Source organism: Pseudoalteromonas sp. Bsw20308 (assembly GCF_000310105.2).
GTDB lineage: Bacteria > Pseudomonadota > Gammaproteobacteria > Enterobacterales > Alteromonadaceae > Pseudoalteromonas > Pseudoalteromonas fuliginea.
This window is the reverse complement of the sequence record NZ_CP013138.1, coordinates 288,358-519,043: the sequence shown is the minus strand read 5'-3', so window position 1 is coordinate 519,043 and position 230,686 is coordinate 288,358. Positions and strand designations below refer to the sequence as shown.

Genomic DNA, 230,686 nt, shown 5'->3' with positions numbered 1-230,686 from the left:
GAAAGATCCCACGTAACTTTATAGACGATTTACTTGCCAGAACCGATATTGTCGACCTGATAGACTCAAAAGTAGGTCTAAAAAAAGCAGGTAAAGATTATCAAGCTTGCTGCCCTTTTCATAATGAAAAGTCCCCTTCGTTCACGGTATCTCAAGATAAGCAGTTTTATCATTGTTTTGGCTGTGGCGCTAACGGGAATGCGATTTCATTTATAATGGAATACGAAAAGCTCGAGTTTGTTGATGCTATTGAAGAAATAGCCAGCATGCTTAATTTAGAAGTACCTCGAGAACAAGGCACAAGTTCAGCACCAGAACGCACCGCAGCACAAAAGCGCTCTGATTACGATTTAATGCTCCACACAGCACGCTTTTATCAACACCAATTAAAACACCACAGCAATTCAACGGCTGTAATAGACTACGTTAAGGGCCGAGGTTTAAGTGGTGAAATAGTTAAAAAATTTATGATTGGTTACGCTCCAAGTGAATGGGATGGTTTATGCCTACAGCTTGGCCGCAACAAAGAACAAAAAGAGCAATTAGTTGAACTAAAGCTCGCTTCAGAAAAAACACCCGGTAGACAATTTGATTTTTTCCGCGACCGCTTAATGTTCCCTATTCGCGATAAACGCGGACGTGTTATCGCCTTTGGTGGGCGTGTAATGCAAGCCGACCAAGGTCCTAAATATTTAAACTCTCCTGAAACCAGAATTTTTCATAAAGGTTTTGAGTTATATGGTTTATATGAGGCAAAACAAGCTCATAAAAAGTTAGATCATGTACTTATTGTAGAAGGTTATATGGATGTGGTGGCGCTTGCTGAACAAGGTATTGAATATGCTGTTGCTGCACTTGGTACTGCAACTACGAGCGAACACATGCACACCCTTTTTAGAACAACAGATAAAGTTATTTGTTGTTACGATGGGGATCGCGCAGGGCGAGATGCAGCGTGGCGAGCACTTGAAAACGCTCTTCCTTATTTGAATGACGGAAAAGCCTTAAATTTTGTTTTTTTACCCGATGGTGAAGACCCTGACTCTTTAGTACAAAAAGAAGGTAAAGAGCTGTTTGAACAACGCTTGAGTGAAGCCGATGACTTTACAAAAGTATTATTCAATAAATTAAGCCTAGAAATAGATTTAACACTCGATTCTGGCAAGGCAAAATTACTTAGTGCTGCACTGCCATTAATAGAAAAAATACCCAGTGAGTTTTATCAAGAAAACATTCTTGAACAACTCGGTCGTTTAATTGGTCGAACACGTGAGCAGCTTAATAATCGCTTAAAAACACCTAAGCAACAGCACTCTATTGAGCGAAAATTTAAAATAACACCTATGCGACAGGCCATTGGTATTTTAATTCAGCACCCACAATTGGCTAAAAGTATTCCTTATTTGCCCGATTTAGCGCAAATGAGCATAGCCGGTATTGGATTATTACTGCGCCTACAAGAACAAGCATTAGAAAAAGAGAATGTTACCACCGCGCAATTACTCGAATTTTTTAGAGGAACTGAAGATTACGAGCCATTAATAAAGCTTGCAACGTGGCAACACGAAATAAATGAAGAACGTTTAGAGACTGTTTTTCAAAATACTTTTAAATTTATTGAAGATCAGTGTTTAAATTATCGACTAGAGACCTTATTAATAAAGGACAAGACACAAGGTCTCAATAGCGATGAAAGACTTGAATGTCATTTGTTAATGACAGCGTTAAAAGCCACTAACAGCTAGTCAGATTTGATTTAAACTGTTATACTGTGCTATTCACTGCGTCACATTATTCTAGTTGGCTTAAATGCAAACTACATGATGGCGCCTGTTGTATCAACTTATCAGAGTGGAAGAAAAAATCTCTATGGATCCAACTCCTCAGTCACAATTAAAACTTCTGATTCAGAAAGGTAAAGAGCAAGGCTACTTAACTTTTGCAGAAGTAAATGATCACCTTCCACAAGACATTATAGACTCAGATCAAGTAGAAGATATCATAAGCATGATTAATGATATGGGTATCAAGGTTAGCGAAAATGCGCCTGATGCTGATGAATTAATGATGCAAGAAACAACGACAGACGAAGACGCAGCAGAAGCTGCCGCTGCAGCCCTTGCGACTGTAGAAAAAGAAATCGGCCGTACAACTGATCCGGTACGCATGTACATGCGTGAAATGGGTACTGTTGAACTTCTGACACGTGAAGGCGAAATTGTAATCGCTAAACGTATTGAAGAAGGCATTAATCAAGTTCAGATTTCTGTTGCAGAGTACCCTGAAGCAATCACTTACCTACTTGAACAGTGGGATAAGTTTGAAGCTGAAGAAATGCGTTTAAGCGATATCATCGTTGGATTTATCGATCCGAATGAAGATACAGCGCCAATTTCAGCAACTAATATTGGTTCAGAATTAAGTGCTAAGCAACTTGACGACGATGATAAAGACGACAAAGACGATGCTGATAGCGACGATGAAGATGAAGAAGAGATAGACACAGGACCAGATCCTGAAGAAGCTCGCATTCATTTTGAAAATCTACGTGATTTATACAACAAAGCACGTGATACGTTTGAAGCTAAAGGTCGTTCGCACCCTGAATCACAAGCAGCCATTTTTGAAATTGGCGAGCTTTTCAGAACCTTTAAATTAATACCTAAACAGTTTGACCGCATGGTAAATAACATGCGTGAAATGATGGACAGAGTTCGCGTTCAAGAACGTCTAATCATGAAACAAGCTGTACAAATTGCTAAATTACCGAAGAAAACGTTCGTTAAGCACTTTGCTAACAACGAAACTGACGCTTCTTGGGTTGATTTAGAAATTTCAGGTAACGAAAAGTATTCAGCTAAGCTTGAAGAAGTTAAGCCAGAAATCATTCGTAGTATTAATAAATTATCTGTTATTGAACAAACAACAGGTTTAAGCATTGAGCGTATTAAAGACATTAACCGTCGAATGAGCATTGGTGAAGCGAAAGCACGCCGCGCGAAAAAAGAAATGGTTGAAGCTAACTTACGTCTTGTAATCTCAATTGCTAAAAAATATACAAACCGTGGCTTACAATTCTTGGATTTGATCCAAGAAGGTAACATTGGTCTGATGAAAGCCGTTGATAAGTTTGAATATCGCCGTGGTTATAAGTTCTCTACTTATGCTACGTGGTGGATACGTCAAGCAATCACTCGCTCTATTGCTGACCAAGCAAGAACAATCCGTATTCCGGTACATATGATTGAAACGATTAATAAACTTAACCGTATTTCTCGTCAAATGTTACAAGAAATGGGTCGTGAGCCAAATCCAGAAGAATTAGCAGAACGCATGATGATGCCTGAGGATAAAATCCGTAAGGTACTTAAGATTGCTAAAGAGCCAATTTCAATGGAAACACCAATCGGTGATGATGAAGATTCTCACTTAGGTGACTTTATCGAAGATACAACCATTGATTCGCCAATCGATTCGGCAACAATGGAGTCTCTTCGAGGCGCAACTAACGATGTACTTGCAGGCCTAACAGCTCGTGAAGCTAAAGTACTACGTATGCGTTTTGGTATTGATATGAATACCGACCACACCTTAGAAGAAGTAGGTAAACAGTTTGACGTAACACGTGAACGTATTCGTCAAATAGAAGCGAAAGCGCTGCGTAAATTACGCCACCCTTCTCGCTCAGATTTACTGAAAAGCTTTTTAGACGCTAAATAATTTAGCGCTACTATATAAACTAAAAAGGCCGCTATAGCGGCCTTTTTTCTATTTGAAGGAAATAACCATGGCTTGGATCCAAATTCGTATTAATGCCAATGCTGCAACAGCTGATGCCGTAAGCGACCTATTAATGGAAGCGGGTAGCGCTTCAGTAACCTTTATTGACGCAAAAGATACCCCTATTTACGAGCCTAAAATTGGCACTGTTGTGTTCTGGGCTGATACCACAGTCATTGGCTTGTTCGAAGCTAATCACGATATGAATGCAGTCGTTGCGTTATTGAAGCGCCATGATGAGCTAAAAGACAATTTAGTATACAAAATCGAGCAACTTGAAGATAAAGACTGGGAACGTGAATGGATGGATAACTTCCACCCTATTCAATTTGGCGAAAAACTATGGATTTGCCCAAGCTGGCGCGACATTCCAGACCCTGATGCAGTAAATGTATTGCTAGACCCAGGCCTTGCTTTTGGCACGGGCACACATGCAACAACGGCCTTGTGCCTTAAATGGTTAGAAAGCCAAGATCTGACGGGTAAAACGGTTGTTGATTTTGGTTGTGGCTCAGGAATTTTAGGTATTGCAGCTATAAAACTAGGTGCAGAGCGTATGATTGGGATAGATATTGACCCTCAAGCGCTTGAAGCAAGCCTTGATAACGCTAACCGAAATGGTGTTGCAGACAAACTCGAAGTATACCTTCCAGAAAACCAACCTGAGTTTACTGCCGATATAGTTGTGGCTAATATTTTAGCCCAGCCACTTCGCGAATTACATAGTGTGATTTTAGGGTTATTAAAGCCAGGTGGTAAAATTGCTATGTCGGGCATATTAGAAGAGCAAGCCCAATCGGTTGCCGATATTTATACACCGTTTATTGAGCTAGATGACATTGCCGTTGAAGGTGATTGGACTCGAGTGAGTGGCACTAAAAAAGCGTAATAAACTGCACAATCAAATTTAGAGCATTAACTCAAAACATGCATGTAAAGCCTGTATTTAACAGGCTTTACTATTTTTTTACATAATAAAAAATAAACTTATTTTGTTGCAAAAACAAAATGCGCTCAAATTTCGCACAAATAAAGCCATTCCTCATACGGTTATCAAATGTCAATACGAAAAGGGCAAAAAAAAGTCACTTTTGTTCAATTTATAGCCTTTGATTTTTGCTAAAAAAACCGTAAACTTAGCGCCCCTTGAAAAGAGGCCTATTGAATATAGTGCGTATCGGTAAATACCAACTTGAGAATAATGTAATTGTCGCGCCAATGGCAGGCATTACAGACAGACCATTTAGACAACTTTGCCGTCGTTTAGGCGCAGGGCTAGCTGTTTCTGAAATGCTATCGTCTAATCCTAAGGTTTGGAAAACGGAAAAGTCGATGAACCGTATGGATCACAGCGGTGAGTCGGGTATACGCGCGGTGCAAATTGCAGGAGCAGATCCTGAGCTTATGGCGCAGGCCGCACAATTCAATGTTGCTAACGGTGCACAGATCATAGATATCAATATGGGGTGCCCAGCAAAAAAAGTGAACAAGAAACTCGCAGGCTCTGCCTTATTACAGTTTCCTGAACTTGTGGAAGAGATTATTGATGCAGTCGTAAATGCTGTTGATATACCTGTGACACTTAAAATCCGTACAGGATGGGATCCGGATAACCGTAATGGTGTAGAGATTGCGAGAATAGCTGAACGTTATGGCATTGCATCACTTGCTGTACATGGGCGTACGCGCGCATGTATGTACAAAGGTGATGCTGAGTACGCCACGATTAGGGATATAAAACGTTCAGTGTCGATTCCTGTTGTTGCCAATGGTGATATTACATCACCAGAAAAAGCAAAACAGGTTTTAGACTATACGGGTGCAGATGCCATTATGATTGGCCGAGCCGCCCAAGGTCGCCCTTGGATATTTAGGGAGATAGACCACTATTTGCAAACTGGGGAACATTTACAGCCGCCTGCTATTGCAGAGGTGCGCAGTATATTAATGGAGCATTTAACAAACCTCCATATGTTTTACGGTGAGCCAATGGGAGCGCGAATTGCTCGCAAACATGTATCTTGGTATTTGCAAACCCATGACAGTGATGGTCAGTTTAGGCGAGTATTTAATGCGCTCGACAACCCACAGGCACAGGTCGTCGCATTAGAGCAATACTTTAAAACACTAGCAGCTAACTAAGAAAGAAAGAGACTTAATAATGTTCGAACAAAACGTGACTTCTCCATTTATCACTAACCCTCATGTTCAGTCACACGAGAAACCGCAGCCATTGCGTGATGCAGTAAAAAAAGCTGTTCACCACTATTTAAAGCAGCTTAACGGTCAAGATGTGCAAGACGTTTACGACCTTGTTCTTTCAGAGCTAGAAGCGCCATTACTTGAAGAAGTGATGACATATACACGTGGTAACCAAACTCGTGCAGCAATTTTACTAGGTATCAACCGTGGTACTTTACGTAAAAAGCTTAAAAAATACGGCATGAACTAATACCAATTATATTGAAAGCGTAAGTATTCTAACGAGCTAAACAAGCCCATAACGTCGTTAATAATTTTTTATGTAGAATAACTACACAGCAAAATTTTTGCCTTGTTATAGACTTGTTTTTCTATCGTTATAACTACTTACTAATCCAATACAACTGGTATTATGCAAAAAAAGCACCCTCGGGTGCTTTTTTTATGCCTACAACTTATTAACCAAATTGCAAAATGCTCACCCTCATCGGCGCTTTATAAGTCGTTTTTTGAGTTGTAATCAGTTAAAATGCCCGCTTCTAAGCTAGCTCATTAACTGAGGAAATCAAACTACAATGGATACTCATCGTCCCATTCGTCGCGCACTATTAAGTGTGTCTGATAAAACCGGTATTGTTGAATTTGCCCGCGCACTAGAAGCGCAAGGCGTTGATATTTTATCAACTGGCGGCACATGTAAACTACTTGCTGATAACGGCATAAAAGTGACTGAAGTATCAGATCACACAGGCCACCCTGAAATCATGGATGGCCGCGTAAAAACTCTTCATCCAAAAATTCACGGCGGCATATTAGCCCGTCGCGGACAAGATGAAAGTGTAATGGCAGATAACAACATTTCTGCTATCGACATAGTTGTAGTTAACTTATACCCCTTTGCGAATACAGTCGCTCAAGAAAACTGCAGCCTTGAAGATGCCATTGAAAATATTGATATTGGCGGCCCTACAATGGTTCGTGCAGCCGCTAAAAACCACAAAGACGTAACAATCGTGGTAAACGCGAGTGACTACGACCGTGTTATTGGCGAAATGCAAAACAACAATGGCTCTACTACGTATAAAACACGTTTTGACTTAGCGATTGCTGCTTACGAGCACACTGCCGCATACGATGGCATGATTGCTAACTACTTCGGTAAAATGGTGCCTGATTACACCGAGGAAGCTGCTGTAGAGACTAAATTCCCACGCACTATCAATATGCAGTTCACTAAAAAGCAAGATATGCGCTACGGTGAAAACTCACATCAAGATGCTGCTTTTTATGTTGAAAATGACATTGCTGAAGCATCAGTTGCAACAGCAACTCAATTGCAAGGTAAAGCCCTTTCGTTTAACAATATTGCCGATACCGACGCAGCGCTTGAATGCGTTAAAGAATTTGATGTACCTGCGTGCGTAATTGTAAAACATGCTAACCCGTGTGGTGTTTCAATTGGCGACAACATTCTACAAGCATACGAGCGCGCTTTTAAAACAGACCCTACATCAGCATTTGGTGGCATTATTGCCTTTAACCGAGAGCTAGATGCAGCAACTGCACAAGCCATTGTTGAGCGTCAGTTTGTTGAAGTAATTATTGCACCGAGTATTTCGAGCGACGCTGCAAAAATTGTTGAAGCTAAAAAGAACGTTCGTTTATTAGAATGTGGACAGTGGACAGGCAAAGCCGCTGGCCAAGATATTAAACGCGTTAACGGCGGTATTTTAGTTCAAGACCGCGACTTAGGCATGGTAACGCAAGGCGACTTAAAAGTTGTTTCTAAACGCCAACCTACAGAGCAAGAACTTAAAGATTTACTGTTTTGCTGGAAAGTAGCTAAGTTTGTTAAATCAAACGCAATTGTTTATGCCCGTGACGGTATGACCATTGGCGTAGGCGCAGGCCAAATGAGCCGCGTATACTCAGCTAAAATTGCAGGCATAAAAGCTGCAGACGAAAACCTTGAAGTTAAAGGTTCAGTTATGGCGTCTGATGCGTTCTTCCCATTCCGTGATGGCATTGACGCAGCAGCCGCCGCTGGCATTACTGCGGTAATTCAGCCTGGTGGCTCAATGCGTGATGAAGAAGTGATTGCAGCTGCTGATGAAGCTGGCATGGCAATGGTACTAACTGGTATGCGCCATTTCCGCCACTAATCACACAAAGGGTTAAACGTTGGTTTAACCCTTTTTGTTTGCTATAAATTCACGTATTCTGATTATTCAATAACCTATTTAAAATTATAATGTGAAGGAACAAACAATGAAATTTGCGCTAAAATCGCTACTTGTAGCCACACTAACGATGACATCGACTATGGCGCTTAGCCATAACCACGAATCGAGCCTTGAACATGCACTTCAATCAAGCGAACGCAGTGCTAAAAACAGCGTTCGTGACGAATATCGTCACCCGGCTCAAACACTGGCATTTTTTGGCTTTAAACCAACTATGACAGTTGTTGAAATTGCGCCCGGCGGTGGTTGGTATAGTGAAATTTTAGCGCCAGCACTAAAAGAGCAAGGCACTTATTATGCCGCGCACTTTCCTGCTGATTCATCAGTTGGCTACTACCAACGCTCTCTTGCGGGCTTTAAACAAAAAGTAGCTGAAGATAAGCGCTTTAGTAGCGTTAAAATTACTGAGTTTGCACCTGTAACACATTTAGATATTGCGCCAGCTGGCAGTGCCGATATGGTTTTAACATTTCGTAATGTACATAACTGGTACATGGGCAAAGATAAAAGCGGTGCATTAAGTGCATTCCAAGCTTTTTATAAAGCCCTTAAACCAGGTGGTACATTAGGTTTAGTTGAACACCGTTTAGCTGAAGAACGTGCTGACGAAGATCAAAAAACATCAGGTTATATGAAGCAGAGCTACGTAGTAGACCTTGCTAAACAAGCAGGGTTTGAATTAGTAGCAAGCAGTGAAATAAATGCAAATCCAAAAGATACAGCCGATCACCCTAAAGGTGTATGGACGCTACCACCAAGCTTAAGACTCGGCGAACAAGATGCTGACAAATATAAAGCCATTGGTGAAAGCGACCGCATGACGCTGAAATTTAAGAAACCGCTTTAAATAGGAATTTTCGCCATGAATGTTTTAGTCATTGGCAGCGGCGGCCGCGAACACGCACTTGCGTTTAAAGCCGCTCAAAACACCAAAGTAAATACTGTATTTGTAGCCCCTGGTAATGCAGGTACTGCACTTGAACCAAAACTTGAAAACGTAGCAATAAACGTTGACGACTTAGATGGTTTACTTAATTTTGCACAGCAAAATAAGGTAGAGCTTACTATTGTAGGTCCTGAAATACCGTTAGTACTGGGTGTTGTTGATAAGTTTCGTGAACATAACATGGCTATTTTTGGACCAACGGCGGGCGCAGCTCAGCTTGAAGGTTCTAAATCGTTTACTAAAGACTTTTTAGCACGTCATAAAATCCCAACGGGCGACTACCAAACGTTTGAACAGATTGAGCCTGCCCTTGCTTATTTAAAAGAGAAAGGCGCGCCAATTGTTGTAAAAGCAGATGGTTTAGCTGCGGGTAAAGGCGTAATTGTAGCCATGACGCAAGCCGATGCCGAAGAAGCTATTCGCGATATGCTTGCGGGTAATGCTTTTGGCGATGCGGGAAGTCGTGTTGTTATTGAAGAGTTTTTAGACGGTGAAGAAGCGTCTTTCATCGTAATGGTTGATGGTAAAAACGTATTACCATTTGCGACCAGTCAGGACCATAAACGCGCTTACAATGGCGATGCGGGTCCTAATACGGGTGGCATGGGTGCATACTCACCTGCGCCAGTTGTTACTGATGAAATCCACCAGCGTATTATGAACGAAGTGATCTACCCTACGGTAGAAGGCATGGCAAGCGAAGGCCATCCATACACAGGCTTTTTATACGCAGGTTTAATGATTGACGAAACAGGCACCCCTAAAGTCATTGAGTACAACTGTCGCTTTGGCGACCCTGAAACTCAACCAATGATGCTACGTTTGCAATCAGACCTAGTTGAATTGATTGAAGCCGCTAACCGTGTAGAACTTGATAAAACAACAATTAAGTTTGACCCACGTGCAGCTGTTGGTGTTGTACTTGCCGCTAAAGGTTACCCTGGCGATTACCCTAAAGGCGATGCTATTTCGGGGTTACAAGTTGATTACCCTGCGGGTGAAAAAGTGTTTCATGCGGGTACTAAGCAAGATGGCAATGACGTTGTAACCGCAGGCGGTCGCGTATTATGCGCAACAGCACTTGGTAATACTGTTACGCAAGCGCAGCAACGCGCCTATGAGCTTGTTAAACAAATTAGCTGGGATGGTATGGAATATCGTACAGATATTGCTTATCGTGCTATTGCCCGCGAGCAATAGGCTTAAAATACCTGTTTATTGGTATAACCAGTTAATTTAACTACAAAAGCGCAGTCTCTCTGCGCTTTTTTAGTGCTACACTAATTAAAAGTTTTTTTAAAAGTACGCAAACGTTGGAACTAAGAACTTTACGTTATCATGCAATTGCTGTTGCCATACTAGTACTTATATTTTTTATTATAAGTACACTGGCATCAAACCTCGTCGTGCCTACACGATATACAATTGATAAAACCGCGCCCGTATATCTTGATTACGCGTACTATATTGATGAAACTAAGAGCCTTACTTTTAACGATGTTATAACCCAGCCGCAGTTACTCACTCATCAAAAATTTTCGGAAATACCGTGGAGTTTTACTCAACAAAATTATTGGCTGTTTCTCGATTTAGAAAATAAGAGCTTCAAAAAAGAAAACGTTGTTGCCCATTTTGATAACCCCATGGTTGATCACCTAACTATTTTTCGACTCAATAAAAACAACCAATTAATTGATACTTATAAGCTCGGAGATAAAGAACAAGCACTTACTTTATTTCAATACAGTGTGCCGCATATCCGCTTTTCGCTCGAAAGTAAGTCCTCACAACGACTCGTAATGAAAATAGATACGATAGGTATAAGTAAAACACCTGTAAATTTATATCGTGATAAAGAGTTTATTGACTTAGTGCGTTCGCAAACAGGGATTTGGGGGATTTTTGTTGGCGTATTGCTAATGGCTGCACTGTACAATCTTGTTCTTTATTTTGGTATAAAAGACCGAGTTTACTTAATTTATATTGGCTACATTATTAGCGCTATTATACTAATGGGAGCGGTATTAGGTTTTGGCTTTTATTTATGGCCAATGGAATGGCAATTATTTATTCACGAAAAAATAGTACTTGGTAATTACGGCGTTGCTTTTTTTACCCTCTCCTTCTGTATTATGTTTTTACGTTACCACAAAGAAAAATGCTGGCGCTATAAAATGAGTACAGCGCTACTTAAGCTTATGTTTGTTCTTGCTGTAAGCAGCCTTTTTATCCCTGAAAATATAGCAGCACCTATTTTTTTTGGAGTGATGAGCCTACTTTATATAGCGTGTATTATTTTAATTTATAACAAATTACGTAGTGGTTTTAGATGGGCTAAATTTTATGTTTTTTCATGGGTGCCACTAATTTTTGGCGCGGCAATTCAACCTATGGAACTGACTGGCCTTTTACCTTATAGCTTTACCACACGCCACGCCTTTTTAATGGCTATACTATGCGAAGTAATATTAATGGCAATGGCATTAGCAGACCGAGTTAGGTATCAGCGTGAACGTGCTTTATATCACGCTACGCACACTCAACAAACAAAGCTTCTTAATAGTGCTAAGCTCAAGCAAACCTTTATGGAGTTACAAGCAAAAAACCGCTCAACAACTTTGTGTTTGATTAAAATACGCCACTTTAACTCTCTTAATACTATAATTACCCCTTCTCAAGGCTATGCACTTATAAAACATATAGCGAGAGAATTAGAGTTAGAATTGAGCCACGAGCGCGAATTTATAAATCTTGATACTAACTTAAACACCATCCCTCGATTAGCCGATCTCAATAGCGGCGTATTTGCCTGTATTTCGACTAAAACACAAAACCAAGAAATGCTAGAAGCACTTCTCACCAAAGTAATTAGCAACTTACCAAAACAATACGAAATAAAAGGGCTAAACCTGCAACTTAATTACAGTATTGGCATTAGCTGTGCGGGTAAAACTAACGACTTTGAGTATTGGTTAAAACGTGGATATTTAGCACTTAAAAAAGCAAAAAGTAGTGTTAATCAAGTAGGGTTATCATCAAACGTGAATAACCAAATGATGGACGTTTCCTTAGCTGCAAAGCTACAAAAAGCCATAAAAACAAATCAACTTACACTCTATTACCAGCCACAAATAAATTTATTAAATAACCAAGTAATTGGCGCAGAAGCTTTACTACGCTGGCCCGATCCAACCTTTAATAATTTACCGATTGAAGAGTTAGTAATTCTTGCTGAACATACAGGTATTATTAACGAACTAACACTGTGGGTCATTGAACAAGCGTGTAAAGATATTGCCGAACTAACAAAAAATGGTTACATCAATCATACTATTAGCGTCAACCTCAGCGCTAAAAACTTGACCATAAATAACTTAGCTGAAAAAGTAGAAAATATACTCATTAAATACCAAGTACCGGCTCGTTTACTTAAGTTTGAACTAACCGAATCAGCTTTTGTAGAGAGTCAAGATGCACTCATTAAATTAGTTGATGAATTATCGGCATTAGACATTAACGTTGTTTTAGACGACTTTGGTACAGGTTACGCATCACTTAACTACTTAGTTAACTACCATTTTAGTGAACTAAAAATAGATAAGTCGTTTGTTTTTGATTTACCTAATAACCCCACTCATCAAGTTATTGTACAAACAGCCATTGATATGGCGCACAACCTTAATTTATCAATAACAATTGAGGGGGTAGAAACTCAGGAGATTCATCACTTACTTAAAGACATGAATGCTGATTCTGCCCAAGGTTATTTATACGCAAAAGCACTGCCTTACACCGACTATTTACACTTCTTAAAAAGCCAATATAGCTTAAAAATGTTAGACTCCTCTTTTTAACATCTTTAGGGGCCAAGTAAAGATGCAAGGCACACTGCGTAAACTAAAATCGAGTTTAACCGAACCAGTACAATATCACTTACCTGTAGGTGAGCACTTAGTAGACTTAAATGCATTTATAGGTAAGGAGCTTACGCTCACCTTTAGTGGCACTATTTTATGTTCTAACTGCGGTAAAAAAACCAAAAAAAGCTATTCTCAAGGTCACTGTTTTGTATGCATGCGCAAGCTCGCTAGTTGCGACATGTGTATTATGAAACCAGAAACTTGCCACTACGATCAAGGCACTTGCCGAGAGCCACAGTGGGGCGAAGAAAATTGCATGATCCCACACTATGTGTATCTCGCTAACACTTCTGGATTAAAAGTAGGTATTACCCGCCACACACAAATACCGACTCGTTGGGTGGATCAAGGCGCTACTCAGGCATTACCTATTTTTAAAGTGCAAACTCGCCTGCAATCGGGTTTAGTGGAAGTTGCTTTGGCTGAATTTATTGCCGATAAAACCAATTGGCGCAATATGTTAAAAGGCCAAAACGACGCACTTGATTTAAAAGCAGCAGCGGCTGAGTTAATTCCACAAATTAGCGAAAAACTAAACGAGCTAAGTGAGTTATTTGGCGCAACAGCAATAGAGCAACTTGACGAAGATGTGGTTGATTTAGATTTTCCAGTAACCGAATACCCAACAAAAATCAGCTCATTTAACTTTGATAAAGACCCTGTTGTAAGTGGTGTTTTACAAGGTATTAAAGGTCAGTACCTAATCTTTGAAAAAGGCGTTATTAATATTCGTAAATTTACGTCTTATGAAGTAACCGTAGGCTAACGGGCTATGTTAAACAGCTACCCACAGTTATTGGTTATTTATAATGAGCTTGAGATAGCTCAAAACCAAAAAGAGCAACAAGAGTGCTTACACAGCGTTATGCAAAGTGAGCTAAGCGACGTGCGAGTACTTAATAAGCAAGGTGACTACCTTAATTTACAAGGCACTGTTTGCCCTGAATTGAGTGGCGAGCAGCTAGCACAGCTTGTTACAGCTTACTTATTAAATGAAGGACAATGTTGCCTTGGTAAAATAAAAACCCTAAGCACAGCGCAGGCGTTTGATTTACTAGGGCTATAAACACTCTTATTATTTAAACCTCAGTAAGCACTTTTATATGCGCTACAGCACTACGACCTAACGCTGATAGCGCATAGCCACCTTCTAAATACGAAATAACCCCTTTGCAACCGCCCTCCTTTGCCACACTGCATAGCTGCTCGGTGAGCCAAATGTAGTCACTTTCAACAAACTTTAAGCTTGCCATATCATCTTCTAGGTGTGCATCAAACCCTGCGCTTATAAAAAGTAATTCAGGCTTAAACGCTTTTAATTTTGGTAACCATTGCCCAGTAAACACCTCTTTTAGGTCGTCGCCATTACTAGCAATTGGCAGAGGGGAATTAACTATATGGCTATTATTTTTAACTGCTGTATTTGGGTAAAACGGATACTGAAATAACGAACAAAGCAGTACATTTTCGTCATCAATAAAAATGTCTTGTGTGCCATTACCATGGTGTACATCAAAATCCGCAATAGCAATGCGTTTAACCCCTTTGCTTTGTGCGTACTTAACGGCAATAGCTAAGTTATTAAACACACAAAACCCAGATGATGAATCCTTATTCGCATGGTGTCCTGGCGGACGTACTGAGCAAAAAGCAGCATCGAGTTTATCGGCAAGTATTTCATCAACAGCTAACAATCCTGCACCTACTGCACGCTCAATCGCTTTAAACGAATCGGGGCACAGCCAAGTATCGCCATCTAAATTAGCGAGTCCTTCCGTTGGTAGTGTAGTTTCTACGTGTTTAACTAAAGCTTCATCGTGAGCAAGTAAATAATGCTCACGCTCGGCCTTAGGTGCTTGCAGGTGTGTTAAGCCAACATCTACACCGCTGGCTAATAATCTGTCGGTAATTGCATCTAAGCGCTCTGGGCACTCAGGATGGTCGTCTATCATTTTATGCTTACGGCAATGAGGATGAGAAATAACTGCTGTACGCATAAAAAAGTCCCTTACAAGGTGTAAAAGCTTAATATAACAAAGCCACCGGCTGGTGGCTTTGCGACTTTGGTGTATATCAACACTTTAAATATCAAAACTATTAACTACTTTGCTTTTAAATGCAGGTTTCTAAAATCAAAGCTAAAGTCGGTCACTTGTGTTGATACTGCACGCATTTTAGCGCTGTTTACACGATTACTAACATCCATATCAAAGGTAATAAACGCATCTGCTTCAAGTAGCTTTTCATCCCACTTAACAATAAATGTATTGCCAGTGTAGTGCTCAAGTGTGCCTTTTAAACGTTTAGTATGCGTAAAATCAATGTGTAATTTGCTATCGAGCTGCTCAATAATCACATCGCCGTACCAGTCATCGTGCAATGTACCGGTGTAATTAATATTTGGTAATTGTGGCTGGTAGTCAGCAGGTGCTTCTGGTTTTGCATTAGCGTACGCGAGTTGCTTGCCTTCAAAATGTTTTTTAGCTAGATCTTCTACCCAGTCTTTATCTTCAAGTTCAAGCGCATCTTCAAGTACTTCATGGGTTACTGCCGAAAGCGCACCAAAAGCTTGTTGGTTAGATAAAATAACAATACCGAGTTTTTTCTCAGGCAATAAAGTAACTTGCGATACCATACCTAAAATACCACCGCCGTGACCTAACTTTTTAAAGCCGTGGTAGTCTTCAATGCTCCAACCTAGCCCATACCCTCTAAATTGCTGATGGTACGACTCAAACGCGCTTTTAGATGCCATAGACGTAATATGTGGGTGCCACATTTGCGCTTGTTGCTTTTCGCTAAACAGCTGCTCGCCATTAGGCATTTTACCGCCCGCTAATTGCGTACGAAGCCATTGACTCATATCGCTTACACTTGAAGCGATGGCGCCTGCGCCTCTAAAGTCTTCTAGGTAGTTCACAAAAAAGGGATGAAGTGAGCCATCCATAGGAATATGACCTGTTGCCCAGTTAGTGTTGCTTTTTGGGATGCGTGAAAAACCTGCGCGTGAGTTGTCCATGTGTAGCGGCTGTAATATATTTTTTTCGATGTAATCGTTCCAGCTCATACCCGACACACGTGCAACCACTTCGCCAGCGGTAACAAACATCAAGTTGTTATAAGCGTACTTACTACGAAAGCTGCTCGCTGGTTTTAAATACTGTAATCCCGCTAAAATTTCATCAACGGGCTTATCCGTGCTTGGCCAAATCATTAAATCGCCTTGCCCAAGCCCTAGCCCACTGCGGTGACTTAATAAATCACGAATACGCATTTCGCGTGTTACGTACGAGTCGTACAATCTAAACTCTGGTAAATGATCAATTACGCGGTCATCCCAGCTCAACTTCCCTTCATCAACCAACTTGGCAAGTGCCGCTGTTGTAAACGCTTTGGTGTTTGAAGCAATACCAAACAAGGTGTCTTTGTTTACTTTTTTGTTGGTATCGAGATTAGTTACACCAAAGCCTTTAGCAAATATCACTTTATCGTTTTCAACAATGGCGACTGCCATACCTGGTACGTCAAAACGTGCCATTGACGCTTTAATAACGTCGTCAATTTTGTTGGTATCGACTTGTGCCCAGCTACTAAACGTAGTGCTTGCTAGTAATGCAATTGCGGCTAATTTGGTTAATTTCATATCAATCCTATTTTATTATTTTTGATGAACTGCAAATTCAATTTCGGCACGCTCTTTATTGGTATCGCTTTTGTGCGGCCTATTGAGTATTGCATCACTGTATTCTTTTGGTACGCCTGCTTCAAGTGCGCCGCGATGAACGTGTTTTATGTACCAATCGTATGGGAGTACATCGCTGTCATGGGTATTAGCTATATAACAATGTGCGGCTACAGTCTCACCCGTTAAAAGCGTTGGGGTTATATCTACGCAGTCGTAACCTACGCCCTCAATACTGTCTAAAATGGTTTTTTCTTCTTCATTAAGCTCATAAATAACGCCATAAACCAACGCATCTTCTTTATTGCTTGGGCAGATACTGCACTTACCTGAGCCATCTTTAAATAACATATCAAAAGTAAGCTCGTAACCTTTAAGTACCGCTGTTCCTACACGCTTTACATTCGGTAAACGCGCCAACAAACGGTTAGATGACATATTAGAGCCAAACGAAAAATTATATAACGGCATTTTATCTCCTGCGCTTTTTAAATAAGTTAAATAACAACACGTACTGCAAGGGCAATTAAAATAACGCCAATTCCACGGTCAAACCAATAACCACGCTGCTGGAAAAAGCCCCTCACATTATCTCTAGAAAGCATTATTGAAAGCATTGAAAACCACACCCAAGTAGCCAGTGCCATGTACACGCCATAAACGATCTGCACGCTAGTAGGTGTTGTTGGACTAATCACGAGTGTAAATAACGACATAAAAAATAACGTGGCTTTTGGGTTTAATGCATTGGTGAAAAAGCCGCGCCTAAAAGCCACCCAAACGGGTTCCTCTTGAACGGCTTTGTTTTCAATATTTTTTGCAGCCTCGCCTTCATTACTTGCAGGCGGTTTTGCAGCTCTAAGAGCTTGCACGCCTAAGTAAGCTAAATATGCACCAGCAAGGTACTTAAGCGCCATAAATAAACTAGGCGATTGCGTTAAAATAAGCGCTACACCTAACACGCAATAGGCAACGTGCAGTAAAATAGCAGCGCCAACACCGGCGCTTGTCCACAATGCATTGCACCTACCTTGTTGCACACTTTGCTTGAGCACAACGGCAAAGTCAGGCCCAGGGCTTGCTACTGCAAAAAAATGAGCAATAACAATCAGTAAAAATTCATCTAAGTATTCCACGCAAGTCCTTGCTAGTTTGGTGAATAAGCTAATAACAGCGGGTTGGCCGAGTTATTTACCAATGCTTTAATTTCTTTTTGTGCTTTTTTAAACTGACCACGCAGATGCGGTTTTAAGTGTTTTTTAGAGACTTTATCGTTTTTAAAGTAACTAATAAGGGCATGCATAAATACCGTATGTGTTTCACTTAGCTTAGCTTCACGGTTAGCGTATGGGTTGTAACAAGAACCACAACCGCCCTTAAACTGATACACCGTGTTGCTCATCATCACACCAAACCCTAAAAAACAGGCAAGCGCATCGGCAGCTTGTGGTAAATACTCCCTACCACCTGGCGGTAGCACCCCAACGTGATGAATAAGTATAGTGGCCAGAGTACCCGCATAACTTGCTACTAAATCTTGTGGCTGATTAATCTGATTAGGATTAAAAGAAATGCTGACCTTATGGCTTGGCGGCACAATTAAATGGCAGCCTTCTCCACGTATTTCATTGCTAAATTCAAAGTGTGGAAAAACCTGAGGCTGCAATTGCTGAGGCGCAACTAACTGAATAGGCCACGCGCTCATACCTGCATAATTAGTAACGCGGGTAAAAACGTTAGTCGCCATTTCTTCAATACTTGATACCGAATCAGGAAAAAACGCTGCTGTCGGCAATATTATTTTTGTTTGCTTAGTAAAGTACTCCGCATCAAAATTCTCTACCGCCCAAATAAACGTATCAATAAGCCATTGCTGTTCTTGATCTTCCAATAATGGTGCCGATTTAAATAAAGCTAACATAAGGTGCTCTTATAAGTTTTAGGTGCTAGTTTAGTTTTTTTGTGTAAGCGCCCATTCCCACGCTTGAGTATTGTATAGCGGCACTGTTGATAGCGCATGATGATGGCTGCCACTGGATTCTTTCGTTGAGTACGATAAATACAATAAGGTGCGGTTTTCAGCATCGTAAATACGACGTACCTTTAAAGATTTAAATAAAATACTTTTAGATGATTTAAATACCACCTCGCCCGACTTACTTCGGTCAATTTCTTGTAGCTGCTGTGCTGTAATAGGCCCCGTTTGACGACACGCAATTGACATATCAGACGGATCAGAAAAGTCTAAATCAGCTTCAATATGGCTAATGTGGCACGTAACACCTTTAATAATCGGATCTTGCTGCGAATTAACCACGACATCTTTAGTTGTAAATAACCCAAGGCTTACCGACGCAACATCATCAGAGCAAGCACTCAACGTAACTACCGCACCTGCAAGTAAAGCTAAACGTTTAAATTTTTGTGGTAATTTCATACTTATCCTTATCTATAATAGGTAACTTAGCATCTACGTCACTAAGCAAAGGTTCACCTGTTTGTTTTATACTAACATCAAAAATAAATACGACTAAATTAGTTTAAAGTAAAGATTTTAGATAGCCCTAGGTTTAGCGAACCCTGTTGTATTTGATACAATTAACCCTCGCTAATGCAGTAACTCATAATAGGAAACGCCTAAATGCCGCATATTATTATTGAACACTCAGAAGACCTCCCTGTTTTACCACAAGTACTAGTAGAGAAAATTCATAACAGTACTTTTGAAAGCGGACTTTTTGATTTAGAAACAATTAAAACACGCGCAATTGCATACCAACAATACCAACTAGGTATAGGTAAAGAAGGGTTTATTCATATTCAAGTGCATATAATGGCAGGGCGAACGGTAGAACAAAAACAAATGTTAAGTGAGCACCTACTCGCATGTTTAAAAACCTACTGCAGAGACTCTGATAGCTTAAGCGTCAATATTTACGATATGGATCATGATGTATATCGAAAAAATTAGAACGTATTTTTAGAAAACGAGTAAACATTCGATGACGCTGCATTACTGTTGCACAAAACTTTTTTAAATTTAAAGTATGCGCTTCTCAAGGTTACCAATAATCTGACTCACAGGGCTCGCTTTGTGATAAAGCCAACCTTGGTGTAAAAATACCCCTTTTGATAAAAGGTAATCAGCTTGCTCTTGGGTTTCAACCCCCTCAGCAACAACATCAATTCCAATCGTTTTAGCAAGCTCAATTAATGCATCAAGCAAAATAGCCAGTTGTGACTCAGTGCCTATAGCACTGACATAACTTCTATCAATTTTTAATATGTCTAAAGGCAATGCCTTGAGGTACTGTAAGCCCGCATAACCAGTTCCAAAGTCATCAATTGCAATTAGAATATTTTGATCTTTGAAGTCTTGCATAGTCTGAATGACTTCTTGATCGTCTAAATCAATTAACTCATTTTCTGTCAGTTCCAGAACCAAGTGAGGAATAACAGCGTTTAACGAAAAAACTAACTGTTTAAAATAAGCATCCTTTAAATGCTCACCTGTAATATTAATGTTTATTTTTATATTGCTATCCCAACCAATTAACTCTGCGGAGTCTGCTATTAAGTTTTTAATTACAGCATAGGTAAGGCTTATATTCAGATGATTGCTTTCGATATCAGGTAAAAAACGATTTGGTGTTAAAACACCTTCAATAGGATGCTTTAAACGAACCAATGTTTCAGCCCCAGCAAACTGTTTTATATTCGAATCCCAAATGAGTTGATAATAATTAACAAAACGCCCTTGTTTTAAATAATTTCGCAATTCACTTTTTCTACTTTGGTAGTTTTGTTGATACACCTCTGTAAAAATGAAAATCAACAAAAAAATAATGATATACAAAGCAACATGGCTATATGAGGGGTAATACACATCTTCGTATAGTACGTTTTCATCAATCGCTATCATTAAGGCAAGGCGTGGTAAATATTTCAGTGGCTCAATAATTAAAAAATGTTTTTTTGCATCATCAAATACGACACCTTTTACAGTAAGCGGTTTTGTTAATGGAAATAGCGGGTAGTTAATCGGTAAAGTATAATCCCCAACCACTGTTACTACTTTACCTTTTCTAGCATCAACAGTAGCAACATAAGTATAATTTCTATCGAGTTCATTAATACGGCGATTTAACAGCGATTGCGGTAGCAATGCATTAATTTCGTATCCATCACTTCTGGTTTTAGCGATAATTAAAGCGGTTTCACCAATAAAATTAGCAGCAATAGGCCCAAAAAAGCGTAATCGTTTAGATTTAGTTGGTTTAATTCCGGATGTTTTCATAGGCTTTTTAAGTTTTTGCCAACTCGTACAAATTAAATTACCTTTAGGGTCTCTAATCCCTAGTTCAGCTATATTTTGAATATTAAAGTGCGCTTTACGCAGTGCTAACAGCGTTGCTGGGGTACAAGAAGGAGTAAGGTTGTCATTTTCAACAAAAAAGTCATTAAGCTGCTTTAACTGTTTATTTAAATCGCTTTTAAACCAATTAAAATCAGCCTTTACTTGAGAGCGCAAAAAAGCTTTTTTAGAAACAACCTCTAATGGGTAGTCAATCAACATAACTAGCAATACGCTAATAGTAGCAATAACGAATGCTTTAAACTTATACTGAAACTTTGGCACTATACAATTCCCAGAATGAATGGCTTTCAAAACTCCAATAAACATAACCTAATACTAACAATAAATTAATTTACATAAACACTTAAATTTTACTTTTGACTAGCAATGTTGCTAAAAACAGCATTATTTCACTTCCATCAATAGTGGCTAAAAATTTAATTGTATTTAACTCTCAGTTAAAAAATAGCAAAGAGCGTATGAGCTTTTAACAATAGCTAAAGCCTCAGAATGTAAAGCCTATTGCCGCCAAGTCTTTGAAGTAAATGGCTACATCGGGAAGGTAGTATTTATACAGTGAAAGGTAAAGGCGGCCTAATCCGTGATGTACTAATACCTAACGCACTGGCTACACAGCTAGAACAAAGGCGCTTAGCACAGCCTATAACGGTTCGTGATAGGGAAATTAACTATTTACAACGTTATGATATTGGTGGTGGTCATAAATGTTCATGCTCATTTTCAAAAGCATCTAATCGCGCTCTATTTTTTTCTAATGGCGGCCATGGCCTAAGGCATAGCTACGCACAAGAGAGAATGAATGAACTAAAAGGTTTGGGGCTTAGTAGGCAAGTAGCTCTCGAAACCGTGTCGCAAGAGCTTGGCCATTTTAGAGCTGAAATTACTGAGGTTTATTTAAAGTAACCGCCGATTTAAGTCTTGGAAGCTAGAATTAAAAGACTATTAAACTCCCCTTCCATATAGCTTTTATGGCAAAAGCAGTTGCAAAAATGTATAAAAATTCTTTTAGTCGACTTAGTAAGGGATTGGGAGCTGCATAAACTAGTTGTAATCACTCAGACCTAATATTACAGTCGCCGAATAGCGACTGTAATATTTGATAGGAAGATACAGTTCCAATCGATGAAAAATCTATTTATCGTAGGTTTTTTGTGAGGAGTATTAAAATAATTAGTGTTCATTCGCTTGCATTTTGATCTGGTGTGGTGAGCCTATGATTACTTGTTCAGGACTGCCAAATTGAAGGTATTTTAAACATTCAGGAAGTACGAAATCTTCATCAAGAATTCTTTGTATTTCATCAATATCTAAATTAATTTCTTTTGAAAGCAAGCTTTTAATTTTGGAGTGAAAGTCTTCTTGCAAGGGATCAACTTGCATTCCACATAAAAAGTTTAGATGAGTTTTCTTATCTGGAGTAGCTAGGTTTTCTTTTATCAAATAATCAATAAATTCTGTATAGTAGGTTCTTCTAATCATTCCAGAAATAAATGAAGACCAGCGGAGGCTTTTTCGTTCACGATTGATAATTATCGGTAAGTACTCTTGAAGCCTAAGCATTAATCGATAAATAAAAGTGGAAGCTTCTTTGCTTAAAATTGGCAGAGCGCTAGCAAGAACAGTTTTTGCTCCGCCATACAGAAATCCATTTGCAGTAGAAAAGTGGTTCCTGTCAATAGGGCCAGTATCACATGAGCTTAACACTACAATCGGTGGTATCCCAGCTTCCTCAATAAGATCATAGACTGAAACTACTTCATCTTTTAAACAAATAACACCTCCTCCGTTTTCATGATGTCCTCCATGGAGATCAAATATTACTATTGGACTTTTTGAGTTGTTTAACGCTGAAACAAGCTCATCATAATTCGAAGGGGTCACTATTTTTGCTTTCACCTTAAACTGATTTTCGCTATTACCAAAACCACACCTATTAAAAACTTCGAGCTTTGAAGATAAATCATCTTTTATAATGTCATCCTCTTTAAAAGAGCTAACTATAAGAACTTCACTAAGGGATTCCATAGTAATAAATGTGTTCCTTGTATCTACTAAGCACATAGTTGTTAGCCATCCTGGTGAAATAGGCAAACGGCTGACATTGTGTGCAATCATAGTAGGAAGACCATTGTGAGAAGACCACTCTATAGGTAAGTTAGATACTAGTTTTATTTCCGATGGGCGGTGGTCATTTAAGTAATCAAAATATCCAGAAGCTTTTTGATTGATATTATCCCTAAGAGCTCTAAACTTAATTTTTAAACTTCTTTGATTGTTCTTTCTATCGTTGATACCAATATCTTTAAGATTACCATAGACATCACTGTTACTTATTGGGATTTTGGCACTTGGAATAAGGTTTGAGCATGAGTACAACCCGATTAAAGTTTCTGAAAGTAACTTTTCGTTGTAGGCCTCATCAAAATACTTATTTTTCTCTGATGTTTCATTAAAACCATTTTTTAAGGCTAATTTGATCGCTTTCTCCAGCACTTTAGGGTCAGAGAAGCCTTTGTGCTTCAGAGCGTTTTGTGTGTATTCGCCTTTGTTTATTTGAAAGTCAAGATTTGTCGAGAAGTCAGAAAAGACAATCTCAATAGGGGGTAAAGATATGGGTAGTGATAAGTTTTTAGCAATGTCATTTCTAATGTAATTTAGTAGATTTATAGATTCGAATATTTCATCTTCAGAGCATTCATATCTGAAGTTTTCATAGCTAAAGCTCAACTTTGCAGACTTTAAAACTAATATATTGGCTTCAGTGTATATAGATCTATTTAACTCGATATCAGAATCTATTAAATTACTAGATTTATCAATCGAATATGTTTCCCTTAACTCGGAAATTACATCTTTTTGTTCAGAATCAAAATCGAGGTGAAACCTGTCTAAATGAGTGATTAGAGTTGTCTTGTCTATACTGCTTAAACAATTATCTTTAGATTTTTCAAGTGAACCTTTTGGCCCGAGGATATAAATTCCCTCAGGGACTTTCAACCCATCATTAGAAAGGCCATTACAAAATACCACTTTTATTTTAGAGTCAACATTTTCAACTTCTGAAAGACTTGAACAAAATCTAATTTTATATCCATCAAAAAAACCTGATAGCCTATGCTGTATTGAAGTCTCTTTATTGCAGTAAACTTCACATAAATCTTTTGGTAATTCACTAATTTTTCTGAAAATATCTATTTTATTTATTAATTCAAGCGGGTATTCATTTAAGTAAGAGTGAGCTTTATTTTCCTTGTTAATCATTATTATATAGGCAATCGTAAGGAAGCTAAGTTGTTCTTGTGGGATCAAGTTTCATACCTCAAATCTTTTGAAAACTATTTAAAGAATCATGCCATTGTTATAAATCAGGAACTACTTCCAATACAGTTGTAATGGAATTCAGAATATCACCTTCACGCTGAAGGCTAACTAAATCACCAGAATCTGGGTCAATCCACATATGGTTGATAGTGTTGAAACAATTAATATCAACTGGAATTAAGGCATTTGGATTGTGATACATTATTACGCTTTCGGACCAGTCTTCTTCGTAGTTTTCATCATCAACATCAGTCATAAATGGCAGTGGCTCTAACGAACTAGGGTCTGGGTGCAGCATGACGCCCGTCCGAAACATTTTTATATTGTCGCAACCCAGGCCAGCTAGTTTCCCCATTCTATTGAACTTGGTGATAGTTGCTGTGTTAGTAAATAATACTGCACTTATATTTTCTGCATTTTCAGTACCAAAAAAATTGGATGGGATAGTTTTCCCTTCCCAAGTATGCGATTCGATATCCTCTTCAACGAATTTCTTGTGGCCATCAATTTCTGCAACTCTAACCCGTTTGCCATAAAGGTATTCGACTAATGCATTACGAGTCCAAGTCATTGAACCTGGCATATGATAATCATGAATTGCTAATATGAGTGGCTTCCCTTGAACATGGGGCTTCTCCCAGTACTTTTTCTGAAGCTTAGAAAAAAGGCTACTCCCAAACTTTATTGGCATATAATCATCACAAAGTCTTTGCATTTCTTCATCAGACTGAGGAGGTTCAGGATCAGGTCTGTCAGGGTTTTGGCTGGGGTTAACTGTTACTGCTTCAATACAAAACGGATTGCCGTAGTAAGAAACCATATAATCCGGTGCATTATAGTCTTGATTAAATTCGAAACCTGCGTCATAAAGGAAAATATATAAAAAAAGTTCCCATAATCGAGCATCAAAGCCGTGGGTTTGGAATTCCTTAATATAATTCCCATCTACATCAATATAACTATAAACAGCCTCTACAATTAAGTTTCTTGCAGCTTCCATCCGCTTTTCATTTGCCAGTACTCTAAAATATTCATGCTGGTTAGCTTCATCTACAACAGGCAACAATATGTCATGTGGAGGCTTGACTTCATCACCCTGAACATAAACATCTTGGTCATCATTGACCAATACGTCTATTTTCTCAGCAAGCTCTTTTTCTGCATCTTCTATAGTTGGATGACTGCATGACACATTCCAAGCACGAAATAGACGCCTAGCGTCACGAACCAAGATTACAAAGTTATAATCTTGGTCAGCTTTATCTAAAATTAAAGTGGCTAAAACTTTTCTATTGCCAGCTTCATACCACTTTATTTCATTGCTCATTACCCTAAGTAGTGGCTGTCTTGCATAGCAGTATGCATTAAATTGTTTTTGGGATATTTCTCTCATAACTTCCCTGTTTCTTAGTAAATATTCTATGACAATTCAGGCACGTTCTCTTGTGACCAATAATCTTCTATCAGGACTTTGAATGACAGCCCTCCCTATGAAGGGTCTAACAATAGTTCTACCGCATCAACAACTTTAAGTTAATAGTTCAAGCAGCACATTAGCAAATACTCAATAGACTATAGGCGCCATTATTCTTTCGCATTAAGGAATGGCGGAAAGGAATTAAATGAATTATATTCAGATAGTTAGTTTAGCTTTCACTTAAGGGCAAACTAATATCAAGTGAATCATATTCATGTTTTAATTCCTTATAATGTAATTTATCTAAAAGCCTTGAACCGTTGAGTTTAATTTCATGGGCCTCTCCTCTTATTGAATCAAGAGCACTATGCTCCATACCACATAAAATTATTTGAAAACTTTGAGGAATGAATAACTTTATTACCTTTAAGATATTCTCATACCTATGACCAGCCTGCTCGTGTTGATTTGGTGTATCAATGATAAATGGAGCAATGCTACATTGATCAACGTCGGCTATTTGTTTTAAAACTGCTAACTGATATGCAAGTAGTCCCCTTGTTCCCTCTGCAGCTCCTCCACCTAGAAGCTTTTTATAGTCAGTAGGAGATTTAACCTTACTCAGATTTATACCTTCAGCTCCAAGGGTTTGAATGTTTTCAAGTAAGTTACCCATAAACATTTCGTTTAACTCTTCTCGCTCAAGCTTAGTCAATAGTTTATCTCTTTGCTTTTTAAGGTCTTTTTCTATGGACTCTGAGCTGGCAACCGCCAATTCTTTAGACTGGAGAGACATGTTAATTTGAGTATCAATATTTTTATGGGCAAGAGAACTTAAAGCTTGATTGAACTTTGTATCAGACTCATTCTCTTGCTCATCGATAAGGTATTTTTTATTAATTCGATCTATCTCAGACTCGACAAAGTTAAGCTGTAACCCTAAATCATCAAGCTCAACCTTTTTAATATGTAACTCTTTTTGAATTACTTCAGATTGAACCTCTAATGACTCTTTATCCTTAAGTAAACCAGCTCTATTTATGAGTGAATTATCATGCTCAACTCCACATAGGGGGCATTCTAAAGCATCCTCGGCCACATTTTCGACTGCAAATACATAATCTTTCTCTAATGCATTAGCAGCTAATATTGATAATTTTAGCTGTTGTTCTAAATCATATATTTCAGAACGTAAAACAGTTTGCTTCTCAAAAATTTGAGTCTGGAGTTCTGAGTGACTATTTAGCTCAATTTCTATTTCAATTTGAATTTTTTCTAGTTCATCTTTACTTAAAGCTATAACTGTACTTTCACTTGTCTCAGCTAAAACTTCTTTAGCATTGGTTATACGTTCAATGCTTTTTTTAACTTCTTTTTGAACTGACTTCTCTTCGCTTATTTGCTCTTGAACCTCAAAATATTCAGGTTTTAAATATCCGCAAAAGTACTTTATTAGAGGTGGCTTAAAGTTTGTGAACTGTTGAAGTCTTTCAAATGAATTCCAAGGTTCAGACCAACTTTTTAACTGATCAATATAAAAAGGCAAAAAGTAATATGTGGGGGGGAGCTGTTCAAGCTCTTCCTGTCTATTTTCAAGCTTACAGTTGAAGCTAACAATGCTGGCAAACTCTTCCGCAAACTCTCCTGAAATAGAAGTAAATTTACGAAGCTTACCTAATTTTTTTCCTAACAAAATTGTATTTTTATATCTACTAATTATGTACTTTACTCCATTAACCGTAAAGTAAGTAATTGTTTTAACATCATTAGATTTCCACTCCTCATCGAATTGTGGCTCACACCCCATAGACCAGAGTAAACTTTTTACAAGAGTCGACTTCCCTATACTATTATCGTTTCCTGTAACGAGATTCACTCTCTTTAGAAACTCGAACTGATTCGCTTGTTTTTTCGAATCGGATATCAGCACTAACCGTTGAAATATCAAGGCGCTCATTTTTTCTTTCCCTAAGGTTTCTAATTAGTATTTTATAGTTAATTTGCATAATTAATTCGTCAAAAATTGATAAAGGACCTCAGCCATTAAGTCATCATCATTTAAGACTTTTGACCTCAGACCATCATGTTTTGCTTGCTCTAGTAAGGCATATATTAAATCTTTGTCAGACTCATATTTTGTTTCATCTACTTTAGCTCCAGAACGTTTAAACTGGTTTAATAAGTGATTATCAAGTGAGCTTATAAAACCCACCCGCTTGAGCGCGAGTAAACTTAACTTATCTCTTAAGTTTCTTATTTGCCGATGTCTCAATGAAAATACTTTACTAACTTCATTAAAATCTTCTTTGATTTGGTTTACCGAAGGATGACTAGTATGGATAGTAATAGTTTGGCTTACTTCCTCGGAAGTTAAAGATTTTTTTTCTATCAACCTTTCCCAATCATTATAATCAAACTCAAGCCTAATTTTTCGTCCCATATCATCAGCTATGGCTCTATATATAGAAACAACATTTGTCTGGGCTCCAGGGAGCAAGGTATTAATCAGTTTTGCAAATTCCCCTAAAATAAAATTCTCTTGGTTTTGAAGTTGTATTTCAGGAATAATAAATTGAAGGTGTTCAGGTAGTACCTGAATACCTAGCTCAGCTTTAATAGACGCAGTCAACTCAGCAACAGTATCTTCTTTTAGGTCACCTGTTTTGATAATATCTAGGTTTAAATTATTAGTTGTTGGAAGTGAAAAACCATTAGATGAAACCAAACCAATAGTGGAAACCCGATCTTCATACTGCTTATTTGAACACGAACTCAATAGCTTACCCAGCACAGAATTTTTAGCTGGTTGATCAGGTTTAGATTTAACTCTTTTTGTTAGTGAGGCAGCAGTAAATACCTTCTGCTGGTTTTTTACTTGATAGAAGTCAAATTTTGCATGCTTGGGGTCCAAGCTATCAGAAATTACAACATCTTCATGATATTCAACTAGTAATGCATATTCTTGCTTATTACTGTGCTTTTCAATTATCTTACACAACGCCCAGTGATACTGAAAAGTGTATTTTCCAAAAGTGCTAGCACCGGCATTTTCTCTTTGGGGTTCTGCAAGGACATTGTCAGTCATATGACATTAATCTCGATCTATTTCCTTATAAAACTTAGTATTACATGATAACTTCAATTCACAAAGTTGAATATGCAGCTTAATTTATCATTTTAATTTTGTTTATAACTCCCTTCTACGCGCCTTCATAACTTCACCATGAATGATCTTTTAACTTTATCATTTGATTAAAAGAGGTTTTTAATGGAGGTAATATATTAGAAAGCCATTCCTTACAATTTTAAGTATTTAATAAATGCTTCTATCTAATCATTGAGAGACGCACCAAAATAACTATAAGTCTTAAAAGTTACAAGGTTACATTAATTTGGTATATTAAAAAGTAGCACAGAGGTAGCACAGGGTAATTTCGGTTAGTATGTATTTACTTGGAAAGCTTGTAAAAGTGGTGGCCCCTCCCAGACTCGAACTGGGGACCTAACGATTATGAGTCGTGTGCTCTAACCAACTGAGCTAAGGGGCCAACTTTTATATAACTGCTAGGCAGTTAATTTTTGAAGCGTTCAGTCACAGAGCGACTAAAGCGGGTTGCAGTATAAAAACTTTTTGGGGGCTTGTCACTACTAAAAAACCTTTATTTTAACAATCAGTAAGCTAACTGCTTAAATAGTAATCTTTTATGAGGGAGTAATGTGTAAAAATGAGGAATTTAAGAGAAGGGATTCATGCAAGCCAATTAAAAGTGCCTATTTAAGCTGTATTTAAAATTGACTTACACAACTAATAATACAAATAACACAACGTTACTTTTTAGCAATAATATAAATGGCGTGTATTAACCCTGGGAAATAACCTAGCAGTGTTAATAAAATATTTAACCAAAAATGCATACCTAAGCCTACTTGCAAAAATACACCTAGTGGCGGTAATAAAACTGACAATATTATACGAATGATATCCATAACTTAACTCCTTTAAAATTAAAAAACAAAAAGCCCAGATTCACTGGGCTTTGAGTATAGTGCATTATTCAGCAACGATAGATAATTTATCTACCACGTCGCGCACATCTTCAGCATTTTTGGCAATTTTAACCGCTAGCTGTTTTTCAGCTTCAGATTCTACAGAACCGTTTAGAGTTACAATACCGTTATCGGTATCAACATCGATGTCTGTACCACCAACTTCTGAGTCAAATAGGAAGCGTGTTGTGATTACGGTGGTGATTTTAGCGTCTGTTAGGTCGTTATCACCATCATCCATCATGTCTTTGTCTGTGTTTTTGGTATCCATGTTTTTTACAACAGTCAGGCTGTTTTCAACATCGGATACGCCATCTAGGCTAAGTACAAGTTCTTCTGCTAACTCTTTTTCAATTTCGCTATCAACTTTACCTGTAAGTACTACCTTGCCATTTTTTACATCAGTGTTAATGTCAAAGTTGTTTAGATTAGTGTTCATAAGTAGCACTGTTTCTGCCTTACCATCAATCCAAGCATCTTTACTTTCGTTTTCCCAGCTGTTTGCTTGGGCACTCATAGCCGTAGTACCAAGAACTAAAGCCGCGATAATAGATTTGTTAAATGTTTTCATAATCTTTCTCCTTTTGATTAAAGACACTTTAACTAATGCGAACTTTAGGCCAACTAAATTTAACATTTAAATTCAATGGGTTGGGAATTTAAATCAACTCATTTCATGTTATAGCCGTGTAACTATTTACAGACTCATCGGTAAAACTTTCTCACATTGTGAAAATAGCTAGATAATTGCTGTTTTGGTTAATCTATCGTTAATATAACAAAACTAAAAACAGACTGAAAAATTAAGCCTCTGATAATTATTGAAATTATATTTGGTACGCCGTTTGCTTACTCACCACCAATAGTAAATATAATAAGGAATACCCATGTCTGTAAAAGTTGAAGACCGCCCAATAGAGCATGTACGCGAACAAGTGATAGATCAATTAATTTATAATTACAGCCATGGCGTTATTTCAGTGGATGCATTTGAAAGACGCTTAGATGAGGCTATGGATGCAAGTAGTAATGAAGCTTTGTTAATCCTAGTTGAAGACTTAACACTTAATACCGATCAGCAATATAAAGCAGAAAAACAATCGCAATTTACTCCACATTATAGTGCACAGCAAAACAGCGATGATGATTTTACGCTACGCAGCATTTTGGGTTCTAACGAGCGCAGTGGTCAATGGGTTGTGCCAAAAAATATATACTTAACCAATTTTATGGGCTCTGTAGTGCTTGATTTTACTGATGCCATTTTTACCCACCAAAATGTAACGATTCACGTTAACTGTATTTTTGGTAGCGATGAAATTTATGTACCAGAGCATGTAAATGTAGTCTCTAAAATGTTTTGTATTTTAAGCAGCCTTGAAAACAAGTCGGTATCGCTTAACAAGCGCCAAGGGCCCACTATTCATATTGAAGGTAAAGCAGTAATGGGATCGGTTGAAGTTAAAATAAAACGCACCATAAAAGAGAAGTTTATGAGCTTTGCAAACGAGCTAAAAACACAACTTGGCGTTAATAATAACCGCTCATTATAATTTATCTAGCAGCGCGTTAGAGTCGATTGACCTTTAAGGTCAGATATTGCCTTAATTAGGTGCGTTTAATTGCTGCCCGAGATTTGTAACCTAAATAACCTGAACTCTGGATAATAAATCTATCTCAAGCAACTATTTTCAGTGCTAACTGCAGTCCTAGGTAGAGCCTTTCGTTAGCCTGTGTTTGGCATTTATACGTTGTTATTACCTATTTATAGGGAATAAGCACACCACATAGGTGTGTTCTACTAAAAACCAAACACACGGCTTAAAATTCAACTTCGAAAGATAAATAAGCCAAAGTTACTGCCTGACGTTTTATTATAAATCGTTATTTCGCTCGCTTGGTATATCACTTAAATATTCTACAAACTCTACTTCAAATCCAGCCGGATCGATAAAATAAACATTTTTTCTAAATGGGTTGTCACCGCCTTGTTTATCTATTTTAAAATCAACTTGTTGCAAACGCTTTACTACTGCATCTAAATTTTGGGTAACGTAAGCAAAGTGCGCTAAACCTAATTGATGGCCTGCTAAATCTCGGTTTTCACCTTCACCATGATCGCTCATTGCAATGTATTGTGTGTCATCACCAAAATGCACCCAGCGCCTTGGTTTACCATGCCAAGTGCCCCTACCTTCACTTCGGATTGACCAATGAGGGAATACCGCTTGATAAAATTTAATCATATCCTCAATATTATTAACCACTAAATTGACATGTTCTAAATACATAATGTGTCCTTCTTGATTGAGTATGCAAACACAATAAAACCTCAAGTTAACTTTAGGTAAAGTGGTTTTTTAGATTTATTTAAATTTTATACAGCCGCAAATATATATGCAGAACAATAAAGTATAAAAAACACACAAAAGTATTTAGGGTTTATTGTTTACTTTATGGCAGAAATCGCTAAAATACGCCGGCTGAAATATATAAACGTTCTTTTACAACCCAAAGGTAACTCCATGCATCCAATGTTAAACATTGCGGTTCGCGCTGCGCGTAACGCAGGCAAAATTTTACTTCGCGCAAGTGAAGATTTATCAAAAGTTGAAGTGCAACAAAAAGGCGCTAACGACTTAGTAACTAACATTGATAAAGAAGCTGAAGCCGTAATTCGTGACACTATTTTACAATCTTACCCAACTCACTCGATTGTTGGTGAAGAGTTAGGTGAGCATAAAGGCAAGGATGATGATTACCAATGGATTGTAGATCCTATCGATGGAACAACTAATTTCATCAAAGGCATCCCTCATTACGCGGTTTCTATCGCACTTAAAGTTAAAGGTCGTTTGGACCAAGCTGTTATTTATGATCCAATTCGTGGTGAGCTTTTCACGGCTTCTCGTGGTCAAGGCACTCAGCTTAACAGCAAACGTCTTCGTGTAAGCAAAACTACCGTTCTTGCGGGCACTGTACTTGCTACTGGTTTCCCTTTCAAAAATAAAAACCACATGGATGCATACACTGAAGCATTTAAAGCATTGTTTGTACACACTGCTGATATTCGTCGCGCAGGTTGTTCTGCACTAGATATGGCATACGTTGCAGCGGGTCGTGTTGATGGATTTTTTGAAATTGGTTTAAAACCGTGGAATTCTGCAGCGGGCGAACTAATGGTTAAAGAAGCCGGCGGTATGGTTGTAGATTTTGCTGGTGGTAATAACTATAGCCACAGCGGTAATATCATCTGTGGTTCACCAAAATTGACTCAAGCGATTATTCGTGAAATTCGCCCAGTATTAACTGAGTCGTTACTTCGCTAATTTAATGCTACTAATACGAATCTGCATAAGTATTTGAACAATTTAACGAATTAAATTTCCCTACCTAAGTAGATTGGTACAACAGTATACTAAAAAGGAGCTCAGGCTCCTTTTTTTGTGTCTAAAAATAAGGGTTATCAAGCTTAAGCTCTATTGTTTTACCTTTTGTGTAAGGTAATGAATTAAGCTCTGTCGCGAAATACTCATAAAATAGCGCATCAAATTCACCATTTTTTTGCATGATTTTAAGCCCTTTTTCAATCGCTTGAGCCAGTTCGGGTTTATTTTTTGAGACAAAATAATAAAGCCCAGTTGGATAGCTAATGTATAAATCTGGCACTATTACTAAATTCTTATCTTTTAAATCCATGAGCTCTGAATTAACTTCGATGAATGAGCGCGGAAAATAATCAATCCGCCCCTGGCTTGTTAATGCAAACATCGAGTTTAAATTAGAAAGTGGCCTAACACTTAGTCCATTGTTAACTAATATCCGCATGTCAGGCCAATCATGACCTTGCACTGCAATAAGCATTGATAATTGCTCAACAGAGGTAATACCTTTAAATTTATCTACATTTTTTGTATTCGTAAGCAGTGCTCTTTTACCAATATACCCTTTAAATAAAGGGATTTTAATTGCAATCGCCAACGACTCTCGCTCAGGGCTACTCATGCTCCAATATAAATCAAGGGCGTTCCCATCAAGTGCCATAAGATTTCGTTGTTGATGAGGGTGAACTGGCACTAAATTTATTTCAGCTGAGTAATCGGCTCTTATAAGTGCTTTTGAGAGTAATTCATTGAGGTAGTCGTCACGCGTAAAATGCGAGTGTTGATCTTGAGGGACATTAATAATATTGACTTCGCTTGCTATAGCACTACACACAAACAAGCTTACAACGCTAACCAGATACTTAAATGGCAACATAATAATCACCTACTTTGTTAAACTACCTTTTTACTATTTGCTAAACGCACCACCGCTGGTGTAGGCCTTCTTCGCTTACAGATAAAAAGATAGCTATGACGGTATCGTTTGGCCTCTTTTTTAGCATCAGTCGCTAATGCAGCTACTTGATGACTATTTTTACACTGTTGTAAATCAGGTTCAACCAAACCAATCGATAAGGTCAGTAAGGGGACAAATTGCTTTTCACCTTCGCGATTTGTAGCCCAGTATCCTTTGCTTTTAATATGCTCAGGAGTAAAAAATAGCTGTGACTGCAATTCAAACCGTTCAATAATTGTATTGCAAATTGTAACTGCATCACTTTGGTCAAACACAACCATAAAGTCATCACCGCCAATATGTCCTACAAAGTTAGCACTGTTTGTGCAAGCTTGCACTGTTACATCGGCTAATAATTTAATTACACTATCACCGCTGGCATAACCATATAAGTCATTAAATTGTTTAAAGTGATTTAGGTCTATATAAGCTAATGAAAATTTTAACTTATTACGCAGCCTTTGCTCTATAGCTTCATTTATAGCAACATTACCTGGTAGCATAGTAAGCGGATTAGCGTGCTGTGCGTGGCGAATTTTTTCTTCGGTAATATGTTTTAAAATATCTCTCAGGGGCGCTAATCCCAAGTATTTATTATTGCGTGTAATAACTATATGCCTGCGTATATCAAAATCCTGATCTGTTATTTGCTTACTTACGACATCAAGCATTTGATTCTCGTCAACGACTAATGGCTGCTTGTCCATTAATTCTGTAACTGGGCGTTTATCATAAAGTGCGTGCCCGTAGGGGGCCGCAAATACTTCCGTTAGCTGATCTTTATGGAGTAAACCAATTGGCTGGTCATCTTGATTTAATACTGGGATACTAATAATTGATTTGTCTTGCTCAAATAGCTTGTGAGCATCCTTACAGCGTGTGTCGCTATCAATTGCTGACTGAGTTAAAGCAAGATACCCTATTGCCATTGATTGCTCACAGAGCGCCTTTGCTTTAAATGTTAGTGCTTGTATTTGCTCAGAACTAAAGTCATAACTTGGTCGTAAACTGGGCCTTTCGAGTAAAAATCCCTGTACGTTACTAATGCCTAAGCTCTCAACTAACGCCAGCTCCTCCGGACGCTCAATACCTTCTGCAATAACGGCTGTATTAGTTGCTTTAGCAAGTATAGTGATTGATTTTAAAAACTCTTTTTTAACGTCACTCTCATCACAAAAATCAATAAAATAGCGATCTATTTTTACAAAATCTGGACATAACTCAGACCACTGCTTTAACCCTGAGTAGCCAGCGCCTAAATCATCAATAGCAATGGTAAAACCAAGCTCTCGATAATGAGCAATTGTTTTTAAAAGTAAAAACCCATCATCAACTTTCTCTTGCTCAGTAACCTCAATCACAACTCTGTTCGCAGCTAATCCAAATTGCTCAATTAAATGCAACGTTTCGCCTTTGGGGTGACACGGATCGAGTAAAGTTTTAGGGCTTACATTTAAAAAGAGCTTGCCTTGGAGGTTTAATTTTACAAAGTTTTCGATTGCTTTAGAGCGACATAATAATTCAAGTTCTGAAATTAATGCATGCTGATGAGCCACTTCAAATAACTTATTCGGCATTTCAAGTGGACTATTTTTAGGACCGCGACTGAGCGCTTCGTAACCAATAATACTTTGATTAGATATATTAAAAATAGGCTGAAATAATGTCGTTATTTCAGCATTATTTAAAATATACTCTAAAACTTTGTGTTGTACGGTCACGTCGGACTCTAATTATAATTTGATAAGAATAATAAAGTAGCAAGCCTGTATTACAATTTTATTGCACTGAAATAAACGCCACGCAATAAAAAACCGCTCAACAGAGCGGTTTTTTTAACAGTTACACAACCATTACGGCATAGCGTCTTGGTCTGCACCTTCTTTTTCAATTACTTCTGGTATTAAATCTTCTTTGCTTACGCCCATTGCAAGTGCAACAGAGCTGGCAACATAAATAGAAGAATAAGTACCAATAAACACACCAAATAACAATGCAGTTGCAAAGCCATGAATAGTTTGTCCGCCCCATGCAAACAAGGCAATCAATACTAAAATAGTGGTGATTGATGTTACAAGTGTACGGTTAAGTGTTTGGGTAAGTGAAATATCAATAATTTCAACTGTGTCGTCAATACGTACTTTACGGAAGTTTTCACGAATACGGTCCGACACAACAATGGTATCGTTAAGTGAATAACCAATTACCGCAAGAATTGCCGCCAATATAGTTAAATCAAACTCTAAACCTAATATAGAAAACAAACCTACAGTAATAATAACATCGTGTAATAGTGCACCTACCGCACCCACAGCGAAGCGCCATTCAAAGCGAAATGCAACATAGATTAAGATACAAATAAGTGCAGTTAACATGGCTAGGCCACCCTGCTCTTTTAAGTCTTCACCTACACTTGGGCCTACAAACTCAATACGGCGCATTACTACGCTGTCGTCTGCTTTTTTAAGTGCGTCGATTACTTGGTTACCAATCACTTCCGCTTTTACATCGCTACCGCGTGGCGCTAAGCGAACTAAAATCTCTTGGCTTGAACCAAACAATTGTACCGATGCATCGGAAAAGCCATTTTCAGCTAGCGCATCACGTACTTTTTTAAGGTCAGCAGGTTGTGAAAAACCAACTTCTACAGCAGTACCGCCTGTAAAATCTAAACCAAAGTTTAAGCCTTTAACAAAAATTGATGCAAACGACGCTAAAATTAGTAACGTCGAAAAACCCATAGCCACTTTTCGAAGAGACATGAAACGAAGGGTTCTACTACCCAAACTTAAAATTTGCATGCCTGCTCCTTAAATCGAAAGTTTATCAATGCGTTTACCACCAACAAATAAGTTGATTACCGCACGGGTACCAACGATGGCTGTAAACATTGAAGTTAAAATACCAATCGCAAGTGTCACTGCAAAGCCCGCAATCGGACCTGTGCCCACTGCAAACAGTATAATGGCAGCAATTAGTGTCGTGATGTTGGCATCAAATATAGTGCTAAATGCGCTATCGTAACCAAAATGAATCGCTTGTTGAGGACTACGGCCATCGGCCAGTTCTTCACGAATACGTTCAAAAATAAGTACGTTGGCATCAACCGCCATACCTACGGTTAATACAATACCCGCAATACCTGGTAGCGTAAGTGTAGCGCCTGGAATTAAAGACATAACGCCAACAATCAGTACTAAGTTAGCCGCAAGCGCAAGGTTTGCAACCATACCAAAGCCTTTGTAGTACACAAGCATAAACACCAGTACAAACGCAAAACCTAGTGCAACCGCAGTCATACCCGCTTCAATATTTTCTTGTCCTAAGCTTGGACCTACTGTGCGCTCTTCAACAATTTGAATTGGTGCTACAAGCGCACCTGCACGAAGTAGCAAACTTAAGTTATGCGCTTCAGCAGGGTTATCAATACCCGTAATACGGAACGAGCGGTCAAGACGAGCTTGAATTGTTGCTACGTTAATTACTTCTTCGACCTTGATAGGTGGAAGTGCTTTACCGTCTGCATCTTTTTTACCTGATGGCTTGTATTCAATAAATACCGTTGCCATACGCTTGCCAATAGCACGCTTGGTAAAGGCATTCATTTTTGCCCCACCTTTGCTATCTAACGTAATACTTACTTGCGGACGTTGGTATTCATCAGCGCCAGATTGCGCGCCCGTAATATGGCTGCCCTCTAAAATAATACGCTTTTTAAGTACAACAGGGTAACCGTCGCGGCTCATGATCATTTCAGTACCCGCTGGGATACGACCTTGGGCAGCAGCGCTAATATCGGCGTTTTCGTCTACTTCACGAAACTCAAGTGTTGCTGTCGCACCTAAAATTTCTTTAGCGCGTGCTGTATCTTGAATACCGGGTAGTTGAACAATAATACGCTCAGCGCCTTGGCGTTGTACGTTAGGCTCTGCAACACCAATTTGGTTGATACGGTTACGAATAATCGTTTCATTTTGCTTGATAGCGTAGTCACGAATTTCTTTGAGTTTTTGCTCACTCATTGTTGCAAAAAATGCTTTATCGTTGCTGCTATCATCAATGTAAACGTTTAGCGGGTAGCGAGTTTCTAAGAAACTTTCTGCAGCATTTTTGTCTTCTTCGGTACGCATTTCTACACGCATACGTTCAGAGCCAGCTACACGGCGAACACTACGGTAACGTAGTTTTTCTTCGCGAAGATCACTGCGAAAATCTTGTTCCATTTGCTCAAGTTGGTTATCAACCGCTGTTGCCATATCGATTTCCATGGTGAAATGAACGCCACCACTTAAATCAAGGCCTAACTTCATTGGGTTGCCACCAACCGCTTTTAACCAAGCTGGTTGAGCAGGTGCCATATTAATGGCAGAAATGTAATCATCACTAAGCGAATCACGCAGTAAATCTTGCGCTTTTAACTGCTCTTCAACATTTTTTAAACGAACTAAAATTTGTCCATCTTCAAGTATTGTCGATTTAGCGGTTACATTATTTTTTTTGAGGATTTCGTTTACTTTGTCTACAACACTGAGATCAACATCAGCACCTTTAGCACCTGAAACTTGTATAGCCGGATCGCGACCATACAAGTTTGGAGAAGCATATAAAAGGCCAATGGCTACCACAGCTAAAACAAGTAAATACTTCCAAACCGGAAACTTGTTTAACACGGGGTCGTCCTTATTATTTTTATAGCGACTTCATTGTGCCTTTTGGCAATACTGCAGATACAGATGATTTTTGCACTGTTACTTCTGCTTGCTCATTTAAAGAGATAACGATGAAATCTTTATCTTCAGAAATTTTAACTATTTTACCTACTAAGCCACCTTGAGTTAGCACTTCGTCACCTTTAGCCATCGCATTCATTAAGCTTTTGTGTTCTTTAACACGATTAGCTTGTGGGCGATAAATCAAAAAGTAAAAAACTAAACCAAAAATAGCTAACATAATTAGCATTTGCATAGTGCCGCCGCCTGCCGCTGCTGCGCCTGTACTTGCTTGTGCGTTTGAAATAAATAAACTCATGATACTTCCTCTTTAATTTTTAAAGTTTAATTTTTTATATCTGCTAGCTCTGGCACATCTTGGCCTCGGCGAGCATAAAAATCTTTTACGAATTCTTCTAATTTACCTTCGCTAATTGCATTGCGTAAACCTTCCATAACACGTTGATAGTAACGTAAATTATGAATTGTGTTTAGTCGCGCACCTAAAATTTCGTTACATTTATCAAGGTGATGCAAATAAGCTCGTGAATAATTCCCACACGTATGGCAATCACACTCTGGGTCAAGTGGCCCTGTATCTGTTTTATGCACTGCGTTACGTATTTTAACCACACCTGTGGTAATAAATAAATGACCATTACGTGCATTACGCGTTGGCATAACACAGTCAAACATATCAATGCCTCGGCGAACCGACTCAACTAAGTCCTCTGGTTTGCCTACACCCATAAGGTAACGAGGTTTGTCTTCTGGCATTTTAAACGCACAGTGATCAAGAATGTTCATCATTTCGTTTTTAGGCTCGCCTACTGATAGGCCACCTAATGCATAACCGTCAAAACCAATGTCTTCAAGACCGGCTTGTGATTGTGCACGTAATTCTGGGTACATACCACCTTGAATAATACCAAACAAAGCAGATGGGTTGTCGCCATGACCTTCTTTAGAGCGCTTAGCCCAACGAAGAGATAGCTCCATAGAATCTTTAGCTTCTTTTTCAGTCGCTGGATACGGCGTACATTCGTCAAATATCATTACAATATCTGAACCTAAATCGCGTTGTACTTCCATCGATTTTTCAGGTGACATCATAATTTCATCACCATTTACAGGTGATTGAAATAATACGCCCTCTTCAGTGATTTTACGCATTGCGCCTAGGCTAAATACCTGAAAACCGCCTGAGTCAGTTAAAATAGGGAAATCCCAGTTCATAAAGTCATGTAAATCACCATGCTGCTTAATGATCTCAGTACCTGGGCGAAGCATTAAGTGGAAGGTATTACCTAAACAAATTTGTGCACCAGTCGCTTTTACTTCATCTGGCGTCATACCTTTTACAGTACCGTAAGTACCAACAGGCATAAATGCAGGTGTTTCTATTACACCACGGTCAAAAATCAAGCGGCCACGGCGCGCTTTTCCGTCAGTACGGTCTAATTCAAATTTCATATCATCCTCAATGTCAGAAAAACAGTCCAACAAGCTATAATTTAACCGCTCGATTCTACCCTTTTTGACCAGCCAATACTATTAGCTGCGGTAAATTCAATACTGATAACTTCATTCAAATAAAAAACCCCAGCAACTTAACTGGGGTTTGTAATCATTTTTACTGATAATTTAATACTTAACCTGAACCCTGGATAATAAGTCTGTCTCAAGCAACTATTTTCAGCGCTAACTGTGTTGAATTTACTTGCAATAGGGCCGGTTACTTAACTATTTACGTGTTAAAAACATCGCGTCGCCATAACTAAAAAAACGATACTGCTGTTCAATTGCTGTGTTATACGCACCCATAATGTTGTCTTGCCCGCTAAAGGCGCTCACTAACATTATAAGCGTTGATTCCGGTAGGTGAAAATTAGTAACCATGGCATCCACTACATTAAACTGATAACCCGGATAAATGAATATATCTGTATCACCAAAGTAAGTGTCTAGCTTGCCACCATGTACTTTTGCTGCAGATTCTAATGAACGCACTGAGGTTGTACCAACGGCAATAACGCGCCCACCTTTCGCTTTAGTTTTTGCAACAGCCGCTACCACATCTTCTGGCACTTCAATGTATTCGGAATGCATTATATGATCGTCAACACTATCAACACGCACTGGCTGAAAAGTACCTGCACCAACATGCAAGGTAACAAAAGCCATTTGCACGCCCTTATCCTTTAATGCAGCCATTAACTGTTTATCAAAATGTAAACCAGCAGTAGGCGCTGCCACTGCCCCTGGTTTTTCACCATAAACTGTTTGATAGCGCTCACGATCTGCCTCGTTATCAGGACGGTCGATATAAGGCGGTAATGGCATGTGTCCAATGTCGTTTAATATATCAAGTACGTTTTGACTGTGATCAAATTCAAGCTCAAATAACGTGTCATGGCGTGCAACCATTATTGCCTTGGCCTTACCTTCTAAAATAACTTCATTACCAGGCTTTAATGATTTGCTAGCACGGACATGTGCAAGCACACGATGTTCATCAAGTACGCGTTCAACTAATACTTCAACTTTACCACCTGATGCTTTTTGACCAAACATGCGTGCAGGGATTACTCTGGTATTATTAAAAACCAGTAAGTCGTTTTCATTTACCAGTTCAAGTATGTCACTAAAGACTTTGTGTTCTACACTACCACTAGGCCCATCTAGGCTAAGTAAACGACTACTCGTACGATCCGGCTTAGGAAAGCGAGCTATTAATTCATCAGGTAAGTCAAAGCTAAAATCAGCTACGCGCATAGTTAGTAATCCACATCATTTAAAATCGCGCCAAGTGTATATCTATCGCCTATCAAGCTCAAGAAATCCCCTTATATTCTGCAAAATTGAAGTACGCAAGCCTACGAATGACCATTAATTTTCTTGTTCTTCAATCAAAAAATCACTATTCTTATTCGGTTAAATAAATATGGGTTGAGAAATACGTGGTAGAGCAACTTAAATTGCTAATATTAAACGCAAGTCGTGCTGAACGCCTTACTATTCGTGCCACTTTAGAGAGCCTGAATGTTTTTGCTTTTATTGAAGTACAAGACAGCCAACAAGCTTTAAAACTATTAAAGCAACAGCCTGTTGATATTATTATCACGGGCCTCAATGTTGGTAAAATAGATGGTTGGCGCTTTTCACGGATGATCCGTTCGGGTTTATTAAAAACACCAAAGAATACGCCGATACTACTCATCCCTCCCATTTATTGTGAACGCATCGCAGAAACAACTGCGCGTAGTTATGGTATTGATGCCGTACTGCCTTTTGAGCAACAAGACATGCTGCCACAGGTTTTGGCTAATGTGCTGTCGACACATTTAGAAAAAAGTAGCCGCTTAAACCTCTTATTACTTGAGCCACTGCAAGATAAAGCCAATGATATTAGCGCACAACTAAAGCTAAACTTTGCAATTACACATACAACAACAAGCAAAGAAGCGCTAAACGCTTACTACCAGCAAAAATTTGCCATCGTACTGTTAGATGCCACAGCCGCAAGAGCTGAAACGTCGAGTGTTTTAGTAGAAGAAATTTTGCAACATAACCCAAAACAGGCAATTGTAACAATTATAGATAATGATGATGCAAATTATGCAGAGCAGCTCTTATTATCAGGTGTTACCGATTTTATTCGTGCCCCCTACGACCCTTCTTTTTTAAATAAAGTATGTGACCACGCAGCACGTCGAGAAGACTTTATGGTCAGTTATGCTGAATTTGCCAACAAAGTTGAGCAATTGAGTGTAAGTGAAGTGAAATATAAAGAGTTATTCTCAGCCCACCAACGCATTCTATTACACTTAAATACCGTGGTACTTGAACTTGATCAACTAGGTAAAATACGCTTTATAAATCCAGCTTGGGAAACACTAAGTGGTCATGGCGTAAAACCAACACTGCAAAAACCTTTAACCGCATTTTGTATTAATGAATGCCAAGAAAAATTACAAAATACGATTTGTGATATTTTAGGGGGTGGTGAAAATCAGCAACAAGTAGAAATTAAGTTACAGCACAAAAATGGCACTCAAATTTGGGTAGAATGCAGGTTTCAACTGATCAAAAATAGTCGTAATACAGCAACAATTACCGCCACAATCGACAATATTCATGAGCGAAAGCAAGCTGAATTACAGTTACGTCATTTAGCGCATCACGATCCACTTACAGGCTTACATAACCGCTATTATTTTGATCAACAACTTAATCGTATCTGCCAACCAAAGCACACTTTCGATGATATAGAACATGCTATTATTTATATCGATCTTGATCACTTTAAAATAATAAATGACAGTAAGGGCCACCATCAGGGCGATATTGTCTTAAAAGAAGTGGCTCAACTGTTTAAAGACAATATTGGTGATGAACACCTTGTTTGCCGTATTGGCGGTGACGAATTTGCTGTTATTTTAACAAACATGAACTTATTAGAAGCGCATTTAGTGGCCGAAGGTGTTTGTATCGCAATTGAACAGCATACTTTTAAATCAGAGGATCAAGTTTACACAATAAGCTGCTCTATTGGCTTAGCTCAAATAACATCTAAAAATTGCGATCCCAATGAATGCTTAAAACAAGCCGACATCGCCTTATATATAGCTAAAAATTTAGGTCGAAATTTAGTCCACTGTTATTCAAAAGAAGACTCGCAAAATAAGACATTGCAAACAGGTTTGGAATGGGGTCACGAAATCCGCCAAGCATTACAACAAGATAATATAGAGCTTCATTATCAGCCTATTTGGGACTTCAAACAAAGTAAAGTTGCTTACTTTGAAGTGCTGCTACGATTAAAGCTCAATGATAAACTTGTGTACCCCAATCAATTTATTCCATCGCTTGAAATGTTAAACGATACATTTTTGATGGATCAATGTGTTATTCGCAACACGCTTGCTTGTGTTGAAAAACACCCAGAATTAAATCAAGTCGCAATTAATCTATCAGCACAATCATTTTTAGATGAACGATTACTGCCGCTTATAGAGTCAAGCTTAGAAAAATATCAAGTATCACCTACTCGTATTATTTTTGAAATTACTGAATCTGCAAGTATTAATAATCTAAAAGCAACACGTAAGATGATTGAGAAGCTCAATAGCTTAGGTTGTCACTTTTCTATAGATGACTTTGGTACCGGCTTTAGTACTTTTAATTATTTAAAGCAGCTTCCCGCACAGCATGTAAAAATTGACGGCTCATTTGTACGTGACATGCTTAACGACCCCATCGATTTAGCGTTAGTAAAAGCAATTAATGATATAAGCCGGTCACTCGATAAGCGTTCTGTGGCTGAGTATGTTGAAAATAAAGATATATTTTTTGCACTAAAAGAGATTGGTGTGGATTACGGACAAGGCTACTTTATTGCACGTCCTATGGCGGTTGAAAAAGTAAAGACAGAGCTTGAAAATATTTTAAAAAATAAAGTTTTTTACCAACAATAACCTAGCTCATATTAAGCATTAATAAACAATTTTAAGCATTTTATTACTATCATTATTATCTTTTTTACCTATACTTTCCTCATCACAATACGAATGTCATGTTATTTAAAGGATTACGCTTAACAAACATGACATTACCTATTGCAAATACAGAACCCTAAATCACGGGCTGTTTTAAAATAAGGTTTGAGGAGATAAATATGACGCAATTGATTATCTTATTACTACTTATTCACTTTGCAATAGCGTATCAATGCTATCGATACGCAAGCATAAAGGGCTACCCAATTCGAGTATTTACAGTATTAGGTTGCATGCCTTATTTTAATTTAGTGGTGTGGATCTATTTATTATTTTTACCGGAGCTAGAACCTTTTGAACACCATAACCATGATCAAAAGCAGCCTCTTTAGGCTGCTTTAACATTTAAATCACTTTGTTTTATTAAACTCCAAACTACATTGGCGTTGTAAAAACACCTCAAGCTGCTGACTAAATAATTTAAAGTCGCGAATTCGTCCCGTTGTTTTACGCCACAATATACCGATATCACGGTATGCGTCGCTTTGCGATGGTGTCGCTGTCATATTTTTATTATCTAAAATTCCTGCATTAATTGCCATTTGCGGTAAAAAAGTCACGCCAAGTTGATGTTCAACCATGCTAAGCAAAGTATGCAAGCTTGCTGCTTCAAATGGATTAATACAACTAGCACGATTTAAGTGACACGCACTAAGCGCATGCCCTGTCATACAATGCTCACGCTCCAGTAAGAATACACTCGCATCTGGTAGCAAATTAAAGTCCTCTACCCCCTTTGCAGGCATATATTCTTTATGATGCACTAAGCTAAAATGATCTTTTGCCAAAATTTGAGTATGAAACTTATCCGTTTCGTATGGTAAGGCTAATAGCGCTAAATCAATATGACCATGCTCGAGCTTGTCGAGTAGTTTATCGCTCGTGTCTTCTATCAATACCAGCTCTAAGTCGCAAAAAGTTTGTTTGCAAAAGTGATAGAGCGGCGCAGCAATAAAGCTCGCGATAGTCGGTATTACACCCACGGTTAACTTACCGCTGAGGGGAGTTAAAAAGCTTTTAGTCAGCTCTTTTAAGCTAATTGTATCATTAATTATTTTACGAGAACGCTCTACAACTTCTTCGCCGATGCTGGTAAACATAAGGCTACGATTTTCTCGCTCGATGAGCTGACAACCAAGTGTTTCTTCAAGGTTTTGAATCGCACTACTTAAAGTGGATTGACCTATAAAGCACGCGCTCGCGGCACGCCCAAAGTGTTGATGTTGATGAACAGCTAATAAATACTGTAGCTGTTTGATGCTTGGAAGATTGGTCATTTTTTCTTTCCACAAATAAAAAGACCCCAACACCTAGGGCGTTGAGATCTTTTCAAGCTAAAAGTCTTTAAGTACTTTTTTGTTAAACCCCAAAAGCGGTTCTTAGTACGTAGAAAATAACAATAGCAAGGGCAGCACCAACTGGCAACGTAATTACCCAAGAAACTACAATGTTTCTGATTACGCCCATATTAAGTGCTCCAATTCCACGTGCCATACCTACACCTAATACCGCGCCAACTAAGGTCTGAGTAGTAGAGATTGGCATACCAGTACCTGATGCAATAACAACCGTTGAAGCAGCAGCTAGTTCAGCAGCAAAACCACGGCTAGGCGTTAAATGTGTAATGCCTTCACCAATCGTTTTAATTACTTTTTTACCTAAAATAGCAAGACCTGCCACAATACCAAAACCACCAAGCGGTAGAATCCACCATGCAATAGCGGCTTTCTTAGCAATTTCACCATTGTTTTCAACAATGTTTACAACAGCAGCTAGTGGACCAATAGCATTAGCAACGTCATTAGAACCATGGGCGAATGCCATACAACATGCAGTTAATACCATTAATACAGCAAATACTTTTTCAACATTGTTGAACTGCATTTGCTTATCCGCTTGAGGATCAATCTTCAAACGAGAAATGGCAATTTTACCAATAATACCCACAATAACCGCAATAGCGATAGAAAGTGCATAGCCTTCAACAGCACCTAAATCTATGCCAACATGCTTTAAGCCTTTTTTAATTGTAACTAAAGCCATAATAAAGCCTGCTAGACCCATATAAAGCGGTACATAACGTTTAGCATTTTTAAGTGGAGCGTCTGTATCAAAAATAAGCTTTTGCGCACTCATAAATATTAAGTATGCAATAAAGCCTGATATAGCCGGTGTTATAATCCAACTACCAACAATACCACCTACTTTATCCCATTGGATTGCCTCAGTACCAACAGCAACTAACGCAAAACCAATGATTGCGCCAATGATTGAGTGAGTAGTTGATACCGGCCAACCTAGGAACGAAGCCATTAATAGCCATGTTCCGGCTGCAAATAAAGAAGCAATCATGCCCAGAACCATAAGCTCAGGAATATCTGCAAATGGTGCTGCATCAATAATTCCTTTACGGATTGTTGATGTAACCTCACCACCTGCTAAGTAAGCACCTGCAAATTCAAAAATCATCGCAATAAAAATTGCTTGTTTGATTGTAAGCGCTTTAGAACCTACTGAAGTACCCATAGCATTAGCAACGTCATTCGCGCCAATACCATAAGCCATAAAAAAGCCGACTGCTGCGGCAATTAAAATTAATACCGTGCCGTAAGATGCAATGATATCCATTGTGTAACCTTAATCTTTCGTAATTGAACTGATTTTAAATTAACGAGCTAACATCAGCTCAAGACGTGATCCTACGCGCTCTGCAATATCTGCAAGCTCGCCAACCCACTCAATGATTTTGTATAAAAACATTACATCAATTGGATTTAGCTCACCTTCTACAACTCGCAGTTGGCGACGTACTTTTATTTGCATTTCATCCGTGTCTTGTTCTATCGCATCCAATTCTACTAGCATTTTTTCTACTAAGGTCACTTCGCGACCTTTAAAACCAGTTTCTAGCAATTCTTCTAACTCATTAATTGCTTTAGATGCTTGTTTAGTTGCATCTACACAACGAGTTAAATAAGCAAGAAAATCAACTTGCATAACTTTAGGAATGGTCATTTCACGACCAATCACACGTCCAGCAATGTCTTTCGCTTTATTAGCAATTTTGTCTTGTTGGGTTACTAATTCGAGCAGATCTGTACGCTCTACCGGCATGAATAATCCACGCGGTAGCTGTAAACGTATATCTCTTTTCATATCATCGGCTTCACGCTCTAAATTACGAATAGTGATACGAAGCTCTTCTGCTTGTACCCACTCTTCTTTAAATACGTGATTAAAAAAAGGTATCAAAGCTTTACTTGCTTGATGAACCTTCTTGATGTGTTCTTCCATAGGTTTGATAGGAGATTTTGCAAATACTCCTAAAAACGCGTTTGTAGGCATAACTGACCCTTTAATCAAATTGATATGCTTTGCAGCATGAATTTTACAGCATTCACAACGATTGTGAATGCTTTTTATTGCTTCACTTGTGCTAACAATGCACAAAGCGACACAAGGCCGCTTTAATACAAAAGAATGAAATAATTAAATTTATAGAGATTTTTCTATATCTTCTTGAGATGTATGACGAATATCTTTGCCATTTACGAAATATATAATGTATTCCGCAATATTTTGGCAACGATCTCCGATACGCTCAAGCGAACGAACAGACCACACTAAGTCCATAATTTTCGGGATTGAGCGAGGATCTTCCATCATATAGGTCATTATTTGACGTGTAATGGCTTCATACTCTCTATCTACCTTTGCATCTTCCTTGTGAACCTGAAATGCACGTTGTACATCCATACGCGCAAACGCATCAAGCACATCATGAAGCATTTTTAATACTTGGCGACCCATATTTTCAATATTAACTAATAAATCTTGCTGATCTTTAGTAAATGAATCCAATGCCACTTTTGCAATGCGCTTTGCTTCATCGCCAATACGCTCTAAATCAGCAATCGTTTTTGCAATTGCAATTACTAACCGTAAATCACTGGCTGCGGGCTGACGACGAGCAATAATGCGAGTGCACTCTTCGTCAATGTTCACTTCCATAGCATTTACTTTGTAATCGTTCTGACGCACCTTTTGAGCAAGCTCTGCATCGTTACGACTAACGGCGTCAAGTGCGCTGCTTAGTTGTTGTTCAACGAGGCCTCCCATGCTTAATACATGGTTGCGTACATTTTCTAGCTCTTGATTAAACCGGCCAGAAATATGCTTATTAATATTATGTTCCATAATTGCCTTCTCTCTTAATCTTATACAACACGTTATAACGGGCTAATTAACCGTAACGACCGGTAATGTAGTCTTCGGTCTTTTTCTTAGTTGGTGTTGTAAATAAGGTATTTGTATCTGAATACTCAATCAATTCACCCATATACATAAAGGCTGTTTGATCAGACACTCGCGCTGCTTGTTGCATGTTATGTGTAACAATAACAACGGTAAATTTGTTTTTTAAATCGTTAATAAGCTCTTCAATTACCAACGTTGAAATTGGATCAAGCGCTGATGTAGGCTCATCTAATAGTAACACTTCTGGCTCAATCGCAATTGAACGAGCAATAACTAAACGTTGCTGCTGACCACCCGACAAACCAAACGCACTATCGTGTAATCTGTCTTTTACTTCATCCCACAATGCTGCACCACGAAGCGACTGCTCTACTACTTCGTCTAATTTACGTTTCTCTTTAATACCTTGTAAGCGTAGTCCATATACCACATTCTCATAAATAGATTTAGGAAATGGGTTCGGACGCTGAAATACCATGCCTACGTTACGGCGAAGTGCGGCTACATCAACACTTTTATCATATATATTTTGCCCATGAAGTAATATCTCACCTTCAATTCGGCAAATATCAACCAAATCATTCATGCGGTTGATACAGCGCAGCAATGTTGATTTACCGCAACCCGATGGGCCGATAAACGCGGTTACTTGACCTTTAGGAATGTTCATATTCACTTTATTAAGTGCTTGCTTATCACCGTAGTAAAGATCGAGATTTTTAATCTCTAACGCTTTTTGATCGTCAGTTAAGTTTTCTAAATCTAACTTCAAGCCTAAATTTGCTTGGTTTACTTGTGGAGCGACTGTAATCATGTTTGTTACCTATAAAATCTTTACAAATTAGTGTTCAAGCGATCTGAATTTTTCACGTAAATGATTACGTATACCAATAGCCGTTATGTTAAGCGTAATAATCACCGACACTAATAAAAAGGCCGTTGCGTATACCAGCGGACGCGCCGCTTCAACATTAGGACTTTGGAAGCCAACATCGTAAATATGAAAACCTAAATGCATGAACTTTCTATCTAAGTGAAAGTACGGGAAGTTGCCATCCAGTGGTAATGTAGGTGCCATTTTCACAACGCCCACCAACATTAGTGGTGCAACTTCACCTGCAGCACGTGCAACTGCCAATATTAAACCGGTCATAATTGCAGGACTTGCCATTGGAATTACTATACGCCATAACGTTTCAACTTTTGTTGCGCCAAGTGCGAGTGAACCATCGCGCACAGTGCTAGGAATACGAGATAAACCCTCTTCAGTCGATACAATAACAACAGGTAAAGTCAGTATAGCGAGCGTTAACGCCGACCACATTACACCAGGTGTACCAAATACTGGGGTTGGTGATGCTTCTGGATAAAATAATTGGTCTAAGCTGCCACCTAACATGTATACAAAAAAGCCAAGGCCAAATACACCGTATACAATTGAAGGCACACCCGCTAAGTTAATCACCGCGATGCGAATCATTTTAGTGATAGCATTTTTAGCGGCATACTCGTGCAAATAAATTGCAGCAACAACACCAAACGGCGTCACGATTACAGCCATCAACATAACCATAAACACTGTACCAAATATAGCAGGAAAAACGCCGCCTTCGGTATTTGCTTCACGTGGGTCATCAGATACAAACTTACCTAACTGTACAAAGTAGTGCCCTAACTTTGCAAAAAAGCCCATGTCGTTTGGAAACCAAACATCAAGTACTTGGTACATAGGAATAGTAACAATTTCACCGCGCATATCTTTTACGGTTACGTAGTCACGTTTAGCTTGCTTACGTAGTGCAAATAAATCTTTTTCAAGTACGCCATATTCGGCACGTAAATCAGCACGCGCTTGAGCAAGCTCTGCTACACGTTCATCTGTTAATGCGTTATCGAGTAAGTAGCCCTTTTCTTTTAAACGAAGACGCTCAAGTTCGTAGTTAATATGGCCTATATCGCCATTTTGTAAATCGAGTGCCTCATCGTTTAAATCAACAGCACGCTCAACAAGCTCATGTAGTATTTCTACTTTATCGCCAGCCACCGGCTTGCCATCTTTAATTACATTTTCTACATAGCCATAAAAGTTACCGTTTTTGCTACGTTCGAATACTGCAAGTGCCGCTGGCGTTGATTTATCTTTTATGTCAGTTTCTAATATCCAACGAAAATCTAAATCTACGTATTCCCGATTACCCGTTTTTATCAGTAAACGTTCAAACTCTTCTTTATCGAATGCAGATACATCAATACCCGTTGCCGTCAAACGCTCTTTAGGAACAAGTTCACGGTCGTAAATTTCACCTATTACGGTTTGTTTTGCAATTGACCCTTCAAGTTCAAACTGTACAACTTGAGAAGGCCAAAAAAAACTTAATCCCTTCCAGGCTATCATTGCTAGGATACCTAGCACTGAAATTAAACTGATGCTCACTGCACCACCGGTCATCCAAATCCAAGGAGAACCAGACCTAAACCACTGCTTTATCATGTCGTGTCTCTCCACTTACATTGAGCTGTATTTTTCACGTAGTTGCTGACGAACAAACTCAGCCACTGTGTTAAAAATGAAGGTGAATATGAATAGTACAAAAGCGGCTAAAAACAAAATTCTATAATGTGAACTACCCACTTCTGACTCTGGCATTTCCACCGCAATATTTGCCGCAAGAGTACGCATGCCTTGGAAAATACTCCAATCCATAATAGGTGTATTACCTGTCGCCATTAATACAATCATTGTTTCGCCAACTGCACGGCCTAACCCCATCATTACTGCTGAAAAAATACCTGGGCTGGCTGTTAGTAATACAACACGCACAAGCGTTTGCCACTGAGTAGCTCCCAGAGCTAATGAACCGTTTGATAAATGTTTTGGCACACTAAATACCGCATCTTCAGCAATCGAAAATATAGTAGGAATAACCGCAAACCCCATCGCAATACCAACAACTAACGAGTTTCGCTGATCGAACGTCATGCCTAATTCATTCGTTAAATATTGACGAACATTGCCATCAAACATCCACAGTTCAATTGTTTCGCTCATTGCGAACGAAAACCAGCCAATAAGTAACACAACCGGAATAAGGATGATTGAATGAGAACCTTCTGGTATTTTATGGCGAATGCTTGCTGGCAACTTTGTCCAGCCTAATGCCGTACCTAAAATGCCCAATGGCAGTAATACTAATAACCCAACAATGGCTGGCAAATGCTCTTCAATTAAAGGAGCCAACCAAAGACCAGCTAAAAAACCTAAAATAACAGTGGGTAATGCTTCCATTATTTCTACGGTTGGTTTCACTACCTTACGAAGCTCACTCGACATAAAGTAGGCTGTATAAATGGCTGCAGAAAGTGCAATAGGTACCGCAAATAACATGGCATAAAATGCTGCCTTTATTGTGCCAAACGAAATAGGTACGAGTGAAAACTTAGATTCAAAGTCATCACTTGCTGATGTTGACTGCCAAATATAACCCGGCTCAGGGTAGCCTTCGTACCATACTTCTTCCCATAGCGCAGACCAGGTTACCTCAGGGTGTTCGTTATGTATTTCAAGTACCGTAAGTTTATTGTCAGCTAAAATTAATGCGGCGTTAGAGCGTGGTGCAATAGCAAAGTCTTTAATAGCACCTTCACTCACCTTGCCTTGCCATAATTTGGCTTCGCTTGTTGTATAGTACACACCAAGTTCGCCATTACTGCTGGTAGTAAAAAAAGTTCGGCGATAAAACTCTGTAAATATATTTAACTTACTTTGTTTACTTGTTTCAAATGAGCGGATTTTTTGATATTCACGACCAGTCTCAGTATTTACTTCAAACCATTGTGAAACCTCACCATTATCATTAGCAAGCATCAATGAGTTAGCACCGGCAAGTAATTGTGCAGATACTATATTTGCATTTTCTTCATTTGCCGAAAGTAATTGAATTAGCTCAACGTCGCTTGAATCACGTGTATCGTATACATAAATTTGATTAGCTGAACGAATAAAAGTACGCGTTGTATCAGGTGAAATTAAAAGCTCATCGACGCGCCCTTCAATGTTCAACTCAGTACGTTCAACAACCCATTCTACCTCGCCAGTAAACATGTTTTCTTCAGCGACAAAGCCACTAAACAAAACACGTTTGTCAGCCGTTAATGCCACAACAGCTGTTTTATCTTCATAATGACTAAATGCAAAACGCGATATAGCAGCGCCTTCTTCATCTACTTCTAGCGCCATTTCGCCAAGTGGGTAATCAACTCGCGGCGTTAATTTACGTTCATTATTTGGAAACGTGACTAAAAATTTAGGTGCAACAATCACCACCGAACCGTTTTGTAAGCCATAGGCATATTGCCCCTGAAACGGTGCGCTGGTCGCAAAGCTGCTCACTTCACTTGGTAGTTCTACATCAAGTGTTTTAAGTTTTTTACCAAAACTAGCTTTTTCTACATTGTAAAAATCTACATTGCCTTGCTTGCTAAGTAAAAAAGCAACTTCTGTTTGCTCTTCAACACCTAAACCAACAATTTGATCTGCATTGGCAACATTGAAACTGTCGCGCTTTTCAACTTTTGCTGATTCAAAAATCGGTTGTACTACATAAAGGAGGTAGAAAAAAATTAATAGCAGCGCTATTAATACCATTACTCCACCTGCGGTTATGCCAAACTTGGCAAACCGATCTTTAAATAGACGGCTTCGATCCGTATTAAAAGTCGGCTTATTCGGATTGGAAGTCATCAAAACACCCTTAAATCTTAACGTTGCATAAATTATATTTCATCAAGATGACAGTATTGTTACAGCGGTAACAATAAACCTTTTTAGCCAGCTAATAATAAGGTGGTTTAATTCATTGCATATTTTGCATTAAACGAATAGTTTATAAGTGAACTTAATTATAAATTTATTGGACAAAGTATTTATCGAGGTCAATACTGAAAGGCGCCTAATAAATAACAATAGCAATGAGCTAAGCACTTAGTGCACATTGCTAGACGCGCACAACTCTAGGGTTTGAACCTATCGTTTATAAAACAACCCATAATATTTAGATTTAAGTTAGATAAACACTTAATGCCTATGCATTTACCTTCTTTGGGCTTAAAAAAGAGAATTATTTATGAAGCAGTTGGTTATAACAATTTTAGGGAAAGATCGCCCTGGCTTAGTAGAAAGCATCTCAACCATTATTTTAAAAAATAACGGTAATTGGCTCAGCAGTAACTTAAGTCATTTGCTTGGTCACTTTGCAGGGATCATACAGCTAGAGGTCGCTGAAGAGCATTTACAATCACTTCAAAATGCATTAAACGCATTGCCTAAGCTTGATGTACGTATTGAAACCGGCAATACAGAAATAGAACATGTTGAACTTGAACAGCTAAACTTTGTGATTACAGGAAACGATCGCCCTGGAATAGTACAAGAACTTGCCAGTGTTATTCGCCATAAGGGCGCTAACATTACCCATTTAAACTCAAGGCAACAGAGCGCCCCAAACTGGGGAGTCCCTATTTTTAGCGCCGTAGCTACCATAACATTACCTAATGGAATGAATAAAGATGAAGTAATTGATGCTCTCGAATCGATAACTAGTGATTTGATTGTTGATGTTGAAGACGTTTAACCTTCCTTGATGCGTGTCATAAACCTGACACGCATGTCATTTTAATGTCATGAACTTGCACTATATTTTATTTAGCATCTAATCGCGGAATAAAATATGAATGCCCATACTGGAAAAACGCAAGTTATTGAATATTTTGCAAAAGAGTTAAGCTGGCTATCGTTTAACGAGCGCGTATTACAAGAAGCAAAAGACAAAAGTAACCCAATCATTGAGCGTATGCGTTTCTTAGGTATCTTTTCAAATAACCTTGATGAGTTTTTCAGAGTTCGAGTGGCCGATGTTAAGCGCCGTATTTTATTAAGCAAACTACCTGATGCTAATTTTGAAGAAGACGAAGTTCTTTTAGGCCAAGTACAAAAAAAAGTATTATTGCTTGGTAAAAAATTTAACCAAGTTCATCAGCAAATTTTAAGTGACTTAACCGCACATAACATCCATGTTGATCGTCCTGAAAAGCTAAGCGAATTCCATTTAAATTGGTTGAAAATTTACTTTAATGACAATGTACTACAGCATATCTCGCCCATATTACTTGATGAAAATAAAGATTACTCAGATTACGTCAACGACACCATGACCTATCTATTCGTAGAAATGTGTGACGAAAAAAGCCATTACGCTATGCTCGAAGTACCCACAGACCGCGTGCCAAGATTTATAAATTTACCGCCTGAAAAAACTCGTCGCCATAAAACTATTGTGATGCTTGATGACGTTATTTTATATTTTTTAAATGATGTATTTAATAGCTTTTTTAGTTTTAAAACAATTCAAGGTTACTCAATTAAGCTTACTCGCGATGCAGAATATAACCTTGATGACGAACTAGAAGAGGGCTTATTAGATAAAATGTCTAAAGGCCTCAAACAGCGTATTTACGCAGAGCCCGTTCGTTTGGTATATGACGAAACCATGCCTGATAATATGCTTAAAGTAATGAAAAAGCGCCTGAGCGTAACTCATCACGACGCACTTATCCCAGCAGGCCGTTATCGTAACTTTAGAGACTTTATAGCCTTTCCTAATGTAGGGCGTCAGTACCTTGAAAATAAACCGCTGCCGGCATTACAAAGCGCTGCATTTAATAAACACACCAGCGTATTTGATGCTATTAGCGAACAAGATATTCTCCTTTATTATCCGTACCACACATTTAACCACTTACTAGAGTATGTGCGTCAAGCAGCATTCGACCCAAAAGTTACGCAAATTAAAGTTAATATTTATCGCGTTGCCAGTAAATCTCGATTGATATCATCACTCATCAATGCCGCTAAAAATGGTAAACAAGTCACTGTAATGGTCGAGCTAAAAGCTCGCTTTGATGAACAAAATAATATCGAGTGGGCAAAGATATTAAGCGGTGCAGGTATTAGAGTGATTTTTGGTATACCCGCGTTAAAAGTACACAGTAAGTTATGTATTATTCATCGTAAAGAGAAAGGTCAAATAGTAAAGTATGCACACATTGGCACTGGTAACTTTCACGAAAAAACAGCAAAAATCTATACCGACTTTAGTTTATTCACAAAACATGTTGGGATCTGCGAGGAATGCGATAGCGTATTTAAATTTATAGAAAGTAGCTACAAACCTTTTAATTTTGAATACTTAATGCTGTCACCTGTAAATGCTCGTGACACTTTACTTGATTTAATCGATAAAGAAATTCAGCATGTAGAGAACGGTTGTGCAGGTAAAATTACTATTAAAGTAAACAACCTTGTCGATAAACAGCTTGTTGATAAACTCTACTACGCTGGTCGTCGCGGCGTTAAAATACGTATAATTGTACGTGGCATGTGTTCATTAATACCAGGGGTAGCTAGATTTAGCGACAATATAAGAATAATAAGCATTGTAGATCGCTTTTTAGAACACCCAAGGGTAATGGTTTTTGGTAATAACGCAAACGACAAAGTTTATATTTCATCTGCTGATTGGATGACCCGTAATCTCGATCACCGCGTTGAGGTGGGCGTGCCTATTTTAGATGCGAAATTAAAGCAGCTCATTATTGATATTCTAGAACTGCAATTTAAAGACCGTACAAAAGCACGCTTAATCGATAGCGAACAAAAAAATGCCTATGTAAGACGTGGAAACCGTAAAAAAATCCGCTCGCAAATAGCGATTTATGACCACCTAAAAAAGTGGGAAGGTAACTATAATAATGGATGAACACCCCTCTATTGCCGCTGTCGACTTAGGCTCTAATAGCTTTCATTTAGTGGTTGCCCGTGAAGTGGATGGCACACTGCAAATTCTGCATAAAGAAAAGCAACGTGTATATTTAGCTGACGGGCTAGACGATAAATTTAGGCTAAGCCAGCAAGCAATTGATCGTGCCCTAATAGTGCTTAAACAATTTGCAAATACTCTACAAGACTTCCCTGCATGTAATGTAAAAGTAGCTGCAACGTATACTTTTAGACGAGCTAAAAATATCCATGCGTTCTTAACACAAGCCAATAAGATCTTTCCATTTCATATTGATGTTATTGCAGGGCAAGAAGAGGCACGGCTCATTTATCAAGGTGTCGCGCATTATGTACACAATGAAGAAAACCGCTTAGTAATTGATATTGGCGGCGGCAGCACCGAGCTAATAATAGGTAAGCACTTTAAACATAAGTTACTCACAAGCCGAAATATAGGGTGCGTAAGTTATACCAAGCAATTTTTTAGTGACGGCATAATAAACGCCAAACGCTTTAATAAAGCAGAGATAAAAGCAGAACAAGAAATAGAGGTTATTTTTGCTAATTACATCAATGAGGGTTGGCAAAACGTTATTGGTACATCTGGCACTATTAAATCTATTTTGGCTATGGTGGGCGCCCAAAACCCGCATCAGCCTTGTATAACCTACAATGATTTAGTCACCCTTAAACAGCAATTCATAAATGCCAAACATAGCGATAATTTACTCATTGAAGGTTTAACACCGGAACGACAGCAAAGTATTTGTGGCGGTTTAGCGATACTCATTGCTATTTTTAGAGAGTTTTTGATTAAAGAACTAACTTATAGTGATTTTTCGCTACGTGAAGGTTTATTACATGAAATGCAGCAAAAGTTGGCCGATAAAGACATTCGTAGCAATACCATTAATAACGTAAGTGATAGATACACTGTAGATAAAGCACATGCAATCCGTGTTACTAACACTGCAACTTGGCTTTATGAGCAACTTAAAGCGCCGTGGCAGCTTAATAACAATGATGATATTGCTTTGTTAACATGGGCTGCTAGTCTTCACGAAATTGGCCTATCAATTAACTCTTCGGGTATTAATAAACACAGCGCTTATATTGTTGCTAACAGCCAGCTGCCCGGCTTTACCCAACAAGAACAGGTAATATTAAGTTCGTTGATTCGCTTTTACCGGAAAAAAATTAGGCTCGATGAGTTATCTGAATTCATAACTATTTCTCAGCAGCAAGTGCTCAAGCTTATTACTATTTTGCGTTTAGCGATTCTATTTAATCAAAAACGCCAAGTAAGCCAAAAACCCAATATGGAAATTAGCGCAAATAGCACCGGCTTATTTATAAAATTTTGCGATAACTACTTGCAAGAACACACACTACTACAAGCTGATTTAATACAAGAACAGCGTTACTTAAAGAAAGTGGGTATAGCGCTTGATTGCTCCTAAAACTAACATATATCAAAAGTAGGATCAGTAATACCCCGCTTTTTTAGCTACATATCCATATGACGATTCGTACTTTGCATCATTTGCTTTATACCTTGCTTTTCCAGCTCTAGTATTTGTTGCAGCTTTTCTTGTCCGCTTTGGGTTTCGGCGCGTTCAAGTAAGTATTCGTATAACTCAATTACTTTTTGATGTTGCTGTGCTAAATAGCCTTGAATAACTTCTTCATCAAATTGCTGATCTTTACTAATATCTTCAAAAGTAATTAGCTCAGGGTTTTTAGCAAAGTATTCATAACAGTACGTATCGAGCGTATTTATTTCGGTTATCGCTTTAAACCCGACTAAATCTTCAGCGAGTTTTTTTTCGTAATTTAGGTAGTAGTCCACCAGCATTGCATTATGTTCATCGAGTAAATCCTTTACGCTATGAAAATTAGCCGCCATTTGCGTATGAAACAAAACGGTCCAATCGTATACCTCTTTAATTGTTTTAACTTGCATGTGCATTCCTTACTTAGTTGACGTATAGGTACTACATTGCGTAAAGCGTGCCAATTAAAAAGCCATTTAAAAACAGAAGGTTAAGTTTAAAACGAATATTAATTAGCAATTTAATAGAATAACTTACAAATTATAGGTAATTTTTATAGAGCAATGCGTGGGTAGTAACCGCACTGCTCTATCGTCTTGTTGCTTTATATTATTTAAGTCCTTGTTTGCGCCACAGTAGGTAAACCGCAGGAATAACAAGTAAGGTGAGTACAATTGCACTGCCCATACCGCCAACCATAGGCGCAGCTATTCGACTCATTACTTCACTTCCGGTGCCCGTGCCATAAAGTACAGGTAATAAACCGATAATAATTGTCGCGACAGTCATCATAACCGGGCGTACTCGAAGCCCTGCACCTTCAATAATAGCTTGCTGTAATTGCACTAAACTAAGTGGCTTACCAGTCTGCTCTGCTTCAAGGCATTTTCCTTGATAGGCTTGGTTTAAATACACCAACATAATGACCCCAATTTCTACCGCTACCCCAGCTAAGGCAATAAAACCTACACCCACTGCAACTGAAAAGTTAAAGCCCTCTAAATACATTAGCCATACGCCACCAATCATTGCCAGTGGCAACGTAGCCATAATAATAGTGACCTCAGCAAAGCTTCTAAAATTAAGATAAAGCAACACAATAATTATTGCTAATGTAAGTGGTAATACATAAGTCAGTTTGTCTTTAGCACGCTGCATGTATTCATATTGCCCAGCCCACGTAATTGAGTAGCCAGCTGGTAGTATTAGGTCTTTATCGAGCACTTGCTGAGCGTGCTCAACGTAAGTACCAATATCAACGCCATCTATATCAATAAAACTCCAACCGTTTAAACGTGCATTTTCGCTTTTTATACCAGGCGGTCCATCTTCAATAAATACATCGGCTACATCACCAAGTGCTATACGCTGCCCTGTAGGCGTTACAATGGGTAACAACATTAGCTCTTCTGGCGAGTCTCTGTATGCTTGCGGGTAACGTAAATTAACTGGGTAGCGCTCTTGCCCTTCTACGGTTTGAGTTACGTTTGTACCACCTATTGCAGTAGATACAACTTGCTGTATGTCGCTAATATTTAAGCTATAACGCGCCGCTTTTTCTCGGTTTATATCTACTTTTATATAACGCCCACCTGCTACTCGCTCTGAGTAAACCGATGCGGTGCCTTGCACATCTTTTAAAAGCACTTCTATTTGTTGACCAATTTTTTGAATTTCACTCAACTTTGGTCCCGCAACTTTAATGCCCACGGGAGTTTTAATACCGGTTGCGAGCATATCAATACGTGTTTTAATTGGCATTACCCACGCATTCGTCAACCCCGGAAACTTAACCAAACCGTCGAGTTCTTTTTTAAGTTTTTCAAGAGTCATCCCCTCGCGCCATTCGTTTTTTGGTTTTAACTGAATAAACGTCTCTATCATTGTAAGCGGCGCAGGATCTGTTGCTGTTTCTGCTCGCCCAACTTTACCAAATACTGTTTTAACCTCAGGTACTGTGGCTATTAGCTTGTCGGTTTGCTGTAGTATTTCGCGCGCTTTACCTACCGATAAACCAGGATACGTTGTGGGCATATACATTAAATCGCCCTCATCAAGTGGCGGAATAAATTCACTGCCTATTTTGTTTACCGGGTAAAAGCCAATAACAGAAACAACCACCGCGAGTACCAATGTCATTTTTGGAAATTTAAGCACCCAGTTAAGTAGTGGGCGATACGCTGCGACGAGTAATCGGTTAACTGGATTTTTTTGCTCCGAAATAACTTTACCTCTAATAAAGTAACCCATTAATACCGGCACTAAGGTAATCGCAAGCCCAGCAGACGCTGCCATAGCATAGGTTTTAGTGTAAGCCAGTGGCGCAAACATACGTCCTTCTTGCGCTTCTAAAATAAATACCGGCATAAAGCTGACGGTAATAATTAATAAACTAAAAAATAATGCAGGACCCACTTCACTCGCCGATTTAGCCACAACTTCCCAGCGGTTTTCGTTGGTAAGTGGCGTTTTTTCCATATGTTTGTGCATATTTTCAATCATGACGATAGCGCCATCAGTCATTGCGCCTATCGCTATTGCAATTCCCCCTAAAGACATAATATTGGCGTTAATCCCCTGCCAATACATAATTATAAATGCCGTTAAAATCCCAAGCGGTAATGTAATAATTGCCACCAATGATGAGCGCACATGAAACAAAAACACCACACACACTAAAGCAACTACAATCAGCTCTTCAATTAGCTTACTTGTTAGATTATCTACCGCGTTATTAATTAAGTTGGAGCGATCGTACACAGGGACTATTTCAACGCCCTCTGGTAATCCCTTTTTAAGCGATTCTAATTTTGCTTTTACCAGCTCAATAGTTTTTTGTGCATTTTCGCCATAGCGCATAATAACGATGCCGCCGGTCACTTCGCCTTCGCCATTAAGCTCTGCAATACCACGGCGCATTTGCGGCCCGACTCTAATATCAGCTACATCACGCAATTGCAGCGCAGTACCATTAGCGTTTACGCCAAGCGGAATAGCTTCTAGGTCGGCAACACTTTTAATGTAGCCGGTGCTTGTTACCATGTATTCTGCTTCAGCCATTTCAACTACCGAGGCACCCATCTCTTGGTTGCCTTGTTGAATAGCCGTTTGAATAAGGCTAAGCGGGATACCATATGCGCGTAATTTATCAGGCTCTACATTGACTTGGTATTGCTTAACCATGCCACCAACAGCAGCCACTTCAGAGACTCCTGGTACGGTTTGTAGCTCAAACTTTAAAAACCAATCTTGTAAGCTTCGTAGCTGACTAATATCGTGTTTATTTGTTTTATCAACCAGTGCGTATAAGTAAATCCAACCTACGCCTGTTGCATCAGGACCAAGCTCTGGCGTAGCGCTATCGGGCAATCGGTTTGCTACTTGGCTTAGGTATTCTTGTACTCGGCTACGCGCCCAATACAAATCAGTTTTTTCATCAAAAATAACGTAAACGTACGAGTCACCAAAAAACGAAAAACCTCTTACGGTTTGCGCACCCGGCACAGAAAGCATTGCTGTGGTGAGAGGAAATGTGACTTGGTCTTGCACTACTTGCGGCGCTTGCCCCGGGTAAGTAGTTTTTATAATGACCTGAACATCAGATAAGTCAGGCAAGGCATCCACGGGCGTATTTTTTAGTGCAAACAATCCTCCACCCAGTAAAATTAATGTAAGCAACAACACAAAAAAGCGATTGCCAACAGACCAGCGAATAATGGCAGTTATCATAATGGCTCCTAGTGAGAACTTTGTTGCATAGGTTGCATAGTAGAATGATCAATCGCCTCTGCGTTTTGCGCGTTAGTAATTACAAATTCATCATTAATAATGCTAAAAGTAAAATTAATATACTGGGCATTTTCAAACTTGGTAATATCAATATCTGGCGCTAATACAAAGTCCATTGTGGCGGGTTCTCGATTCCATTTTTCAATGGCTTCTCGGCTAATATTTATAATGCGATTTTGTGTATCTATGGCATTAATAGTGCCGCTAACAGTGGCGCTTTGTGGCTGCATATCCATGTTCATATTAGAGTCTGAACTAGAATCCGAGCTGATACCAGAACTAGGTATTTCCATTCGTTTAAAGTCGGAGCTCTTACTTGACTCAGAATCTATTAAAAATTGCGCTGAGGTCACTACCGTGTCACCTGTCGTCACGCCTGACAAAATGACCGCTTCATTACTATTAATTTGCCCAACTTCGACTTCTACCGATTTAAAACGACCCTCACCTAATGCAATAACCACACGATTTTGATGCTGCGTGCGAATTACCGCTTCTTTAGGGACTGTAAATTGCGCCTTACTCGCTTCAGCGTGAATGCTCACTTGTGCAAACATATTTGGTTTTAACCGATGATCTGCATTTTCAAACCTGAGCCTTACACGCAGAGTCCGGTTTTTAGCATCAAGCGCGGGGTAAATATAATCAACCTTACCTTCCCACTTTTGACCTTTTAAGTAATCAAGCGTCATTGTTACAGGTAAACCAACGCTCACTTGTTCTGATTGGCGCTCGAACACTTCCGCCTCTACCCAAATTTCATCAAGCTGAGCAATACTCATCATTGATGTGCCTGGTTTAACGTAAAAGCCTTCTCGTACTGTTAGCTCATCTACCACACCACTTTGCTTTGCGTAAAAAGTAATATTTTGCATTATCTTTTTATTTTTTTGTAAGCGCTCGATAAATCCATCAGACACATTTAACGACTCTAAACGCGCCTTTGCAGCGCGAATTAACACGGTATTATTACGATTAACCGCCAGTAAAAACTCTTCCTGTGCATTCACCAATTGTGGTGAGTACAAAGTATATAATGGCTCACCTGCTTTAACTTGTGCACCTTGCGCTTTAACGTATAAGCTTTCAATCCAGCCCTCTACACGCGGATGAATGTGAATAAGTTGGTCTTGGTTATATTGCACATACCCCACAGTATTTATATCGCTGTGAAGTGTTTTAAGCTCTACTTTGACGGTTCTTACACCCAAGTTATTAATGACTGCAGGCGAAATAGTTACAGCACCTGGTCCATCCTGAGCGTTGCTATCGTTTTCATACACAGGTACTAAATCCATTCCCATTGGCGACAGCCCTGGCGCGTCACGCCTGTAATTACGATCCATAGGGGCTACCCAATATAAGGGCTGTTTTTCAGCACTTTGCTGTTCATGCATTGCCGAGTTACTAGGTAAAAACTGCATTACTAAGGCGCCAATTAACGCAAATGCGCCCGCACCAACTAAGGCAGCAACAAGTAACTTTAAATTAGTATTCATTGTATAATTCTCCAGTTTGTCCTGCCATTACTTGGGGGTCTAAGCTACTTGCATAGTAATTAAGGCGAGCGGTAATAATGTGTTGATCAACTTGAATATTAAGTGCGTCAATTTTGGCGTTAAGCTCACTAATACGCGCGCGCATCACGTCAGAAAAATCCCCGTCGTCGCGTGTATAAGCATTTAGTGTTGCCTGAGATTGCTCTGACATTTGCGGTAATAACGTATTTTGATAAAGCGCATCGCGTTTTTGCAAACGAGCGAGTTGGCTAAACTCCTTAAAGTACATGCCTTTGAGTTTTTGAAGCGCTACCAGCTTTTGTGTTTTAGTAGCTTCTGCACTAGCAATAGCCGATTTAACCTGTTGATCTTGTCTGTTATCAGTAAACAATGGCAAATCAATACTAAACCCTACAGAGAGTAAATCAGCTCGCGACTCACCCATCGGGGTATCATCTCGGTAACCATAACCCACATTAACGCCCATCTGAGGTTTGTAGCTTTGCTTAGCGAGCGCAACTTCGGTTTGCTTTGCCGTTACGGTTTTATCTATCGCAATAATTGCGGGATGCGCCATAAGCAATTGTATTAGTTTATTAAATTCAAGGTTTTCAAAATCAACAAGCCCTGTGGTTTTAGTAAATTCGGTATTTAAAGGCTGCATAAGCATGTTGATAGGCAGCCACTGCGCTAAACGGTTTTTAGCACTTTCAAATTGCTGCTCAAGCATAACCAGCTTATCTTCAAGGCGAGTGAGCTCTAATTGCGCACGAATAATATCTTGCTGGCGTGTTTTACCTAAGGTACTTGCGTAGCTTGCTTCGGTAATTTCAATAAGCTGAGTAAATAGCCCTTTATCTTGCTCAATTAAAGCAATACTTCGCTGAGCACGATACGCGTTTAACCACGACTCAATCACAATTGCTTTTACTTGTGCTAAGCGATCGGCGCGCTGCCAAGGATATTGTTGAGCAGACTGAGCTAATGCCTTTTGTTTAAGTGCTAAACTATTCCCTCGGCTAAACTTTTGGCTCAAATCGACTTTAAGCTGCGTCATCCCTTCTTGATCAAACGCATAACCGTTAGTAGGTAAGTTAAGTAAGCCAACCGTTAAAACAGGATCGGGTAAGGTGCCTGCGGCAATACTTTGCGCTATTGCGGCATCTTCTTGGTAGCCACTCGCTTTTAGCCATGGCTCATGCGTTAGTGCATAATTAAGCGCTTGCGTTAAGCTAAGCGTTTGCTCATTGCGGGCTTGCTTTAGCGTATCGATATTTAGGTTATTTGAATTTTTTTGCGCATTAACAGCTGTGCTAAATAACACAACACTACATAATACGGCTTTAATACTTACAGCGTGGTTCATCACCTGCTCCATCTAAAAATAAAAGAAATTCTTAAATTAGGAAGCAAAAAAGGTGTTTAGGAGTTACCAATAAACGGGGTTACCGCAATTTTTACATACACCTATCCTGCTATTAAGCAGACATAGGAGGGCGGTAGAGTGAACGAGGTATATTAATTTGTGTAGTAAATACACTTATATTTACTTTTTCAGATTCAAGTAAAATAACGCGAAATAAAGTATCAACATTAAGCATTGAATTAGCAGCGCAGCCACTAATAGGGCATTTGCAATCATTTTGTGGCGTACTTTCGTCGTCGCAACAATCCATCTGCATCATATTTTCAGACATGCTAGCGACAGCTGTTGTATCACTACTGTGTGTCATTGGCATTTGGGCATGCATTGCTGTTTTTGTTGGCATATGTGGCATTTCGCATACCATAGCTACAGACGCAACTGCCTGACCCACAAAAGTGAGCAGTAAAGTTATCATGAGTAAACTAGAGTAAAAACGTTGCAACATTATACCTTTTAATAAATTTTAAAATGATTGTAAGATAACCTAACGGCAACCACAAATACTTTAATTATGTAGACTGCGGTTTATCAGGTGTTTTAATTAAGTTACTCGCTATAATTGCAAATATACAATATGCGCTAAAATACCAAAAGCCCTCACCAAATTGGGCATTCATAACAAGTAGCTCACCACTCTTACCATGAGCGTTACCTGCTAGGTAAGTCACTATTAATGCAATAACAAATACATCAACCATGCTCCACTTACTTAATGCACAAATAACCAGACCGAGCTTTTGCTTAAACCCATTCAAAGGTAGGCAACAATAAAACAATTGTAATAGCAGCTTCAGGCTTGGAATAACAATAGAAAACAACCCCACTAAGGCGGCTACAAGTAAATTGTTATTATTAGCAAGTTCTTTAACTGTACCTAAAATACTTTGTGTTTTGTTATAGGCGCTAATCTCGCCCTCTAACTTATCAAGCCCTAGCATATTCGAGAACATCATTAGCATGCTGCGAGTCCGGCCATCGCCCTCTTCAGCCAGCATTTCAATACCCGCTTGCGCTAACTTTGATTTATCTATGTTGCCCTCTATTGTTAATACTGGTTTTGTAATACCAGGAAACAATAAACAAAGAGCAACCACTACACTTATAACCGACAACCAATTACGCATATTCAATCAACCACAACCTCTATTACATCATCACTATAAAGCATCGACTCTAAAACAAAGTTATAAAGTTTCTCAATTGGGAGCTGTGGATTGATTTCTTTTAAGGTTGTATCAACTAATGACCAGTTTTTATTTTCGATAGCTTTGGCAAGGATTAAGCAATCGCCTAGCACCCCAGAGCCATGTAATAAGGCATCAGTGATATCTTTGTTTAGTGTAAACTCTTTAACAATACTATTTAATTCAATATCCAAAATGGCATCAAGCATTGAGAACAACCCAACTAAATAGCCTTGCTGAGCCAAATCACGACTTTCTTCAGTTAAAATTAACTCTATTAACCTTGCTCGCACAAGTGCAAATTTAGTGAGCTCCGTCGGTTTATCTATACCTAAGTCACTGAGAGCTAGTACGCGGACAAACTGGCGAATAACGTCTTCGCCTAGATACACTACAGCTTGCGAAATAGACGTAATTACTAAATTACTATTTCCTGAGCGTGCATTAGCTAATTTCAAAATACGCGTGGTAATACCAACATCTCTCGCTACACGCTGATGTATCTCCTCAAAACATAAAGACTCTTTTGACGTTGATTTAAGTAAATCAAACACAGTAACTTTTGAAGGATCGATACCACTGTAAGTTAGCATTTCTGGACGAGCAAAAAAGAATCCCTGAAATAAGTCACATCCAGCAGTTTTTAGTACTTTAAACTGCTCGTGTGTCTCTATACGCTCAACAATAATTTTACAGTGAGGGTATTTACGCTTAAGCTTTTTTACGTGCATATTAGTTTTTATTATGGGCTCATCGGCCTCTATTTTTATATAACTAACAAGTGCTAATAATGGCTCCCACTTTGCATCGCCATCATAATCATCAAGTGCAAAAGTGTACCCCTCTTTTTTTAATGACGTAACACGTTTAGCTACTTCATCTATATTCACTGTGCGTTCTACAATTTCAATAACCGTCATTTCAGGATTTAATAATTTAGGGAAGTCATCGAGTAATGCATCCGTTGATAAATTAATAAATGCCAGTTGATGCGCAGTAAGCTTTTCAGCACCTACCAACATAAGCGTATTAAAAAATAAACGGCTCGTTGCATGTTCATCACTTGTACCTACTGGAAAGGCGTTATTTGATGAATTCCTATACAGCAACTCATACGCAAAAACCTCTTTTTCAGCATTAAATATGGGTTGTCTTGCTACATACTGCGTAAGAGTAGGAGTTAAAGTTGGTGTATTAGACACTTTCAATAGGTTTAGCCTGTAAGTTCATGTGTGCAATTAGCACTTATATAGTTACTTTAATACATGTGACAAATTAAAAGTATAGTAAAAATATCTTAATCATTGCAAACAACTAAAAGTAAATCATATAAAAGGATGCTCTACTAAATATAAAATAGCGATCTATTGCCATCGTTTTTATTATCAAACCTCCCGCAGACACATTACACATATTGCATAAACGCCTTACAAAAAGAATAAACAACTGGGCTTGTTGACTTTTGTGGATTAAAATTTGTTCAATCGAGGGGCTATTTATGGGAATAACCACACACCATAGGCTCTGCCTCGCCTAAATACCAAACTGACTGCTGCAAATTTAACCTCGAAAGATAAGCAGGCCTAGGGTTAAGAAATTAAAAACCCCCGCATGAATAATATACCCTTACAAAACCAAGGGGCTTATAGCGTTCAGCAGCCCTGCTAGGGTATAATAACGCCAAATGTAAACTTCACTTAAATAAGAACCTTCATGAGTATTGAAAAAGCCTTAATTGAACGCAGTAGTAATCAATGTGAATTATGTGCAGCAACCGAAAACCTTTCTGTATACGAAGTACCTCCTGTGACAGAAACTCATTCAGATAAATGTATTTACACATGTCAAACCTGTAAAGATCAAATCGAAAACAGTAGCGAATTAACACCAACACATTGGCACTGTTTAAATGACAGCATGTGGAGCCAAACACCCGCAGTACAAGTTGTAGCTTACAGAATGCTTTCGCGCTTAGCGCCTGATAATGGCTGGGCACAAGACGCACTCGACATGATTTACCTTGAAGAAGATACACTTGCTTGGGCTAAAAAAGCACTTGCGGAAGATGACGATGTTAAACATGTTGATAGCAACGGTGTGGTACTTCAAGCTGGCGATACCGTTACACTTATTAAAGATTTAGACGTTAAAGGCAGTAGCCTTACCGCTAAACGCGGTACCGCAGTACGCAATATTGGCTTAACGAGTAATCCTGAACATATTGAAGGGCGAGTTGATGGTCAACGTATTGTTATTTTAACTAAATACGTTAAAAAATAAGGCATAAAAATAAGCGCTGTATTGCACAGCGCTTTTTATTTAACATTTCAGCTATTCATTTACTAATTGTTCGCTACGATAAAAGCCACTCGGCTTGCTTAATAAAGTCATGAGCTCTGGTAGCACTGCATCCATAGTTTGCTTTAGTTTCCATGGCGGATTAATGACTATCATGCCAGATGCGGTCATGCCGTGTACATCGGTGTCATCTTCAGTGCCCAATTCAAATAATTGAATATTACGCATACCTGAATCTATTAAACCTTGCTCCATATTATCAATACGTTCCCTATCCACTACAGGATACCAAATCATATAAGTACCTGTCGAAAAACGCTGGTACGCTTTGATTAAAGTAGTAACAACCGTTTCATAATCATCCTTAATTTCATATGGTGGGTCGATCAATACACATGCTCTGCGTGAAGCAGGTGGCAAAAGGCCTACCAATCCAGTAAATCCATTCTCACCACGTACACGAATAGATCGTTTACCTTGCATATTCTCTTCAAGTAATAACAAATCGCGCGGATGCAGCTCAAAAAACCAGCCCTTATCGTGACGACGTAAAAAGTGCTCAGCAATCTTTGGAGAGCCAGGATAAAATGCAAGTTCATCTGTTTCATTAAACGATTTAATTAACGCTATATATTCATTAAGTGCAGCGTGTTCACTTTTATGCTGCCACAACTTTTCTATACCATCTTGATATTCTTGTGTTTTTTGCGAATCAGCTGCGGCTAATTCAAAAAAACCTGCGCCTGAGTGTGTGTCTATGTAATCAAGTGGTTTATCTTTAATTGTTTGATAACCTAGTACTTGCGCTAACACTAAATGTTTGAGTACATCGGCAGGGTTACCAGCATGAAATGAGTGTCTATAACTAAGCATTATTTATTTTCGCCATACGCTATTTAATAAAAAACAGTGAACCATAAGCACTATACTTTGGCAACTGAGAGTGAACCATAAGCACTATACTTTGGCAACTGAGAGTGAACCATTTATGAATGAAAAAGCCTTCACGCTGAATTATCCCTTAACGCAGAAGAAAAATCAGCTAAAACCACCGTAAATGCTGGCAAATCAATACACTTTGCTTTACATTTGCATGACATTAATTACAGTTATATGAGCGCCTTTATGAATAACAATACTCTTCAACAACTCGAACAACTGATCGATTCACTAATTGATCGTAATAATCAATTGCTAACTGATGTTTCAAACTTAAAAGAACAAAATAGCAAACTAGCAGATGAAAACGAACTATTACAGCTAGAAGCTATTGAAAACGAAGAAAAACAAAAAGATGCCAGCACAACTTTATCTGGTCTTCTTGATAAATTACAAAGTGCACAACAGGCTAGCTAATGTCTGAGCTGCAAAACCAGCGGGTCACTGTTGAATTGCTAGGTCAAGAGCAGCAATTTGCTTGTCCTGAAGGACAAGAAGAGGCACTAATAGCAGCAGCTAAAAACCTTAATGATTTGGTGGAGCAAATGAAACAACGCTCTTCAGTTCGAAATGATCAAAAAGCCTTACTTATGGCAGCGTTAAACTTAAGCCACGAATTGCTAGAAGCAAAAACACAGGCTACAGTTGAGCAGCAGCAACAAGACCAACTCGTTGACAAACTAAGTCAGCATTTGGCAAGTGACCCCACACATCAAAAATAAAAAGCGCAAACTGCGCTTTTTGTTTATTATTAGCATAATTAAATAATAGCGTAGAGACACAGGATGAAGTTAAACCTATCTTATATAATCGCTTCATGTAAATACTTACTACTAGCATGTTCTTTATTACTCGTAGCGCCAACAACTTATGGCGCAGTCAATTGGGTAACTATTAATGCTAATATCCAATTTTTAGAACAAGAAAAAAAGCTGCGTTTTTACGACTCTAACCAAGTACTTATCGAAGGTGACAAGTGTGCACTACTTGTTGATGCAAGCGGTAATTTTGCTGCTGTGGAACAGCTAGCTAATGACCTAAAAAAACACCTAAAAACACCATTATGCTACTTAGTTGCTTCGCATTACCACGATGATCATTTACTCGGTATGGCGGCTATGCAACACTTCTACCCTGATGCAAAACTAATTGTGCATCAGCAAGTAAATAGCGATTTTAATCGCTATCAAAAAGCATTTAATGACCAACTCGATAGTTACGAAAAAAGTATAGAGCTGAGTTACCAACGCTTAGCCGGTATTTCAAAAGCAGAACAAGCACAATGGCGTGAAAAGTTGGAGCTTGCAAAAAAACGCCTTTTTCGCTGGCAAGAATATCAACTAAAGTCGCCAGAAATTATTATTGATGAAAATAAAACACTTGATTTAGGGGGTTTTAAAGTAACCTTAAACGCCCATAAAGCCCACACAAGTGGTGACTTAACACTCACAACTAATAGCGGTCGTGTTTTAATTGGTGGCGACATTGTTGACTGGCTCCCTTATCCTGGGCACGGCGAATTTAAAAGCTGGCAAACGCTGCTTAAACAATACATTGACGATGAAAATCTTGCGCTGATTATACCAGGGCATGGTGGTATACTTGATAGAGCTCAACTCAAACAGCCGTTAGCATTTCTAACCGCTATTACTGAGCATGTGAACAAAAACAACGATCAAACGATAGAACAACTTGTGTTATCGTTTCCTGAAAAAGTAATGAAACCTTACACAGAAGAATCTTTAAATGCAAAATCGAGCAATTTGTTTTTGCAATCAGGATTAGCTCGCGCGAAAAACGCAAAATAACCCAACACAATGGACTGTGTTAAAATAGTAAAAGGAATTTACAAAAGTGAATATTATGCGCAGCTTGTCTCTCTGTTTTTTAGTTTTATTTCTATTCGGTTGTGAAACAACTGAATCAGAAATTCAAGAAACGCCAAAAATATTTACTCACTTTGAGCCAAAACACACTTTTTTAGACAAATCGGATCAACGCATAATTGAAGATGCTCAAGTAAAGCCTCAGAACACAGTATTACTACATAAAAAAGTAAACATTAAAAAGCCATCTCCCAAAGCAACTGACTTATGGGTTCACATTGCCGAGAACCTGCATTTTAAAATTGATCAAAACCGAGCTTTAAAGCAACGTATAAATTGGTATTTAAAGCAACCCAATTACTTACGTGCTGTAAACAAACGCGCAGCGCCGTACCTGTATCACATCGTAAAAAAAATTGAGCAAAAGCAACTACCTATGGAGCTCGCTTTACTACCATTTGTAGAAAGCGATTTTAGACCAACGATAGCCTCATCACAGCAAGCTGTTGGTGTTTGGCAGTTAGTTGGCGCAACGGCGCATCACTTTGGTGTTAAGTCAGACCAATGGTACGACGGCCGCCAAGACGTACTTGCTTCAACCGATGCTGCACTTGATTACTTAAGTTACTTACATAAACGCTTTGATGGTAATTGGCTACACGCTTTGGCCGCTTATAACAGTGGTGAGGGCCGTGTTAAACGCGCAATCGAAAAAAACAAAAAGCGCGGTAAAAGCACCGATTACTGGTCGCTAAGCCTACCAAAAGAAACCGCTGACTACGTCCCCAAGTTACTCGCTTTAAGCTATTTAGTTAAACACCCACAAAAAGGCATTAAGCGCCCAAAGCTTGCATATAAGCCATTTACAACACAGATGAATATAGGCCAGCAGTTTGACTTTTCAGTTATTGCTAAGCTCTCTGGTATAGGCTCCAAGCAGTTACATGCAATCAATCAGGGGTACTTAAAAAATCAAAGCTCACCTAACGGGCCGCACACTTTACTGCTTCCTATAGGGCAAGAGGCATTATTAAAAAGTCAGTTTTTTAAATCAAACTTTGCTGGAGAGTACATCGTTAAACAAAACGACACGCTTTATGGTATCGCTAAGCGTTTTAGTATGTCGGTAAAAGCTCTAAAACAACTTAATAATAAAAATAATAATTTAATCGGCGTTGGAGAAAAGTTATTAGTTGGACAACCTAAAACTCTGCCAAGCACATTAACTGTTGATTACAAAATTAGCCCTTATTTAGAGCACCAAGAGATTGCGATTCCCACCATTGAAATAGATTACGAAGTTAAGTCAGGCGATAGCCTTTGGAGTATAAGTCAGCTTTATGATGTCCCTCATAGCGACTTGGCAAAATGGAATAAGCTCTCTGCATCAAGCATTTTAAAGCCAGGCACTCAATTAGTGCTGTTTATACCCCAGGCTGAAAAGCAAAAAGCAGCACCAATAAAAAAAGATTTACTGCTAGATTTACAAAAAACACTAAATCAGCCACGTTAAGTTTATAAACAAGTATATTTCGCGTAAAATCAGCCTCAACATAGTCAAATTTAAAGAGATAAGCATGCAAATCAGTAAAAATTCAGCTGTTGAATTTCACTACACACTCAGTGAAGGCACTGAACAAGTAGAAAGCAGCACAAACGAAGCACCACTCACTTACATTCATGGTAGCGAAGGCATGCTTCCTGGTTTAGAAAAAGCACTTGAAGGCAAACAAGCTGGTGAGAAGTTTAGTGTAACGCTAGAGCCAAGTGAATCGTACGGCGAGCGTGTTGATGACTTAATTCAACGCATCCCGCTTAAGCACTTACAAGGCGACGTTAAAGTATGGAAACCAGGTATGACAGCAATGGTAAGTTCTAACCAAGGTCGTCATCAAGTGACTATTGTTAAAGTAGGTCGCTTTAACGCAGATTGTGATTTAAACCACCCATTTGCGGGTAAAACGCTAACATTTGATGTGGAAATCATCTCTGTACGTGAAGCAACAAGTGAAGAAGTTTCTCACGGACATGTGCACGCTGAAGGCGGCTGTGGCCACTCTCACTAATCACCTTTACTAATTAGGATCAAATATGGCTAAAGTTGCTATTGTTACTGGCGGAACAAAAGGCATTGGTTTAGCAGTAATTAAACGCTTGCTAAACAGTGGTTACCAAGTTCATAACCTCGATATAGAGCCTAGTGAATACGGTATATTCCATCAGTGCGATGTCAGTGATGTAACAGCCGTACGTAGCTGTATTAATATTATATACGAGCAATCGCAACGAATAGACGTACTTGTTTCTAATGCAGGAAAGCATTTAAGCGCAAATATACAAAGCACCGACGAGCAAACTCTCGATGCACTGTTTGCGCTTAATGTTAAAGGCGCTTATGCGGCAGTACAAAGTGTATTGCCTAGCATGAAAGCGCAAAATAACGGCGTTATTATATTAGTCGCTTCCGATCAGGCGCTTATAGGTAAGCAAAACTCTTTTGCGTATAACCTGACCAAACACGCCCTTGCCTCTATGGCAAAAACAACAGCGCTTGATTACGCGAGTTTCAATATTAGAGCAAATGCCGTATGCCCTGGCACGATAGAGACCCCGCTATTTCATAACGCAATAGATGCGTACTGTAAAAAAAGTGGTGCAAACAAGGCCGAGATAGTTGCCGAAGAAGCAAGCCTTCAACCGCTTAACCGATTGGGGCAAGCCGACGAAGTTGCCGCTCTTGTGAGCTTTTTAGCAAGCGACGATGCCAGCTTTATTACTGGCAGCCTACAAAGTATTGACGGTGGCTATACTGCCCAATGAGTAAAAAAATAATTGACCCGCATGTCCATTTCTTTAATTTAATTGAGGGTCAGTATTTATGGTTGCAGGGCGCCAATCCGCCAACATGGACAAATTTAGATAAAATAAAACAGCAAATTAGCGCAGAACAACTTATTGAAAGCACTGATTTCGAACTTTCTGGCTTAGTGCATATAGAAGCTGGATTTGATAACAGCGCACCTATTAATGAGTTAAAATGGCTTGATAAACACTTAAGTAATATTGCCTATAAAGCGATTAGCTTTATACAAATTGATCAAGACAGTGAGTCATTTGAACGTACGCTAAAAAACCTTATACACCCAACGTTAGCCGGGATCCGAGATATTACCGAAGGCAATGATGCAGCACGCTTATTAAACAGTTTTTGCTTAGATAATCTTAAAATATTAAGCCACTTGAATCTGCATTTTGAAGCGCAGCTTGAGCTTGAAAATATACCAATAGTAAAAAAATTAGCGTATTACGCGAAGCAACTCCCACATCTACAGATTGTAATTAATCATGCTGGATTACCAAGCAATATAATACTTTGGCAACAAGGTATTGAACTATTAGCCAAAAATTGTAACGTTGCAATTAAGTTTTCAGGGTTTGAGCTTCTGTCGCTAAATAACCAACAGCAAATTACGTGTTTTGATATTATTTTTCAGCATTTTGGTGAGCAACGGATTATGTTTGCCAGTAATTTCCCCGTTTGCCAAATTAACTCCAGCTATAACAATTTATGGCATGCTCATTTGGGGTTGTGTAACAGCGATCACATCTGGCACCATTTAAGCTACAAAAATGCCAAACATCTCTATCTAGTATAAATAAAAACCGCTATATTTACGTAATAGTATAAAAAGCGAGCCTTCACATGTTCATTCCTACGAAGTTAAATATTGCAAAAACCATTCTGCCTTTAACACTTATTAGCATCTTAAGCGCATGTGGCGGTGGCGGAAGTTTAAATGACAGTAATAGTGTCACTCCTATTGGCTCAAATACAACAACTTGGACCGCCAATGAATTTGCTCGCGCTAGTCAATTTAAAGGCCAGTGCCAAGCAAGTGATGAGAAGAACTGGCTACGTTCATGGAGTAACGAAACATACCTTTGGTATGATGAAATTATCGACACTGACCCAGCTCTTACGAGTGGAGTCCTTGATTACTTTGAACAACTAAAAACCAATGAACTCACCGAATCGGGTGCAAAAAAGGATAACTTTCATTTTAATTTACCTACCGATGAGTGGGAACGCCAAAATCAAGCAGGCGTAAGTTATGGCTACGGTTTCAATATAAAAATTCTAGCGTCTAGCGCACCTCGCCAAGCCATAATAAGTTATACGCAGCCCAATACTCCGGCAAGTAACCAAAACCTAACACGTGGATTTGAGTTAGTTGAAGTAGATGGTATTGATTTTGTAAATACCAACTCATCAAATGATGTTAGTGTTATTAATGCAGGTTTATTCCCTACGCAAACAGGTAAAGTAACTGAGTTTGTATTTAAAGATATCAACACCAACGAAAACCGTACTGTTACCCTCACGTCGCAAAATATAACCTCGCAACCGGTAAGTAATGTACGGACTGACTTAGCAAATGGAGAGGTTGGATATTTTCAATTTAATAGCCATAATGCAATTGCTGAAGAGCAACTATACAACGCATTTAACCAACTTGCTGCAAGCGACATTAAAGACTTAGTCATCGATATACGCTATAACGGTGGTGGGCTTTTACAAATGGCAAGCCAAATTGCTTATATGATTGCAGGTAATAGTAATACACAAGGTAAGGTTTTTGAACGTACTATTTTTAACGATAAAAACCCAAATACCAACCCAATAACAGGGCAAGCACTTACCCCAATGTCTTTTACCAATCAATTTGTGGGATTTGAGAGCAACCCAAGTATTACACCGGGTACACCTTTGCCAACACTTAACTTAAATCGTGTATTTGTGCTTACAACCAGCAGCACTTGCTCTGCCAGTGAAGCCATTATTAATGGTCTACGCGGCGCAGATGTAGAGGTGATTCAAGTGGGTTCAGGTACTTGTGGAAAACCATATGGCTTTTACCCAACAGATAATTGCGATACAACTTATTTCACCATTCAATTTACCGGCGAGAACAATAAAGGCTTTGGTGAATTTTCAGATGGTTTTGCACCACAAAATACATTAGATAACGCACTCCAGCCTGTATTAATAGCAGGCTGTGCCGTTGCAGATGATTTTACTACTTCCTTAGGTGATGCTAATGAAGCACTACTCAAAACGGCACTTAGCTATCGCACAACAGAAAGCTGTCCTGCGCCAAGCTCTACCAGTAGCAAGCAGGGTTTTGCTCCATCAATTGTAGATGATTCACCAAAGGTAGAAGATACCCGAGTGCAAACCATGCTTAATCAAAATATTATTCTCAGCGATAACATAAGGTAGGCTATGCAAATGCGTTTACTAATAATCACAGCTATCATAATGTGTACGCTTACTGGGTGCTCAGCACAAAGCTCTGAGTCGACACCTAAGCTGCAACATGCATTATTGGTAGAGCCAAATAGTGAGGCTGTAGCCGAGGTTATAGCTCTACTACTTCATAGTCAGCAGATACAATTAGCTGATGACGTATTTTTAACAAGTAGTACGGTAACGCTCGATAGACTTAATCAAAAAGACACTTTGGGTAACCCGATTATAGGCAAGCAACTCAACATGCCCGATCAATTTGAGTTAATGATTAAAAACGAGCAATGTTTTGTACGTCACCTTGATAGTAAGGCAACCAAAGTCATAAATGATGTTAATTGCCGAGTAAATAACTAGTTTGCTCAATGGCAATTTATGTATAAAAAACGCTATGCTCACTGGAGTATATGTTTTACCTAAGCGCAGGTTATTTAACCTGTAAAACAACTATAATGACATTTATTAACCCTAAAACAGGATATTAAAATGAATAATCTTAGCTTTCGAGTTATTCCTACAGAAAATGGACAATGGAACATTTTTAGCCCTACGGGCGGAGAGAGTGAAAATATTTGTATTGATTATAAAGCATTAAAGGCAGGCCAAGCCGTCAATTTATATTATGAATTGGTTGATTGTCTAGGATGGGAATTCGCTGAAAATGGCACCTATTTCTCTGATGCTAAAGATAATTTTAATTATCAATTAACAAGTATAGTGGCCAATAGCGGTCAATCACTTATAGTGTCTATCTCAAGTATCATTCCTGCCCACGCATTACCTGCTCAGCTAGCAACAGAACTTGCTAACAATCCAGACGAAGCTGTTTCAGGTATGCTAAGTGAGAGCGCAGACTATGAAGTAAACTTCCGTCTTGTCGCTAAAAACACAGCTAATCAAGAACCAACAATGCGTTATTTTTCTCAAGATCCGCGAGTGATTCTTCAAGACATGGAACCACACTAGGAATTTTATGTACAGAGAGAATCATAATTCTCTTTGCCTAAGAGTTTTTGAAACTTACTCTCTGTACATAACGGTTTAAACCAACCAAGTCGATAAAAAGTGGGGCTCCATCCCTTTTTAATACTTTGCTCTACAGATGCAACCGCTGAGTACTTCTCTCCTAAAATGGCCTGAATCATAGCTTTCACAAAGTATACTTCGCTTAATTCAGAACTTTGAGCTAAAGCACGATCGATACTGATCATCGCTTCTTGCCCTTTATTCAAATGAACCTGGGCTTGCGCTTTTTCTAATAATAACTCAACAACTTGTGTATCGTCTGCTATCTGTCGATCTATCTTTTTATAAATATCAAAAGCCAGTTCCTTTTTATCTAACATATATAAAATATCAGCTAGATTGAGCTGTTGCGTACTATTTATAGAGGAGAGTTCTGCTGCCTTTTGGGCATGGTGTAATGCATCTTTTAACTCCCCTTTTAAAGACAACACAATAGAGTAATTTGAATATGTTGATGAAATAGCAGTCCCTGCTGAAATTAATCGCTGGTAGTTAATTTCAGCTTCCGCTAGGTCACCTGATAACAATGAAATATCTGCGAGCGTCTGTAGCGTAATAAAATCATTAGGTGTGTAGGTAAGTATTTTTGATAAATACTCTGCTGCTTTTTGATTATTGCCTTGCATAAGGTGGGCAATAGCTAGATTCCGTGTTGCAACAAGTGTTGGCCTTATTTTATAAGCGAGCTTTGCATGCGTTAAGGAACGCGCTAAATCACCATTTCTTTTATAGTAAATTGCTAGTAATGTTTGTTTTTGAAACTCTTCAAGATCTGACTCCTGAATTTTTTGTATCACAATTTCCGCATTATACTTATCTTTAACATGCTGATGAACTTCTAACATATCAATTAAGTAAGCAGCACTATTACGATAAGTACGAGGTAAAGTATTTAAGGTTTGTTTTAATTTTTTTATAATTTCGGGATCATGTGTTTTATCATACTGACGAAGTACGATTTTACGATACAGTGGATATAAAGGTGTAAACTCGGGGCTGTGTAAAATCAAATTCTCAGCATCTGCCATTAAAGATTCCGCATCACGCGAATTATTTGACACTACGCGTACTAAATTCACATATTGATCTAAAAACTCACTCTCTTTTTTTAGTGTTTGCCTACTCGCAACATTACCTGTGTATAATTTTTCAACAAAACTACTCGCTAAATTATAAATTCCCATGTAATTTTCAGTATCACTTGCACTTCTTTCTTCACGAATTAGCGTCGCATTTCCCCCATTCAGTAGGCTTAAGTTGATATCACAAGAAAGTGGAGTGCAATCTAAGTGCGTAACAAGTAATTGATCCGAATTAAGTGCTTGGCCTAAAGTGGCTAAATTTGTGTCTTTGCCTAATAATTTTTGAGTTTGTCGTATTTCAGTTTTTGAGATTAATGCATAATCAGAGTGATTTAATAAGTAATGCGCTATAGCATCATTAATTGCCAAGTTAAGCACTTGCTTTTGAGCATCTAAGAGTTTGGTTGTTTTACTAAATTCGACAGGTAACACTGCAACGTAAGTTTTGGGTTTATTTGCTTGCCAATACCAAATGCTCACACTGAGTAAACTGATGGTAATACATGACAATAATGCAAAAATGCCCCACTTATTCCTTTGTTTGTGTTTGCTAGCTAAATGAATGTCTGCCATAGAAATAGTTTCACTATTACCATTTAGCGACAATAAAATACGTTTTAATTCATCAGTAACTTCTACGCAAGATGACGGTCGGTGTTTTACATTATAAGAAAGAAGACGGTTTATAAGTAGCCCCAATGGTTCTGGGATACCCGTAATAGCGCATGCATTAGCACTGCATTTATTATTTTTTATTTGCTCTGCTATAGACTTATTAGTAAGGTCAGAAGACTGTGCACTATATGGATGTTGATTAGCGAATAATTGATAAGCAATTAATCCAAATGAAAACAAATCACTTCTAAAGTCTAACGGTTGATCATTTAGCTGCTCTGGAGACATTGCTGTTAAACTGCCAAAGCTCATGTTTTCTTCCGATTGCAAAGTATCTTTTATCTGTGAAATACCAAAATCAGCGATTTTAGCTGAACCACTTTCATTGACCAAAACGTTGCTTGGCTTCAAATCAAGGTGCAAAATATTTTGCTGGTGAATGGTTAACAACCCTTCACTTATATCAATTAATAATGCTAGCTTTTCTTGTGCAGTTAATACTTGTTTTTTTAACAAACGTTCAAGTGTTGTACCTTTAACATATTCCATTTCAAGAACCAATTGCTCACCATACTGGATGGTCTTATAAATCTGGACTATGTTTGGATGATTAAAACAAGCTAATAATTTAGCCTCTAATAGTATTTGATCTGTAACTGAAGATGATAAATCGATTACTTTGAGCGCAACTTGGCGATCTAACTTTAAATCAGTAGCAAGGTAGACTTTGCTCATACCTCCTTGTGCTAAAACGTTTAGCTTATGGTAATGCTCTTCTAATTTAAACACACTGCAACTCAATAATATTTACATTTTAATGGTTAGTGTAACTTCAAAGATTAAATAATTACAATCTATTGATATTATTTAAGTATAATAAATTATATCAATAAGAAAAAACGGATGAACCATGGCTGTTTTAAAACATATAGAATCCCAGAGTAAATTCTATTTACGTGCTTTCCACCGCTTTGGTAGATTAGTACACTCTGTAGATACTTTGCTTGATTTTCCTGAAATTACACGTATTCATGCCGTAATTGAATGGCTAAATGAGCAATGGTGTATAAATGATTTAAGCAAAAATGGCGTTTGGTTAAACGATAAAAAAATCAGTAAAAATCAAAATATACCTTTAAAAAAAGGCGATAATATCCGTTTTTCTGAAGTAAATAATGCTGTGTATCAAGTTATTTGCGTCGACCCACCAAGAGACTTATTGTTACCAGAAAATGCCTCGCATGAAGACGTCATTTTTCTAGAGCAATACCATTTTTTACCTGACAATAAGCAACCTGAAGTGATTGTCTTTTTCGACTCACAGCAGCACTGTTGGTATTATGAAACTATGCAAGATCACCTTCTGACCCTAATGAGTGATGGTCAAAATTTATATATCGGCGGACAAAGTTGGTGCTTATTTCAGGCTGAATCCACCATGCAAGAAAAAACAGTTGAACTCAAAAGACAGCCTAATAATAATTTAGAGTTCATTTTTAGCCTAAGCCTCGATGAAGAGTTAGCCGAACTAAAAATCAAAAAAAATAAAGTTACATTAGACTTTGATGTGCGTTCTCATCATTATTTAACCTTGCTATTAGCACGATATAAATTAAATGACATGCAAAATAATTTTGAGGCTGATGTACAGGGTTGGGTGCAAGTAAAAAAACTAGCAAAAGATTTAGGTATTAGTGAAAGTCACGTTAATATTCAAATCCATCGCGCACGAAAGCAATTTGTTGAAATACTTAATAATGAAATAATACCCAGTGCATTGATAGAACGTAAACGCGGAAAAGTCCGCTTTGGCGGAAAAACGTTTACTATTTATAAAGGAAAAAAAATAGAGTCTTCAAATTTAGAAGACAATGTAGAGTGAGCAGCAGATCATACAATAAAAAGCACTAGTGACATTTTTAGTAATAAATTAGACCGGCTGAAATAGTCGGTCTAACTTATTTTTAATAGTTTATTTTTTAAAGTGTAATATTATCAATCTCAACGCATTGGCTACTTAATTTCAACTCGCTGAGAGCGCATAACAATCTCGTCATTTAGCTCAATACCCAACCCTGGCTCTTCTGATACTTCAAAGAAGCCGTTTTTAGGCTGTGGATCTTGCAAACATAACTCGCGGTTCCATTTTTTAATCGCATAAGTATGGTGCTCATGAATTAAAAAGTTAGGGATAGCCGTTTCTAAATGCAGTGATGCTGCGGTTGCAACAGGGCCGCCACATACGTGAGCTTGAATTCGCACATCAAAAATATCAGCGTAGTCACATACTTTCTTAGTTTCGGTAAAACCACCGCACAAACCAATATCTGGCTGTAGAACATCAATACTTTGATCTTCTAAATATGGGCGCACTCCCCAGCGGTTATACAGACGTTCGCCACCAGCAATAGGCACATTAACTTTATCTGCTACTTTTGCGTGTAATGAGTGGTTTAGGTAGTTAACTGGCTCTTCAAAGTACATACAGTCAAATTCTTCTGCAATTTCACCCAACTGAATGGCTGTTGTCACGCCTGGTAAACTGTGGCATTCAAAAATAATATCCACTTCATCGCCTACTGCTTCGCGAATAGCTTGCATGCGCGCACGGTATAACTTCATTTCAGTACGTGAGATTATTTTTGTACGATCGTAATAAGTATTGCCGTCTTTATCGTACTGAATTGGATCTACTTTAACTGCATCATAGCCTTCGGCCATCGCTTTTAAAGCAGCTTCTGCATATTCTTGCGGCTGTACTAGCGCTTTAAATTCGCTATCCCAGTCAAACTGTAATTGCGATGCGTATGTACGTAGTTTGTCGTTAACTTTACCGCCTAATAATTGATATACAGGTAAACCAAGCGCTTTACCTTTAATATCCCAAAGCGCGGTATCAATTGCGCTCATTGCGGCATATACAACAGGTCCGCCGCCTAAACCCCAAAAGCTTTCACGTAACATACGTGACCATAGTTTTTCTGTTTGAAATGGGTCGTGGCCGATTAAAAAGGCGTCGGCCATTTCTTTAATCATAGCCGCGGCTGCACTGTGACCTAAATCGTAAGCAAGGCCTGCCTCGCCAACACCACTAATACCTTCGTCAGTATGAATACGTACAAATACAGGTGTCCAAGAAGGCCTATCAGGACAGTGAATATCAAATACTTCAACGCGATTTACTTTCATTAAAATTCCTTATTAACCGCTATGGGTTATTTTGCAAAACTAGAGTCAAGTCGATACGCTTTACGTAACATCGCAGGCCACGCAAGTTGCCCGCCAGTGCTGCCGCTGTGTACTACGTTTGCTTGATTATAAATATTGTCGATTATAGGCTGCGGCACTTCAATAACCTCTTGCGAGCTTGATTGTAGCGCTAATTGAATTTCGCATGCGCGCTGTAAATCATAAAAGCGCATAAACGCATCGCCTACCGTTGGGCCTACCGTTAAGCCACCGTGGTTTACCAATAACATATGGTTAGTGCTGCCCAAATCATCTTGCAGTACTTTTCGTTCATCGTCGTTTACTGCAAGCCCTTCGTAGCCATGATAAGAAAGCGATGGCAGTGAAAACATTGAATATTGGCTAAGCGGTAACAAACCATTTTTTTGTGTAGCGACTGCGATTGTTTCTTTAGTATGAAGGTGAATAACACAATGAGCGTCTTCGCGTACCTCGTGAATCGCACTGTGAATAGTAAAACCAGCTGGATTAATACTAAATGGCGTATCGTCAATAATGTTGCCGTCTAAGTCGACCTTCACTAAATTAGAGGCAGTTACTTCATCAAAGGTTAAACCAAAGGCATTCACTAAGTAGTGGTCGGTGCCAGGCAAACGTGCTGATAAATGCGTATAGATTAAATCCCCCCAACGAAAGTGCTCTACCAGTCTATAACATGCGGCTAAATCAACACGAAGTTGCCACTCTTGTGCTGATACTTTATTTTTTAAATCGAGTTGGGGTAAATCAAACATAATAAGCCTTTTAAAACGTACATTATCAATCTGTACGAACAGATGTTTAGAAGTCTAAAGCAGTCTCTATTTTATAGCAAACACCAAACAAAACAGCCACACTATTGTGTGGCTGTTTATAAAGCTAAAATACCAATTGCATTCAAATGGTATAACTGCGTAAATTATTTTACGTTAGCGAGGTAATCTGCAATTGCGTCAAACTCTTCATCTGTTACCGTTGCAACCATTGCTTTCATGGCCATGGTCATACCGTTGTTACGTGCACCTGATTTAATGTCTTTCATTTGCGCTACTAAGTAGTCTTTATTTTGACCATTTAGCTTAGGGTACATACCCATAATTGGTGCTTTACCTTCAGCACCATGACAGGTTTGACAATTTTTAGCGGTATAAAGTGCAGCGCCATCAGCAGCAGCTGCATTAAACGAAAAGCTTGCAGCTAAAGTAATACCCGCACCTAATAGTAGTGTTTTCATCTTGCTCATTGTATTTACTCTTCTTTTTTGACGGTTAGAAAAAACTGTTCTATTGATTGTAGTAAACAATCAAATAAAAAGCATACGTACGAAACGACGCTAGACGATCAACTTAACCAAAAACTGCTAACCCGTTTCTACTCATTTATCTTAACAAACAAAAATGAGCTTCCCCTTAATAACTTATTACCAAACTATATCATCTGGTACTTCAAAGTCTGCATATGGGTCGTCTTCATCTTTTGGCTTGTTTTCAGGCTCTACATGAAAAACAATATACTTTTCGTCAACTTCAGCCACTTTACGCGCTGGTTCATCGTCTAAAACGTAAAATTGCCCTTCTAGTACACAGATAGCTAAACGACCACCCGATAACGCTTTTTGCGTTTTCTCGTTCACATCGATATTTTTTACTTTGTTTTGATAAGTAAAATTAAATGTGCGCTCACCACGAATAGCGTCTTGGTTGTGGTGCTCTAAAATTTGTTTAACACGCGCTTCTTGTTCGCGCTGCTTTAAGCTCACTTGGCGTGTTTGGTTAAGCTCTTCAGCTTTTTTTTGCTGCTCTAGCTTGGTTTGTTGGATGTGCTTTTGCAGATCACTTGGGTTACTAGTAGCCCCTTTCTTTTGCTTTTTTTGTTGCTTACGTTTTTCTGATTTAGCAACTTTAGCATTATGCGATGTTGTTAATCCTGCTTGAAGCAATTGGTCTTGTAATGAACCCATGGCTTTGTTCCACTAAAAACTAATATTAAGGTTATTTTAATCACCAACGAGTCTAAATAACAGCGCTATCGACATTAATCTAACAAACTAGTTAAAACAAACCATGATATAGCGCAAAGAGCGTGCTTTTAATTATGAATTAAAAGCAATTTTTAATACAATGCCGCCTAACCAATCAGCAAATGTACAAGGCATATAATGCGTTTACCTCATCTACTCGTTTGCTCGGTATTTATATTTTTTGTACTTTATGCGCCACAGCCCTTACTCAGTCTTTTTGCGAATGAGTTTAATGTAGCCCCTGCGGTAGCTGGCAGCTTAATGACCGCAACTATGCTACCCTTGGCCATTGCACCACTTGTTTATGGTGTACTTTTAGCAAAACGCAACCCATTACTCGTATTGCGTATTGCAATGGTATTTTTAGGACTTAGTAGCCTGCTTTTCATTTATGTACCGAGCTTTGAACTTTTACTCTTGGTTAGATTTCTACAAGGTTTAACGCTTCCAGCAGCTTTAACAGCAATGACTAGTTATATAGGCATGAGCTACAGCGCAGATGCCCTTCAAAAAAATATGACTCTGTATATTGGTAGCAGTATAGTTGGAGGTTACTTTGGCCGCGTACTCGCCGCTTTGTTTAGCGATTTGTGGCATTGGCAAAGTTTTTATTATGTTATTGCTTTTATGCTTATTTTTTTGGCTTTAACAATTAAGCATTCTCGCTTTTCAAACCCAGCTACACCGTCGCAGCTCTCCCCTCTAGATTACCTTAAACAACTTAAAGAAGGTGCTGTACTTAAAGTGTATGGCGCCGTTTTTTGTATGTTTTTTTGCTTCGCTGCGCTACTTAATTACTTACCGTTTATATTACAAAACACGTTTTTAATTACCAATACTCGTGACATAGGTTTAGTTTACAGTGGTTATTTAATTGGTGCTCTCGCCTCTATTACTGCACCTTGGTTGCTTAAAAAAACACCTTCAGCTTGGCATCTTTTAGTCGCTGTATTTAGTTTTTATAGTGTGAGTATTATTTTATTAATGAGCCACCAACTTAGCTTATTTTTAATCGCATTTACTTTATTTTGTGGGGCAATGTTTGTAATTCATTCAACTGCAGCGCCGCTCGTTAACAAAATAAGTAAAGCCCCACCAAGCGTAACCAATGGCGGGTATGTATCATTTTATTATAGTGGTGGTGCATTAGGGTCGTTATTACCCGGTGTGGTATACCAACATTATGGGCAAACAGCGTTTATGTTTACGCTGCTTGCGGTTTGCTTATGCGGTTTATCGTTAATTGTGTGGGCTTATTTTGAGGGTAAAAATACAACTCGCGGTTGATGCTTTGTGTAATTAAAAAAAGTTTCTAAGTCAGCCTTGCTAAGCAACCATGTTTGGGTATTTTCAAATGGATGACAATGGAACAAATCGCCACCCCAAATATCTTGGTCAACCCATAAGCTCACTTCGTTTTGCTTATCATTTAAAAGAGCCAACATAGATACACACCCAGGAGCCACTTTTAAATATTTAGCTAGCCGCTCACTTGATGCAAACCCTAAGCGTGAAAGACCTTGCTGCTTTGACAATACCTTTAAGTCGAGTTGTTTATCGTGCGCTGTAATAACTAAAAAATGTCGCCTACCCTCATTGTCACGTAAAAATAAATTTTTAAGACGTGTACCTGGGCGCTCAATCATAAACTCATCAGCCGCTAAGCTAGTATGCAGCGGCGGATGCTCTATTACATCGTAATTAATATCTAGGTGCGCTAAAAGCTCTGCTAACTTAGTTTTATCAGCAAACATATTACAAACAACGTCCTCTTAATTGCACACTCAAATCTCGCCATATAACGTCATTGACTTCGTGTTCGTTATCGCAATACTGACGCTCTTTTAGCTCTTGATTTAATAACTCAACAGCTTGGTCTTCTAGCTGTAACTTTAAAACACTCGACTCTTCAAAATGCTCTTGCTCAATATATTGCTTAACCTCACCACGACTTGGTCTGTTATTAGGACCACGGTCAAGATTAAAGTTTTCACGATGCTTAGCTTTTACTGAAACAACATAAGCAAAAATTTTATTACCTTGCGCATCTTTTTTTTCATGAAACTGTTTGTTGTTTATTTCAAAAGGAGGCCCGTCACTTGACGCACAACCTGCGAGTAAAACCATCATCACTAGAACACTTTTTTTCATGTTTTTTGTCGTTTTAGTTTGTAATTAAGCCGAGTCTATCAAAATTTGTCATAAACAGTAAAAATTAGCGAAAAAATACTTGACCAAATTTATAAAAAAATTTAAAGTTCGTCCCGCTTGGAACTCAGCAGCCAAGTAATTACGTAAATCGTAATTTAGGAATGTGGGGCTATAGCTCAGCTGGGAGAGCGCCTGCCTTGCACGCAGGAGGTCAGCAGTTCGATCCTGCTTAGCTCCACCACTTTCCTACCTCCTCATCAAAAACCAAAAATTATTTTTTCGTAGTGTTAATTACTTTCTTTTCTAACTAATTTTTATAACTTTCAACTTGAGTCTTTACAACTTATTAGCTATATATAATGTCATATGTATTAATGCTTTAGGCTTATCATGGACACCCCTAAGCGCTCAACGTTAAAAAAACTTGCTGTTATTGGTTTGACTGCTGGCGCGATTACGCATGCTCCTTATGTTTTTGCCCGAAAAAAAGTCACTTTAAGAGTCCTTGGTACACATGTCACATTACAAGATGCTATTCGAAAACAAGCGATGAGCGACTTGGGTATTAATATCGAATTTACACCCGCAGGCAGTGCAGCCGTTTTACAAAGAGCGTCAATGGCCCCAAGCTCCTTTGATCTATACGAACAATGGTCAAATAGCATAAATGTGCTGTGGAATGCAGGCTCTATACAGCCAATAGAAAAAAAACGACTCACTTACTTTAATGAAATTAACAACCTCACTAAAACTGGAAAGCTCACCGAAAATGCAAATATTGGTGCAGGCGATGCTCCGTATAAATTATTAAATGTCCAACCCGATGGTACATTAAGCGAGCACGAAAGCGATCACATAAGCTTTTTGCCTTATGTGCACAATGTTGACTCTTTTGGTTACAACACTGATTTCATCAAACCAGGTATAGCTTACGAAACAGAAAGCTGGAGTTGGCTATTAGATGATACGAACCGAGGAAAAGTAGCCATTGTAAATGCCCCTACTATCGGATTATTCGATTTGGCCTTAGCTGCACAAAGCAAAGGCCTCATAAAATTTAATAATATCGGTTCAATAACGCGTTCAGAAATGGATCGACTCTTTAGTATATTACTTGATTTTAAACGCCAAGGTCACTTTAGTGGGTACTGGAACTCTGTGCCAGAATCAATCGAGTTTATGAAGAGCAAACGTGCGCATATAGAGAGCATGTTCTCACCAGCAGTAGCCGCGCTTAATAGCCAAGGTGTTAATGTGCGCTTTGCCGCTCCAAAAGAGGGTTACAGAGGCTGGCACGGTGTGATGTGCTTATCGTCACAAACACAAAATAGCGTTAAAGATGCTGCTTACGATTATATGAATTGGTGGTTATCAGGTTGGCCGGGGGCTTTTATAGCTCGTCAAGGTTATTACATTAGCAACCCTGAACGCTCAAAGCCACTACTGAGTTCTTCTGAATGGGACTACTGGTACGATGGTAAAGCAACTGAAATAGACTTACGAAATACCAACGGTGATATAACGATAAAAGCAGGAGAGGAACGAAATGGAGGTAGTTATCTCAAACGTTTCAGTAATGTTGCAGTATGGAACAGTGTTATGCCAACCTACGATTACAGTTTGCAAAAATGGCATGAGTTAATTAGTCGCTAATGAAAATTCGTTCGATAAAATCAAAAATAATTTTAGCTTTGTGCTTACTTATGAGCTTATTAGTACTGCAAAGCTATTTATTTAATTATTCACAAAAATCATTATTAAACTTACAAAAAGCACAACACAATGCACTGATGCAAAATGAAAGTGTAACGCGTTTAGAAAACGATGTTATTTCACTGCAAAGTCAGGCGATTGCTTATGTTGATAAAGCAAATCAAAATACAATCGAAAAATTCGACCTTTATTTAAATGAAGCAAATAAAAACCTCAATCTCTTAAAAAGCAATTCTGTAGAGCATTCTTTAGAGTATCAAAGTGCACTAAACAGACTTGGTGACTACCTAAGTAACTATCAAGACACGTTCAATCAAATTGTGATGAATCGAACTAAACGAGAGCAACTTTACATAACGCAATTTAAACAACCTATTACAGATCTAAAAATACAGATAACGAAATTAGAAACGCAAGCTTCCCCTAAAAGCAAAGCTATTTTTAGCGATATATTGCTTACTATAAGCAACCTAGAGCACGCGGTAGTAAGTTACCTGTATAAACCTAATTTTGACGAAGCACAAAATGTTAATAAAAACCTTGAGCATTTACACTCAAAATTAGCGAAAGCACCTAGCATAAGCAGTGTCTCCATGAACACGATTACAAACTTAAAGAAAGCCTACAGCCAATTAATGCTGCTGACACGTAGCTACACTTTTTCGATTAATGTTGTGCTTACTGGTATTGAAAACGAATTACTCTATTTAGCTAATCAAGTCAAAAAAACTGAAAAACTGAAATTTAATGAAACTGAAAAACAGCTCAGCTCCCACCTAATAAGCTACACAGAACAAGCGAATTTATTCGCTTTGTTAATCACTATTATTGTTATATCAGTCGGCTACTTTATTTTTAGATCGGTCATTAAACCAATTACTCAGTTAACCACTTTACTAAACGATATGAGTAATGAAAAACAAGTTACGCTCAATAAAAACCATCATAATCAAAGCGAGATATCCGCAGTAATAAAAGCAGCAAATATGTTGTATCAAAAAAATCAGCAAACCAAAGAGCTGCTGATTGAAACGCAGGCGTTAAATATCCAAATGGAGACTATGAACAAAGAGCTTACAGTTGCGATAGCACAAGCCGAAAGTGCTAACAAAACAAAAAGTGACTTTGTGGCAAACATGAGTCACGAGCTGCGAACGCCAATGAATGGCGTATTAGGTATGCTACAGCTTTTAAGAGACAGTACTTTACCTACTAAACAGCAACATTACGCAGACAAAGCATATTCAAGTGCACATAATTTACTGCATATCCTGAATAATATTTTAGATTTTTCTAAACTTGAATCAAAAAAAATAAAAATAGAAGAAATACCATTTACTCTCGACTCTATTGTAAAAAACACGGGCAATTTATTTAAAGATACCGCGAATCAAAAAGGCTTAGCACTTGAATTTAATCTACATGCTGACCCACATTTAGAGCTGATAGGGGATCCATTTCATCTGAACCAAATCATCAATAATTGCGTCGGAAACGCAATAAAATTCACTGAACATGGGAAAATTCAGTTAATTGTAGAAACAATATCCCAACAAAAAAACATAATTGATTTAAGGTTTTGTATTAAAGATACAGGCGTAGGAATTGAACCTGAACAGGTCGAGAAAGTATTTAACTCTTTTTATCAAGGTGATGCTTCTATTACTCGCAAATACGGTGGCACGGGGCTTGGGTTAACTATTAGCCAACAATTTACAAAAGTACTCGGTGGAAAAATTCAAATTCGAAGCGAAAAAGATAAAGGCAGTGAGTTTTATTTCACCTTACCATTTAAACTTTCACCACAACACAGACAAAAAAAACGAGCCTTACTCATTACGCCACAAAAAGAACAAGCTGCCCAACTTGTGTCTTTACTCAGCAGTGTTGGAATAACACCCGAAACAACAGAAGAGCCGCTACGCGCTCTCGCTAAAATATCTCAACCAAGCTCTCCTTTTGATATTGTCATTTTGTCATTGACGCAAGAAGAAGCCAAAAACAGCATTATTCTACAAAAACTCACTGAAAACAGTCAGCTATCTAAAAACAATTTAAAAATCATCATAATAATTACAGATACCGATCAGCCTCACACCCAGCCAACACAAAAAAATGTACATATTATAAATAACAGTTACAAACAGTCGGATATCTTAAAATTACTTGCATCTGAAAGCAAAGCAACCATCACCCCAAAGCCTGATAACTTGATTAAATTTACTGGTGTAAAAGCACTCATTGTTGACGATAACCCTCTGAATATAGAAATCACCTCTGCAATGTTAAAAAAATTAGATCTAGACATTGTAACGGCAATGAACGGGCAGGAAGCCGTTGAGTGTGTTAAAAACAATATATTCGACATTATTTTTATGGATATTCAAATGCCAGTAATGGATGGTATTTTAGCCACCAGTAAAATTAGAGAAAATGGCGAAACGTTACCAATAGTGGCATTAACCGCAGCAGTACTTCCTGAGGATAAAAAGGCAGCTATTGATGCAGGAATGAATGACTTTTTAACCAAGCCCCTCATTTTTGATATGCTATTTCAAAGCCTTGAAAAGAATTTATCAACGCCCCAAAGTGGTTTACTCATTAATATCCCTCTAGCACTTGATAACTTAGATAATAATGAACGTTTGCTAAATAAATTGATTACACAGTTCGCGATAGACTATGAAAACTTTATTGTAAAGTTTCAAAAGCTACAAGAAACTAATAATAATATTGAACTTGCCCGCCATGTTCATGCAATAAAGGGTTTAACGGGCACTTTAGGATTAGAAGTTTTAGAGCAGCTAGCTAAAAAAATTGAATCTCAAATACGCAATAAAGAAGTTGTTTCATTTTCACTGTTTAGTGAGCAATTTGTAATTACTTTGCATGCAATTAAACAGTATCTAACAACTCAACGCCTTAGCGAAGATGTCAGTTTAGAAGGCAATGAAAATGCAAGTGAGCTTACAACCCTTATTGATAAAATTTATGAATTAACAATTAACTCAAAGCCAATTCCTAGTAGCTTAGTAAGAAGCTTAAATGGCTTCACTTTGAAACCTCCTCATCCCTTACTTGGACTTAAGTCGGCAATAAATCAATTTGACTATCAATTAGTATTAGAGTTGATAAGCCAATTTCGTGATGACAATTTAAATTAGCCAAGCGTAAAAAACTAAGCTAGATTAGATATTAAAGACTCAAAAGGATTGAATGTGCATTCGATGTATCCGGCTAAAAATACTAGTGAAGCTCAAGATAAAAAACAAAAACCTTTAGTGCTAATTGTTGATGATGAGCCAAACAATCTTCATGTACTAGTTGAAGGGTTACTTGCTGACTATGACGTAAGAGTATCTATTAGCGGCGAACAAGCCCTAGCTTTTATAGAATCAACACGCCCCGATTTAATTTTGCTTGATATAATGATGCCGGGTATGGATGGCTATGAAGTATGTGAAATATTAAAATCACGCCAAAATACCAAAGGAATCCCCATTATTTTTGTGACAGCACTGACCACTGAAGACTCAGAAGAACATGGGTTTGAATTAGGTGCTATTGATTATATCCACAAGCCTTATAAACTTGCTTTAGTAAGAGCCAGGATTCGTACTCACATAACATCTCAGGGTATGTTAGACCGACTTATAGAGAAGAACTTTGACCTGCACGATAAGCTCCTTGAAATAGAATCTCTAGCACAAGAATTAAGTGAAAGAGAAGAGGAACTTAAGCAATTATCATCTAAACAAAAGCTTTTCTATCAGGCGTTGGTGAGTACTGCCGATGGTGTTGTTATTACTGATTCCGATGGTAAAATAATTGCTGTTAACCCTTCCTTTTGCCGTATCACAGGCTTTACTGAAGCCGAAGCGCTAGATATTAAGTTACATAAACTAAAACAAAATAACCAAGCCGGTATAAGCTTCAATAATGTTTGGCAACACGCTAACAAAGCCGGTTATTGGAGCGGAGAGCTCGTTACGCGTCGTAAAAATGGTGAGCTATACCCTGAATTACTGACACTAAGTCTGGTAAAAGGTGAACAAGACACAAATATTCATTTCATTGGTGTATTTAGTGATATTTCGAGTTTGAAAGTAACCCAAGAACGCATTGACTACCTTACTTGGCATGACGAGCTAACCGCTTTACCTAACCGAAACGGTTTTCTAAAGCAGCTAGAACAACAATTACAGCGATGTTCTTTAGACAATAACTACGCTTATATTTATATAATAGACATAGACAGCTTTCACTCAATTAATGATGGCCTTGGTTTGTTAGCAGGCGACAAAGTTCTTAAAGAACTTGCCAATCGTATCCATAATAAACTTGATAAAAAAGACGTTATTGCACGCTTAGGCAGCGATGAATTTGCCGCTTTGAGTAGTGTTGACAAAGGCGTTGGTCGACTAAGATCACAAGAAATTGCAGAACATAAGGCACAAGAGTTATTAAGAGTTATTAACGAGCCTTTCATAATTGATGATCAACAAATAAGTATTACAATTAGCATCGGCACCTATATTTTCCCTAGAGAAGATCAGTGGGAAAATGCGATTGAAACGATCAGAAACTGCGAAGCTGCTTGTTATAAAGCAAAAGAAAAAGGCGGTAATAGAGTCACTTTCTTTGATAACTCTTTTGGTGAACAGGCAAAGCGCCGCTTTGAAATTGAACAAGACTTACGAAAAGCAATATCGCAAAATGAATTAACACTTTATGTTCAGTCTCAATTTGATAGTCAGCAAAAGTTAAAAGGTGGCGAAGTGCTCTTACGGTGGATGCATCCTGAGAAAGGCTTTATTAGCCCCGCTGAGTTTATTCCTATTGCTGAAGAGTCAGACATTATTTATGAACTAGACTCATGGGTACTTACAAATTCTTTGTCGCTTATTCAACAGTTAGATGATCGTCATTCAACACTGAGCTTATCGGTAAATATTAGTGGTAGACACTTTCATGAAGCACGTTTCCTATCATTATTAAAAACTAAAATAGAGTTTTACGAAATAAAACCAAACCAGTTAACTATCGAAATTATTGAAGGCACCTTACTCAATCACATAGAGTCCGCCATTGAGGCGGTACAATACCTAAAAAACTTAGGTGTTCGTGTATCCATTGATGACTTTGGTACGGGTTATTCAAGCCTTACCTACCTCAAACAATTGCCTATTCAAGAATTGAAGATAGACCGCTCATTTGTGTTTGATGCGCCGACTGATAACAACGATAAATTAATTATTGATATGATTGTTAGCTTAGGAAAGCTATTTCAGTTGAAAGTTGTTGCCGAAGGAGTAGAGAATCAGTCCCACTTTGATTTATTCCAAGAGTACCCTGAAGTAATTATGCAAGGCTATCATTTGCATAAGCCAGAACCAGCAAGTGATTGGATAAAAAAATTAAAATAAACCACAAATACAGCAAAGCCGAGCAATGCTCGGCTTTATTACTTACATCGTTAATTTATTCACGAACTTGGCCTTCGCCATTTACTAAGTACTTCTCAGTAGTGAGTGATTCAAGCCCCATTGGACCGTATGCATGAAGCTTGGAGGTCGCTATACCAATCTCCGCACCCAGACCCAATTGTGAGCCATCAGAAAAGCGAGATGACGCGTTAACCATTACTACAGAAGCATCAACACTGCGTTGAAATAACTCTGCGGCAGTTTGATTTTTAGTACAAATCACTTCGGTGTGGTTTGAACCGAACTGTGCAATATGCTCAACTGCTGCCGTAAAGCTTGGAACAACGCGAATAGCAATTTCTAAATCTAGATACTCTTCACCAAATTCATCATCAGCTAAAACGGTTGCGTTATCAAAATATTTAGCTGCAAAACTGTCTGCATTTATTTTCACACCTTCTTGGCGTAATACGACTGCACACAGATTTAAAAACTCATCTGCCACATCTTGATGAACAACTAAGCCCTCTAGTGCATTACAAACACCGGTACGCTGCGTTTTACCATTAAGTAGTAAGTTAAGGGCTACTTCTAGATCTGCATCTTTATCCACATATAGATGACAAACACCTTTGTAATGCTGAATTACAGGAATCGTACTGTTTTCAGTAACAAAGTTGATTAAGCCTTCGCCGCCACGTGGAATAATTAAATCAATACTTTCGCGTTGCTGCATTAACTCCATTAATAGCGCACGATCTGGATCTGGAATCACTGAAATAAGTGATACTGGTAAGTTATGCTTTTCAAGTACGCTATGCATCACACTTGCGATAGCTTGTGAACTTCTAAGTGCTTCTTTACCGCCACGTAAAATTACGCCATTACCTGATTTAAAACATAATGCACCAGCGTCTGCTGTCACATTCGGGCGTGCTTCGTAAATCATACATACAACGCCAAGAGGTACGCGCATTTTACGAATTTTGATACCGTTTGGACGCTCGGTAATATCTCGTAGCTGACCAACAGGATCATCAAGGCTTACTATAACTTCAATGCCTTGTGCCATTGATTCAATACGCTCATCGTTTAACGTTAAGCGGTCGATCATTGAGGCAGCTAAGTTATTGTCGCGTGCTGCGCTTAAATCACTTTCATTTTCTTTTATTATAAATGCTTTTTGCTCTCTTAATGCCGCTGCCATTTCAACTAATACTTGGTTTTTAGTCTCGGTATCGAGTAAAGCAAGTGTATGTGCAGCTTTAGCTGCCTGACGTGAAATGTCCGTAATTAAACTCATGACTTCTCCAATAATGCGATATGTTTTTCAGATATAACTGGTCCAATTGAATCCTGCATTTTTTCGCTGAATTCACTCTGTTCGTTGTCTGCAATAAAGTTTAACAAACAGCTACTGTAATTTGCGGTCGCTTTAGCTAGACGCGTACCGTCTTCACTTCGTACTAAAATGGTATCACCGATAGCAAATTCACCGTGTACTTCAACGATCTCATCGCCGCGAATACACCCAGTTTCACCTTCTAATGACTCATCAAACGACCCATCAACAACAACTTCACCTTGCTCGTTTGCTGTATGTGTCATCCAATGTACAGAATCTTGCATTGGCTTTTCGTATGGCGAAAAAATAGTACCTGGATTTTCTCCAGCTAATAATCGAGTAAATGTTTCTTCTTTAAAGCCATTAATAATATAAGTGGCTATACCGTGTGATGTTGCCTTTTCCGCAGCCTCTATTTTGGTTTTCATACCACCGGTGCCTACAGCACTCGTAGCACATCCTGCCATAGCATAAATAGATTCATCAATTGATTTTATTTCAGGTAATAAAACAGCATCGTCGTGCAAATTAGGATTTTTATCATATAACCCATCAACATCCGAAAAAATCAGTAAAGCATCTGCATCTGCTGCAGCGGCAACCATAGCGGATAAATTATCGTTATCACCTACTCGTAAATCGTCTGTTGTCACAGCATCATTTTCATTGATGATTGGTAGCACACCGTGCTCAAGTAACGTAAATACGGTTTCCCGAATACTTTGATAACGCTCATGATCACGTAAATCACCATGAGTTAGTAGTAATTGCGCAGATGGAAAGTCGAAAAAACGGTCCCACATGGCAATCATTTCTGTTTGGCCTGCTGCCGCCATTGCCTTTTTCATTACAACTGAACGTGGTTTATCTGATGGAAACAAGTGCGCGCCAGCCGCTACCGAACCAGACGAAACTAGGATCACCTCAATACCACGCGCACGGCAACGAACAATAAACTGTGCGATGGTTAATATATAACGTGAACGGCAGCCATCGTGATCCGGTGCAATTAAAGCGCTGCCTACTTTAAGTACAATGCGTCGCCAATTTAACTTTTGCATAAATGCTCAACTTTCCATTTTATTTGCGCTCACTACTCGTGAGCTAAAACTAAGTAGCTAGGTATAAAACCTTGCTTCGAATTTATTTATCGTTTGACAGCACTTTTAAACGCACACGAAAAGGCCAAATCTAAAACGTTGTTTTAAATTTAAGCTCAGATATAAAGTAGCACCCACCCAGTGTTATGAGCAGTACCAATAAGAAAGTTTAAAAGTGTTGTTTATGCATCGCTGTAAAAAGCTGTGTGTGGCTTTTCTATTAACAACATACATAGAGCCTCTAGAGTCTGATACACCAACAGATAGGGTGAAGACTCAAGGACCGAGATTTAATCGCCACGATGGGGATTAAATATTGAAAAGTAATAGTTCAACTCAAACCTTTATTTGTTAAAAAAAATAAACAAACTTGTCCAGTAAAACCATACTTAAGAATTCGGAAAATAAAATTTTAACGTTCAGATACTAATTTAGTATCCAAAACATGATTATAAGCAGTAAAAATGACCGTAGTATTAACGTTCTACTATTTCAACCAACAATCTTAATTAGATAACTAATAATTCGAACTCGAAGTATAATACGCTAAATTACACAGTAAGATCAAGGCTAAAATTCAAACAGAGCTATTACACATTAATAATAAAACATATATTTTCATTATAAATCAACAAGATAATAGTAGTTAATGTGCTTTTATAAAGTCTTTGCATCCAAGATCCAAAATTAAAGATCACTAATCTTTTATTAGCAGCTAAAATTGATTAGTAATATTTGAATTTCCCGTGTATACCCCTGTATTAATAATTAACAAAAGTTATACTTTTAAAATATATCGTCATAAATAAGGAATTCTTAATCTATGTCAGCAATTTATATAGCCGGTATCGCACTTTGCTCTGTACTTGCCCAGTGGGTCGCGTGGGCATTTAGAGTACCCGCTATTCTTTTTTTATTGCTTACTGGTCTTTTACTTGGGCCATTTAGTGGTGTTTTAGACCCTGATGCATTGTTAGGTGATTTACTGTTTCCAGTTGTATCACTAAGCGTTGCAATCATTTTATTTGAAGGTTCACTTACTCTGCATTTCAGAGAATTAAAAGGGATTGGAAAAGTTGTAAGAAACCTTTGCTCAATCGGCATGCTTACTACCTGTATTATTATTAGCCTAAGCGCCTATTGGTTACTTGAGCTTAATTGGCGTGTAGCTGCAGTATTAGGTGCAGTGTTAGTTGTAACAGGCCCTACTGTGATAGCACCGCTATTAAACTCAATGCGCCCAACACAAGACATTGACCGCATACTACGCTGGGAAGGTATTGTAATAGATCCAATCGGCGCATTGTTTGCTGTATTAGTATTTGAAGCCGTAATGCTTGTAGGCCAAGGCGAAGTATTTAGCCACACTATTATTGCTTTAGTTAAAACCCTCGGCGTTGGTTTAAGTATTGGTGTTGCTGCAGGCTGGCTAACAACACTATTAATGCGCCGCGAATGGCTACCATTTGAATTACATAAGTTTGGAATTTTAGCGTTAGTACTCATTAGTTTTTCTGTATCAAACTATTTAAGCCATGAATCGGGTCTTTTAGCTGTGACAGTATTTGGCATTTGGCTTGCTAACCAAGACGATTTAGAAATAGATTCTGTACTTGAGTTCAAAGAAGACTTGTCGATGATATTAATATCAACGCTGTTTATTTTACTTGCAGCACGCTTACAGCTCTCTGATTTAATGATGCTCGACAGCGATGTATTTATATTTTTAGCCATCGTACTTTTTGTTGCACGCCCATTATGTATTGCTATTTCGACCTTTGGTACTGACCTACCAATGAAGTCTCGCTTGGTACTTGCTTGGATAGCTCCACGCGGTATAGTCGCCGCTGCCGTTGGGTCGGTATTTGCACTTAGTATGATGGAGTCTGGTGTTGCTGATGCTGAAAAAATGGTACCTCTCATATTTACAGTAATTATAATTACCGTTGTACTACAGAGCTTAACTGCGATTCCTGTTGCTAAACTTTTAGGTGTACGCCAACCATCGCCAAATACGATTTTGATTATTGGTGCAAACCATGTTGCACGTGCCATTGGCCGAGGCTTAAAAGATCAAAATATTCCTGTTCATTTATCAGACCCAGCATGGGAAAACTGTAGAATGGCACGTATGGATGGCTTAGCGTGTTATTACGGTAACCCGCAATCGGAGCACGCCGAACGCTATTTACCACTAACTACTATTCGCAGTGTACTAGCACTCTCACCTAATCGTCATCACAACGCGTTGGGCGTCCAATATTTTTCTCACTTACTTAATGAGAAAAATGTATTCTCATTGCGCTCTTCAACGTCGCACGCTAAAGCAAATAAAGACAGCGCAACGTTTTTATCACGACAAATACTTTTTGGTGACGAAGGGTCATATGCACGCTTAAGCAGCATTATAGCTAAAGGTGGTAAAGTTAGTTCAACACGTATTTCTGATGAATTTAGCTGGGAGCAATATCTAGAAATGAACCCTGAGGCTATACCACTGTTTATTCTCATTGGTGATAAAGACAGTGATGAGGATACACCAATTAAGCTCAGACCGTTTACAATCAACATGGAAAAACCGCCGCAAGAAGGCGAACGCGTTGTTGCATTACAGCCGCCTAAAATGTCAGTTTTAAAAGACCCGCAAACAAAGGCTAAAGAAGACAGTTAAATACTTTTACAGTCTGTAAAAACTAAAAAACCCTAACTTAAAAAGTTAGGGTTTTGTTTTTTAAAGCCATTAAATAGGAAGACGAGCTCGAGCAACCACACTTGCTGGCATTTTTTCAGCTAATTGAGTAAGTGATTGTTCAATTTTTTGATGGGTTGCCTTATCTGCCACCATAGAGTTAAACAACCATCGATACGCATCTTCAAAGTCTCGTGGACTACCAAAGCCATCATTAAATAATTTAACCAAGCGCAATTGAGCTTTTAAATTGCCTTGCGATGAAGCTTCACGTAAATACGTAATTGCCATCGCTTTATCTTGTTGCACTAATCGGCCAGTGTCGTAGTAACGTCCTAGTTGCTCTAATGCTGCCGCTAAGCCCTGCTGAGCAGCTTTACGCATATAATACACACCTAACTCTACATTGCGATCAACGCATACGTTATAAGCCAGCATATCGCCATATAAAAACTGATAAGACGGTAACGCCATTTTATTGGCTCGTGCTTCTATATCTTGCACTAACTGGCAATCATCAGCCTTTACGCGCTGTAAATGGACATTTTTATTTATCAATGCAATCAACTCAGGCTCAGTGTACAACGGCACAGCAGCAGACGTTTCCTCAGCTAAGCTATTGCCACTTATGAGTAAAGAGAGTGATGTTAGCGATATTGCCAACATTGAATTACAAAATAATAAACGCATATTCGCCACATATAAAAATGATATCTACAAAATACTATACAAAGATCGTTCCAAAGTGAATTTTAGGCACAAAAAAAGCTGCACTAGGCAGCTTTTTTTAATCTAATAGTAATTACGCAAACGGGTTGCGAAGTACCATAGTCTCTACACGATCTGGGCCTGTAGAAATAATATCAATTGGAACACCCGTAATTTCTTCAATACGCTTGATGTAGTCAATTGCAGCTTTTGGTAAACCGTCAAGACTTGTTACACCAACTGTGTTCTCTGACCAACCTGGCATCTCTTCGTATACTGGTGTTACTTTATCGTAACCTTCAGCTGCTAATGGCGTTACGTTAGTAACTGTACCATCTTCGAGCTTGTAACCAATACAGATTTTAAGTGTTTCTAAACCATCTAAAACGTCAAGCTTAGTTAAACAAAAACCTGAAATACTGTTGATTTGAACTGCACGGCGCATAGCCACTGCATCTAACCAACCAGTACGACGAAGTCGACCTGTTGTTGCGCCAAACTCATGGCCTTTATCGCCTAAATGCTTACCAACTGGATCTTGTTTATCAAGACCATCGTAAAGCTCTGTAGGGAAAGGACCTGAACCAACACGTGTCGTGTACGCTTTAATAATACCTAGAACGTAATCAAGGTTTAATGGACCAAAACCTGCACCCGTCGCAACGCCACCAGCGGTAGTATTTGAAGACGTTACATAAGGGTAAGTACCGTGATCGATATCAAGTAACGTACCTTGCGCACCTTCAAATAAAATGTTTTCGCCTGCTAAACGCGTTTGATCTAAAAGCTCAGTTACATCTACAACCATTGCTTTTAAGATATCAGCAACAGCCATTGCATCATCAAACGTTTTTTGGAAATCTACAGCATCTACTTTGTAGTAGTTAACTAAAGTGAAGTTATGGTATTCAAGAACTTCTTTTAATTTAGTTGCAAATAATTCCGGATTAAACAAGTCACCTACACGTAAACCACGGCGCGCCACTTTATCTTCGTACGCTGGACCGATACCACGACCGGTAGTTCCAATTGGCTTATCGCCACGAGCAGTTTCGCGGGCTACATCTAATGCAACATGGAAAGGCAAGATTAGTGGACATGCTTCGCTTATTAAAAGACGCTCGCGTACTGGTACGCCGCGCTCTTCAAGCATGCCAATTTCTCTCATTAGCGCTTCTGGTGATAAAACTACACCATTACCAATCACACATTTAACATTGTCACGTAATACACCCGATGGAATAAGGTGTAGAACCGTCTTTTCACCTTCGATAACTAAAGTATGACCCGCATTGTGGCCACCTTGATAACGAACTACTAAAGATGCTTTGTCCGTAAGGAGGTCAACTACCTTACCCTTACCTTCGTCACCCCATTGGGTGCCTAATACAACAACGTTTTTACCCATTGTAAATTCACTTAGAGAAAATTAGGACGAGATTTTACCAGAAAACTAAAGTAAAGATCACCCCTGTTCAGCTTATTTTTTCCGCGTAGTTTTTTTTAAACCTAAACGATAGCTAATAACCACATAAATAACAGTAATTTAAACTATTAAATACCCATTAACAAAAAGCCCCGCAAATGCGAGGCTTTTAACTTTTAAATACTTAATGTAAAGCTTATTGAGCTTTAGCACCTTTCATATATTGGAAGAAGTCGCTATCTGGTGAAAGCACCATAACGTCTTGCTTATTTTTAAAAGTCTTTTTATATGCTTCTAGCGAGCGTACAAAACTAAAGAACTCAGGGTCTTTATTATATGCATTTGCATAAATCCCAGCAGCGTCTGCATCACCTTGACCACGTACAGAACGAGAATTACGCTCTGCATCAGCAAGCATAACCGTTACACGGCGATCGACACCGGCACGAATAGTTTCAGCTTTTTCTTGACCTTCAGAACGATGCTCTTTTGCAACGGCAGTACGCTCAGCGCGCATACGTTGATAAATAGAGCTACTGACTTCTTGAGGTAGGTTAATTTGCTTAACGCGTACGTCGAGCACTTCAATACCTAACTCGCGTGCACTTTCAGAAGCTTGTACTAACGCCTCTTCCATTAACTCGCTACGCTCACCTGATACAATTTCGCGAATAGTTCGCGTACCAAAGTTAGTACGCAAGCCATTATTTACTTTTTGTTCAAGTAACGTTTCAGCATATTGCTTATCGCCACGAGCACGTAAGTAAAAAGTGCTAAAATCGTTTACACGCCATTTTACAAATGAATCAACAATTAAGTCTTTCTTTTCACTTGTAACAAAGCGGTCTGGCGTACCATCTAATGTTTGAATACGCGCATCAATACGTCGTACTTGGCTAAAAAATGGTACTTTAAAGTGTAAACCAGGGCTGTAAACAACAGCACTGTCTTCACTGTCTTTTTGTACTTTGCTAAATAGCAAAACAATTGCTTTTTGCCCTTCAGGTACAACAAAAACTGACGAGAAAGACATCACAATGGCAGCTAATAGTATTACTAAACTAAAGTTTTTCATTATGCTTATCTCCCTTCATTAAAGCGATCATTGTTAAAGCGGTCATTACCACCATTAACAGTGCTATTGCGTGATGTATTCACTTTATTACGTAAATCTTGAATATCACTTGAGCTTGGTAGAGCAACACGTGTTGCTGTGCCTTGCTTATCCATGATCTTATCAAGCGGTAAATAAATCATGTTATTACCACCTTTAACATCAACCAATACTTTAGAACTACTCCCTAACACTTCTTCCATTGCATCAATGTATAAGCGCTCACGAGTAACTTCTTTAGCTGCTTGATATTCAGGTAATAACTTTTCAAACCGAGCCACTTCACCCTGTGCTTCTAAAGTTATACGCTCTTGGTAACCTTCAGCTTCCTGCGTCATACGTGTTACTTGACCACGTGCACGAGGCTCAATTTCACGGGCGTAGGCCTCTGCTTCACGAATGAAACGTTCTTCATCTTCTTGTGCAGCAATTGCATCATCAAATGCATCTTTAACTTCAGTTGGCGGACGAGAATCTTTAAAGTTAACGTCAGTTACAATTAAACCCAAGTTATATGGTTCGATAATCTTATTAAGCTCATCCCATGTATTTTGACGAACAACCTCACGACCATTAGTCAAAACTTGGTCCATTTTGGCATGGCCCACAACATAGCGCAGTGCGCTATCTAATGCTTCTTCTAAGCTGCTATCAGCATTAGTTACACTAAATTTGTAAAGGTATGGGTCAATAACTCGGTATTGCACCTGAAACTCAACGCTTACTACGTTTTCGTCTTCAGTTAACATAAAGCCAGTAGCTGATAGTGAACGAACTGCTTCAATATCGACTGGGATCACTGTTTCAATAAACGTCATTTTCCAACGCAGACCTGGATCTGCAATTCGGTCATATTTGCCAAATTGAAGAACCACACCACGCTCGGCTTCTTTTACCGTGTAAATACCACTTAACGCCCATACAATAACGGCGATAATAAGTATAAATGAAATACCGGCTCCGCCAAGTCCACCACCGCTACCATTGCCGGATTTTTTCCCGCCAAATAAGCCGCCGAACTTGTTACTAAATTTACGGAACACCTCGTCTAAATCAGGTGGGCCTTGATCACGTCCGCCTTTATTATTCCACGGATCTTTGTCATTGCCATTATTACCCGGTTCATTCCAGGCCATAGCTATACTCCATTGTTATCTAAATAAATTAGGAAATTGTGTTAAATCTAACAAATCTACCGCGTTTCTCATACAAAAACCGACATTTAAACGTCAATTTTTAATTACGGCTGATAAAACCAGCAATTTCAGGACCAAATTCTTTAATTAAACGATTCCACTCAACCATAGGCATTCTAACATCTAACAGCCAATTACCTTGATCATCAAATCGCTCTTCATGCACTGCATTTAAACTAAATAATGCAGCCCTTAGGCGACCATACAATGGCGTAAGAAATAAGGTTTCGTTAAACATTTTCTTAGCAAGTAACTCACTAATGGCCTCACTAAGTAATTCACAGCCTTCACCAGTCTGGGCGCTAAGCCACACCCTTATAGGTTGTCCTTCGTCATCGCGATCAATACGGGGAGCTGCGTTATCTAGCGCATCAATTTTATTATAAATTAATAGCTGTGGTACTTCATCGGCTTCAATTTCTTTAAGCACCGATTGTACTTGTTCAATATTTTCTTGAAGACGAGAGTCTGCTGCGTCAATTACATGTAGCTGTAAATCAGCTTCACGAGTTTCAGTAAGCGTTGCTTTAAAAGCCGCGACTAAGTCATGCGGTAAATGACGAATAAAACCAACCGTATCCGCTAAAATAACGGGGCCAACATCACCTAATTCAAGCTTGCGTAAAGTTGGATCAAGCGTTGCAAACAACTGATCGGCCGCATATACGTCTGAGTGTGTAATACGATTAAATAACGTAGATTTACCCGCATTCGTGTAACCCACTAACGATACAGTAGGTATTTCATTACGTGTACGAGCTCGCCTACCTTGTTCGCGCTGTACAGCTACTTTAGCCAAACGCGCACGAATATTTTGAATACGAGCACGAAGTAATCGTCTGTCGGTTTCAAGTTGGGTTTCACCTGGCCCACGCAAGCCAATCCCGCCTTTTTGACGTTCAAGATGGGTCCAGCCTCGAATTAATCGAGTTGACATATGGCGAAGTTGTGCCAATTCAACCTGCAGCTTACCTTCATGGGTACGTGCACGTTGGGCAAAAATATCAAGAATTAGCGTCGTTCTATCAAGTACACGACACTCACAAACGCGTTCTAAGTTACGCTCTTGTGACGGTCTGAGTTGATGATTAAAAATAACGACATCTGCATTGTGGATTTTGACAATTTCAGCTATTTCTTCTGCTTTACCGGTACCGACGAATAGTTTCGGATGTGGTGCTTGACGGCTGCCTTGCACAACCGCCAAACTACTAACACCAGCAGAGGATACCAACATTTCTAATTCATGAAGATCTTCACGATCTCCTTCTTTAGGTAAGTCGATATGAACTAAAATTGCCTGTTCGCCGGATTCATAGCGGTCAAACAAGCATTACGCTCCTAATTAAAAGTTTCCAGCTTCTGGCTCTTCAGTGCTCTCATCCCCTTGAACACCTTGGAAGTTGACTGCGCGAGCAGGTACAACTGTTGAAATTGCGTGTTTATACACCATTTGGTTTACAGTGTTTTCAAGTAAAATAACAAATTGGTCAAATGACTGAATTTTACCTTGTAATTTTATGCCATTTACCAAAAAGATTGATACTGGAATGCGCTCACGACGTAGTGCATTCAAAAATGGGTCTTGTAACGATTGGCCTTTTGCCATGTTATTATTCCTTCGTTCTAGGTGTTATTATAATTAAGTGGCTGAACTTATTTAACAAAGCTAAATTTTGTTCAACTACTACTAGCTTAGCGAACTTACTACACGATGCAAGTTTTCTTCATCACCTGTTGTTAACCAAGTAACATCAGGCCAGCTTCTCAACCAAGTTAATTGACGTTTGGCCAATTGACGTGTAGCAGCGATGCCGCGAAAAACCATTTCATCATGGTCTATCTCACCCGCAAGGTAATCCCACATTTGTCTATAACCTACACAACGAATAGAAGGCATATTGGGGTGTAAATCCTTACGTAGATATAGGGTCGAAACTTCATTTTCAAACCCCTGATCAATCATTATTTTAAACCTTTCTTCAATTCGCGCATGTAATTCACTGCGTTCTTGCGGTGCAATCGCAAATTGATGAAAAGTATAAGGTAAAGGTGGCTGTTTTTGCTTTTGCAACTCAGTCATGGTTTTACCAGTTAATCGGTAAACTTCTAAAGCGCGATTAATTCTTTGTGAATCATTTTCACTCATTTTTTCAGCTGCTTTAGGGTCAACTTTAGCTAATTCTTTATATAAATGAGGCCAGCCAAATTCTTTAGCTTGTGCTTCTAATTCTGCTCTTATTACTGCATCTGCTTCAGGCAAAGGCGATAAACCATCAATTAAAGATTTGAAGTACAACATTGTACCCCCAACCAATACAGGTACTTTACCTTGTCTATGGAATTCGTCAATTTTTTGCACTGCATCGCGCCTAAAATCTGCAACTGAATACGTTTCACTCGGGTCAAGTAGATCAATTAAATGATGTGGAGCTTTAACAAGTTCTTCTGCATCGGGTTTTGCAGTTCCAATGTTCATATCTTTATACACTAACGCTGAATCAACGCTGATTATTTCTGTATTTAAATGCTCGCACAGTGAGATAGCCAATGCTGTTTTACCAGCAGCAGTTGGACCCATTAAAAATATAACTGGTAAATTACTCAACACTGATACCTTAATCTAATTGCGTTAAATAGTGATTTAACTCTATTTTAACTGCTTTTTCGCGTAAGCGTTCAATAGTTTGCGGATTATTTTGTAAGCGTATTTGTTGCGCTAAAAATACATTGCTCAAATAAAATCGAGTTGGTACACATTTCATCTGCCACGCTAACCAGTTCTCTATATTTTCGAGTCCCGCTTTACATGCATCAAGCAGCTCACCTATTGCTGTACTTACATCAAGTAAATATAAACACGCTGGTAATTTTTTAACCATTACAAACTGTTTTTCTATTACGAGTTCAAAACCAAGTAATGTAAACCACGATTGCTGAGCCTTTATAAGCAAGCAATCTTCTTTGTCTAGGCTTACCCGCACAGGTAACAAAAGGGCTTTCCCTTCTAAACTTCCGAACTCTTTAATTTGATTATGCCAATCATCAACTAATGCATATTTAAAATGTGAGCAATACAATTGCTGCTCTTCACTAAAGACACACACTCCTTCACTAACACTTATAATAGAAACAGCTTTTAAGACATTATCAACAGATACTGACTGGTGTTGTGCTGCAGATACATTGGCTGTATTGTCAAAATGCGCAGCGTGTTGCTCACTCACTCCTTGATAAAACGCATTTACGTCATGATGATTCGCACTTGATGTAGCGCGATATGTCCCACTCCCCACGCCACTTCGTGTGCCTGATGACGAACTACCAGCACTTCCAGAGTAAGAGGGCTGTAATTGCGATTTAGGGTAATCAAATACTCCATCGCTCTCTATATTATTACCGCTACTATGTGTTGGGCTTGTGAACACAGAAGAAAATTCAGTTTCAGTGCTTACTGACTCGCTAACAAACTCACCTTGCAGAGGTACTACAACTTGCTTAATAGCTTGCAATATAAAATCATGAATTAATCGCCCTTGATGAAAACGCACTTCATGCTTAGCAGGGTGAACATTTACATCGACCTGTCGTGGGTCAATATCAATATAAATAACAAACCCAGGTAGCTCTTGCGTCCCACTCACCTCTTCAAACGCTTGGCGTATCGCATGTAAAATAAGCTTATCGCGCATCATGCGATTATTCACATAAGTGTACTGAGTAGTATTCGCTGAGCCTACAGGCAGCACCCAACCATGCAACTGTAAACCGCCTTCTCCTGATTGAATATGCAAACCTTGCTCGGCAAAGGCCTTGCCTGCAACTTGTGCTACGCGTGTTATAGCCTGAGAGGGATCAGTTTTGGCACGATACTGCCTTACTACTTTTTCGTTGTGAGTTAGTGTAATAGAGACATCAAAGCGACTAAGCGCAATACGCTTTATCAACTCATCAATATGGCTGAATTCAGTTTTTTCGGTGCGTAAAAATTTACGACGTGCTGGAGTATTAAAAAATAAATCTTTTACTTCAATGGTTGTGCCATCGGGGTGCGCTACTGGCTTTACTTGCACGGCCATGTCGCGGCCTTCTGCAAAAGCTTGCCAAGCTGCTTCTTGCTCTTTTGGTTTTGAGCTCAGCGTTAAACGCGACACAGAACTAATTGACGCAAGTGCTTCCCCTCTAAAGCCAAGTGAGCAAATGTTTTCAAGGTCATCAAGTGATTTTAATTTACTTGTTGCGTGGCGAGAAAGCGCGAGCGTTAGCTCATCTTTACTTATCCCAGTGCCATTATCACGAATACGAATAAGTTTGTGGCCGCCGCGCTCTATATCTATTTGAATACGGTTAGCACCAGCATCTAAACTATTTTCGACTAGCTCTTTTACTACCGACGCTGGACGCTCGACCACTTCGCCTGCAGCTATTTGGTTGGCTAAACGCGCGGGTAATATTTCAATATTCATGGAACTTCCTAGCAAACATTGCGCTGATAATAATGACTAACTTTGCGGTATATCAAGCTCTTGCCCAATAAATAAAGTATTAGAGCTTAGTTTATTAACTTGCTTTAATTTACTGACCGTAATGCCATAACGACTTGCCAACATACTCAAAGACTCTCCAGGGCGTACTTTATGTTTTGTTGGGTATTGCGACTTTAATTTGGCAAATAAAGAATCATCAGGTGGATTTTTTAAATAATAATTTTTAATTGAAGTAAATATCGCTTTAGCTAAACGCTCTTGATGATTAGCGCTTTTAAGTAATTTTTCTTCTCGCGGGTTAGATATAAACCCCGTTTCTACCAAAATAGATGGAATGTCTGGTGACTTAAGTACAGCAAGGCTCGCGTGTTGCGGATCTTTTTTATGCAGTTTGGCAACTTTACGCAACTCTTTAACCACCTCGTCGGCTACACTTAAGCCAGTTTTCATCGAGTGGTCCATCGACATATCAAGCAATGCTTGTGCTAGATATTTTTCATTAGCGGCATCTTTCATTACATCAGCAGCACCACCTAAAAGCTCAGAGTGCTTTTCTTTATCTTCTATCCATTTACCTATTTCTGAATTAGCACGCCTTAGTGATAACACCCAAACAGAGGCACCATTTGGTCCTGGGCTTGTAAATGCATCAGCATGAATAGAAACAAAAAAATCGGCCTTTTTTTCACGCGCTCGATTAGTACGCGTATTGAGTTTTACAAAATAATCACCGCTTCGTACCATACGTGAAATCATACCGCGCTCACCGTCGATCATACGCTCTAATCGCTTTGCTATTTGTAATGTGACTGTTTTTTCGTACGTGCCTGATGGACCTATGGAGCCAGGATCTTCGCCGCCATGGCCTGCATCAATTGCAATAACAATGTCGCGTTCTTGACTTAATTGGCGATTTTTAGCCGCTGTTTGTGCAGGTGATACAACAGTTTTTGCTTGGCTCTTATTATATAAATCAACAACGAGTCTATTTTTATAAGGACCAGTAGGTGCTAAAGCAAACACAACAGGCTTTACTGGTGCGTTTAATTCAAACACTAACCGTACACTGTGCTTATTTTTAGGTTTTGAGTAGCGTAGCTTGCTCACTATTTGATGTTTTGGTGGTACACCTGGCAGTATTTTTAACTCGCTAGTATTTTCTAAATCGACCACTAAGCGGCTAGGGTTTTTTAGCATAAAATAACTAAAGTCGGGCTTGTCACTTAAATCAAACACCACACGCGTACTGTCTGGAGATGGCCATACACGTACGCTATTAATCGTATTTTTCGCCCACAGCGGCAGGCTTATGGTAATAACCATAAGGTAAATAAAGAGTTTAACTGCACCTCGACTCATTTGATAATTACTGCCTTCACTATTTTATTGTTTTTTATTTAGTTTTTCGACAATTGCTACACCGCGATCACTCGCACTATTAATAACAATTTTACGTTCGTTACCCACATAGCTTAGGGTAATATCTAAATCAGGCACAGGAATAAATTCGCCACCTTTTTCAGGCCATTCAACAACACAAATTGCATTTGCTGAAAAATAATCGCGTATTCCCATGTATTCGAGTTCTTCAGGGTCGCCTAAACGGTATAAATCAAAATGATAAACATTTGCTTGTTCAAGCTCATAAGGTTCTACTAACGTATATGTGGGGCTTTTAACCTTACCAGTATGGCCAAAGCCTTGCACTACGCCACGGGTAAACGTGGTTTTACCAGCTCCTAAATCGCCATGTAAATAAATCACCGCACCTTGCTCTATAATAGCTGCAACTTGGTTCCCCATAGTAACGGTTGCCACTTCATCATTTAGGTGTGATTCAAAACTACGCGTCATTACTACCTCAAAAATTTACTTAAAAGCGCATGTTTGCCAATCATACCAGAATATTTATTTAAGGCGATAAATTGCAGTTTCAGGCATAAAAAAACCGGCCTAAGCCGGTTTTTAAAACGCTAGAATTATAACCCTAATTTTTTCTCAAGATAGTGGATGTTAGTGCCACCATTTTGGAAGTTTTCATCTGCAAGAATTCTCTTATGCAAAGGAGTATTAGTTTTAATTCCGTCAATTACTAGCTCGTTAAGTGCATTGCGCGCGCGAGCAATAGCTACGTCACGGTTTTCACCGTAAGTAATTAGCTTACCAATCATTGAATCGTAATGTGGTGGAACCGTGTAGTCAGCGTAAATATGGCTGTCCCAACGAATACCTAAACCACCCGCTGGATGGAAACGGGTAATTTTACCCGGTGACGGGATAAACGTTTCAGGATCTTCAGCATTAATACGGCACTCAATAGCATGACCACGAATAACAACGTCGTCTTGAGTGAATGATAACGGTTGACCCGCTGCAATTTTTAACTGCTCTTTCACTAAATCGATACCAGTAACCATTTCAGTAACAGGGTGTTCAACCTGAATACGTGTATTCATTTCGATGAAGTAAAATTCGCCGTTTTCGTATAAAAACTCAAACGTACCTGCACCACGGTATCCAATTTCGATACATGCACGTGTACAGCGCTCGCCAATGAATTTACGCGTTTCAGCAGTAATCCCTGGTGCTGGCGCTTCTTCAACTACTTTTTGGTGACGACGTTGCATAGAACAATCACGTTCACCTAAATGTACTGCATTACCTTGGCCGTCAGCTAATACTTGAACTTCGATATGGCGTGGGTTTTCAAGGAATTTTTCCATGTAAACCATGCTATTACCAAAGAATTGCTTAGCTTCTTGCTGTGTTAATGCAATTGAATCAATAAGTTCAGCTTCGCTGCGAACAACACGCATACCACGACCACCACCGCCACCAGCAGCTTTGATGATTACCGGGTAACCGATACGCTTAGCGATTTGCATGTTGCGTTCTTTATCATCTGATACTGGGCCGTCAGAGCCAGGAACACATGGAACGCCTGCTTTACGCATTGCTGCGATAGCAGACACTTTATCACCCATAAGACGAATAGTGTCGCCACGAGGGCCAATAAATACAAAACCACTTTGCTCAACTTGGTCGGCAAAATCAGCATTTTCTGCAAGGAAACCGTAACCAGGATGAATCGCTACAGCGTCAGTTATTTCAGCCGCAGCAATAATGCGCGGAATATCTAAATAACTTTCAGTTGCTGAAGGTCTACCAATACAGATGGTTTCATCTGCAAGCAATACATGCTTAAGATCGCGATCTGCCGTTGAATGCACAGCAACCGTTTTGATCCCAAGCTCTTTGCAGGCGCGCAATATACGAAGTGCAATTTCACCTCGGTTTGCAATGACTACTTTATCTAACATTAGAGTTGGCCTTTTAGGTTACGCTATTATTCAATGATGAATAGAGGTTGATCAAATTCTATTGGCTCGCCATTTTCAGCTAAGATAGCTCTTACTGTACCGGCTTTATCTGATTCAATTTGGTTCATCATTTTCATAGCTTCGATAATACAAAGTGTATCGCCAACTTTAACTTGCTGACCTACTTCTACATATGCTGGCGCTTCAGGGGACGCAGCTGAGTAAAAAGAACCAACCATTGGTGATTTAACTTGATGACCCATAGGCTCAGCTGGTGCTGCTGCTTCAACAGCTACAGGAGCCGCTGCAACTGGTGCTGCTGGCGCTGGTGCATATTGCTGTGGAGCAAATTGCGGGTAACCTGGGCCTGCGCTCATATTGTTACGGTTAATACGTACTGATTCTTCACCTTCAGTGATTTCTAGCTCAGCAATACCTGATTCTTCTACTAATTCGATAAGCTTCTTTATCTTGCGAATATCCATTACACGACCCGCCTGTTAGTTTGTGTGTTAATTTAAAATTAAATTGCGTTTTGCAACCGGTTAACTGCCGCATTTAATGCTGCGTGATAACCCATTGCACCTAATCCACATATCACGCCTTGTGCCACATCAGAAAAATACGAATGATGACGAAAGGCTTCACGTGCGTGCACGTTACTTAAGTGCACCTCAAAAAACGGAATATCAACACTTAACAGTGCATCACGTAATGCGACGCTAGTATGCGTAAATGCAGCTGGGTTGATAATTATGTAATCAACCGCTTGCCAAGCATCGTGAATTCGTTCGATGAGTACTTGCTCACTATTACTTTGAAAATGCGTTAACTTAACATCTAGACTATCAGCAGCACTGGTTAGTTCGTTCATAATCTCACTGAGCGTCTGAAAACCGTATTTGTCCGGTTCACGTTTGCCAAGCATGTTTAAATTTGGACCATTTATAACTAAAAGGTTAAATTTTGCAGCCATAATACGCGATATATCCTATAAGTAATGAGTTAAGCGGTTACTAACTAATTTTTCACTTTTAAGTAAGTAAAAAAAGCAATGTAGCAACAATTTCTCACGTTAACCAACTATTATAGTGATTTCGACGTAAATAGCAGCAAAATACTGGTCTTATCAGTGTGATGGGTACAGGTATCAGAAGAATAAAGAAGGTGCCACTTAATCAGTATAGGTGGCACTATTGCACTATTATTGTGCGCTGGCGCGCACCATAGCTAGGTGTTTAGCAAAATCATCAGCGTTTAAAAAGCCAGTCACTCGTTGCATACTAAGCTCTTGCCCTTGAGTATTAAAAAACAAAATACTAGGTAAACCAAACACGGTGTACTCTTCCATTAGCTCAATTGTTTTATTGTCACTGTTAGTTAAATCAACTTGAATTAGCTGATAATGGCTAAATTCACTTTGCACTTTGGCATCTGGAAACGTGTAATGCTCAAACTCTTTACACGCCACACACCAGTCAGCATATAAGTCGACCATAACCATTCGACCTTCATTACTCGCTTGCGCTACGGCTTCTTTTAGCTCAGCTAAATCCGCCACCTTTTTAAACTCATTACTTTGCGAGCTTACCTGCACCGCTTGTACCGGCCAAAAGTAGTTTTTTGTTAACGTAAAGCCTGTAATAACTAATAGCGTTGCAGCAAACCACAATGCAGTTTTTAACTTGCTTTGTGTTTGGCTACTTTGCCAATGATGTAAGTACAGTGCCGTTGCTAATGCAAGCACACCTGCCATTAATAATATTATGTCTGCGCTGATTAGTCGCTCAAGTAATATAAGCGGCACAACGAGCATCACAAAACCAAACAAGGTTTTAACTTGCTCCATCCAACCACCGGCTTTAGGCAGCAATTTACCGCCAGATGTACCAAGTAATAAAAGTGGTAACCCCATACCTAAACTAAGCACGTATAGTGTTAAACCACCTACTAAGTAATCACCACTTTGCGCAACAAATAAGAGCGCCGCCGACAGTGGCGCAGTAGTACACGGTGATGCTATTAATCCCGAAAGCACGCCCATTAAAAATACGCCAACGTAGTTGCCGCCTTTTTGATTATTACTTACCTGAGTTAACTTGCTCATCATACTGCTTGGCAATTTAATTTCGTACCAGCCAAACATAGACATAGCCAATAATACAAATAATAAACTAAAGCTGATTAACACAAATGGATGCTGTAAATACCCCTGCACTTGCCCACCAAGCGCTGCAACAACCAAACCTAGTGCTGCGTAAGTAACAGCCATACCTTGTATATATACAAACGATAGTGCAAAGGCTTTTTTAGTTGAAAGGTTTTGCTGACCCGCAATTAAGCTCGACAAAATAGGAAACATAGGGAATACGCATGGCGTAAAAGCAAGGCCAACACCAACAGCAAAAAATATGAGTAAATTAGTTATTAAGCCCTGACTTGCTAACTGCTCGGTAAAAGTAAGTTCTTTTTCGGCATCATCCGAATTTGTTGTAGGTTCAGTGGCAGGCTCATTGAGTGCTGCAAACGTACTTTGCGCAGTTGCTGCTTCATCTGTAGTGTTATTTTGCTCTACATTTTTAACCTGCGCGCCACTAATTACACTAAGTGGAATGCTAATAACTTCTGGCGGATAACAAAGCCCGGCTTTAGCACAGCCTTGGTAACGCACTTTAACTACGGCACCGTCGGTAACATTACTTAGCTTACTAATAACACTTGCGGAATTAAAAAAAACCTCTGTTTTACCAAAAAATTCATCTTCAATAATTTCGCCACTGCCGGAGTCGCCTACTTGAATGTTTGCACCTTTGGCGATAATTTCTATTTTCTTTTTATATAAATAATAGTCTGGCGCTATATCCCAACCTACAAACAAGGTGCTGCCTTGCTGATCAAAGTCAAACATAAACGCTTGGTCTACAGGTAAAAAAGTCTGTTGCGGAGGCCCAAGGAGATCACCAAGCACATTATTAGTTGTAGCCTTTACAGGCGCAGTTAATAGCGTTACCAATAATAAAAAGAAAAAACGCATTAATTCAGTACCTCATCCATCCAATTAAAATAGGCTAAGTTTCCAGTTGCAACATCAATAACTTGTATCTCTGGAACTTCATAACTATGCATTGCTTTTATTGTTACAAACACATCGTTCATTTTGTCTGATTTCGTTTTTATAAGTAGTTTAGTTTCAGTCGCTTCAGCCACTTCGCCTTCCCACATATAAATAGATCCCACATTGGGTAAAATATTTACACAAGCAGCAAGCTTTTGCTCAACTAATGCCCTTGCAAGTATACGTGCTTCGTCTTCGTCTTTGCAGATCGTGAAAATCAGTTTAAATTGCGTAGTCATTGTGAACCTTTACTTATTTAACAGTGTCTAGCTTCATAGTATCTGATAGCCGATACAATGTGTAGACGCTTAAATATCAGTAAAATGACTATACCTATGCCCTAACCTTGAAAAGAGACCTCGTCACCCTCATTTATATTTCATCAACTCTTTTGAGTGTCATTATTTAGAGAGCGTTATGTTTAGATTTTTATTTGTGTTGTTTATCATCATCCCTATTATCGAAATTGCCTTACTGATTCAAGTAAGCGATGTAATTGGTGGGTTTGCAACAATCGCACTTGTTGTTATTACCGCGATTTTAGGTGCAAAAATGGTTAAACAACAAGGTATGAGTGCCCTGCAAAACGTACAAACGCAAATGGCACAAGGGCAAATGCCAGCTAAAGAATTATTTACCGGAATATGCGTTGTAATTGCAGGTGTATTACTACTTACTCCTGGCATTATGACTGACGTATTTGGGCTACTATTATTAACCCCTGCCATTCGTAACAAATTGGCAGCAGGCCTTGCTAGCCAAGCAACTGTTAGAATGAGCGCAGGCATGCAACAAGGGCCATCACCATTTGCTCAACAACCACATTCACCGCGTGAACAGCAGCAAATGGACCAGCCGACCACTATTGATGGTGAATATGAGCGAAAAGATTAAAAATTTATCGTTTTTTCTCTTGGAATTTTTCACTCTACCCCCATTAATGAATGCAAATTAGAAAAGCTTTTTTCTGTACTGTTCAGAAACTGTTAGGAGAACTAAAAAACATGAACATTCGTCCTTTACAAGATCGCGTAATCGTTAAACGTCTAGAAGAAGAAACAAAATCTGCTGGCGGTATTGTATTAACTGGCTCTGCAGCTGAAAAATCAACTCGCGGAGAAGTTGTAGCCGTAGGTAATGGTCGCGTTTTAGATAACGGTGACGTGAGAGCGTTAGAAGTTAAAGCCGGTGACACTGTGTTATTTGGCTCATATGTTGAAAAAGTTGAAAAGATCGAAGGTCAAGAGTACCTGATCATGCGTGAAGATAATATTTTAGGCATTGTAGGCTAAACCTACTTTTCGTTTATAAACATTTAAGAATTTAGAGGAATTTAAAACATGGCAGCAAAAGAAGTACTTTTTGCAGGTGACGCACGCGCTAAAATGCTAACTGGCGTAAACATCCTGGCAAACGCAGTAAAAGTTACATTAGGTCCTAAAGGCCGTAACGTTGTACTAGACAAATCATTTGGCTCTCCAGTTATCACTAAAGATGGTGTATCTGTAGCAAAAGAAATCGAACTTGAAGACAAGTTTGAAAACATGGGCGCACAAATGGTTAAAGAAGTTGCATCTAAAGCAAATGATGCAGCCGGCGATGGTACAACTACCGCTACAGTACTTGCACAGTCTATTGTTAATGAAGGCCTTAAAGCTGTTGCAGCAGGCATGAATCCAATGGATCTTAAGCGCGGCATCGACAAAGCAGTTATTGCTGCTGTTGCAGAGCTTAAAGCGTTATCTGTTCCTTGTTCTGATACTAAAGCAATTGCACAAGTAGGTACTATTTCAGCTAACTCTGATCAAGAGATTGGTAATATCATTGCTCAAGCAATGGAAAAAGTAGGCCGCAACAGTGGTGTTATTACTGTAGAAGAAGGTCAATCACTTGAAAACGAACTAGATGTTGTTGAAGGCATGCAGTTTGACCGTGGTTACTTATCTCCTTACTTTATCAACAGCCCAGAAAAAGGCACTGTTGAACTAGATAACCCATTTATTCTACTTGTAGATAAAAAAATATCTAACATCCGTGAATTATTACCAACATTAGAAGCGGTTGCTAAAGCAAGTAAACCACTACTAATCATTGCAGAAGACCTTGAAGGCGAAGCACTAGCTACATTAGTAGTTAATAACATGCGCGGTATTGTTAAAGTATCAGCTGTTAAAGCACCTGGCTTTGGCGATCGTCGTAAAGCAATGCTACAAGATATCGCTGTATTAACTGGCGGTACTGTTATTTCTGAAGAAATCGGCTTAGAGCTTGAAAAAGCAACAGTTGAAGACCTAGGTACAGCTAAACGCGTAATTATCACTAAAGATGATACAACTATCATTGACGGTGCTGGTGAAGAAGCAGGTATTACTGGTCGTGTTTCTCAAATTAAAGCACAAATTGAAGAAGCTACATCTGACTACGATAAAGAAAAACTTCAAGAGCGCATGGCTAAACTAGCTGGCGGTGTTGCAGTAATCAAAGTAGGTGCTGCTACTGAAATCGAAATGAAAGAGAAAAAAGACCGCGTTGAAGATGCATTAAATGCAACTCGTGCAGCGGTTGAAGAAGGCGTAGTACCTGGCGGCGGTGTTGCACTTGTACGTGCTGCGAGCAAGCTAGTTGATTTAGTTGGCGACAACGAAGATCAAAACCACGGTATTAAAGTTGCACTTCGTGCGATGGAAGCGCCACTTCGTCAAATCGTAACAAACGCAGGCGACGAAGCATCAGTTGTAATTAACGCAGTTAAAGGCGGCGACGGTAACTACGGTTACAACGCAGCAACTGGCGAATACAACGACATGATTGAAATGGGTATCCTAGATCCAACTAAAGTAACACGCTCTGCGCTACAGTTTGCAGGGTCTATTGCGGGTCTAATGATCACTACTGAAGCAATGGTAGCTGAAATCCCTAAAGACGAATCTGCTGGTGCACCTGATATGGGTGGCATGGGCGGAATGGGTGGTATGGGCGGCATGATGTGATAAACATCACCGTTTAAGCACCTAGCTTATATAAAAAACCAGCTTCGGCTGGTTTTTTGCTTTTAAAGGAGGTGAAAAACATTATCGCTTAACCTCGAGTCACCACGTCGCGTGGAATGCCATCATAAAATATTAATGAAACGGATGGAATATCCATCATATAGTGGGAAGAGTTAAAGGGAATAGATGAAATTAGTCATTTAGAGTTGTTGTACCCTAATTGCAATCGACAATTACAAGTGAATAAATAAGCTTAAAAATCATTCATCACTGCTCTTGAAATACTGTATGTATGTCCATATATATTTACTAGGCAATAAAGCCTTATTAATGGGAAATACTTATGTCAGATAACTCTCTCGAACAGGTTCTAATTGAAGAAGGCACAACAGTAATTTTTAATACTAATGTGCCTGTTGGATCTGAGATCATCTTAAAAACTAAGGGGGGTACTATTGTTAAATTTAGAACTTCGCTTAATAACCCTGCGGAAATCTTCTCAGGGAATGACATTGAGAGTTGTACTCTGAACATAGGAGAATCAGTACAAGAGCTTACTTCAGTAAAGTAGTCGTTGGCCTGTACTTAGGTGCTGAGTTATAAAGGTTTGAGGCGCATGCGCGGGAACTCGCTCGTACGCTTCTTAGAGGTCAGCTGTGCAGTAATTTACTGCTGCTACCCAACATAAACATCACCGTTTAAGCACCTCGCTTATATAAAAAACCAGCTTCGGCTGGTTTTTTGCTTTTTAGTATAAAAATCATTGATATTGTTTAATTTATACCCATACCTAAGTTACGTATAACTAAGATTTATATTAAATGGATTTATTAAATAATAACGAAATATTCATCTTCTTTGTTTTTGTTGCTCTTGTGACTGGGTTATTCTCATTCGTAGTTTGGGCTATGCTCAAAATGGTCACGTGGGGTAAAAGTATGTCTAAGGGGGCTTATTTATTTTTAGCATTCTTTCCGCTTATTTCTATTATTCCTATCCCACCGCCTACATACGAAAATGTACAAAAAGCAAAACAAGAACAAAGAAAACGCAAAGAAGACTCAGGTGATCCACCCGATGATGAAGACGAACTCGTAAGTTAATTCATATTACATACTGCGGGCATATACCCTACTTGATCGTTTACTAAATATGATAAAAAGCACATTTATTTAATAGTACGGAGTAAACCAAACATGACTAACGCTCAACAGCATATCGGCACCATTGCATTAGTTGTTAAGGACTACGACGATGCCATTGAGTTTTATACTCAAAAGCTTAACTTTGAGTTAGTGGAGGATACTGATTTAGGAGATGGTAAACGCTGGGTGTTAATTTCACCTCCAAATTCAAACGGGGCTTGTTCAAATGGGACTAATTCGAGCAGGACTAATCTACTGCTTGCTAAAGCCACAACACCCGAACAGATGAGTGCTATTGGTAATCAAACGGGTGGGCGCGTGTTTTTATTTTTACATACTAATGATTTCTGGCGAGATTATAATTTAATGCTTTCTAAAGGCGTTACATTTAGCGAAGAGCCTAGAGTAGAACCCTATGGCACCGTAGTGGTTTTTGATGACTTATATGGTACAAAATGGGATTTACTGCAGCTTAATAATCAGTGAGATAAAGTGACGCTTTAACTCACGTCACTTTATTAACTAACTCTCTTACAATTGGGAATAAATCACTGGGTAGCATGCCCTTTTGCCCATCTCGCTCACTTGCGATATCACCAGCTTTAGCATGCAGTGTTACACCATAGCGTGCTGCTTCATCAATAGTTAAACCTTGAGCAAGTAATGCCCCAATAATACCAGTAAGTACATCGCCACTGCCGCCAACGGCTAATGCCGGATTGCCATCTTCACACACCCACGTGTGCTGGGCATTAGCTATTAATGTTCCAGCGCCTTTTAATACACAAGTCGCGTTATAGCGCTTGGCGCAAAGGCGGGCATAATTAAAGCGGTCTGATTCTATGTCGCTGGTACTAACACTTAGCAGTCGCGATGCTTCGCCTGGATGTGGCGTAAGTACGCATTGCTCTAACATATACGATGAGGCTTGCTTAGCGAGTAAATTAAGGGCGTCTGCATCTATAACCAATGGCATTTTATTGTTTTGGCAATATTGCATTACTTCATCGAATGTTTGTTGTGCCCACTCGTCTTGCCCAAGCCCTGGGCCAATAACAACGCAGCTTGCCCACTCTAGCGCTTGATGTAAGTTATTACTACTTACCATAAGTTCTGGTCTACCAATACTAATAGGCGTTATTGAGCTTTCGTGTGTATACACTCTTACCATGCCAGCACCCGTTCTAAGAGCTGCTTCACTACTTAACCTAATTGCACCTGCAGTACCTTGATTGCCACCAACACATAAAAGTTTACCGTGGCTTCCTTTGTGACTATTGATTGCCCGCGTGGCTATTCCTTTAAAGCTATTAATATTTATCAAAGTTCCTGAAGATTGAGCGATACAAGTAAACGCATCACCAATTGCTAAATCATCAAATACTAGCTTACCGCTATATTGTTTACCTGCCGTCGTTGTGAGCCCTTGCTTTATACCTACAAAAGTAACGGTTGAAGTAGCTTGTACTGCGCACCCTAAAGGCTGCCCTGTATTAGCCTCAATACCTGATGGAATATCAATGCTTATTACGGGCTTACCACTGTTATTTACAGCGTTAATTATATTCGCAAAATTATCGCGCACGGCGTTATTAAGCCCAGTCCCAAGGAGCGCATCAATAACGATATCGCACTCATTAAGAGCATCTTTTGTAAAATGAGAAACCACCCCACCCGCTTCTATCCATAACTGCTGCGCCTTTGCAGCATCACCGGTTAATACTTTATTAGGCTCAGCTGCGCATACTGTTACCAGTTGACCTGATTGCTTGATCAGCCTAGCAGTAATATAGCCGTCTCCAGCGTTGTTACCATGGCCAACAATGACTAATGCATGCTTTGCATCAAATAACTGCCATTGCTTATATACAGCCTCTCCTGCGCGCTCCATTAGGGTAAATAAATCACAATGGCTATTTTTAGCTGCAAGCGCTTCGTTATCTCTCACCTGCTCGGCGCTAAATAGAGTTTGGTTCAACATAAATATTCCCCTTAACTGGCTCTAATTTTACTTTATCAAGACTCAAACCTATCGGCTAGATTAGTAATTAATTTTTTGTATTTTATGTAGCTGTGTTAGGAGGTAAATATTTAAATAAAAAGCCACTCTGGAACAAAAGTAGGAATACCGCTTTTATATGACACTTTATTTTAGACATTAAAAAGCCCGAAACTAGGCTCGGGCTTTTTGGTAATAATTAGCTAGGCTAATAATTACGCTTTGAACGTTGCTACAAAGCACCTACGCCTAAGGCAAGAGCGCCACCTTCATATGACACTTTTCTTCAGACATTAAAAAAGGCCACCTAAGTGACCTTTTTATAACAATTAACTTAAAAGTTAATTATTACGCTTTGAACGTTGCTACAAAGCACCTACGCCTAAGGCAAGAGCGCCACCTTCATATGACACTTTTCTTCAGGCATTAAAAAAGGCCACCTAAGTGACCTTTTTATAACAATTAACTTAAAAGTTAATTATTACGCTACGATAGTTGCTACAACACCAGCACCTACAGTACGGCCACCTTCACGGATAGCAAAACGAAGACCTTCATCCATCGCGATTGGTGCGATTAGAGTTACTGTCATCTTGATGTTATCACCAGGCATTACCATTTCTACGCCTTCTGGTAACTGTACGTCACCAGTTACGTCAGTTGTACGGAAGTAGAACTGTGGACGGTAACCTTTGAAGAATGGAGTATGACGACCACCTTCATCTTTAGAAAGTACGTATACTTCTGAAGTGAATGTAGTATGTGGGTTGATTGAACCAGGCTTAGCTAGTACTTGACCACGTTCAACGTCTTCACGCTTAGTACCACGTAGAAGTGCACCAATGTTCTCACCAGCACGACCTTCGTCAAGAAGCTTACGGAACATTTCAACACCAGTACAAGTAGACTTAGTAGTCTCTTTGATACCAACGATTTCAACTTCGTCATTTACGTTGATGATACCAGCTTCAACACGACCAGTTACAACAGTACCACGACCCTGGATTGAGAATACGTCTTCGATAGGCATGATGAAAGGCTTATCGATGTCACGCTCTGGCTCTGGGATGTAAGAATCAAGTGCGTTTGCAAGCTCAACAATCTTATCTTCCCACTCTTTCTCGCCTTCTAACGCTTTAAGCGCAGAACCAGCGATTAGAGGTAAGTCATCACCTGGGAAATCGTATTCAGAAAGAAGTTCACGGACTTCCATTTCTACTAGTTCAAGTAGCTCTTCGTCATCTACCATGTCACATTTGTTCATGAACACGATGATGTAAGGAACGCCAACTTGACGAGAAAGAAGGATGTGCTCACGTGTTTGTGGCATAGGGCCATCTGTCGCAGCAACTACTAAGATCGCGCCATCCATTTGAGCAGCACCAGTGATCATGTTTTTAACATAATCGGCGTGACCAGGACAATCTACGTGTGCGTAGTGACGTGTAGGAGTATCGTATTCAACGTGAGACGTTGAAATAGTGATACCACGTTCGCGCTCTTCAGGAGCGTTGTCGATTGATGCGAAATCTTTAGCAACACCGCCGTATACTTTTGCAAGTACGTTAGTGATTGCTGCAGTTAGTGTAGTTTTACCGTGGTCAACGTGGCCGATTGTACCAACGTTTACGTGCGGTTTTACGCGTTCAAACTTTTCTTTTGCCATCTTAAAAAATTCCTAATAAAGAAATTAAAGCCTGACTCACTATTGAGCCAGACAAGCTAAAATTATATAACAGCGCGAGCTGAAATTATTGTATCTGCAACATTTTTAGAGGCTTCAGCGTACTTCACAAACTCCATAGAGTATGAGGCACGGCCCTGAGTTGCAGATCGTAAAGCAGTCGCATAACCAAACATTTCAGAAAGAGGAACTTGCGCATTAATTTGCTTAAGCCCACCTAATGCATCTTCCATGCCTTCGATTATGCCGCGACGACGGTTTAAGTCGCCAACTACATCACCCATATTTGAATCAGGAGTGAGTACTTCAACCTTCATTACTGGTTCTAAAAGTACAGGGTTAGCTTTAAGCGCCCCATCTCTCATTGCCAGTGAACCTGCTATTTTAAATGCCATTTCATTCGAATCTACATCATGGAATGAACCATCATATAAAGTCGCTTTAACGCCAAGTAATGGGTAGCCTGCCAGTACACCTTGAGACATTTGCTCTTGGATACCTTTGTCTACCGCAGGGACGAACTCTTTAGGAACAGAGCCACCTACGGTTTCGTTAACGAACTCGTAAATTGGTGACTCATCATCCGTGATATCCATCGGTTCAAGTTTAATCCAAACGTGTCCATATTGGCCACGACCACCTGACTGACGTATAAACTTCCCTTCAACTTCAACAGTTGAACGAATAGCTTCTCGGTATGAGACCTGCGGCTTACCAACGTTACATTCAACACTGAATTCACGTTTCATACGGTCGACGATGATATCTAGGTGAAGTTCACCCATGCCAGAGATTATAACCTGGCCTGATTCTTCGTCAGTTTGTACGCGAAAAGAAGGGTCTTCAGCAGCTAGTTTTCCTAGCGCGATACCCATCTTATCTTGGTCAGCTATAGTGCGAGGCTCAACCGCAATAGAGATTACTGGTTCAGGGAATTCCATACGCTCAAGCGTAATAATAGAATTCGGATCACACAGTGTTTCACCTGTTGTTACGTCTTTAAGACCAATAGCTGCCGCGATGTCGCCTGCGAAAACTTCTTTGATCTCTTCACGAGAGTTTGAATGCATCTGTACGATACGGCCAAGTCGCTCACGCTTACTTTTTACTGGATTATATACCGTGTCACCCTGTTTAACAGTACCAGAGTAAACACGGAAAAAGGTCAAAGTCCCAACAAACGGGTCTGTTGCAATCTTAAAAGCGAGTGCAGCAAACGGCGCTTTATCATTAGCCGGACGCTCTTCCTCAGTACCATTTTCTAAGATACCTTGGATTTGTTTCACTTGTTCTGGTGACGGCATATATTCAACAACGCCATCAAGCACAGCTTGAACGCCTTTGTTTTTAAATGCGCTACCACAAGTAACTGGAACAATCTCATTAGCTAATGTTCGTTGACGTAAAGCATTTTTAATTTCTGCTTCACTTAACTCTTCACCTTCTAAGTATTTATCCATTAGTTCTTCTGAGGCTTCAGCAGCGCTTTCAACTAAATGAGAGCGCCATTCTTCAGCCAATTCCAGAAGTTCTGCCGGTATTGCCTCATAAGAGAAAGTCATACCCTGGTCCGCTTCGTTCCAGTTAATCACTTTCATTTTTATAAGGTCAATAACACCTTTAAAGTCGTCCTCAGCGCCTACAGGCAACTGAATTGGAACAGGCGTTGCTCCAAGACGAGATTTCACCTGGCTAACCACAGCTAAGAAGTCAGCGCCCGTGCGATCCATTTTATTTACGAAGATCATTCTCGGAACTTCGTATTTGTTCGCTTGACGCCAAACTGTCTCAGTTTGCGGCTGTACACCAGATGAAGCACAAAGAACAACTACCGCACCATCTAGTACGCGTAAAGAACGCTCTACTTCGATAGTGAAATCTACGTGTCCTGGAGTATCAATAATATTGATACGATGGGCGTCAAATTGAGCATCCATCCCTTTCCAAAAACACGTTGTTGCAGCAGAAGTGATTGTGATACCACGCTCTTGTTCCTGCTCCATCCAATCCATAGTTGCAGCGCCATCATGTACTTCACCGATCTTATGAGAAAGACCCGTGTAGAACAGAACACGTTCTGTTGTGGTGGTTTTGCCTGCATCTACGTGAGCAACAATACCTATATTACGATAGCGCTCAAGTGGAGTTGTACGTGCCATATGATCCTCTTAAAGGTTAAAGACAGATTACCAACGGTAATGAGCGAATGCTTTATTCGCTTCAGCCATACGGTGAACGTCTTCACGTTTCTTAACCGCAGTGCCTTTATTATCAGAAGCGTCAACGATTTCTTGAGCTAAACGTAAGCCCATAGATTTTTCGCCACGCTTACGTGCAGCGTCTACTAACCAACGCATACCTAATGCGTTACGACGAACTGGACGTACTTCAACTGGTACTTGATAAGTTGAACCACCAACACGGCGAGATTTAACCTCTACCTGTGGGCGGATATTATCAAGTGCAGTTTCAAAGATTTCTAGGTGCGACTTGCCTGATTTCTCAGCAGCCACGTCTAGCGCACCATAAACAATTTTTTCAGCAGTAGATTTCTTGCCGTCTAACATCACGATGTTAACGAATTTAGCAAGAAGTTCCGATCCGAACTTAGGATCTGGAAGAATTTTACGTTGACCGATTACGCGTCTTCTAGGCATTTTGTATCTCCGGTTTATTCAGGTTTGCTCTTTCGAGTCAATCACCCAAAACAATAATTATAAATATTTAGTGCTTGGCCTTACTAACGGAATACAATTACCCTTTAGGGCGTTTTGCACCGTATTTAGAACGAGCTTGACGACGATCGCTAACGCCTGCACAGTCAAGTGCACCACGAACAGTGTGAAAACGCACACCTGGTAAATCTTTAACACGACCACCACGGATTAGGATTACACTATGCTCTTGAAGGTTATGACCTTCACCGCCAATGTATGAAGTTACTTCGAAACCGTTAGTTAAACGTACACGTGCTACTTTACGTAACGCCGAGTTTGGTTTCTTAGGTGTAGTTGTATATACGCGAGTACATACACCGCGCTTTTGCGGACACGCTTTTAGTGCAGCTGAGTTACTTTTCGTAACCTTGCTACGGCGTGGCTTACGCACTAGCTGGTTAATAGTTGCCATTTAAATAGCTCCTGAAATTAAAATTACTACTGAAAAAAATAAAAAATCCGCCCTTTATTTACGAGCCTGCATTAAGCACACAAGTAAATGGGTGGCGGAATTTTAATGAGCAAAGTTTAACCTGTCAACCTAAACTAATCGCAAGACAGCATATAACTGCCTTACGATTACTTAATCTATTGATTAAGAACAGTTTATTGATTTCCAGACAAATCAGCATTTAGAGCGTCTGTAAGTGCTTGAGTTGCCTCTTCTGCACTTACTGTTTGCTCTTCTACGACTACTTTGCTTTGTTTACGGCGAGCCATACGTTCTTGATGATACGCAAAACCGGTACCGGCTGGGATCAAACGACCCACAATTACGTTTTCTTTAAGACCGCGAAGCTCATCGCTCTTACCATTCACTGCCGCATCTGTAAGAACACGTGTTGTCTCTTGGAAAGACGCTGCAGAGATGAAAGATTCTGTTGCTAGTGATGCTTTTGTGATACCCATTAATTGGATTTCAAACTTAGCTGGGATCTTACCTTGTTTTTCAAGGTCACGGTTTGCGATATTAACGCGCGCCACTTCGATTTGTTCACCAGCTAAGAAGTCAGTATCACCACCGTGTATAATGGTACATTTACGTAACATTTGACGGATAATTGTTTCAATGTGCTTGTCATTGATCTTAACGCCTTGCAAACGGTAAACCTCTTGCACTTCGTTAACGATGTAGTTAGCAACATGAGTCACACCACGTAAGCGTAAGATGTCATGTGGTGATTCAGGACCATCGGCGATAACTTCACCTTTAGACACTTGCTCACCTTCAAACACGTTAAGTTGACGCCACTTGTGAATCATTTCTTCGTAATGATCACCTTCTGGTGGAGTAATAACTAAACGCTTCTTACCTTTAGTCTCTTTACCGAAGCTAATTGTACCAGTTACTTCAGCTAATATAGCTGGATCTTTTGGCTTACGAGCTTCAAATAAGTCGGCTACGCGTGGTAGACCACCCGTGATATCACGAGTTTTCGAACCTTCTTGCGGAATACGTGCTAACACGTCACCTGGGTTTGCTGTAACGCCGTCAATTACTTCAATCGTTGTGAATGAAGGAAGACGTGTTTCTTGCAAGCCGCGCTCTTCACTTTCGATGATAAGCTTTGGTTCTTTCGTATTTACTTTAGCAAGGTCTTTAACAACTACACGGGTTAAACCAGTTAGTTCATCAGTCTGTGCTTCAGTATTTGAGTCATCAATATCGCTGAACGATACTTTTGATTTATGCTCAAGAACGATTGGGTGACTATGCGGGTCCCAAGTAGCAACGATGTCGTTACCTTGAACTTCTGCATTATCTTTAACTGTTAATACCGCACCGTAAGGTACTTTATAACGCTCTTTCTCACGGCCATGACTATCGATGATAGTAATTTCCGTTGAACGCGAAGTAATAACAATCTTATCGTCTGTATTTAATACATATTTAGAGTTATGCAGTTTTAACGTACCGTTAGTTTTAACTTGTACATTATTTTCTGCAGACGCTCTAGATGCTGCACCACCGATGTGGAAGGTACGCATCGTAAGCTGTGTACCTGGCTCACCGATTGACTGTGCTGCGATAACACCTACTGATTCACCAGCGTTGATGATATGACCACGTGCTAGGTCACGACCGTAACAGTTAGCACAAACACCAAAGTCATTATCACAAGTGATAACAGAACGTACGCGAACTTCATCTACTGAATGCTCTTCTAAAAGATCACACAGTTTTTCGTCAAGCATGACATTACGCTCAACAAGTACTGTATTAGTACCTGGAATCACAATATCTTCAGCAACAACACGACCTAAAACACGTTCGCGAAGTGCTTCTACAACATCACCACCTTCAATAAGCGGTTTCATTGTTAAGCCATCTTCTGTGCCACAGTCATCTTCATTGATTACCAAATCTTGTGCAACGTCTACTAGACGACGCGTTAGGTAACCCGAGTTTGCTGTTTTAAGTGCTGTATCGGCAAGACCTTTACGCGCACCATGCGTTGAGATGAAGTACTGAAGTACGTTTAGACCTTCACGGAAGTTAGCTGTGATTGGAGTCTCGATGATTGAACCATCTGGACGTGCCATTAGACCACGCATACCCGCCAACTGACGAATCTGTGCAGCACTACCACGAGCACCTGAGTCGGCCATCATAAACACTGAGTTAAATGACGGTTGCTCTACTTCTTCACCCTTTGCATTGATAACCGTGTCTTTCGACAAGTTAGACATCATTTCACGTGATAAGTTTTCGTTTACACGTGACCAGATATCGATAACTTTGTTGTACTTTTCACCAGCCGTTACAAGACCTGATTGGAATTGTTGGTTGATTTCAGTAACTTCAGCTTCAGCTGATTCAATTATCTGTGCTTTAACCGGTGGGATAACTAAGTCATCAATACCGATAGAAACACCTGACTTCATTGCATAATGGAAACCGGTGTACATAACTTGGTCAGCAAACACAACAGTGTCTTTAAGGCCTAGACGACGGTAACACTCATTCAATAAGCTAGAAATCTGCTTTTTACCAAGCGGCTGATTGATTGACGCAAACGGCATACCAGTTGGTAAAATTAGAGACAAAATTGCACGACCGACAGTTGTATCGATAACAGTAATAGTATCTTCTACTACACCATCTTCGTTTTTAACTGATTGACTAATACGTACTTTCACGATTGCGTGAAGGTCTGCATTGCCACTGCGGTATGCTTTTTCTGCTTCTTTTGGATCTTTAAATATCGCGCCTTCGCCTTTAGCGTTAATGCGGTCACGAGTCATGTAATAAAGACCCAATACAACATCCTGTGAAGGAACGATGATTGGCTCACCATTCGCAGGAGATAGAATGTTGTTTGTTGACATCATCAATGCACGAGCTTCAAGCTGCGCTTCGATTGTTAACGGTACGTGTACCGCCATTTGGTCACCATCGAAATCGGCGTTGTACGCCGCACATACTAATGGATGCAAATGAATCGCTTTACCTTCGATAAGCACAGGCTCAAACGCTTGGATACCCAAACGGTGAAGTGTTGGTGCACGGTTAAGTAATACCGGATGTTCACGAATTACTTCGTCAAGTACATCCCATACTTCCGGAACTTCACGTTCTACCATTTTCTTAGCTGCTTTGATCGTCGTAGCCATGCCGCGACGCTCTAGTTTGCCATAGATGAATGGTTTGAATAGCTCAAGTGCCATCTTCTTAGGAAGACCACATTGGTGAAGCTTAAGTGTAGGACCTACTGTAATTACAGAACGGCCTGAATAATCTACACGCTTACCAAGTAAGTTCTGACGGAAACGACCTTGCTTACCCTTGATCATATCAGCAAGAGATTTAAGAGGACGTTTGTTAGAACCTGTAATTGCACGACCACGACGACCGTTATCAAGTAGCGCATCTACCGCTTCTTGTAACATACGTTTTTCGTTGCGTACAATAATGTCTGGTGCTGCTAAATCTAGTAGACGTTTAAGACGGTTATTACGGTTAATAACACGACGGTAAAGGTCATTTAGATCAGATGTCGCAAAACGACCACCGTCTAATGGTACTAATGGACGTAGATCAGGTGGCAATACTGGAAGTACTGTCATGATCATCCACTCAGGGTTATTACCTGATTGGTGGAACGATTCCATTAACTTAAGACGTTTAGTGATTTTTTTACGCTTAGTTTCAGAGTTAATTGTTGGTAACTCTTCACGCATCTCAGCAATTAATTGAGCAAGATCAAGTTCACGAAGCAAGTCTAAAACTGCTTCAGCACCCATCTTCGCTTCAAACTCATCACCGTGCTCTTCTAGTGCATCTAGGTATTCTTCTTCACCTAATAGTTGACCACGCTCAAGCGTTGTCATACCAGGCTCAGTCACTACGAATGATTCGAAGTAAAGAACACGTTCAATATCACGAAGCGTCATATCTAGCATTAAGCCAATACGTGACGGTAATGATTTTAAAAACCATATATGTGCAACTGGGCTCGCAAGGTCAATATGACCCATACGATCGCGTCGCACTTTAGTTAGTGTAACTTCAACGCCACACTTCTCACAGATCACACCACGGTGTTTAAGGCGTTTATATTTACCACATAAACACTCATAATCTTTCACTGGGCCGAAAATACGGGCACAGAATAAGCCATCGCGCTCAGGCTTGAAAGTACGGTAGTTAATAGTCTCAGGTTTCTTTACTTCACCGTATGACCATGAACGAACCATGTCTGGTGAAGCAAGACCAATGCGAATTGCATCGAATTCTTCGGTCTTATTTTGTTGCTTCAGAAACTTAAGTAAGTCTTTCACCTTAGCTCTCCTGTCGGAGTTAATCTTGAGGACGGGTAATCTCGTCCCTACATTCTATTCAGCCGTAACAGATGCTGCAGCGTTAACTGCAGCACCTAATTGGCTTAATTTTCTTCCAACTCGATGTTGATACCCAGTGAGCGGATTTCTTTCAACAATACGTTGAACGATTCTGGCATACCTGGTTCCATTTTATGGTTACCATCAACGATGTTTTTATACATCTTAGTACGACCGTTCACGTCATCCGATTTCACTGTTAGCATTTCTTGTAGAGTGTAAGCAGCACCGTAAGCTTCAAGTGCCCATACTTCCATCTCACCAAAACGCTGGCCACCGAACTGTGCTTTACCACCCAGCGGCTGCTGAGTAACAAGGCTGTAAGAACCAGTAGAACGTGCGTGCATCTTATCATCAACCAAGTGGTTAAGTTTAAGCATGTACATGTAACCTACAGTTACTTGACGTTCAAACTGATCGCCAGTACGGCCATCATAAAGTGTAACCTGACCACTTCGAGGATATCCACCAAGCTCAAGCATGTCTTTGATTTCGCTTTCTTTCGCGCCATCAAATGCAGGAGTCGCAATTGGTAAACCACCTTTTAAGTTTTCAGCTAGACGACGAATTTCGTCATCAGTGAAGCTAGCAATATCTACTACTTGGCGAGATTCACCAATTTCGTAGGCTTGCTTGATGAATTCACGTAGCTCATGAAGCTCACGTTGCTCTTTCATCATTTCTTCAATACGTTCACCGATACCACGTGCAGCTAGACCCATATGTGTTTCAAGGATCTGACCGATGTTCATACGTGATGGTACACCTAGTGGATTCAATACGATATCTACCGTACGACCTTTATCATCGTAAGGCATATCTTCTACTGGTACGATAGTCGAGATAACACCTTTGTTACCATGACGACCCGCCATTTTATCACCAGGTTGAATACGACGTTTAACAGCAAGGTATACTTTAACAATCTTAAGTACGCCTGGTGCTAAGTCATCACCTTGGGTAATTTTACGACGTTTATTTTCAAACTTTTTATCGTATTCAGCTTTAAGCTCATCGTACTGTGCAGCTAGTTGCTCAAGTTCAGCCTGCTTGTCTTCTTGTGCAAGGCTTTGAGTAAGTAGTTTTTCAGCATTCAGTGACGTTAGTTTGTCTTCTTCGAAGCCTGCATCAACAAGTAACTTGCGAGCACGTCCTAAAACGCCAGCTTCTAAAATACGGAACTCTTCGTTGAAGTCTTTCTTCGCTTCGCGAAGCTGCATATCTTCAACTTCTAACGCACGTTTGTCTTTTTCAACACCATCACGGGTGAAGACTTGTACGTCAATTACAGTACCAGTTACAGAATTTGGTACACGTAAAGAGCTGTCTTTAACGTCAGACGCTTTTTCGCCGAAGATAGCTCGTAGAAGCTTCTCTTCAGGTGTCAGCTGTGTCTCGCCTTTAGGAGTCACTTTACCTACTAGAATATCGCCGCCTTTAACTTCAGCACCAATATAAACAACACCTGATTCATCAAGCTTGCCTAGTGCAGATTCACCCACATTCGGGATATCTGCAGTGATCTCTTCAGGACCTAATTTAGTATCACGGGCAACACACTGTAGTTCTTGAATATGGATAGTCGTTAGACGATCTTCTTCAACTACGCGCTCTGATAGTAAGATTGAATCTTCGAAGTTATAACCGTTCCATGGCATGAATGCCACGCGAAGGTTTTGACCAAGGGCTAAGTCACCTAAGTCAGTCGAAGGACCATCTGCTAACACGTCACCACGAGTAACCGGTTCGCCAACCATACAAGTTGGTTTTTGGTTAATACATGTATTTTGGTTAGAACGTGTGTATTTGGTTAAGTTGTAGATGTCGATGCCCGCTTCGCCAGGAACGCGTTCTTCTTCATGTACGTTTACAACGATGCGACTTGCGTCAGCATACATTACTTCACCACCACGTTTTGCAACGATAGTAACACCAGAATCTTTCGCTAGTGTTAACTCAATACCTGTACCTACTAACGGCTTATCCGCTTTCAATGTTGGTACTGCTTGACGTTGCATGTTTGAACCCATCAATGCACGGTTAGCATCATCGTGTTCTAGGAACGGGATAAGTGCTGCCGCTACAGAGATCACCTGTTGTGGTGATACATCCATATATTGCTGATCCATACGACCCATAAAGGTAGATTCACCTTTGTGACGACATGGAATAAGTTCATCTACAAACTCATTGGTTTCAGTTAAGTTTGAATTCGCCTGTGCGATAACAAACTGACCTTCTTCAATGGCTGATAGGTAATCAACTTCATCAGTTACAACACCGTCTACCACTTTACGGTAAGGTGTTTCTAAGAAACCGTAGTCATTTGTACGTGCGTACGTAGACAATGAGTTAATTAGACCGATGTTTGGACCCTCAGGAGTCTCGATTGGACATACGCGACCATAGTGAGTTACGTGAACGTCACGTACTTCAAAGCCTGCACGTTCACGAGTTAGACCGCCCGGACCTAATGCAGAAATACGACGTTTGTGCGTAACTTCTGATAGTGGGTTATTTTGGTCCATAAACTGTGATAACTGAGACGAGCCGAAGAACTCTTTAACAGCAGCCGAAATAGGCTTAGCGTTAATAAGATCTTGTGGCATTATTGCGTCAAGGTCACCTAAGCTTAAACGCTCACGTACAGCACGCTCTACACGTACTAGACCAACACGGAATTGGTTCTCAGCCATTTCGCCAACACTACGTATACGACGGTTGCCTAAGTGATCGATATCATCAACATCGCCTTGACCGTTACGAATAGCAATTAATACTTTCATAACAGACACGATGTCTTCTTTGCTTAATGTGCCTGGGCCTGTGTCTGTATCGTAACCAACACGGCTATTGAACTTCATACGACCTACAGTAGATAAGTCATAACGTTCTTCAGAGAAGAATAAGTTCTGGAATAAGGCTTCAGCCGCGTCTTTCGTCGGTGGCTCGCCTGGGCGCATCATGCGATAAATTTCTACTAGTGCTTCTAAACGGCTGCTTGAAGAGTCAATATTCAATGTATTTGACATGTAAGCACCGCTGTCCACTTCATTGATATATAACGTATCAATTTTAGTGTAACCAGCTTTAACCAATTCAGCCATTAGCTCAAGAGTTAGTTCATCATTCGCGCTTGCTATAACTTCACCCGTTGACTCGTCAACGTAGTTTTTAGCTATAATACGGCCAATAATGTACTCATGAGGTACTTCTAGGCGGTTAATGCCTTTCTTCTCGATGCTCTTGATGTGGCGAGCCGTAACACGACGACCGCTTTCAACAAATACTTCACCGTCTTCGCTCTTGATATCAAAAGCGGCAGTTTCACCACGTAAACGCGAAGGCACAAGTTCCATAAGAACTTTACCGTCAGCTACTTCAAACGTCGTGTTGTCGAAGAAGATTTCTAGGATTTCTTCACTAGAGTACTCAAGTGCACGTAGGATGATAGACGCCGGTAATTTACGACGACGGTCAATACGTACATATAAGTTATCTTTTGCATCAAATTCGAAGTCTAACCATGAACCACGGTAAGGAATAACGCGTGCGTTATATAATACTTTACCTGATGAATGAGTTTTACCGCGGTCGTTATCAAAGAATACACCAGGGCTACGGTGTAGCTGAGAAACGATAACACGCTCTGTACCATTGATTACAAAGGTACCGGTATCGGTCATGAGCGGAATTTCGCCCATGTAAACTTCTTGCTCTTTAATGTCTTTAACTGTGCCTGGAGCTTCTTTGTCCATAACAACAAGACGCAGTTTCACGCGAAGTGGAGCAGAATAAGTCACACCGCGAATTTGACATTCTTTTACATCGAAAACTGGCTCACCAATACGATAACTTACGTATTGAAGCTCAGAATTTCCCGAGTAGCTTTTAATAGGGAACACAGAACGGAAGGCAGCTTCCAAACCATGATCGCCATCAGCGTCCGGCACTAAGAATTTTTTAAACGATTCTAACTGTGTAGACAGTAAAAAAGGTATATCCAAAACTTGTGGACGTTTACCAAAATCCTTACGGATACGTTTCTTTTCAGAATAAGAGTAAGCCATGGGGTTCCTCAGCTTGCTGATCTTTGACCCGACCTGTTCTTGTAAGAACAGACTTAACTGGCAGCTATGCCAAGATTTTTACAACATTTAACTGTTGTTCTAATTAGATCCCACTTTAACACTAGCAAACTATAAAGCGTTGAAAGTAAAGAAAAAATCAGATTTTATTTGAACTAAAAGAGTGGATCACTCTATAGCGCAAAAAGGCCGGTGATTAAATAATCACCAGCCCTTGCCTGATTTCTCAGGCAGCGAACTTAGCAAAAGCTAAATTACTTAACCTCAACTTCAGCACCAGCTTCAGTAAGATCTTTTGCAAGTGCTTCAGCTTCTTCTTTAGATACACCTTCTTTAACAGGTGTAGGAGCAGCTTCAACAAGAGCTTTCGCTTCTTTAAGGCCAAGGCCAGTTGCGCTACGAACAGCTTTGATTGCAGAAACCTTGTTAGCGCCAGCGCCAGTAAGGATTACGTCAAATTCTGTTTTCTCTTCAGCAGCTTCAGCAGCTGGACCAGCTACCATTGCAGCTGCAGCAGTTACGCCGAATTTTTCTTCCATTGCTTCGATAAGAGCAACAACGTCCATTACTGACATTTCAGCAATTGCGTCAAGGATTTGGTCTTTAGATACAGACATTACAAATTTCCTAATAATTAACGGACATTACGTCCAAATAAATTTTACACCGAAAGTGATTAAACAGCTTAAAATTAAGCAGCTTGCTCTTCTTTCTGTAGACGTACTGCTTCAATTGTTTTACACAATTTGCCAGCAGACGCTTCTTTCATAGCACTCATTAAGCGTGCAACAGCTTCATCGTATGTAGGTAATGTAGCAAGCATTGCTGCATTAACAACATTTCCTTCAAAAGCGGCCGTTTTTATCTCGAATTTCTCATTCTTTTTCGCGAAATCTGAAAAGATACGCGCAGCAGCACCTGGGTGCTCTGATGAGAAAGCGATTAAGCTTGGACCAACAAATGAATCAGAAAGACACTCAAAATCTGTTCCTTCAAGAGCACGTTTTGCTAAAGTGTTACGGACAACTTTCATCCAAACACCGTTTGCACGAGCTTCTTTACGAAGGGCAGTAATTGCGCCAACTGTTACACCACGAGAATCTGCAACAACTGCAGATAGAGCACCATTGGCTGCTTCGTTGACTTCAGCAACTATTGCTTTTTTGCCTTGAAGATTTAAAGCCATGGGTGTTACTCCTGGTTTAATGGGGATACCGATTATCGGATTCCCCTGTTTTACTCTTCCCTACCAAACAAAGTAGAGATGCTTTTTACGGCGAGAGCCAGAAGGATTAGGAAAAATCTATCTGGGGTCTACACCGTCTACGTAGGTGAATATTAAGGCCGAAGCCACCTACGGTCTTGGACGGAAGCCCAATTTATCGTTAAACCCTAAGACTTAACGAAATTATGAACTTCAACCCGAATTCTTTACTTTGCCGACTAATAAATTAATCAACAAAATGGCGCGAAATTATAGTACAAATTTCACGCCATGTAAACACTAAATTAAGCTACAGTTGTAGTTAAAGTGCTTTGGTCAACAGAAACACCTGCGCCCATTGTTGTAGAGATAGTTACTTTTTTCAAGTAAACACCTTTAGCTTGAGAAGGCTTAGCCTTCTTAAGTGCAACAATTAGTGACTCAAGGTTTTGTTGAAGTTGCTCAGCTGTGAAATCAACCTTACCAATAGTAGTATGGATGATACCATTCTTGTCATTACGGTAACGTACTTGACCAGCTTTAGCATTTTTAACTGCTTCTGCAACGTTAGGCGTTACAGTACCAGTTTTAGGGTTTGGCATTAGACCACGTGGGCCTAAGATTTGACCTAGTTGACCAACAACACGCATAGCGTCTGGTGATGCAACAACAACGTCAAAGTTCATCTCGCCTTTTTTAACTAGCTCAGCAAGATCTTCCATGCCTACTAATTCAGCACCAGCTTCTTTCGCAGCTTCTGCGTTAGCGCCTTGTGTGAATACAGCAACACGAACGTCGCGACCAGTACCGTTAGGTAGTACAGTAGCACCACGAACGTTTTGATCAGATTTACGAGCATCGATACCAAGGTTAACGGCAACGTCAACACTTTCTACGAATTTAGCTGTCGCTAACTCTTTTAAAAGAGCAACTGCTTCATTGATTTCGTAATCTTTAGTTACTTCCACTTTTTCGCGGATAGTACGCATACGTTTAGTTAATTTAGCCATTTCTTAGTCCTCTACGTTCAAGCCCATCGCACGCGCAGAACCTGCGATAGTGCGAACCGCTGCGTCCATATCGGCAGCTGTAAGGTCAGTTCGTTTTGTCTCAACGATCTCTTCAAGTTGAGCACGAGTTACTGTGCCTACTTTATCAGTGTTAGGACGGCCTGAGCCTGACTTGATACCAGCAGCTTTCTTAAGTAAGTAAGCAGCAGGTGGCGTTTTCATGTCGAACGTAAATGAACGGTCACCGTAAACAGAGATCACTACAGGAACTGGAGCGCCTTTTTCGATAGACTCTGTACGTGCGTTAAACGCTTTACAGAATTCCATGATGTTTACACCGTGTTGACCTAGTGCAGGACCTACTGGAGGACTAGGATTAGCCATACCAGCGGCAACTTGTAGCTTGATTAGAGCTTCAACTTTTTTAGCCATTATAAATACCTCATTTGGTGGGTCTCAGCCTTGTGCGCGCGAGGACGCGTACTCTAACGGCTTCCCAGTTTAAAAATTGGTTTCGTACTTTTTGCACAGTAAAAATAAATTTTACCTTAATACAAAAAGGCCGCTGATTATAAGATAATCAGCGGCCTTTTTCAAGCTTCGTGCCAAAATTTAAAAAAATAGTGGCGAAGCTTTTTTAATCAATTACTTATCTTGTTCAACTTGACCAAATTCAAGCTCAACTGGCGTAGAACGACCAAAAATAAGTACAGATACTTTTACGCGGCTTTTTTCGTAGTCAACTTCTTCAACTACACCACTGAAGTCTGCAAATGGTCCATCTGTAACGCGTACAACTTCACCTGGTTCAAATAATGTAGCAGGTTTAGGTGCTTCAGCATTTTCTTGTAAACGATTAAGAATGCGTTCTGCTTCTTTAGGACTAATTGGAGCTGGACGATCAGACGTTCCACCAATAAAGCCCATTACGCGTTCAGTGCTGTTCACTAAGTGCCAGCTTGCGTCATTCATATCCATTTGTACTAATACATAACCTGGGAAGAATTTACGCTCAGACTTACGCTTTTGACCAGCACGCATCTCAACAACTTCTTCAGTTGGTACTAATATCTCACCAAAGCTCGCTTCAAGACCTTCAATTTTGATATGTTCAATTAACGTTTGTGCTACACGCTTTTCGTAACCAGAAAAAGCCTGTACTACGTACCAACGTAATTTAATTTCTTTGTTCTCGTTCTCATCCGACATGGGATCAGATCTCCAATCCAGTTAAAAAGCCAACAGCGCGGAATAAAATGCCATCTAATCCCCAAAGGATAAGTGCCATAATCACTGTTGCAACCATTACAATTAATGTCGTGTGGGTAGTTTCTTGGCGAGTTGGCCAAATAACTTTGCGTACTTCAATTCGAGCTTCTTTAGCGAAAGCAAGAAAGTTACGTCCCTTAAATGTTTGTGAGGCAATTGCTAATCCGGCCGCTATTGCAACAACAACGCCGATAGCACGTAGTAATACAGATTGATCTGCATACATATGATTACCAACAACTGCGCCTGCAAGTAGCGCGATTGCTACTAACCACTTTACTGACTCCATCGCACTTGATGGTGTTTCTACATTCGTGCTCATAATATTATTACCTTAACTACAGACACAACAACCCTACACTACGGCAGGGTTAATCCATTAAAATCTAAACTTAAAAACAGACTTAATTTAAACCGGTTTTTAATCTCAGACTACTCAATCACAAGTAAAACTGGCAGGGGCGGAGAGACTCGAACTCCCAACCATCGGTTTTGGAGACCGCTGTTCTACCAATTGGAACTACGCCCCTGCAAAGTGGATGCCTATTATACTTACGCAGTTCATTAACACAAGCCTAAAAGATACCCACAATGCAAAATCTCAACATTGCATTGAAAAATCAATCTTAACATTGATTAAAAAGCAGTTTATGATTGACTAGATACTCGGTTTTTACTTAGCCCACTAGGCTACAAAACTCGCGCCGCGACTAAATAGCCCCTAGATTGAACAAATTTCAATCCACAAAGGTCAACGCTCCCTAAGGGATTCACAAGAGATAGGAAGTCTGTGAAAGCAATTAAAACAATCATAAAATATAAAGTCATCAGCCTTTTATTATTATTTCATACTAGCTCGCTCGCCCTACCACTGTACTTAGATACATATACAAATGAACAAGGTTTATCTCAAAATTCAATCACCTGCAGTACCACTGATGAAAAGGGGTTTCATTGGTTTTCGACCCAAGGCGGCCTAAACCGATTCGATGGATATGAATTTAAACACTATAAATTCAATCCTTCACAATCGAGTATTTCGGGGAATTGGATTACAGACTGCCTGAATTTAGAAAACGGCCAACTTTGGTTTGCGACGACAAGCAACGGCCTCAACTTATTAAATACTGAAACAGGAGGTTTTAGTGTTTTTAACCAGTATTCAACCCCCTCTATTACAAACCAACGCATTTCAACAATAACCTCTAATTCCCCAGAAACAATTTGGATTGGTCACGATAAGGGGCAACTTACTCGGTTAAATACAAAAACAGGTACTACCGAGTTATTTTCTTATCAGAGCACAAATCAATTAAATGTTGTTTTTAAAGATATGCTTTTTGATGATAAAAAAAACCTTTGGTTAGCAAGTAATATTGGGCTTATTAAGTTCGATTCAAAAGCAAATCAGTTCACATACATACCTAATAGCCCTAAACAGCTCTGGCAATTAAAAAAAGTACCAAACGGCAAATTTATTATAGGAGGCAAAACTGGTCTAAGTGTTTTTGACTTAAACACACTCGCATTTTATAACTTTGAGCAACTCAAAAATGTTTGGGTAACTGATATGCTTATTGATGATGAAAAAAACCTATGGGTAAGCACTTATGGCCATGGTCTTTATTATCAAACTAAAGATATTTTATTAAGTAAACAGTTTCAGCAACTTACTTACTCTCCAAATTTAAAGCATGGCTTAGCTAACGACCACTTATTGTCACTTTACCAAGACCCTAAAGGGATTATTTGGATTGGTACAGATGGTTATGGGTTACATCGCTATGATAAAAGACAGATTCAGTTTGGTCATCAAAAGCATCAAAGCAATAACTCGGCTTCGATTTCGAATGACTTTGTAAGAGCAATACTCAAAGATAGTAACAACATACTCTGGGTGGGCACGCGCGACGGACTTAACAAACAAACTGACACAGGATTTAAACACTATAAAGCAGATAAAAACCACAATATTGGCCTAACTAATAACAATATATTTAGTCTTTATGAAGATGCCAATAAGCGCATATGGGTAGGCACGTATGGAGGTGGTTTACTGCTTTATAACCCAGTTAATGATAGCTTTTCAGCTTTTACTATGCAAAGTCACCAACTCAGCAGTAACCGTATTTATGCAATCGAGGGCGACCATATTGGTAATTTGTGGCTGGGCAGTAATGAAGGATTAACGCGATTTAATCCCGATACATTGCAAGTTACACACTTTAAATACAGCGCAGATGAAAATAGCATCTCAAATAATACTGTTTTTAGTATTACTTATGACGGTGAGAACAACGCGATATGGGCTGGAACCCGCGTAGGATTAAATAAATTTTCTTTAAATGATGAAACATTCACTCACTACCAAAGCGATCTTAAAAAGCCTAATAGTTTAACGCATGACATGGTTACATCCTTGCATTTACAAGATAAAAACACTTTATGGGTAGGTACTTTTGGCGGGTTAAATAAGTTAAATATCCAAACAAAGTAATAAACATTACAGAGTTCGATGGCTTGCTTAACGATAATATTTTTGCAATTAAACAAGACAGCAGCGGTTACTTGTGGCTAAGCAGTAATCAGGGGTTAACCCGTTACGCTCCTCAAACTCAACAAATGCAGCATTTTTTACCCGCAAACGGTATACAGCATCATTCTTTTATTTTAGGTGCCGCTTTTCAAGCAGATGACGGCGAGCTATTTTTTGGTGGTATTAACGGTTTTAATCAATTTGATCCGTTAAAACTAACCCTAGCAACTCAACCCCCAGAACCCGTTATTACAGACTTACTTATTTATAACCAGTCAGTCGCAACGCAGCAATATATAAAAAACAAGATTCAAGCGGCTAAGCTTATAAGCTATACAGACAGACTCTTTTTTAAAGAAGAAGATGGTGCTATCGGTTTTAAGTTTTCTGCTTTAAACAGTGCAGAGCCCCCTTCTCAATACCAATATGCTTACAAGTTAGCTGGATTAGATAAGCAGTTTTTATACGCAAACAAAAATCAGAGGCAAGTTAGCTATTCTCAACTTCCCGCAGGAAGCTATCACTTTATTGTAAAAGTTAAAGACCAATACGGCCAATGGAGTGATGATAAAACGATGGTTGCGCTTACGGTTACTCCACCTTGGTGGAAGAACAATGTTGCTTATGTCACTTACATCATTATCGTATTATTTATAATATGGTTAATTATAACAGCAAGGTATAGAGCTAAAGTTGCAGAGCAAGCAAACTTAAAAGAGAGAGAACTTAGCAGCTTAAAAACCCAGCTATTAGATAACGTTAGCCATGAACTTAAAACACCATTGAGCTTAATATTAGCGCCACTTGATAGTTTACTAAAAAGTCATAAAGATTCAGACACCCAACAAAAACTAGCGATGATTCAACGTAATAGCCATAAGCTATTGGATCAAATAAACCAACTTTTACAGCTCAGTCAGCGCCCAAGCACTGCAGTGAAACACGTAACACCCTATGCTATAAATCCGGTAGTTGAACAATTAATCGAAGATTTCACTCCTTTATTTAAACAAAAAAATATTACGTTCGAGTTTGAAGATTTAACGCAAAAAAATATTCTCATTGAATTAGAGCCAAATCATACAGTTTCTATTATCAGTAACTTATTAAGTAACGCCCAAAAATACACCCCGAACGGAGGTAAAGTATTACTTCAGCTATTAACTCAAAAACAAATATTAGCCGTCATAGTCTCAGACACTGGTGTTGGTATAGATAAAAAGCACCTCGAGGCAGTTTTCCAACGATTTACACGCATAGATACGAGTAATCAAAGCGGTAGCGGTATTGGCTTAGCGCTGGTGAAGCAGCTAGTTGAGCAATATGGAGGAACTATTGAACTTAAAAGTGAATTAAACAAAGGCAGTTGTTTTACTGTTTCACTCCCAACAACTCAAATAGACAAAACCTCTAACCTTACAGCTCTTGCTGTATCTAAAAGCAATAATTTATGTGCAGTAAAAAACAATAAAATTCTTATTATCGAAGACAACGATGAAATGCGTGATTTACTAACGTCACTCTTTATTAGCAACTTCGTATGTATAAACGCCGTTAACGGAGAGCTAGGTTTAGCTTTATGTAAAAGCGAAATGCCTGACTTGGTAATAAGTGATGTAATGATGCCTGTTATGGATGGCTATCAGTTTATTAAAGCACTGCGCAGCGACACGGCTATTAGCCATATCCCGGTGTTATTACTTTCAGCAAAGGCTGATACGCGCAGCAAATTAAAGGGCCTGGACTTACTTGCTGATGATTATTTAAGTAAACCCTTCGAACCACAGCTGTTATTAAGCCGCGTTCAAGGATTATTAACGATTAGAGAAGTACTCAATCAAAATTTAAAACAACAACTACCTGCTTTATCACAAACAATCGAGCTCGACCCACAAATGGCGCAAAGTAAAGATTATGTATTTACCGAGCGTGTAAAAACGACAGTAAAAGAGCATTATCAAGACGAAGCGTTTAACGTGGAAGAATTTGCAGCTGCGCTTTATCTTAGCCCTCGCGCTTTACAATTAAAAATGAAAGCCTTGTACAACCTAACACCAAGCGATTACATTCGAAACATTCGCTTAGAATTTGCACAAGAGCTTTTGAAAAATAGTGAGCTTGCGATTGGTTTAGTAGCACAGCAAGTTGGCTTTAATTCACAAAGCTACTTTGCCCGCTGCTTTAAATCAAAATATAACATGTCCCCAAAACAGTTTCGTGAAAAATCCTCATAAATTTCGCCTGTGTGACTAAATATTTCGCACCAGTACTATTTTTAACCTACTGATTTAACTAAATTAACATGAATATAAATATTGAAGGAAATGCACAACATTTCCTTTAAGCATATTAATTAAGGACAGTCATATGTTAAAAGCACCACAAAAACTATTATTAACGGCACTATTAACGACCACTCTGAGCGCTTGTCAAAGCACCTCTACAAATGTCACTTCAGGTCAAAACTCACCAGACATAAATGCAGTTGCACAAGAACAATACAATGGCCCTAAAGCTCGTATTGCTGTTGCACGCTTTACCGATAAATCTAACAACTCAAAATGGTGGCGCAAAGAAATAGGCGACGGTATGGCTGATCAATTAACTACGGCTCTAGTATCAACAAACCGCTTTATTGTTTTAGAGCGCCAAGCGCTTGATGCTGTTTTATCAGAACAAGACCTAGCAGCCTCAGGTCGCGTTAGCGCTTCATCGGGTGCTGCTTATGGCGAGATTGAAGGTGCTGAAATAGTCGTGATTGCTGCGGTAACAGAATTTGATGACGATAGCTCTGGTGCAAGTGTTGGCAGTGGCGGCTTTATCGGTGATGTATTTAGCTCTGTATCTGCCGGTTTTTCGGGTTCACATATGGCAATTGATCTACGCCTTATAGATACTCGCACATCACGCATTTTAGCTGCAACGAGTGTTGAAGGGGGTAGTAAAGATTTTGATTTCACAGGCGCTGCAACCAATTTTGGTGGCGCGCTCGTTGGTGGCAATATTAGTGGATGGTCCGATACCCCTAAAGAAAAAGCCCTGCGTGAAGTTATTATTAAAGCGGTTGAGTTTTTAGAAACTAAAATTCCAGATACCTACTATCGCTATAACAGTAACAACACGTTAGCACCGGGTTACACTGCGCCGCCACCAGCTACTAAACGCGCAAAAGCAGCCAGCAAGAGCGCTGTAACAGTTGATGTACCCACTCATAGAATGCCGCATTATGAAAAAATGGATTTAGCAATGTCACGCCTAAGCTTAGTTTGTTTGGGTTACCTAAGAAATCAGCCTGACTACGAAGAGTTTGAAACACAAGATGTTGAATACGATCGTAAAACAGTTATCGCGCTTCGTGAGTATCAGCAAGACAAAAAACTCAAAGTAACCGGTTTAGCTGATGAAACAACTAAAAAGTCACTTGATGACAGTGGTTGTATTGCCAAAACGAACAAATCTAGCCTCGAAAGTATAGGCAACATGTTTAAGTTTAATTAATCAGTATTAGCTTTAAGCTTAAAATTGAAAACGGCTGTTATATAGGCCGTTTTTCATCCACACGTAATAACTCACCACGATAAAAATCACACACTAACCAAATTTGCTCAAATTGATAGGTTCTTGGAAAGTTAAGGTCATTGATTACAGCTTCAAAGTCAGCTTTGCGCCAAATAGTACTCGCGTTACGAATAACAAGCCAAGTACGCTCTGAATAGTAACGTTTTTTCGCTTTTTGTTTCAGCAACCGCTCTAATGCAGCCCGCAATCTGTGTTCACTTGGCTTTTATGCCATGTCTGCCAAATCTCGTTGCATTTGCATTGACAGCGGGCGTCCTAAAACAGCCATCGCTTCTGTTTCGCTGGCATATAGATGAGCAATTTCTATATCAAGCTGTTCATTCTCTTGATAACAACTAACGTCAGGTTTATTCGGCTCATTATGCCAAATATTACGCATATGAATGCCTTGCTGTTGCTCATAACAGCGTAAAAACAATTTAGCCGCATCATGCTCTAACTGACGCTTTTCCTCATCACTGCTGCGTTTCATTCAACACCTTGTAAACATCATTCAGTAAGCTTGAAGCACCAAACCTAAATGTATTTGCTTGCAGGTAATCATCGCCCATTATCGCGCGTGCAAGCGCTAAATAATCACTGGCATCAGCCACTGTTTTAACACCACCGGCGGCTTTAAAGCCAACATGCTTACCAGTATTTTTAATTGCACTGAGCATAATTTTTGTTGATTCAAGCGTGGCATTTACAGCGACTTTACCCGTACTGGTTTTTACAAAATCAGCACCACCTTCAATTGCAAGCTCCGTGGCTTGATTAATAAGCGCGTCAGTTTTTAGCTCGCCGCTTTCTATTATTACTTTTAGCTGGGCGCGCGACCCACACGCTTTTTTACTTTCGCTTACATAGTTAAGTACAGTTTGAGCATCGCCCGCGATTAACTTTTTATAAGGAATAACCAAGTCAATCTCATCAGCACCGCGCTCTATTGCAATAAGTGTTTCGTTAATTACATCACTTATTGGTGCATCACCCGTTGGGAAGTTAGTGACTGTTGCCACTTTTACATGGTTAAGCTCACGCGCTGCGAGTGCTATTTTTGCATCATCAACAAAATCGCTATAAACACATACTGCGGCAGGCGTACCTAAGGTAGGATTTATGCTATCAACAAGTGCTTGAATGCTTTTGGTGGTATCGCTGGTGTTTAAGCTTGTTAAATCCATCAGTGCGACTGCTAATGCGGCATCTTTTTGGTGTTGTGTCATTAGAGCTCCGTTGCTTATGTAATACCAATTTTATTAAAAACATGATCATTTTAGCGTATTAAATAACGCACTAACTACGTTAAAAACTATTTATATAGAACAACTATGTATCATAATTTTAGCCTTGTTATTGAGCTATTTTCTCGTCGTTATAATAGATCACTAATTTAATGCAATTGGTATAAGTACAAAATTTGATATGCCTCCATATTAACAAATTTAACCAAACTCGCTATAGCTCATAACCAAACACTATAAGCTGGTTATTTTACTTGTAACTCGGCGCAATCCCTTGTTAACTAGCTCTTAGGCCTAAAAAGCCCACCTATTATAACTTTTGGTTATATCAACTTGGTTTTAATTATTTTTTACTTATTGATAGCCGCTATATTCTGCTTATCAGAATAAAGCGTTTTCTTATATTTGAATTTGTTTAGGGGTCTTATTAACGTGCAGTATTTACCTATCTTTACCAAACTCGACAACAAACCAGTATTGGTTGTTGGCGGTGGAGAGGTCGCATTACGCAAATGTCGCGCGTTTTTAAAAGCGAGAGCAAGCGTTACCTTAGTAGCACCTTGGTTTTGCGACGAACTAAAAGAGCATGCACATAATAATGAAGTAACGCTTATTGATGCTTATTTTGATGAATCGCACCTTGATGGCAAAATGCTTGTTATTGCAGCAACCGACCGCGATGAAGTAAACAACAACGTATTTGAACTTGCCAATGCCCGCAATGTGTTTGTAAACGTGGTTGATGACCAACCTAAATGTACGTTTATATTCCCATCCATTGTTGACCGTGACCCAATTACGATTGCTATTTCAAGTGCTGGCACAGCGCCGGTACTTGCACGTCGCTTACGCGAAAAGCTCGAAACCCTTATTCCGCATCATATTGGCCCACTTGCAACACTTGTCGGTGGCTTTAGAGACAAAGTAAAAAAACGCTTTAAGCATTTTTCAGACCGCCGCCAATTTTGGGAAGGCGTGTTCGACTCATCTGTCGTGAGTAAAGTACAAACCGGCGATACCCAAGCCGCACAGCAGCAACTAGAGCAAATGCTAGATGCGAAAGCAGAACCTGAAGGCGAAGTATATGTAGTAGGTGCAGGCCCTGGCGATCCAGAGCTTTTAACTCTTAAAGCACTGCAACTTATGCAACAAGCCGACGTCGTCGTTTATGACTTTTTAGTCTCTGACGAAATTATGGAACTAGTGCGCCGTGATGCTGACCTTATTTGTGTAGGCAAACGTTTAGGCGATCATAGTGTTGTTCAAGAAGATACCAACCAAATGCTGGTCGACCTTACTAAACAAGGCAAAAAAGTATGCCGCATTAAAGGTGGTGACCCGTTTATTTATGGCCGTGGTGGCGAAGAAGTACAAGTACTGGCTGCTAACAACGTAAATTATCAAATTGTACCAGGTATTACAGCCGCTGCAGGTTGTAGTGCTTACGCGGGTATTCCGCTTACTCATCGCGACCATGCACAAGCCATTCAATTTGTAACTGGCCACTGTAAAAAAGACGGTCAAGAACTTGATTGGCAATCGCTGGCAAAAGCAAATCAAACGCTGGCTATTTACATGGGCGTAATTAAATCGCCGCACATACAAGGCGAGCTTTTAAAACATGGCCGCAAAGCCGACACCCCTGTTGCCATTATCGAAAACGGTACACGTAAAAATCAGCGTGTAGTAACAGGCCAATTAGGCGAACTTGCCGACTTAATTGAACGCAACAGCATTATATCGCCTGCGCTACTCATTATTGGTGAAGTAGCCGCCCTGCACTCGCAACTAGCGTGGTTTGGGAAAAACGAGCAAACAAGCAGCTTTGCACAGCCGCTAACAGATGTATCAAATACATAACCGAATTTTAAATTTGTAACTTTTAATCATTTTAGTAGGACGACTAACAATGGCTTTAACTCACCTTCAGCAACTTGAAGCTGAAAGTATCAAAATCATGCGCGAAGTCGCCGCTGAGTTTGAGAACCCAGTAATGCTTTACTCTATTGGTAAAGATTCGTCGGTACTTTTGCACTTAGCGCGTAAAGCATTTTACCCTGCAAAAATTCCGTTTCCGTTATTACACGTAGACACCAACTGGAAGTTTCGTGAAATGATTGAGTTTCGCGACCGTATAGCTAAAGAATACGGCTTTGACCTACTGGTACACAAAAATCCAGAAGGCATTGAAATGGGCGTAGGCCCGTTTACGCATGGCTCGGGTAAACATACCGACATAATGAAAACCCAAGGCTTAAAACAAGCGCTAGATAAATACGGCTTTGATGCTGCATTTGGTGGCGCACGCCGCGACGAAGAAAAGTCACGCGCAAAAGAGCGTGTTTACTCGTTCCGCGACAAACACCACCGTTGGGACCCTAAAAACCAACGTCCTGAGCTTTGGAATACCTACAACAGCCAAGTTAATCCGGGTGAGAGCATTCGTGTTTTCCCATTATCTAACTGGACTGAGCTTGATATTTGGCAATACATTTACCAAGAAAACATCGAAATGGTGCCATTGTACCTAGCTAAAGATCGCCCAGTAGTTGAGCGCGACGGTACTTTGATTATGGTTGACGATGAGCGTATGCCACTGAATGAAGGTGAAGTACCGCAAATGAAATCTGTACGTTTTCGTACACTAGGCTGCTACCCACTTACCGGTGCAGTTGAATCAACAGCAAGTACTTTAACCGAAATCATCGAAGAAATGCTGCTATCTACGTCATCTGAACGTGAAGGTCGTGTTATTGACCATGATTCAGCCGGCTCAATGGAGAAGAAAAAACGTGAGGGGTATTTTTAATGTCTAGCCAAAATAACGATACATTTAACGAAGTAAAAGAAATAGGCATAGACGCCTACCTAGCACGCCAACAAGATAAAAGCTTATTACGCATGCTTACTTGTGGCAGCGTAGATGACGGTAAATCAACATTGATTGGCCGCCTACTGCACGACAGCCACCAAATTTATGAAGATCAGCTAGCAGCCCTTCATAAAGATAACGAAAAAGTAGGTAACGCAGGTGAAGATCTTGACCTTGCATTATTAGTTGATGGCCTACAAGCTGAGCGCGAGCAAGGCATTACCATTGACGTAGCGTACCGTTACTTTTCAACGGCTAAGCGTAAATTTATTATTGCCGACACACCTGGGCACGAGCAATACACGCGTAACATGGTAACAGGTGCATCAACAAGTGATGTCGCCATTATTTTGGTTGATGCGCGTTACGGCGTGCAAGTACAAACCAAGCGCCACAGCTTTATTTGTGACTCGCTGGGCATTAAACAGTTTGTTGTTGCCGTTAATAAAATGGATATCGTTGATTTTGACGAAACCGTGTATGAAAAAATTAAGGCCGATTACCTTAAATTTGCTGAGCAACTTAACGTATCAAACATTAAGTTTGTGCCTATGTCGGCGCTTAAAGGCGACAACGTAGTAACACGCTCTGCACATACACCGTATTACACCGACAAGCCGCTACTAGAGTTACTAGAAGATTCGCCAGCAGCCGAAACAGATACAGGCTTTGAAGCGCGCCTACCAGTGCAATATGTCGTGCGTCCTAACTTAAACTTCCGTGGTTTTCAGGGAACACTTACATCGGGCAAGATGCACGTAGGCGATGCTATAAAAGTATTACCGTCGGGTAAAACATCAAGCATTAAAGAAATTGTTACCTTTGATGGCAACTTGGACAGCGCCGAAGCAGGCCAAGCAATTACCGTTACCCTAAATAACGAAATTGATATTAGCCGAGGGGATGTAATCGTACCTGCAAATTCAACGGCCGCTGTTACTAACCAGCTGCAAGCTAAAATTGTGTGGATGCATGAGTCGCCATTAGTATTAGGTAAAAGCTATAACCTAAAACTAGGCAGCAAAAACACCTCAGCTATTGTTAAAAAGATTGATCACACCATCGATGTGAACACGCTTGAGCACGGCACTAGCGACTCACTGCAGTTAAACGAAATTGCGATTGTAACACTTGAACTAACCGAAACTATTTTGGCAGACGAGTACCACAGCAATCACGAAACAGGCTCGTTTATATTAATCGATCGCTTATCAAACCTAACAGTTGCTGCGGGTATGATTGAGCAAGTACTGCAAAGCCAAGCACAGCAAAGTAACTTTAGTGAATTTGAAGTTGAATTTAACAGCTTAGTACGCAAGCACTTTCCGCATTGGCAAGCGCTTGATATTTCTAAGTTATAAGTTAACTTTAGCCTGTTAGGAATTTAAAAGCATGGTAGAACAGCTCGTTTTAACAGGCATTATGCTTACCTTAGTCGGGTGCCTTTTTGGCACCCGTATTAATCCAGCATGGTTATTTGTAAGTGCCATTGGTACTAGTTATTTAACCGGATTAATTGATCTTGAAAGCATGTTAGTTAATTACGCTAACCCGTCGCTTATTACCTTGGTATTACTGGTATTAGTGTCGACAGCAATAGAAAAAACCACCCTAATTCAAAAGTTAGCGCAATCGCTATCTAAAGGTAGTTTAGTAAAATCGGTAACAAAATTGGGGTTATCAACCGCCTTTTTATCGTCGTTTACTAACAATACTGCCGTTGTTGCATCGCTTATTACCGCGATAAAAGACAATCCTAATCACTCCCCTTCAAAGCTATTATTACCGCTGTCGTACACTGCTATTTTGGGCGGCACTATTACGCTTATTGGTACATCAACCAACTTAATCGTCAATGGCTTTGCAGTAGATGCGGGCATGGAACCGCTGGGCTTTTTTGACTTTACCTTAGTGGGTTTGGGCGCGCTAAGCGTAGGCCTAATTACCATTTTAGTAATGCTTAAATACTTACCCGACAACGGTAAAAGCGACCAAGAAGTCGTGCCTTTTTACCTAGAAGGTAAAGTACAAGCAAGCTCAAAATTAATAGGCCAAACCGTAGAAGAAAACGGCCTGCGTGATTTAAAAGACTTATTCCTTGCTGAAATCATTCGCGACGGGAGCCGCATTTGCGCAGTCACTCCACAGCAAGTTATTCAAAAAGACGACGTGCTGCTGTTTGTAGGTGACATAAAATCGGTGCCATTACTTACCCGTTTCGACGGCCTAAAAGTAGTGCACGAGAATCATCAAAAAGACATAGAACACTTAGTAGAAGTAGTCGTAAGTCAATCTTCAAAATTTATTGGCAAAACCGTAAAAGAAGCCCGCTTTAGAGAGCAGTTTCATGCAGCCGTTATTGCTATTCGCCGTGGGCACGACCGCTTACAAGGCGGCCTTGGGCAAGTGCAATTACAAGCTGGCGACTCACTTATACTCGCACCAGGCAAAAACTTTTACAGCTTGCCTAATTTAAAGCGCGAATTTGTGTATATTTCAGGGTTTGACTTACAAGCCCACCTTGCGCCTAAACAATCAAATATTGTGCTACTGTGCTTTGCCGCAGTACTGGGTTTAAGCATTATTGGCATAGTGCCGCTGGTTAAAGGCTTATTAGTATTACTGATTGGCTTAATGCTCAGCGGCACCATAAAACTTAACGAAGTAAAACGCCGTTTTCCTATCGAGTTATTGGTGGTTGTAGGTAGCGCCATTGGCCTTGCCAAGTTAATGATAGGCACCGGACTTGCCGGGCAAATATCCGACGCCATGTTTATGGTACTTGGGGATTTTGGCCCGTACGGCGCATTTATTGCCATATTTTTAATGACCGTATTATTTACCGAGCTTATTACTAATAACGCAGCAGCTGCCTTGTCGTTCCCTGTTGCTTACTCGCTCGCGGTTGGTTTTAATGTAGACCCGCTACCGTTTATTATGGCAGTTGCCTTTGGCGCATCAGCCAGCTTTATATCGCCATTTGGGTATCAAACTAATCTAATGGTTTATAGCGCGGGTAACTATCGCTTAAAAGATTACATAGTGATGGGCTTACCCCTTTCTATTATTTATTCAATCACGGTATTAACCTTGATCCCGCAGGTATTTCCGTTTTAATACCTGCACTCACAGCATAAGAGACTCTCACTATGGATGAAAATATAGTTTGGCATAACTACGCAACGACAAAAGCACAGCGTAGTGAGCAAAAAAAACATAAGCCCGCTATTTTATGGTTTACCGGCTTTTCAGGCTCTGGCAAAAGCACCGTAGCAAACGCACTAGAAGCGGCGCTTAATCAGCAAGGTACGCACACTTACCTGCTCGATGGCGACAACGTACGCCACGGTTTGTGTAAAGATCTAGGCTTTAGCGACGAAGACCGCATTGAAAACATACGCCGCGTAGGCGAAACCGCTAAACTAATGACCGACGCCGGCTTGTTAGTACTTACTGCGTTTATATCGCCTTTTAGAGCGGAGCGCGATATGGTGCGCAGCTTAGTAGACGAAGGCGAATTTATTGAAGTATTTATCGATACCCCACTGGATGTATGCGAAAGCCGCGATCCAAAAGGCTTATACAAAAAAGCCCGCGCTGGGGAGATAAAACACTTCACTGGTATCGATTCAAGCTACGAAGTGCCAAACAATCCAGAAATAATTTTAGATACAAGTAAAAACACCCTAGACCAATCGGTTACACAACTGATAACGTATCTAAAACAAAAGCACATAATATAGGTTAACCCCATGAATCAAACCGAACTGCTAGAAGAAACCCTCATCCTTGCCCGCAAAGCAGGCCAAGCGATAATGGGAATTTACGAAAAGGATTTTAACGTTGAGTACAAAGCCGATGAAAGCCCCGTAACCGACGCCGATTTAGCAGCTCATAAACTGATTGTGGCAGGGCTTCAACAGCTCACACCTGACATTCCAATACTCAGTGAAGAAAACGCCGACATAAGCTGGGATGTACGCCAAACGTGGAAAAGCTACTGGTTAGTTGACCCAATCGACGGCACTAAAGAATTTATTAAAAAGAACGGTGAATTTACCGTAAACATCGCCCTAATTAAAAACGGCACTCCTATTTTAGCCGTAGTAGATGCACCTGCCCTTGGCGTATCGTACTTAGCCGCAGAGGCCATTGGCGCGTTTAAAGATAAAGGCGATGAGCGAATTGAGCTTAAGGTAACTACCAAACCTAACAAAGGGTTAATTCGTGTTGTAGGCAGCCGCTCTCACCCATCACCCGATTTAGCCGAGTTTGTAAAACGCTTTGATGAGGTTGAAATGGTGTCTAAAGGCAGCTCACTAAAACTGTGTTTAGTCGCCGAAGGCAGCGCTGATATTTACCCGCGCTTAGGCCCAACTTGTGAATGGGATACGGGTGCTGGCCATGCAATCGCCGAAATAGCCGGTGCTAAAGTCACTAAGCTTGATGGCAGCCCGCTTATTTATAACACCAAAGATGAGTACTTAAATCCGTATTTTATTGTAAGTGCGATAGAAGAGTAAGCCCTGTTTTAAGTGGTTAGCTATCGGTTGTTAAAAAGACAATTGATAGCTTTTACTATGAAAGTTGCTCAGTGAGCATAAAGGCAAATACTTAGGAATGCTTCAGTTATTTGTTATGTATAAATTAACTTAATAAGCGTACTAAAGCACAGCAAAGTTATAAACAAACCAAGCGATAAAATAACCTTTTCCTTTCGGGTTTGCTCAGGCTTTTGGGCAAATACAAAAGCAGTTCGGTAAAGCGTACTAGGCACTATTAAAACCAAGCCAATAAACGCAGGGAACATACCCAATATAAAGCTATATGCAAAACCTGAATTTTCCATTTGGCCGAATATAGCGCTAAACCCAAACAAAATAATAGCAACTGCAAAAAACGCAACGCCTACTGAAATCGATAAAAGTGCCATTTATTAAATTCCTTTTGTTTTCCATTCAAAATTGATAATTAGTGGGGTTGAGTGGAACGAAACCCAACTAACCTAAAGTAATCCATAGATTTTATTAGCCCAGATTTATAAATCATCTATTGATACAAGTTTTTCCAAACTGAGGTAATGAATTACACTTTCAAGATCTTTAATATCTAAATCTAGTCTTTTCAGACGCTCAATAACCTTCTCTCTTTCCTTAATATCGACTTCTTTAACGTCTGTATTAATACCAAGTTTCGGATTATTATTATCATGCTTGAACACATTTACTAATAGTTTTAACGATTTATCATCCGTACGATCTAAAAACAATCTTAAAATAAACTCATAATCTACGGCATGACCTGCTCTTTTTTGGCTTAACGAGTTTAACTTTGAAAGAATAATTAGGTGTTCTTCGGATAATTCACTATCCAAAAACTTACTACCCAACTGATTGAAATTAAAATTAATTAAAACATTTTCTAGTGAGTTACTATTATCATAGAGTGAATTCAAAAATTGAAGTGACAGATTAGGATCTGAAAGACATGCGATGTCAGTCGCAACATTTTCTAAGTTACTTTTATTTATAATCTGCATAACTAACTTTACAAATATGCTGATAAATAAAGCTTCATTGGTATAAGTATTTGTTCTAATTATTTTTATAATTAATTCAAACAACTGTTCTGATGTAGAAGTTGAAGATATAGGTTTTTTTTTCTTAAAAATAACATATTCAAATCTCCATACTACCTGTTGAACTTTTAAATTATGACATAAATCACTTGCTAAGCTTTGCAAGTTATCTGTCTTTATAAACCGGCTAAATACCTCTTGCTCTCGGAGCTCACTACCTAAAATTCCTTCCCTCGAAATTCGCTTCAAGTAGCAAACCTCGGGATCATCACAGCCCAAAGATTGAGTAGCCCTGTAATACTTATTAAAAACCAACTTTGGCTCAGTTATATTTATTTCCGCGTCGAAGCTATCAGCGATACGATTTAATGCCTCAACTTTTTGATCATCATTATCCATTGGTGACTTTTTTATCTTATTTACTCCACTCACTTCTTCCTCGGTAAGACCAAGAAGGACTTTAAAGAAATTAAAATACACCTTATCATCAGCTTCCACCAAATCGCGCATAATATGAACTACATTATTCGAAGAGCTTTTAATCAGAAAGTCATAATGTTTTTCAAATGCCGAAAAATAAACAGGTTTAACCTCCCTTAAAGTACAAATCATCAATAAAGAAAGTAAGTTAACCTCACCCATTAAGCGTTCAGAACTCCAAGCTTGGCTGACTCGTCGTAATATTTTTTTAAGTTGTCTAATTGAAACAATTACCGCATTTAAAGCCTTAACTTCTTCAGTGAAAAAACTATTTCTCTTTTCTAAAGCCAGTATGAATTCGGTGCGACTGCTGAAAGTATGTATCTTGAAATTATCTTCCACCCTTTTAGGATCAAGCCTCACAGCCGATGATTTGTGGGATAAAATTATTACACAACCATTAGGTGATATTGCTTCTTTTAAAGCTTCTTGAATAAAAGATGTCAAAATCCTAGATATATCAGTACGTACAATGTCTTCCCTATAATCAGTTGCCTTTGAAATAACTTCAGCCGCAACTTCATTCTCATTACCCATAGCGACGATGAAGTTGATATTACTTAAATTTTTATCTTTCAATCTATCCAACTGACGTGGTTTAATGGATTCGACTACCCCAGTTAAGAGATAATCAACTTAACTGGAGATCGATAATGACAAAACGTAAAAAGTATTCCAAAGAATTTAAACTTGATGCTATCGCATTAGTTGTTGAGCAAAACTACTCACAAGCAGAAGCCTCTAGAAATTTAGGGGTAAATCCCAACATGCTTGGTCGCTGGATAAAAGAAGCTGAAAATGATGATGGGCATGCTTTTAGAGGGAACGGTAATTTAACCCCTGAGCAAGAAGAGATCAGAGAGCTAAAAGCGCAAGTGAAACGCCTAGAAATGGAGCGTGAAATATTAAAAAAAGCGACGGTCTTCTTTGCCAAAGAAACGAAGTGAAATATTCGTTCATAACCCAATACAAGAAGACCTGGCCTGTGGCGACAATGTGCCGAATACTGGGTGTAAAAAGTAACAATTACTATAGTTATCAAAAGCGATTCTCAACTAAATCAGAGGATCCAACACATCAAGAAATGATTGATTGTGTCAAGGACATAGCGCACTTCAGTGATAATACTTACGGTGAAAGGCGTATTCAGAAAGTCTTAAATGCACTCGGTTTTCCGGTGAGTCGTTACAAAACAGCACAGCTAATGAAAGAGGCAAATGTCTGGGTGCGTTATAAAAAGAGATACAAAGTGACAACGAATAGTGAGCATAATAAGCCTATTTATCCCAATGTACTTGAGCAAAACTTCAACGTTGAAGCAGCTGATCAAGCCTGGGTACAAGATATCACTTATGTTTGGACTGCAGAAGGTTGGTTGTATCTGGCGGTAGTGATTGATTTATATTCGCGCAAAGTCGTTGGTTGGAGCATGGGCTCACGAATGAAAGCGCAGCTTGTCTGTGACGCACTGACTATGGCGATGTGGCAACGCCAGCCCAAAACAGGGTTAATTATCCATTCAGATCAAGGGGTTCAATATGCAAGCCACCAATATCGTAAATTGCTCAAGTCAAATGACTTCATTGGTAGCATGAGTAAGAAAGGCTGTTGCTGGGATAATGCTGTTGCAGAAAGCTTCTTCGGTAGTTTGAAGCAAGAGCGCGTGCATTGGAAAAACTACCCAACGCGTTATGAGGCTCAACAGGATGTAATGAATTACATCTGTATGTGGTACAACAGTCGTCGCTTACATTCGTACTTAAATTATCAAAGCCCAAATGACTTTGAAGAACGAATCGAAACATTAGATATGGTTTCTTAACTAGGGTGACTGAATTTAGTTGACCACGTCAAACAGTGCGGCTATATCATTTAAACGTTTTTCGTTTTCACCGCCTGTTCCGCGATCTACATCTTGCAGGGTGATCAGTAATTTGTGGTTGGTTGCATCAAGAACGTCATTAAGCTTTTGAAAACTTCCCTCAATATCAACAGGGCCGGCAAGCAAGGTAGATGCAAACTGAAATACACTACCGCCAGACTTCAACGCTTCAGTGTAATGCTTCGGTAACGCACGAAAGGCACACATATCAATATACTGGCTTATATCATCGATAACATGACTCAATACAACATGCGCAACACTGCCGCTTGCAGCGCCCCATGTTGATATATCACTGTTTATCCAAGCACTCTCTTTTTCAGAGTTTTTTACCAAATCATTCACAATACTTTCGACGATACTGCTTTTTCCGCAACCATAAGGCCCACATAGTGCTATGTGCTGTGCTAAATCCTTTTCATCTTTATCACCGCCATTTTGTAGCCGCTCGGCAATGCGCGTGGCGTAAACCTGTAAATCGGGTTCTAATTCTTCTATGCTTTTAATAGTCGAATCATCTTTGGACCATTCTCTAAAATCTTCTAACGTTTTTAGTTCTGGACTTTCTTTAGTTTCAATCGGCTCAATTTCAGAAGTAAAGTTTTGTTGTTCGCTCTGTCTGTGTTCATCGCAGAATAAGTAAATCGCTAAAATTAAATAACTAGCAGCTAGATACATAAAGACATTAAAGGCAGGTGTTATATCAGCTAGGCTGACGGCAAAAACTATGTAAATTAAACTAAGGGCAACTAATACAGCGGTAAAAATTGGCTTTTGGGTATAGAGCTTTGCCTGATAAATGACAGTTATGATCATGCCAATAAACGTAAGTGCTAGGTATTTTAAGCTCATAAAGCTTTGTGCGTATAGCGCAGCTTCATCAAATTTTGGTGCCGTGCTTAGCATATAAAAAGCAGTCAGAAAGCATGATGCTAATACAGTAATTGTCACTGGCGGATATCGCCAGTTAAATCCAATACTGCGTTTGGGGTGCGATATATAAAACTTATCAAGCAGGAGCTTTATGCCAATACCCGCTAAAAAAGCACCGCTGTAATGTAGGATTGGATTCGCATTTAAAATAGCGCTCCAACTTAAATATGCCTTTTGTACAAAACCAACTTTGCTTAAAAATACAGTAATTGTAGCGGCGGTAATTGCGCACAACAAAAGGGAAAGCCAGCGCGTGGCTGTAATGTGAAGAACTTTAACTTGCGACAACTTAATATCCTTATCAATACGTTACCTTGCCAGTGTATATCAATTGAACATTATTGGATAAGCTGTTTAATAAATAAAACCGTCTCTTAGCTTCATTAATCACATGGCGCTATGACATGTTGGGTTTCGCTTCGCTCTACCTAACCTACGTTTTAATATAAAAATGAAGTTTTATTACTTTAGGTCTTATTTTGAGTTTAGAGTTAAAGTCAAAAAGAAAGAGCTACTCCTTCTAAAACGCTAACGATTTTGCTGGGCGATAAACGCAAGCGAGTGCTGATTGAATAAGTCAGGACGTTCTACATTACAGACATGGCCACAATGGTGAATAGTTTGCAGTACGCTGTTTTTATGACGCTTAACCATTTCTTTAACAGGGCCAAGGAACATATGATCTTCCTTACCCATAATGTACAGAATGGGAATATCAATGTCTTTTTCTTTGAAATATTGCATTAAAGGATTTACATCCATGGCTAATTTAAACCATTTTATAAACTCTTTTTGACACAAGCGCTTTGCTTCACGAACAAACAAAAGTCGAGATTCTTTATGACGCTTCTTCGGCATCATAATAAAAGCAAATAAGCGATACAGCCACATATAAGGCAGGAAGTGTTTAAAAATATTACCTAAATAAACCAATGTATTACTGCGAGTATTAAAACGAGTAACCGCTCCACCTAGCACCATGCTAGAAACATATTGCGGCGCAATTTCAGCAATATTTCGAATAAGAATTGTACCCAATGAAATACCAACAAAGTGTGCGCTGGTGATATTGTTATGATCTAACACATCGATAATGTCTTTAGAGACATTATTAAATGAATAATTATTATCAACAAAGTTTTGTAGTAGATTATTCGATTTGCCGTGACCGCGAAGATCAAGCAACAACACATTATATTCTTTTTTATACGCTTTAAGCTGACGAAACCAGATTGCCGAACTACCACCAGCTCCATGGACAAATACAACCCATGTTTTACTGGTTTCGTGTGGAAAAATAGTATGGAAAAGAATTTCTGTACTCATTACAGTTAGCGGCCTATTTACTTCATTTGGCATATTCAATTGCAAGAAGTATAACGGAGTTTAATAAAAATCTCTCATGAAGTTCAGATCAATAGCTTCTACTTAACAACTTTTCGGAGCAGATTTTGATTTTTAAATAAAAACGACTTACTTCTATTCTCAACGTATTTTAGGCGCTTGTCCGTGAAAATCTAAATACAGTTTTTTAAGTTTGTCAGGAACAAGTGGCCAACCTATTTCAATTCCAATGGGAGTGGCCTTGCAAAATAAGTGCTCAACGTAATAAGTGTCTATGTACTCAAGTTCAGCAGGACTTGCAGAGTCTAATTTTAGACTCATATATGACAAGTGCTTTAGAGCGTTGGTGACTTTATTTTCGTTGAATGCAAAAGTTGTTAAGTTTGCAAACTCTTCCATGCGAAAAGTAAGCGCCCAACTTTCGTGTTTATCCATTAGCGGGATCACATCTGGAAACTTACATTGTATATCCTTAATGAATCTTATTATTTCTTGCTTTTCCATATACTCCCTTGCTGCACATAGTTATACAAATGCCATTGTACCAGCTAAAAATAATTTGGTGGGGCACGGACAAAGCCAACTGTTCTTGTCCGCGTTTACGACCTCGTTAACTTAACGTTTTGATAACCATACCCACACCATATAATTTTTTAAATGCCTAAATATTGTTTTTATTTAAGACTTACGCTCAATACGTTAAGTTTTTTTAAGGCCTCAAACGATTTCTTAGTAAGCTTCCAATCGCCCTGCACCACTTCAAAAACCCACTTAAACTATTGCTTATGTTAACTTTTTAAATAATTACGATATAAAAATATCAGTCTTCAGCAACTCTATGGAACAGTTAAACGTATATTAATTTAATATCTTCACATAAAGATACTTGACACAAAGTTAATTCTTACATATCTTTACGTCGAGATTCTTTACAACCCTTTAACTTTAAATTGGAGAACATTATGAAAAACATTATTCAAGTAGCTGGCATTATCGACCGAGAAGAAGCAAATCTAATGCTGGAGTCTGGCATTGAGTGGCTTGGCTTTCCTTTACGCTTACCTTCTGGAAAAGATGATATTTCTGAAACAGATGCAATGAGCATTATTAAAAGCTTAAGTGAGCCTCAAGCCGGTGTGTTGATTAGCTATATGGTAGATGCTGAAGAAGTGAGCGGTTATTGCAGTGAGCTAGGTGTAAAAGCAGTTCAACTACACGGTGATATTAGTGTGGCAGAAATGAAAAAGCTTAGAGAGCTGCGCCCTGATCTTTTCTTATTAAAAAGCCTTGTTGTGAAAGAAGACAATGCTGAAGAGCTGTTAGAAATTGTTGATACCATGGCTGACTTTGTTGACATGTTTATCACTGATACATTTAACCCTAAAACGGGTGCTAAAGGCGCTACTGGTTTAACGCATAACTGGGACGTAAGCGCTGAACTTGTTAGACGATCTCCAAAACCTCTAATGATGGCTGGCGGTTTAACGCCTGAAAATGTAGCTGATGCAATCTATAAGGTTAAACCAGCCGCAGTTGATTCACATACGGGATTAGAAGGTAGCGACGGCAGAAAAGATGCCGCTAAAGTGAAGAAATTCATTCGCGAAGCTGAAAAAGCATTTTCGGAGATCAATGCTTAATATAATTCACTGCCAGATTAACACCCCTAATCTGGCAGACTCAAATAGGGAGAGCGTTATGAATGCAAATCAAGTTATTCAAATATATAAAGAAGACTCACAAATACTCTCAAGTAGTGTGATCGAGTTACCGCAAACAAATAGACTAAAATACCTGCATGCAAAAATGCGTGACAAGGTAGCTAGTAAAAGCCAATTCATTTTTTATGCTGATCAAGTGTTTCGTCTGCTGATTGAAAAAAGCTTAGAATTAGTACCATTTAAAGATCTCGATGTAACTACTCCCGTGGGAGAAACATACAAAGGCAAGCAGTTTGCAGATCCAATATGTGCCGTTTCTGTGGTTCGTGCTGGTGAAAGTATGGAAAATGAGCTGCGTCATATTGACTTAAAAATTCCCATTGGAAAAATTTTAATACAACGCGATGTCGTCACAAAATTGCCAACTCTTTATTATTCAAAACTTCCGGATCATATTGCTAAATGTCGCGTGCTGATATTCGAACCTATGTTGGCGACAGGCGGCTCTGCAATTTGTGCTATTCAGGTGCTTATAGATGCTGGTGTTTTAGAAGAAAATATCATTTTTGTTAATCTTTTGTGCTCCCCTGAGGGGATTCAAAAAGTTACTCAGCAATTTAAAAAAATTCAAATAGTCACGTCTTCAATTGAAGAGTATCTAAATGGAAACGCATTTATGATACCTGGAATTGGCGACTTCGGAGATCGCTACTTCGGTACGACCGATGTGGGGGCCGTATGACAAATAAACAACTAATACTTTGGATGTTAGTTGCTATGATTGCCCCAACAATTTGGGGCAGTACATACATAGTAACGACCGAGCTATTACCGCCAGATATGCCTTTAATAGCGTCAACACTTCGTGCTTTACCTGCTGGTATTTTATTAGTACTGATTGGTCGAAAGCTACCTAAAGGCATCTGGTGGGTGCGTTCTATCGTGCTTGGCATACTTAATATTGGTGGCTTTTTTTACTGTTTATTTGTAGCAGCCTATCTATTACCCGGTGGTGTAGCTGCACTTGTTATGTCGTGCCAACCTATCATAGTCATGATACTTGGTGCGCTACTCTTTAAAGATCCCCTTAATTTAAGGCAATTTATTGCTTGTGCAATTGCGGCTGTTGGAGTCGCGATGTTGGTCTTAGAACCAAATATGAATTTACCTGTTCAAGGTGTTATTGCAGGTTTAATTGGTGCCGCTTCAATGGCCACGGGAATAGTATTAACAAAAAAATGGGGCAAGCCTGCTGACGTTAATTTATATACTTTTACAGGCTGGCAACTCGTTGTAGGTGGATTATTTTTACTCCCGATTGGATTAGTACAAGAAGGCTTACCTAGTAACCTAACAGTAGACAATATAATTGGTTATTCCTACTTAAGTATCATTGGCGCCTTGTTCGCTTATATAGTTTGGTTTAAAGCTATTGAAAAACTGCCAGTTGTTACGGTGTCTTTTATATCGTTTGCAAGTCCAATCTCAGCAACATTATTGGGTTATTTTATTCTTTCGCAAAGGCTAACGATGAGTCAAACATTAGGCGCAGTCATTATTGTATTAGCCATTGTTATATCTCAAGTACAGCTGTTTAAAAAATCAAGTTCCAATTTTAATCTGGAACCATCATTAAACAAAAAAACTAGTTAAAGGAAGTAAACATGGACAACTTATTTACAGAAGCTCGTTTTGGGAAAATCAACGCAAGCAATCGCTTTGTAATGGCACCAATGAGTAGAAACAGGGCAACAGCTGAAGGATTAGCAACGCCTCTTATGGCAACCTATTATGCTCAAAGAGCAACAGCTGGGTTAATTATTTCTGAAGGTATTCAACCTAACCAAGTTGGTCAAGGTTTTATGAATTCCCCAGGGCTACATAATTTACAACATGTGAAAAGCTGGCAGCCCATTACTGAAGCAGTACATAAAAGGGGAGGCAAAATTGTAGCTCAATTGATGCATTCTGGTCGTATTGGGCATCCTGAATTATACCCCAGTGCTCATCAATCAATAGCGCCTTCAGCAATTAAAGCTACCGGAGACGCTTTTACACCAACAGGGCCAAAGAGCTACCCTACACCAAAAGAAATGACATTAGATGAAATTACAGCAACCATTGAAGACTTCGCAAAATCAGCTGAATTAGCGATTCAGGCAGGTTTTGATGGGGTAGAAATACACGCAGGAAATGGTTTTTTACTTCACCAATTTATGGCAAGCAATACAAATAATAGAGCCGATCTATTTGGTGGTAGCGTCAAAAACCGTTTAAGATTTACGCTAAAAGTAGTGGCGGCTGTTACACAAGCTATTGGTGCTAAAAGAGTCGGTATTCGTATTTCTCCCGACAATACTTACAATGACATTATTGAACAAGACAGTGAAGTGCTCTACCAAACTCTTATTAGTCAGTTGCCAACTGATCTGGCGTATTTGCATATTATGGAAGCGGCTAACCGTGAGCACACCCAGCAGATCCGTAACCAATGGTTAGGTAAGCTTATATTAAACCCTCACAAAGCTTGGCAGGATGGCCCTGTAACCCCTGCTATTGCATCAGATGTGTTAAATGAAAATTTATGCGATGGTGTGGCATTAGGGGCACTCTTTTTAGCAAACCCTGATTTGGTAGAACGTACTAAGTTAAATGCTTCTTTTAATAATGTAGATCCCGATACGTTTTATGGTGGCGACGAAACCGGTTATACCGATTATCCTACAATGGTAGATAAAAGTGCATCGCTATCTGAGAAACAAAGTGAATCTATATTAGAGCGTGTTGAGCTTTCGTGATTAATTTTGCACCTGTAGGTTTGGTAGTTAGGCGAGGCAGAGTTTATGTCGTGTGATTATTCCCCATAAATAGGCGATAACGCAGCGTAAGTGCCAAACATCCGTAGCCCTTAGGTTCGTCCTAGGGGCGATTTACTCTTTGCTGCTACATAGATGTAAATAAAAGCCGTGAGTAGGGCGCGGAAGCTTTGCGCGAATTTACCTATTCTTACATAAAGATAAGTTAGTAAGGTGATGCAGGAGCGTTACCAAAGCTACCAAGTTACAAATCTCGCGCCACGATTAAATCGCTCCTCGATTGAACAAATTTTAATCCACAAAGATCAACATGCCCTAGATAGAACAAATTGTGCTCCTGAAAGGCCAACTGGCCTTATTTATAAGTAGAGCTAGAAAGGCCTAAAAGTAATTTTTTAAGTAATACTGCGAGTTGCTGCTGCTCCGACTTATCTAAAGGTGACAATAAAGACTGCCCTTTTGCGATATGCTCCTCTACAACCTGATCAATCAATTGAAAACCTTTCTCTGTTAAAGACACCATAACGCCTCGACGGTCATTAGGATCAGAGCTGCGTGCAACCAAGTCTTTAGCTTCTAGTTTATCGATACGGTTTGTCATTGAGCCTGAGGTTAGCATTAATGTCTGCAATAGTTGATTTGGACTCAATGTAAACGGTTTTCCTGAACGCCTAATTGTCGCTAATACATCAAATTCGCCACCATTGAGGCCAAAACGGCCAAATACAGTTTGTAATTCTTTGCTAAACATTGCATCGGTACGAACGAGTCGGCCCATAACTCCCATAGGCGAAGGGTCTAAATCAGGTCTTTCTTTATTCCACTGGGCTATAACGACGTCAACAAGATCATTTTTCATTATATCTACTACTCTAATTTAAATTGATAAACCAATATAACTCACAACAACCTCTACGACAAGACTCATCACAACAAGTATCTTCACACAAAGATACTTGACATTAAGATTGTATGTATTATCTTTTACCTAACTTTGTTACATGAGAGTTATGTGTAGTACTCATTTTTAACAAGGCAATTCAAAAATTAGTCATCTATAAAATTTTAAATAAAGGAATAGGCATAGAAATGAAACTACATAACCAACTAAATCGAACCGAAAACCTTGAGCAAGATCAGATATCTTTTTTGGGAGAAAGTGATACTCGAACATTGTTTGATTTAATTCAAAAGCAAATTATTGAAACACCTGATGAAACTGCAGTAATTAGTAACCAAGGAGATTGGAGCTATAAAATGCTGGATAAAAAATCAGCTAACATTGCCTCTTTACTCCATCAGCATGGTGCTAAGCAAGGTGAATATGTTGGTTTGTTTGTCGATCCATCGCCTGACTTAATTTTTGGTGTGTGGGGAGCTATTTATGCAGGATGCGGATACCTTCCACTGTCTCCTGAATACCCTGAAAAACGTATTAGCTATATGCTAAAAGACTCTAAAGCGCGCTTAGTTTTAACTCAAGCACATTTAAAAGAGCAAATTACTGCATTGGTTAGCAGCGACATTACTGTGATTTCAATAGATGATGTTGATGATAATACGTCATATTATGCGCCACTATCACAAGATAGCCTTGCTTATATGATTTACACCTCTGGAAGCACAGGTGATCCAAAAGGCGTCATCATTGAACATAGCAGTATTGTTAATCAGCTTCTGTGGCTAAAAGAAGAGCATAGCTTTAGCCAATCAACTCGTATTGTACAAAAAACGCCTTTTAGCTTTGATGCAGCCCAATGGGAGATTTTAGCTAATGCAATCGGTATTTGTGTTGTTACAAGTGAAGTAGGAATGTATCGCGATCCGCTTGCACTTATTGATTTAATCATTGAAAAACAAGTGACCGTTTTGCAATGTGTTCCTACCCTTTTACAAGCCTTGCTTGATTCGCCTTGTATTCAATTGTGCAACTCATTGTCTCACGTGTTCAGTGGGGGTGAAACGCTTACTAAACAGCTCGCCTTGCAATTTTTTGAAACACTGCCTGAAAAAGATCTAATCAATTTATATGGGCCAACAGAATGCACAATAAATTCATCCAGCCATAAAGTAACACCTCATACTTTAGAACAAGCGTTTGATGCAATTACCATTGGTAAGCCTGTAGCCAATACTCACTACTATATACTTGATGAACAGTTAAACTTAGTTGATGAGGGTGAATCTGGTGAGCTTTATATTAGTGGTGTGCAGGTTGCTAGAGGTTATTTAAACCGTAACGATACAACGCTCGAAAGATTTATATCTAACCCTCACAATAGCGAGCCTATGCATAATACGCTCTATCGCAGTGGTGATATTGTAAAACGTGATAAAGAAGGTAACACACACTTTTTAGGTCGCGCCGATAATCAAATTAAATTACGTGGTTACCGTGTTGAGCTTGATGAAATTAGACTTGCCATTGAAAAGCATGATTGGATAAAAAATGCCGCAATGGTTGTAAAAAATGACCAGCGTACCGGTTTTCAAAATCTTATTGCATGCATTGAATTAAATCATCGTGAAGCCGCTTTAATGGATCAAGGCAAGCAGAGTGAACACCATCAATCTAAAAAAAGTAAATTACAAGTTAAAGCACAACTCTCTAATGCTGGATTTAGACAACCACAAGCGCTGTTAAACTTACCCGTATTTAATTTACCAAATAAAAACGCATCAAAAGAGCAAACTGAAACTGTTTTTGCTCGTAAAACTTATCGTTACTTTGATGGTGGAAATGTGTGTGAGCAAGAAATACTTAACTTACTCAAAAAACAAAAATCAGAGATCCCTACACGCCCTGTCAGCGCATTAGAATATGATGAATTTGGTCAAATCATGAGATATTTTGGCCAGTTTAAAAGCAAGCAACGCTTACTGCCCAAGTATGGCTATGCATCTCCAGGCGCCCTGTATGCTACGCAGTTATTTTTAGAAATACATAATTTATTTAATTTAAAATCGGGTATTTATTATTATCACCCTGAACTACATACCCTGCATCTTGTACGCTCATTAGCGCCTGCAAGCACGGTTAAATTAACTTGCCATTTTTTAGGTAAACAATCAGCTATAGAACCTGTATATCAAAATAATATATTAGAAGTTTTAGAAATGGAAACAGGCCATATGCTTGGCTTATTTGATCATATTTTACCTCAGTTTGGCCTTTCAATTGGCGCTGCTAGTTTTGACAATGAATACCAAGATTACTTAGCTGTTCACGAAGATGACGCCTACTTAGGAAGTTTTGATATTAGCCAACATAGCGAAACTGACTCGCTTTCAAATGTTGAGACCTTAGTGCAAATTCAAAATGTAGATGGTTTAAATTCAGGACAATACACCGTTCAAGATAATCAGCTGACACCCCTTTCTGATCAGCTAATTGAAAAGAAAAAAGTGATTGCCATTAATCAGCAAGTCTATGATAGAGCTTCTTTTGGTATTTCTTTACTTAATCATTCTACAACGGCTTGGCGACACTATATTGATTTAGGTCGTAAGTTACAGCAGTTACAAATGAACGACTTAAACATAGGTTTAATGTCTTCTGGTTATAGCTCAAAATCTGGTAATAATTTACCTTCAGCCAATCGTATTGAAGAAATTTTATCTGATGCGAATTGTACAATGAAACCATTTTATTTTTGCATTGGTGGAAAAATTACAGATGAGCAAAAGCGCAGTGAAGGTATGAAAGAAGACGCTATACATATGCGTGGCCCCCTTGAAATATTGAATCATGATTTACAAAATTCGCTACCTAGCTATATGGTACCTAATAAAATTATAACTTTTGCTGAATTCCCACAAACAGCGAATGGGAAAGTCGATTATCTCGCTCTAAAAAATTCAGAGAAACTTAATAATATTGAAAATAAGGCAGCCTACATTGAGCCTCGAAATAAATTAGAAGAGAAAATAGCTGATATTTGGCTCCATGTGATGAAATGGGACAAAGTATCAGTCCAAGATAATTTTTTTGAAAGTGGTGGAAACTCTTTAACAGCCGTTACATTTATGAATACTTTAAATAAAGAGTTGAGCATTAGTATCCCAATGCAAGCTATCTTTCAAGCCCCCACTATTGAAGCACTTGCTCTTTATATTAAGCAAAACGATAACAGCTCACATAGTCGGTTGATTAATTTAAATAACTCTACACAAAAATCGCGAATTTTCTGCTGGCCTGGTTTAGGTGGGTATCCAATGAGCTTAAAACCTTTAGCTGAAAAAGTGGCCGATGAAGCGACGTTTATTGCAGTGCAAGCGCATGGCCTTAATTGTGATGAAGTTCCTTACGATACAATACAAGAAATGGCAGAAGCTGATATCAAGCTAATCAAAAATGAGCAACCAACGGGTCCTTATACGTTATGGGGATACTCTTTTGGGGCGCGTGTTGCATTTGAAGTGGCCCATCAACTTGAAGCAAGTGGCGAGACCGTGGAAGCACTTTATCTCATTGCACCTGGCTCACCTAATCTACCTCAGTATTCACAAAAAGAGCAGACACCTTGTTTTACTTCTCCTGCATTTGTCACCATTTTATTTTCAGTGTTCTTTCAAAAAATACAAGGCCCGGTATTAGAACAATGTTTATCGGCAGTGACTAATAAACAACAGTTTATTGACTTTGTATGTATGAATCATCGCACTTTGAATCGAGATGTTGTCAGTAAAATCATAGAAGTAGTCATGCGCACTTATGAGTTTAAATATACATTCACAGAGTTGCTTGAACGCCAAGTAAAAGCACCAAAAGTGATATTTAAAGCACAAGGAGATGATTATTCATTTATTGAAAACATTCCTGAGTACAACGAAAAAGAAGCGATAACACAACACTTACAAGCAGATCATTACGCATTATTAAAACATCAAGGTGTTGATGAGCTGTTTAATTGCATTGTGCAATCTCAAGGTTCTTACGAGAGCCATCGTTCATTATTAATAGCGTAAGGACGCAACATGCCGCATATCAACATACATTATTTTGATTCTCACGTATCCAGTTCTACCAAGAATAGGCTCGTGAAAAAAATTTCGGCACTGATAAGTAAAGAGTTTAAATGCAATAACGACTTTATTTCAATCGCACTGCATGCAGAGCAACCGAAAAATTGGCGACAACGTGTTTATAACAAACATATTATTCAGCAAAAATATAAATTAATTAAAAAACCAAGTTATTAGAGGAAAAATAAAATGAACAATACAAAGATAAATCTTGTTATTAAGCCTGAAATTAAACGGGCTCTTGAGTTAGGGCTTGCGGTCGTGGCACTTGAGTCTAATGTTATAACGCATGGCTTAGATTACCCTGAAAATAAACACACCGCGTTACAAGTAGAAGCAGCAGTTCGTGAATCGGGGGCAATCCCTGCAACCATTGGAGTCGCTAATGGTAAATTACTAATTGGCATGGATGAAAGTGAGATTGAGTTATTTGCAACAACCGCAAATATACCTAAAGTCAGCACGCGTGACTTACCCGTTGTATTAGCGACTAAGCAATTGGGTGCAACCACCGTTGCCTCATCTATTATTGCAGCTGAGTTAGCAGGAATATGCTTTTTTGCATCTGCCGGCATTGGTGGCGTTCATAGAGGAGCAAACAATACGATGGATATTTCTTCAGATCTTATGCAATTTACACGTTCACGGGTTGCCGTTGTATGTGCTGGTGCAAAAAACATACTCGATCTAGGTTTAACACTTGAATACTTAGAGACCCACAATGTCCCTATTATATCTTATCAATTTGATGATTTCCCTGCATTTTACTGTCGCTCAAGTGGCTATAAAGCACCACAACGGATAGATGATGCATCTATTTTAGCCGACATAATTGAAACCCAATGGCTGCTTGATAATAAGCGCAGTGTATTAATTACAACACCCACTAAGCTCGAAGATGCCATTGATAGTGATGATGTTAATGATGCTATCAACGCGGCAATTAGCTCGGCTCAAGCGCAAGGGATCAGTGGAAATAAAGTCACTAAGTACATTATGAAAGCAATTGATGAAGTAACTAAAGGGCGTTCAGCTAAAGCTAACAGTGCCGTTTTGATCAATACAGCGCGTGTTGCAGGGCATTTAGCTGTTGCCCATGCAAAGCAATCTAGTAATAAAAGAGAAGTAGCGTAAAAATAATGGGTGAAGTTTATTGACAAATTTTTTTAATTATATATCTTTATATAAAGATACTTTACATAAACAAACTTCACCCAAGCATATTACCTACTAGATGCACACAAGGAGCTAATTATGAATTTCATTCCATGGATTACAACGACAGGCATACTAGCAATTTTAATAGCGGGCAGCTTTGCAGTTAAAAGTAACATCATTGATGCGCGCAGCAATATAGGCAATGAACAATCGGCTAATGTCGAAGCTATGTATGTAGAAAAAGTTGCTCATCAGTCACATATAGATATTAGCGGTATCGTAAAAGCCCCTAAAACATTATCGTTAATTAATGAATCAGCAGGTAAAGTTACAAAACTCTATTTGCAATCTGGCGGTATTACTTATGCAGGCGATACGTTACTCGAAATAGAACACGAGGAGGAAAAAGCACAACTGCAAATAGCTAAATCACGCTTTGAACTACAAAACACCACCGTAAAGAGATATAAAAGCCTTTATAATTCAAATAAATTGAGCGCTCAGCAATTAGATGAATCAACGGCTTTACTTGCTCAATACCAAGCAGAAATAAATCTACTCTCAGCTAAAATTGCTAAAAAAGTGATTACAGCACCATTTACAGCCCGCGTTGGTATACATGACTTGCAAGTCGGTCAGTTTTTACCTGCTAATACAAATCTAACTCAGCTCATTGGTATTGAAAAATATATGTGGGTCGATTTTTCTCTCCCGCAAACCTATACAGAGCTAGCAATTAATACGCCGGTAGTATTAACGCTACTTGATGACACACAGACAGAAATAATTGCACAAGTAGCTTCTGTTGCACCAGAAATGTCAAAACACTCAAGACAGCTGAAATACCGTGCAAAAATTACATTAGGAAATACTAAACTAAATTCAAATCAACTCGTTAAAATTAAGGTACCTATTGGCAACAAAAAAGAGGTTGTTGCGATCCCATATTTAGCAGTTATTAAAGGCAAATTAGGGAACTATGTATATTTATTAAATAAAGACGAGGAAGGAAAAACATACGCTAAGCGTACACAAGTTGAATTAGGCGAACGTATTGGGGATCTCGTTATGATCACCAATGGCTTAACCTCAGGCGCATTAATCGCAAGTCATGGAGCATTTAAATTGCGTGACGGTTTAAGAGCATACTTGCTTAATTCAGAGCGTACTGTAGCTATGGAAGATACGTTATCTCCTAAGGTATCATTATGAAAAACAATCATTTTATGGATCGATTCATAACACAACCAACACTTGCAATCGTTTTATCCGCCATTATTTGTATTGCTGGGATTTGGTCAGTGCTTAAGGTGACTGTGCTACAGTTTCCAAAAATTGAAAGTTCATCTTTAGTTATTTCAACTAACTACGTAGGCGCATCAGCTGAAACAGTTAAAGGTTTTATTACAGAACCAATTGAACGTATTTCTGCTACGGTTCCAGGTGTTGATTATGTTGAATCAGTCACAATTGCAGGGAATAGCACTGTAACAGCTTACTTAAATTTAAACGAAGATAGTACTCGGGCTTTATCACAGCTTACTGCTCGTCTTAGCCAAGTTAAATATATGCTCCCGAATGATACTGAGGATCCCATTGTTAGCGTTAAGCGCACCGATCGACCTCATGCGCTATTTTATTTAAATATAGAGCATCAGGGCGAATCACTTACACAACTAACCGACTTTTTATCAAGGCAAGTGACTCCTATAATTACAGATATTGAGGGTGTTCAAAGAGTCGAAATTGAAGGCAGTAGAACGCCTGCGATGCGCGTGCATTTAAATTCTGCAAAGTTAGAAGCATTTGATCTTAGCGCTGACGATATTTACTCCGCGTTGGCTGCAAATAATACAATAGCTACGCTAGGTTATATAGAAACTAATAAACAAAAAATTGATCTGGTCGCTAATACACAATTGAAAAGTATCGATGAATTTAAGCAGTTAATTGTAAAACGTATAGATAATGATGTTATATATCTGAGAGATGTAGCCCATATTGAACTTGGCTCTGAGCAGCCAACGGTAAGTGCTCGCTTAAATCAGCATGATACTGTTTATATTTCAGTTTGGCCGCAGCCAGGTGCAAATGAAATTGAAGTTGGTGACGCACTTTACGCATTAACCGATAAAATTAATAAGACTTTACCGGATGGTATCAGCATTGGTTATGCCTATGATGGTACTTTATATATGCGCGATGCATTAAATGAGATTTTTAAAACACTTATTGAGACGGTTATTCTAGTAGGCGTTGTTGTTCTCTTTATGATGGGTTCATTTAGAAGCTCAGCGGTACCTTTAGTGACTATTCCTATTTCAATATTAGGTGCTATTGCCGCAATGTATGTCGTCGGTTTTTCGTTAAACTTACTAACCGTGCTCGCTATTGTTCTCTCTGTTGGCTTGGTGGTTGATGATGCGATTGTTGTTGTAGAAAATGTTTCACGTCATATTCGTGCAGGAAAATCTAAAATTGACGCTGCGCTCACAAGCTCCAAAGAGCTGTTTGTACCAATTGTATCAATGACTCTCACACTAACAATGGTGTATTTACCGATTGGCTTTCTGTCTGGACTTACCGGCGTATTATTTAAAGAATTTGCTTTTACCCTAGCAATATCAGTGCTTATATCAGGCATTGTTGCCCTCACACTTTCACCAATAATGAGCGCTTATGTTATCCCTGCTGAAGGGCAAGAAACTAAATTAACAAAAAAAGTAAACTGGGTATTTGATCAGCTAAGAAATAAATATGCGTTGTTACTTACACTTTTATTGTCGTGGCGAAATCAAGTGATTGTCGCTGCAATTGCGTTAAGCCTTATGATAATACCATTTTACCAAGGTACACAAAAAGAGCTTGCGCCAGTTGAGGATCAAAGCAGCATATTTGTACTTGTACAATCCCCCCCTGAGTCATCGTTAACTTATAATGAAGATAACATTCGTGGCATGGTTGATAGCTTATTAGAAATACCCGGCACAACTCAAATGTGGCAGAACATTTTTACCAATAGTGCTTTTGGCGGTATTGAATTTATAAGTGCTAGCGAACGAGATTACACTACTAAATCAATTTTTCCTGAGGTTTATGGACGCTTGGCTAAAACCCCTGGAGTCAACCCGTTGCCCATTCTTCCAGCGCCACTTCCTACTGCGGGCCAATTCGATGTAGAAATGGTCGTTAAGTCCAGCGATAGTTTTGAAATAATGCAAAGCTATGCGGGGCAACTTATAGGTAAAGCATTTGCTAGTGGGCACTTTTTATACGCAGACACTGATTTAAAAATCGATTTACCCCAAATACAATTACAATTAAAGCGCGATAAAATTGCCGATTTAGGAATGGATCTCGCTTATGTCAATCAGCAACTGAGTGTTCTTTTATCAAATAATTACGTTAATCGATTTGATGCGCAAGGAAAAGCTTATCAGGTAATCCCTGTTATTGACCGAAATGTAAAGTCAGATCCTGGAAAACTACTAAGCTTAAACATTAAATCAATTAATGGAACCAGCGTGCCATTATCTGCAATAGCTGAAGTTAAATGGGCAACAGTTCCTAGACAATTAAATAGCTTTGGACAGCAAAATGCCTTTCGCATATTTGGAGCCGTATTACCTAACTCCACAAAAGAAGAGGCACTTTCAGCATTAGAAAATGCCGCAAAAGAATTACTCCCCCCTTCATACACTGTTGATTATGCCGGAGAGTCTAGACAAATAAGACAACAAGGTAATAGTTTATTAGGCGTTATGCTAATTTCACTGGTCATTGTTTACTTACTGCTTAGTATCCAATTTAATAGCTTTCGAGACCCTCTAGTTGTGTTAATTGGGAGTGTACCTTTGGCAATGGCTGGCGCGTTGATGCTGTCGTATTTTGAATTAACGACTATCAATATTTATTCTCAAATCGGTTTAATCACACTCATTGGTCTGATTGCAAAAAACGGTATCTTAATTGTCGAATTTGCAAATCACCTACAAGAGCAAGGTAAAAGCCGCATAGAAGCCGTAATTGAATCTGCATCAACTAGATTAAGGCCTATTTTAATGACCACTGCTGCCACTGTTCTTGGGCACTTCCCATTATTAATGGTATCTGGAGCTGGGGCTGAAGCCCGAAATAGTATTGGCATTATATTAGTAGCAGGGATGCTTATAGGAACCCTTTTTACTCTTTTTGTATTGCCTGCTTTTTACGTAAAACTGGCTTCAAAACGAGTGCCTAAAGAAGTAAATAAAAGTAACCTTTGCAGTTCAAATGAAAAATCATCTTTTGCTATTAGTTAAGGTCTGTGACCTCTCAAGATTAAAGTTTGTTCTATCTAGGGGAAATTTAATCCCGGCGCGAGATTTATAACATAGCCAGCTCGGTAACAGCTCCTGCGTTACCTTGTTGGCTTACATGCAAACATGCTGTTGAAAATTCAACGACCAAAGATCAACACGCTCTAATAAGCTAAAGCTCTTATCGCGATAAATTATGTAATATCTGCAGCGTATAAAAAACTTTGTTTCATACAAAAAAACCTGACAGCAGTTACTTCGTTCAAATAAACAACACATTGTATAATTATTACTTTATACATTGCTCACTTTTAAATCGCTGTTTCATATTCATGACAGTTAGTCACTAAACCACTACAACTAATTCATTCTAAAACCAGCTCAAAACATGAAAAATTTAGTCAAAAACTATATTCTTCGGCGCAATTATTATTACAAATAATGGATGAGCACACACATGACAACACCTCAAGGTGCAACGCTTTCAAATGCACCAATAAATAACACACACTCTTCTACCTCAAAATGGAACCAACACGATACACAATGGACGCTAAGTCTATTTGGCACGGCCGTTGGTGCGGGTATTTTATTTTTACCTATTAATATTGGTATTGGCGGTTTTTGGCCATTAATTATTATGGCGTGTTTAGCATTCCCAATGACCTTTTGTGCCCACCGAGGCTTAGCACGCTTTGTACTTTCATCGAAAAATAAAGATGCCGACTTTACCGATGTAGTTGAAGAGCACTTTGGTGTGACTGCAGGTCGGTTAATCTCCTTGTTGTACTTTTTATCTATATTCCCAATTTTGCTTATTTACGGTGTGGGCTTAACCAATACTGTTGATAGCTTTATGGTTAATCAAATGGGGTTAGAGTCGCCATCTCGCGTATTACTTTCGGGTGTATTAGTTGCAGGTATGATTAGCTTAATGATGGGCGGCGAGCGCTTAATGCTACGTGCCTTTGCTATTTTAGTTTATCCGCTTGTGGGTATATTATTGTTTTTATCACTTTATTTAATCCCAAGCTGGCAAGTGCCAGATATGAGCATGCCTGAAATGGGCAGCTTTGGAAAAACGTTGTGGTTATCGATCCCTATTATTGTGTTTTCGTTTAGCCACGCAGCGGCTATCTCAAGCTTTGTAAACGTGCAACGCGGTCACTACGGTGAACAAGCTACACATAAATCTGAGGCGATTTTAAAGCGTACTAGCTTACTACTTATTACCTTTGTACTGTTATTTGTGTTCTCTTGCGTGCTGTCGCTTACAGGCGAGCAAATGGCCGCTGCTAAAGCGGCTAACGTATCGGTTCTCTCCTATCTTGCTAACATTACTGATAACTCGTTTATTGCCACACTTGGGCCGCTTGTTGCCTTTATTGCTATTACATCGTCGTTTTTGGGTCACTTTTTAGGGGCACGTGAGAGCTTTACGGGTTTAGTAACTAAGCAAACAAACTTAAGCGCAAAAGTGGCCGATAAAATTGGTGTGTTAATTATGTTTTTAGCTATTTGGTTTTGCGCTGTTAAAAACCCAAGTATTTTAGACATGATGGATCAGTTATCGGGCCCTATCATTGCGATGATTTTATTCATCATGCCAATGATTGCAGTTTATAAAGTGCCTGCACTTCATAAATACCGTAACCGTTTAAGCACGCTATTTATATTAGCGGTTGGCTCACTTGCTGTATTTGCACTTATTTACAGCATGATTAATTAATACGCTATGTACACAAAAGCCCAGCTAAGTTAATTAGCTGGGCTTTTTTGTTTGTACGGTTTGTCTCAAATTATTTTTTTATAGTGTGGGTTCTGGCATGTTAAGTATAAATTAGCCTAAAAATAGCCCAACTATGCAATACAATAAATTATTACTAATAAGCGCATGTTTGCTCGCAACACTATTTGTAAGCCCTTTAGTTCAAGCTTCAGAATCCCCAACAATTTTATCAATGAAAGAGCGCGCTGCGTTTATTAATAAAATAACTGAGCTTAGGGTTAACACCTTAATGCCCTCGTTAATGAAGCAGCACAACACTGATATGTGGCTTCTTATAAGCCGCGAATACAATGAAGATCCAATATTAAAAACAATGCTGCCTGCAACATGGCTTTCAGCAAGACGCACCACTATTTTGCTATTTGCGCTTAATAAACAAGGTGGTGTTGATGCTTACGCTATTGCGCCTTATAAAATAGGTAATGTATTTAAAAAAGGCTGGGATAAGCAAACACAACCTAGCCAGTGGCAGGCACTCAATACGCTTATTGAGCAATACAAACCTCGCAACATTGCGCTCAATACTTCTACCGACTGGGCACATGCCGATGGCCTTGTGCTAGGCGATTACAAAACCTTAATGGCTAACTTGCCCGCCAATTATCACAATAAAATAATTTCTGCAGAGCCGCTTGCTGTCGCGTGGTTAGAGCAACGCATTCCTGAAGAAGTTGAAATGTATAAACACATTGTGGCTATTGCCCATCATATTATTGCAGAGGGGTTTTCGGGTAAAACAATTACGGTGGGTAAAACAACTAGCGATGACTTGGTATGGTGGTTTAGAGAGCGCGTAAAAGAGCTAAAACTACAAACATGGTTTCACCCAAGCGTTGCTATTCAGCGCGCCGATGCGAAGTCGTTTAATCATGAAGAAAGCTTTACCAATGGCTACGATGATAACGTTATACAAACCGGCGATTTACTTCATGTCGATTTTGGTATTACTTATTTACGCTTAAATACCGACACGCAGCAGCATGCGTATGTGCTCAAAGAAAACGAAACGAGTGCGCCTAGTTACTTAGTTGAAGCACTAAAAAGCGGTAATAAACTACAAGATATATTTACCAATCAATTTGCGGTAGGAAAAACAGGTAATGAAGTGTTAGCTGCAGCACGAAAAGCCGCTATTGCTCAGGGATTAAAGCCCACTATTTATACTCACCCTCTTGGCTATCATGGTCACGCTGCTGGTACTACATTAGGTATGTGGGATTCTCAGCAAGGTGTACCAGGAGATGGTGACTATCCGCTGCATTTAAATACGGCTTACTCTATTGAGCTCAACAATGCGGTGTTTATAAAACAGTGGAACAAAGAAATAAGAATAATGCTAGAAGAGGACGCTATTTTTGATAAAAGCGGTGTCTGGTATTTAAATGGCCGACAAACACAATTATTGCTTGTAAAATAAAGCAAAAAAAATGGCGCTCACTGAGCGCCATTTTTAATTTAATTCGTTGCTATTATTCTGTATCTGGCAGGTTACGGCCATAGAATATTTCTTGCATTTCACGGGTCAGTTTTGAGCGAATTTCGTCTTCTTCGCCCTCTGATAAATCTGCCGTAGAAAGGCCGAATAAATAGGTATTTAAGTCGGTTTCTTTTAACATCATTTTGGTATGGAACAGGTTTTCTTGATACACGTTCACGTCCATCATTTGGTACGCTTCTTTAGTATCTTCTGTCATGAAGTTTTGAATCGAGCTAATAGCATGATCAATGTAGTGCTTAACGCCATTTATGTCGCGGGTAAAACCACGAACGCGGTAGTCAATTGTTACCACGTCTGACTCAAGGCTATGAATTAAGAAGTTTAACGCTTTAAGTGGCGAAATAATGCCACAAGTAGACACTTCAATATCAGCACGGAATGTACAAATACCATCATCAGGGTGAGCTTCTGGGTATGTGTGTACACAAATATGGCTTTTATCTAGGTGCGCAACAACTGAATCAGGTAATGGACCTGGCGCTTCGTCAGCATCGTAATTTTGCTGCTCTTCTACTGGTTCTTCTGAAACCAAAATAGTTACACTAGCGCCTTGTGGTTCATAGTCTTGGCGCGCTACATTTAAAATGTTAGCGCCAATTATATCAACAACTTCACCTAAAATGTCGGTTAGTCTATCTGCACTATACTGCTCATCGATATATTCAATATATTCTTTACGTTGTTGCTCGGTCTTTGCGTAGCAAATATCGTAAATACTAAAGCTTAAACTTTTGGTTAAATTGTTAAAGCCATGAAGTTTAAGTTTATCGAAGGGTTTGTTCATAATAAACCAACCTATAAATTAGTGAACTCTGCACCTGCAGAATGAAAAGTTCGCGGATTTTATACGAATTTTCCTTATGGAAAAAGCGTTATTTTGCTTGATCTTGCACAACTTCGTGGCTATGCGTAATTTCTACTGTTTTATCAAGCATTAATGCAACCGAACAATACTTTTCAGCAGAGAGGGAAACGGCGCGTGCAAGGTGTTTTTCAGACACATTATTACCTTTAACAACAAAGTGTAAATTGATTTTAGTAAATACGCGTGGGGCTGTTTCGGCACGCTCTGAAGTAAGTTGAACCTGCACGTCTGAAAAATCTTGTTTGGCTTTCTTTAAAATACTGACAACATCGACTGATGAACAACAGCCAACCGACATTAAAACCATTTCCATAGGGCTTGGCGCGGCACTATCGCTACCGGCGTCAAAAACAACATTATGATTAGAATTAGAACGACCGATAAACGTATCGCCCTCAACCCATTTTACATTTGCTTGCATGTGCTTATCTCAAAAAATATTTTCTTGATTGTAAGCAACTTAGCCGCAGTTGCAAATGAAAATGTACTAGGCGGCTATATAAGCAATTGATTAATACTGTTGCGAGACTGCATTATCGAATAAGTTTTTAACTAAACCAGCAAATTCATCTATAAATGCATGCTGCTCAACCGTGACAGGCTGTGTGGTGATACTACTGAGGACTTCTTCTAAATCGTAAACTATGCCGTCAACTTCGCGTACAATTAAGCTACGCTGCTCTGTATTAAGCTCTGTGTGCTGCTCACAAATAAGCATAACATTTTGCGCAATGACGTCTTCAATTAATTCCATTACTGTTGGGGCACCTGGTTTTATCTCGCCTGGCTTCTCAAACAATGCTAAATTTTGAGTTAGATACATGATCAAATCATCGTACCCTTGCCTATCTAAAACCATTTTTTATACCACCTTAAAATAATTAATTGCCATGATTTAATCAGAAAGCGACGCGAATTACTAGCTTTGCACGATAGCAATACAAAAAAAGCAGCCGAAGCTGCTTTTGTAGTTATTAAGTAGTACTTAATCTATTTTTAAACCTGGACTTAGCGTTGCTGGCATCGCTACTTTTTCAAGCTCAACTGAAGCAACTGGGTATGCACAGTAATCAGCAGCGTAATACGCGCTTGCTCTGTGATTGCCCGACGCGCCAATACCACCAAACGGTGCTGCACTTGATGCGCCAGTAATTGGGCGGTTCCAGTTAACAATGCCGGCACGAATACGACGTAAAAAGTGGTCATAATCTGCTGCACTATCACTTAATAAACCAGCCGATAAACCAAAGGTTGTATCGTTTGCTTTATCAATTGCTTGGTCAAAGTCATCAAAGCGGAATACTTTTAAAAGTGGTCCAAAATGCTCTTCATCTGGAAAGTCACTAATATTTGTACACTCAATAATGCCCGGTGTTACAAAACCGGTATTGGCTGTGTGCTCAAGTTCTACTAATACTTGAGCGCCAAGCTCAACAAGCTCGTTTTGCGCTTTAACCATGCCTGCTGCTGCCGCTGATGAGATCATAGAGCCCATAAATGGCTGGTCTGCATCATCGTAGTTGCCTACTTTAATCGCTTTAGTTGCAGTGATAAGGCGCTCTAAAATTGCATCGCCTTTGCTACCTTTAGGTAAAAACAATTTACGTGCACATGTACAACGCTGGCCGCTTGAGATAAACGCTGATTGAATGATGTCATGTACAACGGCTTTCGTATCTTCAACGTCAGTAATAATAAGTGGGTTATTACCCCCCATTTCTAACGCTAAAATTTTACCCGGTTGACCCGCAAACTGTTCATGTAAAATATGACCAGTACGCGAAGAACCCGTAAAGAACAAGCCATCAATCCCTTTGTGAGCAGCAAGGGCTTTACCCGTTTCTACTTCACCTTGAACTAAGTTAATTACACCAGCTGGTAAGCCTGCTTTTTCCCACAGTTTAAGCGTAAGCTCAGCAACCTTAGGAGTAAGTTCAGACGGTTTAAATACAACCGTGTTACCTGCTAAAAGTGCTGGCACAATGTGGCCATTAGGTAAGTGACCCGGAAAGTTATACGGACCAAATACGGCTACAACCCCATGTGGCTTATGACGAATCATCGCACGGCCAAGTGGCATTGCGTTTTCTACGTCGCCAGTGCGCTCTAAAAATGCTTTTTCAGAAATGGCAATTTTACCAACCATAGCACCCGCTTCTGTGCGCGTTTCCCACAGTGGCTTACCAGTTTCTTGTGCAATAGTAATAGCGAGCTCTTCGCTGTTTTCTTTTAATTGCGCTGCGAATGCTTTAATTATTTCTAAACGCTCAGTAAAGCTTTTATCAGCCCATGCGTAAAACGCTTCGCGCGCTGCATTTACTGCGGTATCTACTTGCGCCGCAGTTGCTGATGATGCCTGCCAAATAACGTCGTTATTTGCAGGGTTTAGCGAATTAAATTCTGTGCCTTGGCCTTGTGACCATTGACCATTAATAAATTGTGCAGGATGAGTCATATACTTTCTCCTAAATTAAATCGTGGTTGCACTAACAATATCGCCAGCTTGCAAATGCAATGCATCTGCTATTTCTTGCGATAAAATAAGGCTTTTTGCGCGCTCGTCAAATATCATTGGCGCAACAGTTGCTCTAAAATCTTCAAGCTTTTCGTTCGCTAGTAACACCATGGTGTCGCCAGTCATTTCACCAATTTCAACGTTAAAGTGATTTGCATTACGAATCGTCGCAATGTTATCTACTTTTGCTTCAACCGTTGGGCCGCCGTCAAAAATATCTACGTAGCCATTAAACGTAAAGCCTTCGCTTTTTAATAACTCGATTGCTGGGCGAGTGTTGTCGTGTACTTTACCTATTACGGCTTGCGCATCTTTACTTAGCAAGTTTACGTAAATTGGGTATTTAGGCATTAATTCAGCAATGAAAACCTTTTGGCCAATACCTGTTAAGTAATCGGCTGTTGGAAAATCCATTGAGAAAAAGTGCTCTTCAAGCCACTGCCAAAAAGGGCTACTGCCGTTTTCGTCAGACACACCGCGCATTTCTGCGATCACTGTTTGTGCAAAACGCTCTTGATGCTGTTTTATAAACATAAAGCGCGCTTTTGAAAGTAGCTTACCGTTACAATTTTTACGATAGCCATCTTTTAAAAACAATGTGCAAAGCTCTGTAGCACCTGTGTAGTCGTTACATAGCGTTAAAATATCAACCGCTTTGTAGACGTTTAATGTACGCGAAGAGTGAATCACTTTACTTAAGTGATAATGATAAAATGCATCATCAAGCCCTACCGCAGCTTCAATTGCAGACGTACCTACAACGTCACCGGTTTCGCTATCTTCAAGAACAAACAGGTAGCCTTCGTCACCAGGTTGTGACGTTTGTTTAGCAAAAGAGCTTACTGAATGGTCAATCTTTTTTTGCAATAGTTCTTCGTTTAATGGCAAAGACGTAAAACCATGCCCTGATTCGTGGGCAATTTTCAGTAATGCTGAATAATCATTTTGCTGGATTGGGCGAAGGATCATCATGAGTCCGCTTGCTCCCTTATAAATAACGGTAAATAGGAATTGCAGGGCAAGCGGTGCTTGCCCTTAATTGGTTGGCTTAAGTCGCTTATGCGTTTACTACGCTTGCTACTGCTTTTTCAAAGCGCGCCATACCTTCGCGAATGTCCGCTTCAGGAATTACTAAAGATGGAGTGAAACGTACTACATCCGCACCAGCAACTAATGACATAAGACCTTGCTCAGTACCTGCCACTAAAAACTCTTTTGCACGACCTTTGTATTGCTCGTTCACTACTGCACCAATTAATAAACCTTGGCCACGGATTTCGCTAAATACGTTGTATTTTTCGTTAACCGCGCTAAGTAGTTCATTAAATAATGCGGCTTTTGCTTTTACGCCAGCCAGTACTTCTGGGGTATTTACTGTATCAAATGCAGCTTCTGCAACAGCACACGCAAGCGGGTTACCGCCATAAGTAGAACCATGAGTACCTACTTTAAGGTGCTGTGCAATCTCAGTTGTTGTGATCATAGCGCCAATAGGGAAACCGCCGCCAAGTGCTTTAGCGGTAGTTAAAATATCAGGTACTACGTTTAAGCCTTGGTATGCGTATAAATCGCCAGTACGGCCAACGCCTGTTTGAACTTCATCAAAAATAAGCAGTGCGTTATGTTTAGTACATAAATCACGAACGCCTTGAGCAAACTCATCAGTTGGTGAAACAATACCGCCTTCACCTTGTAGAGGTTCCATCATTACGGCACATGTTTTATCGCTGATAAGTGCTTCAAATGCAGCAAGGTCATTGTAATCGCAATGTACAATGTCGCCAGGCTTAGGGCCAAAACCATCTGAATATGCAGCTTGGCCGCCAACAGTTACGGTAAAGAATGTGCGACCGTGGAAACCTTTGTTGAACGCGATGATTTGTGATTTTTCTGCGCCAAACTTATCAAGTGCAAAACGACGCGCTAATTTAAGCGCGGCTTCGTTTGCTTCTGCGCCAGAGTTGGCAAAGTAAACTTTTTCAGCAAATGTCGCATCAACCATTTTTTTAGCTAGGCGAAGTGCCGGCTCATTGGTCATTACGTTAGATAGATGCCAGATTTTTTCGCCTTGCTCTTTTAATGCGCCTACTAATGCAGGGTGGCAATGGCCAAGACAGTTAACGGCAATACCACCAGCAAAGTCGATAAACTCTCGACCTTGTTGATCCCATACACGAGAGCCTTCGCCTCGAACAGGAATTACGCTTGAAGGTGCGTAGTTAGGAACCATTACGTGATCAAATAATTCGCGATTGACTGTCATTTTATTTCCTCTTAATTGTGAGCAACACAAAACATCAAAATAGGTGTTTGGTTACTATTTGTAACCAACTTTATAGGCAAGATCAGTAACCTGATAATTGCGCAAAATTGCTTTGTGGTTCAATTTTCAGACGCACATTATTTCAGAATTACTTAAATCTGTCTCGTTAAAAACTTTCATGTATCCCTTTAAAATAAAGGGCTAAAGATATTATTTCATAGATAGTGAATAACTATTTGCATAGTCAATTATGCTCATTTTTAGACAACTAACCGCATGAGCACTGAGGCGCACACACTTTAAGTGTTAAATATGCAATATAACAATAGAGTGAGAATGAATGATTAGTCGCTAAAAAATTAACAAAAATTTTAAGTTTTTAGTCAATTTGAATAGCTAGATTGGTAAAATTACTTGTTTCGAGGGTTTTTAGTTCCGTTTTAGTGAACTTAAAGTACGAAAACCATGCTGTTGTTTCATCAGATTCAATAAGCTGGTGTTCTTTTAAATTTAGATATTGAGAGTAACAACGCGCTTTTAACATTACCTCGGTTAAAGGTAGCATTGTATCGCCCTTATCGACTCCATTAACCAACTGCTGCATGACCCCTTGAAACGGCAAATACTTAAATTTCATCTTCTCAATAACTTTAGCACTGATAGCTAAAGATTGGTTATTAAGTAACGTAGTTAAAAAAAGCGGGTCGGGTTTTAATTCTAATAACGCAGTGTGCAAGTCTTTGCGCTGCTCTTGGCGCGCTATTTGTACTTTACGTTGCCATACTTGCTCAAAAGTTTTTAAATATAAACGCACTAATGCGATTCGCCCTACATCTAAAAGCATACCAAGGGTAAATGCATGAATATCGTTTACATTGTTAATTTGCGCTATTTTTTGTGCTGCAATCGCATTAGCCATTGCACTATCACGTAGCCTGCGCTTTAGCAGTGAAAATGGTTCAGTACTGTGTGGCATCCAATGACGTACTGCAAAAGTAGGTATGACTAACTGTAAATTATCAAGGCCAATGTAGCGCAGAGCAAGCGCGGGGCTATCTACTTTTACTGAGGTGTTTTTACTACGCTGTTTTCGATAGTAAGGTAAATTAACGAGTGTGACTAACTCACGCCCAAGCCAGCTTAAATCGTTTACTAGAGGCTCTAGCCGCCCTACAGTTGCAGACTTAACCGCTAAAAGATCAAGAATAGTTGCAATACCATCTTCAATCCCTAACGTATTTAGGATTACGGCATCCATGTCGCTTAGTTGCTTAAAAATAGCTGTTTCTATTGCTTTGTGAAGTACTTCACTCGCCTGAGCTCGATACTTATGATGCGCAGTACTGCTCTGCTGACGTTTATGTTGTGCTGCGACCTCAACTTGAAGCAACGTACGTTGCTTCATTGGCTCGCCATATTCTATTTCTAATGTATGAATAAAACCAATTTGCTGATGCGCAAAGCTATGACCAAGCAATAAATCATGTGCTCGTTGGTCAAGTATTTTAGCTGTTCGTTGTTGCGCTACAAGTTCAGTCATAACATCCATTCATTAGTAAATATAAAATAAGTATCGGTATTAAAAATTAGAAGCGCATTAAAAAGTTATCAAGCAGTGCTAATCCTTGTTCAGTTAAAATAGCTTCAGGATGAAACTGCACTCCCTCTATCGCTAACTCTTTATGGAGTAACCCCATAATTTCGTCAAATTCACCTAATTCGGTTTGACTCCACGCGGTTACTTCAAGCTCTTTAGGCAGTGTTTGTGCTTTAACGACTAAAGAGTGATAACGACATACCGTTAATGGGTTGGCTAAACCTTTAAATACACCTTTATTGGTATGAACGATGGGCGATGTTTTACCGTGCATAATTTTTTTAGCACGAATGACATCACCACCCAAAGCTTGTGCGATGGTTTGGTGTCCCAAACAAATGCCTAAAATTGGGTATTGCCCTTTTAGCTGCTCAACCACGCTTAACGATATACCAGCTTCGTTAGGTGAGCAAGGACCCGGCGATAACACGATATGTTTCGGGTTTAACTGTTTTATTTGTGCAATGCTTAGCTCGTCATTACGTTTTACTAAAACGTCTTGATCTAAACGCTGAAAATATTGCACTAAGTTGTAAGTAAACGAATCGTAGTTATCGATCATTAACAGCATTACACAACAGACCTTATAAATTATTGACCACTACTTCACACAAGTGGCACTAAGCGCTGCATTCTACCACTATTAATTAACCAATATAAATTAGCAAAAAGCGTTAAAAACTTGCTCTTTTAACTAAAATAGCAGCTCAAGATAGATTTATTGCCCAGAGTTCAGGTTACTTAAGTTTAATTCCACTCATAGTCGCTTAACTTCTGTGGTTATTCTACTTTCTCGCATCTTGAGCAATAATATCGAGCCCTAAGCTTTTCACGAGTAGTTAATACGACTATTTCAGCTGTATACCCCTGCCATAAATTATTGACCGCTAAAGTACGTGCGTTTATCGATCATTTTATTGCCTGCTTTGGTGAAGTCCCTTATTGGAAAAAACAATAACTGCTAAAAAGTAAAAGCGGTTGTTTGCGCTATATCAAATTAAGTTGGCAATGGTTGATTTATGATTGTTTAAACCCCAGTGTATTATATGAAGGTAATAATTCACTTAAACAACTCACTTACTTGTGAGCTCATTTATATCCTATTAAGGAGCGAATATGTTAGGCGAAGACCACTCATTAACAAACGACTTTCCAGATCATTTAAATGCCATTGCAACACTCAATACTGACGATTCTGAATTTGCCGAAAAGGCAACACAGTACGATAAGTTAGACAAAGAAATAAGAGTATTGGAGCTTAAAGATGCGCCAATTAGCGATGAACAAATGCATCAATTAAAGCATGTTCGCTCAGAATTAAAAGATTGGCTATACCAGCGTTTACTTCAAGCCGAACAACACTAAAAAGTAAAAAAGAGTTCGCTGTAAACAGTGAACTCTTTGATCGTCTTCAATCAAAAATCTATATTACTTTACAAAATCACCCACTGGATTCATAAACACAGTAGCAGGGCTTTAAAGTTGTCATAAAGCGCGCACTCAGCAGTCCACGTATAGGTTTATTCATTATAATTCACCTAATTTAAGCTGTGCTAAAACACTATCTAATGTATCAACTAGTTGTTGGTTTTTAGTCTCGTTTAATGCATCTATATGTGGCGGTGCAAAACGCTCAGCATCGTTATCAAAATACAAACCTGTGGCGTTGTTAAATTCATCGCTAAGCGCAGCACGATAAAAAATATCAGCTCCTAGTTTTAGATCTCCACCGTCTAATCCGTATGCATCTTTAACCATTTTGCTACCCAGTAACGATTTTGGATTTACTGATACAACTAACGGGCCTACCTCTTTTAATTTAAGTCCTAGATAGCGCGACCACATCGTAATAGCTAACTTACTTTGTGCATAAGCGTCACCATCCGAAAGCGCCTTATTACCAATAAGTGCATCAAGGTTAACGCTTGATTGCGCGGCCGATGATACGTTAACTACACGCGCATTTTTATTTAATAGTGGTAACAGTAATTTAGTCAGTAAATAAGGTGCAAATGTATTTACGGCAAAACGCGCATCAAGGCCATCAGGTGTTATTACGCTTTCAAGCTTGAATACACCAGCGTTATTAATAAGTACGTCAATTTGTTTATGATCTGCGCTTATCTGTTCTGCCAAATAATGTACCTGTGACATTTCGCTTAAATCGGCCACATAGCTTTGAGTACTTGCTTGCGGGTAATGCTCGTTTAACATTGTCTGTACATTATTAAGCTTTTCTATATTACGACCATGCAGTAATACAGTGTGACCTTGGGCTAGTAACATTTTTGCCGTCTCTAAACCAATGCCATCTGTTGCACCGGTGATTAAAATGATTTTTTTCATGTGTATGCCCTCTCAGTGCAACATTAAAGTAGTTAACCTGGACTCTAGATAATAAATATCTTAACCAGGGTTGTGGTTAGTTAAAGCCCAGTTACAGTCTTAAAGTAAATTATGCAGCTATCGTAGCACCCCAATACCGTCGTGATAATTAGCCATGTAATAGAATCAGTTTATAAAATAAATTGATAAAGCGAGGATCTGATGAGCGAATGTTTTTTATTCTTCTATTTGAATTTTGCTCTAATCATTACTATTGTTTTTACACTGCCTTAATAGTAGTATTTATCATATAAATATACTTTTCGAGAAATAACATGAAAGTTTTAGTTACTGGCGGCATGGGTTATATAGGTAGCCACACATGTATTGCATTGCATGAAGCAGGTATTACGCCTGTTATTTATGATAACTTGTCTAATGCAAGTTCGCGGGTACTTGACCAACTCGAAAAGGTTACAGGTACTCGGTTTGAGTTTATATTGGGTGACATACAAGACGAGCAACAGTTTAAGCTCGCTCTAAAATACACTAAAGCCGAAGCTGTCTTTCACTTTGCAGCTTTAAAAGCCGTTGGCGAATCTACCGAGCAACCGCTGCGTTATTATCAAAATAACGTGTCGGGCACATTAAGCATGCTACAGAGCATGCAAGAGGCAGGCGTTAACCATATTATATTTAGCTCATCGGCTACTGTGTACGGCGAGCCAGACTACCTCCCTATTGACGAAAAGCATCCTATACGCGCAACTAACCCCTATGGTTGGACTAAAGTCATGGTTGAGCAAGCCATGCAAGACGTATGTAATGCCAACAGTCAATTTATGGGGATTGCGCTTCGTTACTTTAACCCAGTAGGTGCACACCCAAGCGGTTTACTAGGCGAAAGTCCTAATGGTATTCCTAATAACTTAATGCCATTTATTGCCCAAACTGCAGTAGGTAAGCGCGACGTGGTAAATATTTTTGGTGACGACTACGACACCGAAGATGGCACCGGTGTGCGCGACTATATTCACGTTTTAGATTTAGCGAAAGGCCACGTTGCCGCTTTTATGCAGCACAAAACAGACACCGCTTTTCATGCTTATAACTTAGGCACAGGGCAAGGTTATTCTGTGCTTGATATAATTAAAGCATTTAGCGCATCAGCCAATAAAGATATTCCTTATCAAATTACGCCGCGCCGAGCAGGTGATATTGCCTGTAACTACGCCGATGCCACAAAAGCGCAAAACACACTTAACTGGCACGCAGAACTAACACTTACCGACATGACAAACGACACATGGCGCTGGCAAACTAATTACCCAAGTGGGTTGGAGAGTTAATATGGCTTTATTAGAAAGTACTCACAGACGTAAAAATCCGCTAACGGGTCGTTGGGTATTAGTGTCACCACATCGTAATAATCGCCCATGGTTAGGCGCAACAGAAGCTGTTAACGAAAACGTATTACCAAAACACGATGAAAACTGCCCACTTTGTCCTGGCAACACCCGTGCAAATGGCGACAGTAACCCAGATTACAAATACACCCATGTATTTAGAAATGACTTTGGCGCACTCACACCTAATGCCAGCGAGCAATTACAAAGCTTAGAGTCAGACAGCGATTTATTTATTGCCGACGAAGCCAGTGGCGAATGCCGCGTAATTTGTTTTTCTCCGGAGCACAATAAAACACTACCAGAGCTTAGCCAAAATGCATTGCACGAAGTAGTAAAAACTTGGAAACAAAATTACACAGAGCTTGCACAGCAGTACGAATGCGTACAAGTTTTTGAGAATAAAGGCGAGATCATGGGTTGTTCGCAACCTCATCCTCACGGTCAAGTATGGGCGCATTCGCATTTATCAACGGAAATTGAAGCCGAAGATAACCAGCAGCTCGCCTATTATGAAAAGCATGGCACAGCCTTGCTTGCCGATTACGCGCAAAAAGAGCAAGCAGATCAAACTCGTGTAGTATTTGAAAACGAGCACTGGCTTGTGGTTGTGCCATTTTGGGCTGCATGGCCGTTTGAAACAATGCTAGTAACTAAAGATAACATTCAAAACTTTAGCCAGCTAAACGATGCACAAACCGACTCTTTAGCTCAGGCTCTTAAAGTATTAACCACTAAATACGACAACGTATTTAATTGCAGCTTCCCCTACTCAATGGGTTGGCACAATGCACCGGCCAATAGAGGCTCTGATGAGCAGCACTGGCGCTTACATGCACATTTTTATCCGCCGCTACTTCGCTCTGCTACCGTTAAAAAACACATGGTAGGCTACGAAATGCTAGGCGAAAGCCAACGCGATTTAAGCGCAGAAACCGCTGCTTCTATTTTAAAAGCAGCCAGTACCACACATTATAAAGATACAGCAGGACACATAAATGAAGCTTAACGAATTCCAACAACAATTTTTGTCACTGTATGGCGCGCCTGCACAAGGTATTGCTGCCGCCCCTGGGCGTGTAAATCTAATTGGTGAATTTACTGATTACAACGATGGCTTTGTTTTACCGTGTTCGTTAGCATTTCGTACCCAAGTTATGTTTAAACAGCGCGACGATAATATTATCACTGTGCGCTCTTTAAATTACCCAGACGAGCAAGACCGCTTTAGCGTTGATGAGGCAATCAGCGAAGGCCAGTCGCAATGGGGTAACTATATTCGCGCGGTGGCTTTTGTACTTAAACGAGCAGGCCATACATTACGTGGCGCTGACCTACTTATTGATAGTAATTTGCCGCAAGGCAGTGGCTTGTCGTCATCGGCTGCACTCGAAGTTGCTGTTGGCGGTATGTTTAACCATATTGCACAGCTTGGTTTACCACCAGAGAAAATTGCGTTATTTGGCCAAGAAGCCGAAAACGACTTTATGCATTGCCAATGCGGTATTATGGATCAGCTTATTTCGGCTAAAGGCGAGAATGGTCACGCACTTTTAATTGACTGCGAAAACTTAGCGACTACGGCAGTAAAAGTACCAGATGATTTAAACATTGTTATTGTTAATTCAAACTACCCGCGTAAATTAGTTGATAGCGAATACAACCAGCGCCGTATTGACTGCGAACAAGCTGCTGTAAAAATGGGTGTAGAAACACTTCGTCAAGCAACCATGACTGGCTTGCAAGCAGTAAAAGCGACATTAAGTGAAAACGAATATAAACGTGCACACCACGTAATTAGCGAAAACGACCGCGTAATTGCAGCAACTACTGCACTGCAAAATAACGATATGGATGCACTTCGCACGCTAATGGCAGCATCGCACCAATCACTTAAACACGATTTTGAAGTAACCGTACCGGCAACCGATGGCCTAGTAGAAATTTGTAAAGAAGCGATGGACGAGCGCGGCGCAGTACGTATGACAGGGGGTGGTTTTGGTGGCGCAATTGTATGTTTGTGTCGTGATGCTGAAGTACCACTAATTAAAGCAGCGGTAGAAAAGCATTACTTTGAACGCTTTAGCTTAAATGCTGATATTTACGTATGTTCAGCGGGTTCAGGATTACAAATTACGTCTTTTTAAATAAACTTAAGGAATAAGCATGGCAAAGGTTAATTGGGGTATTATTGGGTGTGGCAATATAGCTCACACCTTTGCTAAAAGCATTGCACATTGTAGTGATGCACAGCTTATTGGCGCTGCATCAATGAGTATGCAGCGCGCTAAAGAATTTGCCACACCGTACAATATTCAAGGCTATGAAAGCTATCAAGCTCTTATGCAATGCCCAAATATAGATGCTATTTATATTGCCAATACGCACGATCAACACTTTAAAACGATAGCCCAATGCTTAAAACACAATAAGCACGTGCTTAGCGAAAAACCAATTACCGTTAATGCTAAGCAGTTGCAAAGCCTCACTGAGCTTGCAAAACAACAAAACTGCTTTTTAATGGAAGGCGTTTGGATGCGATTTTTACCAGCCATAGTAAAATTACAACAGCTCCTAAGTGAAGGTGTTATTGGTAATGTGCACAGGGTTAATGCCAACTTTAGTTTACCTGGCAGCTTTGCCGACACTCACCGATTAATGAACCCTGTAACAGCGGGTGGCGCCCTGCTCGATTTAGGTATTTACCCTATTTCGATTGCTGATGTGGTATTTAATAAAGCCCCTGAACACATCAAATCCTTTGTACATAAAAGCACAACCGGCGTTGATGAGCGAAGCACTGTTATAGTTGATTACGGTAACGGGCAATTTGCATCTCTTGCCTGCGCACTGCAGCAAAATGGCCCAACAGAAGCATGTATTAATGGTGAGCTTGGCTATATTCGAATACCTCAGTTTGTAGGTGCAAAAACGCTAGAGCTACACATAAACGGTCAAGACCCGCAGTACTTTGAATACGACTTTAGTGACGATGAAAACTTTAAGTTTGAAATTGCACATGTCACGCAGTGTATATTACAAAAACAAACCCAAAGCAACGTATTACCACTGGGTACTAGCTTGCGAGTTATGAACATAATGGATACCTTGCGAGCACAATGGCAGCTGCAATATAGCAATACCGTCGAGTCGGCTGAACTGACTAATTAAAAAATAAAAATACATAACAAGGACACACAATGACACACACACTCAAGGCGCTTTCAAAAACCATATTACTTGCAACGTGCAGTTTATCTGCCAGTGTAACTGTTGCTGAATCTAATAAACCAGAGCAGCTATACCCGCCAATCACTAGCGAAGTACTCCCAGAACTTGCAGCTAAAGGTAGCTACAATGTAGGTGTGCAAACACTTGATTTAATTAACCCTGCGCAATTTGACCCCGCCACACAAGGCCAAAAAGATCGTCCTTTAAAAGTAGAAGTGTGGTATCCAGCTGCAAATACAGCAAAAGCAGCACTTAGCAGCTACACAGATGAAACTCGCTCAGGTAAAGAGTTTACTTTGCAAGCCGATGCAATGCGTGATGTCGCCATTAATAGTAAAGAGCACTACCCTGTCATTGTGCTTTCGCACGGTTATACCGGTTACCGTACAATTATGTACTACCTTGGCGAGCACTTAGCGTCACACGGTTACATAGTTGTAGCGATTGATCATACTGATTCAACTAACGCAGATGTTGATTTTAAAAATGCGCCGTTCTCTGGTTTTTTCAGTACGCTTATAAATCGCTCTCGCGATCAGCAGTTTGTTATTAATTACTTCAACGAGCAAAATAACTTTGCAAGTAAGCAAGTAGATAACAAAAGCGCTGGTGTAATTGGTTACTCAATGGGTGGCTATGGCGCGGTAAATACGATAGGTGGTTGTTACGCTTTTAATGAGCAAACTACGGCCATGTTTACGGGTATGAAAGACCCAGCTCAAATTAAACAAGTACAGCAACTACTCAACAGCTGCGCTGGTGGGCAATACCAAAACCCGAAAGTAGACCCACGCATAAAAGCCATGGTTGCCTTTGCACCGTGGGGCGGACAGCACGCTATATTTGATGCCAAAGCAATGGCAAATATTAAAGTACCTTCGCTTTATATAGCTGGTAACTTAGATGACATTTCGGGTTATGAGGGCATTAAAAACCTATATAACCAAACAGGCAGCCAAGATAAGTATATGCTTACTTACAAAAATGCCCGCCACAATATTGCACCTCACCCTGCTCCCGCTATTGCAAAAAGCAGTAGTGAATTAGATATAGGTCATTACTACGAACCATCATGGTCTATGCGTACAATTAACGAAACCAACAAGCACTTTGTGCTTGCTATGATGGATTGCCACGTAAAAGGTATAGCCAGTGAGTGTAAATACTTAGATTTACCACAAAACGGCGACCAAGCTGTTGTTGATGGTAAGCCACTACCACAGTGGCACGGATTTGATAATCGCTTTTCCACTGGTATGGATTGGCAGCAAGCTAAACCACACGTTAAGTAACTGAGCTCTGGATAATAAATCTATCTCAAGCAGCTATGTTCAGCGTTAACTGCGTTGAATTTACTTGCAATAGTCCGTCAGATTTCAAGTTAAATAACTCACTAAAAGCGACTGTTTCTCTTAAATAGTCGCGCTCGCACTTAAAATATACTCAAAGTAAAACGCCCTGCTTTTTAAAAGTTATCAATAAAAACAGGCGAGTTTACTTTTTAGTAAGATATTTTAAGAAAAACCATTGCCATTAGCTAACGTTAAAGGCAATCTAGCTATATATAAGATAAATAATATTAATAAATATGTCCAAATACATACTCTCAATTGATCAAGGAACCACAAGCTCTCGTGCCATCTTGTTTACAAAAGATGCAGACGTTTTTGGTACAGCACAGCAAGAATTTCCTCAGCATTTTCCACAGAACGGCTGGGTTGAGCACGATCCTAACGATATTTGGCAAACAGTGCTTAGCACTAGTCGCGAAGTACTCGCTAAACAAGATGTAAAGCCTGAAGAAATTATCGCTATAGGTATCACTAACCAACGCGAAACCACCCTAGTATGGAACAAAAAAACAGGCAAAACGATTTATAACGCGATTGTTTGGCAAGATAGACGCACTAGTGACTATTGCGAAAGCCTTACTACCGATGAACTTTGCCAAACTATTAGCGAAAAAACAGGCTTGCTACTTGACCCTTATTTTTCAGCCACTAAAGTTCGTTGGATTTTAGATAATGTTGAAGGCGCACGCGAACAAGCCCTCGCTGGCGAACTGGCTTTTGGTACGGTTGACACTTACCTACTTTGGCAACTAACAGGTGGTAAAGAACATCGCACTGATGCAACGAATGCATCCCGTACTATGTTATTTAATATTCATACCCAGCAGTGGGATCAAGAGCTTCTAGAGTTATTCGATATTCCAGAATCTATGCTGCCAGAAGTAATGGACTCAGCTGACGAATTTGGCTCAACGAGCGCTGATATTTTTGGTGCACCAATTCGTGTATGCGGTATTGCTGGTGATCAACAGGCAGCCCTTGTTGGTCATGCATGTTTTGAGCAAGGCATGGCAAAAAGTACATATGGCACTGGCTGCTTTTTAATGCTTAACACCGGCGAAAAAGCACTTACCTCAGAAAACCGCTTACTGACTACTGTTGCCTATAGACTAAACGGCAAACCAACTTACGCCATTGAAGGCAGTATCTTTATGGCTGGCGCGACTATGCAGTGGATTGTGGAAGGCTTAAAACTACTTAGTCATGCTGGCGAAAGTGAATCGATGGTTAAAGATGTCCCCCTCGATCATGGTGTATTTTTAGTACCTTCGTTCACGGGTTTAGGTGCACCTTATTGGGACCCAAATGCACGTGGCGCTATTTTAGGTCTTACACGCGACTCAGGAATTAGCACTATTGTTGCGGCTGCTTTGCAATCAGTGGGTTATCAAACCAAAGATTTACAAAAAGCGATGGAGCGTGATGGCCTTCGGCCAAGTGTGCTTCGTGTAGATGGCGGCATGGTAAAAAACAATTGGGTTATGACCTTCCTATCAAACATTTTAGGTGCAACAGTAGAGCGTCCAACGGTGACCGAAACCACCTCTTTAGGGGTCGCTTATTTAGCAGGCTTACAAACCGGCGTTTACGAATCAACTGAGCAGTTATCGAAAATGTGGACATGTGACCGTCGTTTTGAGCCCACCATGAGTGCCGACGAGCGTAATGATTTATATGCAAAATGGCAGCACTGTGTAGCTCAAGTGTGCTTAACAAATAAAAATTGCCCGCAGTAAATACTAAGTGGCTAAGGCTAATACTTTAGTCACTTTGTCTTTTTTAACTTAGCTAAATGCTCGATTTAAAAGGCACACTTTACTGCTCCAAATTGAAAGTGGATTCGCGTCAAAATTAACAAATAAAAAACTGGGTTTTCTATTGTCAAATGAAAACAGCAGCTTTATGATGCTATATGTATTATTTATATTATAAATAAAAGGGTGCTCGGTGAAATTAGCAGATAACGAATATGACTTACTAGTCATCGGTGGCGGCGTAAACGGCACAGGCATAGCAGCAGATGCTGCTGGTAGAGGACTTAAAGTACTTTTGTGCGAACAGTCAGATCTAGCTTCTGCAACGTCTTCAAACAGCTCCAAGCTGATCCATGGTGGTCTGCGCTACCTTGAGCACTACGAATTTAGATTAGTAAAAGAAGCCTTAGCCGAGCGAGAAGTGCTGCTTAAAAATGCCCCTCACATTATGTGGCCACTTACGTTTAGATTACCCCATCAAAAGCATTTACGCCCTGCATGGATGATCCGCATTGGCTTATTTATGTATGACAACCTAGCAAAACGAGTTACGTTACCTGCATCGAAGAGCATTAAATTTGGCGAGCATAGCGTACTAGAACCTTCAATTACTAAAGGTTTTGAATACGCTGATGGCTGGGTTGATGACTCTCGCTTAGTTATTTTAAACGCCCTTGCAGCGCAGCAAAAAGGCGCAGTAATTGCCACACAAACTAAATGTGTCAAAGCGCATCGTGAGCAAGATAAATGGCAAGTAACGCTTGAGCAACAAAGTACAAAATCGCATTACAGTATTGCTGCTAAAGGCATTGTAAATGCAGCGGGCCCTTGGGTTGCTAAGCTTTTTGATGAAGCACTCGAAGAAAAATCACCACAAAATATTCGCCTTGTAAAAGGCAGCCACATTGTCGTGCCACGCATTCATAACGAACCGCAAGCTTATATTTTACAAAACAAAGATCAGCGTATTGTGTTTGTTATTCCGTTTGAAGATGATTACTCACTTATTGGCACGACTGATGTTGAGCACAAAGGTGAGGCACAAGACGTTAAAATTAGTGAAGAAGAAATCGATTACCTTATCGAGATTACTAATAGCTACTTTAAAACTCCGATTAAACGCCAAGATATTGTGCATACTTTTTCAGGTGTACGTCCATTACTTGATGATGAATCAGTTAATGCACAAGCCGTTACTCGCGATTATAAACTAGAGCTTTCGAGTGATGCTAAACAAACACCTCTACTGAGTGTGTTTGGCGGAAAAATTACAACTTACCGTAAACTTGCCGAAGCTGCGGTTAACAAGCTTGAAGACTTTTACCCGCAAATGAGTGAAGCTTGGACTAAACATAGTGCGTTACCAGGTGGCGATTTTAGCTCTGTAGAAGCACTTAAAGCGCAATTACAAACAACCTATAATTGGTTACCACAAATAATGCTAAATCGCTTTGTACGCACCTATGGTACGCGCACTATAAATATTTTGGGTGATGCAAAACAACTAAGCGATTTAGGTCAAGATTTTGGGCATAACTTATTTGCAGCAGAGGTCGATTTTTTATTAAATGAAGAGTGGGCACAAAACGCATATAACATATTATGGCGCCGCACAAAGTTAGGACTGCGCTTTAGTGAAACCCAAACTACCACCCTTAATAATTATATTGAACAAAGCAAAGCGGCCAAAATTGCTTAATAACCGCTAAAGAAATTGGCTGCAATAGCCCTAAAAGCTTTCTACGAAACCCCTTTATAATTTAATCATTATGAAGGGGTTTAATTTTCTCGGTTATATAATACCAATCCGCAATAACACTTGGTCAATTTGAGGGCTTAAACCTGGCGCTAACTATGTTAATAATTTCTGATATAGAACAACTAAATAACGAAATTCTCACCTTGTTATCGACCCGATTTTCTTACTTCAAAATCGCTCACTTAATTAAGCTGATTGATATAAAAAATTAAAACCGCTCAACGTAGCCATTTTAATGTCAAACTCAACACATTTAACGCCTATTTGGTTAAGTGCCGTAGAAAAACATTTATTAAGCTGTTTGGTTCCCACTACCACAACTTGTGTATTACTTTGCAATTGCCACTCACTGGCATGGCGTGCTGCTCGTACGTCACTGCCAATTAACACACCCGATAAATACGCTTTAGCTTGTACAGGTGTTAACTCCTTTGAAAGCTGACGAGTACGCACACTAAAAATACCATGCGCTAAATTACCACTATCACTGCCAAGCGTGAGTTTGCACCCTTGATCAAATGCTTTCCAATCAAAGTCGCCCTCTTCACAGTCACTGGGTATCAATACACTTTGGTGGCACAGTAAATCGTATAACTCGCCAGTCATTGCGGTTTTAAAGCAGATTATTTCACCATGGTTTATAAGTACCCACTTAGTATGTGTACCTGGTAAACACAGTAATATTTTACCCTGTTGATACTCTGGATTTTGTTTTAAAAACCCTAAAATTTGCAGCTCTTCACCGCGCATTACATCAAATAAAGAATTTTGTAGGGTACATTTAGTACCCGGCAACGCTTTAATAGTATGCCCTGCACAATTAAAGCTAATAGCAGCATCGAGCAAACTCTCAGGGTTTATAGGGCACTCTAAATAGGGCGTTTCGTACCAACCTATGCTTGATGTGATTTGCCCTGCTATATATACAGGTACGCAGCCATACTGCTGACTCCAAGGCTCGATAGCACTAAGAAGCGTTTGCTCAAAGTCTTGATTAACTTTTACAACACCAGGCCCATCACGTTGTTCAAGTAATGTAAGCGGTTGTTTTGCGTTAACGCGGCACAAATAAGCACGTAAATGACTGGTACCCCAATCAACGGCTATAAAAAGAGATGAAGTAGTCAAACTTTAAAGTCTCCCACCGTCAATTTTAATGCCCTGCCCGGTAATCATACTGCTTTCATCTGCCGCTAAAAACATCGCTAAATTAGCAACATCCTCAGGTGAAACTAGCTTTTTAAGCGCCATAGCTTCCATCCATTTTACTTGCTCGGCCTCTGTAAACCAGCTTGCTAATTGACGGTCGGTAGCCACCCACCCAGGTAAAATAGCATTTACGCGAATACCAAACTCGCCATAATCACGAGCAAGTGCCTTAGTCATGCCTATAAGACCTGCTTTAGCGGTAACGTAACCGGCCATTTGCGGTTGGCCCATTATGGCATTGATAGAACTAAAGTTTATAATACTGCCCGCCCCTTCTCGCTGCATAAATGACATAGCGACTTGGGAAGCAAAAAAGGCTGGATTTAAATTAATTTGCAGACACTGATCCCAGTCTTGCACTGTAACGTCTTCGCTAGGTTGACGGCGATCGTTTGCTACGTTATTGACCAGTACATTGACGCTACCAAGGGCAGCACACGCATCAACTAATGATTGCTGCAGAGCATGGGAATCAGTTACATCAACTTGCCTGTACCATAAGTTAGCTTGTGGGAGATTGTTAATGAGCGCCTGCGCAGCATCGTCGTCTATATCGATAAAAGCAACTTTGGCATTTTGCTTAGTAAATGATTCGACCATTGCTCTACCGATGCCTGATGCACCACCAGTAATAAAAATAACTTTACCAGAAAGACTATGATATTGAGCGAGGGTGTTCAAATTCAACTCTCCATACAGCACATATAAAATCTTATTTAAACCCTTTATAAACTGATACTTACAACATAAAGGGCCAAACCAAATTGTTATTACTGTGTTAAAATACTTAACTAATAAAAAGTTTATACCATATCCTTACGTACATTAATATGATATATGATATATAATCTAGCAATATGAACTCGGAAACTCGCACAATGAAAAGCCAACCTCGTCAAAACTTAACACACCAACTAACCCATGATTTGGGTTTTGCTATTGTGCGTGGCGTGTACCCTGTAAGTGAAGGTCTGCCGTCGGAAGCTGACTTATGTATAAAATACGATGTGAGCCGTAGTGCCACTCGCGAAGCGGTAAAAATGCTCTCTGCTAAAGGATTAATTTCGTCGCGTCCTAAGCAGGGTATCCGTGTATTACCTGAAAGTAGCTGGAACATGTTTGATACCGACGTACTGCGTTGGATTTTAAGCAGCAAACCGTCACTTTCTTTATTAAAAGAATTTACCCAAGTCCGTGTAGCACTTGAGCCTCAAGCTGCAGCGCTTGCAGCGGTGAATGCAACTGCTGAACAACTCGTTGAAATAGATAATGCATTAGCGCGTATGGCCGATGCCGATGAAGGATTAGATGATCCTCTCGAAGCTGATATTGCCTTTCATACCAGTATATTAGTGGCCAGCAACAACCGATTTTTTGTACAATTGACTGAGTTTATTAGCACCGCATTACGTGTAAGTATTCGCTACACTAACCATATTAAAGGTGTACCCGGTGCTGATGTAGCAAAGCATGCAGACATTTTAAATACCATAAAATCACGTAACCCAGAGCTGGCTAAAAAAGCAGTAGAAACTATTTTAGAAGAAGCGCTTGAGCTTATCGAATCAAAGCTGGTGTAGTAAAAAGTTACTTTTGACAGATTAAAAAAGGGAGCTAATTAGCTCCCTTTTTGCTGCCCATATTTAAAATTACGCTTTTGTAAGTTCAAAAATAAGCGATGTTTGCGGGAATGAAATTGGCATTTGTAAGCCAAACTGCATTAACGCTTCACCTGTAAATGTTTGACCATTTACCACAGCAATAGAAGATGGGCGATACTCTGCAAATTTTACCGGCCACACTAAATTAAGTGTATATTGTGCATCGGTATCTAGGCCAACAAAGCGTAATTTATTAGGCGCTGTACGCGGTGTTTCGCGAACGCTATTATAGGCAAATAACGCTTTTGTTTTTTGCTCATCGATTAAACCAAAGTTAATTGATAAATCGTCGCTATCAAGGCGGTATAAATCGGCGCTATGAATAAACTCCCGATGCTTTTTGTGAAGTACTATTGCCGCTTTGAGTGTATTGTATTCGTGATCGGTCAGTTCACGTGGGTCCATTTCAATGCCCATGTGGCCAAACATTGATACCGCAGCACGCATTTCAATGCTCACATTACGCCCTGTGATATGACAATTACGTGGGCCTACGTGAGCGCCCATTACCGACGATGGGAAAAAGAACGAACATCCACGCTGTATTTCAAGGCGATCTAGCGCATCGTTTGAATCTGACGTCCATACACGATCTGTGTGTGCAAGTACGCCGTAATCTACACGTGCACCACCTGACGAACAGCTTTCTATTTCAAGCCCTGGGTGCGCCGCTTTAATACGATCAATTAAACGATAAAGCGCCAATGTTTGTTGATGCACGGCCGGCTTACCATCAAAGTTACCCGCATGGTTAATATCGCGGTTCATATCCCATTTAATGTACTTAATGGTTGGGTATTCAACTAAAATATCGTCAATGGCTTTGTATAGGTACTCAACCACCTCAGAGCGCGTTAAATCAAGTACGAGCTGATTTCTAAAGCTTAACTGTTCGTTGTTTTGAGAGCCTAAAACCCAATCAGGATGCGCACGGTATAAATCACTATCAGGGTTGACCATTTCTGGTTCAAACCAAATACCAAACTCCATACCTAAGCTATTAACATGATCTATAACTGGCGATAAGCCATCTGGGTAAATTTTGTAATCTACTGTCCAATCACCTAAGCCAGCATTGTCGCCACGGCGGCCTTTAAACCAACCATCATCAAGTACAAAACGCTCAATACCTAACGGCGCTACTTTGTCGGCTAGTTGCTTAAGCGTGTCTACGTCGTGATCAAAGTAAATACCTTCCCATGTGTTGTAATGCACAGGGCGCGTTTTTTCGCGTTGTGCTTGGCTAAGTAAATTAGCTTTAACAAAACGATGGAAATTACGAGAAAGCGCGCTAAAACCTTCACTTGAAAACGAGCCATAAATGCTCGGGCTTTGATACGTTTGACCTTTAGCAAGCGTAAGCTCACCAGGAAGTAATAGCTCACCCATTTGTACATAACGACGACCTTCAGCTAAAAGTTCTGCGCGTAGTTTATTGTTGCCGCTCCAACCTAAATGAAAGCCGTAACATTCCCCGTGTTGCTCGCCTGCATTTTCGTTATGCACTAATAAACCAGGAAATACATCGTGTGATGTTTTGCCTTTACGGTTTTCGCGAACAAAACTACCTAAGACTAAATCAACCGATTGACGCTGGAATTCGTTTGACCAACGACCTTCAAAGCTCACTATTTTGCTTACGCTATCTGGCAATTGAAATGTTGGCGCGGCGCAAAAATTAACGCCCAGTGGTGAGTCACCTAAATTAGTTAATACAGTATGTGCACTTAGTACGTCACTGTTGTTGTCAAGCGTAATACTGTGCACGACTTCAATACCACGAAGCTTATCTACACTTACAAACTCAACGGTCGCACTTGAAGGCTGACGCACTTCTTGAAGCTCTGGCCCTACTGACCATGCAATTGAATCATTTACTAGCTCAAGCCCTGGCGCACCAGTAAAGCCCTCACCTAATAACGGAGATAGAGAAATAGGCGCTTCTTCAACCACGGCACATTTAACTTCTTGACGGGTAGCAAGTTGAGTTAGCATTGCCTCGGTTGTTTGCTCAGATAGGCGCTTACCAAAGTACAATAACGCCGGTGTTTTACTTTGGCAGTCGAAAATAACCGTGCTATTAGCGCTATCTAATCGAAAAAATGGTTTAATATCGGCCATAATTCTCCTATCCTTTTAATCTATTACGAGTTAAATAATGTGAGTATGTGAGTCAGTTATTTTGTGTGTGAACTCATTTACCGTTGCTTGAGATACGACCGGTCAGACAGTGGCCCTCAATAATAATAGTATATATCATATAAATTAGCTTTTGATAGCCTTTGCACTACAAATAGTTAGATAAACCCACTGGAAGTACCACTGCAATAAAAGACATTAAACTAACCTTAACTCAAAAATCCAATTACTCTCTTTTTGCTGGATAAAAAAATCGGCCAAGAATTACCTGTGACCGATTTTAATAGCTTAATTTATCTGTAGTTTATTTTTGTATTAGCGTCTGCGTTGCGCCATCAAGATCAGGGGTTTTACCTGCCCACTGTGCGTTTAAGCCAAATACCACTTTATTTACTACTAATGCAAAAGTCACACATACAATGAGTGTAATTGGCATTAAGTGAATGTAATGAATGTCGGTATGTAGTGGTGAGTTTGCAAACGTAAGCATACCGTACATAACCACGCCTAAAATTACCGCTGCAATACCCGCACGGGCATCAACATTTTTAAATAATAAGCCCACAACAAAAATAGAGAATATAGGCATACTTAATAAGCCGTTTAATTGCTGTAGTAAGTTAATAATACTGTCGGCTTGCTGATAAATTGGTACAAGTACCAGCGTTAAACTCGTTAGTAATAATGTTACGTAACCACTTAGCTTTACTACACTTGGCTCTTTATTAAAGTACGCTTCGTGAATGTCACATACATATAGTGCTGTGGCTGAATTTAATAAACTGTTGTAAGTAGACAGCACTGCCGCCGCCATTGCCGCTGCAAATACACCAGTTAACCATGCAGGCATTACATCACCAACAATTCGACCGTAAGCAGCGTCGCCAATATCGCCATAAAGTTTAAACGAAATAATACCCGGTAATACCACAATTGCAGGGACGATTAAAAAGCGAATACCTGCTGCTGCAAATATACCTTTTTGCGCTTCTTTAACATTAGGCGCTGCCATTGCTCGTTGCGTAATTGTTTGGTTAGTACCCCAGTAATACATTTGAATAAAGATCATACCGGTTAAAAGTGTTGGCCACGGAATAGGTGAATCAGCATCGCCGATGAGTGTTAAACGCTCCTCTGGAATACCCGAAAAGTCATAGTCAATCGCATTAAGCGCTAAAAAGACTACTAAAACAGCCATGCCCAGTACAAGTATGCCATTGTAGGTATCCGATACAGCAACTGCCCGCAAACCACCAAAAAATGCATAAACAGCACCAATAATGGCAAACGCGGTGGCAATATACATTAGTGGAATATCAACCTTAAACATGGTTTGCATAAACAGCGCGCCAGAATAAATAACCGCTGGCATATAAATAAGTGCATTACCTAAAAAGAATAATCCCCCAATAACAGCGCGAATATGTTTGTTGTTATAGCGCTTTTCTAAAAGCTCTGTGGTCGTTGTACAGTTGTATTTGTAATAAACAGGAATGAACACTTTGGCTAAAATAATCAAACCTATAATTGCTGCAAGCTCCCACCAAACCAGTAAAGCCATTTGGTTACCGTTCATGCCAACAAGCTGGTCAGTACTTAAATTAGTAAGTGTGATTGAACCTGCAACAAACATCCAAGTAAGGCCACCGCCGGCTAAAAAGTACTCTTTAGTTTGGCTTTGTCCGTTATTACGATTTTGGCCTCGGCATTTCCAATAAGTAAGGCCACCAATTAAAGCGGTGACAAAAACAAAAACCACCAGCTGTAAAATATTATCTGACATGTGTGTGTCTCTTATATGTGTGTGAAAATAGACACGCTATAGCGCGTGTGAATCTCTACTTAGTTCTAATTTAATTTGCTTTAAAGGTTTGAGGTCTGAATGCTGATTATGAAGTTTCACTAAGGCGTTAAGCTGAAACAGTGAAATAAGCATGCTGTTAAGCACACTTAAGTAACCCTTCTTTTGTAGTTCTGCAATGGTATTGCTATCTAATGTTTGCAGTTTGTCTTCATCAACGGTGCTCAAACCTTGAATGGTTTGGGTTTCGCCTTGTTCAAACTGTAAAGCAATATCAATATTTTTAATGAGCCCTAAGCGCACTACTTCCTGGGTAAATTGATACGTTTGATAGTCATTTTTTAAATCGCTCTCAAGTAGCTTTTGTTGCGAATTTAAAAATAAGCTTGGGTTACCTTTAGCATCAAATAATGCCTCACCATGCTGCGAGTTTACAGCTGAGCTTTGCTCATCAATCGCAATAAAGTAATCGCTACTGTTTGCTTCACGGGTCATTAAATGAAGAGGGTGAGTTTGCATACATACTGGTGTGTAAAGTGCCTGCCATTGGTTGTTATTCACCAATAAACTTTGCCCGGCGTTAAAACTTGTTAACGCTGATATTGTGTAGCTGCCATTTTGTGCGTTACGGGCTAAAAAAATAGGTAAGTCGCAGGCTACTTTTGCTATTTCATTTGCTCTTAAATTAACTAAATGCTGCGTTTTTGCGTATTCAACTGCTGCATTGGGGTTAATTTTTAATGTTTGGTGTTTAGTGTTTACGAGTTCACTAATAGCCATAGTTACACGTCCTTAAACTGGGTTAGCTGCTAGCCACTGCTCTATAAAAGCACGATGTGGCGGCAAAGTTTGTAACATCTGCTGTGTAAGCTGGCTGTTACGTTCAATTATTTGTTTGGCTTGCACATGGTGTGAATACAAATATGCCTGTTTAGTAAAGTCTGGCTTAAAGCCCATACCGTACAAAACATACTGATAACTGGCGGCAGGGAATAACTCTAATGCGCCATGAAAATCTTGAATAAGCGGGCCACGGCTTCCCCAAAGAAGTAAGTCTTCTTGCAGGGTTTGTGGAATAGTATCGGGCTGTACATGTGCTTGCCAGTAAGGTTCTGGGCGCTTGGTTAGCATGTAATGTAGCTTTAAAAAGTCGATAATACGCTGCCAGCGGTAATCCATTTGCTCGTTAAAGCGTTTAGCTACAATAGGCATTACTTGTGTGTCTGCTGGCATATGCTCTGCTACAAAGCGTGCTGAAATTTCAACAAGCATAATAGCGGTTGCTTCAAGCGGCTCCACAAACCCTGCCGACATACCAATGGCAACACAGTTTTTATGCCAAAACTTTTCACGGTAGCCCGACTCAAAGCTAATCTTACGGGCAGTTAAACCGTTTGCTGCATCGCCTAAATAGTTTCTTAGGTTTTGCTCTGCTTCATCGTCTGATAAAAATTTGCTTGAATAAACATGCCCTACACCTCGGCGATGCGTTAAACCTATATCCCAAATCCATCCAGCATTTTGCGCTGTTGCTATGGTATGGCTGGCAAGAAGCTGATCGTTTTCATCGTAAGGGACTTGCATAGCCAGAGCGCTGTCGTTAAATAGCACGTGGTCCATTTTTTTAAACGGTACGTTGAGCGCTTGGCCTAATAACAATGATGAAAAACCAGTACAGTCTATAAATAAATCGGCGCTTATAGTGCGGGTTTGATCTTTTAGAGTAAGCTCATTTATTGCACCATCGTCATCAAGTTTTACCTGTTCAACAGTACCAATAATATGCTCTACACCAAGCTTACTTTTACAATGCTGTTTAAGCATTTGTGCAAAAGCGCCGGCATCTAAGTGATAAGCGTAATTACAATTACCTTGATATTCACCTTGCGCTATACCTCTTGGAGCTAAGCTTGCTTGGCAAATATCATGTTGAAAATTAGTTTGCTGTGCAAAGTCTTCAACATTATCTAAATAAGGGGCTAAATCTATGCGGCCGTAGCCTAGCGGTACAGTAAATGGATGGTAGTAAAAATCGTTGTTGCCGTGCGTCCAATTTACAAATTTACCACCTTGCTTAAAGGTAGCGTTACAGGCTTTAAATACATCAAATTCACGCAAACCTATTTGCTGAAGAGTGTTTTTCATAGTGGGCCAGGTACCTTCACCTACACCAATTGTTGGAATATCTGATGATTCAACCAACATCACTTTTAAGCCGTCACCATTTTTACCTTGGTGATACGAAGCTATAATTGCAGCGCTCAGCCATCCTGCTGTGCCGCCACCAATTACGGCGATTGTTTTTATTGTTTTATTCATAACGGACTACTCTTTGAGTACTTTATTGATAACCGGTTAGACAACAAATGCCCTTTCGGGCATTTGTTTAAATTAGTCTCATTTTGTGCAAAATAGCTACTAACTTTATTAGTAACAGGACTTATAATGCACTGCAATGAAAACTAAGAGGCAGTCGCTGCCTCTGCTATCAATTAAAACGATCCACGAATACCAAACGCGTAACGTGAGCCATTATCTTCTACTGAATAGATTTGGTTAGCAAAACGACCTGTTTGTACTAACTCTTCCTCAGTGATATTGATGCCTTCAGCAAAAATAGTGAAGTTTTCGTTAATATCGTAGCTTGCACTAATATCCCACTGACCGTAAGTTTCTACGTTCACTGGTTCACCGTTAAAGCCATTATCAACTAAGCGTAAAAAGCCTTCACGGTTGTTAAATGCAACACGTGCTTGCCAGTTATCTTGCTCATAAAACAATATTAAGTTTTGCGAATCGCCTAAACCTTCAAGTGCAAATGTTTGTGTGGTGTCTGCGCCTACGCTAATGTCACTATCTACGACTGTGGCATTGGCTATAATACCAAAGCCATTATCAAATATGTGCGTCACACCAACTTCATAGCCCGTTACTTTAGCTGACTCACCATTTTGAGGGCGAGTTACTGTGTATACCTCTGAGCTACCATTGAGTTCATCATCAGCTTGGTCTGTACATGTAGTACACGCAAAATCAGGACCCGAACGGTCAGACATTTCAAATGTTTCTGCACCTGTTAGCGTGACAATGAAGTCGTCAACTTCTTTACTAAATACTGCAAAGCTAAATAAGTTAGCATCGTTGTAGTACCACTCGTAAGAAATATCCCAGTTTTCTGATTGGAATGGCTTAAGAGCAGGGTTGCCACCATTTGCCGTTAAGTTTTGACGACGAGGCTCGTTAAACGTAGTCGCTGGTGATAACTGCGACATCGTTGGACGAGTAATACTGTCGTACGTAGCAAAACGTAAAATCATATTGTCTTGCAGTTCTAACTTAACATTTAAAGATGGTAGTAAGTTTGAGTAGCTAGTCCCTTGTTCAATGCTTGTAGCCGGACCAAATACGTTAGCAAACAAAGTTGCATCCGTCGTTGGGATTACATCACTAATAAAGCTCTGTATTGCAGCTACTTCAATATCAGTTTCAGAATAACGTGCACCTAAGTTAACGGTTACAGGCATATCCGCAAGGTCAAAACCAAGCGTAAAGTCCATGTATAGGCTGGTGATGTCTTCGTTGATTGTGTAGCGGTTATTTTGTAATGTTGGCTCTACTGGGAAACCTTGATCGGCTAAATAATCAAGCATTTTATCACCGTCGTAGGTGTAAAATGTATCGATCAAACCTGGGAAGTAGTTACTTGCTTGATAGGCTTCAAAATCAATTGCATCAAGTGGTGCTTGCGTCCCATAACCACAAAATTGACATTGAGTACCATAAACTTGAAAACTTGATTTTTCACGCTCTTGGCGATAAGCACCAAAGTTGATTCGATCTACAGGGCCTTTATCTGGCACGTATTCAAAATCGGCTTTTACTTCTGTGATTTCATCTTCATCTGTAAACTGAAGACCGACTTCATTGTAGTGAAGGCGCGCAAGGCTAGGATCTGGGAGTGAACCATTTTCAAACCCGTCATGCTGAACAGTAGGAACACTGCCTGTACCATCAAAGCTATAGCTATTAATAATACCTACAACATTAAAACGGTCAGTACCTGCACGGTCGTTTTCAGCTGTTGAGCGAGATACATCAAACTTTGCTTTTAGTGACTCGTTTACTTGCCAGTCAACATTAATACCAAATGCTTTGTTAGTTACATCACGTGAGTTACGCGTGTGTGATACAAAATCACTTGCAGGGTCGCCACTTGGCGCACCTAAACCCACTTCTTGAGAGAAAGTTAAAAGCGTGCCTGTTTCTGGATCAATCGTTGCGCTACCTACGCGGTCTGGTTCAAACCAAGATGCTAAATCGCGTACTGTTGAATCAACTTCAAATTTTGAAATCATGCCATCAACCGTAATCGTAACATCGTCAGATGGCGCATATTGCAGTACTAAACTTGCATTTGTACGCTCACGGTCTTGCTCATCAACAACTTGGTCCCAGTTACGTGGAATATAGGCATTTTCAAACAATACACCATCAGTTGGATTAGAGATTGTTTGGCCGCCGCGCCAACCTGCCGTTAAAATTTGGTTATTTTGAAGTTTACGTTGCTGATTAGTGATGGCAAAAAGCACACCTAGCTTGTCATCGTTAAACGTATTACTTATTAAAAATGATGTTGATGGGGATACTTCTTCAGAAAGGCTTTCGTACATACCTTTAACTGAACCTAAAATATGTAAACCACCAAAATCAAAAGGACGTGCTGTAGTTACGTTAACCGTACCACCAATGCCGCCTTCTTGAAGCGTTGCTGTATTACTTTTATAAATATCAGCACCGGTGATTTGATCTGCGGCTAATACATCAAAATTAAATTCACGACCTGCACTGTCTGTCGCAATTTGACGACCATTAACAAGTACAGTATTAAATTGTGGACCAAAACCACGAATAGTTACCGCTTGTCCTTCACCACCACTGCGGTCAATTGCTACACCTGTAATACGTTGTAGAGATTCTGCGACGTTTAAATCAGGAAATTTACCAAGATCTTCTGCTTTAATCCCGTCTGTAACAACATTAGATGCTTTTTTATCTAACATTGATGAACGTAAGCTGCTGCGGATACCCGTTACTGCGATAACTTCAACATCCTCATTTACTACTGTAGGCGTATCGCCTTCAGCGCCTTGAGCTGCAACGTTTCCGCTTGCCAATATGCCAGTGATAGCAATACTGATCGCGGTTTTCTTGTTGAACGATAACTTATTGTTAATTATCATTTTTTAAAAACTCCTGATTGTGTGTAGTCGTTGTGTCGTTGTGGTAGTGCAAATAGTTTCAAATACTATTTATATTATAAATACTTTAAATCAAGCTGAAGTGCAACCTTTTCCTTGATTGTAGGGCGTTATTTATTACCGTATTTTTTCTTTTTATTTTCTTTAAATTAACATCGACATATTGAGTTAATTACGAAAATGCGTAAATAATAACCTGCTCATAAACTTCATCAGGTAATAAATTAGCTTTTGGATAATTTTCACGGTTTGGCGCGTCAGGCCAATTTTGCGCTTCAAAACACAAAGCTTGTCGTGCTTTAAACGGCGCACCGACGAAGTTAGCGGTGTATAACTGCATACCTGGCTGAGTGCTTTTGAGCGTTAAATTAACCTTCGTGTGTGGCGAGATTAATGTAGCCATCGTCTTTAAACTGCTGTCATCATTAAAAATATAGCAGTGGTCAAAGCCATTTCCAGCTTCTAGCTGAGGATGAATGGCGCTTAATGCCTCCCCAACTTGACTTGGTTTGGTAAAATCAAAACAAGTACCTGTCACTAATGCCGCTTCATTAAGCGGGATGCTGGTTTTATCGATGGGAAGGTAGTGACTGGTATTTACTTGAACAGAATGATCATTAATTGATTCGCTGCCATCAAGGTTAAAATAACAATGGTTAGTAAAATTAACGAGTGTTTCTTTGTTAGTCGTAGCTTTAAAGCGTAATGCAAGCTCGCCATTTTTAGCACTAATCGTTTGCCAAACCCGTAACTCACCGGGGAAGCCTTGCTCACCATCGGGCGAGCAATAATAAAGCTCAACTTCACTTTCAGTTTGTTTGGTTACTTGCCAAAGTACTTTATTAAAGCCTTTAACACCGCCATGTAAGCTATTAGGGCCGTTGTTCGTTTCTAATTGATACTGCGTACCAGATAAGCTGAAACGCCCCTTTGCAATACGGTTAGCGTATCTACCTACTGTAGCGCCAAGGTAAAATGGGTTTTCAAGATAGTATTGAGGGTCATCGACGCAAAGTGTCATTTCTTGCTTTTTAAACTTTATGCTTTTAATTATTGCACCAAATGGCAAAATTTCAGCGGTTAAATCCTTACCATCACTGAGCTGAATAACTTGTAAAAGCTGGTTATTGGCAATAGCTACCACATGTATTCTCCAATCAAATTACCGAATTAACGTTTTCTGTTATGACGGCGCAACAATATATATTATAAATAGTATATAACTGAAGCCTGTAACTCAATCTAAATACGTTAAAATTTCTCGATAAAAATTTACAGCTGCCATTATTTATTTACACTAGGCGAGTAAATTAAACACTTATTATTTTTAACCTCCTAAAAACTACATTTAATTAACTAACACATCAAAAAAAACAAAAAGGCTAACGTAATTATAGCCTTAATAAAATCCAACCAATCTAAAAATGTTAAAGTTTTATTAAACCACTCTTTTATTTGGAAAATTTTCAGTCCTAGTTTGTTTAGTTAATGTCTGCACCATTTAATCCAGCTTAATCGCTGCGTGTGCACTTCGTTTTTAGTATTTATAAACATTAACTGAGAGAAGAAAGGAATTATGATCCCATTTAGACTTAATAAACTGAGTATGTTAGTTGGCGCTGTATCTGGCACATTCATTTTAGCAAGCAGCCCTATACATGCAGCTCAAAGTGATAAAGTTCAGCAAGAAATGGAAGCGATCACGGTAACAGGCTACCGTTCTAACCTAGCCCGTAGTAAAGAACTCAAAAAAAATGCAATTGGCTCGCAAGATAGCATACTCGCTGAAGACATTGGCGAATTCCCTGATGCCAACTTAGCAGAGTCACTACAGCGTGTACCGGGGGTGTCTATTTCGCGTGACTCAGGTGAAGGTCGTCAAATATCGCTACGTGGCTTGGGTCCTAATTTTACACGCACGCGCTTAAATGGCATGGAAGCACTTTTTACAAGCGATTCAGGTATTGACCAACGTGGCGGTGCATCCCGCTCTCGAGATTTTGATTTCAGTATTTTTGCCTCAGAACTATTTAATCGCGTAGATGTTTATAAATCGTATGATGCGTCATTAGATGAAGGGGGGATTGCCGGTACTGTTGATTTACATACTGCAAAACCTTTTGATAATTCTGAAGAAGGGCTACAAGGTGCTGTAAGTGTAAAAGGTATTTATAATGATAGAACAGAGCATTCAGACCCTCGCTTTGCTGGTTTGTTATCAAATACTTGGGGGAATTTTGGTGCGCTCGTATCGGTTGCTTATTCTGAAGTAGATACAATTGAAGAAGGCTATCATGTGTGGTCTTGGAAACAAGCGAGCTTTGGTGATGATAATGTTGCAGATTCAGTTGATGGCGATATCAAAAACCGCTTAGTTAACGCCACGGGCAATGACCGAGTGTTTGTATCTCGCGCTAATAACATTGCATCTTGGGCTAATACACGAAAACGTACCGGTATTACCGCTGCATTCCAATGGCAACCTTCTGATTCAATGTCTTTCGATTTAGATATTTTATACGGAAAGCTATCTAACGATCGCATTGAAAATCAATTATCAACAGCGGGCACAAACGCATTTACTGGCGATGTGACGGCAAATCAATTACTCGTTGATGCAGCCATTGAAGGTGACGATTTAGTATATGCCTCATTTGAAGGTCTTGATTTACGTACCGAGTCAAAAGTAAGTTTTGGCGAAACTGATTTTCACCAAATATCACTCAGTGGTAATTTTGAACTAACCGATAAACTATACATGACAACCATGTTTGGTTTATCAAAATCTACTTTTGAGCAGCCTATAAACGATAAAGTTTTTAGTGAATCTGTCGATCATGCGTTTTCTGTTGATTGGCGCAATGCTAAATATGGTCAAAATACTTACGACTTCGATATTACCGACATCGACCAGTGGGCATTAATGCGAACTGATGTCCGCGAAGATGAAATAAGCAATGAATACAACACTTATCAAGTTGATTTTAATTACGAACTTAATGATGTGCATTCATTTAAGTTTGGTCTTCAGTCTAAAAACTATCAATCAGATGGTTTTGAACGCAGAGACCGTGTTGATTGGGAAAATGACCCAAATTCACCTGAAGCTGTTTTTCAACTAACTAATATTCCAATTTTACATGACTATGTTATTGCAAATAACCAAGCAACTTTTGAGCGTGTTGTTGCGACAGGTTTAATTTCTCGCGAGTTAGATGCCTCTCATAATCGCCCTGGTACTGTATATCAAATTGAAGAAGATACTATTGGGGTTTATGCACAATATTTATGGAACACCGAAATAAGTAACTTCCCAATTAGAGGTAATTTAGGCTTACGTTGGTACGAAACTGAACAAACATCGAGCGGGGAAGTTAATACTGGATCAGGTTTTGAACAAATTGAATTTAGTAAAACCTATTCCGATTTACTACCAAGCTTAAATGTTGTTGCTGATATTTCTGATAATTGGTTAGTACGCTTTGGTGCAAATCGCAATATTTCTCGACCAAATTTAAATCAATTAAAAGCCGCAGGACAAGTGGGTGTTGCAGATCAATTTATTAGTGCTGGTAACCCTAACTTAGAGCGCTTTGTTGCTGATTCATTCGAAACATCATTTGAGTTTTATGGTGATTCGTCAAGCTTAGCTATTGCAGTGTTTCATAAAGATATGGAGTCATTTATTGTCCAGCAATCAGTGACTCTACCTTATGAGCAAACGGGTTACCCTCTAGAGTTTTTAGACTTTGACCCTCGCGTAAATGCGCAATCTGAGTTTACCGTTTCACAACCGATAAATGGTGATTCTACAGATGTCACTGGTTTAGAAGTTGCGTTTCAAATGGACTTTGATTTTTTACCCGAACCTTTTAATTACTTAGGTATGCTGGGCAATGTAACCATTGCTGATGGCGAGACCATTTTGTTTAACGAAGGTGAACGCATCAGCGTTACCCCTCCTGGCTTATCTGAACTGTCTCACAACTTTACCCTTTATTATGAAACGCCGCGCTGGGGCATGCGTGTATCTAGCTCTTATCGTGATGAATACATTACCGGCGAAGGCTCAGAGCAAAATATTGTTGCCGGATACGATGAAACAACCTTTGTTGATTTCAAATCGTTTATGAATATTACCGAGCAAGTAAAAGTAACCTTTGAAGCAACAAATTTAACAGATGAAGTAATTCGTCAATTTCTCGATCACAGAACCCAATCTTACTCGCAAAGCGGTCGTAATTTTGCGTTAGGCATGTCGTATAAATTTTAGCTCTCACCTCTAAACTGGCTGCTTTTGCAGCCAGTAATTCCACAGAAAAAGGTATAACAATGAATAAAAAAATTATAGCAACATCATTAATATGCAGCTTAATAACTGCAAAATACTGTGTAGCAAATGATTTTTATACGCAACCAAAGCTAAATAAACCAATTTCACAAGTGGTCAATTCTTTGGGTAATAGTTGCCAAGATTTTAAAGCCGATACAGAAAATGATCATGTGTTTGAAGTTAGTGATCACCATCAAGCATTTGAGCTATCACACAAATGGAAAGACGGCTCGCATACTGCTTTTATTGCACACTCAGAAACAAGTAGTGGTGATTTAGGTCAAATATTAACATTTAGTGCAAGCAGTAATGTGTTCAACAACAACGATGAAATCAGTAGCAATACCACACTACCTCTACGAGATAAAATACGTATCTCGGAGCAGCACCCATCTGGTATAGCGTGGCTTCCAGCTCCAAACGATAAAGATGAAGGCTATTTATTTATAGCCTCTGAAAACGAAATTAAAGTACGGGTAAGAAAATTTAATTCAACAAAAGATTTAGGTCAAAGCGCTGAATTAATACAAACAGAGTTAAACAAGATTACCGATGTATGGCTTGCTCAAGTCGATAATACTACTTGGTTAATACTCCATCATATGGGAGAAGCAAAAGGAGTCGCTTATAAAGCTGATTCTGAGCGCTTGTTTCAATACAACACTCCACAAAAAGGCACTATAAATATAGACGCTTTTGAGCGAGTAAATAGCTACAACACAGCAAAAAATACGCAATGTAATAGTGTTGGTCAAAATGCCCAGCTAGTTCAAGACAGTAACAATGACTGGTTTGTTGTCCACTCTTATACTGGTGGTACTATTTGTGGCGCTAATATTGGCGACAATCATGTTAATGCTTACTCGGTAAGCTTCAATAACAATACTGCCTTTAGCGTATCTACGTCAGCTCCGGCAGTGAAAACTACACTAAGCCGTGCCATTGGCCCAACAGATCCCGGTGCCGATGGTGCCAGCGGATTTAGGATAAACAATAATGGGCAATTAATTGCCTATTTAGGCGCGCAATATGCCTATTCATCCTTTTTTAACTGGAAGTCCGCACTACGTGAATGTCGCTCTAGTCAATAAACTAAAAAACAGATCACTATTTTAGATTAATCTTTTAGAGCTGAGTTTCAGCTCTAAGAGATCAACACTCTCACTTAAATAAAAAAGAATATTTTATGCAAAAATACATAACTTCATTTCTCATTAATTTTTTACTGCTTTTGATTTGTTGCCCATCAATTGCCGCCAATGACTCATTCACTTTAGGTGTTATTGCCGATTGCCAATATGCAGAACAAGCCAATAAGGGTACTCGACACTATACATCTTGCCCTCAAAAATTCAGCACTGCGGTAGAGCAATTTAATCAACACCCTTTATCGGGTGTATTACATTTAGGCGACTTTATCGACCGTGAATTTAAAAGCTTTACCCCATTAAATACAATATCATCGTCGCTTAATACTCCTATTTATCATGTATTAGGAAACCATGAATTTTCGGTAGATGATAAATTTAAAATGCGCATAACTAACACTTTAAACATGCCATCGCGCTACTACAGTTTTGAAATAAACAACTGGCTCTTTATCGCCTTAGATGGCAACGATGTGAGCACTTACGCATGGCCTAAAAATAGTAAAAAACATCAACAAAATATGACCTTGTTTAACTCTCAATATAAAGGGCACGAAGAGTGGAATGGCGCAATTGGTATTAAACAGCTTAAGTGGTTAGAAGAAAAGCTAAAAGTAGCGCAAGTAAAAGAGCAACCTGTTGTGCTACTGAGTCACTTTCCTATTTTTCCTGAGAACAATCATAACCTATGGAACGCGCAAGAAGTGCTAACCCTTATTAGCCAGTATCCAGCCGTAAAAGCATGGTTTAATGGTCATAACCATGTAGGTAATTATGCAAAAAAAGACGGTATTCACTTTGTGACTTTTCATGCCATGCTTGATACCGACACAACTGCATTTAGCACTCTTGAATTTTCGCCAACCCAACTTAAAATCAATGGTCAAGGGAGGCAGCCTTCAATGGTTCTTCCCATTAAATAGCTGCAAAAAACTAAGATAACCTATCGCGCTATATAATAACGCGTACAAGGTGAAGATTAGCGTGACTATGAAACTTAGTTACGCATTTCTGGCACTTATATAGCTATGCAATTGCTCAATAGCACTTTGCATTTGGCGGCTTATATCACCTAGGCTAAACCCTGTTGCCACTTTAATTTGTTGATATGTTTCACCATGAATTCGACTACGTACTATAAGGTCTCGCTGCTTATCTGTAAGCGTATTCATCGCATATGAAATATATTCAATTCGCAAATTCATGCTACATAGATCCTCAGGGCTACCTTGCGTACATAATGGTTCATCAATATTATCGCGGGTATCGTCTAAAAAATGTTGAGTGTTTTTAAGACGGGAACGATAATTTAAACCAATGTTAATAGCTGAACGAAGCAGATAAGCTTTCGGAAACTCTATTTTATCAATATGCTGATGTGATAACATATTACTAAATGCCTCCTGCACTAAATCTTCATGGTCGCTAAGGCTTGCCCCAAAAAAATCACGGACTCTACGGTTTAGCTCACTGTTGTGCTCGGTATATAATTTTTCAAAAAATGATTCGATAATCATAAAATGACTTTAAAAACCTCTTAATTCAAAAGTAAAAACAACTGTGTTAGCTGTTGTATTTAAGAGGATTAATCTAGCATTAAATTATGCTAAGAATATGACAAACCAAGCGTTTATCACTAAAAGGTCATTTATTAGCTAAGTTACGACTCAGCAGTGATGTGTTGATTAAGCGCTGTTTTTTCGTCAATACTAAGGGCCTGCTTTGATTTTGCGATAAAATCGTATCTCACCATAATGGCTTTACCTATTGCGCAGCATTTATCATGTTGCCATGCTTCTTGCCTAAGCGTAAAAGAGCTAGTGCCTATATGCTCTACAAAGGTTTTTACTGTTACTTCGTGGCCATAAAATAATTCGCCTACAAACGACACTTCAACTTTGGCAATTATCAACTTCCAATCATGTGGGTTTAAGTCAGGTGTAAAAAACTTAAAAATAGGTGCACGTGCAACTTCAAACCATACCGGGAGTACGGTATTGTTAATGTGTCCGAGCGCATCAGTTTCACTAAAGCGCGGCATCACTTTTTCAATAAACATAAAAATCCAATAATAATTATATAAAGGTTACTCATGACGGACTTTATTCGCGTATACGATAACGCGCTAGGCAATGATTTTTGCGATGAATTTATTACCACATTCGCGCAAAGCCCGCATGTAAAACAAGGGGTGACATCGGGCGGTGTCGATCTAAAGAAAAAAGACAGCCACGATCTACACCTAAACAATCACCCCGAATATGCACAACAATTAAAACATATACAACAAACGACTGCACAGCATGTTTTTAAGTATATTGAAGAGCATGTTTTTATGATGATTGGGGCGTTTGGTTTAAAGGTATATCATCCAAAAACGGGGGAGGTAGTTGATTTAACTCATGCTAATTTTGAAGAAGTAGGAAAGCCGCAACTCCCCGTTTTAGTGCAGCAGATTTTTAGACTTGGCAATATTCAAGCGCAAAAATACGAAGTAAACAAAGGTGGCTACCCTTACTGGCACAGTGAAGTTTATCCGCAGCTACAGCACAATGAAGCTTTGCATCGCGTGTTGCTATTTATGTTTTACTTAAACGATGTAGAAGAAGGTGGTGAAACAGAGTTTTATTATCAAAACCGTAAAATAGCCCCTAAAAAAGGCACTATGGTAATAGCACCTGGCTACTTTACACATACTCATAGAGGCAATAAGCCAGTATCAAACGATAAGTATATTTTAACATCGTGGGTACTGTTTAATCGAGCAGAACAAATATATGGTGCGCCTAAGAGTTAGCGCACCAAAATCAGTATTATTTAACCAAGCAGTTCATCAAATAAATTAAACAACTGATCTAGCTCTTCAATGGTGTTGTAGTGCATACAACCAATACGCACTACACCGCCTTTGTCGAGTACACCTAACTGCTTACACAAACCTTGCGCGTAAAAGTTACCGTCCCACACACAAATATGCTGTTTGCCTAAAAATTCTGAAACGGCGCGTGGCTCAAGCCCTTCAAAAATTAAAGCAAAGGTAGGTGTACGCTCATTAAGGCGATCAAAATCATCAATACCAAACAAATTAATGCGTGGATAATTAACTAAGCGCGTTAAAAAGTGTTCGCTAAGCGCCATTTCGTGCTGTTTAGTTTTAGCAAAAGCTATGCTTAACTTTTTGCGGCGTGAATGGCTATCATCAAGCTCACTAATCGCCGCAATGTAATCAACAGCCGCGATAAAACCAGCCATTGCTTCAAAGCTTTGTGTGCCGGTTTCCCAGCGACCTGGTGCTATGTCTTTAGCTGGCTCAACTTTGTACGGTGTAAACCCATCTAAATGCTCTTTTTTACCGTAAACCATACCCAAATGCGGACCAAAAAACTTATACGCCGAGCAAGCTAAAAAGTCGCAATCAAGTGCTTGTACATCAACAAGTTCATGCGGTGCGTAATGTACTGCATCAACATAAACAAGTGCGCCTACGCTGTGAGCACGCTCTACAATGCGTTTAATATTATTAATTGAACCTGTGGTATTTGACGCATACGTTACCGCAACAAGCTTAGTATTACTGTTTAATAAGCTTTCAAACTGCGCCATATCTAAGCTGCAATCAGCTTCGTTAATAAGCGCAGTATTTACAACAACACCTTTATCTTCTGCGGCTTGTTGCCATGACGATACATTCGAGAAGTGATCAGCGTTAGTTACAATTATTTCATCGCCAGCCTGCCAATCACGCGAAATTGCACGGCTAAAGCTAAATGTGAGGCTGGTCATGTTTGGACCAAACACAATTTGTTGTGAGCTAGGTGCATTAAGTAAGTCAGCGGCGGCTTGGCGCGCATTCGCCATCAACTCAACCGTTTTATCACTTGAAAAAAACGCGCCACCTAAGTTCGAATTATAATGACCTAAATAAGCAGTCATCGCAGTAAGCACCGATGTTGGTACCTGCGAGCCGCCTGGTCCGTCTAAAAATATTGGCGATTTACCATCAACGTCTTGCATTAATGCTGGAAACTGCTCACGTAATTGCGTTATGTTCATGCTTATTCCTTAAGACGTTAATACAAAACAATCCAGGTAACCTGGTTTGCTAGCATCAATTTTGTTCATCGGTGTTGCGTTGTGCCACACTTGACGGTCGTTTATTAATGCAAACATGCCGTCTTTTATTTCCATTTTAAAACAAGGCTCAGCTTGCTTGTTTTCGTATACAAGCAGTTCGCCACCTTCTAAGTTCTCGTGAGATACGCCGCATATACATACATGGTCAAAACCATCTTGATGAACGCCTTCTGGCGCTGCAGGTGTATCGCTATCAATGGCAAGCATGCGGAACTGATGAATTTCAATATCGCGCTGCTCATCAATACCGGTAAGTTGGCGAAACTCATTGACGATATTTTTCATACCCTCTGATTCAAGTAAACTTTGCTCTAGGTTTTCGTAAGTACGCTCTACATTACCCTGAAAAGTATTAATTGAATCGTCTTGAACAAATGCTTTGGTTTTTTGTAACTTTATTTCACCATTTTGCATTTTAACTACTGAATAACGACGTTTACGAAAAGCACCATCTGCATATGGATTTGCAGGCAGGTTATCAAAAGAAGGCTTAACCAAATCAATATTTACTTGGTTAATAAAACGTAGTTGCAGTAAATTCTGGTTGTTTAATGCTGTCATAAAATCTCGCCTAAAATAATGAGAATATTGGTGAGGATTTTAATGCATATTGAGAGGATTTTTTGCTTTATTACTCAACTTAAAAACAACTTAAGGCCAGAGTTAATACAAAAATACAAAAAAAGAAGCATGAACTATCTAATATTTATTTTAGTCAATAAAAAACCCGCCGAAGCGGGTTTTTAAACAAACTTTAAAAATTATACAGCTTGTTGAATAATAACCTTGTCTGCTTTTTTAGTGTAAGCAGGCATACGGTGGAAGTTCAAGTAACGGTAAGTATCTGCAGCCGTTGCATTGATCTTCGCTGCATACTCTTGGTACTCAGCTGGAGTAGGTAATTTACCTAAGATAGCCGCTACAGCAGCAAGTTCTGCTGATGCTAAGAATACGTTTGCACCATTACCTAAACGGTTAGGGAAGTTACGTGTAGAGGTAGACACAACCGTTGCTTTGTCTGCAACGCGTGCTTGGTTACCCATACAAAGTGAACAACCTGGTGTTTCGATACGTGCACCAACACGTCCAAAGATACCGTAGTAACCCTCTTCAGTAAGCTGGTCTTTATCCATCTTAGTTGGTGGAGCAACCCAAAGTTGAGTTGGTAACTGACCTTTAAAGCCATCTAGTAATTTACCCGCTGCGCGGAAATGACCGATGTTAGTCATACAAGAACCGATGAACACTTCGTCGATTTTCTCGCCAGTAACGTCAGATAGTAAGCGCGCATCATCTGGGTCATTTGGAGCACAAAGAACGGGTTCTTTAATCTCAGCTAAATCAATTTCAAGTACATGCTTGTACTCTGCATCAGCATCAGCTTCCATTAGTTCTGGGTTAGCTAACCAATCTTGCATTGCAGTAATACGACGCTCAATAGTACGTACATCGCCGTAACCTTCAGAGATCATCCATTTAAGCATAACAATGTTTGACTCTAGGTATTCTGCGATAGATTCTTTAGAAAGTTTAACCGCACAACCTGCTGCTGAACGCTCTGCAGATGCATCTGATAATTCAAATGCTTGCTCAACAGTAAGGTGTTCAACGCCTTCAATTTCTAGTACACGACCAGAGAATTCGTTAATTTTACCTTTTTTCTCAACTGTTAATAAACCAGCTTTGATACCGTAGTAAGGTATTGCATGTACAAGGTCACGTAAAGTGATACCTGGTTGCATTTCGCCTTTAAAACGAACCAAAATAGATTCTGGCATATCAAGTGGCATAACACCCGTTGCTGCTGCGAATGCAACTGCACCCGAACCTGCTGGGAATGAAATACCTAGTGGAAAACGTGTATGTGAATCACCACCAGTACCTACAGTGTCTGGTAGTAACATACGGTTTAACCATGAGTGAATTACACCATCACCTGGGCGAAGTGAAACACCGCCACGGTTCATGATGAAATCAGGAAGCGTATGGTGAGTGTTTACATCGATAGGTTTAGGATAAGCTGATGTATGACAGAAAGACTGCATGGTTAAATCTGCAGAAAAACCTAAACAAGCTAGATCTTTAAGTTCATCACGTGTCATAGGACCTGTTGTATCTTGCGAACCAACAGTTGTCATTTTAGGCTCACAGTATTGACCTGGGCGAATACCTGCAACGTTACATGCTTTACCAACCATTTTTTGCGCTAGTGTGAAGCCTTTGTCAGATACTTCTGTTGCTGTTGGTACTTTAAATACGTCAGTTGGAGCTAGACCAAGTGATGTACGTGCTTTATCAGTTAAACCACGACCAATGATTAGTGGAATACGACCACCAGCACGAACTTCATCTAAAATTACATCAGATTTAAGCTCAAAAGTAGAGATTACTTTATCTGTACCATGTTGCTTAACAACACCTTCGTACGGGTAAATGTCGATTTGCTCGCCCATGTTAAGTTCATCAACATTTAACTCGATTGGTAATGCGCCTGAATCTTCCATTGTGTTGAAAAAGATTGGCGCAATTTTATTACCTAGACATACACCGCCAACACGCTTGTTTGGTACGAACGGGATATCATCGCCCATAAACCAAAGTACAGAGTTAGTTGCAGACTTACGAGAAGAACCAGTACCAACAACATCACCTACATAAGCAAGTGGTAAGCCTTTAGTTTTTAATTCTTCAAGCTGAGAGATTGGACCTACTTCGCCTGGCTTGTCTGGTGTAATTCCATCACGTTCAATTTTTAGCATTGCTAAAGCATGTAGTGGGATATCTGGACGAGACCATGCATCTGGTGCAGGTGACAAGTCATCCGTATTTGTTTCGCCAGTTACTTTAAATACAGTAACTGAGATCTTTTCAGCAACAGCTGGCTTATTAGTAAACCATTGCGCATTTGCCCAAGACTCAATAATTTGCTTAGCGAATGCGTTACCCGCTTTTGCTTTTTCTTCAACATCGTAGAACGCATCAAACATAAGTAATGTATTTGAAAGGCCTTTAACTACGATTGGTGCAAGTGTTTCGTCATCAAGTAGGTCAATCATTGGTGCGATATTGTAACCGCCCAACATTGTACCTAATAATTCTGCCGCTTTTTCTTTAGAAACAAGTGGAGAATTAGTTTCACCTTTAGCTATAGCTGCTAAAAATCCCGCTTTAATATAAGCAGCATCGTCAACACCCGCTGGTATACGCTGAATAAACAAATCTAAAATGAATTCTTCTTCACCTGCAGGTGGATTTTTTATTAATTCAATAAGATCAGCAGTTTGCTGAGCATCTAATGGCGCTGGTACGATACCTAACGCGGCACGTTCTTCTACGTGTTTACGATATTCTTGTAGCACAATATTGCCCTCTTGGTGACGTGAAAGTATCCGGTAGCGCTTCAAGCGCAAATAAGTTACCCAATACTTATAGTATTCTAACGCGTAATTATAAAGCTTTTATGGATAGATGAAAATCCATCCAGTTACGCAACTGATTATACCGATTATAAATACTATGAATAGTGGTTGTAGTAAAAACTATTCCCATGAATACTTGTTAAGTAATAATCATTACCATTAACCAATATTAATTTATTACAGACATAAAAAAACCCAGCTCTTGGCTGGGCTATTAAGTCAAACTGTGGCTATTCAAGAAGTTGAATAGCCATTTTTTGTATAGAATCCTATAAATATAAGGGCTGTAGCTATTGATACCTCACCTAATTCGTACGAGTAATATATATAAAACAACAGCTTAACTTTGATTTTATGAGTTTTTCACTATACTATTTATTAGAGGAGTATAGATGAAAAATGAACCTACCGTCTTTCTAGACACTGAAACTACAGGCTTAAGCCCACAGAATGGCAATCATAGAGTCATTGATATTGCTTGTATTGAGTATGTTTCTGGAAACCCTACAGGGTCAGTTATTCAATCAACCCTTGAAGGGGCTGGTAAAAGTTCTAACAAAGGCGCTTTAAAAGTTCATGGTATTACTGATGCAAGCCGGATCGGTAAACCAAAATTTGAAGATATCGCTGATAACTTACTATCATTTCTAAAAGATTTTCACTTAGTTATTTACAACAAATCGTTCGATATTGGTTTTATAGAGTCTGAGTTTCGTCATATTGGCAAAAATATATCTTTAGTCACACATTGCAAACAGGTAACTTGTGCTATGGAATTAGCTAAGCAAGTTCTAGGTGTGAATAAAATTTCTTTGAACAATGCTTGCAGGCGTTATTCAATTGATACATCTTCTAGAAAAATCCATGCCGCATATGTTGATGCTAATTTAACCGCATCTTTATACTTCAAGTTAATAGATAGCTCAATCGAACCACTAAAGCATACTCCTCAACAAGTAAAACACAGAGAGCCTAAAGCTATCACCATACCACGCGCCTACAAACACCCTGTAACGGGCCATATGGTGCAGCTTAACTTTTGTAAAAATGCTGATTGCGGTAATTTTGGTATACCAGCTAAAAATCCACGCTTAAAGCCTGATAAAAAACCCCACAGAGGCTTAGGTAATGATTATAAGCTTACTTATAGTAAAAGGATTGAATCACATGTGCTGACATGCCAGTTGTGCAATGGAAGCTTCACAATGATTAACAACAGAGCATATGTTCAAGAATGCATTCGCAATAATTCTATTGGTGTCCCCACAGAGCCTTCATGTACAAACAGCTTAAAAGGTTGTTGTAATGTAGGTAAAGGAATTTATAGTCACCCCGATGTTTACAAAAAGAATGGCTTAACTAGAAAGACAAGGGTGTGGGCTACTCCCAAAGTTCCTAAAGGTACTAATAATCGCAAACCGAAAATTAAGATAGAGCTTCAGCCTTTGCTTGGCTCACAGCGTTATCAATGCAAATCATGCGGTAAGAATTTTTCAGTAGTTCGAGATCCCCAGCAAAAACATTATCGCAGAGATGTAAATGAGCCTCTGTACTTAGCATTCGTAAATAAAGGTATCGTCAACAGACAGGCAGATGTACTTGGTCTGAATCCTCAAACTGTATACGATAAGATCGACTTCTTTTATAAACAATCTTTATTGTTTAGCCGCTTTCACGAAGCTTCTTTAACTAGTCGCTTCGCAGAGGTTGCGCCAATATTAAGCTGTGACCGTCAATATTACTTATCTAACTGGAATGATACCCATACACCAATGCCTACTAGGGTTGTTAATACATCCACGGTAGATAACTTATCTGGTTACGTAATGGCATCAACAGTGAATTTCGATCCAACATCTGATTCAGGCTATATCAAGAGTGAATATAAGCGAAAGAATGAAGGTGATAAACCTCGGTACTACAGGCGCTTTGGTCAATATGTACTATCGGATGATGAAGTTGAATCGCCAACAGATAACAACCTCATCAATGTCCCGTTACAAATGCCACGCAAAGGGCTTTTAGTTCATCAAACTTATAGTACGCTAGCTCATTTTGAAAAGGTTAAAAGCTTATTAGGTGATTGCGAAAGCTTTATCTATTTTTTAGATAACGACAGTGGTTTTAAAGTTGGTTTTCCATCTGTATTCCAAGATATGATTGCCCAAGATAGACTTTATGCATACATTCTAACTACCGATAAAAGTGGTGGTGCTAATTTATTAGACGCTGGTATGACTGAAGAGCTAAAGGCAAGAGCATTAGCCCTGCAAGTTGATTACCCTGATGAATCAGAGAAGCAGTTATGGCAACGTATGTGGAAGACACAGTTTGACCGACCTGTAACGCAACTAGGTAAGCGCTCAGAGTGGCTTATTAACCCTATAACCCTAATTCTCGTTATGTGGCCGTACAGCCGTTGACTGGAATTAATGCTGATTCAATTGAGCAAGCATCAATGATATTACAGTCTACATCACTCAATGGTGTTGATAACTGGTTTCAAATCTTGCGGAGGCTGGTTACCATGCTAGAACGACCTGTTACCAGCGCTACAAACTCAAAACGCTGGAATGCATATGCAGGCTATAACCCTACGTGGATGTGCAAGCTAATTGAAATAATGCGTGTTTATAATAACTTTTGTCGTACAAACGAAAAGTCATTAAAAGATAAAAGAAGTAATGACGAGCCAACAACTCCAGCCCAGCGAGTAGGTATAGCTCAACATGTGTACCGCGCATCTGATATCCTCAGCTTCAGTGCTAATAAAGAATTTATGGTTGGTTAGCCCAAACACATCAGCCACTAACTAAAGTAATTAAAAAAATATTAATGGAGCAGCTTAAATGGAATGTAATTGGGACTTTATAGGACTTTGTTTAGTTGAGGCTGGTAGCTCTACTAGTACGATTTTTGGTTTTTCTGAATTTCTGACAGGGCTTGCTCTGTTATTGATTGTGTATACGATTACTGACTTTAGGTATAAATTTAGAATATCAGTATCTCCTGTAAACCTAAATAAAACGATATTTTTTCTTATCACCGCTATTGGCATTGGTACATTAATAACAGAGTTTTGGGTTGCTCAAAAATGGCCAACAGTAACATGGAATATGTCACAAGCTGCTTGGCAAAGCAGTTTCGCAATCATATTTCTATCAATAGTTATTATTTGGCTTTGGTATGCATTTATTTCTCCTCCCAAGTTTTCCAGCAAAAATTATAAAAAGTTTTCAATGCAACTATATCGAGTAGTATTGAAAGGAAACATTGAAGAAATCAAAATTTTAAGCGATGAACTTTCACTATCAATTCCAAATATTGTCAAGCTTGCAAATAATCAGGAAGCTGTCGTTCAAGAACTAAAAACCGATCATGTTAGCTATTTTGCAAATGATATGGCTCTACTATTGGCAAATAGACGTATGTGCCAGTGCATAGCAGATGTATCACCTAATACGGCATTGGTATTGTTTGATGCATTATCAAAAGAAGATGTCATTCATGTTGATAGTTTTTCAACATTAACTTCAAATATTACGGCTGAATTGATAAAGAACAAAAACTCGCAAATTTACCATGAAGATCATGGATACGATTCTGGGTTATTAGGTTACATTAAGCCACTAAGTTCATCTATGTTCGGTAATTACAAACTGCTGAATATGCTAGGTAATCGCTCTGTATTTGATGTTGATTATAAAGAGCGTGACGATTGGGATTCAGAACAACTCAACAAATACTGTGATATGGTTTTGTTAACTTTTGAGTCTTACTTAAAACAAGGTTATTGGTTTGCTCATTCATTTATCTTATATAGGGCCATAAGTGATATAAAGAGTTTCTGTCTTGGTATTTCTGAGTTCAATAATACTGATTTAGATTGGCGAAATGATGCATATAAAAAGTTTGAAGTTTTAATAAGCTTTGCTCACGAACTCACAACTCTATTGGGTAAGCAGGACAAAACGCCTCATCTGATTGCTCTTAAGCCCAAAGACGAAAATCAAAAAAATTTATACGATAATATTGCAAACTTTTACGCTGAAATAATACATGCAGCGGCTTATGTTCGTTCTCCAATAGATACATGTTGGACCATTCAACACAATACGGTATGGGGGAAGTTAATAAGCAGGTTTGCTGAAGATACAGAAGCTAGGAGGATAATTTTACATAAAGTAAGACGTATCATATATGACGAAATTAAAGAGTTTGAAAGATTCCCAAATTATAAATCAACTCGCTACCTAGGATTTTGCCTTAATGTTCTATGGATAAATGGCTATAAGACAAGTAGGAGAGATGAAGGAAGAGCATTGCGTAAGGTAGTTAACAATTGGTTTAGAAGTAATTACTTGAAACTTGTTGAAGATAACCCTGTGTTAGCAGAATCTTGTTTGGCTGGTGGGATCACCTATAACATGGAAAAAAAAGCTCTAGTTAAAAGCTATAGAGGAGGTATGGGGAAAGGCCCTGTTTTGGATTATTTCTATCTGTAAAACAAGTAAGCCTTTGATTTTAAATACTTCCTCGTACGATTACTGTTGTTTTTTTTAGTTTTATATTTTCTATAGCCCTTTATTTATAAGGCACTAAAAATAAAAATGGCTACCTAAAAGTATAGGTAGCCACAGTTTGACTTAATAGCCCGGCTCTTGGCTGGGTTTCTATTACAAACTATTTAATTAACGTAAAACTTTAACGTTTTTGATAGTTTTGATATGCGCTTCTACACGACGGTTTTCTGCGTTTGCAGCTTTAGTGTTTGCATCATTTTTAAGACGCTCTTCACCTAAACCAACTGTAGTAATGCGATCTTGAGCAATACCATCAGCAACAAGTTGCTTAGCTACAGCATCAGCACGCTTTTTAGATAACCATTTATTGTAAGTTGCTTTACCTACAGCTGAAGTGTGACCTTCTAAAAGCACTGTTGTACCTGGGTACTCTTTTAAGAACTCAGATACTTTTTCGATATCATTTAAGTACTGAGTAGATACTGCTGATGTATTATTAGGGAAAGTCACTAATAAGCTTACAGTTACTTCTTTATCTTCATATAAAGTACAACCAGTGCCATCAACTGCGTCAGTCATTGGCGTGTTTGGACATCTATCGTCAGCATCTAAAATATTATCATTGTCGCTGTCTGAAGGAGCAACTGCAACTTCAACTACTTCTGGAGCTGGTTTTACTGGCTCAACTGGTGCTGAGTTTTGGCCAAATAAGTAGTTAATACCAATTTTAGCGCCTACATCTGTGTAACCACGGTCAAGACCTTGGTATACAGCTGTTTCAGCATTTACAAATAAACCATCTGTAATGAAATGTTGGTAACCAACACCTGCATTTAAGAATGTATTGTCATCTACTACGTCCATTTCTTTAATACCGAAAAGACCGTAGAAAGGACCGCCATTTAAATGATAAAGAGCATCAATACCGTAACGCTCGCCATCAATACTGTTGCGGTTGCCAGCAACTTTATCAAAAGCATTAAAATCCATGTCTGCATATTCTAGGCGTGCGCTCCAGTAATCACTGAAACGGTAACCAGCTTCAACACCCCAACCAGTTGATTCATTTACATCAAGACCAGCTTGGGCACGCATGTTTTTCCAAGATGCGTCATAGTAGTCACCAAATGCGCCAATGTAGAAACCTTCTTCTTTATCTGCAGCAAATGTAGATACGCTAGTTGCAGCTAACGCAATTGCGATTGTAAGTGATTTTAATTTCATTGTTTTCTTCCCATTTTAACAATTAAAAATTGTAGCTAATCAATACTAGCTCAATCTGTTTTATACAGACTAACCGAACCTTTGTTAATCAATACTTAACGAATAATAAAGTTTATAAATTTTTTAATGATCTATAACGACATCAAACCACCCATTGTAGGTGAAATTAAAAATATTACCTACTCTGCAAATAATTTATAGTTGTGGTTTTTTTATAAATCGATAGCCTGCGATAAAAACAGGAACAATTCAGTTAAATGCACTTTTATACACAGCAAAACTTACTTATCCTTATAAAATGGATGATAACACTAGAATTTATTTTGCTCAATCAATGAACACTTCTAAAAATGAAAAATGAATATTTATAATCATAAACTTACATCTAAAATTAATAGTTAAGTACCGCAAAAAGTACGATACCCCTGATCACTTTTAGGAGGCGTCTGAAAATCGACAAGCTTATTCACTTCATTATAAGGATTGCTCAGTACTTTTAAAAAATCACTTAATAGCGCACTTGACCCCATTTCGCTGTAGTCAGTAATAATTGATTCAATGATGTGATTGCGTGGTATTACTCGAGGGTTCGCTTTTCGCATTACTGTATAACTATTTCCATCAACCCGGCTTTGCCATTTACATGCCCATTGCGCTAATGCTTCAGGAATAAGCGCTTCCTGTTTTAACGACTCGGTTAATGCATCAAAGGTATTGGTGTAATCGAGTTCATGAACTTTTAATAATGTTAACAATTCTGCAACTAACTTTGTATCGTTTTCATCAATACCGACTAAGCCCAACTTTTTTGCCCACATAGCCGTAAATTCAGTATTAAACTGTTCAGCAAAGCTATTTATATGTGGCGTCATTAGCGAAACAGCTTGCTCATCATCGTCATGAATTAGTGGTATAAGACTTTCAGCTAAACGGGCACAGTTCCAGTTAGCCATATTCGGCTGGTTACCAAATGCATAGCGGCCTTGTTTATCAATAGAACTAAATACAGTATCAAAATCAAAACTGTTCATCATGGCACATGGGCCGTAATCAATGGTTTCTCCGCTTACTAGCGTATTATCTGTATTCATTACTCCGTGAATAAAACCAACACGCATCCAGCTCACAATTAGCTTAACTTGGTTTTTAATCACTGCGCCTAAAAAGGCTAAATAGCGCTGCGAACCTGTCTCGGTTATTTCTGGGTAGTGTCGCTCTATAGCTAAATCGGCTAAATTTTTAAGCCCTTCAACATCGCCTTGCGTCGCTAAATATTGAAATGAACCAACACGAATATGGCTCGTTGCTACGCGAGTAACGATAGCCCCTGCTTGTGGCGGATTACGGTAAACCGTTTCGCCACTGCCAACAACCGCTAAGCAGCGTGTGGTTTTAACTCCCAGCGCATGCATTGCCTCGCTCATTACGTATTCACGAATAGCAGGACCAAGTGCACAACGCCCATCCCCTCCTCTTGAGTAAAGAGTAGCACCAGAGCCTTTTAATTGAATATCCCACAACTGGTTTTTATCATCATTAATAGCGCCCAGTAAATGCGCTCGCCCATCGCCTAAACGTGGTGAAAAATGTCCAAATTGGTGCCCAGAGTAACCAAGTGCTACTGCAGGAATTGCCTGTTTATCGTTGCCGCTAAAAGTGCTGGCACGCAAATCAGCCGCAACGTTAATATTAAACTCTTTTGCTAAGCTCTCGTTCCACAGCAATAACTGAGGAGAGGCGACACTTGCAGGGAAATCTTCAATCGCGAAGTTTTCCGCAATGTCTGTGTATCTTGGCACTAATTTCATGGTAATTCCTATTGTTGCTGACTTATACCAACACGGTTGTCACCTACGCCATAAGCAACAATTAAGCTCAACTCTTGCATACTTAAGCCACTTTGCTTTTGCATTTCATTAAAAAAGGCTTGGGCTGCATTCAGTGACTTTTTAGTTTGTAAGCCGCCGTCTATAATTTTATGCGCACGCAAATAATTCTCTACATCGCGTGATAATAAAAAAGTATCTTTTCCAAGTGCTCGCAATGCATAAGGGCCAGTATTTCCGCCTAAACGCGAACCATGCTTTTTTAAATACGCCCATAAACCAATAATATCGTCTGTTGGCCAATTAGCGATAAACTGGCTGAAACTGCCATGTTCCCCTGCTATCTCGTGGATCATGTAAGCATTTTCGGTAATTGTTTTTACTTTTTTATAGTTACGAACAATACGCTCATCCGTAGCTTTTTGTTCCAGCATATCGGGTGGCATCATTAATAACTTATCAACGCTAAAATCCCAAAAAACCTCTCTAAAGCCCGGCCACTTATTATTAATGACTGACCAATAAAAACCGCTTTGAAATACTTTTCGAGTAAATTCTTCAAGCCAATCGTCGTCACTTAACGTGCTTAGTTGTTTTTTAGATAACGGTTTTGCAAGTAATAACTTCAGCATTTTTTCGGAGCCTTTTCGCTCTACCGCTCGCTTATAAATATCGCTAAATTTTTCCATACTAATTAAATACCTCACTACTTATATTGCTAGTGTACGAGAAAAGCACCCAATACGTAACCACTCCCATTATGGATGAATGAATATGCATTTAGTCGCTTGACACCCAGACGGCTAAAATGCTTTAATCGCTGCAATTACCCTATTTAAATTGCGCAGGTTTGTAAGTTTTTACTCTACAAACAGGTGCAAAGGGCTAGAAGAGGTGCGTTATTCAGGTAGCGTATGTTAGGAGCGCAAACTCCAGTGAGCATACGTGAGGGGAATTAACGCCGAGAAGTAACCACTTTTGCGAGGTGTTTATTTCGGGCGACTAGGTTGAACCCTAGCGACTGTCACCAATAGCTGCTTATAACAAGCAGCTTATTAGTTTGGTGGAGAGCTTCTGGTCTTAAATATTAAGGCCGTGCGCCCTATTATTTTAAGCCCATTCGCTCTTCGAATTATTAGTTCGAACGACGTTAATGCGGCTCCTTCCATAAAGCTTTTTAACTCTTCGAATAATACCAATTGCATTAAATTAGCTATCGATAAAATGATCACGTTTTTAATAAAATTGGTACAAATTATAAGTTCGTGAGAGATGATCAACAACTTCAATTTAAATGACTACTCATTGTGGACCGCGCTCGTAACGCCATTTGATCAACACCGCGATGTTGACTACAACACGTTAACTAAGCTGGTTAGGGATCAAGAAGCGGCGCATAATGGCATTTTGCTACTTGGCAGTACGGGCGAAGGCTTGGCGCTAACGCAAAAAGAGCAACAAGCCATTGTAGAACACGTATGCCAGCTAAAACCAGCAGTACCACTCATGGTAGCTGTTGGCGGTAGTAACTTAAAGCAACAAATTGAGTGGGTTAACTACTGTAATACACTCCCAATTCATAGCTTTTTATTTGGCTCACCGCTTTATGCAAAGCCTGGCGCTATAGGTCAAACTCATTGGTTTGAAAGCCTACTTAATGCAAGTGTTCACCCGTGTATGCTTTATAACGTACCGGGTCGAAGTGCTGTTAGCATTCCAACGGCAACAATTCAAAACTTACAAAATAATAAAAATTTATGGGCGTTAAAAGAAGCGAGCGGCAGCATTGCTCAGTTTGAAGCTTATCGCCAAGCTGCGCCTAATTTAGCTATTTTTAGTGGCGACGATGCGCTAATGCCTTATTTTGCTCAAGCTGGCGCAAAAGGTTTAGTGTCGGTAGCTGCAAATGCATGGCCCGCACAAACTCACGAGTTTGTTAAACGCAGCTTAAGTGGTCAACACCCTAATTTATTTGCCCAGTGGTCAAGCGCTATTAATAGCCTATTTGCTGTTGCAAACCCTATTCCCGTAAAGGTATTGATGCATTTGCAAGGTCGCTTAAGCAGCCCGCAACTTCGTCCACCTTTAACACACCTTGAGTTAACTCAAACCGATTGCATCACAACTGCAAACAACACCATTTTATCTTGGCATTAAATACAGGTTTTTATAATGAGCTGGTTAGAACTATTAAATAATTTAGAATCGGGCGCAGTACGCGCAGCATCACAAAACGAAAGCGGCCAATGGCAAGCTAACGTAGAAGTAAAACAAGGCATTTTGGATGCCTTCAAAAATGGCACTAATACTGAGTTTGCAGGTGGTTTTGTTGATAAACATAACTTAGCTCCACAAGAATTTAGTACTGATGATGGCGTACGTATGGTGCCAGGTGGCTCTAGTGTTCGCCGTGGTGCTTATGTTGCTAAAGGCACGATTATTATGCCACCAGCGTATGTAAACATTGGTGCATACATCGACGAAGGCACAATGGTAGATAGCCACGCATTAGTTGGCTCGTGTGCACAAGTAGGTAAAAACGTACATTTAAGTGCTGCAGTGCAGCTTGGTGGTGTACTTGAGCCAATTGGTGCAAGCCCAGTAGTTGTAGAAGACGACGCCTTTATTGGCGCTGGCTGTATTATTGTTGAAGGTGTAGTTATTAAAAAAGGTGCAGTACTTGCCCCAGGCGTGCGTTTATCAGCAACTATTCCGGTATACGACTGCGTAAACGAGCGCCAACTAGATAAAGGCGAGCCAATCCCAGAATACGCGATTGTAATACCAGGCTCTCGCCCTGCGTCAAACGAGTGGGCGCGCGAGCAAGGCTTAAGCATGTCGTGTGCGTTAATTGTTAAATACCGCGACGAGAAAAGCGATGCATCGTTATTGCTTGAAGAGGTTTTACGATAATGAGCTTTTTGAGCACGCCTATCAAAACCGCTGTAAATACAATTACACAACAACTTGATACACCTTTTTTTGTTTACGACCTAGATCAACTAAACACGCATCTTGCACGTTTAGTTGCGCAAACCGATGTAAAACTGTGGTACGCGGTAAAAGCAAATCCACTGTCTAAAATTATTCAAAGCTTAGACAA

The 230,686-nt window shown here is 39.4% G+C and carries 188 protein-coding genes, 3 tRNA genes, 1 pseudogene and 1 riboswitch (2 of these 193 running past the window's edge); of the genes and pseudogenes, 84 read left to right on the top strand and 108 right to left on the bottom strand.

What is annotated here, in order from left to right:
- The 11 genes from dnaG to D172_RS02120 form a co-directional block, all read left to right on the top strand.
- Positions 1 to 1,745 carry the 3' portion of a DNA primase gene (gene dnaG / locus D172_RS02170; RefSeq protein WP_007376025.1) on the top strand. 7 nt of this gene lie to the left of the window's left edge, so the window shows 1,745 of its 1,752 coding nt (coding positions 8-1,752); its start codon lies beyond the left edge, outside the window; it ends in the stop codon at positions 1,743 to 1,745.
- A 124-nt stretch (positions 1,746 to 1,869) separates the two neighbouring features.
- Entirely contained in the window at positions 1,870 to 3,720 is a 1,851-nt protein-coding gene (rpoD, locus tag D172_RS02165) for an RNA polymerase sigma factor RpoD (protein WP_007376024.1), read from the top strand.
- Between the two features lie 67 nt (positions 3,721 to 3,787).
- Positions 3,788 to 4,669, top strand: coding sequence for a 50S ribosomal protein L11 methyltransferase (gene prmA / locus D172_RS02160; RefSeq protein ID WP_007376023.1), 882 nt, complete (start codon positions 3,788 to 3,790; stop codon positions 4,667 to 4,669).
- A 281-nt stretch (positions 4,670 to 4,950) separates the two neighbouring features.
- Positions 4,951 to 5,922, top strand: coding sequence for a tRNA dihydrouridine synthase DusB (gene dusB / locus D172_RS02155; RefSeq protein ID WP_198022396.1), 972 nt, complete (start codon positions 4,951 to 4,953; stop codon positions 5,920 to 5,922).
- A gap of 19 nt (positions 5,923 to 5,941) precedes the next feature.
- Positions 5,942 to 6,232: a DNA-binding transcriptional regulator Fis gene (gene fis / locus D172_RS02150; RefSeq protein WP_002957804.1), complete on the top strand. Its 291-nt coding sequence runs from the start codon at positions 5,942 to 5,944 to the stop codon at positions 6,230 to 6,232.
- 325 nt (positions 6,233 to 6,557) lie between these two features.
- Positions 6,558 to 8,144, top strand: a complete 1,587-nt coding sequence (gene purH, locus D172_RS02145) for a bifunctional phosphoribosylaminoimidazolecarboxamide formyltransferase/IMP cyclohydrolase (protein ID WP_007376021.1) — start codon at positions 6,558 to 6,560, stop codon at positions 8,142 to 8,144.
- Positions 8,145 to 8,250: 106 nt separating this feature from the next.
- On the top strand, positions 8,251 to 9,072 hold the full coding sequence (locus D172_RS02140; RefSeq protein ID WP_007376020.1) for a class I SAM-dependent methyltransferase: 822 nt from the start codon (positions 8,251 to 8,253) through the stop codon (positions 9,070 to 9,072).
- Positions 9,073 to 9,087: 15 nt separating this feature from the next.
- Positions 9,088 to 10,371, top strand: coding sequence for a phosphoribosylamine--glycine ligase (gene purD, locus D172_RS02135; RefSeq protein WP_007376019.1), 1,284 nt, complete (start codon positions 9,088 to 9,090; stop codon positions 10,369 to 10,371).
- Between the two features lie 113 nt (positions 10,372 to 10,484).
- Positions 10,485 to 13,025 carry an EAL domain-containing protein gene (locus D172_RS02130; protein ID WP_033023248.1) on the top strand — a complete coding sequence of 847 codons (2,541 nt, stop codon included), beginning with the start codon at positions 10,485 to 10,487 and terminating at the stop codon, positions 13,023 to 13,025.
- 22 nt (positions 13,026 to 13,047) lie between these two features.
- The gene (locus tag D172_RS02125; RefSeq protein WP_008136908.1) at positions 13,048 to 13,857 is read left to right on the top strand and encodes a DUF2797 domain-containing protein; all 810 of its coding nucleotides are present in this window, start codon (positions 13,048 to 13,050) and stop codon (positions 13,855 to 13,857) included.
- Between the two features lie 6 nt (positions 13,858 to 13,863).
- Positions 13,864 to 14,157 carry a hypothetical protein gene (locus D172_RS02120; RefSeq protein WP_007376015.1) on the top strand — a complete coding sequence of 98 codons (294 nt, stop codon included), beginning with the start codon at positions 13,864 to 13,866 and terminating at the stop codon, positions 14,155 to 14,157.
- A gap of 13 nt (positions 14,158 to 14,170) precedes the next feature.
- Here D172_RS02120 and D172_RS02115 read toward each other — a convergent pair whose 3' ends face one another.
- From D172_RS02115 to D172_RS02090, 6 genes are all read right to left on the bottom strand, one after another.
- Positions 14,171 to 15,088: a histone deacetylase family protein gene (locus D172_RS02115; RefSeq protein ID WP_007376014.1), complete on the bottom strand. Its 918-nt coding sequence runs from the start codon at positions 15,086 to 15,088 to the stop codon at positions 14,171 to 14,173.
- Between the two features lie 104 nt (positions 15,089 to 15,192).
- On the bottom strand, positions 15,193 to 16,734 hold the full coding sequence (locus D172_RS02110; protein WP_007376013.1) for a serine hydrolase: 1,542 nt from the start codon (positions 16,732 to 16,734) through the stop codon (positions 15,193 to 15,195).
- A gap of 15 nt (positions 16,735 to 16,749) precedes the next feature.
- Complete coding sequence (locus D172_RS02105; RefSeq protein ID WP_007376012.1) at positions 16,750 to 17,244, bottom strand: gamma-glutamylcyclotransferase family protein; 495 nt, start codon at positions 17,242 to 17,244, stop codon at positions 16,750 to 16,752.
- Between the two features lie 26 nt (positions 17,245 to 17,270).
- Positions 17,271 to 17,909: a LysE family translocator gene (locus D172_RS02100; RefSeq protein WP_007376011.1), complete on the bottom strand. Its 639-nt coding sequence runs from the start codon at positions 17,907 to 17,909 to the stop codon at positions 17,271 to 17,273.
- An 11-nt stretch (positions 17,910 to 17,920) separates the two neighbouring features.
- On the bottom strand, positions 17,921 to 18,694 hold the full coding sequence (locus D172_RS02095) for a hypothetical protein (RefSeq protein WP_007376010.1): 774 nt from the start codon (positions 18,692 to 18,694) through the stop codon (positions 17,921 to 17,923).
- A gap of 30 nt (positions 18,695 to 18,724) precedes the next feature.
- Positions 18,725 to 19,210, bottom strand: a complete 486-nt coding sequence (locus tag D172_RS02090) for a CreA family protein (protein ID WP_007376009.1) — start codon at positions 19,208 to 19,210, stop codon at positions 18,725 to 18,727.
- A 204-nt stretch (positions 19,211 to 19,414) separates the two neighbouring features.
- On the opposite strand from D172_RS02090, the gene D172_RS02085 reads away from it, so the two are divergent.
- Positions 19,415 to 19,744 carry a 5-carboxymethyl-2-hydroxymuconate Delta-isomerase gene (locus D172_RS02085; protein WP_007376008.1) on the top strand — a complete coding sequence of 110 codons (330 nt, stop codon included), beginning with the start codon at positions 19,415 to 19,417 and terminating at the stop codon, positions 19,742 to 19,744.
- Positions 19,745 to 19,813: 69 nt separating this feature from the next.
- Here D172_RS02085 and D172_RS02080 read toward each other — a convergent pair whose 3' ends face one another.
- Positions 19,814 to 21,412: an EAL domain-containing protein gene (locus D172_RS02080; protein WP_007376007.1), complete on the bottom strand. Its 1,599-nt coding sequence runs from the start codon at positions 21,410 to 21,412 to the stop codon at positions 19,814 to 19,816.
- Between the two features lie 294 nt (positions 21,413 to 21,706).
- Here D172_RS02080 and D172_RS02075 point away from each other — a divergent pair, with 294 nt between their 5' ends.
- On the top strand, positions 21,707 to 22,054 hold the full coding sequence (locus D172_RS02075; RefSeq protein WP_007376006.1) for a hypothetical protein: 348 nt from the start codon (positions 21,707 to 21,709) through the stop codon (positions 22,052 to 22,054).
- A gap of 267 nt (positions 22,055 to 22,321) precedes the next feature.
- Here the strand turns inward: D172_RS02075 and D172_RS02070 are convergent, their stop codons facing one another.
- The 7 genes from D172_RS02070 to D172_RS02045 form a co-directional block, all read right to left on the bottom strand.
- Positions 22,322 to 24,460 carry a CHAT domain-containing protein gene (locus tag D172_RS02070; RefSeq protein ID WP_007376005.1) on the bottom strand — a complete coding sequence of 713 codons (2,139 nt, stop codon included), beginning with the start codon at positions 24,458 to 24,460 and terminating at the stop codon, positions 22,322 to 22,324.
- Positions 24,461 to 24,509: 49 nt separating this feature from the next.
- Entirely contained in the window at positions 24,510 to 25,865 is a 1,356-nt protein-coding gene (locus D172_RS02065; RefSeq protein ID WP_007376004.1) for a hypothetical protein, read from the bottom strand.
- Between the two features lie 253 nt (positions 25,866 to 26,118).
- Positions 26,119 to 27,846 (bottom strand): hypothetical protein, encoded by a 1,728-nt coding sequence (locus tag D172_RS02060; protein ID WP_007376003.1) that lies wholly within the window; start codon positions 27,844 to 27,846, stop codon positions 26,119 to 26,121.
- A 51-nt stretch (positions 27,847 to 27,897) separates the two neighbouring features.
- The gene (locus D172_RS02055) at positions 27,898 to 28,974 is read right to left on the bottom strand and encodes a DUF4297 domain-containing protein (RefSeq protein ID WP_007376002.1); all 1,077 of its coding nucleotides are present in this window, start codon (positions 28,972 to 28,974) and stop codon (positions 27,898 to 27,900) included.
- Positions 28,975 to 29,360: 386 nt separating this feature from the next.
- Positions 29,361 to 29,437: transfer RNA gene (locus tag D172_RS02050), tRNA-Ile, on the bottom strand.
- 280 nt (positions 29,438 to 29,717) lie between these two features.
- Positions 29,718 to 29,876, bottom strand: coding sequence for a YqaE/Pmp3 family membrane protein (locus tag D172_RS21140; protein ID WP_002957822.1), 159 nt, complete (start codon positions 29,874 to 29,876; stop codon positions 29,718 to 29,720).
- 64 nt (positions 29,877 to 29,940) lie between these two features.
- On the bottom strand, positions 29,941 to 30,507 hold the full coding sequence (locus D172_RS02045; RefSeq protein ID WP_007376001.1) for a BON domain-containing protein: 567 nt from the start codon (positions 30,505 to 30,507) through the stop codon (positions 29,941 to 29,943).
- Between the two features lie 316 nt (positions 30,508 to 30,823).
- Between D172_RS02045 and D172_RS02040 the strand changes: the two genes are divergently transcribed.
- The gene (locus tag D172_RS02040; protein WP_007376000.1) at positions 30,824 to 31,489 is read left to right on the top strand and encodes a LiaF domain-containing protein; all 666 of its coding nucleotides are present in this window, start codon (positions 30,824 to 30,826) and stop codon (positions 31,487 to 31,489) included.
- Positions 31,490 to 31,810: 321 nt separating this feature from the next.
- Here the strand turns inward: D172_RS02040 and D172_RS02035 are convergent, their stop codons facing one another.
- Entirely contained in the window at positions 31,811 to 32,227 is a 417-nt protein-coding gene (locus D172_RS02035; RefSeq protein WP_007375999.1) for a VOC family protein, read from the bottom strand.
- Positions 32,228 to 32,461: 234 nt separating this feature from the next.
- Between D172_RS02035 and suhB the strand changes: the two genes are divergently transcribed.
- On the top strand, positions 32,462 to 33,265 hold the full coding sequence (gene suhB / locus D172_RS02030; protein WP_007375998.1) for an inositol-1-monophosphatase: 804 nt from the start codon (positions 32,462 to 32,464) through the stop codon (positions 33,263 to 33,265).
- 121 nt (positions 33,266 to 33,386) lie between these two features.
- Here the strand turns inward: suhB and D172_RS02025 are convergent, their stop codons facing one another.
- The 7 genes from D172_RS02025 to queA form a co-directional block, all read right to left on the bottom strand.
- Positions 33,387 to 34,196, bottom strand: coding sequence for a substrate-binding periplasmic protein (locus D172_RS02025; protein ID WP_007375997.1), 810 nt, complete (start codon positions 34,194 to 34,196; stop codon positions 33,387 to 33,389).
- A 17-nt stretch (positions 34,197 to 34,213) separates the two neighbouring features.
- Entirely contained in the window at positions 34,214 to 35,998 is a 1,785-nt protein-coding gene (locus D172_RS02020) for a GGDEF domain-containing protein (RefSeq protein ID WP_007375996.1), read from the bottom strand.
- A gap of 132 nt (positions 35,999 to 36,130) precedes the next feature.
- Positions 36,131 to 37,078 carry a protein translocase subunit SecF gene (secF, locus tag D172_RS02015; RefSeq protein ID WP_007375995.1) on the bottom strand — a complete coding sequence of 316 codons (948 nt, stop codon included), beginning with the start codon at positions 37,076 to 37,078 and terminating at the stop codon, positions 36,131 to 36,133.
- Positions 37,079 to 37,087: 9 nt separating this feature from the next.
- Positions 37,088 to 38,947 carry a protein translocase subunit SecD gene (gene secD, locus D172_RS02010; protein ID WP_007375994.1) on the bottom strand — a complete coding sequence of 620 codons (1,860 nt, stop codon included), beginning with the start codon at positions 38,945 to 38,947 and terminating at the stop codon, positions 37,088 to 37,090.
- Positions 38,948 to 38,966: 19 nt separating this feature from the next.
- Positions 38,967 to 39,305 (bottom strand): preprotein translocase subunit YajC, encoded by a 339-nt coding sequence (gene yajC / locus D172_RS02005; RefSeq protein WP_007375993.1) that lies wholly within the window; start codon positions 39,303 to 39,305, stop codon positions 38,967 to 38,969.
- 26 nt (positions 39,306 to 39,331) lie between these two features.
- Entirely contained in the window at positions 39,332 to 40,459 is a 1,128-nt protein-coding gene (gene tgt, locus D172_RS02000) for a tRNA guanosine(34) transglycosylase Tgt (RefSeq protein WP_007375992.1), read from the bottom strand.
- A gap of 270 nt (positions 40,460 to 40,729) precedes the next feature.
- Positions 40,730 to 41,761 (bottom strand): tRNA preQ1(34) S-adenosylmethionine ribosyltransferase-isomerase QueA, encoded by a 1,032-nt coding sequence (gene queA / locus D172_RS01995; protein WP_007375991.1) that lies wholly within the window; start codon positions 41,759 to 41,761, stop codon positions 40,730 to 40,732.
- Positions 41,762 to 41,946: 185 nt separating this feature from the next.
- Between queA and D172_RS01990 the strand changes: the two genes are divergently transcribed.
- The gene (locus D172_RS01990) at positions 41,947 to 44,463 is read left to right on the top strand and encodes an EAL domain-containing protein (RefSeq protein ID WP_007375990.1); all 2,517 of its coding nucleotides are present in this window, start codon (positions 41,947 to 41,949) and stop codon (positions 44,461 to 44,463) included.
- 200 nt (positions 44,464 to 44,663) lie between these two features.
- Positions 44,664 to 44,876: a hypothetical protein gene (locus D172_RS01985; RefSeq protein ID WP_007375989.1), complete on the top strand. Its 213-nt coding sequence runs from the start codon at positions 44,664 to 44,666 to the stop codon at positions 44,874 to 44,876.
- A gap of 18 nt (positions 44,877 to 44,894) precedes the next feature.
- Here the strand turns inward: D172_RS01985 and D172_RS01980 are convergent, their stop codons facing one another.
- The 7 genes from D172_RS01980 to D172_RS01950 form a co-directional block, all read right to left on the bottom strand.
- Positions 44,895 to 45,821, bottom strand: a complete 927-nt coding sequence (locus D172_RS01980) for a hydrogen peroxide-inducible genes activator (protein WP_007375988.1) — start codon at positions 45,819 to 45,821, stop codon at positions 44,895 to 44,897.
- A gap of 82 nt (positions 45,822 to 45,903) precedes the next feature.
- Entirely contained in the window at positions 45,904 to 47,172 is a 1,269-nt protein-coding gene (locus D172_RS01975; protein WP_007375987.1) for an inorganic phosphate transporter, read from the bottom strand.
- A 39-nt stretch (positions 47,173 to 47,211) separates the two neighbouring features.
- Positions 47,212 to 47,889, bottom strand: a complete 678-nt coding sequence (locus tag D172_RS01970) for a TIGR00153 family protein (protein WP_007375986.1) — start codon at positions 47,887 to 47,889, stop codon at positions 47,212 to 47,214.
- Positions 47,890 to 48,039: 150 nt separating this feature from the next.
- Positions 48,040 to 48,741, bottom strand: a complete 702-nt coding sequence (gene phoU, locus D172_RS01965; protein ID WP_007375985.1) for a phosphate signaling complex protein PhoU — start codon at positions 48,739 to 48,741, stop codon at positions 48,040 to 48,042.
- A 46-nt stretch (positions 48,742 to 48,787) separates the two neighbouring features.
- The gene (gene pstB, locus D172_RS01960; protein ID WP_007375984.1) at positions 48,788 to 49,615 is read right to left on the bottom strand and encodes a phosphate ABC transporter ATP-binding protein PstB; all 828 of its coding nucleotides are present in this window, start codon (positions 49,613 to 49,615) and stop codon (positions 48,788 to 48,790) included.
- Between the two features lie 27 nt (positions 49,616 to 49,642).
- Positions 49,643 to 51,292, bottom strand: a complete 1,650-nt coding sequence (gene pstA / locus D172_RS01955) for a phosphate ABC transporter permease PstA (protein WP_007375983.1) — start codon at positions 51,290 to 51,292, stop codon at positions 49,643 to 49,645.
- A gap of 15 nt (positions 51,293 to 51,307) precedes the next feature.
- Positions 51,308 to 53,542: an ABC transporter permease subunit gene (locus D172_RS01950; RefSeq protein WP_033023240.1), complete on the bottom strand. Its 2,235-nt coding sequence runs from the start codon at positions 53,540 to 53,542 to the stop codon at positions 51,308 to 51,310.
- A 382-nt stretch (positions 53,543 to 53,924) separates the two neighbouring features.
- Here D172_RS01950 and D172_RS01945 point away from each other — a divergent pair, with 382 nt between their 5' ends.
- From D172_RS01945 to D172_RS01935, 3 genes are all read left to right on the top strand, one after another.
- Complete coding sequence (locus D172_RS01945; protein WP_007375981.1) at positions 53,925 to 54,431, top strand: glycine cleavage system protein R; 507 nt, start codon at positions 53,925 to 53,927, stop codon at positions 54,429 to 54,431.
- Between the two features lie 96 nt (positions 54,432 to 54,527).
- Positions 54,528 to 56,615: a polyphosphate kinase 1 gene (gene ppk1 / locus D172_RS01940; protein ID WP_033038204.1), complete on the top strand. Its 2,088-nt coding sequence runs from the start codon at positions 54,528 to 54,530 to the stop codon at positions 56,613 to 56,615.
- On the top strand, positions 56,608 to 58,095 hold the full coding sequence (locus tag D172_RS01935) for an exopolyphosphatase (protein WP_007375978.1): 1,488 nt from the start codon (positions 56,608 to 56,610) through the stop codon (positions 58,093 to 58,095). The genes ppk1 and D172_RS01935 overlap by 8 nt, the downstream gene beginning before the upstream one ends.
- A 47-nt stretch (positions 58,096 to 58,142) precedes the next feature.
- Here D172_RS01935 and D172_RS01930 read toward each other — a convergent pair whose 3' ends face one another.
- The 7 genes from D172_RS01930 to D172_RS01900 all read right to left on the bottom strand — a co-directional run bounded on the left by D172_RS01930 (position 58,143) and on the right by D172_RS01900 (position 67,294).
- Entirely contained in the window at positions 58,143 to 58,598 is a 456-nt protein-coding gene (locus D172_RS01930) for a hypothetical protein (protein WP_007375977.1), read from the bottom strand.
- A 199-nt stretch (positions 58,599 to 58,797) separates the two neighbouring features.
- On the bottom strand, positions 58,798 to 61,917 hold the full coding sequence (locus D172_RS01925) for an efflux RND transporter permease subunit (protein ID WP_007375976.1): 3,120 nt from the start codon (positions 61,915 to 61,917) through the stop codon (positions 58,798 to 58,800).
- A gap of 8 nt (positions 61,918 to 61,925) precedes the next feature.
- Positions 61,926 to 63,476, bottom strand: coding sequence for an efflux RND transporter periplasmic adaptor subunit (locus D172_RS01920; protein ID WP_007375975.1), 1,551 nt, complete (start codon positions 63,474 to 63,476; stop codon positions 61,926 to 61,928).
- Positions 63,466 to 64,842, bottom strand: a complete 1,377-nt coding sequence (locus D172_RS01915) for a TolC family protein (protein WP_007375974.1) — start codon at positions 64,840 to 64,842, stop codon at positions 63,466 to 63,468. Before D172_RS01915 ends, D172_RS01920 begins: the two co-directional genes overlap by 11 nt.
- 112 nt (positions 64,843 to 64,954) lie before the next feature.
- A complete protein-coding gene (locus D172_RS01910; protein WP_324293016.1) occupies positions 64,955 to 65,317 on the bottom strand; it encodes a hypothetical protein in 363 nt (120 codons plus the stop codon).
- A gap of 94 nt (positions 65,318 to 65,411) precedes the next feature.
- Complete coding sequence (locus D172_RS01905; protein ID WP_033023237.1) at positions 65,412 to 66,026, bottom strand: paraquat-inducible protein A; 615 nt, start codon at positions 66,024 to 66,026, stop codon at positions 65,412 to 65,414.
- A 2-nt stretch (positions 66,027 to 66,028) separates the two neighbouring features.
- On the bottom strand, positions 66,029 to 67,294 hold the full coding sequence (locus D172_RS01900; RefSeq protein ID WP_007375971.1) for an EAL and HDOD domain-containing protein: 1,266 nt from the start codon (positions 67,292 to 67,294) through the stop codon (positions 66,029 to 66,031).
- A 505-nt stretch (positions 67,295 to 67,799) separates the two neighbouring features.
- On the opposite strand from D172_RS01900, the gene D172_RS01895 reads away from it, so the two are divergent.
- On the top strand, positions 67,800 to 68,366 hold the full coding sequence (locus tag D172_RS01895; protein WP_007375970.1) for a PhnA domain-containing protein: 567 nt from the start codon (positions 67,800 to 67,802) through the stop codon (positions 68,364 to 68,366).
- A gap of 51 nt (positions 68,367 to 68,417) precedes the next feature.
- Here the strand turns inward: D172_RS01895 and D172_RS01890 are convergent, their stop codons facing one another.
- Complete coding sequence (locus D172_RS01890) at positions 68,418 to 69,257, bottom strand: 23S rRNA (adenine(2030)-N(6))-methyltransferase RlmJ (protein WP_007375969.1); 840 nt, start codon at positions 69,255 to 69,257, stop codon at positions 68,418 to 68,420.
- Positions 69,258 to 69,509: 252 nt separating this feature from the next.
- On the opposite strand from D172_RS01890, the gene zapB reads away from it, so the two are divergent.
- The 10 genes from zapB (at position 69,510) to D172_RS01840 (ending at position 77,423) form a co-directional block, all read left to right on the top strand.
- Complete coding sequence (gene zapB / locus D172_RS01885; RefSeq protein ID WP_007375968.1) at positions 69,510 to 69,740, top strand: cell division protein ZapB; 231 nt, start codon at positions 69,510 to 69,512, stop codon at positions 69,738 to 69,740.
- A complete protein-coding gene (locus D172_RS01880; RefSeq protein WP_007375967.1) occupies positions 69,740 to 70,045 on the top strand; it encodes a cell division protein ZapA in 306 nt (101 codons plus the stop codon). The genes zapB and D172_RS01880 overlap by 1 nt, the downstream gene beginning before the upstream one ends.
- Positions 70,046 to 70,108: 63 nt before the next feature.
- Positions 70,109 to 71,131, top strand: a complete 1,023-nt coding sequence (locus tag D172_RS01875; RefSeq protein WP_007375966.1) for an MBL fold metallo-hydrolase — start codon at positions 70,109 to 70,111, stop codon at positions 71,129 to 71,131.
- 55 nt (positions 71,132 to 71,186) lie between these two features.
- Positions 71,187 to 72,662: a LysM peptidoglycan-binding domain-containing protein gene (locus tag D172_RS01870; RefSeq protein ID WP_033023267.1), complete on the top strand. Its 1,476-nt coding sequence runs from the start codon at positions 71,187 to 71,189 to the stop codon at positions 72,660 to 72,662.
- Between the two features lie 64 nt (positions 72,663 to 72,726).
- Positions 72,727 to 73,215, top strand: a complete 489-nt coding sequence (locus D172_RS01865) for an FKBP-type peptidyl-prolyl cis-trans isomerase (protein ID WP_007375964.1) — start codon at positions 72,727 to 72,729, stop codon at positions 73,213 to 73,215.
- A gap of 25 nt (positions 73,216 to 73,240) precedes the next feature.
- The gene (locus D172_RS01860; RefSeq protein ID WP_007375963.1) at positions 73,241 to 73,969 is read left to right on the top strand and encodes an SDR family NAD(P)-dependent oxidoreductase; all 729 of its coding nucleotides are present in this window, start codon (positions 73,241 to 73,243) and stop codon (positions 73,967 to 73,969) included.
- Positions 73,966 to 74,805, top strand: coding sequence for an amidohydrolase family protein (locus D172_RS01855; RefSeq protein ID WP_007375962.1), 840 nt, complete (start codon positions 73,966 to 73,968; stop codon positions 74,803 to 74,805). The genes D172_RS01860 and D172_RS01855 overlap by 4 nt, the downstream gene beginning before the upstream one ends.
- Before the next feature lie 47 nt (positions 74,806 to 74,852).
- A complete protein-coding gene (locus tag D172_RS01850) occupies positions 74,853 to 76,430 on the top strand; it encodes a S41 family peptidase (protein WP_007375961.1) in 1,578 nt (525 codons plus the stop codon).
- Positions 76,431 to 76,433: 3 nt separating this feature from the next.
- Complete coding sequence (locus D172_RS01845) at positions 76,434 to 76,814, top strand: hypothetical protein (protein WP_007375960.1); 381 nt, start codon at positions 76,434 to 76,436, stop codon at positions 76,812 to 76,814.
- A gap of 129 nt (positions 76,815 to 76,943) precedes the next feature.
- The gene (locus D172_RS01840) at positions 76,944 to 77,423 is read left to right on the top strand and encodes a hypothetical protein (protein ID WP_007375959.1); all 480 of its coding nucleotides are present in this window, start codon (positions 76,944 to 76,946) and stop codon (positions 77,421 to 77,423) included.
- A gap of 5 nt (positions 77,424 to 77,428) precedes the next feature.
- On the opposite strand, the gene D172_RS01835 is transcribed toward D172_RS01840, so the two are convergent.
- On the bottom strand, positions 77,429 to 79,969 hold the full coding sequence (locus D172_RS01835) for a serine/threonine-protein kinase (RefSeq protein WP_007375958.1): 2,541 nt from the start codon (positions 79,967 to 79,969) through the stop codon (positions 77,429 to 77,431).
- 121 nt (positions 79,970 to 80,090) lie between these two features.
- Between D172_RS01835 and D172_RS01830 the strand changes: the two genes are divergently transcribed.
- Positions 80,091 to 81,062 (top strand): FHA domain-containing protein, encoded by a 972-nt coding sequence (locus D172_RS01830; RefSeq protein ID WP_007375957.1) that lies wholly within the window; start codon positions 80,091 to 80,093, stop codon positions 81,060 to 81,062.
- 131 nt (positions 81,063 to 81,193) lie between these two features.
- On the opposite strand, the gene D172_RS01825 is transcribed toward D172_RS01830, so the two are convergent.
- The 4 genes from D172_RS01825 to D172_RS01810 form a co-directional block, all read right to left on the bottom strand.
- Entirely contained in the window at positions 81,194 to 82,369 is a 1,176-nt protein-coding gene (locus D172_RS01825; RefSeq protein WP_007375956.1) for a mandelate racemase/muconate lactonizing enzyme family protein, read from the bottom strand.
- Between the two features lie 26 nt (positions 82,370 to 82,395).
- Entirely contained in the window at positions 82,396 to 83,163 is a 768-nt protein-coding gene (locus tag D172_RS01820; protein WP_007375955.1) for a class II aldolase/adducin family protein, read from the bottom strand.
- 164 nt (positions 83,164 to 83,327) lie between these two features.
- Positions 83,328 to 83,651, bottom strand: coding sequence for a c-type cytochrome (locus D172_RS01815; protein WP_033016362.1), 324 nt, complete (start codon positions 83,649 to 83,651; stop codon positions 83,328 to 83,330).
- Positions 83,652 to 83,828: 177 nt separating this feature from the next.
- Positions 83,829 to 84,368 (bottom strand): DUF2058 domain-containing protein, encoded by a 540-nt coding sequence (locus D172_RS01810; RefSeq protein WP_002957867.1) that lies wholly within the window; start codon positions 84,366 to 84,368, stop codon positions 83,829 to 83,831.
- A 198-nt stretch (positions 84,369 to 84,566) separates the two neighbouring features.
- Between D172_RS01810 and D172_RS01805 the strand changes: the two genes are divergently transcribed.
- Positions 84,567 to 85,715 carry an MFS transporter gene (locus D172_RS01805; protein WP_007375953.1) on the top strand — a complete coding sequence of 383 codons (1,149 nt, stop codon included), beginning with the start codon at positions 84,567 to 84,569 and terminating at the stop codon, positions 85,713 to 85,715.
- Here D172_RS01805 and D172_RS01800 read toward each other — a convergent pair.
- Both D172_RS01800 and D172_RS01795 read right to left on the bottom strand, forming a co-directional pair.
- A complete protein-coding gene (locus tag D172_RS01800) occupies positions 85,682 to 86,182 on the bottom strand; it encodes a prolyl-tRNA synthetase associated domain-containing protein (protein WP_007375952.1) in 501 nt (166 codons plus the stop codon). The two genes, D172_RS01805 and D172_RS01800, sit on opposite strands and share 34 nt — an antisense overlap.
- A 1-nt stretch (position 86,183) precedes the next feature.
- Positions 86,184 to 86,579: a hypothetical protein gene (locus D172_RS01795; RefSeq protein ID WP_033023229.1), complete on the bottom strand. Its 396-nt coding sequence runs from the start codon at positions 86,577 to 86,579 to the stop codon at positions 86,184 to 86,186.
- 165 nt (positions 86,580 to 86,744) lie between these two features.
- Between D172_RS01795 and D172_RS01790 the strand changes: the two genes are divergently transcribed.
- The 4 genes from D172_RS01790 (at position 86,745) to D172_RS01775 (ending at position 93,718) form a co-directional block, all read left to right on the top strand.
- Positions 86,745 to 86,820: transfer RNA gene (locus tag D172_RS01790), tRNA-Ala, on the top strand.
- A gap of 149 nt (positions 86,821 to 86,969) precedes the next feature.
- Positions 86,970 to 88,232 (top strand): ABC transporter substrate-binding protein, encoded by a 1,263-nt coding sequence (locus tag D172_RS01785; protein ID WP_007375950.1) that lies wholly within the window; start codon positions 86,970 to 86,972, stop codon positions 88,230 to 88,232.
- A gap of 50 nt (positions 88,233 to 88,282) precedes the next feature.
- Positions 88,283 to 91,456, top strand: coding sequence for a response regulator (locus tag D172_RS01780; protein ID WP_237113687.1), 3,174 nt, complete (start codon positions 88,283 to 88,285; stop codon positions 91,454 to 91,456).
- 63 nt (positions 91,457 to 91,519) lie between these two features.
- Positions 91,520 to 93,718 carry a two-component system response regulator gene (locus tag D172_RS01775; protein ID WP_007375948.1) on the top strand — a complete coding sequence of 733 codons (2,199 nt, stop codon included), beginning with the start codon at positions 91,520 to 91,522 and terminating at the stop codon, positions 93,716 to 93,718.
- A 55-nt stretch (positions 93,719 to 93,773) separates the two neighbouring features.
- Here D172_RS01775 and D172_RS01770 read toward each other — a convergent pair whose 3' ends face one another.
- Positions 93,774 to 95,021 carry a glutamate-5-semialdehyde dehydrogenase gene (locus tag D172_RS01770; RefSeq protein WP_007375947.1) on the bottom strand — a complete coding sequence of 416 codons (1,248 nt, stop codon included), beginning with the start codon at positions 95,019 to 95,021 and terminating at the stop codon, positions 93,774 to 93,776.
- Positions 95,018 to 96,124, bottom strand: coding sequence for a glutamate 5-kinase (proB, locus tag D172_RS01765; RefSeq protein WP_007375946.1), 1,107 nt, complete (start codon positions 96,122 to 96,124; stop codon positions 95,018 to 95,020). The genes D172_RS01770 and proB overlap by 4 nt, the downstream gene beginning before the upstream one ends.
- Before the next feature lie 862 nt (positions 96,125 to 96,986).
- Here proB and D172_RS01760 point away from each other — a divergent pair.
- Positions 96,987 to 98,834 carry a cation:proton antiporter gene (locus D172_RS01760; protein WP_007375945.1) on the top strand — a complete coding sequence of 616 codons (1,848 nt, stop codon included), beginning with the start codon at positions 96,987 to 96,989 and terminating at the stop codon, positions 98,832 to 98,834.
- A gap of 69 nt (positions 98,835 to 98,903) precedes the next feature.
- On the opposite strand, the gene D172_RS01755 is transcribed toward D172_RS01760, so the two are convergent.
- The 15 genes from D172_RS01755 to cutA all read right to left on the bottom strand — a co-directional run bounded on the left by D172_RS01755 (position 98,904) and on the right by cutA (position 114,457).
- Positions 98,904 to 99,542, bottom strand: a complete 639-nt coding sequence (locus tag D172_RS01755) for a tetratricopeptide repeat protein (protein ID WP_007375944.1) — start codon at positions 99,540 to 99,542, stop codon at positions 98,904 to 98,906.
- 112 nt (positions 99,543 to 99,654) lie between these two features.
- The gene (locus D172_RS01750; protein ID WP_007375943.1) at positions 99,655 to 100,968 is read right to left on the bottom strand and encodes an adenylosuccinate synthase; all 1,314 of its coding nucleotides are present in this window, start codon (positions 100,966 to 100,968) and stop codon (positions 99,655 to 99,657) included.
- A 214-nt stretch (positions 100,969 to 101,182) separates the two neighbouring features.
- Positions 101,183 to 102,061, bottom strand: a complete 879-nt coding sequence (hflC, locus tag D172_RS01745; RefSeq protein WP_007375942.1) for a protease modulator HflC — start codon at positions 102,059 to 102,061, stop codon at positions 101,183 to 101,185.
- Positions 102,062 to 102,066: 5 nt separating this feature from the next.
- Positions 102,067 to 103,236 carry an FtsH protease activity modulator HflK gene (hflK, locus tag D172_RS01740; protein ID WP_007375941.1) on the bottom strand — a complete coding sequence of 390 codons (1,170 nt, stop codon included), beginning with the start codon at positions 103,234 to 103,236 and terminating at the stop codon, positions 102,067 to 102,069.
- Between the two features lie 100 nt (positions 103,237 to 103,336).
- On the bottom strand, positions 103,337 to 104,626 hold the full coding sequence (hflX, locus tag D172_RS01735) for a ribosome rescue GTPase HflX (RefSeq protein WP_007375940.1): 1,290 nt from the start codon (positions 104,624 to 104,626) through the stop codon (positions 103,337 to 103,339).
- 15 nt (positions 104,627 to 104,641) lie between these two features.
- Positions 104,642 to 104,905 carry an RNA chaperone Hfq gene (gene hfq / locus D172_RS01730; RefSeq protein ID WP_007375939.1) on the bottom strand — a complete coding sequence of 88 codons (264 nt, stop codon included), beginning with the start codon at positions 104,903 to 104,905 and terminating at the stop codon, positions 104,642 to 104,644.
- A gap of 81 nt (positions 104,906 to 104,986) precedes the next feature.
- On the bottom strand, positions 104,987 to 105,904 hold the full coding sequence (miaA, locus tag D172_RS01725; RefSeq protein ID WP_007375938.1) for a tRNA (adenosine(37)-N6)-dimethylallyltransferase MiaA: 918 nt from the start codon (positions 105,902 to 105,904) through the stop codon (positions 104,987 to 104,989).
- 10 nt (positions 105,905 to 105,914) lie between these two features.
- Positions 105,915 to 107,762, bottom strand: coding sequence for a DNA mismatch repair endonuclease MutL (gene mutL, locus D172_RS01720; RefSeq protein ID WP_007375937.1), 1,848 nt, complete (start codon positions 107,760 to 107,762; stop codon positions 105,915 to 105,917).
- A 36-nt stretch (positions 107,763 to 107,798) separates the two neighbouring features.
- A complete protein-coding gene (locus D172_RS01715; RefSeq protein ID WP_007375936.1) occupies positions 107,799 to 109,142 on the bottom strand; it encodes an N-acetylmuramoyl-L-alanine amidase in 1,344 nt (447 codons plus the stop codon).
- Positions 109,143 to 109,166: 24 nt separating this feature from the next.
- Complete coding sequence (tsaE, locus tag D172_RS01710; RefSeq protein ID WP_007375935.1) at positions 109,167 to 109,637, bottom strand: tRNA (adenosine(37)-N6)-threonylcarbamoyltransferase complex ATPase subunit type 1 TsaE; 471 nt, start codon at positions 109,635 to 109,637, stop codon at positions 109,167 to 109,169.
- A 125-nt stretch (positions 109,638 to 109,762) separates the two neighbouring features.
- On the bottom strand, positions 109,763 to 111,103 hold the full coding sequence (gene accC / locus D172_RS01705) for an acetyl-CoA carboxylase biotin carboxylase subunit (RefSeq protein WP_007375934.1): 1,341 nt from the start codon (positions 111,101 to 111,103) through the stop codon (positions 109,763 to 109,765).
- Positions 111,104 to 111,129: 26 nt separating this feature from the next.
- Entirely contained in the window at positions 111,130 to 111,588 is a 459-nt protein-coding gene (accB, locus tag D172_RS01700) for an acetyl-CoA carboxylase biotin carboxyl carrier protein (protein ID WP_007375933.1), read from the bottom strand.
- A 38-nt stretch (positions 111,589 to 111,626) separates the two neighbouring features.
- Positions 111,627 to 112,079 carry a type II 3-dehydroquinate dehydratase gene (gene aroQ, locus D172_RS01695; RefSeq protein ID WP_007375932.1) on the bottom strand — a complete coding sequence of 151 codons (453 nt, stop codon included), beginning with the start codon at positions 112,077 to 112,079 and terminating at the stop codon, positions 111,627 to 111,629.
- Between the two features lie 228 nt (positions 112,080 to 112,307).
- Entirely contained in the window at positions 112,308 to 114,137 is a 1,830-nt protein-coding gene (locus D172_RS01690; protein ID WP_007375931.1) for a protein-disulfide reductase DsbD, read from the bottom strand.
- Complete coding sequence (cutA, locus tag D172_RS01685) at positions 114,137 to 114,457, bottom strand: divalent-cation tolerance protein CutA (protein WP_007375930.1); 321 nt, start codon at positions 114,455 to 114,457, stop codon at positions 114,137 to 114,139. The genes D172_RS01690 and cutA overlap by 1 nt, the downstream gene beginning before the upstream one ends.
- A gap of 178 nt (positions 114,458 to 114,635) precedes the next feature.
- On the opposite strand from cutA, the gene D172_RS01680 reads away from it, so the two are divergent.
- The 6 genes from D172_RS01680 (at position 114,636) to D172_RS01655 (ending at position 118,839) form a co-directional block, all read left to right on the top strand.
- Positions 114,636 to 115,112: an FxsA family protein gene (locus tag D172_RS01680; protein ID WP_007375929.1), complete on the top strand. Its 477-nt coding sequence runs from the start codon at positions 114,636 to 114,638 to the stop codon at positions 115,110 to 115,112.
- Between the two features lie 110 nt (positions 115,113 to 115,222).
- The gene (locus D172_RS01675; protein WP_002958836.1) at positions 115,223 to 115,510 is read left to right on the top strand and encodes a co-chaperone GroES; all 288 of its coding nucleotides are present in this window, start codon (positions 115,223 to 115,225) and stop codon (positions 115,508 to 115,510) included.
- A 48-nt stretch (positions 115,511 to 115,558) separates the two neighbouring features.
- Positions 115,559 to 117,208 (top strand): chaperonin GroEL, encoded by a 1,650-nt coding sequence (groL, locus tag D172_RS01670; protein ID WP_002958835.1) that lies wholly within the window; start codon positions 115,559 to 115,561, stop codon positions 117,206 to 117,208.
- A gap of 343 nt (positions 117,209 to 117,551) precedes the next feature.
- Positions 117,552 to 117,779, top strand: coding sequence for a hypothetical protein (locus tag D172_RS01665; RefSeq protein ID WP_033023224.1), 228 nt, complete (start codon positions 117,552 to 117,554; stop codon positions 117,777 to 117,779).
- A gap of 250 nt (positions 117,780 to 118,029) precedes the next feature.
- On the top strand, positions 118,030 to 118,311 hold the full coding sequence (locus tag D172_RS01660; RefSeq protein WP_024596674.1) for a hypothetical protein: 282 nt from the start codon (positions 118,030 to 118,032) through the stop codon (positions 118,309 to 118,311).
- Between the two features lie 93 nt (positions 118,312 to 118,404).
- Positions 118,405 to 118,839 (top strand): VOC family protein, encoded by a 435-nt coding sequence (locus D172_RS01655; protein ID WP_007375927.1) that lies wholly within the window; start codon positions 118,405 to 118,407, stop codon positions 118,837 to 118,839.
- A gap of 19 nt (positions 118,840 to 118,858) precedes the next feature.
- Here the strand turns inward: D172_RS01655 and D172_RS01650 are convergent, their stop codons facing one another.
- From D172_RS01650 to D172_RS01585, 14 genes are all read right to left on the bottom strand, one after another.
- Positions 118,859 to 120,334: a bifunctional ADP-dependent NAD(P)H-hydrate dehydratase/NAD(P)H-hydrate epimerase gene (locus D172_RS01650; RefSeq protein WP_007375926.1), complete on the bottom strand. Its 1,476-nt coding sequence runs from the start codon at positions 120,332 to 120,334 to the stop codon at positions 118,859 to 118,861.
- Positions 120,335 to 120,833: 499 nt separating this feature from the next.
- Complete coding sequence (tuf, locus tag D172_RS01645; RefSeq protein WP_058230523.1) at positions 120,834 to 122,018, bottom strand: elongation factor Tu; 1,185 nt, start codon at positions 122,016 to 122,018, stop codon at positions 120,834 to 120,836.
- Positions 122,019 to 122,080: 62 nt separating this feature from the next.
- Complete coding sequence (gene fusA / locus D172_RS01640) at positions 122,081 to 124,195, bottom strand: elongation factor G (protein WP_007378455.1); 2,115 nt, start codon at positions 124,193 to 124,195, stop codon at positions 122,081 to 122,083.
- A gap of 27 nt (positions 124,196 to 124,222) precedes the next feature.
- A complete protein-coding gene (gene rpsG, locus D172_RS01635; RefSeq protein ID WP_010555004.1) occupies positions 124,223 to 124,693 on the bottom strand; it encodes a 30S ribosomal protein S7 in 471 nt (156 codons plus the stop codon).
- Between the two features lie 97 nt (positions 124,694 to 124,790).
- Positions 124,791 to 125,165, bottom strand: a complete 375-nt coding sequence (gene rpsL / locus D172_RS01630) for a 30S ribosomal protein S12 (protein ID WP_002958885.1) — start codon at positions 125,163 to 125,165, stop codon at positions 124,791 to 124,793.
- 194 nt (positions 125,166 to 125,359) lie between these two features.
- Positions 125,360 to 129,535, bottom strand: coding sequence for a DNA-directed RNA polymerase subunit beta' (gene rpoC / locus D172_RS01625; protein ID WP_007378454.1), 4,176 nt, complete (start codon positions 129,533 to 129,535; stop codon positions 125,360 to 125,362).
- A gap of 104 nt (positions 129,536 to 129,639) precedes the next feature.
- Positions 129,640 to 133,665, bottom strand: coding sequence for a DNA-directed RNA polymerase subunit beta (gene rpoB / locus D172_RS01620; RefSeq protein WP_007378453.1), 4,026 nt, complete (start codon positions 133,663 to 133,665; stop codon positions 129,640 to 129,642).
- 272 nt (positions 133,666 to 133,937) lie between these two features.
- Positions 133,938 to 134,300, bottom strand: a complete 363-nt coding sequence (gene rplL / locus D172_RS01615) for a 50S ribosomal protein L7/L12 (RefSeq protein WP_002958882.1) — start codon at positions 134,298 to 134,300, stop codon at positions 133,938 to 133,940.
- A 74-nt stretch (positions 134,301 to 134,374) separates the two neighbouring features.
- Entirely contained in the window at positions 134,375 to 134,869 is a 495-nt protein-coding gene (gene rplJ, locus D172_RS01610; RefSeq protein WP_007378452.1) for a 50S ribosomal protein L10, read from the bottom strand.
- Between the two features lie 323 nt (positions 134,870 to 135,192).
- Positions 135,193 to 135,897, bottom strand: coding sequence for a 50S ribosomal protein L1 (rplA, locus tag D172_RS01605; RefSeq protein WP_007378451.1), 705 nt, complete (start codon positions 135,895 to 135,897; stop codon positions 135,193 to 135,195).
- Between the two features lie 3 nt (positions 135,898 to 135,900).
- Positions 135,901 to 136,329 carry a 50S ribosomal protein L11 gene (gene rplK, locus D172_RS01600; RefSeq protein WP_002958879.1) on the bottom strand — a complete coding sequence of 143 codons (429 nt, stop codon included), beginning with the start codon at positions 136,327 to 136,329 and terminating at the stop codon, positions 135,901 to 135,903.
- A 213-nt stretch (positions 136,330 to 136,542) separates the two neighbouring features.
- Positions 136,543 to 137,106, bottom strand: coding sequence for a transcription termination/antitermination protein NusG (gene nusG, locus D172_RS01595; RefSeq protein ID WP_007378450.1), 564 nt, complete (start codon positions 137,104 to 137,106; stop codon positions 136,543 to 136,545).
- A 4-nt stretch (positions 137,107 to 137,110) separates the two neighbouring features.
- Entirely contained in the window at positions 137,111 to 137,488 is a 378-nt protein-coding gene (gene secE / locus D172_RS01590; protein ID WP_002958877.1) for a preprotein translocase subunit SecE, read from the bottom strand.
- 131 nt (positions 137,489 to 137,619) lie between these two features.
- Positions 137,620 to 137,696: transfer RNA gene (locus tag D172_RS01585), tRNA-Trp, on the bottom strand.
- Between the two features lie 260 nt (positions 137,697 to 137,956).
- Between D172_RS01585 and D172_RS21635 the strand changes: the two genes are divergently transcribed.
- From D172_RS21635 to D172_RS01575, 3 genes are all read left to right on the top strand, one after another.
- The gene (locus D172_RS21635) at positions 137,957 to 139,663 is read left to right on the top strand and encodes a ligand-binding sensor domain-containing protein (protein ID WP_007378448.1); all 1,707 of its coding nucleotides are present in this window, start codon (positions 137,957 to 137,959) and stop codon (positions 139,661 to 139,663) included.
- 23 nt (positions 139,664 to 139,686) lie between these two features.
- Complete coding sequence (locus D172_RS21630; protein ID WP_007378447.1) at positions 139,687 to 141,936, top strand: hybrid sensor histidine kinase/response regulator transcription factor; 2,250 nt, start codon at positions 139,687 to 139,689, stop codon at positions 141,934 to 141,936.
- A gap of 133 nt (positions 141,937 to 142,069) precedes the next feature.
- Positions 142,070 to 143,200, top strand: coding sequence for a CsgG/HfaB family protein (locus D172_RS01575; RefSeq protein WP_007378446.1), 1,131 nt, complete (start codon positions 142,070 to 142,072; stop codon positions 143,198 to 143,200).
- Positions 143,201 to 143,237: 37 nt separating this feature from the next.
- On the opposite strand, the pseudogene D172_RS01570 reads toward D172_RS01575, so the two are convergent.
- Both D172_RS01570 and deoC read right to left on the bottom strand, forming a co-directional pair.
- A pseudogene (locus tag D172_RS01570) lies at positions 143,238 to 143,753 on the bottom strand (hypothetical protein).
- A complete protein-coding gene (gene deoC, locus D172_RS01565; RefSeq protein ID WP_007378443.1) occupies positions 143,737 to 144,489 on the bottom strand; it encodes a deoxyribose-phosphate aldolase in 753 nt (250 codons plus the stop codon). The pseudogene D172_RS01570 and the gene deoC overlap by 17 nt, the downstream one beginning before the upstream one ends.
- A gap of 450 nt (positions 144,490 to 144,939) precedes the next feature.
- On the opposite strand from deoC, the gene cysG reads away from it, so the two are divergent.
- The 6 genes from cysG to cysQ are packed head-to-tail and all read left to right on the top strand — an operon-like array spanning position 144,940 to position 151,902.
- Positions 144,940 to 146,367, top strand: coding sequence for a siroheme synthase CysG (cysG, locus tag D172_RS01560; RefSeq protein ID WP_007378442.1), 1,428 nt, complete (start codon positions 144,940 to 144,942; stop codon positions 146,365 to 146,367).
- Positions 146,368 to 146,416: 49 nt separating this feature from the next.
- Positions 146,417 to 147,316 (top strand): sulfate adenylyltransferase subunit CysD, encoded by a 900-nt coding sequence (gene cysD / locus D172_RS01555; RefSeq protein ID WP_002958873.1) that lies wholly within the window; start codon positions 146,417 to 146,419, stop codon positions 147,314 to 147,316.
- On the top strand, positions 147,316 to 148,740 hold the full coding sequence (gene cysN / locus D172_RS01550; protein WP_007378441.1) for a sulfate adenylyltransferase subunit CysN: 1,425 nt from the start codon (positions 147,316 to 147,318) through the stop codon (positions 148,738 to 148,740). The genes cysD and cysN overlap by 1 nt, the downstream gene beginning before the upstream one ends.
- A gap of 31 nt (positions 148,741 to 148,771) precedes the next feature.
- Positions 148,772 to 150,496: an SLC13 family permease gene (locus tag D172_RS01545; protein ID WP_007378440.1), complete on the top strand. Its 1,725-nt coding sequence runs from the start codon at positions 148,772 to 148,774 to the stop codon at positions 150,494 to 150,496.
- A gap of 32 nt (positions 150,497 to 150,528) precedes the next feature.
- The gene (cysC, locus tag D172_RS01540; RefSeq protein ID WP_007378439.1) at positions 150,529 to 151,122 is read left to right on the top strand and encodes an adenylyl-sulfate kinase; all 594 of its coding nucleotides are present in this window, start codon (positions 150,529 to 150,531) and stop codon (positions 151,120 to 151,122) included.
- Positions 151,123 to 151,131: 9 nt separating this feature from the next.
- Positions 151,132 to 151,902: a 3'(2'),5'-bisphosphate nucleotidase CysQ gene (cysQ, locus tag D172_RS01535; protein ID WP_007378438.1), complete on the top strand. Its 771-nt coding sequence runs from the start codon at positions 151,132 to 151,134 to the stop codon at positions 151,900 to 151,902.
- A gap of 113 nt (positions 151,903 to 152,015) precedes the next feature.
- Here cysQ and D172_RS01530 read toward each other — a convergent pair whose 3' ends face one another.
- Complete coding sequence (locus D172_RS01530) at positions 152,016 to 152,312, bottom strand: hypothetical protein (RefSeq protein WP_007378437.1); 297 nt, start codon at positions 152,310 to 152,312, stop codon at positions 152,016 to 152,018.
- A 105-nt stretch (positions 152,313 to 152,417) separates the two neighbouring features.
- Positions 152,418 to 154,016, bottom strand: a complete 1,599-nt coding sequence (locus tag D172_RS01525; RefSeq protein WP_007378436.1) for a hypothetical protein — start codon at positions 154,014 to 154,016, stop codon at positions 152,418 to 152,420.
- 74 nt (positions 154,017 to 154,090) lie between these two features.
- Here D172_RS01525 and D172_RS01515 point away from each other — a divergent pair.
- A protein-coding gene (locus D172_RS01515; RefSeq protein ID WP_420713787.1) for an IS3 family transposase occupies positions 154,091 to 155,259 on the top strand; the annotation gives its coding sequence in 2 pieces (ribosomal slippage) (positions 154,091 to 154,337 and positions 154,337 to 155,259; 1,170 coding nt in all).
- Positions 155,260 to 155,274: 15 nt separating this feature from the next.
- On the opposite strand, the gene D172_RS01510 is transcribed toward D172_RS01515, so the two are convergent.
- The 3 genes from D172_RS01510 to D172_RS01500 all read right to left on the bottom strand — a co-directional run bounded on the left by D172_RS01510 (position 155,275) and on the right by D172_RS01500 (position 158,100).
- The gene (locus D172_RS01510; RefSeq protein WP_058230522.1) at positions 155,275 to 156,540 is read right to left on the bottom strand and encodes a P-loop NTPase fold protein; all 1,266 of its coding nucleotides are present in this window, start codon (positions 156,538 to 156,540) and stop codon (positions 155,275 to 155,277) included.
- A 240-nt stretch (positions 156,541 to 156,780) separates the two neighbouring features.
- Positions 156,781 to 157,578 (bottom strand): alpha/beta fold hydrolase, encoded by a 798-nt coding sequence (locus D172_RS01505; RefSeq protein WP_033023331.1) that lies wholly within the window; start codon positions 157,576 to 157,578, stop codon positions 156,781 to 156,783.
- A gap of 159 nt (positions 157,579 to 157,737) precedes the next feature.
- Positions 157,738 to 158,100 carry a DUF7674 family protein gene (locus D172_RS01500; protein WP_007376280.1) on the bottom strand — a complete coding sequence of 121 codons (363 nt, stop codon included), beginning with the start codon at positions 158,098 to 158,100 and terminating at the stop codon, positions 157,738 to 157,740.
- 458 nt (positions 158,101 to 158,558) lie between these two features.
- Here D172_RS01500 and D172_RS01495 point away from each other — a divergent pair, with 458 nt between their 5' ends.
- The 4 genes from D172_RS01495 to D172_RS01480 are packed head-to-tail and all read left to right on the top strand — an operon-like array spanning position 158,559 to position 162,055.
- Positions 158,559 to 159,236 (top strand): phosphoribosylanthranilate isomerase, encoded by a 678-nt coding sequence (locus tag D172_RS01495; RefSeq protein ID WP_007376279.1) that lies wholly within the window; start codon positions 158,559 to 158,561, stop codon positions 159,234 to 159,236.
- 58 nt (positions 159,237 to 159,294) lie between these two features.
- A complete protein-coding gene (gene upp, locus D172_RS01490; protein WP_232224803.1) occupies positions 159,295 to 159,999 on the top strand; it encodes a uracil phosphoribosyltransferase in 705 nt (234 codons plus the stop codon).
- Positions 159,996 to 160,910 carry an EamA family transporter gene (locus tag D172_RS01485; protein WP_007376277.1) on the top strand — a complete coding sequence of 305 codons (915 nt, stop codon included), beginning with the start codon at positions 159,996 to 159,998 and terminating at the stop codon, positions 160,908 to 160,910. The genes upp and D172_RS01485 overlap by 4 nt, the downstream gene beginning before the upstream one ends.
- Before the next feature lie 11 nt (positions 160,911 to 160,921).
- Positions 160,922 to 162,055 carry an alkene reductase gene (locus tag D172_RS01480; protein WP_007376276.1) on the top strand — a complete coding sequence of 378 codons (1,134 nt, stop codon included), beginning with the start codon at positions 160,922 to 160,924 and terminating at the stop codon, positions 162,053 to 162,055.
- Between the two features lie 373 nt (positions 162,056 to 162,428).
- Here the strand turns inward: D172_RS01480 and D172_RS01475 are convergent, their stop codons facing one another.
- Entirely contained in the window at positions 162,429 to 162,932 is a 504-nt protein-coding gene (locus D172_RS01475) for a MarR family winged helix-turn-helix transcriptional regulator (RefSeq protein WP_007376275.1), read from the bottom strand.
- Positions 162,933 to 163,162: 230 nt separating this feature from the next.
- Between D172_RS01475 and D172_RS01470 the strand changes: the two genes are divergently transcribed.
- The 7 genes from D172_RS01470 (at position 163,163) to D172_RS01445 (ending at position 175,760) form a co-directional block, all read left to right on the top strand.
- A complete protein-coding gene (locus D172_RS01470) occupies positions 163,163 to 167,041 on the top strand; it encodes an amino acid adenylation domain-containing protein (protein WP_007376274.1) in 3,879 nt (1,292 codons plus the stop codon).
- Between the two features lie 72 nt (positions 167,042 to 167,113).
- The gene (locus D172_RS21425) at positions 167,114 to 167,275 is read left to right on the top strand and encodes a hypothetical protein (RefSeq protein WP_007376273.1); all 162 of its coding nucleotides are present in this window, start codon (positions 167,114 to 167,116) and stop codon (positions 167,273 to 167,275) included.
- Positions 167,276 to 167,287: 12 nt separating this feature from the next.
- Positions 167,288 to 168,232, top strand: coding sequence for a pseudouridine-5'-phosphate glycosidase (locus tag D172_RS01465; RefSeq protein ID WP_007376272.1), 945 nt, complete (start codon positions 167,288 to 167,290; stop codon positions 168,230 to 168,232).
- Between the two features lie 120 nt (positions 168,233 to 168,352).
- Positions 168,353 to 169,468: an efflux RND transporter periplasmic adaptor subunit gene (locus D172_RS01460; protein WP_007376271.1), complete on the top strand. Its 1,116-nt coding sequence runs from the start codon at positions 168,353 to 168,355 to the stop codon at positions 169,466 to 169,468.
- Positions 169,465 to 172,557: an efflux RND transporter permease subunit gene (locus D172_RS01455; protein WP_058230521.1), complete on the top strand. Its 3,093-nt coding sequence runs from the start codon at positions 169,465 to 169,467 to the stop codon at positions 172,555 to 172,557. Before D172_RS01460 ends, D172_RS01455 begins: the two co-directional genes overlap by 4 nt.
- A gap of 454 nt (positions 172,558 to 173,011) precedes the next feature.
- Positions 173,012 to 174,283, top strand: coding sequence for an aromatic amino acid transport family protein (locus D172_RS01450; RefSeq protein WP_007376268.1), 1,272 nt, complete (start codon positions 173,012 to 173,014; stop codon positions 174,281 to 174,283).
- 133 nt (positions 174,284 to 174,416) lie between these two features.
- Positions 174,417 to 175,760 carry a M24 family metallopeptidase gene (locus D172_RS01445; RefSeq protein WP_007376267.1) on the top strand — a complete coding sequence of 448 codons (1,344 nt, stop codon included), beginning with the start codon at positions 174,417 to 174,419 and terminating at the stop codon, positions 175,758 to 175,760.
- A 52-nt stretch (positions 175,761 to 175,812) separates the two neighbouring features.
- On the opposite strand, the gene speD is transcribed toward D172_RS01445, so the two are convergent.
- The 8 genes from speD to D172_RS01405 all read right to left on the bottom strand — a co-directional run bounded on the left by speD (position 175,813) and on the right by D172_RS01405 (position 183,652).
- Positions 175,813 to 176,625: an adenosylmethionine decarboxylase gene (gene speD, locus D172_RS01440; RefSeq protein ID WP_007376266.1), complete on the bottom strand. Its 813-nt coding sequence runs from the start codon at positions 176,623 to 176,625 to the stop codon at positions 175,813 to 175,815.
- Between the two features lie 88 nt (positions 176,626 to 176,713).
- A complete protein-coding gene (locus D172_RS01435; protein ID WP_007376265.1) occupies positions 176,714 to 177,127 on the bottom strand; it encodes an OsmC family protein in 414 nt (137 codons plus the stop codon).
- A gap of 90 nt (positions 177,128 to 177,217) precedes the next feature.
- Positions 177,218 to 177,565: a DUF3802 family protein gene (locus tag D172_RS01430; RefSeq protein WP_007376264.1), complete on the bottom strand. Its 348-nt coding sequence runs from the start codon at positions 177,563 to 177,565 to the stop codon at positions 177,218 to 177,220.
- A gap of 126 nt (positions 177,566 to 177,691) precedes the next feature.
- The gene (gene astD / locus D172_RS01425) at positions 177,692 to 179,161 is read right to left on the bottom strand and encodes a succinylglutamate-semialdehyde dehydrogenase (protein WP_007376263.1); all 1,470 of its coding nucleotides are present in this window, start codon (positions 179,159 to 179,161) and stop codon (positions 177,692 to 177,694) included.
- A gap of 15 nt (positions 179,162 to 179,176) precedes the next feature.
- Positions 179,177 to 180,193, bottom strand: coding sequence for an arginine N-succinyltransferase (astA, locus tag D172_RS01420; protein WP_007376262.1), 1,017 nt, complete (start codon positions 180,191 to 180,193; stop codon positions 179,177 to 179,179).
- An 85-nt stretch (positions 180,194 to 180,278) separates the two neighbouring features.
- Positions 180,279 to 181,484 (bottom strand): aspartate aminotransferase family protein, encoded by a 1,206-nt coding sequence (locus D172_RS01415; protein WP_007376261.1) that lies wholly within the window; start codon positions 181,482 to 181,484, stop codon positions 180,279 to 180,281.
- 379 nt (positions 181,485 to 181,863) lie between these two features.
- Complete coding sequence (locus tag D172_RS01410; protein WP_007376260.1) at positions 181,864 to 183,024, bottom strand: HDOD domain-containing protein; 1,161 nt, start codon at positions 183,022 to 183,024, stop codon at positions 181,864 to 181,866.
- A 46-nt stretch (positions 183,025 to 183,070) separates the two neighbouring features.
- A complete protein-coding gene (locus D172_RS01405; protein ID WP_007376259.1) occupies positions 183,071 to 183,652 on the bottom strand; it encodes an anthranilate synthase component II in 582 nt (193 codons plus the stop codon).
- A 545-nt stretch (positions 183,653 to 184,197) separates the two neighbouring features.
- Here D172_RS01405 and D172_RS01400 point away from each other — a divergent pair.
- Positions 184,198 to 184,446, top strand: a complete 249-nt coding sequence (locus D172_RS01400; protein ID WP_007376258.1) for a YdcH family protein — start codon at positions 184,198 to 184,200, stop codon at positions 184,444 to 184,446.
- Between the two features lie 162 nt (positions 184,447 to 184,608).
- Here D172_RS01400 and D172_RS01395 read toward each other — a convergent pair whose 3' ends face one another.
- Complete coding sequence (locus D172_RS01395; RefSeq protein WP_007376257.1) at positions 184,609 to 185,427, bottom strand: SDR family NAD(P)-dependent oxidoreductase; 819 nt, start codon at positions 185,425 to 185,427, stop codon at positions 184,609 to 184,611.
- A gap of 314 nt (positions 185,428 to 185,741) precedes the next feature.
- On the opposite strand from D172_RS01395, the gene galE reads away from it, so the two are divergent.
- The 7 genes from galE to glpD all read left to right on the top strand — a co-directional run bounded on the left by galE (position 185,742) and on the right by glpD (position 194,848).
- A complete protein-coding gene (galE, locus tag D172_RS01390; protein ID WP_007376256.1) occupies positions 185,742 to 186,755 on the top strand; it encodes a UDP-glucose 4-epimerase GalE in 1,014 nt (337 codons plus the stop codon).
- Position 186,756: 1 nt separating this feature from the next.
- Entirely contained in the window at positions 186,757 to 187,821 is a 1,065-nt protein-coding gene (locus D172_RS01385; protein ID WP_007376255.1) for a UDP-glucose--hexose-1-phosphate uridylyltransferase, read from the top strand.
- Positions 187,811 to 188,959, top strand: coding sequence for a galactokinase (gene galK, locus D172_RS01380; RefSeq protein ID WP_007376254.1), 1,149 nt, complete (start codon positions 187,811 to 187,813; stop codon positions 188,957 to 188,959). The genes D172_RS01385 and galK overlap by 11 nt, the downstream gene beginning before the upstream one ends.
- 19 nt (positions 188,960 to 188,978) lie before the next feature.
- On the top strand, positions 188,979 to 189,983 hold the full coding sequence (locus D172_RS01375; protein WP_007376253.1) for a Gfo/Idh/MocA family protein: 1,005 nt from the start codon (positions 188,979 to 188,981) through the stop codon (positions 189,981 to 189,983).
- A 29-nt stretch (positions 189,984 to 190,012) separates the two neighbouring features.
- Positions 190,013 to 191,335, top strand: a complete 1,323-nt coding sequence (locus D172_RS01370; protein WP_007376252.1) for an alpha/beta hydrolase family protein — start codon at positions 190,013 to 190,015, stop codon at positions 191,333 to 191,335.
- Between the two features lie 296 nt (positions 191,336 to 191,631).
- Positions 191,632 to 193,131, top strand: coding sequence for a glycerol kinase GlpK (gene glpK, locus D172_RS01365; RefSeq protein WP_033014813.1), 1,500 nt, complete (start codon positions 191,632 to 191,634; stop codon positions 193,129 to 193,131).
- Positions 193,132 to 193,342: 211 nt separating this feature from the next.
- Positions 193,343 to 194,848 (top strand): glycerol-3-phosphate dehydrogenase, encoded by a 1,506-nt coding sequence (gene glpD, locus D172_RS01360; RefSeq protein ID WP_007376250.1) that lies wholly within the window; start codon positions 193,343 to 193,345, stop codon positions 194,846 to 194,848.
- A gap of 246 nt (positions 194,849 to 195,094) precedes the next feature.
- On the opposite strand, the gene D172_RS01355 is transcribed toward glpD, so the two are convergent.
- Together D172_RS01355 and D172_RS01350 are read right to left on the bottom strand one after the other, a co-directional pair.
- Positions 195,095 to 196,036, bottom strand: coding sequence for a 2-dehydro-3-deoxygalactonokinase (locus tag D172_RS01355; RefSeq protein WP_007376248.1), 942 nt, complete (start codon positions 196,034 to 196,036; stop codon positions 195,095 to 195,097).
- A gap of 3 nt (positions 196,037 to 196,039) precedes the next feature.
- Entirely contained in the window at positions 196,040 to 196,798 is a 759-nt protein-coding gene (locus tag D172_RS01350; RefSeq protein WP_007376247.1) for an SDR family NAD(P)-dependent oxidoreductase, read from the bottom strand.
- Between the two features lie 197 nt (positions 196,799 to 196,995).
- Between D172_RS01350 and D172_RS01345 the strand changes: the two genes are divergently transcribed.
- On the top strand, positions 196,996 to 197,697 hold the full coding sequence (locus tag D172_RS01345; protein ID WP_007376246.1) for a FadR/GntR family transcriptional regulator: 702 nt from the start codon (positions 196,996 to 196,998) through the stop codon (positions 197,695 to 197,697).
- Positions 197,698 to 197,766: 69 nt separating this feature from the next.
- Here D172_RS01345 and D172_RS01340 read toward each other — a convergent pair whose 3' ends face one another.
- The 6 genes from D172_RS01340 to D172_RS01315 form a co-directional block, all read right to left on the bottom strand.
- Positions 197,767 to 199,899, bottom strand: a complete 2,133-nt coding sequence (locus D172_RS01340) for an alpha-galactosidase (protein ID WP_007376245.1) — start codon at positions 199,897 to 199,899, stop codon at positions 197,767 to 197,769.
- Between the two features lie 322 nt (positions 199,900 to 200,221).
- A complete protein-coding gene (locus tag D172_RS01335; RefSeq protein WP_007376244.1) occupies positions 200,222 to 201,700 on the bottom strand; it encodes an SLC5 family protein in 1,479 nt (492 codons plus the stop codon).
- Positions 201,701 to 201,736: 36 nt separating this feature from the next.
- Positions 201,737 to 202,498 (bottom strand): SapC family protein, encoded by a 762-nt coding sequence (locus D172_RS01330; protein ID WP_007376243.1) that lies wholly within the window; start codon positions 202,496 to 202,498, stop codon positions 201,737 to 201,739.
- 12 nt (positions 202,499 to 202,510) lie between these two features.
- Positions 202,511 to 204,037 carry a tryptophan halogenase family protein gene (locus tag D172_RS01325; protein ID WP_007376242.1) on the bottom strand — a complete coding sequence of 509 codons (1,527 nt, stop codon included), beginning with the start codon at positions 204,035 to 204,037 and terminating at the stop codon, positions 202,511 to 202,513.
- Positions 204,038 to 204,210: 173 nt separating this feature from the next.
- Positions 204,211 to 206,958: a TonB-dependent receptor gene (locus D172_RS01320; RefSeq protein ID WP_007376241.1), complete on the bottom strand. Its 2,748-nt coding sequence runs from the start codon at positions 206,956 to 206,958 to the stop codon at positions 204,211 to 204,213.
- A 190-nt stretch (positions 206,959 to 207,148) separates the two neighbouring features.
- Positions 207,149 to 208,120 carry an aldose epimerase family protein gene (locus D172_RS01315; protein ID WP_007376240.1) on the bottom strand — a complete coding sequence of 324 codons (972 nt, stop codon included), beginning with the start codon at positions 208,118 to 208,120 and terminating at the stop codon, positions 207,149 to 207,151.
- Positions 208,121 to 208,552: 432 nt separating this feature from the next.
- Between D172_RS01315 and D172_RS01310 the strand changes: the two genes are divergently transcribed.
- From D172_RS01310 to D172_RS01300, 3 genes are all read left to right on the top strand, one after another.
- On the top strand, positions 208,553 to 211,249 hold the full coding sequence (locus D172_RS01310; protein WP_007376239.1) for a TonB-dependent receptor: 2,697 nt from the start codon (positions 208,553 to 208,555) through the stop codon (positions 211,247 to 211,249).
- 59 nt (positions 211,250 to 211,308) lie between these two features.
- Positions 211,309 to 212,400 carry a hypothetical protein gene (locus tag D172_RS01305; RefSeq protein WP_007376238.1) on the top strand — a complete coding sequence of 364 codons (1,092 nt, stop codon included), beginning with the start codon at positions 211,309 to 211,311 and terminating at the stop codon, positions 212,398 to 212,400.
- A 95-nt stretch (positions 212,401 to 212,495) separates the two neighbouring features.
- Positions 212,496 to 213,380 (top strand): metallophosphoesterase, encoded by an 885-nt coding sequence (locus D172_RS01300; protein WP_007376237.1) that lies wholly within the window; start codon positions 212,496 to 212,498, stop codon positions 213,378 to 213,380.
- A gap of 78 nt (positions 213,381 to 213,458) precedes the next feature.
- On the opposite strand, the gene D172_RS01295 is transcribed toward D172_RS01300, so the two are convergent.
- Together D172_RS01295 and D172_RS01290 are read right to left on the bottom strand one after the other, a co-directional pair.
- Positions 213,459 to 213,974: an RNA polymerase sigma factor gene (locus D172_RS01295; protein ID WP_007376236.1), complete on the bottom strand. Its 516-nt coding sequence runs from the start codon at positions 213,972 to 213,974 to the stop codon at positions 213,459 to 213,461.
- 143 nt (positions 213,975 to 214,117) lie between these two features.
- Positions 214,118 to 214,516 carry an acyl-CoA thioesterase gene (locus D172_RS01290; RefSeq protein WP_007376235.1) on the bottom strand — a complete coding sequence of 133 codons (399 nt, stop codon included), beginning with the start codon at positions 214,514 to 214,516 and terminating at the stop codon, positions 214,118 to 214,120.
- Positions 214,517 to 214,549: 33 nt separating this feature from the next.
- Between D172_RS01290 and D172_RS01285 the strand changes: the two genes are divergently transcribed.
- Positions 214,550 to 215,254: a 2OG-Fe(II) oxygenase gene (locus D172_RS01285; RefSeq protein ID WP_007376234.1), complete on the top strand. Its 705-nt coding sequence runs from the start codon at positions 214,550 to 214,552 to the stop codon at positions 215,252 to 215,254.
- 20 nt (positions 215,255 to 215,274) lie between these two features.
- Here the strand turns inward: D172_RS01285 and D172_RS01280 are convergent, their stop codons facing one another.
- The 3 genes from D172_RS01280 to acnB all read right to left on the bottom strand — a co-directional run bounded on the left by D172_RS01280 (position 215,275) and on the right by acnB (position 219,950).
- Positions 215,275 to 216,510: a cysteine desulfurase-like protein gene (locus D172_RS01280; RefSeq protein ID WP_007376233.1), complete on the bottom strand. Its 1,236-nt coding sequence runs from the start codon at positions 216,508 to 216,510 to the stop codon at positions 215,275 to 215,277.
- A gap of 9 nt (positions 216,511 to 216,519) precedes the next feature.
- Positions 216,520 to 217,152, bottom strand: coding sequence for a 2OG-Fe dioxygenase family protein (locus D172_RS01275; protein WP_007376232.1), 633 nt, complete (start codon positions 217,150 to 217,152; stop codon positions 216,520 to 216,522).
- 200 nt (positions 217,153 to 217,352) lie between these two features.
- Positions 217,353 to 219,950: a bifunctional aconitate hydratase 2/2-methylisocitrate dehydratase gene (gene acnB / locus D172_RS01270; protein ID WP_007376231.1), complete on the bottom strand. Its 2,598-nt coding sequence runs from the start codon at positions 219,948 to 219,950 to the stop codon at positions 217,353 to 217,355.
- Between the two features lie 452 nt (positions 219,951 to 220,402).
- Here acnB and D172_RS01265 point away from each other — a divergent pair, with 452 nt between their 5' ends.
- The 3 genes from D172_RS01265 to D172_RS01255 are packed head-to-tail and all read left to right on the top strand — an operon-like array spanning position 220,403 to position 224,515.
- Positions 220,403 to 222,433: an exonuclease domain-containing protein gene (locus D172_RS01265; RefSeq protein WP_007376230.1), complete on the top strand. Its 2,031-nt coding sequence runs from the start codon at positions 220,403 to 220,405 to the stop codon at positions 222,431 to 222,433.
- On the top strand, positions 222,430 to 222,801 hold the full coding sequence (locus D172_RS01260) for a hypothetical protein (protein WP_033023317.1): 372 nt from the start codon (positions 222,430 to 222,432) through the stop codon (positions 222,799 to 222,801). Before D172_RS01265 ends, D172_RS01260 begins: the two co-directional genes overlap by 4 nt.
- A 58-nt stretch (positions 222,802 to 222,859) precedes the next feature.
- Positions 222,860 to 224,515 carry a hypothetical protein gene (locus D172_RS01255; RefSeq protein WP_007376228.1) on the top strand — a complete coding sequence of 552 codons (1,656 nt, stop codon included), beginning with the start codon at positions 222,860 to 222,862 and terminating at the stop codon, positions 224,513 to 224,515.
- 186 nt (positions 224,516 to 224,701) lie between these two features.
- Here the strand turns inward: D172_RS01255 and D172_RS01250 are convergent, their stop codons facing one another.
- The 3 genes from D172_RS01250 to D172_RS01240 all read right to left on the bottom strand — a co-directional run bounded on the left by D172_RS01250 (position 224,702) and on the right by D172_RS01240 (position 228,272).
- Positions 224,702 to 225,757, bottom strand: a complete 1,056-nt coding sequence (locus tag D172_RS01250; protein WP_007376227.1) for an OmpA family protein — start codon at positions 225,755 to 225,757, stop codon at positions 224,702 to 224,704.
- Positions 225,758 to 226,155: 398 nt separating this feature from the next.
- A complete protein-coding gene (locus tag D172_RS01245) occupies positions 226,156 to 227,565 on the bottom strand; it encodes a protein adenylyltransferase SelO (protein ID WP_007376226.1) in 1,410 nt (469 codons plus the stop codon).
- 8 nt (positions 227,566 to 227,573) lie between these two features.
- Entirely contained in the window at positions 227,574 to 228,272 is a 699-nt protein-coding gene (locus D172_RS01240) for a DNA-3-methyladenine glycosylase I (RefSeq protein ID WP_007376225.1), read from the bottom strand.
- A 192-nt stretch (positions 228,273 to 228,464) separates the two neighbouring features.
- Positions 228,465 to 228,665, top strand: a riboswitch (Lysine riboswitch).
- 190 nt (positions 228,666 to 228,855) lie between these two features.
- Between D172_RS01240 and dapA the strand changes: the two genes are divergently transcribed.
- The 3 genes in view from dapA to D172_RS01225 are tightly spaced (at most 15 nt apart) and all read left to right on the top strand, a layout consistent with a single transcriptional unit that may run on beyond the window.
- Positions 228,856 to 229,740, top strand: coding sequence for a 4-hydroxy-tetrahydrodipicolinate synthase (gene dapA / locus D172_RS01235; protein WP_007376224.1), 885 nt, complete (start codon positions 228,856 to 228,858; stop codon positions 229,738 to 229,740).
- Between the two features lie 15 nt (positions 229,741 to 229,755).
- Positions 229,756 to 230,496, top strand: coding sequence for a 2,3,4,5-tetrahydropyridine-2,6-dicarboxylate N-succinyltransferase (locus D172_RS01230; protein ID WP_007376223.1), 741 nt, complete (start codon positions 229,756 to 229,758; stop codon positions 230,494 to 230,496).
- Positions 230,496 to 230,686 carry the 5' portion of a PLP-dependent decarboxylase gene (locus D172_RS01225; RefSeq protein WP_007376222.1) on the top strand. Its footprint extends 1,015 nt past the window's final position, so only the first 191 of its 1,206 coding nucleotides appear in the window; its start codon is at positions 230,496 to 230,498; its stop codon lies beyond the right edge, outside the window. Before D172_RS01230 ends, D172_RS01225 begins: the two co-directional genes overlap by 1 nt.

Coding starts and splice junctions, on each gene's coding strand:
- D172_RS01975 (WP_007375987.1), bottom strand. CDS start 47,172: ATGGATATCATTGCATCTTACGGCACGGTATTAATTTTAATTGCCGCA.
- rplK (WP_002958879.1), bottom strand. CDS start 136,329: ATGGCTAAAAAAGTTGAAGCTCTAATCAAGCTACAAGTTGCCGCTGGT.
- D172_RS01915 (WP_007375974.1), bottom strand. CDS start 64,842: ATGAACCACGCTGTAAGTATTAAAGCCGTATTATGTAGTGTTGTGTTA.
- accB (WP_007375933.1), bottom strand. CDS start 111,588: ATGGATATTCGCAAGATAAAGAAGCTTATCGAATTAGTAGAAGAATCA.
- D172_RS01430 (WP_007376264.1), bottom strand. CDS start 177,565: ATGGTTTTAGATAGGCAAGGGTACGATGATTTGATCATGTATCTAACT.
- D172_RS01925 (WP_007375976.1), bottom strand. CDS start 61,917: ATGATAACTGCCATTATTCGCTGGTCTGTTGGCAATCGCTTTTTTGTG.
- D172_RS02090 (WP_007376009.1), bottom strand. CDS start 19,210: ATGAAATTACCACAAAAATTTAAACGTTTAGCTTTACTTGCAGGTGCG.
- D172_RS01405 (WP_007376259.1), bottom strand. CDS start 183,652: ATGCTGTTAATGATCGATAACTACGATTCGTTTACTTACAACTTAGTG.
- purD (WP_007376019.1), top strand. CDS start 9,088: ATGAATGTTTTAGTCATTGGCAGCGGCGGCCGCGAACACGCACTTGCG.
- D172_RS01340 (WP_007376245.1), bottom strand. CDS start 199,899: ATGGCCGATATTAAACCATTTTTTCGATTAGATAGCGCTAATAGCACG.
- rpsG (WP_010555004.1), bottom strand. CDS start 124,693: ATGCCTAGAAGACGCGTAATCGGTCAACGTAAAATTCTTCCAGATCCT.
- rplJ (WP_007378452.1), bottom strand. CDS start 134,869: ATGGCTTTAAATCTTCAAGGCAAAAAAGCAATAGTTGCTGAAGTCAAC.
- D172_RS02095 (WP_007376010.1), bottom strand. CDS start 18,694: ATGTTAGCTTTATTTAAATCGGCACCATTATTGGAAGATCAAGAACAG.
- D172_RS01485 (WP_007376277.1), top strand. CDS start 159,996: ATGACAAATAAACAACTAATACTTTGGATGTTAGTTGCTATGATTGCC.
- astD (WP_007376263.1), bottom strand. CDS start 179,161: ATGACTCATCCTGCACAATTTATTAATGGTCAATGGTCACAAGGCCAA.
- D172_RS01780 (WP_237113687.1), top strand. CDS start 88,283: ATGAGCTTATTAGTACTGCAAAGCTATTTATTTAATTATTCACAAAAA.
- D172_RS01470 (WP_007376274.1), top strand. CDS start 163,163: ATGAAACTACATAACCAACTAAATCGAACCGAAAACCTTGAGCAAGAT.
- D172_RS01980 (WP_007375988.1), bottom strand. CDS start 45,821: ATGACCAATCTTCCAAGCATCAAACAGCTACAGTATTTATTAGCTGTT.
- D172_RS01650 (WP_007375926.1), bottom strand. CDS start 120,334: ATGTTGAACCAAACTCTATTTAGCGCCGAGCAGGTGAGAGATAACGAA.
- D172_RS01800 (WP_007375952.1), bottom strand. CDS start 86,182: ATGTTTGCTGATAAAACTAAGTTAGCAGAGCTTTTAGCGCACCTAGAT.
- D172_RS01970 (WP_007375986.1), bottom strand. CDS start 47,889: ATGCCTACAAACGCGTTTTTAGGAGTATTTGCAAAATCTCCTATCAAA.
- D172_RS02110 (WP_007376013.1), bottom strand. CDS start 16,734: ATGAAATTAACCAAATTAGCCGCAATTGCATTACTAGCAAGCACTACG.
- D172_RS01375 (WP_007376253.1), top strand. CDS start 188,979: ATGGCAAAGGTTAATTGGGGTATTATTGGGTGTGGCAATATAGCTCAC.
- D172_RS01775 (WP_007375948.1), top strand. CDS start 91,520: ATGTATCCGGCTAAAAATACTAGTGAAGCTCAAGATAAAAAACAAAAA.
- D172_RS01935 (WP_007375978.1), top strand. CDS start 56,608: ATGGATGAACACCCCTCTATTGCCGCTGTCGACTTAGGCTCTAATAGC.
- cysC (WP_007378439.1), top strand. CDS start 150,529: ATGGATGAAAATATAGTTTGGCATAACTACGCAACGACAAAAGCACAG.
- fusA (WP_007378455.1), bottom strand. CDS start 124,195: ATGGCACGTACAACTCCACTTGAGCGCTATCGTAATATAGGTATTGTT.
- D172_RS01875 (WP_007375966.1), top strand. CDS start 70,109: ATGAAGTTAAACCTATCTTATATAATCGCTTCATGTAAATACTTACTA.
- pstA (WP_007375983.1), bottom strand. CDS start 51,292: ATGATAAAGCAGTGGTTTAGGTCTGGTTCTCCTTGGATTTGGATGACC.
- D172_RS01830 (WP_007375957.1), top strand. CDS start 80,091: ATGGCTGTTTTAAAACATATAGAATCCCAGAGTAAATTCTATTTACGT.
- D172_RS02120 (WP_007376015.1), top strand. CDS start 13,864: ATGTTAAACAGCTACCCACAGTTATTGGTTATTTATAATGAGCTTGAG.
- D172_RS01465 (WP_007376272.1), top strand. CDS start 167,288: ATGAACAATACAAAGATAAATCTTGTTATTAAGCCTGAAATTAAACGG.
- rpsL (WP_002958885.1), bottom strand. CDS start 125,165: ATGGCAACTATTAACCAGCTAGTGCGTAAGCCACGCCGTAGCAAGGTT.
- pstB (WP_007375984.1), bottom strand. CDS start 49,615: ATGATTACAGTCGCTCCACAAGTAAACCAAGCAAATTTAGGCTTGAAG.
- secE (WP_002958877.1), bottom strand. CDS start 137,488: ATGAGCACGAATGTAGAAACACCATCAAGTGCGATGGAGTCAGTAAAG.
- aroQ (WP_007375932.1), bottom strand. CDS start 112,079: ATGGCTGCAAAATTTAACCTTTTAGTTATAAATGGTCCAAATTTAAAC.
- D172_RS01850 (WP_007375961.1), top strand. CDS start 74,853: ATGTTCATTCCTACGAAGTTAAATATTGCAAAAACCATTCTGCCTTTA.
- D172_RS01450 (WP_007376268.1), top strand. CDS start 173,012: ATGACAACACCTCAAGGTGCAACGCTTTCAAATGCACCAATAAATAAC.
- ppk1 (WP_033038204.1), top strand. CDS start 54,528: ATGAATGCCCATACTGGAAAAACGCAAGTTATTGAATATTTTGCAAAA.
- D172_RS01910 (WP_324293016.1), bottom strand. CDS start 65,317: ATGATAACTTTACTGCTCACTTTTGTGGGTCAGGCAGTTGCGTCTGTA.
- D172_RS02060 (WP_007376003.1), bottom strand. CDS start 27,846: ATGAGCGCCTTGATATTTCAACGGTTAGTGCTGATATCCGATTCGAAA.
- cysN (WP_007378441.1), top strand. CDS start 147,316: ATGTCTAGCCAAAATAACGATACATTTAACGAAGTAAAAGAAATAGGC.
- galE (WP_007376256.1), top strand. CDS start 185,742: ATGAAAGTTTTAGTTACTGGCGGCATGGGTTATATAGGTAGCCACACA.
- D172_RS01300 (WP_007376237.1), top strand. CDS start 212,496: ATGCAAAAATACATAACTTCATTTCTCATTAATTTTTTACTGCTTTTG.
- D172_RS01950 (WP_033023240.1), bottom strand. CDS start 53,542: ATGACTTCCAATCCGAATAAGCCGACTTTTAATACGGATCGAAGCCGT.
- D172_RS01460 (WP_007376271.1), top strand. CDS start 168,353: ATGAATTTCATTCCATGGATTACAACGACAGGCATACTAGCAATTTTA.
- mutL (WP_007375937.1), bottom strand. CDS start 107,762: ATGAATATTGAAATATTACCCGCGCGTTTAGCCAACCAAATAGCTGCA.
- D172_RS01920 (WP_007375975.1), bottom strand. CDS start 63,476: ATGAATACTAATTTAAAGTTACTTGTTGCTGCCTTAGTTGGTGCGGGC.
- D172_RS01480 (WP_007376276.1), top strand. CDS start 160,922: ATGGACAACTTATTTACAGAAGCTCGTTTTGGGAAAATCAACGCAAGC.
- tsaE (WP_007375935.1), bottom strand. CDS start 109,637: ATGACGCGTAGTTTTGAATCACACCTAAATGATGAAGTGGCAACCGTT.
- D172_RS02045 (WP_007376001.1), bottom strand. CDS start 30,507: ATGAAAACATTTAACAAATCTATTATCGCGGCTTTAGTTCTTGGTACT.
- D172_RS01545 (WP_007378440.1), top strand. CDS start 148,772: ATGGTAGAACAGCTCGTTTTAACAGGCATTATGCTTACCTTAGTCGGG.
- speD (WP_007376266.1), bottom strand. CDS start 176,625: ATGAACAAACCCTTCGATAAACTTAAACTTCATGGCTTTAACAATTTA.
- D172_RS01715 (WP_007375936.1), bottom strand. CDS start 109,142: ATGAGTCGAGGTGCAGTTAAACTCTTTATTTACCTTATGGTTATTACC.
- secF (WP_007375995.1), bottom strand. CDS start 37,078: ATGCAAATTTTAAGTTTGGGTAGTAGAACCCTTCGTTTCATGTCTCTT.
- D172_RS01890 (WP_007375969.1), bottom strand. CDS start 69,257: ATGCTTAGTTATAGACACTCATTTCATGCTGGTAACCCTGCCGATGTA.
- D172_RS01795 (WP_033023229.1), bottom strand. CDS start 86,579: ATGAAAAAAAGTGTTCTAGTGATGATGGTTTTACTCGCAGGTTGTGCG.
- D172_RS01230 (WP_007376223.1), top strand. CDS start 229,756: ATGAGCTGGTTAGAACTATTAAATAATTTAGAATCGGGCGCAGTACGC.
- rplL (WP_002958882.1), bottom strand. CDS start 134,300: ATGTCTGTATCTAAAGACCAAATCCTTGACGCAATTGCTGAAATGTCA.
- tgt (WP_007375992.1), bottom strand. CDS start 40,459: ATGAAATTTGAATTAGACCGTACTGACGGAAAAGCGCGCCGTGGCCGC.
- D172_RS01345 (WP_007376246.1), top strand. CDS start 196,996: ATGAAAAGCCAACCTCGTCAAAACTTAACACACCAACTAACCCATGAT.
- D172_RS01530 (WP_007378437.1), bottom strand. CDS start 152,312: ATGGCACTTTTATCGATTTCAGTAGGCGTTGCGTTTTTTGCAGTTGCT.
- prmA (WP_007376023.1), top strand. CDS start 3,788: ATGGCTTGGATCCAAATTCGTATTAATGCCAATGCTGCAACAGCTGAT.
- D172_RS01320 (WP_007376241.1), bottom strand. CDS start 206,958: ATGATAATTAACAATAAGTTATCGTTCAACAAGAAAACCGCGATCAGT.
- cysQ (WP_007378438.1), top strand. CDS start 151,132: ATGAATCAAACCGAACTGCTAGAAGAAACCCTCATCCTTGCCCGCAAA.
- D172_RS01325 (WP_007376242.1), bottom strand. CDS start 204,037: ATGAATAAAACAATAAAAACAATCGCCGTAATTGGTGGCGGCACAGCA.
- D172_RS01495 (WP_007376279.1), top strand. CDS start 158,559: ATGAAAAACATTATTCAAGTAGCTGGCATTATCGACCGAGAAGAAGCA.
- purH (WP_007376021.1), top strand. CDS start 6,558: ATGGATACTCATCGTCCCATTCGTCGCGCACTATTAAGTGTGTCTGAT.
- D172_RS02125 (WP_008136908.1), top strand. CDS start 13,048: ATGCAAGGCACACTGCGTAAACTAAAATCGAGTTTAACCGAACCAGTA.
- D172_RS01755 (WP_007375944.1), bottom strand. CDS start 99,542: ATGCGTTTATTATTTTGTAATTCAATGTTGGCAATATCGCTAACATCA.
- D172_RS01400 (WP_007376258.1), top strand. CDS start 184,198: ATGTTAGGCGAAGACCACTCATTAACAAACGACTTTCCAGATCATTTA.
- D172_RS01665 (WP_033023224.1), top strand. CDS start 117,552: ATGTCAGATAACTCTCTCGAACAGGTTCTAATTGAAGAAGGCACAACA.
- cutA (WP_007375930.1), bottom strand. CDS start 114,457: ATGACTACGCAATTTAAACTGATTTTCACGATCTGCAAAGACGAAGAC.
- D172_RS02065 (WP_007376004.1), bottom strand. CDS start 25,865: ATGAGAGAAATATCCCAAAAACAATTTAATGCATACTGCTATGCAAGA.
- yajC (WP_007375993.1), bottom strand. CDS start 39,305: ATGAGTTTATTTATTTCAAACGCACAAGCAAGTACAGGCGCAGCAGCG.
- D172_RS01880 (WP_007375967.1), top strand. CDS start 69,740: ATGTCTGAGCTGCAAAACCAGCGGGTCACTGTTGAATTGCTAGGTCAA.
- D172_RS01865 (WP_007375964.1), top strand. CDS start 72,727: ATGCAAATCAGTAAAAATTCAGCTGTTGAATTTCACTACACACTCAGT.
- D172_RS02040 (WP_007376000.1), top strand. CDS start 30,824: ATGTCTGTAAAAGTTGAAGACCGCCCAATAGAGCATGTACGCGAACAA.
- phoU (WP_007375985.1), bottom strand. CDS start 48,741: ATGGAACATAATATTAATAAGCATATTTCTGGCCGGTTTAATCAAGAG.
- D172_RS01770 (WP_007375947.1), bottom strand. CDS start 95,021: ATGAGTTTAATTACGGACATTTCACGTCAGGCAGCTAAAGCTGCACAT.
- D172_RS01690 (WP_007375931.1), bottom strand. CDS start 114,137: ATGCGTTTTTTCTTTTTATTATTGGTAACGCTATTAACTGCGCCTGTA.
- D172_RS01575 (WP_007378446.1), top strand. CDS start 142,070: ATGTTAAAAGCACCACAAAAACTATTATTAACGGCACTATTAACGACC.
- dapA (WP_007376224.1), top strand. CDS start 228,856: ATGATCAACAACTTCAATTTAAATGACTACTCATTGTGGACCGCGCTC.
- nusG (WP_007378450.1), bottom strand. CDS start 137,106: ATGTCGGATGAGAACGAGAACAAAGAAATTAAATTACGTTGGTACGTA.
- D172_RS01505 (WP_033023331.1), bottom strand. CDS start 157,578: ATGAGTACAGAAATTCTTTTCCATACTATTTTTCCACACGAAACCAGT.
- D172_RS01475 (WP_007376275.1), bottom strand. CDS start 162,932: ATGAAAAATGATCTTGTTGACGTCGTTATAGCCCAGTGGAATAAAGAA.
- D172_RS01840 (WP_007375959.1), top strand. CDS start 76,944: ATGAATAATCTTAGCTTTCGAGTTATTCCTACAGAAAATGGACAATGG.
- hflK (WP_007375941.1), bottom strand. CDS start 103,236: ATGGCCTGGAATGAACCGGGTAATAATGGCAATGACAAAGATCCGTGG.
- D172_RS01410 (WP_007376260.1), bottom strand. CDS start 183,024: ATGACTGAACTTGTAGCGCAACAACGAACAGCTAAAATACTTGACCAA.
- D172_RS01310 (WP_007376239.1), top strand. CDS start 208,553: ATGATCCCATTTAGACTTAATAAACTGAGTATGTTAGTTGGCGCTGTA.
- hflC (WP_007375942.1), bottom strand. CDS start 102,061: ATGAAAAACTTTAGTTTAGTAATACTATTAGCTGCCATTGTGATGTCT.
- D172_RS02025 (WP_007375997.1), bottom strand. CDS start 34,196: ATGTTGCCATTTAAGTATCTGGTTAGCGTTGTAAGCTTGTTTGTGTGT.
- D172_RS21140 (WP_002957822.1), bottom strand. CDS start 29,876: ATGGATATCATTCGTATAATATTGTCAGTTTTATTACCGCCACTAGGT.
- D172_RS01845 (WP_007375960.1), top strand. CDS start 76,434: ATGCAAATGCGTTTACTAATAATCACAGCTATCATAATGTGTACGCTT.
- upp (WP_232224803.1), top strand. CDS start 159,295: ATGAATGCAAATCAAGTTATTCAAATATATAAAGAAGACTCACAAATA.
- accC (WP_007375934.1), bottom strand. CDS start 111,103: ATGTTAGATAAAGTAGTCATTGCAAACCGAGGTGAAATTGCACTTCGT.
- queA (WP_007375991.1), bottom strand. CDS start 41,761: ATGCGCGTAGCTGATTTTAGCTTTGACTTACCTGATGAATTAATAGCT.
- D172_RS01295 (WP_007376236.1), bottom strand. CDS start 213,974: ATGATTATCGAATCATTTTTTGAAAAATTATATACCGAGCACAACAGT.
- galK (WP_007376254.1), top strand. CDS start 187,811: ATGAAGCTTAACGAATTCCAACAACAATTTTTGTCACTGTATGGCGCG.
- D172_RS01285 (WP_007376234.1), top strand. CDS start 214,550: ATGACGGACTTTATTCGCGTATACGATAACGCGCTAGGCAATGATTTT.
- D172_RS01245 (WP_007376226.1), bottom strand. CDS start 227,565: ATGAAATTAGTGCCAAGATACACAGACATTGCGGAAAACTTCGCGATT.
- D172_RS01945 (WP_007375981.1), top strand. CDS start 53,925: ATGAAGCAGTTGGTTATAACAATTTTAGGGAAAGATCGCCCTGGCTTA.
- D172_RS01750 (WP_007375943.1), bottom strand. CDS start 100,968: ATGGGTAAAAACGTTGTTGTATTAGGCACCCAATGGGGTGACGAAGGT.
- D172_RS01660 (WP_024596674.1), top strand. CDS start 118,030: ATGGATTTATTAAATAATAACGAAATATTCATCTTCTTTGTTTTTGTT.
- D172_RS02115 (WP_007376014.1), bottom strand. CDS start 15,088: ATGCGTACAGCAGTTATTTCTCATCCTCATTGCCGTAAGCATAAAATG.
- D172_RS01275 (WP_007376232.1), bottom strand. CDS start 217,152: ATGACAGCATTAAACAACCAGAATTTACTGCAACTACGTTTTATTAAC.
- zapB (WP_007375968.1), top strand. CDS start 69,510: ATGAATAACAATACTCTTCAACAACTCGAACAACTGATCGATTCACTA.
- D172_RS01870 (WP_033023267.1), top strand. CDS start 71,187: ATGCGCAGCTTGTCTCTCTGTTTTTTAGTTTTATTTCTATTCGGTTGT.
- D172_RS01905 (WP_033023237.1), bottom strand. CDS start 66,026: ATGCGTAATTGGTTGTCGGTTATAAGTGTAGTGGTTGCTCTTTGTTTA.
- D172_RS01675 (WP_002958836.1), top strand. CDS start 115,223: ATGAACATTCGTCCTTTACAAGATCGCGTAATCGTTAAACGTCTAGAA.
- groL (WP_002958835.1), top strand. CDS start 115,559: ATGGCAGCAAAAGAAGTACTTTTTGCAGGTGACGCACGCGCTAAAATG.
- tuf (WP_058230523.1), bottom strand. CDS start 122,018: ATGGCAAAAGAAAAGTTTGAACGCGTAAAACCGCACGTAAACGTTGGT.
- D172_RS01680 (WP_007375929.1), top strand. CDS start 114,636: ATGTTTAGATTTTTATTTGTGTTGTTTATCATCATCCCTATTATCGAA.
- rplA (WP_007378451.1), bottom strand. CDS start 135,897: ATGGCTAAATTAACTAAACGTATGCGTACTATCCGCGAAAAAGTGGAA.
- D172_RS01280 (WP_007376233.1), bottom strand. CDS start 216,510: ATGAACATAACGCAATTACGTGAGCAGTTTCCAGCATTAATGCAAGAC.
- D172_RS02105 (WP_007376012.1), bottom strand. CDS start 17,244: ATGCCGTTATATAATTTTTCGTTTGGCTCTAATATGTCATCTAACCGT.
- D172_RS01810 (WP_002957867.1), bottom strand. CDS start 84,368: ATGGGTTCATTACAAGACCAATTGCTTCAAGCAGGATTAACAACATCG.
- D172_RS01305 (WP_007376238.1), top strand. CDS start 211,309: ATGAATAAAAAAATTATAGCAACATCATTAATATGCAGCTTAATAACT.
- D172_RS01265 (WP_007376230.1), top strand. CDS start 220,403: ATGAAAAATGAACCTACCGTCTTTCTAGACACTGAAACTACAGGCTTA.
- rpoD (WP_007376024.1), top strand. CDS start 1,870: ATGGATCCAACTCCTCAGTCACAATTAAAACTTCTGATTCAGAAAGGT.
- D172_RS01330 (WP_007376243.1), bottom strand. CDS start 202,498: ATGGCTATTAGTGAACTCGTAAACACTAAACACCAAACATTAAAAATT.
- D172_RS01455 (WP_058230521.1), top strand. CDS start 169,465: ATGAAAAACAATCATTTTATGGATCGATTCATAACACAACCAACACTT.
- D172_RS02085 (WP_007376008.1), top strand. CDS start 19,415: ATGCCGCATATTATTATTGAACACTCAGAAGACCTCCCTGTTTTACCA.
- D172_RS01335 (WP_007376244.1), bottom strand. CDS start 201,700: ATGTCAGATAATATTTTACAGCTGGTGGTTTTTGTTTTTGTCACCGCT.
- D172_RS01290 (WP_007376235.1), bottom strand. CDS start 214,516: ATGTTTATTGAAAAAGTGATGCCGCGCTTTAGTGAAACTGATGCGCTC.
- deoC (WP_007378443.1), bottom strand. CDS start 144,489: ATGACACAACACCAAAAAGATGCCGCATTAGCAGTCGCACTGATGGAT.
- D172_RS01805 (WP_007375953.1), top strand. CDS start 84,567: ATGCGTTTACCTCATCTACTCGTTTGCTCGGTATTTATATTTTTTGTA.
- D172_RS01445 (WP_007376267.1), top strand. CDS start 174,417: ATGCAATACAATAAATTATTACTAATAAGCGCATGTTTGCTCGCAACA.
- hfq (WP_007375939.1), bottom strand. CDS start 104,905: ATGGCAAAAGGCCAATCGTTACAAGACCCATTTTTGAATGCACTACGT.
- D172_RS01240 (WP_007376225.1), bottom strand. CDS start 228,272: ATGGAAAAATTTAGCGATATTTATAAGCGAGCGGTAGAGCGAAAAGGC.
- cysD (WP_002958873.1), top strand. CDS start 146,417: ATGGCTTTAACTCACCTTCAGCAACTTGAAGCTGAAAGTATCAAAATC.
- D172_RS01385 (WP_007376255.1), top strand. CDS start 186,757: ATGGCTTTATTAGAAAGTACTCACAGACGTAAAAATCCGCTAACGGGT.
- D172_RS01655 (WP_007375927.1), top strand. CDS start 118,405: ATGACTAACGCTCAACAGCATATCGGCACCATTGCATTAGTTGTTAAG.
- D172_RS02035 (WP_007375999.1), bottom strand. CDS start 32,227: ATGTATTTAGAACATGTCAATTTAGTGGTTAATAATATTGAGGATATG.
- D172_RS01855 (WP_007375962.1), top strand. CDS start 73,966: ATGAGTAAAAAAATAATTGACCCGCATGTCCATTTCTTTAATTTAATT.
- D172_RS01255 (WP_007376228.1), top strand. CDS start 222,860: ATGGAATGTAATTGGGACTTTATAGGACTTTGTTTAGTTGAGGCTGGT.
- proB (WP_007375946.1), bottom strand. CDS start 96,124: ATGCAAAAGTTAAATTGGCGACGCATTGTACTTAAAGTAGGCAGCGCT.
- D172_RS01760 (WP_007375945.1), top strand. CDS start 96,987: ATGTCAGCAATTTATATAGCCGGTATCGCACTTTGCTCTGTACTTGCC.
- D172_RS01395 (WP_007376257.1), bottom strand. CDS start 185,427: ATGAAAAAAATCATTTTAATCACCGGTGCAACAGATGGCATTGGTTTA.
- D172_RS01415 (WP_007376261.1), bottom strand. CDS start 181,484: ATGACAGTCAATCGCGAATTATTTGATCACGTAATGGTTCCTAACTAC.
- D172_RS01815 (WP_033016362.1), bottom strand. CDS start 83,651: ATGAGCAAGATGAAAACACTACTATTAGGTGCGGGTATTACTTTAGCT.
- D172_RS01820 (WP_007375955.1), bottom strand. CDS start 83,163: ATGTTTGATTTACCCCAACTCGATTTAAAAAATAAAGTATCAGCACAA.
- D172_RS01500 (WP_007376280.1), bottom strand. CDS start 158,100: ATGGAAAAGCAAGAAATAATAAGATTCATTAAGGATATACAATGTAAG.
- D172_RS01435 (WP_007376265.1), bottom strand. CDS start 177,127: ATGCAAGCAAATGTAAAATGGGTTGAGGGCGATACGTTTATCGGTCGT.
- fis (WP_002957804.1), top strand. CDS start 5,942: ATGTTCGAACAAAACGTGACTTCTCCATTTATCACTAACCCTCATGTT.
- D172_RS02140 (WP_007376020.1), top strand. CDS start 8,251: ATGAAATTTGCGCTAAAATCGCTACTTGTAGCCACACTAACGATGACA.
- rpoB (WP_007378453.1), bottom strand. CDS start 133,665: ATGGCTTACTCTTATTCTGAAAAGAAACGTATCCGTAAGGATTTTGGT.
- D172_RS01985 (WP_007375989.1), top strand. CDS start 44,664: ATGACGCAATTGATTATCTTATTACTACTTATTCACTTTGCAATAGCG.
- D172_RS01370 (WP_007376252.1), top strand. CDS start 190,013: ATGACACACACACTCAAGGCGCTTTCAAAAACCATATTACTTGCAACG.
- D172_RS01825 (WP_007375956.1), bottom strand. CDS start 82,369: ATGAAAGTAAATCGCGTTGAAGTATTTGATATTCACTGTCCTGATAGG.
- D172_RS01895 (WP_007375970.1), top strand. CDS start 67,800: ATGAGTATTGAAAAAGCCTTAATTGAACGCAGTAGTAATCAATGTGAA.
- D172_RS02055 (WP_007376002.1), bottom strand. CDS start 28,974: ATGACTGACAATGTCCTTGCAGAACCCCAAAGAGAAAATGCCGGTGCT.
- D172_RS01930 (WP_007375977.1), bottom strand. CDS start 58,598: ATGCAAGTTAAAACAATTAAAGAGGTATACGATTGGACCGTTTTGTTT.
- D172_RS01860 (WP_007375963.1), top strand. CDS start 73,241: ATGGCTAAAGTTGCTATTGTTACTGGCGGAACAAAAGGCATTGGTTTA.
- glpK (WP_033014813.1), top strand. CDS start 191,632: ATGTCCAAATACATACTCTCAATTGATCAAGGAACCACAAGCTCTCGT.
- D172_RS01250 (WP_007376227.1), bottom strand. CDS start 225,757: ATGAAATTAAAATCACTTACAATCGCAATTGCGTTAGCTGCAACTAGC.
- astA (WP_007376262.1), bottom strand. CDS start 180,193: ATGATGATCCTTCGCCCAATCCAGCAAAATGATTATTCAGCATTACTG.
- suhB (WP_007375998.1), top strand. CDS start 32,462: ATGCATCCAATGTTAAACATTGCGGTTCGCGCTGCGCGTAACGCAGGC.
- D172_RS01785 (WP_007375950.1), top strand. CDS start 86,970: ATGGACACCCCTAAGCGCTCAACGTTAAAAAAACTTGCTGTTATTGGT.